The 228,586-nt window shown below is 62.8% G+C and carries 208 protein-coding genes and 5 pseudogenes (1 of these 213 running past the window's edge); 103 read left to right on the plus strand and 110 right to left on the minus strand.

What is annotated here, in order from left to right:
• A partial coding sequence (locus ABFX19_RS13135; protein ID WP_346028522.1) for an ABC transporter substrate-binding protein occupies positions 1–1,251 on the minus strand: 1,251 nt, incomplete at its 3' end.
• A gap of 151 nt (positions 1,252–1,402) precedes the next feature.
• Between ABFX19_RS13135 and ABFX19_RS13140 the strand changes: the two genes are divergently transcribed.
• Positions 1,403–2,146 carry a FadR/GntR family transcriptional regulator gene (locus ABFX19_RS13140; RefSeq protein ID WP_346028523.1) on the plus strand — a complete coding sequence of 248 codons (744 nt, stop codon included), beginning with the start codon at positions 1,403–1,405 and terminating at the stop codon, positions 2,144–2,146.
• A gap of 42 nt (positions 2,147–2,188) precedes the next feature.
• Here ABFX19_RS13140 and ABFX19_RS13145 read toward each other — a convergent pair whose 3' ends face one another.
• Positions 2,189–3,445 carry an MFS transporter gene (locus ABFX19_RS13145; RefSeq protein ID WP_346028524.1) on the minus strand — a complete coding sequence of 419 codons (1,257 nt, stop codon included), beginning with the start codon at positions 3,443–3,445 and terminating at the stop codon, positions 2,189–2,191.
• An 88-nt stretch (positions 3,446–3,533) separates the two neighbouring features.
• On the opposite strand from ABFX19_RS13145, the gene ABFX19_RS13150 reads away from it, so the two are divergent.
• From ABFX19_RS13150 to ABFX19_RS13165, 4 genes are all read left to right on the plus strand, one after another.
• Positions 3,534–3,989 carry a hypothetical protein gene (locus tag ABFX19_RS13150; RefSeq protein WP_346028525.1) on the plus strand — a complete coding sequence of 152 codons (456 nt, stop codon included), beginning with the start codon at positions 3,534–3,536 and terminating at the stop codon, positions 3,987–3,989.
• A gap of 22 nt (positions 3,990–4,011) precedes the next feature.
• Entirely contained in the window at positions 4,012–4,266 is a 255-nt protein-coding gene (locus ABFX19_RS13155) for a DUF3072 domain-containing protein (RefSeq protein WP_056549063.1), read from the plus strand.
• A gap of 99 nt (positions 4,267–4,365) precedes the next feature.
• Positions 4,366–4,632: an Asp23/Gls24 family envelope stress response protein gene (locus ABFX19_RS13160; protein WP_346028526.1), complete on the plus strand. Its 267-nt coding sequence runs from the start codon at positions 4,366–4,368 to the stop codon at positions 4,630–4,632.
• A gap of 101 nt (positions 4,633–4,733) precedes the next feature.
• Positions 4,734–5,012 (plus strand): putative quinol monooxygenase, encoded by a 279-nt coding sequence (locus ABFX19_RS13165; RefSeq protein WP_346028527.1) that lies wholly within the window; start codon positions 4,734–4,736, stop codon positions 5,010–5,012.
• A gap of 111 nt (positions 5,013–5,123) precedes the next feature.
• On the opposite strand, the gene ABFX19_RS13170 is transcribed toward ABFX19_RS13165, so the two are convergent.
• Genes ABFX19_RS13170 through ABFX19_RS13180 form a run of 3 tightly spaced genes read right to left on the minus strand, consistent with a single transcriptional unit; the run spans position 5,124 to position 7,243 of the window.
• Positions 5,124–5,597: a GNAT family N-acetyltransferase gene (locus ABFX19_RS13170; RefSeq protein WP_346028528.1), complete on the minus strand. Its 474-nt coding sequence runs from the start codon at positions 5,595–5,597 to the stop codon at positions 5,124–5,126.
• Positions 5,598–5,646: 49 nt separating this feature from the next.
• On the minus strand, positions 5,647–6,588 hold the full coding sequence (locus tag ABFX19_RS13175) for a CPBP family intramembrane glutamic endopeptidase (RefSeq protein WP_346028529.1): 942 nt from the start codon (positions 6,586–6,588) through the stop codon (positions 5,647–5,649).
• Between the two features lie 22 nt (positions 6,589–6,610).
• On the minus strand, positions 6,611–7,243 hold the full coding sequence (locus ABFX19_RS13180) for a hypothetical protein (protein ID WP_346028530.1): 633 nt from the start codon (positions 7,241–7,243) through the stop codon (positions 6,611–6,613).
• A 96-nt stretch (positions 7,244–7,339) separates the two neighbouring features.
• On the opposite strand from ABFX19_RS13180, the gene ABFX19_RS13185 reads away from it, so the two are divergent.
• Entirely contained in the window at positions 7,340–7,939 is a 600-nt protein-coding gene (locus ABFX19_RS13185; RefSeq protein ID WP_346028531.1) for a TetR family transcriptional regulator, read from the plus strand.
• A gap of 196 nt (positions 7,940–8,135) precedes the next feature.
• Here the strand turns inward: ABFX19_RS13185 and ABFX19_RS13190 are convergent, their stop codons facing one another.
• From ABFX19_RS13190 to ABFX19_RS13200, 3 genes are read right to left on the minus strand one after another with little or no spacing between them, the layout of a single operon-like run.
• Positions 8,136–9,608 carry a GH1 family beta-glucosidase gene (locus tag ABFX19_RS13190; RefSeq protein WP_428831040.1) on the minus strand — a complete coding sequence of 491 codons (1,473 nt, stop codon included), beginning with the start codon at positions 9,606–9,608 and terminating at the stop codon, positions 8,136–8,138.
• Complete coding sequence (locus ABFX19_RS13195) at positions 9,605–12,004, minus strand: glycoside hydrolase family 95 protein (RefSeq protein WP_346028532.1); 2,400 nt, start codon at positions 12,002–12,004, stop codon at positions 9,605–9,607. The genes ABFX19_RS13190 and ABFX19_RS13195 overlap by 4 nt, the downstream gene beginning before the upstream one ends.
• A 5-nt stretch (positions 12,005–12,009) precedes the next feature.
• Positions 12,010–14,028 carry a beta-galactosidase gene (locus tag ABFX19_RS13200; RefSeq protein ID WP_346028533.1) on the minus strand — a complete coding sequence of 673 codons (2,019 nt, stop codon included), beginning with the start codon at positions 14,026–14,028 and terminating at the stop codon, positions 12,010–12,012.
• A gap of 329 nt (positions 14,029–14,357) precedes the next feature.
• Here ABFX19_RS13200 and ABFX19_RS13205 point away from each other — a divergent pair, with 329 nt between their 5' ends.
• A complete protein-coding gene (locus ABFX19_RS13205; RefSeq protein ID WP_346028534.1) occupies positions 14,358–14,849 on the plus strand; it encodes an FBP domain-containing protein in 492 nt (163 codons plus the stop codon).
• Between the two features lie 26 nt (positions 14,850–14,875).
• Complete coding sequence (locus ABFX19_RS13210; RefSeq protein WP_346028535.1) at positions 14,876–15,430, plus strand: hypothetical protein; 555 nt, start codon at positions 14,876–14,878, stop codon at positions 15,428–15,430.
• Here ABFX19_RS13210 and ABFX19_RS13215 read toward each other — a convergent pair.
• Genes ABFX19_RS13215 through ABFX19_RS13225 form a run of 3 tightly spaced genes read right to left on the minus strand, consistent with a single transcriptional unit; the run spans position 15,427 to position 17,927 of the window.
• Positions 15,427–16,446, minus strand: coding sequence for a threonine ammonia-lyase (locus ABFX19_RS13215; RefSeq protein ID WP_346028536.1), 1,020 nt, complete (start codon positions 16,444–16,446; stop codon positions 15,427–15,429). The genes ABFX19_RS13210 and ABFX19_RS13215 overlap by 4 nt on opposite strands.
• 17 nt (positions 16,447–16,463) lie before the next feature.
• Positions 16,464–17,453, minus strand: a complete 990-nt coding sequence (locus ABFX19_RS13220; RefSeq protein ID WP_346028537.1) for an AEC family transporter — start codon at positions 17,451–17,453, stop codon at positions 16,464–16,466.
• A gap of 21 nt (positions 17,454–17,474) precedes the next feature.
• Entirely contained in the window at positions 17,475–17,927 is a 453-nt protein-coding gene (locus ABFX19_RS13225; protein ID WP_346028538.1) for a DoxX family protein, read from the minus strand.
• Positions 17,928–17,991: 64 nt separating this feature from the next.
• On the opposite strand from ABFX19_RS13225, the gene ABFX19_RS13230 reads away from it, so the two are divergent.
• Positions 17,992–19,209 carry a hypothetical protein gene (locus ABFX19_RS13230; RefSeq protein WP_346028539.1) on the plus strand — a complete coding sequence of 406 codons (1,218 nt, stop codon included), beginning with the start codon at positions 17,992–17,994 and terminating at the stop codon, positions 19,207–19,209.
• 85 nt (positions 19,210–19,294) lie between these two features.
• On the opposite strand, the gene ABFX19_RS13235 is transcribed toward ABFX19_RS13230, so the two are convergent.
• A complete protein-coding gene (locus tag ABFX19_RS13235; RefSeq protein WP_277359556.1) occupies positions 19,295–20,827 on the minus strand; it encodes a GntP family permease in 1,533 nt (510 codons plus the stop codon).
• A 200-nt stretch (positions 20,828–21,027) separates the two neighbouring features.
• Here ABFX19_RS13235 and ABFX19_RS13240 point away from each other — a divergent pair, with 200 nt between their 5' ends.
• The gene (locus ABFX19_RS13240; protein ID WP_277359555.1) at positions 21,028–21,750 is read left to right on the plus strand and encodes a FadR/GntR family transcriptional regulator; all 723 of its coding nucleotides are present in this window, start codon (positions 21,028–21,030) and stop codon (positions 21,748–21,750) included.
• Positions 21,747–22,523, plus strand: coding sequence for an SDR family NAD(P)-dependent oxidoreductase (locus tag ABFX19_RS13245; protein WP_277359554.1), 777 nt, complete (start codon positions 21,747–21,749; stop codon positions 22,521–22,523). Before ABFX19_RS13240 ends, ABFX19_RS13245 begins: the two co-directional genes overlap by 4 nt.
• A gap of 165 nt (positions 22,524–22,688) precedes the next feature.
• Here ABFX19_RS13245 and ABFX19_RS13250 read toward each other — a convergent pair whose 3' ends face one another.
• The gene (locus ABFX19_RS13250; protein ID WP_277359553.1) at positions 22,689–23,168 is read right to left on the minus strand and encodes a MarR family winged helix-turn-helix transcriptional regulator; all 480 of its coding nucleotides are present in this window, start codon (positions 23,166–23,168) and stop codon (positions 22,689–22,691) included.
• 91 nt (positions 23,169–23,259) lie between these two features.
• Here ABFX19_RS13250 and ABFX19_RS13255 point away from each other — a divergent pair, with 91 nt between their 5' ends.
• Positions 23,260–23,835 (plus strand): NADPH-dependent F420 reductase, encoded by a 576-nt coding sequence (locus tag ABFX19_RS13255; protein WP_277359552.1) that lies wholly within the window; start codon positions 23,260–23,262, stop codon positions 23,833–23,835.
• A gap of 92 nt (positions 23,836–23,927) precedes the next feature.
• Positions 23,928–24,362, plus strand: coding sequence for a DoxX family protein (locus ABFX19_RS13260; RefSeq protein WP_346028540.1), 435 nt, complete (start codon positions 23,928–23,930; stop codon positions 24,360–24,362).
• 88 nt (positions 24,363–24,450) lie between these two features.
• Here the strand turns inward: ABFX19_RS13260 and ABFX19_RS13265 are convergent, their stop codons facing one another.
• The gene (locus tag ABFX19_RS13265) at positions 24,451–25,146 is read right to left on the minus strand and encodes an LmeA family phospholipid-binding protein (protein WP_346028541.1); all 696 of its coding nucleotides are present in this window, start codon (positions 25,144–25,146) and stop codon (positions 24,451–24,453) included.
• A gap of 47 nt (positions 25,147–25,193) precedes the next feature.
• The gene (locus ABFX19_RS13270) at positions 25,194–25,562 is read right to left on the minus strand and encodes a serine/threonine protein phosphatase (protein WP_277359549.1); all 369 of its coding nucleotides are present in this window, start codon (positions 25,560–25,562) and stop codon (positions 25,194–25,196) included.
• Positions 25,563–25,678: 116 nt separating this feature from the next.
• Here ABFX19_RS13270 and ABFX19_RS13275 point away from each other — a divergent pair, with 116 nt between their 5' ends.
• The 4 genes from ABFX19_RS13275 to ABFX19_RS13290 are packed head-to-tail and all read left to right on the plus strand — an operon-like array spanning position 25,679 to position 30,469.
• On the plus strand, positions 25,679–26,437 hold the full coding sequence (locus ABFX19_RS13275) for a LamB/YcsF family protein (RefSeq protein ID WP_346028542.1): 759 nt from the start codon (positions 25,679–25,681) through the stop codon (positions 26,435–26,437).
• 23 nt (positions 26,438–26,460) lie between these two features.
• Positions 26,461–28,050: a 5-oxoprolinase subunit B/C family protein gene (locus tag ABFX19_RS13280; protein WP_346028743.1), complete on the plus strand. Its 1,590-nt coding sequence runs from the start codon at positions 26,461–26,463 to the stop codon at positions 28,048–28,050.
• On the plus strand, positions 28,047–29,786 hold the full coding sequence (locus ABFX19_RS13285; RefSeq protein WP_346028543.1) for an acetyl/propionyl/methylcrotonyl-CoA carboxylase subunit alpha: 1,740 nt from the start codon (positions 28,047–28,049) through the stop codon (positions 29,784–29,786). The genes ABFX19_RS13280 and ABFX19_RS13285 overlap by 4 nt, the downstream gene beginning before the upstream one ends.
• Positions 29,787–29,788: 2 nt before the next feature.
• Entirely contained in the window at positions 29,789–30,469 is a 681-nt protein-coding gene (locus ABFX19_RS13290) for a GntR family transcriptional regulator (RefSeq protein WP_346028544.1), read from the plus strand.
• Here the strand turns inward: ABFX19_RS13290 and ABFX19_RS13295 are convergent.
• A complete protein-coding gene (locus ABFX19_RS13295; protein ID WP_346028545.1) occupies positions 30,459–31,331 on the minus strand; it encodes a universal stress protein in 873 nt (290 codons plus the stop codon). The two genes, ABFX19_RS13290 and ABFX19_RS13295, sit on opposite strands and share 11 nt — an antisense overlap.
• Positions 31,328–32,383 carry an NAD(P)-dependent alcohol dehydrogenase gene (locus ABFX19_RS13300; RefSeq protein ID WP_346028546.1) on the minus strand — a complete coding sequence of 352 codons (1,056 nt, stop codon included), beginning with the start codon at positions 32,381–32,383 and terminating at the stop codon, positions 31,328–31,330. Before ABFX19_RS13300 ends, ABFX19_RS13295 begins: the two co-directional genes overlap by 4 nt.
• Positions 32,384–32,583: 200 nt before the next feature.
• Here ABFX19_RS13300 and ABFX19_RS13305 point away from each other — a divergent pair, with 200 nt between their 5' ends.
• Positions 32,584–32,808, plus strand: coding sequence for a hypothetical protein (locus ABFX19_RS13305; protein WP_346028547.1), 225 nt, complete (start codon positions 32,584–32,586; stop codon positions 32,806–32,808).
• A 94-nt stretch (positions 32,809–32,902) separates the two neighbouring features.
• Here the strand turns inward: ABFX19_RS13305 and ABFX19_RS13310 are convergent, their stop codons facing one another.
• The 3 genes from ABFX19_RS13310 to ABFX19_RS13320 form a co-directional block, all read right to left on the minus strand.
• On the minus strand, positions 32,903–33,703 hold the full coding sequence (locus tag ABFX19_RS13310; RefSeq protein ID WP_346028548.1) for a putative hydro-lyase: 801 nt from the start codon (positions 33,701–33,703) through the stop codon (positions 32,903–32,905).
• Entirely contained in the window at positions 33,700–34,920 is a 1,221-nt protein-coding gene (locus tag ABFX19_RS13315) for an NRAMP family divalent metal transporter (protein WP_346028549.1), read from the minus strand. The genes ABFX19_RS13310 and ABFX19_RS13315 overlap by 4 nt, the downstream gene beginning before the upstream one ends.
• A 140-nt stretch (positions 34,921–35,060) precedes the next feature.
• The gene (locus ABFX19_RS13320) at positions 35,061–36,947 is read right to left on the minus strand and encodes a LuxR C-terminal-related transcriptional regulator (RefSeq protein WP_346028550.1); all 1,887 of its coding nucleotides are present in this window, start codon (positions 36,945–36,947) and stop codon (positions 35,061–35,063) included.
• Positions 36,948–37,136: 189 nt separating this feature from the next.
• Here ABFX19_RS13320 and ABFX19_RS13325 point away from each other — a divergent pair, with 189 nt between their 5' ends.
• Entirely contained in the window at positions 37,137–38,174 is a 1,038-nt protein-coding gene (locus ABFX19_RS13325) for an ATP-dependent 6-phosphofructokinase (protein WP_277356890.1), read from the plus strand.
• Between the two features lie 108 nt (positions 38,175–38,282).
• Here ABFX19_RS13325 and dhaK read toward each other — a convergent pair whose 3' ends face one another.
• The 4 genes from dhaK to ABFX19_RS13345 are packed head-to-tail and all read right to left on the minus strand — an operon-like array spanning position 38,283 to position 41,652.
• Positions 38,283–39,278 carry a dihydroxyacetone kinase subunit DhaK gene (dhaK, locus tag ABFX19_RS13330; protein WP_277356891.1) on the minus strand — a complete coding sequence of 332 codons (996 nt, stop codon included), beginning with the start codon at positions 39,276–39,278 and terminating at the stop codon, positions 38,283–38,285.
• A 52-nt stretch (positions 39,279–39,330) separates the two neighbouring features.
• Positions 39,331–39,969: a dihydroxyacetone kinase subunit DhaL gene (gene dhaL, locus ABFX19_RS13335; protein ID WP_346028551.1), complete on the minus strand. Its 639-nt coding sequence runs from the start codon at positions 39,967–39,969 to the stop codon at positions 39,331–39,333.
• Positions 39,966–40,787, minus strand: coding sequence for an HAD-IA family hydrolase (locus tag ABFX19_RS13340; RefSeq protein WP_277356893.1), 822 nt, complete (start codon positions 40,785–40,787; stop codon positions 39,966–39,968). Before ABFX19_RS13340 ends, dhaL begins: the two co-directional genes overlap by 4 nt.
• Before the next feature lies 1 nt (position 40,788).
• Positions 40,789–41,652: a class II fructose-bisphosphate aldolase gene (locus ABFX19_RS13345; protein WP_056549123.1), complete on the minus strand. Its 864-nt coding sequence runs from the start codon at positions 41,650–41,652 to the stop codon at positions 40,789–40,791.
• A gap of 167 nt (positions 41,653–41,819) precedes the next feature.
• On the opposite strand from ABFX19_RS13345, the gene ABFX19_RS13350 reads away from it, so the two are divergent.
• Entirely contained in the window at positions 41,820–42,239 is a 420-nt protein-coding gene (locus tag ABFX19_RS13350) for a GlcG/HbpS family heme-binding protein (protein WP_056549125.1), read from the plus strand.
• A gap of 7 nt (positions 42,240–42,246) precedes the next feature.
• On the opposite strand, the gene ABFX19_RS13355 is transcribed toward ABFX19_RS13350, so the two are convergent.
• Positions 42,247–44,070 (minus strand): glycoside hydrolase family 15 protein, encoded by a 1,824-nt coding sequence (locus ABFX19_RS13355; RefSeq protein ID WP_346028552.1) that lies wholly within the window; start codon positions 44,068–44,070, stop codon positions 42,247–42,249.
• Positions 44,071–44,151: 81 nt separating this feature from the next.
• Positions 44,152–45,522, minus strand: a complete 1,371-nt coding sequence (locus tag ABFX19_RS13360) for a glucose-6-phosphate dehydrogenase (protein WP_346028553.1) — start codon at positions 45,520–45,522, stop codon at positions 44,152–44,154.
• Positions 45,523–45,635: 113 nt separating this feature from the next.
• Here ABFX19_RS13360 and ABFX19_RS13365 point away from each other — a divergent pair, with 113 nt between their 5' ends.
• Positions 45,636–47,273, plus strand: a complete 1,638-nt coding sequence (locus tag ABFX19_RS13365) for an ABC-F family ATP-binding cassette domain-containing protein (protein ID WP_346028554.1) — start codon at positions 45,636–45,638, stop codon at positions 47,271–47,273.
• Positions 47,274–47,278: 5 nt separating this feature from the next.
• On the opposite strand, the gene ABFX19_RS13370 is transcribed toward ABFX19_RS13365, so the two are convergent.
• On the minus strand, positions 47,279–48,484 hold the full coding sequence (locus ABFX19_RS13370) for a hypothetical protein (protein WP_277356897.1): 1,206 nt from the start codon (positions 48,482–48,484) through the stop codon (positions 47,279–47,281).
• A 130-nt stretch (positions 48,485–48,614) separates the two neighbouring features.
• Here ABFX19_RS13370 and ABFX19_RS13375 point away from each other — a divergent pair, with 130 nt between their 5' ends.
• From ABFX19_RS13375 to ABFX19_RS13435, 13 genes and pseudogenes are all read left to right on the plus strand, one after another.
• Entirely contained in the window at positions 48,615–49,892 is a 1,278-nt protein-coding gene (locus ABFX19_RS13375; protein ID WP_346028555.1) for a class I SAM-dependent methyltransferase, read from the plus strand.
• Positions 49,893–49,915: 23 nt separating this feature from the next.
• Positions 49,916–51,160: a metal-dependent hydrolase family protein gene (locus ABFX19_RS13380; RefSeq protein WP_346028556.1), complete on the plus strand. Its 1,245-nt coding sequence runs from the start codon at positions 49,916–49,918 to the stop codon at positions 51,158–51,160.
• Between the two features lie 111 nt (positions 51,161–51,271).
• Positions 51,272–52,645: a GAF domain-containing serine/threonine-protein kinase gene (locus tag ABFX19_RS13385; protein WP_346028744.1), complete on the plus strand. Its 1,374-nt coding sequence runs from the start codon at positions 51,272–51,274 to the stop codon at positions 52,643–52,645.
• 94 nt (positions 52,646–52,739) lie between these two features.
• Positions 52,740–52,946: a hypothetical protein gene (locus ABFX19_RS13390; protein ID WP_277356900.1), complete on the plus strand. Its 207-nt coding sequence runs from the start codon at positions 52,740–52,742 to the stop codon at positions 52,944–52,946.
• Positions 52,943–53,320, plus strand: a complete 378-nt coding sequence (locus tag ABFX19_RS13395; protein WP_277356901.1) for a type II toxin-antitoxin system death-on-curing family toxin — start codon at positions 52,943–52,945, stop codon at positions 53,318–53,320. The genes ABFX19_RS13390 and ABFX19_RS13395 overlap by 4 nt, the downstream gene beginning before the upstream one ends.
• Before the next feature lie 45 nt (positions 53,321–53,365).
• Positions 53,366–53,557: a hypothetical protein gene (locus ABFX19_RS13400; protein ID WP_346028557.1), complete on the plus strand. Its 192-nt coding sequence runs from the start codon at positions 53,366–53,368 to the stop codon at positions 53,555–53,557.
• A 149-nt stretch (positions 53,558–53,706) separates the two neighbouring features.
• Positions 53,707–54,699, plus strand: a complete 993-nt coding sequence (locus tag ABFX19_RS13405) for an SbcC/MukB-like Walker B domain-containing protein (RefSeq protein WP_346028558.1) — start codon at positions 53,707–53,709, stop codon at positions 54,697–54,699.
• A 25-nt stretch (positions 54,700–54,724) separates the two neighbouring features.
• Positions 54,725–55,242, plus strand: a pseudogene (locus tag ABFX19_RS13410) (DUF3322 domain-containing protein); the annotation flags it as partial.
• Between the two features lie 45 nt (positions 55,243–55,287).
• A complete protein-coding gene (locus ABFX19_RS13415; RefSeq protein ID WP_346028745.1) occupies positions 55,288–55,860 on the plus strand; it encodes a Wadjet anti-phage system protein JetD domain-containing protein in 573 nt (190 codons plus the stop codon).
• 30 nt (positions 55,861–55,890) lie between these two features.
• Positions 55,891–56,157, plus strand: coding sequence for a type II toxin-antitoxin system Phd/YefM family antitoxin (locus ABFX19_RS13420; RefSeq protein ID WP_346028559.1), 267 nt, complete (start codon positions 55,891–55,893; stop codon positions 56,155–56,157).
• On the plus strand, positions 56,154–56,546 hold the full coding sequence (locus ABFX19_RS13425; protein WP_346028560.1) for a type II toxin-antitoxin system VapC family toxin: 393 nt from the start codon (positions 56,154–56,156) through the stop codon (positions 56,544–56,546). The genes ABFX19_RS13420 and ABFX19_RS13425 overlap by 4 nt, the downstream gene beginning before the upstream one ends.
• Positions 56,547–56,628: 82 nt before the next feature.
• The gene (locus tag ABFX19_RS13430) at positions 56,629–56,874 is read left to right on the plus strand and encodes a type II toxin-antitoxin system Phd/YefM family antitoxin (RefSeq protein ID WP_277356904.1); all 246 of its coding nucleotides are present in this window, start codon (positions 56,629–56,631) and stop codon (positions 56,872–56,874) included.
• On the plus strand, positions 56,871–57,272 hold the full coding sequence (locus tag ABFX19_RS13435) for a type II toxin-antitoxin system VapC family toxin (RefSeq protein ID WP_277356905.1): 402 nt from the start codon (positions 56,871–56,873) through the stop codon (positions 57,270–57,272). Before ABFX19_RS13430 ends, ABFX19_RS13435 begins: the two co-directional genes overlap by 4 nt.
• A gap of 91 nt (positions 57,273–57,363) precedes the next feature.
• Here the strand turns inward: ABFX19_RS13435 and ABFX19_RS13440 are convergent, their stop codons facing one another.
• Positions 57,364–58,140 (minus strand): formate/nitrite transporter family protein, encoded by a 777-nt coding sequence (locus ABFX19_RS13440; RefSeq protein WP_346028561.1) that lies wholly within the window; start codon positions 58,138–58,140, stop codon positions 57,364–57,366.
• 210 nt (positions 58,141–58,350) lie between these two features.
• Complete coding sequence (locus tag ABFX19_RS13445) at positions 58,351–60,150, minus strand: bifunctional metallophosphatase/5'-nucleotidase (RefSeq protein WP_346028562.1); 1,800 nt, start codon at positions 60,148–60,150, stop codon at positions 58,351–58,353.
• 157 nt (positions 60,151–60,307) lie between these two features.
• Between ABFX19_RS13445 and ABFX19_RS13450 the strand changes: the two genes are divergently transcribed.
• On the plus strand, positions 60,308–60,610 hold the full coding sequence (locus ABFX19_RS13450) for a hypothetical protein (protein ID WP_346028563.1): 303 nt from the start codon (positions 60,308–60,310) through the stop codon (positions 60,608–60,610).
• A gap of 13 nt (positions 60,611–60,623) precedes the next feature.
• On the opposite strand, the gene ABFX19_RS13455 is transcribed toward ABFX19_RS13450, so the two are convergent.
• The 3 genes from ABFX19_RS13455 to ABFX19_RS13465 all read right to left on the minus strand — a co-directional run bounded on the left by ABFX19_RS13455 (position 60,624) and on the right by ABFX19_RS13465 (position 64,385).
• The gene (locus ABFX19_RS13455; RefSeq protein WP_346028564.1) at positions 60,624–62,366 is read right to left on the minus strand and encodes a hypothetical protein; all 1,743 of its coding nucleotides are present in this window, start codon (positions 62,364–62,366) and stop codon (positions 60,624–60,626) included.
• Entirely contained in the window at positions 62,363–62,503 is a 141-nt protein-coding gene (locus tag ABFX19_RS13460; RefSeq protein ID WP_277356910.1) for a hypothetical protein, read from the minus strand. Before ABFX19_RS13460 ends, ABFX19_RS13455 begins: the two co-directional genes overlap by 4 nt.
• 187 nt (positions 62,504–62,690) lie before the next feature.
• A complete protein-coding gene (locus ABFX19_RS13465; RefSeq protein ID WP_428831044.1) occupies positions 62,691–64,385 on the minus strand; it encodes a ribonuclease J in 1,695 nt (564 codons plus the stop codon).
• 259 nt (positions 64,386–64,644) lie between these two features.
• On the opposite strand from ABFX19_RS13465, the gene ABFX19_RS13470 reads away from it, so the two are divergent.
• The 4 genes from ABFX19_RS13470 to ABFX19_RS13485 all read left to right on the plus strand — a co-directional run bounded on the left by ABFX19_RS13470 (position 64,645) and on the right by ABFX19_RS13485 (position 69,072).
• Positions 64,645–65,820, plus strand: a complete 1,176-nt coding sequence (locus ABFX19_RS13470) for an MFS transporter (RefSeq protein ID WP_346028565.1) — start codon at positions 64,645–64,647, stop codon at positions 65,818–65,820.
• A 142-nt stretch (positions 65,821–65,962) separates the two neighbouring features.
• Positions 65,963–67,006: a Bug family tripartite tricarboxylate transporter substrate binding protein gene (locus ABFX19_RS13475; RefSeq protein ID WP_346028566.1), complete on the plus strand. Its 1,044-nt coding sequence runs from the start codon at positions 65,963–65,965 to the stop codon at positions 67,004–67,006.
• The gene (locus ABFX19_RS13480; RefSeq protein ID WP_346028567.1) at positions 67,006–67,557 is read left to right on the plus strand and encodes a tripartite tricarboxylate transporter TctB family protein; all 552 of its coding nucleotides are present in this window, start codon (positions 67,006–67,008) and stop codon (positions 67,555–67,557) included. The genes ABFX19_RS13475 and ABFX19_RS13480 overlap by 1 nt, the downstream gene beginning before the upstream one ends.
• A gap of 3 nt (positions 67,558–67,560) precedes the next feature.
• A complete protein-coding gene (locus ABFX19_RS13485; RefSeq protein ID WP_346028568.1) occupies positions 67,561–69,072 on the plus strand; it encodes a tripartite tricarboxylate transporter permease in 1,512 nt (503 codons plus the stop codon).
• Between the two features lie 36 nt (positions 69,073–69,108).
• Here ABFX19_RS13485 and ABFX19_RS13490 read toward each other — a convergent pair whose 3' ends face one another.
• A complete protein-coding gene (locus ABFX19_RS13490; protein WP_346028569.1) occupies positions 69,109–69,477 on the minus strand; it encodes a DoxX family protein in 369 nt (122 codons plus the stop codon).
• 146 nt (positions 69,478–69,623) lie between these two features.
• On the opposite strand from ABFX19_RS13490, the gene ABFX19_RS13495 reads away from it, so the two are divergent.
• Entirely contained in the window at positions 69,624–69,764 is a 141-nt protein-coding gene (locus ABFX19_RS13495) for a hypothetical protein (RefSeq protein WP_346028570.1), read from the plus strand.
• 49 nt (positions 69,765–69,813) lie between these two features.
• On the opposite strand, the gene ABFX19_RS13500 is transcribed toward ABFX19_RS13495, so the two are convergent.
• Positions 69,814–70,836, minus strand: coding sequence for a 1-aminocyclopropane-1-carboxylate deaminase (locus ABFX19_RS13500; RefSeq protein WP_346028571.1), 1,023 nt, complete (start codon positions 70,834–70,836; stop codon positions 69,814–69,816).
• An 84-nt stretch (positions 70,837–70,920) separates the two neighbouring features.
• The gene (locus ABFX19_RS13505; RefSeq protein WP_346028572.1) at positions 70,921–71,214 is read right to left on the minus strand and encodes a hypothetical protein; all 294 of its coding nucleotides are present in this window, start codon (positions 71,212–71,214) and stop codon (positions 70,921–70,923) included.
• On the opposite strand from ABFX19_RS13505, the gene ABFX19_RS13510 reads away from it, so the two are divergent.
• Positions 71,125–71,637 (plus strand): TetR family transcriptional regulator, encoded by a 513-nt coding sequence (locus tag ABFX19_RS13510; RefSeq protein ID WP_428831045.1) that lies wholly within the window; start codon positions 71,125–71,127, stop codon positions 71,635–71,637. The two genes, ABFX19_RS13505 and ABFX19_RS13510, sit on opposite strands and share 90 nt — an antisense overlap.
• A 65-nt stretch (positions 71,638–71,702) precedes the next feature.
• On the opposite strand, the gene ABFX19_RS13515 is transcribed toward ABFX19_RS13510, so the two are convergent.
• Together ABFX19_RS13515 and ABFX19_RS13520 are read right to left on the minus strand one after the other, a co-directional pair.
• Positions 71,703–71,855, minus strand: coding sequence for a hypothetical protein (locus ABFX19_RS13515; RefSeq protein ID WP_346028574.1), 153 nt, complete (start codon positions 71,853–71,855; stop codon positions 71,703–71,705).
• A complete protein-coding gene (locus tag ABFX19_RS13520; protein WP_346028575.1) occupies positions 71,852–72,754 on the minus strand; it encodes an isocitrate/isopropylmalate family dehydrogenase in 903 nt (300 codons plus the stop codon). The genes ABFX19_RS13515 and ABFX19_RS13520 overlap by 4 nt, the downstream gene beginning before the upstream one ends.
• 207 nt (positions 72,755–72,961) lie before the next feature.
• Between ABFX19_RS13520 and ABFX19_RS13525 the strand changes: the two genes are divergently transcribed.
• The gene (locus tag ABFX19_RS13525) at positions 72,962–73,717 is read left to right on the plus strand and encodes a nuclease-related domain-containing protein (protein ID WP_346028576.1); all 756 of its coding nucleotides are present in this window, start codon (positions 72,962–72,964) and stop codon (positions 73,715–73,717) included.
• A 10-nt stretch (positions 73,718–73,727) separates the two neighbouring features.
• Here the strand turns inward: ABFX19_RS13525 and ABFX19_RS13530 are convergent, their stop codons facing one another.
• The 5 genes from ABFX19_RS13530 to ABFX19_RS13550 all read right to left on the minus strand — a co-directional run bounded on the left by ABFX19_RS13530 (position 73,728) and on the right by ABFX19_RS13550 (position 79,365).
• Entirely contained in the window at positions 73,728–74,432 is a 705-nt protein-coding gene (locus ABFX19_RS13530) for a hypothetical protein (protein WP_346028577.1), read from the minus strand.
• Between the two features lie 91 nt (positions 74,433–74,523).
• Positions 74,524–75,081 (minus strand): BRCT domain-containing protein, encoded by a 558-nt coding sequence (locus ABFX19_RS13535; protein WP_346028578.1) that lies wholly within the window; start codon positions 75,079–75,081, stop codon positions 74,524–74,526.
• A gap of 605 nt (positions 75,082–75,686) precedes the next feature.
• Positions 75,687–76,124, minus strand: a complete 438-nt coding sequence (locus tag ABFX19_RS13540) for a hypothetical protein (protein WP_346028579.1) — start codon at positions 76,122–76,124, stop codon at positions 75,687–75,689.
• A 550-nt stretch (positions 76,125–76,674) separates the two neighbouring features.
• Positions 76,675–77,523: an Ltp family lipoprotein gene (locus ABFX19_RS13545; RefSeq protein ID WP_346028580.1), complete on the minus strand. Its 849-nt coding sequence runs from the start codon at positions 77,521–77,523 to the stop codon at positions 76,675–76,677.
• A gap of 279 nt (positions 77,524–77,802) precedes the next feature.
• On the minus strand, positions 77,803–79,365 hold the full coding sequence (locus ABFX19_RS13550; RefSeq protein ID WP_346028581.1) for an amino acid permease: 1,563 nt from the start codon (positions 79,363–79,365) through the stop codon (positions 77,803–77,805).
• Positions 79,366–79,610: 245 nt separating this feature from the next.
• Between ABFX19_RS13550 and ABFX19_RS13555 the strand changes: the two genes are divergently transcribed.
• From ABFX19_RS13555 to ABFX19_RS16105, 4 genes and pseudogenes are all read left to right on the plus strand, one after another.
• Positions 79,611–81,068: an FAD-dependent monooxygenase gene (locus ABFX19_RS13555; RefSeq protein ID WP_346028582.1), complete on the plus strand. Its 1,458-nt coding sequence runs from the start codon at positions 79,611–79,613 to the stop codon at positions 81,066–81,068.
• Positions 81,069–81,478: 410 nt separating this feature from the next.
• Entirely contained in the window at positions 81,479–82,471 is a 993-nt protein-coding gene (locus ABFX19_RS13560) for a hypothetical protein (RefSeq protein WP_346028583.1), read from the plus strand.
• Complete coding sequence (locus ABFX19_RS13565; RefSeq protein WP_346028584.1) at positions 82,464–83,924, plus strand: hypothetical protein; 1,461 nt, start codon at positions 82,464–82,466, stop codon at positions 83,922–83,924. The genes ABFX19_RS13560 and ABFX19_RS13565 overlap by 8 nt, the downstream gene beginning before the upstream one ends.
• Before the next feature lie 806 nt (positions 83,925–84,730).
• Positions 84,731–84,883, plus strand: a pseudogene (locus ABFX19_RS16105) (FAD-dependent monooxygenase); the annotation flags it as partial.
• 6 nt (positions 84,884–84,889) lie between these two features.
• Here ABFX19_RS16105 and ABFX19_RS13570 read toward each other — a convergent pair.
• Positions 84,890–85,141: a hypothetical protein gene (locus ABFX19_RS13570; protein WP_346028585.1), complete on the minus strand. Its 252-nt coding sequence runs from the start codon at positions 85,139–85,141 to the stop codon at positions 84,890–84,892.
• Between the two features lie 61 nt (positions 85,142–85,202).
• Between ABFX19_RS13570 and ABFX19_RS13575 the strand changes: the two genes are divergently transcribed.
• Positions 85,203–86,024: a hypothetical protein gene (locus ABFX19_RS13575; RefSeq protein WP_346028586.1), complete on the plus strand. Its 822-nt coding sequence runs from the start codon at positions 85,203–85,205 to the stop codon at positions 86,022–86,024.
• A 213-nt stretch (positions 86,025–86,237) separates the two neighbouring features.
• Here ABFX19_RS13575 and ABFX19_RS13580 read toward each other — a convergent pair whose 3' ends face one another.
• The 3 genes from ABFX19_RS13580 to ABFX19_RS13590 all read right to left on the minus strand — a co-directional run bounded on the left by ABFX19_RS13580 (position 86,238) and on the right by ABFX19_RS13590 (position 88,672).
• Complete coding sequence (locus tag ABFX19_RS13580) at positions 86,238–86,483, minus strand: hypothetical protein (RefSeq protein WP_346028587.1); 246 nt, start codon at positions 86,481–86,483, stop codon at positions 86,238–86,240.
• A 79-nt stretch (positions 86,484–86,562) separates the two neighbouring features.
• The gene (locus ABFX19_RS13585; RefSeq protein WP_346028588.1) at positions 86,563–87,435 is read right to left on the minus strand and encodes a hypothetical protein; all 873 of its coding nucleotides are present in this window, start codon (positions 87,433–87,435) and stop codon (positions 86,563–86,565) included.
• Positions 87,436–87,577: 142 nt separating this feature from the next.
• Positions 87,578–88,672 (minus strand): hypothetical protein, encoded by a 1,095-nt coding sequence (locus tag ABFX19_RS13590; protein ID WP_346028589.1) that lies wholly within the window; start codon positions 88,670–88,672, stop codon positions 87,578–87,580.
• Between the two features lie 196 nt (positions 88,673–88,868).
• Here ABFX19_RS13590 and ABFX19_RS13595 point away from each other — a divergent pair, with 196 nt between their 5' ends.
• From ABFX19_RS13595 to ABFX19_RS13610, 4 genes are all read left to right on the plus strand, one after another.
• Complete coding sequence (locus ABFX19_RS13595; RefSeq protein WP_346028590.1) at positions 88,869–89,594, plus strand: hypothetical protein; 726 nt, start codon at positions 88,869–88,871, stop codon at positions 89,592–89,594.
• Between the two features lie 178 nt (positions 89,595–89,772).
• The gene (locus tag ABFX19_RS13600; RefSeq protein WP_346028591.1) at positions 89,773–95,031 is read left to right on the plus strand and encodes an AAA domain-containing protein; all 5,259 of its coding nucleotides are present in this window, start codon (positions 89,773–89,775) and stop codon (positions 95,029–95,031) included.
• A 50-nt stretch (positions 95,032–95,081) separates the two neighbouring features.
• A complete protein-coding gene (locus ABFX19_RS13605) occupies positions 95,082–96,992 on the plus strand; it encodes a GmrSD restriction endonuclease domain-containing protein (RefSeq protein WP_346028592.1) in 1,911 nt (636 codons plus the stop codon).
• Positions 96,993–97,153: 161 nt separating this feature from the next.
• Positions 97,154–100,132, plus strand: coding sequence for an ATP-dependent helicase (locus tag ABFX19_RS13610; RefSeq protein ID WP_346028593.1), 2,979 nt, complete (start codon positions 97,154–97,156; stop codon positions 100,130–100,132).
• 30 nt (positions 100,133–100,162) lie between these two features.
• On the opposite strand, the gene ABFX19_RS13615 is transcribed toward ABFX19_RS13610, so the two are convergent.
• The 4 genes from ABFX19_RS13615 to ABFX19_RS13630 form a co-directional block, all read right to left on the minus strand.
• Positions 100,163–102,796, minus strand: coding sequence for a DEAD/DEAH box helicase (locus ABFX19_RS13615; protein ID WP_346028594.1), 2,634 nt, complete (start codon positions 102,794–102,796; stop codon positions 100,163–100,165).
• Complete coding sequence (locus ABFX19_RS13620; RefSeq protein ID WP_346028595.1) at positions 102,793–104,934, minus strand: site-specific DNA-methyltransferase; 2,142 nt, start codon at positions 104,932–104,934, stop codon at positions 102,793–102,795. Before ABFX19_RS13620 ends, ABFX19_RS13615 begins: the two co-directional genes overlap by 4 nt.
• A 121-nt stretch (positions 104,935–105,055) precedes the next feature.
• On the minus strand, positions 105,056–106,573 hold the full coding sequence (locus tag ABFX19_RS13625; RefSeq protein ID WP_346028596.1) for a DEAD/DEAH box helicase family protein: 1,518 nt from the start codon (positions 106,571–106,573) through the stop codon (positions 105,056–105,058).
• Complete coding sequence (locus ABFX19_RS13630; protein WP_346028597.1) at positions 106,560–109,121, minus strand: hypothetical protein; 2,562 nt, start codon at positions 109,119–109,121, stop codon at positions 106,560–106,562. Before ABFX19_RS13630 ends, ABFX19_RS13625 begins: the two co-directional genes overlap by 14 nt.
• A gap of 290 nt (positions 109,122–109,411) precedes the next feature.
• On the opposite strand from ABFX19_RS13630, the gene ABFX19_RS13635 reads away from it, so the two are divergent.
• The 3 genes from ABFX19_RS13635 (at position 109,412) to ABFX19_RS13645 (ending at position 111,632) form a co-directional block, all read left to right on the plus strand.
• The gene (locus ABFX19_RS13635) at positions 109,412–109,693 is read left to right on the plus strand and encodes a hypothetical protein (RefSeq protein WP_346028598.1); all 282 of its coding nucleotides are present in this window, start codon (positions 109,412–109,414) and stop codon (positions 109,691–109,693) included.
• A gap of 660 nt (positions 109,694–110,353) precedes the next feature.
• Positions 110,354–110,797: a helicase-related protein gene (locus ABFX19_RS13640; protein WP_346028599.1), complete on the plus strand. Its 444-nt coding sequence runs from the start codon at positions 110,354–110,356 to the stop codon at positions 110,795–110,797.
• A gap of 310 nt (positions 110,798–111,107) precedes the next feature.
• On the plus strand, positions 111,108–111,632 hold the full coding sequence (locus tag ABFX19_RS13645) for a hypothetical protein (protein WP_346028600.1): 525 nt from the start codon (positions 111,108–111,110) through the stop codon (positions 111,630–111,632).
• 33 nt (positions 111,633–111,665) lie between these two features.
• On the opposite strand, the gene ABFX19_RS13650 is transcribed toward ABFX19_RS13645, so the two are convergent.
• On the minus strand, positions 111,666–114,779 hold the full coding sequence (locus ABFX19_RS13650) for a DEAD/DEAH box helicase (RefSeq protein ID WP_346028746.1): 3,114 nt from the start codon (positions 114,777–114,779) through the stop codon (positions 111,666–111,668).
• 1,270 nt (positions 114,780–116,049) lie between these two features.
• On the opposite strand from ABFX19_RS13650, the gene ABFX19_RS13655 reads away from it, so the two are divergent.
• Positions 116,050–116,796 (plus strand): hypothetical protein, encoded by a 747-nt coding sequence (locus ABFX19_RS13655; protein WP_346028601.1) that lies wholly within the window; start codon positions 116,050–116,052, stop codon positions 116,794–116,796.
• Positions 116,797–117,081: 285 nt separating this feature from the next.
• Here the strand turns inward: ABFX19_RS13655 and ABFX19_RS13660 are convergent, their stop codons facing one another.
• The 5 genes from ABFX19_RS13660 to ABFX19_RS13680 all read right to left on the minus strand — a co-directional run bounded on the left by ABFX19_RS13660 (position 117,082) and on the right by ABFX19_RS13680 (position 122,074).
• The gene (locus ABFX19_RS13660; RefSeq protein ID WP_346028602.1) at positions 117,082–118,197 is read right to left on the minus strand and encodes a Gfo/Idh/MocA family protein; all 1,116 of its coding nucleotides are present in this window, start codon (positions 118,195–118,197) and stop codon (positions 117,082–117,084) included.
• The gene (locus ABFX19_RS13665; protein WP_346028603.1) at positions 118,194–118,973 is read right to left on the minus strand and encodes a ThuA domain-containing protein; all 780 of its coding nucleotides are present in this window, start codon (positions 118,971–118,973) and stop codon (positions 118,194–118,196) included. The genes ABFX19_RS13660 and ABFX19_RS13665 overlap by 4 nt, the downstream gene beginning before the upstream one ends.
• Positions 118,974–118,999: 26 nt before the next feature.
• Positions 119,000–119,752, minus strand: a complete 753-nt coding sequence (locus ABFX19_RS13670) for a carbohydrate ABC transporter permease (protein ID WP_346028747.1) — start codon at positions 119,750–119,752, stop codon at positions 119,000–119,002.
• A 121-nt stretch (positions 119,753–119,873) separates the two neighbouring features.
• A complete protein-coding gene (locus tag ABFX19_RS13675) occupies positions 119,874–120,848 on the minus strand; it encodes a carbohydrate ABC transporter permease (RefSeq protein WP_346028604.1) in 975 nt (324 codons plus the stop codon).
• A gap of 5 nt (positions 120,849–120,853) precedes the next feature.
• On the minus strand, positions 120,854–122,074 hold the full coding sequence (locus ABFX19_RS13680; protein ID WP_346028605.1) for a sugar ABC transporter substrate-binding protein: 1,221 nt from the start codon (positions 122,072–122,074) through the stop codon (positions 120,854–120,856).
• 177 nt (positions 122,075–122,251) lie between these two features.
• Here ABFX19_RS13680 and ABFX19_RS13685 point away from each other — a divergent pair, with 177 nt between their 5' ends.
• A complete protein-coding gene (locus ABFX19_RS13685) occupies positions 122,252–123,277 on the plus strand; it encodes a LacI family DNA-binding transcriptional regulator (protein ID WP_346028606.1) in 1,026 nt (341 codons plus the stop codon).
• Positions 123,278–123,387: 110 nt separating this feature from the next.
• Positions 123,388–124,770: a VWA domain-containing protein gene (locus ABFX19_RS13690; protein WP_346028607.1), complete on the plus strand. Its 1,383-nt coding sequence runs from the start codon at positions 123,388–123,390 to the stop codon at positions 124,768–124,770.
• Between the two features lie 87 nt (positions 124,771–124,857).
• Here the strand turns inward: ABFX19_RS13690 and ABFX19_RS13695 are convergent, their stop codons facing one another.
• The 5 genes from ABFX19_RS13695 to ABFX19_RS13715 all read right to left on the minus strand — a co-directional run bounded on the left by ABFX19_RS13695 (position 124,858) and on the right by ABFX19_RS13715 (position 129,381).
• Complete coding sequence (locus ABFX19_RS13695) at positions 124,858–125,598, minus strand: NYN domain-containing protein (protein ID WP_346028608.1); 741 nt, start codon at positions 125,596–125,598, stop codon at positions 124,858–124,860.
• Positions 125,599–125,772: 174 nt separating this feature from the next.
• Positions 125,773–127,326: a PTS ascorbate transporter subunit IIC gene (gene ulaA / locus ABFX19_RS13700; protein ID WP_346028609.1), complete on the minus strand. Its 1,554-nt coding sequence runs from the start codon at positions 127,324–127,326 to the stop codon at positions 125,773–125,775.
• 39 nt (positions 127,327–127,365) lie between these two features.
• Positions 127,366–127,638: a PTS sugar transporter subunit IIB gene (locus tag ABFX19_RS13705; RefSeq protein ID WP_056550377.1), complete on the minus strand. Its 273-nt coding sequence runs from the start codon at positions 127,636–127,638 to the stop codon at positions 127,366–127,368.
• Positions 127,639–127,673: 35 nt separating this feature from the next.
• Entirely contained in the window at positions 127,674–128,129 is a 456-nt protein-coding gene (locus ABFX19_RS13710; RefSeq protein WP_346028610.1) for a PTS sugar transporter subunit IIA, read from the minus strand.
• 121 nt (positions 128,130–128,250) lie between these two features.
• A complete protein-coding gene (locus ABFX19_RS13715) occupies positions 128,251–129,381 on the minus strand; it encodes an ROK family protein (protein WP_346028748.1) in 1,131 nt (376 codons plus the stop codon).
• A 112-nt stretch (positions 129,382–129,493) separates the two neighbouring features.
• Here ABFX19_RS13715 and ABFX19_RS13720 point away from each other — a divergent pair, with 112 nt between their 5' ends.
• Positions 129,494–131,533, plus strand: a complete 2,040-nt coding sequence (locus ABFX19_RS13720; RefSeq protein WP_346028611.1) for a transketolase family protein — start codon at positions 129,494–129,496, stop codon at positions 131,531–131,533.
• A gap of 51 nt (positions 131,534–131,584) precedes the next feature.
• On the opposite strand, the gene ABFX19_RS13725 is transcribed toward ABFX19_RS13720, so the two are convergent.
• The gene (locus ABFX19_RS13725) at positions 131,585–132,121 is read right to left on the minus strand and encodes a hypothetical protein (RefSeq protein ID WP_346028612.1); all 537 of its coding nucleotides are present in this window, start codon (positions 132,119–132,121) and stop codon (positions 131,585–131,587) included.
• A gap of 644 nt (positions 132,122–132,765) precedes the next feature.
• Here ABFX19_RS13725 and ABFX19_RS13730 point away from each other — a divergent pair.
• On the plus strand, positions 132,766–133,011 hold the full coding sequence (locus ABFX19_RS13730) for a type II toxin-antitoxin system Phd/YefM family antitoxin (protein ID WP_428831054.1): 246 nt from the start codon (positions 132,766–132,768) through the stop codon (positions 133,009–133,011).
• A gap of 60 nt (positions 133,012–133,071) precedes the next feature.
• On the opposite strand, the gene ABFX19_RS13735 is transcribed toward ABFX19_RS13730, so the two are convergent.
• Positions 133,072–133,713 (minus strand): TetR/AcrR family transcriptional regulator, encoded by a 642-nt coding sequence (locus ABFX19_RS13735; protein ID WP_346028614.1) that lies wholly within the window; start codon positions 133,711–133,713, stop codon positions 133,072–133,074.
• Between the two features lie 54 nt (positions 133,714–133,767).
• Here ABFX19_RS13735 and ABFX19_RS13740 point away from each other — a divergent pair, with 54 nt between their 5' ends.
• Complete coding sequence (locus ABFX19_RS13740; RefSeq protein ID WP_346028615.1) at positions 133,768–134,214, plus strand: nuclear transport factor 2 family protein; 447 nt, start codon at positions 133,768–133,770, stop codon at positions 134,212–134,214.
• Positions 134,215–134,229: 15 nt separating this feature from the next.
• Positions 134,230–135,087 carry an SDR family oxidoreductase gene (locus tag ABFX19_RS13745; RefSeq protein WP_346028616.1) on the plus strand — a complete coding sequence of 286 codons (858 nt, stop codon included), beginning with the start codon at positions 134,230–134,232 and terminating at the stop codon, positions 135,085–135,087.
• Between the two features lie 47 nt (positions 135,088–135,134).
• On the opposite strand, the gene ABFX19_RS13750 is transcribed toward ABFX19_RS13745, so the two are convergent.
• The 4 genes and pseudogenes from ABFX19_RS13750 to ABFX19_RS13765 all read right to left on the minus strand — a co-directional run bounded on the left by ABFX19_RS13750 (position 135,135) and on the right by ABFX19_RS13765 (position 139,599).
• Positions 135,135–135,614: a HipA domain-containing protein gene (locus tag ABFX19_RS13750; protein ID WP_346028617.1), complete on the minus strand. Its 480-nt coding sequence runs from the start codon at positions 135,612–135,614 to the stop codon at positions 135,135–135,137.
• A gap of 89 nt (positions 135,615–135,703) precedes the next feature.
• A pseudogene (locus ABFX19_RS13755) lies at positions 135,704–135,979 on the minus strand (HipA N-terminal domain-containing protein); the annotation flags it as partial.
• Positions 135,976–136,233, minus strand: a complete 258-nt coding sequence (locus ABFX19_RS13760; protein WP_277356983.1) for a helix-turn-helix transcriptional regulator — start codon at positions 136,231–136,233, stop codon at positions 135,976–135,978. The gene ABFX19_RS13760 and the pseudogene ABFX19_RS13755, both read right to left, overlap by 4 nt.
• Before the next feature lie 234 nt (positions 136,234–136,467).
• Positions 136,468–139,599: a DEAD/DEAH box helicase gene (locus ABFX19_RS13765; protein ID WP_346028618.1), complete on the minus strand. Its 3,132-nt coding sequence runs from the start codon at positions 139,597–139,599 to the stop codon at positions 136,468–136,470.
• A gap of 101 nt (positions 139,600–139,700) precedes the next feature.
• Between ABFX19_RS13765 and ABFX19_RS13770 the strand changes: the two genes are divergently transcribed.
• Both ABFX19_RS13770 and ABFX19_RS13775 read left to right on the plus strand, forming a co-directional pair.
• Positions 139,701–140,057, plus strand: coding sequence for a hypothetical protein (locus ABFX19_RS13770; RefSeq protein ID WP_056550394.1), 357 nt, complete (start codon positions 139,701–139,703; stop codon positions 140,055–140,057).
• Positions 140,058–140,135: 78 nt separating this feature from the next.
• Positions 140,136–140,918 (plus strand): alpha/beta fold hydrolase, encoded by a 783-nt coding sequence (locus tag ABFX19_RS13775; RefSeq protein ID WP_346028619.1) that lies wholly within the window; start codon positions 140,136–140,138, stop codon positions 140,916–140,918.
• A gap of 378 nt (positions 140,919–141,296) precedes the next feature.
• Here ABFX19_RS13775 and ABFX19_RS13780 read toward each other — a convergent pair whose 3' ends face one another.
• Complete coding sequence (locus ABFX19_RS13780) at positions 141,297–141,965, minus strand: TetR/AcrR family transcriptional regulator (RefSeq protein WP_346028620.1); 669 nt, start codon at positions 141,963–141,965, stop codon at positions 141,297–141,299.
• A gap of 122 nt (positions 141,966–142,087) precedes the next feature.
• On the opposite strand from ABFX19_RS13780, the gene ABFX19_RS13785 reads away from it, so the two are divergent.
• On the plus strand, positions 142,088–142,876 hold the full coding sequence (locus tag ABFX19_RS13785) for a DUF4386 domain-containing protein (protein WP_346028621.1): 789 nt from the start codon (positions 142,088–142,090) through the stop codon (positions 142,874–142,876).
• An 83-nt stretch (positions 142,877–142,959) separates the two neighbouring features.
• Here the strand turns inward: ABFX19_RS13785 and ABFX19_RS13790 are convergent, their stop codons facing one another.
• A complete protein-coding gene (locus ABFX19_RS13790; RefSeq protein ID WP_346028622.1) occupies positions 142,960–144,309 on the minus strand; it encodes an MFS transporter in 1,350 nt (449 codons plus the stop codon).
• A 218-nt stretch (positions 144,310–144,527) separates the two neighbouring features.
• Here ABFX19_RS13790 and ABFX19_RS13795 point away from each other — a divergent pair, with 218 nt between their 5' ends.
• Positions 144,528–145,133 (plus strand): cysteine hydrolase family protein, encoded by a 606-nt coding sequence (locus ABFX19_RS13795; RefSeq protein WP_346028623.1) that lies wholly within the window; start codon positions 144,528–144,530, stop codon positions 145,131–145,133.
• Between the two features lie 40 nt (positions 145,134–145,173).
• Here the strand turns inward: ABFX19_RS13795 and ABFX19_RS13800 are convergent, their stop codons facing one another.
• On the minus strand, positions 145,174–145,536 hold the full coding sequence (locus ABFX19_RS13800) for an Asp23/Gls24 family envelope stress response protein (protein ID WP_056550403.1): 363 nt from the start codon (positions 145,534–145,536) through the stop codon (positions 145,174–145,176).
• A 123-nt stretch (positions 145,537–145,659) separates the two neighbouring features.
• Here ABFX19_RS13800 and ABFX19_RS13805 point away from each other — a divergent pair, with 123 nt between their 5' ends.
• The 6 genes from ABFX19_RS13805 (at position 145,660) to ABFX19_RS13830 (ending at position 155,725) form a co-directional block, all read left to right on the plus strand.
• Positions 145,660–146,361 (plus strand): HAD family hydrolase, encoded by a 702-nt coding sequence (locus ABFX19_RS13805; protein ID WP_346028624.1) that lies wholly within the window; start codon positions 145,660–145,662, stop codon positions 146,359–146,361.
• Positions 146,358–147,119, plus strand: a complete 762-nt coding sequence (locus ABFX19_RS13810) for a maleylpyruvate isomerase family mycothiol-dependent enzyme (RefSeq protein ID WP_346028625.1) — start codon at positions 146,358–146,360, stop codon at positions 147,117–147,119. The genes ABFX19_RS13805 and ABFX19_RS13810 overlap by 4 nt, the downstream gene beginning before the upstream one ends.
• Before the next feature lie 173 nt (positions 147,120–147,292).
• Positions 147,293–148,006: an endonuclease/exonuclease/phosphatase family protein gene (locus tag ABFX19_RS13815; protein WP_346028749.1), complete on the plus strand. Its 714-nt coding sequence runs from the start codon at positions 147,293–147,295 to the stop codon at positions 148,004–148,006.
• Positions 148,007–148,099: 93 nt separating this feature from the next.
• A complete protein-coding gene (locus tag ABFX19_RS13820) occupies positions 148,100–150,826 on the plus strand; it encodes a PD-(D/E)XK nuclease family protein (RefSeq protein ID WP_346028626.1) in 2,727 nt (908 codons plus the stop codon).
• A complete protein-coding gene (locus tag ABFX19_RS13825; protein WP_346028627.1) occupies positions 150,823–154,038 on the plus strand; it encodes a UvrD-helicase domain-containing protein in 3,216 nt (1,071 codons plus the stop codon). The genes ABFX19_RS13820 and ABFX19_RS13825 overlap by 4 nt, the downstream gene beginning before the upstream one ends.
• Positions 154,031–155,725: a nuclease-related domain-containing DEAD/DEAH box helicase gene (locus ABFX19_RS13830; RefSeq protein WP_346028628.1), complete on the plus strand. Its 1,695-nt coding sequence runs from the start codon at positions 154,031–154,033 to the stop codon at positions 155,723–155,725. The genes ABFX19_RS13825 and ABFX19_RS13830 overlap by 8 nt, the downstream gene beginning before the upstream one ends.
• Positions 155,726–155,795: 70 nt before the next feature.
• On the opposite strand, the gene ABFX19_RS13835 is transcribed toward ABFX19_RS13830, so the two are convergent.
• Positions 155,796–156,446: an SDR family oxidoreductase gene (locus ABFX19_RS13835; RefSeq protein ID WP_346028629.1), complete on the minus strand. Its 651-nt coding sequence runs from the start codon at positions 156,444–156,446 to the stop codon at positions 155,796–155,798.
• A 201-nt stretch (positions 156,447–156,647) separates the two neighbouring features.
• On the opposite strand from ABFX19_RS13835, the gene ABFX19_RS13840 reads away from it, so the two are divergent.
• Both ABFX19_RS13840 and ABFX19_RS13845 read left to right on the plus strand, forming a co-directional pair.
• The gene (locus ABFX19_RS13840) at positions 156,648–157,679 is read left to right on the plus strand and encodes a matrixin family metalloprotease (RefSeq protein ID WP_346028630.1); all 1,032 of its coding nucleotides are present in this window, start codon (positions 156,648–156,650) and stop codon (positions 157,677–157,679) included.
• Between the two features lie 40 nt (positions 157,680–157,719).
• Positions 157,720–158,373: a class I SAM-dependent methyltransferase gene (locus tag ABFX19_RS13845; RefSeq protein ID WP_346028631.1), complete on the plus strand. Its 654-nt coding sequence runs from the start codon at positions 157,720–157,722 to the stop codon at positions 158,371–158,373.
• A 42-nt stretch (positions 158,374–158,415) separates the two neighbouring features.
• Here ABFX19_RS13845 and ABFX19_RS13850 read toward each other — a convergent pair whose 3' ends face one another.
• A complete protein-coding gene (locus ABFX19_RS13850; RefSeq protein ID WP_346028632.1) occupies positions 158,416–159,405 on the minus strand; it encodes a copper resistance D family protein in 990 nt (329 codons plus the stop codon).
• A gap of 206 nt (positions 159,406–159,611) precedes the next feature.
• A pseudogene (gene aztD / locus ABFX19_RS13855) lies at positions 159,612–160,667 on the minus strand (zinc metallochaperone AztD); the annotation flags it as partial.
• 153 nt (positions 160,668–160,820) lie between these two features.
• Here aztD and aztA point away from each other — a divergent pair.
• The 3 genes from aztA (at position 160,821) to ABFX19_RS13870 (ending at position 163,666) form a co-directional block, all read left to right on the plus strand.
• Positions 160,821–161,474 carry a zinc ABC transporter ATP-binding protein AztA gene (aztA, locus tag ABFX19_RS13860; protein ID WP_428831046.1) on the plus strand — a complete coding sequence of 218 codons (654 nt, stop codon included), beginning with the start codon at positions 160,821–160,823 and terminating at the stop codon, positions 161,472–161,474.
• 4 nt (positions 161,475–161,478) lie between these two features.
• Positions 161,479–162,015, plus strand: a complete 537-nt coding sequence (locus ABFX19_RS13865) for a GNAT family N-acetyltransferase (protein ID WP_277357015.1) — start codon at positions 161,479–161,481, stop codon at positions 162,013–162,015.
• A 154-nt stretch (positions 162,016–162,169) separates the two neighbouring features.
• Positions 162,170–163,666, plus strand: a complete 1,497-nt coding sequence (locus ABFX19_RS13870) for an HNH endonuclease signature motif containing protein (protein WP_346028633.1) — start codon at positions 162,170–162,172, stop codon at positions 163,664–163,666.
• 151 nt (positions 163,667–163,817) lie between these two features.
• On the opposite strand, the gene ABFX19_RS13875 is transcribed toward ABFX19_RS13870, so the two are convergent.
• Together ABFX19_RS13875 and folE are read right to left on the minus strand one after the other, a co-directional pair.
• A complete protein-coding gene (locus ABFX19_RS13875) occupies positions 163,818–165,068 on the minus strand; it encodes an NAD(P)/FAD-dependent oxidoreductase (RefSeq protein ID WP_346028634.1) in 1,251 nt (416 codons plus the stop codon).
• A gap of 71 nt (positions 165,069–165,139) precedes the next feature.
• Positions 165,140–165,745, minus strand: a complete 606-nt coding sequence (gene folE / locus ABFX19_RS13880) for a GTP cyclohydrolase I (RefSeq protein WP_277357018.1) — start codon at positions 165,743–165,745, stop codon at positions 165,140–165,142.
• Positions 165,746–165,835: 90 nt separating this feature from the next.
• Between folE and ABFX19_RS13885 the strand changes: the two genes are divergently transcribed.
• A complete protein-coding gene (locus tag ABFX19_RS13885; RefSeq protein WP_346028635.1) occupies positions 165,836–166,579 on the plus strand; it encodes a helix-turn-helix transcriptional regulator in 744 nt (247 codons plus the stop codon).
• 7 nt (positions 166,580–166,586) lie between these two features.
• Here ABFX19_RS13885 and ABFX19_RS13890 read toward each other — a convergent pair whose 3' ends face one another.
• Positions 166,587–167,165 (minus strand): helix-turn-helix domain-containing protein, encoded by a 579-nt coding sequence (locus ABFX19_RS13890; RefSeq protein ID WP_204534488.1) that lies wholly within the window; start codon positions 167,163–167,165, stop codon positions 166,587–166,589.
• Positions 167,166–167,231: 66 nt separating this feature from the next.
• On the opposite strand from ABFX19_RS13890, the gene ABFX19_RS13895 reads away from it, so the two are divergent.
• Positions 167,232–168,263: an NAD(P)/FAD-dependent oxidoreductase gene (locus ABFX19_RS13895; RefSeq protein WP_346028636.1), complete on the plus strand. Its 1,032-nt coding sequence runs from the start codon at positions 167,232–167,234 to the stop codon at positions 168,261–168,263.
• Positions 168,263–169,000, plus strand: a complete 738-nt coding sequence (locus ABFX19_RS13900) for a class I SAM-dependent methyltransferase (RefSeq protein WP_346028637.1) — start codon at positions 168,263–168,265, stop codon at positions 168,998–169,000. Before ABFX19_RS13895 ends, ABFX19_RS13900 begins: the two co-directional genes overlap by 1 nt.
• 174 nt (positions 169,001–169,174) lie before the next feature.
• On the opposite strand, the gene ABFX19_RS13905 is transcribed toward ABFX19_RS13900, so the two are convergent.
• The gene (locus tag ABFX19_RS13905) at positions 169,175–170,395 is read right to left on the minus strand and encodes an NAD(P)/FAD-dependent oxidoreductase (protein ID WP_346028638.1); all 1,221 of its coding nucleotides are present in this window, start codon (positions 170,393–170,395) and stop codon (positions 169,175–169,177) included.
• A 147-nt stretch (positions 170,396–170,542) separates the two neighbouring features.
• Between ABFX19_RS13905 and ABFX19_RS13910 the strand changes: the two genes are divergently transcribed.
• Genes ABFX19_RS13910 through ABFX19_RS13920 form a run of 3 tightly spaced genes read left to right on the plus strand, consistent with a single transcriptional unit; the run spans position 170,543 to position 173,822 of the window.
• Positions 170,543–171,586: an NAD(P)-dependent alcohol dehydrogenase gene (locus ABFX19_RS13910; protein WP_277357023.1), complete on the plus strand. Its 1,044-nt coding sequence runs from the start codon at positions 170,543–170,545 to the stop codon at positions 171,584–171,586.
• 41 nt (positions 171,587–171,627) lie between these two features.
• Positions 171,628–172,242, plus strand: a complete 615-nt coding sequence (locus ABFX19_RS13915; protein WP_277357024.1) for a hypothetical protein — start codon at positions 171,628–171,630, stop codon at positions 172,240–172,242.
• A complete protein-coding gene (locus ABFX19_RS13920; RefSeq protein WP_277357025.1) occupies positions 172,239–173,822 on the plus strand; it encodes a GMC family oxidoreductase in 1,584 nt (527 codons plus the stop codon). Before ABFX19_RS13915 ends, ABFX19_RS13920 begins: the two co-directional genes overlap by 4 nt.
• A 102-nt stretch (positions 173,823–173,924) precedes the next feature.
• Here ABFX19_RS13920 and ABFX19_RS13925 read toward each other — a convergent pair whose 3' ends face one another.
• Positions 173,925–174,719, minus strand: a complete 795-nt coding sequence (locus tag ABFX19_RS13925) for an IclR family transcriptional regulator (protein ID WP_346028639.1) — start codon at positions 174,717–174,719, stop codon at positions 173,925–173,927.
• A 113-nt stretch (positions 174,720–174,832) separates the two neighbouring features.
• Positions 174,833–175,153 (minus strand): putative quinol monooxygenase, encoded by a 321-nt coding sequence (locus ABFX19_RS13930; protein WP_346028640.1) that lies wholly within the window; start codon positions 175,151–175,153, stop codon positions 174,833–174,835.
• Positions 175,154–175,345: 192 nt separating this feature from the next.
• Between ABFX19_RS13930 and ABFX19_RS13935 the strand changes: the two genes are divergently transcribed.
• The gene (locus ABFX19_RS13935) at positions 175,346–178,174 is read left to right on the plus strand and encodes an FAD-binding and (Fe-S)-binding domain-containing protein (protein ID WP_346028641.1); all 2,829 of its coding nucleotides are present in this window, start codon (positions 175,346–175,348) and stop codon (positions 178,172–178,174) included.
• A gap of 120 nt (positions 178,175–178,294) precedes the next feature.
• Here the strand turns inward: ABFX19_RS13935 and ABFX19_RS13940 are convergent, their stop codons facing one another.
• The 3 genes from ABFX19_RS13940 to ABFX19_RS13950 form a co-directional block, all read right to left on the minus strand.
• Positions 178,295–178,969 (minus strand): haloacid dehalogenase type II, encoded by a 675-nt coding sequence (locus ABFX19_RS13940; RefSeq protein ID WP_277357029.1) that lies wholly within the window; start codon positions 178,967–178,969, stop codon positions 178,295–178,297.
• A gap of 143 nt (positions 178,970–179,112) precedes the next feature.
• Positions 179,113–180,345 carry a glycerophosphodiester phosphodiesterase family protein gene (locus ABFX19_RS13945; protein WP_346028642.1) on the minus strand — a complete coding sequence of 411 codons (1,233 nt, stop codon included), beginning with the start codon at positions 180,343–180,345 and terminating at the stop codon, positions 179,113–179,115.
• A 133-nt stretch (positions 180,346–180,478) separates the two neighbouring features.
• Positions 180,479–181,213 carry a glutamine amidotransferase gene (locus ABFX19_RS13950; protein WP_346028643.1) on the minus strand — a complete coding sequence of 245 codons (735 nt, stop codon included), beginning with the start codon at positions 181,211–181,213 and terminating at the stop codon, positions 180,479–180,481.
• A 135-nt stretch (positions 181,214–181,348) separates the two neighbouring features.
• Between ABFX19_RS13950 and ABFX19_RS13955 the strand changes: the two genes are divergently transcribed.
• From ABFX19_RS13955 to ABFX19_RS13965, 3 genes are all read left to right on the plus strand, one after another.
• Positions 181,349–181,888 carry a hypothetical protein gene (locus ABFX19_RS13955; protein WP_346028644.1) on the plus strand — a complete coding sequence of 180 codons (540 nt, stop codon included), beginning with the start codon at positions 181,349–181,351 and terminating at the stop codon, positions 181,886–181,888.
• Between the two features lie 158 nt (positions 181,889–182,046).
• A complete protein-coding gene (locus tag ABFX19_RS13960; RefSeq protein ID WP_346028645.1) occupies positions 182,047–182,886 on the plus strand; it encodes an SDR family oxidoreductase in 840 nt (279 codons plus the stop codon).
• A gap of 154 nt (positions 182,887–183,040) precedes the next feature.
• Positions 183,041–184,105 (plus strand): spore photoproduct lyase family protein, encoded by a 1,065-nt coding sequence (locus tag ABFX19_RS13965; protein WP_346028646.1) that lies wholly within the window; start codon positions 183,041–183,043, stop codon positions 184,103–184,105.
• Positions 184,106–184,188: 83 nt separating this feature from the next.
• Here ABFX19_RS13965 and ABFX19_RS13970 read toward each other — a convergent pair whose 3' ends face one another.
• Positions 184,189–184,524, minus strand: coding sequence for a hypothetical protein (locus ABFX19_RS13970; protein WP_346028647.1), 336 nt, complete (start codon positions 184,522–184,524; stop codon positions 184,189–184,191).
• A 185-nt stretch (positions 184,525–184,709) separates the two neighbouring features.
• On the opposite strand from ABFX19_RS13970, the gene ABFX19_RS13975 reads away from it, so the two are divergent.
• The gene (locus ABFX19_RS13975; RefSeq protein WP_277357036.1) at positions 184,710–185,219 is read left to right on the plus strand and encodes a MarR family winged helix-turn-helix transcriptional regulator; all 510 of its coding nucleotides are present in this window, start codon (positions 184,710–184,712) and stop codon (positions 185,217–185,219) included.
• A 64-nt stretch (positions 185,220–185,283) separates the two neighbouring features.
• The gene (locus tag ABFX19_RS13980; protein WP_277357037.1) at positions 185,284–185,799 is read left to right on the plus strand and encodes a MarR family winged helix-turn-helix transcriptional regulator; all 516 of its coding nucleotides are present in this window, start codon (positions 185,284–185,286) and stop codon (positions 185,797–185,799) included.
• A 92-nt stretch (positions 185,800–185,891) separates the two neighbouring features.
• Here the strand turns inward: ABFX19_RS13980 and ABFX19_RS13985 are convergent, their stop codons facing one another.
• The gene (locus ABFX19_RS13985) at positions 185,892–186,173 is read right to left on the minus strand and encodes a hypothetical protein (RefSeq protein ID WP_346028648.1); all 282 of its coding nucleotides are present in this window, start codon (positions 186,171–186,173) and stop codon (positions 185,892–185,894) included.
• A gap of 100 nt (positions 186,174–186,273) precedes the next feature.
• Here ABFX19_RS13985 and ABFX19_RS13990 point away from each other — a divergent pair, with 100 nt between their 5' ends.
• Positions 186,274–187,608, plus strand: coding sequence for a DUF2254 domain-containing protein (locus ABFX19_RS13990; protein ID WP_346028649.1), 1,335 nt, complete (start codon positions 186,274–186,276; stop codon positions 187,606–187,608).
• 60 nt (positions 187,609–187,668) lie between these two features.
• Here ABFX19_RS13990 and ABFX19_RS13995 read toward each other — a convergent pair whose 3' ends face one another.
• Positions 187,669–188,127, minus strand: a complete 459-nt coding sequence (locus ABFX19_RS13995) for a DUF3817 domain-containing protein (protein WP_346028650.1) — start codon at positions 188,125–188,127, stop codon at positions 187,669–187,671.
• Positions 188,128–188,164: 37 nt separating this feature from the next.
• A complete protein-coding gene (locus ABFX19_RS14000; RefSeq protein WP_346028651.1) occupies positions 188,165–189,091 on the minus strand; it encodes an EamA family transporter in 927 nt (308 codons plus the stop codon).
• Positions 189,092–189,137: 46 nt separating this feature from the next.
• Here ABFX19_RS14000 and ABFX19_RS14005 point away from each other — a divergent pair, with 46 nt between their 5' ends.
• Positions 189,138–189,626, plus strand: a complete 489-nt coding sequence (locus ABFX19_RS14005) for a MarR family winged helix-turn-helix transcriptional regulator (protein WP_346028652.1) — start codon at positions 189,138–189,140, stop codon at positions 189,624–189,626.
• Here the strand turns inward: ABFX19_RS14005 and ABFX19_RS14010 are convergent.
• Entirely contained in the window at positions 189,623–190,150 is a 528-nt protein-coding gene (locus ABFX19_RS14010) for a DUF488 domain-containing protein (RefSeq protein WP_277357043.1), read from the minus strand. The two genes, ABFX19_RS14005 and ABFX19_RS14010, sit on opposite strands and share 4 nt — an antisense overlap.
• 38 nt (positions 190,151–190,188) lie before the next feature.
• Here ABFX19_RS14010 and ABFX19_RS14015 point away from each other — a divergent pair, with 38 nt between their 5' ends.
• Positions 190,189–193,437: a DEAD/DEAH box helicase gene (locus ABFX19_RS14015; protein ID WP_346028653.1), complete on the plus strand. Its 3,249-nt coding sequence runs from the start codon at positions 190,189–190,191 to the stop codon at positions 193,435–193,437.
• Positions 193,438–193,447: 10 nt separating this feature from the next.
• On the opposite strand, the gene ABFX19_RS14020 is transcribed toward ABFX19_RS14015, so the two are convergent.
• Complete coding sequence (locus ABFX19_RS14020; protein WP_428831047.1) at positions 193,448–196,096, minus strand: excinuclease ABC subunit UvrA; 2,649 nt, start codon at positions 196,094–196,096, stop codon at positions 193,448–193,450.
• Positions 196,097–196,199: 103 nt separating this feature from the next.
• Between ABFX19_RS14020 and ABFX19_RS14025 the strand changes: the two genes are divergently transcribed.
• Positions 196,200–196,502 (plus strand): DUF4193 domain-containing protein, encoded by a 303-nt coding sequence (locus tag ABFX19_RS14025; RefSeq protein WP_056550228.1) that lies wholly within the window; start codon positions 196,200–196,202, stop codon positions 196,500–196,502.
• A gap of 10 nt (positions 196,503–196,512) precedes the next feature.
• Here ABFX19_RS14025 and ABFX19_RS14030 read toward each other — a convergent pair whose 3' ends face one another.
• The 3 genes and pseudogenes from ABFX19_RS14030 to ABFX19_RS14040 form a co-directional block, all read right to left on the minus strand.
• Positions 196,513–196,770 carry a YegP family protein gene (locus tag ABFX19_RS14030; protein WP_277357045.1) on the minus strand — a complete coding sequence of 86 codons (258 nt, stop codon included), beginning with the start codon at positions 196,768–196,770 and terminating at the stop codon, positions 196,513–196,515.
• Positions 196,771–196,833: 63 nt separating this feature from the next.
• Positions 196,834–197,128 (minus strand): annotated as a pseudogene (locus ABFX19_RS14035) (DUF503 domain-containing protein).
• 6 nt (positions 197,129–197,134) lie between these two features.
• Positions 197,135–197,893 (minus strand): SDR family NAD(P)-dependent oxidoreductase, encoded by a 759-nt coding sequence (locus tag ABFX19_RS14040; protein WP_346028654.1) that lies wholly within the window; start codon positions 197,891–197,893, stop codon positions 197,135–197,137.
• Positions 197,894–198,043: 150 nt separating this feature from the next.
• Here ABFX19_RS14040 and ABFX19_RS14045 point away from each other — a divergent pair, with 150 nt between their 5' ends.
• Positions 198,044–198,502, plus strand: coding sequence for a DUF4383 domain-containing protein (locus tag ABFX19_RS14045; RefSeq protein ID WP_277357048.1), 459 nt, complete (start codon positions 198,044–198,046; stop codon positions 198,500–198,502).
• A gap of 202 nt (positions 198,503–198,704) precedes the next feature.
• Positions 198,705–199,922: a formaldehyde dehydrogenase, glutathione-independent gene (gene fdhA, locus ABFX19_RS14050; protein ID WP_277357049.1), complete on the plus strand. Its 1,218-nt coding sequence runs from the start codon at positions 198,705–198,707 to the stop codon at positions 199,920–199,922.
• 71 nt (positions 199,923–199,993) lie between these two features.
• Here the strand turns inward: fdhA and ABFX19_RS14055 are convergent, their stop codons facing one another.
• On the minus strand, positions 199,994–200,425 hold the full coding sequence (locus ABFX19_RS14055; protein WP_346028655.1) for an acyl-CoA thioesterase: 432 nt from the start codon (positions 200,423–200,425) through the stop codon (positions 199,994–199,996).
• Positions 200,426–200,785: 360 nt separating this feature from the next.
• Here ABFX19_RS14055 and ABFX19_RS14060 point away from each other — a divergent pair, with 360 nt between their 5' ends.
• Positions 200,786–201,469, plus strand: coding sequence for a transglycosylase family protein (locus ABFX19_RS14060; protein WP_346028656.1), 684 nt, complete (start codon positions 200,786–200,788; stop codon positions 201,467–201,469).
• A gap of 93 nt (positions 201,470–201,562) precedes the next feature.
• On the opposite strand, the gene ABFX19_RS14065 is transcribed toward ABFX19_RS14060, so the two are convergent.
• The 3 genes from ABFX19_RS14065 to ABFX19_RS14075 form a co-directional block, all read right to left on the minus strand.
• Complete coding sequence (locus ABFX19_RS14065) at positions 201,563–203,962, minus strand: Tex family protein (RefSeq protein ID WP_428831048.1); 2,400 nt, start codon at positions 203,960–203,962, stop codon at positions 201,563–201,565.
• A 54-nt stretch (positions 203,963–204,016) separates the two neighbouring features.
• The gene (locus tag ABFX19_RS14070) at positions 204,017–204,661 is read right to left on the minus strand and encodes a hypothetical protein (RefSeq protein WP_346028658.1); all 645 of its coding nucleotides are present in this window, start codon (positions 204,659–204,661) and stop codon (positions 204,017–204,019) included.
• 62 nt (positions 204,662–204,723) lie between these two features.
• On the minus strand, positions 204,724–205,803 hold the full coding sequence (locus tag ABFX19_RS14075; protein WP_346028659.1) for a hypothetical protein: 1,080 nt from the start codon (positions 205,801–205,803) through the stop codon (positions 204,724–204,726).
• Positions 205,804–205,919: 116 nt separating this feature from the next.
• On the opposite strand from ABFX19_RS14075, the gene ABFX19_RS14080 reads away from it, so the two are divergent.
• The 3 genes from ABFX19_RS14080 to ABFX19_RS14090 are packed head-to-tail and all read left to right on the plus strand — an operon-like array spanning position 205,920 to position 208,857.
• A complete protein-coding gene (locus ABFX19_RS14080) occupies positions 205,920–207,056 on the plus strand; it encodes a type III polyketide synthase (RefSeq protein WP_346028660.1) in 1,137 nt (378 codons plus the stop codon).
• Positions 207,057–207,743, plus strand: a complete 687-nt coding sequence (locus tag ABFX19_RS14085; protein WP_346028661.1) for a class I SAM-dependent methyltransferase — start codon at positions 207,057–207,059, stop codon at positions 207,741–207,743.
• Positions 207,736–208,857, plus strand: a complete 1,122-nt coding sequence (locus ABFX19_RS14090; protein ID WP_346028662.1) for an FAD-dependent oxidoreductase — start codon at positions 207,736–207,738, stop codon at positions 208,855–208,857. The genes ABFX19_RS14085 and ABFX19_RS14090 overlap by 8 nt, the downstream gene beginning before the upstream one ends.
• 30 nt (positions 208,858–208,887) lie before the next feature.
• On the opposite strand, the gene ABFX19_RS14095 is transcribed toward ABFX19_RS14090, so the two are convergent.
• From ABFX19_RS14095 to arfA, 5 genes are all read right to left on the minus strand, one after another.
• Complete coding sequence (locus tag ABFX19_RS14095; protein ID WP_346028663.1) at positions 208,888–209,976, minus strand: NAD(P)/FAD-dependent oxidoreductase; 1,089 nt, start codon at positions 209,974–209,976, stop codon at positions 208,888–208,890.
• A gap of 170 nt (positions 209,977–210,146) precedes the next feature.
• Positions 210,147–210,773: an FMN reductase gene (locus ABFX19_RS14100; protein WP_277357059.1), complete on the minus strand. Its 627-nt coding sequence runs from the start codon at positions 210,771–210,773 to the stop codon at positions 210,147–210,149.
• Between the two features lie 73 nt (positions 210,774–210,846).
• Complete coding sequence (locus tag ABFX19_RS14105; RefSeq protein ID WP_056550188.1) at positions 210,847–211,050, minus strand: hypervirulence associated TUDOR domain-containing protein; 204 nt, start codon at positions 211,048–211,050, stop codon at positions 210,847–210,849.
• 36 nt (positions 211,051–211,086) lie between these two features.
• A complete protein-coding gene (locus ABFX19_RS14110; protein ID WP_346028664.1) occupies positions 211,087–212,088 on the minus strand; it encodes an arabinan endo-1,5-alpha-L-arabinosidase in 1,002 nt (333 codons plus the stop codon).
• Entirely contained in the window at positions 212,088–213,590 is a 1,503-nt protein-coding gene (arfA, locus tag ABFX19_RS14115) for an arabinosylfuranosidase ArfA (protein WP_346028752.1), read from the minus strand. Before arfA ends, ABFX19_RS14110 begins: the two co-directional genes overlap by 1 nt.
• A 256-nt stretch (positions 213,591–213,846) precedes the next feature.
• Between arfA and ABFX19_RS14120 the strand changes: the two genes are divergently transcribed.
• Positions 213,847–214,854, plus strand: a complete 1,008-nt coding sequence (locus ABFX19_RS14120) for a LacI family DNA-binding transcriptional regulator (protein ID WP_346028665.1) — start codon at positions 213,847–213,849, stop codon at positions 214,852–214,854.
• Positions 214,855–214,882: 28 nt separating this feature from the next.
• Here the strand turns inward: ABFX19_RS14120 and ABFX19_RS14125 are convergent, their stop codons facing one another.
• From ABFX19_RS14125 to ABFX19_RS14140, 4 genes are all read right to left on the minus strand, one after another.
• On the minus strand, positions 214,883–215,890 hold the full coding sequence (locus tag ABFX19_RS14125) for a nitronate monooxygenase (protein WP_346028666.1): 1,008 nt from the start codon (positions 215,888–215,890) through the stop codon (positions 214,883–214,885).
• Positions 215,891–215,929: 39 nt separating this feature from the next.
• Entirely contained in the window at positions 215,930–217,612 is a 1,683-nt protein-coding gene (locus tag ABFX19_RS14130; protein WP_346028667.1) for a thiamine pyrophosphate-binding protein, read from the minus strand.
• Positions 217,612–218,595 carry an agmatinase gene (gene speB, locus ABFX19_RS14135; protein WP_277357064.1) on the minus strand — a complete coding sequence of 328 codons (984 nt, stop codon included), beginning with the start codon at positions 218,593–218,595 and terminating at the stop codon, positions 217,612–217,614. Before speB ends, ABFX19_RS14130 begins: the two co-directional genes overlap by 1 nt.
• A gap of 154 nt (positions 218,596–218,749) precedes the next feature.
• Complete coding sequence (locus ABFX19_RS14140; protein ID WP_277357065.1) at positions 218,750–219,157, minus strand: VOC family protein; 408 nt, start codon at positions 219,155–219,157, stop codon at positions 218,750–218,752.
• Positions 219,158–219,317: 160 nt separating this feature from the next.
• On the opposite strand from ABFX19_RS14140, the gene ABFX19_RS14145 reads away from it, so the two are divergent.
• Complete coding sequence (locus tag ABFX19_RS14145) at positions 219,318–220,274, plus strand: carbohydrate ABC transporter permease (RefSeq protein WP_277357066.1); 957 nt, start codon at positions 219,318–219,320, stop codon at positions 220,272–220,274.
• A 2-nt stretch (positions 220,275–220,276) separates the two neighbouring features.
• Entirely contained in the window at positions 220,277–221,218 is a 942-nt protein-coding gene (locus ABFX19_RS14150) for a carbohydrate ABC transporter permease (protein WP_056550156.1), read from the plus strand.
• A gap of 85 nt (positions 221,219–221,303) precedes the next feature.
• On the opposite strand, the gene ABFX19_RS14155 is transcribed toward ABFX19_RS14150, so the two are convergent.
• The 5 genes from ABFX19_RS14155 to ABFX19_RS14175 form a co-directional block, all read right to left on the minus strand.
• Positions 221,304–222,683, minus strand: coding sequence for an extracellular solute-binding protein (locus tag ABFX19_RS14155; protein WP_277357067.1), 1,380 nt, complete (start codon positions 222,681–222,683; stop codon positions 221,304–221,306).
• A gap of 195 nt (positions 222,684–222,878) precedes the next feature.
• Entirely contained in the window at positions 222,879–223,457 is a 579-nt protein-coding gene (locus ABFX19_RS14160) for a helix-turn-helix domain-containing protein (RefSeq protein ID WP_056550151.1), read from the minus strand.
• A 130-nt stretch (positions 223,458–223,587) separates the two neighbouring features.
• Positions 223,588–224,730, minus strand: a complete 1,143-nt coding sequence (locus ABFX19_RS14165) for an AI-2E family transporter (RefSeq protein ID WP_277357068.1) — start codon at positions 224,728–224,730, stop codon at positions 223,588–223,590.
• A gap of 70 nt (positions 224,731–224,800) precedes the next feature.
• On the minus strand, positions 224,801–225,127 hold the full coding sequence (locus ABFX19_RS14170; protein ID WP_346028668.1) for a DUF202 domain-containing protein: 327 nt from the start codon (positions 225,125–225,127) through the stop codon (positions 224,801–224,803).
• 1 nt (position 225,128) lies between these two features.
• A complete protein-coding gene (locus tag ABFX19_RS14175) occupies positions 225,129–225,515 on the minus strand; it encodes a YidH family protein (protein ID WP_277357085.1) in 387 nt (128 codons plus the stop codon).
• 242 nt (positions 225,516–225,757) lie between these two features.
• Between ABFX19_RS14175 and ABFX19_RS14180 the strand changes: the two genes are divergently transcribed.
• On the plus strand, positions 225,758–226,852 hold the full coding sequence (locus ABFX19_RS14180; RefSeq protein ID WP_277357070.1) for a VIT1/CCC1 transporter family protein: 1,095 nt from the start codon (positions 225,758–225,760) through the stop codon (positions 226,850–226,852).
• Here the strand turns inward: ABFX19_RS14180 and ABFX19_RS14185 are convergent.
• The gene (locus ABFX19_RS14185) at positions 226,813–227,883 is read right to left on the minus strand and encodes a DUF808 domain-containing protein (RefSeq protein WP_346028669.1); all 1,071 of its coding nucleotides are present in this window, start codon (positions 227,881–227,883) and stop codon (positions 226,813–226,815) included. The genes ABFX19_RS14180 and ABFX19_RS14185 overlap by 40 nt on opposite strands.
• A 316-nt stretch (positions 227,884–228,199) precedes the next feature.
• Between ABFX19_RS14185 and ABFX19_RS14190 the strand changes: the two genes are divergently transcribed.
• Positions 228,200–228,586, plus strand: the beginning of a protein-coding gene (locus ABFX19_RS14190; RefSeq protein WP_346028670.1) for an LTA synthase family protein. The gene runs 1,167 nt beyond the window's last position; 387 of the gene's 1,554 nt are visible here — the first part of the coding sequence; its start codon is at positions 228,200–228,202; its stop codon lies off the right edge, out of view.

Consider the following 228,586-nt stretch of genomic DNA (forward strand, 5'->3'; position numbering starts at 1 on the left):
GGCAGCGGCGTCAACCTCGCCACCGGTGATTCCGACGACGATCGGGTCGCCGACGATCTCGCGGGCTTCACCGACATTGATGACCAGCGGGCGGTCGTGGCCTACGCCGTTCTCGGCGCTGACCTCGATGGCTGCTGCCAGATCCTCAGGGTAGGTCGCGGTCCCTTCAGGGTTTGACCAGACCGACTTGCGGGGGCCCGGAACGCCTTCCTTCTGGATCTGCAGGACCATGTCCTTGCTGGTGGCCCACTCGACGAACTTCCAGGCGTTGTCCTGGTTCTTCGATGCTTCATTGATGCCGAGGCCCCACGAAGGAACGTTGTAGGGCTTCGAGCCGGCGGGGCCGGCGGGCATCGGCGCGAAGCCGACCTTGTCCGCAACCTGCGAGTTGGCCGGGTCAGTGGCGTTCTGGTAGAGGCTGTCAGCCTCGGTGTAGAACGCGGCACCACCCTGGGTGAAGATGGCCATTGCCTCGGGCCAGCTCATGTCGGTGCTGACATTCTCCGGTCCGTATTCGTTGATCATGCGGCCGTAGTAGGCGTAGGCCTCTTTGGCTTCGGGGCTGGCGACGGCGGAGTTACCCTCATCATCGATGAAGTCGCCGCCGAAGCCGTACAGGAAGCTGGAGAACTGGGTGACGGCCGGGGACTTGCCGGTACGGGCAACGAAGCCTGCGACGTCGGGGTTCTCTTCGTTGATTTTCTTGGCAGCGGCCTCAAGCTCCTCGAGGGTCTGCGGAACTTCCAGGCCGGCCTGCTCCAGGAGGTCGGTGCGGTAATAGAGCACCTCACGCTCGGTGATGGTGGGGACACCGACAACCTTGTCTTCGAACGTGGTGGAATCCACCGGGCCCTGCTGGAAGTCGGACCACTCCCACTCAGGGTTGGACTGCACGCGGTCAGTCAGGTCCGCGAGGTAGCCGTTCTGGGCGAACAGCTTGCCCTCCTGGAGGGGGCGGTACATCATGACGTCGATTTCGTCAGTACCGGCATTGAGCTGAACGTTGTACTGGGCTGAGAGCTGATCCTCACCCAACTGGGTGACCTCGACCGTCAGTCCGGTCTCTTCCTCGAACTCGGGGATGGCCTCGATGATCTGCTCGGTCCAGACGTGGTTGGCGAGAGTGACCCGCAGGGTGTCCGAACCCGCCTCCGCGTCTCCGCCGCTGCCGCCGCAGGCGGCCAGTGATCCGCCGGCGAACATTGCGATTGCTGCCGTAATACCGGCTTTTCGCAGGATTGTGCGCTGCACTGTGTCTCCACTTCTCTTCATTGAGGGACGTCCGCTGTACGCGGGCTGGAGTAGATGCTGAAACATCTGCTGTATAGCTCGAGTGTAGTGAGAAAGATCATACTTATGCAACCTATCTGAGTGATTGGGATGCTGTTGGTACGCTTCCTCCATGCCACCCGCCGAAACCGAGTCTCCCGATGTCGCAGTATTCTCAGGCCTGCACGCCTCGGTGATCGATCAGATGGGACTGGCTATCGGCGCAGGCGAGTGGCAGAGCGGCAGCATCATGCGGATCGAAGAGCTGGAGGAACGCTACGGCGTCTCCCGCTCGGTGATCCGGGAGGTGCTGCGAGTGCTGGCCTCAATGGGCATGGTGCAATCCCGCCGCCGGGTCGGCGTGCAGGTCCTCCCGGCCACCGAATGGAATCTCTACGATCCCCAGGTGATCCGCTGGCGCCTAGCCTCACCCGGCCGGGTGGCGCAGTTGCGGTCGCTGACCGAGCTGCGTACCGCCGTCGAGCCCCAGGCCGCGCGCCTCGCAGCGATGCGCGCGCCGCTGGCGGATGCCAGCGAGCTGATGGGCCTCGCCGGGAAGCTGTGGGCGGCGGGCCAGGATGGCGACACGGAACTGTTCCTGAAACTCGATATCCAGTTCCACCACCTGGTGCTCTCAAGTTCAGGTAATGAGATGTTCGGCAAGCTCAACTCGCTGGTTGCGGAAGTGCTGACCGGGCGGACGCACTACGGAATGATGCCGGACCATCCGCATGAGGAAGCACTGCAGATGCACGTCGATGTGGCCAGCGCCATTCAGCGCGGCAATGCCGTTGACGCGCACGCAGCCATGCTCGCCATCATGGAGCGCGCCATGACCGAGATGAGCACCCTCTGGGACGAGGCGGCGCACACGTAGAGGCTGTTTGTTGCTCCTGCTTCAGCGGATGTTATTTGCCGCTCAGGCGGAGAGCGGGCGGGCGGTTCGCATCGTCGTTGCTCCGGCAACGATGAGCAGCACCAGCAACCCCGCTGACCACGCAAGTCCGGAGTAGCCGACCATCGACAGCACCAGACCGGACGCCGCTCCCCCGAACGCACCGGCGAGATTCATGCTGAGATCGGTGCGGCCCTGGATGCGTGCGCGGGCCGCTCCGGTGACGAGGTCCGCGACCAGTGCCGAGCCGGAGACTGTGGAGGCGCTCCAGCCTAGGCCGAGCAGAATCAGGCCGATGGTCACGAGCACAGGGTCATCTTCGCCGAAGGCCACGGTGACCAGCGCAACCGCGAACAGTGCCTGGCCGATCAGGATGGTACCCACGCGGCCAACCCGGTCGCTCAGCCAGCCGAACACCGGTGAAAGTGCGTACATGCCGGCGATATGGAGACTGATGGTGAGCCCGACAATGGTGAGCGTCACGCCGTGGTTCACCAGGTGGACCGGCGTCATTGACATCACGGAGACCATGACTGCGTGGCTGGCCGCAATCGATCCGATGGCGAAGATCAGGGCTCCCCTGCCGCGCACCATGCCGGGCGCGTCGTCTTTCGGGTCCGACGGCGTTGCCCGGCTGATGAGGTAAGGATCCGGCCGCAGGGCGATCAGATAGACGATCGCTGCTGCAAGCTGCGCACCAACGGCGATGAGGAATGGTCCCGTCAGCTCGGGCATGCCAAGCGTTTCGGCGACCACCTCGCCTGGTCCGATGAGGTTGGGGCCCAGCACTGCTCCGACGGTGGTGAACCAGACCACCAGCGACAGGTCCCGCCCGCGGTGCTCGGGACTTGCCACGTCGGTCGCAGCGAAGCGGGACTGCAGGTTGACTGCGGTGCCGACCCCGAGCAGCGCGAAGGCCAGGAGCAGCAGCGGAAACGATCCGAGGGCGGCCGCACCGATAACGGTGAGTGATCCCGAGGCAGCGATGAACGCTCCGGTGGTCAGGGCTGCACGCCGGCCGAGCCGCTGCGCCAGCCGTGCCAGCGGGATGGCGCTGGCTGCCGCTCCTAGGGTGCTCAGGGTGGCAGCCGTGCCGGAGAGCGCCTCGGATCCGGACAGTTCGGCGGCCATGACAGCGCCGATCGAGAGAACGGAGCCCATGCCGATTCCGCCGAGGATTTGAGCCGCAATAAGGACCCGGACGGTGTGGCGCTGGATGGCAGGAAGATCGGGCGCCGTCGTCGTACTGTTGCCGGCCGGAGTCCTGCTGGAGGTGGGCATGGACTCAGGGTATTCGCGTGTCGGCCGTGAGCATAGTGGAAGGCTGGGATCTGCCCAACCGGGGGTGCTGCTGTATATGGTAAGCAGTATGACTATCTCAGGATCGGATGGGCCGGACAACAATCACCAGCGGCCCGAATCGGCAACAGACAAGACGGTGGAGGCGCTCGGGAAGCTCTCGGAAGCGCTTGAAGTAGTGGAACATGCGCGGGGGCTGCTGTATGGATTCCATCGGTTGACGGGAACGGCGGATCTCGCTTTGGGCGAGGCAGTTGACCTGCTGCGGAAGGCGGGACATGAGAGCCTCGCCGAGGAAGTGAACCGGGATGTCCTGGGGAGGAATGTCATCGAGGGGCGGTGGACGTTCCAGATCGTGGAGGACTATGACGACAACTATTACGCAGAGTTCAAGGCGATCGAAAAGCGTGCGCGCGATGAGCTTGTGGAGGGGAAACGGCACCTGTTTGAGGCGGAAATGAAGGAAGACCGCCGGACGCATGGCCGCGCTCACCATGAGGCGCTGCCCCCGGAAGCCAACCAGTAGAACCAACACTGAAGGAGCACTTATGTCTGATGAAACTTTGGGAAGCCCGACGCCGGAGCCGCAGGGCGGTTTTGCACGTGACCCTGAGGAGTGGGTCACCGGAGATGAACCGATGACGGATGCCCAGCGCAGCTACCTGGATACGCTCGCGCGGGAAGCCGGGGAGGAAATCCCCGCGGACATCACCAAGGCGCAGGCGTCGGAGCACATCGACCGGCTGCAGAAATCCAGCGGACGCGTCGGTGGCGGATCTGACGAGGCGCAGACCGGCGGGTAGCGCCGGCCGGATGCCGAACTAGGGCAACCTGCGCGACCCAACTGCGGCATACCTACTGTCACGCTAGGCTTATCGCAACGCAGGGCATCGGGGGAAAGCATGAAGGCTTGGCAATTAGCAGTCGCATCATGGCTGCTCACGGCACTCATCGGATTCTTCGGTCTGCAGGCTTGGTACACCATCTGGTACTACCAGGAACCGGTCATTGACACCGTCTCCCAGCCTGGCAGCTATATCGTTGCGGTGGTCAGCGGACTGGGCTTGTTCGCCCTTAGTTTCCTGTTCAGCTGTGCAATGACCGTCTTCGCAGGGCGGGTGGCTAGCAATGAGAACCGCCATGAAGGTTCCTATAACAAAGGCTCCTGATGCTCGAGTCCGTTCATCCTCAGGGACGTGATTCAGGATCACGAACCGCTGCTTCACCGGACGTTGCAAGACCATGTATTCAGCGGTGCAATGATGGCCCTGTGAGCAACGTCTTCCTGAGCGGCCAACTCGTCTGCAGCAACAAAGACCAGGCGGCGATCGTTGCCCAGTTGCTTCCTTTGCACATCGAGCTAACGCGCGCTGAGCAGGGCTGTCTTTCCTTCGAAGTGAACGTTACTGGGAACCCGTTGGTGTGGCAGGTTGACGAACAATTTCAAGACGCCGCCTCATTCCGCGCCCACCAGCAAAGAGTCAGCGGGAGCGCCTGGGGCAGGGCAACCGCTGATATTGCTCGACGCTACGAGATTGAGGGTTTGTAACCGAGCAAAACTCGGCTCAGATCACTGAACCTCGGCTCCTGTGAACTCCACCCGCAGGAGGATTGCTCAAGAGATGCAGATGAGAACCGTACCGCTGATATCGCCCCGTATTCAGCACAGAGGTTTCTTGTAGTAGTCGGATAGTTCGGTCGCCGTCTTGGTTGAGCCGTCCTCATCAACGTAGTTATACGTACAGGATGTTGACTCTCCGATCGATCGGTATCCCAAGCGGATATACAAGCCGCGCGCCCGGTCGTTGTCTTTGCCTACTCCCAGGTAGATGTGATCGAATCCAACAGTTCTGGCCTTCGCCTCAAGCCAATCGCAGAGGGCTGTTCCTACGCCCTCACCTCTTCGGGTTGGATTCACGAAGAGATTCTTCATTTCGGGCGAATAAGTTGCGTGAAGATCCAAGACCACCGTCCCAAGTGGTACTGGTCCTTGCCACGCTGCGGCAAAAAACACTCGTCCATCACGCTGACGTTGCAGCATCCTGCGGGCAACCCCCGCGCCGGCCGGTTCTTCTTCCGTGAGCGCGAGCAGGTCTTGGTCCGTACATTGACGCACAATGAGTGGAAGATCCATTCCTCTAGCTTGCCGGATTTTCGATCAATGATGAGGCGATGGCTCGTGCTCACCTCGCCGGGCTGCCGGGCGTGCGGGCGGGCCCTGGTTTGCGTGTCTTCCACCAGATGATGCCGGTGATGAGAACGAATGCGGCGCTTGGGATGAGGAGGGTTATCGAGCCTGTGGCATCTGCCCGGCTGTTAAGTTGACCGGCCACATCGACGTGAAGCGTTGTGGCGAGCACGAGTCCGGTGATGTTGTAGAGGCCGTGGAGGACGACAGCGGTCTCGAGTCCTCCGGTGCGCCAGGTTATGACCGCCATCGATCCGAACAGCACCAAGTACGAGGTGAGGATGTAGGGGTCAAGTGAGCCGTGGAAAAGGGAGAAGAAGACGGTCGGGATGATGATGCCGATGACGGTTCCGAGGCGTGCGCTGCGGGACCATCCACCCACGACGCGGAACATAAAGCCACGGAAGCCGTATTCTTCGCCTGCTGCTGCAAGTGGTGTGAGGAGCGTACCGATCACGAAGTAAGCGATGAGATCGATCATCGTCCAAGCGGCCGGCGGACTGGGCATCATGAGGGATGCCAACGACACAGTGATGACCACCAGGGGGCCGAAGACGAGCAACGCCCGACTGAAGATGCCGAATCGGAAGCGCCCGGTCACGGAGTGCAGCGAGCGGAACGGAATTCCGTAGAGCAGGCGCTGTAGCAGCATGCTATAGGGGATGAGCGCGGCAAGGGAGAGGGCGCCGGCGGCGTGCTGAAGGGGCGAGGAGCCCGTCCGCCCAAGGAGTTCCGTGTCGATGAAGCGTGCCCCCGTCAAGGACAGTTGCGCGAAGCCGACGAGCCCGGCGAGTAGCAGGATGATGGCAAAGATGCCGCGGAGAATTCGGCGTTTTTCTCCCGCATAGACGCGGTGATATTCGACGGTGGGCGGAACGCGAGGAATCGTCGTGGGAGCATCCTGCTCGCCAAGCCAATTCAGGGTGGTGTGCTGCACAGTAGGTTCCTTTCGTGGGGTTTCAGCTGGCAAGTTCGTCGATCCAGCTCGATCGCATCCGCAGCGCTCGCTCCATACTCCCGATGACAGCGGCAAGTCCGATGAACAGGTTGGCTTGGATGGGGAGTTGTATCGGCGAAGTGAAGGTTCCGATGGAGTCGGCGACGAGAGGGATCTGGGAAAGAGATCCGATGATTTGCGGCACTTCGACGCCCAAGCCGACGATGACGAGCGCGGTGGAGATGGCCTCGATGGCGCGACTCGTACCGGGGTATCGGTGATGGAACCGGGCACGACGTCCTTCTGCGGAAGCGGGGTCAGGAGAGAGTTGCTGCTCGGTTCCGTCTGCGCGCACATAGTGGCAGCGTTTGAGTCCGAAACCGTTGATTGCGACCTCGATATGACCGTCCGGCACCTCGAACCGGGTCGGTAGCTTCGCGTATGACCGCAGCGAGCCGTCAACGTAGAGTCGCGCGCGGATCTCGCCGTCGGTCATGTCTCCGGCATGGCGAACATCAACGGAGTAGGTCAACCTCGTGCCATCGGACGAGTCCAACTCGATCGAACGCAGGGATCTGCCGAACATCTGCCACCAGCGGTAACGGCGCAGCGGTTCACCGGATCCTGTTCGAACCCGACGGCGTCTGATACCCATTTCTCGACTCCTCGCTCAGAACTAGTACAGCGTAATAGTCAGCCAAGAGATAAGCTAGCACACTGTAATAGAAGGCTGTCTCGCGAAGGAGCAGACATGAACGATCAGGCGAAAGAACCAGGCACGCGCGACAAGATCTTGATCGCCGCGGCGACGATGCTCGGCGAGGATCCAACCGCTCGGCTGAGTGTGCGCGCGGTAGCGGCTCGCGCACAGGTGAGCACCGGGTCGCTACGGCACTTTTTCCCGACGCAGCGCGAGCTCCTCGATACCGTCGTCGCGGGCATGAACGTCCTCGACATTCCGGACGACCCGATTAACGATCAAGCGCTGACACCGGCTGAGCGCCTTCTCGCGTGCTTACGATTGATGCTCGCGCAAGTGGGCGTCGGCGAGCGCGCCCGACAGCAGTGGGGTGCTCTCTACGACGCATACGTGGTATCACCCCCGTCCGATGACGAAGCGGCCACGTACCGTGCTCTTGAGCGGATGGGTCGCTACCGCATCGAACGGTGGCTAGCCGTTCTGGTCGAGGATGGCGCCATCCCTGCAGGTGGGATTGAGCAGAGAGCAAGGTTCCTTGCTACCGTTCTCACCGGGCTCATGACGGAGCGCGCTCTGCCCGCCGAACCGTTGCGGATCGAGACGGAAACGGAAACTCTCCGCCTAGCCATTCACGCCGCGACGACCGCATAGACCATGTCCTGAACAATCTTCCCTACAAGGCTGCTGTGCAGGTCGGTTCAGGGTCGAGGCGACTAGTCCTCAGTGCTTGAGGGTCCGAAACCGGCGCTCTCCGCACCCGCGCATCCCGGCAAGCCGGAACCGCCAGCGCCTAAACCCAAGCTCGAAAGGAAGGCAGATTCGCCGGAACCTGCCTCTTCTTCGTGGATCAGTCCACCGGCGGGATACGCCGGTCCCGGATGAGCTGCGCATACCAGCGCGAGCTGTCTTTCGGCGTCCGCTCGAAAGTGTCGTAATCGACGTGCACAATCCCGAAGCGTTTGGAGTAGCCGTAGCCCCACTCGAAGTTGTCCATCAGCGACCACACCTGGTAGCCGCGCAGATCCACGCCGCGGGCCACTGCACGGTGAGCGGCAGTGAAGTGGCGGCGTAGGTAATCGATGCGGTCGACGTCGTGGATTCGCCTCGCTCCGTCCGCGTCAACTTCCACCGTGTCGGGGAAAGCCGCACCGTTTTCGGTGATCATCAGCGGCAGCTCAGGGAACTGCTCATGGAGTGAGACGAGCAGGTCCTCGAGTCCGGAGGGGTCGATGTTCCACCCCATGTCCGTGTACGGTCCGGGCTGCTGCAGGAACTCCACGTTTTCCGCACCGGGCCAGGCCGTTCCGGTGGCGGCACCGTGGCCATCGGAGGATTCCTTCTGGCCCTCCCCGTCCCACATCCGCACCCGGTTGGTGGAGTAGTAGTTGACCCCGAGGACGTCCAGTGGCTGTCGGATAAGCTCCAGGTCGCCATCCTGAACGAAGGACCAGTCAGTGATCTCCGCTGTGTCGTCCAGAACGTCCTGGGGGTAGGAGCCGTTCAGCACGGGGTCAAGGAAGAGCCGGTTCGCCAGGCCGTCCACGCGGCGTACTGCCTCGGGGCCGGTCTCGCCGTCCGGGCGGAACACATGGAGGTTGAGGGTAATCGCGAAGTCGGGATTGTTGGTCACCACCTCACGCAGAGCCGAGACGGCGAGACCGTGGGCCAGGTTGAGATGGTGCACGGCGGCGAGTGCAGCGGCGGATTCCGTCCGTCCCGGTGCATGCGCGCCGGAGCCGTAACCGAGATAGGCGCTGCACCACGGTTCGTTCAGGGTGGTCCACAAGGCGACCCTGTTCCCGAGCCGCTCACCTACGATGCGGGCGTAGTCTCCGAAGGCGAGGGCCGTTGCGCGGCTGGTCCAACCGCCGTCGTCCTCGAGTGCCTGCGGCAGGTCCCAGTGGTAGAGGGTGACGATGGGCTTGATACCGCGGGCCAGCAGCCCGTCGACCAGGCGTTCATAGAAGGCCAGACCCGCCTCGTTGGCCGGTCCCCGGCCGGTGGGCTGAATCCGCGGCCAGGCGATGGAGAAGCGATAGGACTCCAGCCCGAGGTCCTGCATGAGATCGAGGTCCTCGTCCAACCGGTTGTAGTGGTCGCAGGCGACGTCACCGGTGTCACCGTTGAAGACCTTGCCCTCGGTGTGGCTGAAGGTGTCCCAGATGGAGGGCCCGCGACCGTCGGCGTCGTGTGCGCCCTCGATCTGGTACGAGGCTGTGGCTGAACCGAAGACGAACCCCGCCGGGAATTCGAGGCCGGTGTCGCGGTAGTCGGGATCTCCCATGGTGCGGGTGTCTCTTTCTTCGAGGTGTTGGGTCATGACGTCAGCGATGCCTTTCCTTTGATTGGCATGCTAGTCGTGTTAGGTGAATCGAGGTCGGTGAGGACTGTGCGCCGGCCGAAAGCGAGCGTGACAAGTTCGATGCGGTCCCCCAGCTGGACGAGATACTCCCCTGCGGCCACGGCACGCCGGGGCGTCAAGGCGGCTTCGCGGATCACGCCGTTCTCCCAGTCCAGGTCGACGGCGATTCCCGGCCTGGCGATGAGGCCTCGGACGCTGCCGCTGGGCAGCTCGGCCGGGAGCGCAGGCAGGAGTTCGATGATTCCCGCATGACTTTGCACGAGCATCTCAGCCAGGGCCCCCACGAAGCCGAGGTTCCCGTCGAGCTGGAACGGCGGATGAGCGGCGAACAGATTGGGGTAAAGCCCGCCGGCGTGCGGACCGTTTGCTTCGGCTGCCGGACGGAACATCAGGCGAAGGAGGTCCGCCACCTTCTCGCTTTGCTTCAGCCGCGCCCGGAGGCATGCCTTCCAGATGAGCGACCACCCGGTGGAATCATCACCGCGGCGATCGAGGGAGAGGGCGAGCGCGTCGGTGAGTTCCGGCGTCGGGCCGTTTCCGGGATAGGCGAAGAACAGGTGCGACAGGTGCCGGTGCGTAGGCTCAGCCTCCACCTCGGGGGTAACCCATTCGAGGATTCGGCCGTCCGCGCCCACGGCCGGCGGAGCGATGCGCGGCAGTGCCGCCTGTACTTCCGCCACAATCGGGTGGTGCGGCTGGCCAACCGCGTCAGCCAGAGCCAGCACAGTCTCGAAGAGTTCGGTGATCAGCGTCCTGTCCATCGCACTGGAGGTTGCAACCGCGGCCCTGCCCTGGGCGCTGAGGTAGCAGTTTTCGGGTGATGTGGACGGTCGGGTATTCAGGTGGACGCCGCCGTCGTCAATCAACCAGTCGCAGGCGAATTCGGCGGCACCGACCGCCAGGTTCCAGAGCCGCTCGAGTTGCTCCGGGGTGGCGGAGCCGAAACGGCGCATCTCATCGAGCTGGCGGATCAGCCATGCGCCAGCCAGAGGCCACTGGGACCAGCTCGCCTGGCCGGCAGTCGGGGAGCTGAACGCCCACGCATCGGAATTGTGGTGAGCCGTCCAGCCTCGGGCTCCATACAGGGTGGCGGCGGTATCCCGCCCTCGTTCGGCCAAGGCTTCGGTCAGTTCCAGGAGCGGCTCGTGGCACTCGGACAGCCCTGTGACTTCCGCTCCCCAGTAGTTCATCTGCGCGTTGATGTTCAGCGTGTAGTTGGACGACCACGGCGGACGCAGGTCCTCGTTCCAGATCCCCTGCAGGGTGGCCGGGAGGGAGCCCGGCCGGGACGAAGCGATGAGCAGGTACCGCCCGTAGTCGAAGAGCAGGGCAACCAGTGCCGGGTCGGCGGTCAGCACGCCCGCTGGGTGTGCGTTCGCCTGTTCCAGGCGCATATCGGTGGGGACGTGCTCGCGATCCGGCAGTGCGTCCGGGCCGGGCGTGAGCGTGACGGACACCCGGTCGAACAGCTCCCGGTGTGCACGTATGTGGTCGGCGAGCAGTGCGTCCCAGCCCTTCTCGATCGCTGTATACGCACAGCGGTGTGCCGCTTCTGCGCACGTCGCAGCCGAGCCTTCCGGCTCCCGGCCGATGGCCGTGAAGGTGGTCCCGGTGGCAACCACGAGGAGCAACTCGGTGACCGCCGTGAATACTGTTGCTCCGTCGTCGTTCTGGGCAGTTGAGCCATCGTGGCGCGCCGCCAGGCACAGCGTCCCCTCCAGCGGACCGACGCCGTCTATTTCCCATTGCAGTGCCGGCTCGTCGGGTTCGTGGCCGGGCGCCACATCGGCGGGCAGCTTCAGTTCCAGTACGACGCCGTTGCGCCGGTTGGTACGGCCGGTTTCCCGAAGCGGGGTGGAGACGGCGATGGTGACGCTCACAGGGCTGCCGGAGCTCAACCGGTGCACGAGTACTCCATCAACGGCGCTGATGAAGGTGTCCTGTGTGACGCTGCCGCCGGGTCCATCCGCGAGAGTGCGGTGGGTAGCGTCGGCCAGGGACAGTCTGCGCTCCTGCAGCCGTAAGCCGTCGTGCAGCTGGAGGGTGATGTCAGCGAACGGCAGGTATGACTGGGAGTAGCCGGACTGCAGCTGCTCGAGAATCCGCTCGGCGTCAACCGGCCGCCCGTCCACAATGGCGCTCCGGGCGTCGGCGAGCGCGGTGGCGGCCGGCCCGGCGGAGATACGGCCACGCCGGTGCTCGCTGGCCGGGCTGCCTGACCAGGCGGTGCTGTCATTGATCTGCAGGCGGGTAGTCGAATCGCCGGCAAGCACCATCGCGCCGAGCCGGCCGTTGCCCAGGGGCAGGCCGTCGAGCCAGGTGGCTGCCGGACTGGTGTAGAAGACGTCGGCCACCGTAGTCAGCGCACTTCCCGCACGATCAGCGCAACACCCGGAGGAAGGGCGGTGGGCCCGTCCAGCGGGGTATCGCTGAGGAGGTCGTGACCGTGCACGTCAATCTCCGCCGTCTCCGCTGAATGGTTGAGGAGGAACAGGTAGCTGGAGTCGCCGGCGTAACGGCGGACCGCCTCAAGACCGTAACCGGCGGCCGGATGATCCGGGTGGACGCCGGCGTCGTTCAGGATGCGGTGCAGGTGGTCGCGCAGCGCGTCTTCGCCGAGCCGGGTGGCGATGTAGTGAGCAGTGCCGGAACCCCACGCATGCTGTGTAACCGCGGGGCGGCCAGCGAGCGGGTACTCCGTGAAGTTTGCGATGCTGGCGGCACCGGCGAGCTCCACCGCTTCGGCCCAACAGTCTGCGGAGGATCCGTCACTGAGTTTCAGTGCGGTGGCGGCAAGCTGCGGGAAGTGTTCCTCAACGCGGATGCCGAGGAGCTCCGCAAACGCTCCGGAGAAGCCGCCTGACCGGACGTTGAGGTTCTCATCCGTGCTGCCCGAGAAGTACCAGATGGCGGTGTGTCCGCCGTCGGCGACGTAGCCTCGCAGTGTTTCCGCTTCGGCGTCCGAGGCAGCCAGCTTGCTGGGCACCAGGACAAGGTTGTAGCCGCTGAGGTCCTGATCGAGCCGGACAAAGTCAACGTTGACTCCGAGCAGCCAGAGCGCACGGTGGACAGCCTTCACTGCGGGCAGGAAAGCGACGTCGGTGGACGGCAATGCACTCGTGTCCGTCGACCACCACGCAGCGGAGTCCCAGACGATGGCCACCCGGTTCTGGTTCACCCGACGCCCGGCAACCGGGGCCTGTGCAAGTTCGTGCAGGGTAGACAGCGTGGTGCCGAGTTCTACGATTTCGCGGAATGTACGGGAGTTTTCGCCGACGTGCGGAACCATCGGCGAGTGGAAGAACTCCGCGCCCGCGCGCGGCGACCGCCACTGGAAAAACAGGGATCCGGTGGAGCCGCGGGCCAGATATTGAAGCGTGCTGAACAGCAGCGAGCCTGGGTCCCGTGCGAGGATCCGCCCTTGGGCGTAGTTGTAGACCATGGTGGTGGCCTGTTCCATCAGTACCCATGGGCGGCCGGCGTTGAAGGAGCGGGCGAGGTCACTGCCGAAGGCAACCTGGATGTTCCCCTCGATGCCTGGGGTGTCCGGGTAGTGGTCAACGGAGACGTCGTCGATCTCCGCGGCGAAGTCCCACTGGTCGTAGTGGTTCCAGCTGGGGAGCATGAAGTTGGTGGTGACGGGAACGTCAGGGCGGATGCCTCGGACTATGTCCACCTGGTCACGCAGGCAGTCCCTCAGGAGGTCAGCCGAGAATCGCCTGAAGTCCAGCAGGTGGGACGGGTTGGGTAGGTACTGGGTGGCCTGGGGAGCAAAGATCTCTTCCCACTCGCTGTAGCCCTGGGACCAGAACGCGGTGTTCCAGGTGGTGTTCAGCTGTCTCAGGGTCTCGTACTTCCCACGTAGCCATCCACGGAATGCCGTATCCGTCTCAGGACCGTAGGACACCGTGCCGTACTCGTTGTGGAGGTGCCACATCCGCAACGCCGGATGGGCAGAGTAGCGCTCGGCGAGGGCTGTGGTGACGCGTTTGGCTGCGGCACGGTAGGCAGGAGCCGCCGGGTTGTAGGTGTCCCGGCTTCCATGGATCAGCCGCACACCGTCCGCAGTGACCGGCAGGGCTTCCGGGTGTGCCAGGGAAAACCAGGGCGGCGGCGAGGCCGTGGGTGTGGCCAGGACAACACCGATGCCGTTCTCCGCCATCAGATCCATGACCTTGTCGAGCCAGCCGAACTCGTAGTGACCTTCCCGCGGTTCGATGGAAGACCACGAGAAGACGCCGACCGTCACCCGATTGACATGTGCTTTCCGCATCAGGCGAATGTCTTCCTGCCACACCGATTCAGGCCACTGTTCCGGGTTGTAGTCGCCGCCGAAGACGAGCTCATCGGCTTTCGGGAAGGGCTGGTCAGTGGGCATGAAGGCGGTCCTTGAGCGAGTTTGAGGCGACATTGTCGAAGCGCTTCGACAACTGTATGGCGCGGTGACGTGACGCGCAACACCCTTGTGTCTGCGTTGCCCCTGGCGCGTCACTTTGCGAAGATGCAACGGTAGGAAACTGAGAAATTCGACGACGGATCCAAGGGAATGGACATGCTGCTAACCGCTCCGGTCAGCGCGGCCATTGGAAGCGAGGCGGCCGCTGTGGCCAGCTGTGAGGAACGCGACTAGCCCTTCCCTGCCGAACCCGCGCAGGTGGAGGGCCACTGTGTCACGCCCTCGAACACCCATCTGTAAGGCGATCCATTATGCAAAAAACCAGCGACCGCGACATCCGGTCATCGTTCATCAATGCAACCCGCTCCGAAATGGCCAAACTCAATCTCCCAGCGAACTTCGACTCGCTCGAGTGGGACAAGCTCGACTTCCTCGGGTGGCGTGACGGAAAAATGCCGCTCCGCGGTTATCTCATCGTTCCCACTGAAACCGGGATCACCGGCGCCCTCCTGCGAGCGCCGGAGGGCGGACCAAAGAAAAACCGTTCGGTACTGTGCGAGATCTGCCGTGATGTGTTCTCCAAGGAGGACGTCCTGCTCTGGGTGGCCAAACGCGCCGGCCAGTCAGGCAGGAATGGCAACACCGTCGGCACGCTGATCTGCGCCGACTTCATCTGTTCTGCCAACGTACGCAAGGCGCCGCCGGTCAACGAAATCAACCCGGATCCCGCCGTCGTCGTGAAGCGGCAGGTAGAGGAGCTGAACGTGAGAATCCGTAAGTTTCTGGCAAGAGTGGCCGAATAGTCGGCGGTGCATGGCAGGATTCGGGAATGGCAGAAAACCCCAGGATTGCGTCGATCGAGCGTGCCACCAAGCGCCCGTGGGAAGAGTGGGTTACGTTACTGAGCGGCGCCGGCGGAACGGACTTCAGCCATAAGGACATCGCTTCGAAGGTGTATGAGGAACTTGAGGGCTCCATGGAGCAGGCCGGCTGGTGGGCGCAGTCCGTGGCGGTCACCTACGAGCAGCACATCGGGCGGCGCCTTCCCGGCCAGCGCTCGGACGGCACGTTCCAGTTGAGCGTGAGCAGGTCCACCGCGCTTGGCGTGGAAGTGCTCATGCAACGCTGGTCGGAATTCGCGGCCGCGGATAACACGATGCAGGGACTCCTCGCCGAGCCGCCGCGGATCAGCGGCACGGAGCGTCGCATGAGCTGGCGCGCCAAGGCTACGGACGGCTCAGCTGTCCTCGTCACCAGCGAGCCGAAGAAGAACGGTACGGCGTCGATCGTGGCGACGCAGATGGGCCTTCCCTCCCCTGAAGCGAACGACGCCGCCCGGCAGGTTTGGGTGGATATCCTCGCCGCATTCCTCGAACGGCTCTAGCCCGCCTGCTGCAGTACCTTGGCCAGGAGGGCGGGATCCACTGATCCGCCGGAGACGACGGCGGCCGTTGTGCCGCCGTCCTTCTGGGTGTTTCCGGACGGCACGAGGTCATGCATCCAGGCGGCAGTGGCTACGGCACCGGACGGTTCAACCACGAGTCTGCCGGCGAGGGTGAGGTGGCGCATAGCGGCGAGGATTTGTTCTTCAGTGACGGTGATGACGTCGTCGACGTAGCGCTTGACGTGCTCCCACGGGTGGACACCGAGCGCGGGTGTGCGGAGGCCGTCGGCAACGGTGCGGTACGTGAGTTCCTGCTCCCAGGTGATGCGGCGTCCTTCGCGGAAGCTCTGGGCGGCGTCAGCGGCGAGTTCCGGCTCCACCCCGATCACTCGGGTTCCGGGATTGAGGGCCTTGACCGCCGTCGCAATACCGGAAATGAGTCCGCCGCCGGAAACGGGGACCAGGACGGTGTCGACGTTGGGCAGCTGCTGCATGATCTCGAGGCCCACAGTTCCCTGGCCTGCGATGATGCGGGGATCGTCATAGGGCGGCACGTGGACGTACCCGTGTTGAGCGACGAGCTCGTGGGCGCGGACGTCACGCAGGGCGGAAGGCACTATCTCCACCTCGGCGCCGAGCGCGCGGACTGCCTCGATCTTGGGGAGCGGCGCGGCGTCCGGCATGACGATCACGGCGCGCAGGTTGAGCCGGTGTGCCAGCCAGGCGACGGCGCGGGCGTGGTTGCCGGAGGATTGGGCGACGATGCCGTGTTCGCGGGCATGATCCAGCACCTGAGCAATGGTGTTGTAGGCGCCGCGCAGCTTGAAGGCACTGGTGGGCTGGAGGGACTCGGCCTTGCAGTGGAGTACCTCATCCGGGCGCTGCGGGTGCGGCAGCTGGATGATCGGTGTACGGAGAACCAGGTCACTGATGCGTTCAGCAGCGGCTTCGATGTCGCTGAGGGTGACGAGCGTGGTCTCTGCCGCTTCGCTTGTTGCGGCTTCGCTGATACTCATGGATCGATCCTAGCGACCTACAGCAGTACCGTCAGCGCGATGAGGATCCAGGCCGGTAGCACTACGCCGGAGAGGGCGGTCTGGGCGGCGGTGATCTGGGCCATGAGCGCGGCGTCTCCGCCCAGGCGCCGGGCAAAGACGTAGGAACTCGTTGCCGTCGGGAGTGACTGAAAAACCACACAGACGACGGCGGCTGGGCCGGTGAATCCCAGCAGGACACAGAGCCCCAGGGTGGCTGCCGGCACCGGAACGAAGCGAAGCAGGAGGGCGGCAGCCACGGGCCGCAGGGATTCGCGGGGAAAAGCACGCCCCCGCAGTCCTGCTCCAACGCAGAAGAGGCCGATGGGAAGTGCCGCTCCCCCGAGAAGTCCCAGCACCGCGGTAATGAGCTGTACGACGACAGCCGGCCCCGGTGCGCTCAGGAAGTCCCCCATGCCCGGTGCGGAACCGATGAGGTTTGCGGCGAGTCCTACGGCGCACGCGAGAATCAGCGGGTTGCCGAATACCGCCAGGATCAATGCGGAGCCGCGGAGCCGGTGGTGTCCGTAGTGTGCGAGCGCGATGGTTGAGGCGAGGTTTCCGAACGGAATGAGGACCGCGTTGGCGAGCGCTGCGATAGCGATGCCGTTGGATCCAAAGAGGGCTGCCGCCGTCGTCACTCCTATATAGGTGTTGAAGCGGACGGTTCCCTGGAACACCGAGGTGAAGGCCGGGCCGTCCCTGCCGGTGGCAGGCCGGCGGGCGGCATAGGCGAGCAGTGCAGAGAAGGTCGCAGATGCTGTCAGGACAAGCACCATGGGACCGGGTTCAATGGATGCGAAGTCGGCTCCGGCGAGGCCGGTCACCAGCAGTGCCGGCAGCAACACGAAGTAGACAAGCTTTTCCAGTCCGGACCAGAATTCCGGGCCGGTGATGAAGGAGTGTCGGAAGATCGAGCCCAGGCCGATGAGAATAACGGCTCCGATGAGCGCGATGACCACGTCTATGTCGATGACGCCACGTCCCATCGCGGTCTTTGCCTCATGCCGTTAGTGGCGTTGGTGCTCACCTGAGGAGCGTAGCAATCGGCGGTCGCGCCATGCACCGGTGGACCACAGCGCCCATAGCACCAGCAGCGGCTGGAAGAAGAGGCGGATGAGCCGTGCGCGGTCGGTGTCCAGACCGAAGGCGTCTACACCCTCAACGTACTGGGCGATATTGCCGGGGAAGATGGCAATGAAGAACGCGGCGACGATCCAACCGACGAGAACCCTGTACCGCGGAAGGAGAATCAGTGCAGCACCGAGGAGAATCTCGACGATGCCTGACCCCACCACAACGACGTCGGTGGGCAGGGGAAACCAGGACGGCACCTGCGCTGCGAATTCGGAGCGGGCGACCGTCAAGTGGGCGGTGCCTGCTGCCAGGAGGATTGCTCCGAGCAGTATGCGGGCGATGCTTCGGGGAAAGGATGTGCGGAGTGGGGTTGGGGTTGCGGCCATTCCGTTCAGCCTAACGGGACCGGCACCGGGTTCTGCTGGGTACGGGTTTCCTCGATTAGGATGAGTGCAGCGCATTTGCGCGGCTGGTTGGGGGCGGTGGGGTGCCTTCACCATCCCCGGCACCCACGAAGGCCCGACGTTGCTGTACTTTCCTTCCACCAATTCGGCCGCGCATCGTCCTGCCGACCGTGATGTCACCCGCTTGCATTCCCTGCTTGACGACGACGTCTGGGCGTTCGCCAACTGCCGGGTGGAGGCGCCGGGGTACCCGGTCGCCGAGATCGACTGGTTCTTCTATAACACCCGCACCGGCTGCCTGATGCTGAGCGAGTGGAAGAGGTTTCCGAAGTCGGTGGCGGTAGCGGCGGACGTTGGGGAGCCGTGGGTACTCGCAGACGGCTCCGCTGTGCCCAATGCGATCGAACAGGTCACCAAACAACAACGTGCGGTACGCAGGGTAATCGAACGATCGATCCTTCCTAAACACTTCACCGGGCATGCACAGGCCAAGATCGCTCAATGCGTTTACTCGCCGCAGATAGGCGAAGCCACTGACATAGAGCGGCTGCAATTCGGTCGCGTTCACGGAGCGCTTTCTGCACTTGCATCGGCAGTGCAGACTCTGCCGAGCCCCTCGCCCCTACTACTGAACGACGACGACGGCGCGCGGCTGGAGCTGGCGCGCGCGCTATGCGCGCTCTTCCGCTGCAGTATGTCAGCTGAAGTGGAGGCAAAGCTGGGGCCAACCCCGGCGAAGCCACCCGCCTCTCGCGCCGCCGTCATCATCCGGATCAGTGAGATCCATCGTGAGATGGCGAAGCTTCACCGCGAGTTGGCACACCTGATGCTTGCTGCGGAGGGAGCCGCCGAGGCAAAACCCGCGTTGGGATCACCGACCATGCTCTCGGCGGGGAGCCTTTCAAAGGTTCAGCCGGCAGTTGCTGCCCCTAAGAAGCCGGTCGTGAAGGTCACCGACCATGAGCGTATGCGCACGCATCTTGCTCCGCGGCTGGCGCATGTGAATGGCAGCAGGGAGAAAGCCACAAAGGCACTCGCCCAAGCGTGGTTAGCGGCGCTCGCCGACCCCCAACTGCACGGCCCTGCGGGAATCAATGTCTCGTTGTTCGGCAGTCTCGCGTCTCCGCTAGTCAAAAACCAGCACGGGTCCCTTCAGAAGCTCGTGGGCATGCAGCCGCGCAAGTGGTGCATGCTGCAGGCGGAACAGGCCGGGCTGAAGCCCAGGAACGTTGCGGGAAAACCATCGAACATCAGAGTCCGTTAGCGCCGGCACGTCTCAGCACAGCACTGCTCCCCGGGAAGCATTCCCAGGGAGCAGTGCTGTGCACTAGTTGGGCAGAGATAGGCGGTCAGCCAAGAATTGCGTTGGCGATGAACAGGAGCGGGATCGAGCCGGCCCACACCGCCGTCGTAATTCCTGACCAGCCCTTGAGCGCCGCGGTCCCTTCCAGCCCTGAGAAGCGGGTGACCACCCAGAAGTAGGAATCATTGAAGTAGCTGAACACCATGGATCCAGCGGTGCAGGCAAGCGCCGCGATCAGGGGGTCAACGCCAATCGAGGTGACCAGCGGAGCCGTGACCGAAGCCGCGGTAATCATGGCGACAGTGCCGGAGCCCTGCGCGATGCGCACCAGGGTCGCGATCAGGAACGGGACCAGGAAGGCTGGAAGGGCTGTCGCTGCGATGGCTTCAGCGAGGGCATCACCAACTCCTGAGCTACGCAGAACCTGGCCAAGTGCGCCGCCTGCGCCGGTAATGAGCAAAATGAGCCCGGCTGACGCAGCAGCATCAGCGAACCAGCCCTGCACCTTGGAACGCGGAGTCCAACGGGGCAGGAGCACGTACACGGCAAGGATGACGCCAATCACGAGGGCAACCACGGGGTTACCGATGAAGGCCAGTGGGACGGCCCACGCGGAGGGCTCGTACTCACCGGTACCGACAACTCCCTGGTTGCTCTGGTCGATTGCACCGCTCACCGTGTTGAGAATGATGAGGATCAGCGGGACCACCAGTGGCAGGGAAGCAACAAAGGCTCCAACCTTGTGTGGCTTGGCTCCCGCGGGGGGCGTGCCCAGTTCGGAACTGTCGAAGTCGATGGTGGAGCCGTACTCGGAATCCTCCGACGGCCCGGTTGCACCGATGGCCCGGGCAGCGGTGTCGCCTGACGCGTGATCGTCATGGTCTGCGAGCGCGGTGGTTGTCCGGCCATGCTGGTGCGTGGCGGCACGGCCGTACACGGTCTCACGGATGGTCTCCGACATGCCGGGCTCGATCTTCGGCCCGATCCATTTCGCGTAGAACACGACCACCGGCAACAGGATGATGGTGAACGCAAGCCCGGCAAGGATGAGAGCTCCCAGGTCCGTGCCGAGAATACCGGCAACAGCGAGGGGACCCGGCGTCGGCGGAACCATATGGTGCGTCAGCGTCATACCGCAGCCAAGGGCCAGTGCCAGCGTGATGTAGCCAGCGCGCTTTACCCTGGCGATGGAGCGGGCCAGCGGGTTCATAATCACGTAGCCGGAGTCACAGAACACCGGGATGGAGACGAGCGACCCAACGCTTGCCATTGCCCAGGGTTCGCGCCCCTTGCCGAACAGTTTCAGGAAGGCCAGAGCCAGCGCGTTGGCGGCACCGGATACCTCGAGAATCTTTCCGATTCCCACGCCCAGACCGATCACGATCCCGATGGATGCAAGGGTATTGCCGAACCCGGTGGTGATGGCCGAAACGATCTCGAGCGGTGCCTGCCCGGCTACAAGCCCGGTGACCAGGGCGGCAATAAGCAGTGCCACGAACGCGTCGAGGCGCGTTCTCAGCACAAGGATGATGATGGTCGCTATTCCAAGAACCAGCGCCAAAAGAAGTTGTATGTCCACGTGATTGGTGCTCCTCGTCAGCTAAGCAAGCCTCGTTGCCGTCTTAGGGTCTGCACGTGCCCGAAGTACATTGACGAGCGATGTGCTGAGTGTCACACTAGCACCGGACATATGACGTCTGACAAGTGTTTGGGGAGGAAACGTGGTGCGGATGTTCAGAGCAGCGTTGCACCCCGTCAGCCGGGCCGGGGGGTGTGCTGGTGGCACGCGCTTCGCTGGCTGAGTCCGTTTTTGAAGAGATCCTTGAGCGCATCATCAGCGGAACCTATCCTCCCGGTGAGTTCCTTCCGTCTGAGGGCGAACTGGCGGCCGCGACGGAGGTGAGCCGGCTGACCGTGCGGGAGGCATTGAAGAAGCTTCAGGCCCAGAATGTGGTGCAGGTGCGGCGCGGACTGGGAACGTACGTCAACCCGAGCGCACAGTGGACGGACCTGCAGGCGATCCTGCGTTCCGCGACCGCGGCGTCCGCTTCGCCCGACGTCTCACTCCGGCTCCTGGAAATCCGTCGCATGGTTGAGATCGGGGCTGCTGAACTCGCTGCACTGCATGCCACCGACGAGGACCTTGCCCGCATGGAAGACGCAAACGCGGCGCTGCAGGCTGCGCATCAGGCAGGAGACCTCGACGCTGTGACCACAGCTGACCTTGCCTTCCACGAAGCAGTTTTCCGGGCGTCGGCGAACCCCTTCATTCCGGTCATTCTGGGCCCGCTGGGCAAGCTGCTGTATAGCATGCGGCGGGAGACGTCGTCGTTCCTTGAAGTGCAGAAGCACGCCCTTGAGCACCATGCGTTGGTGCTAGACGCTATCCGGACCGGTGATGCCGAAGTGGCCGGAAAAGCGATGCAGGCCCACATCAACCAGACCTATGACGACTACGAGCATTTCATCCATCACAACGATCAGCATCAGGAGCAAAGGTGACCGAACCAGCAGAATTCCCCTCAAGCCGTACAGCGGTACTCACAGGCGCGGCTTCCGCGCGCGGAATCGGTCGCGCAACAGCCAATCGGTTGGCCGGCGAGGGCTGGAACATCGGGATTCTCGACATCGACGGGGCCGCTGCCGAAGAGGCTGCGGCGGACATCGCGCAACGGCACGGCGTTCAGGCAATCGGTGTGGCGACCGACGTGTCCGATGAGGCTTCCGTTGATGCAGCGATCAGCCGGATCGAAGCCGAGTTGCCGCCCATTGTGGCACTGGCGAACCTCGCGGGGATCAGCTCCCCCACCGAGTTCATGCAGGAAACCAAGGAAGCCTGGGAGCGGGTTTTCGCAGTCAATATGACGGGCACGTTCCTCGTGACGCAGCGGGTGCTGCACGGGATGATCGAGCGGAAGCTCGGGCGTGTGGTGAGCATTTCGTCGATCTCCGCCCAGCGTGGCGGAGGTACCTATTCCAAGGTGGCCTACAGCGCGTCAAAGGCCGGCATCATCGGATTTACGCGTGCGCTCGCACGGGAAATGGGTGAGCACGGCATTACGGTCAACAGCATTGCGCCGGGTCCGGTTGACACCGACATCATGGGAGGAACCCTCACGGAGGAGCGCAAGCGGGACATGTCGAAGGATATCCTGGTGGGTCGCGTAGGCACCGTGGATGAGATGGCTGCCCTCATCTCGTTCCTGGTGGGTCCTGATGCCGGGTTCATCACTGCCGCTACCTACGACATCAATGGTGGCCTGCAGGTTTCGTGACGAACTTGCCCAAAAACCGCCGTAGCCACCGCTCGGACTGGTTAGCTGACATGCACGCCGATAGCGCTTTAGCCATCGGATAGCCGTTTACCGCCATCCGATGGCTGGAACGCTATCCGAAAGCGGGAATGCTATCAGCGCTGGCCGTTCCGAAGCGCCCCAAAACTACTTCCCCAGCGAAGCGAACATCCGCCCCTCGGGGTCGAGCTTCTTCAACAACTGCGTGGTGATGTCGGACAGCTCCGACACCTGCTCACGCGTGAGCTGATCAAAAACCATCCCGCGCACATGCTCAACGTGACCCGGAGCAGCGCCTACCAACTTGGCCCACCCCGTTTCGGTGAGCGTCACGTTCTTGGCACGCCGGTCTTCGCTGCACTCGCTCCGCTCCACCAGCGCCTTTTTCTCCAAGCCGGTCAGCACTCTGGAAAGCCGCGGAAGCGTTGCATTGGTCTGCGACGCCAGCGCCGTGATGCGCAACGTCCGCCCGGGCACCTCAGACAGAGACGCAAGAACGAAGTATTCGAAGTGCGTCAGATCCTCATCACGCGTCAACTGCCCATCGAGTGCCGCCGGCAGCAGCTCGAGCACCGCCGCCATGCGCTTCCATACTTCCTGTTCATCCATGCTGAGCCATCGCGTCATGCCTCCATTCTACGTAATGCTTGCATCTACAACTAATCGCTGCTAACTTATTAGTTGTACCCGCAAGCAATTCTTTCTCAAGGAGCTCCACATGACTTCGTTCACCATCTTCGGCAAGGGCAACATGGGCAGCGCCATCGCAAGCGTTGTCGCAGCAGGCAGCTCGTCCGTCGAGCACATCGACTCCTCCAGCACCGGCGCCACCGTCAACGGCGACGTCGTCGTTCTCGCAGTCCCCTACCCCGCACTCAAGGACATCGTGGCGCAGTACGGCGATCAGCTGGCTGGCAAGGTCGTCGTCGACATCACCAACCCGCTGAACTTCGAAACCTTCGATTCCCTCGTGGTTGCCGCTGACAGCTCCGCCGCCGCTGAGCTGGCGTCGGCACTGCCGTCGTCGAAGGTCGTCAAGGCTTTCAACACCAACTTTGCGGCCACTCTCGGTTCGAAGACTGTCGGCTCCAACCAGACCACCGTGCTCATTGCCGGCGACGACACCGACGCCAAGAACCGCCTCGCCGATGCCGTCAAGGCTGGCGGGGTGGACGCCGTCGACGCCGGCTCCCTCGCCCGCGCCCGCGAGCTCGAAGCTATCGGCTTCCTGCAGCTGACCCTCGCCGCCGGCGAGAAGATCCAGTGGACCAGCGGATTCGCTCTCGTCCGCTAATCAGCCACAATCACCAGCACGACGCCGGTGCTCAGCCACTGCGCACCGGCGTCGCTCGTTCTACCCAGCCCCGAACCCCGAAACGGACTTTCATGAACAACGCCACCCTGACCACCACTGCCCGTACCGTGCTTCGCGTCGTCGTCGGCTTCCTTTTCGCCGCACACGGCTGGCAGAAGTTCAACGAGTGGACCATTGCCGGCACCACTGCCGCGTTCGGTGACATGGGCATCCCCATGGCCGAGATCGCCGCCCCCGTGATTGCCACGCTCGAGCTGGTCGGTGGAATCGCCCTGATCCTCGGCCTACTCACCCGCCCCGTCGCGGTGCTGCTGACCCTCGACATGCTGGGCGCGCTGATCCTGGTGCACGTCTCCGCCGGCGTCTTCGTAGCGAACAACGGCTACGAGCTAGTGCTGCTGCTCGGTGCCGCCGCGCTGACCCTCGCACTGGTTGGTCCGGGCCGCGCCTCGGCTGACTACGCGCTGTTCGGCCGCCGGAACTCACGCGTGAGTGTGCTCGCGTAAGCACTTAGACCTGAAAAAGGGGAGGAAGCCTGCACTGGCTTCCTCCCCTTTTGCGTGCCCGGAGTGCTCCCCGCAGCAGCGGGTGGCACTAAGGACCCAAACGAACGTCCGCACCCGTCAGATTGGCCCGGAAACCGTCCTCGTGAACGGTGACGTCCTGCAGCACAAGCCCCTCGGGTAGACCTTCAATCTCGTGCTCGATAGTCACGAGGCTGCGCACCACGGTGCCGATTGCGTTCGAGAGGAAGTCCGGGCCGCCAATGTCGATCGAGCGGGGTTCGACCACGAGACTGCCGCCCTCGACCTTGACAGTGCCGGTGGCCACGACGCGAAGTTCGCGGCCCAGCACCTCCACTGTGCGAACGACGGCGGCCTGGCCCCCCTCCGCTGCACGGACCACGGTTCCCTCTCCCAATTCGTCGGCGACAACCTCGAACGGCACCGTGGCGTCCACGGAGAGCCGGGCCGCGACCAAACCGTCCGGCCCCGTGACCACATCCTGACCGACAGCCTGTACGTCGCGAAGCGTCGAGCCGACGGTCACCACTGTTCCGGCGTCCAGCTCAAGATCGGCGAGCCACGTCTCGTCTTCGCTAAGATCGCCAGGAGCTGCAGGCGGCGGAAGGTCGCCGGGCATATCCGCGGTCGACGACGGCGTTGGCTCCGCGCCGGACCCACCCGCCGGGCTGCTCACCACCCACCAGAGGATGGCAATCGTGATGCCCAGGACAAGAATCATCCCAACGGCACCGATCAGCCAGTCCTTCGCACGCGCCCACTCCATATGAACAGTGTGGTGGTTCCGAGCGCGGGATGGGTGAACCCCGTCGGTCAGGCGGTCTGACTCAGTCGATCGGTGGGAAGGGGAAGCTCGATGACTGCCAGGAGATCGACCGACTTGGCGATCGGTCCATCCATCGCTTGAGCAACCGAAATGGTGTCCCGCCGAACCTCCTGAATCAGCACCTTGACGCGCCGCCCATCAAGGTCCAGCCACCAATCCTCAATGAACATTCGAAGACCGAGTTCGTCTAGAAGATTCTCCGCATCCTCCAGTTCCGTCGCTTCGCCGGCTGGACGATGCAGGAGGTCGAACGGAGCGAACAGGCCATCGTCGGTGAGATGGATGTAGCCAACGTGCTCACCATCGGACGACCGCCTGTGGTCGAAGATGTTCTCGGCCGGGAGCGCGTTAGTCATACGGCCACTATATGAAGCCCATTCGCCGGAGCGCGACACCAAAGTGAGCGGATATTGTTGAACAATCTGTGAATCTCGTGCATGCTGGGTGAACCACAAACGAGACGAGGATCACTATGGCTTTCATCGACCTCAACAGCGACGTCGGCGAGTCCTTCGGCAACTGGACCATGGGCGACGACGCCGCCATCTTCCGCTCCGTCTCCAGCGCCAACGTTGCGTGCGGCTTCCACGCCGGTGACCCGTCCACCATCGCCCAGACCTGCCGCGACGCAGTTGCCGCCGGCGTCACCATCGGCGCCCACGTCGGTTACCGGGACCTGGCCGGCTTCGGACGGCGCTTTCTCGACTGCTCCCCCACAGAACTGGCCGACGACGTCCTGTACCAGATCGGCGCCCTCGACGCGATTACCCGCGCAGCCGGCGGCATCATCCGCTACGTCAAGCCACACGGCGCCCTCTACAACACGATCGTCACCCACGAGGTCCAGGCCAAGGCAGTAGTCGACGCCGTCAAGGCCTTCGGCGGCGACCTCCCGATGCTGCTCCTGCCGGGCTCGGTCGCGCTCAAGACCGCTGAAGCCACCGGACTCCGCGGAGTCTCCGAAGCCTTCGCCGACCGCGCCTACAACCCGGACGGCACCCTGGTCTCCCGCCGGGAACCCGACGCCGTCCTCCACGATGAAGACACCGTCGCCGCCAACATGGTCCGGCTCGCCACCGAAGGCACCATCATCGCCCGCGACGGCTCCGCTATCCGCACCAGCGCCGAAAGCATCTGCCTCCACGGCGACACCGACGGCGCAGTAGCGATGTCCGCCGCCGTCCGCCGCGAACTGGAGGCTGCCGGCGTCGGTATCCGGAGCTTCGTGTGAGCGCTGGCGCCCCTCACAGCAGCATGCTGACGGAAATTCACTGGGCCGGGCCGCGCGCCCTGCTCATCGAACTCGAATCGCTCGACGCCGTACTGGCCCTCCATGCGCAACTGGTCGACCATCCACTGCGCGGCCAGGTCGATGTCCTCGCCGCGGCCCGCACGGTTCTCGCGGTCTTCGACTCGAGCGGTAGCGCCCGTGCTGCCCGCACTGCCGTCTCCGCGCTCGATGTCGCCCAGACGAAGGACGCGCTGACCTCCGCCGATCCGGTCCGGATCGAGGTGGTGTACGACGGCGATGACCTCCCCGAGGTAGGCCGCCTCACCGGCCTCGGCGCTGATGGCGTCATCGAAGCCCACACCGGACAAATCTGGACGGCTGCCTTCGGCGGATTCGCCCCGGGATTCGCTTATCTCGTCGGTGAAAACGAATCCCTCAACGTCCCGCGCCGCACCAGCCCCCGGACCGCCGTCCCCGCCGGATCAGTAGCGCTGGCTGGCAACTTCTCCGCCGTCTACCCGCGGCGCTCCCCCGGCGGCTGGCAATTGATCGGCCGCACCTCCACCCGTATGTGGGACCTCGACCGAGAACAGCCCGCACTGCTGCGCCCCGGCACTCCGGTGCAGTATGTCGCGGTACGGGAGGCGATCGAACTTGCGGACACGCAGGACACGAACGACGACGACGCCACCCTCCCTGCCGCTGCCGGCCCCGCCCTTGAGGTACTTAGCCCCGGCCCGCAGTCGCTGATCCAAGACCTCGGCCGGCCAGGACTCGGTGACCTCGGCGTGTCAGCATCCGGCGCTGCCGATACCGCGAGCGCCCGCCAGGCCAACCGACTGGTCGGCAATCAGCCGGGGGACGCCGTCGTCGAAAGTGTCCTCGGCGGACTGGCCGTCCGCGCTCACGGGGAACTGACGCTGGCACTTTCGGGCGCATCGGTGCCCGCGCAGATTGACGGCCCGCGGGGCGAGCGCAACGTCCCGATGTGCTCGCCCTTCGCCCTGCACGACGGCGAACAACTCTCCCTCGACGTCCCAGAGTCGGGGCTGCGAACCTACCTCGGCGTCCGCGGTGGAATCGACGTTGCCCCGGTGCTCGGCAGTCGCTCGACTGACCTGATGTCGGGCATCGGCCCGGCGGTCCTCGTAAAGGGGGCGGTGTTGCCTGTGGGAGATGTCGGGAATGGGCGCACTGTCGGCGCCCCCGAAACTTCCCCTCTCCCGCCGGACATTCTCGAGCACCGGAAAACGGTCACCCTGCACATCACCACCGGCCCCCGGCAGGACTGGTTCACCCCTGAGTCGCAAGCGACGCTGACCGAACAGCCCTGGACGGTGACCGCTGAGTCCAATCGAATCGGCGTCCGCCTCGGGGCGACTAACGGCCGGCCCCTGGAACGCGCACGCACCGAGGAGCTCCCCAGCGAAGGTGTGGTGGCAGGCTCACTGCAGGTGCCGCCGTCGGGCCTTCCCGTTCTTTTTCTTGCCGACCATCCGGTCACCGGCGGCTATCCGGTGATCGGCGTCGTCGTGCCGGAGGATTTGCCTATTGCCGCCCAACTGTCGCCGGGCACCACCGTGCGTTTCATCGAAATGGAGCCCCAGCCATGAAGAAGGTCCTGATCGCCAACCGCGGCGAGATTGCTGTCCGGATTGCCCGCGCGTGTGCCGATGCGGAGCTCACATCCGTGGCGGTGTACGCCGATCCCGACGCCGACGCCCTGCACGTCCGCCTCAGTGACGAGGCCTATGCGCTCGGCGGTTCGGCCAGCGCGGACACCTACCTGAACATCCCGAAGCTCCTGGACGTCGCGGCCCGTGCCGGTGCCGACGCCGTTCACCCCGGCTACGGCTTCCTCTCCGAGAACGCCGACTTTGCACAGGCAGTGCTCGACGCCGGACTGACGTGGATCGGTCCCTCACCGGAGGCTATCCGCAGTCTGGGCAACAAGGTCACCGCGCGCGAGATTGCGGTGAGGGCAGGCGCTCCGCTGGTCCCCGGCTCGGACGGCCCGGTTGCCAACGCCGACGAGGTCCGTGCTTTCGCCGAGGAGCACGGCGTGCCGGTGGCGATCAAGGCGGCCTTCGGCGGAGGCGGCCGCGGGCTCAAAATCGCCCACCGGCTCGAAGACATCGACGACGCCTTCGACTCCGCCGTCCGCGAGGCCACCGTCGCGTTCGGCCGCGGCGAGTGCTTCGTCGAGCGGTTCCTGGAGAAACCCCGCCACGTCGAGGCGCAGGTGCTGGCGGATACGCACGGGAACGTAGTGGTTGTCGGCACCCGCGATTGTTCGCTGCAGCGGCGCAACCAGAAGCTTGTGGAGGAAGCACCGGCGCCGTTCCTCACCGATGACCAGCGCAGCCGCATTCACGAATCCGCCCGCGCCATCTGCCGCGAAGCCGGGTACACCGGTGCAGGAACAGTCGAGTACCTGGTGGCGCCCGACGGCGTGATCTCCTTCCTCGAGGTCAATACCCGCCTGCAGGTGGAGCACCCGGTGACCGAGGAGACCTCCGGGATTGACCTCGTGCGCGAGCAGTTCCGCATCGCCGCCGGCCTGCCCGTGTCCATCACCGAGGACCCTGTACCGCACGGCCACGCCATCGAATTCCGGCTCAACGCCGAAGACGCCGGCCGCGGGTTCCTGCCCTCCCCCGGGCCGGTCGACGTATTCGAGGCCCCCACCGGCGCCGGGATCCGCGTAGACACCGGCGTCCGTTCCGGTTCCAGCGTTCCGGCCGAATACGACTCCCTCATGGCCAAGCTGATCGTCCACGGCGCGGACCGCGCGCAAGCCCTGCGCCGTGCGCGGACCGCCCTGGACGAGCTCCGGATCGAAGGGCTCCCCACGGTGGTCCCGTTCCACCGTGCGGTTGTCCGCGATCCGGACTTCACCCAGACCGACCGCCTCGGCGTCTACACCACGTGGATCGAGTCCGAGTTCACCGGGCGCCTCGCTGCCTCGCTCGACAGTGGGCTCACCGGCCCCGTTGCCCGCCGGGAGACGCTCACGGTGGAGCTCGACGGTAAGGCCGTTCAACTAGGCCTGCCGGCGCAGGTGTTCGCTGCGCTGATGAGCGGCGGAAGCACCGCCGTCGTTCCTCCTTCCGGTGTGGAGGAGAAGACAGCGGACGACGGCGCCATCACCGCCCCGATGGGCGGCAACCTCGTGAAATGGCTGGCCGACGACGGCGCCCAGGTGAGCGCGGACCAGCCCGTCGTGGTGGTGGAGGCAATGAAGATGGAGACCGTGGTCTCTGCATCGTCCGCCGGCACTTTCCGGCGTGGCGGGCAGGAGCCGGGTGCCGCCGTCGTACGTGGTGAGGTGTTGGGTACGGTTGAGTAGCCATGAATACTGCAACGGATACGACAACCGCAGCTGAGCACGCCCATACGACGGCGTGGATTGCCTCAACACTGCGCGCACGGATTGCGGCGGGGCAATTGACGCCGGGGTCGAAGTTGTCGGAGCAGGCGCTGTCGGAGTCGCTGGGGGTTTCGCGGAATACGTTGCGGCAGGCGTTCGCAACACTCGCCGGTGAGTCGATCGTGACGCGCATTCCCAACCGGGGCGTTTTCGTGGCAGCGCCCGGTGCAGAGGAAGTGCGCGAAATCTACCGGGTCCGGCGGACTATTGAACCTTCGGCCGTGCTCTGGGGCCGGCCCACTCCTGCACAGCTCGATGCGATGGACGCCATCATCCGGAAGGCCAAAGCTGCACGTGATGCCGGCTCCGTTCGCGACATGGCCAACGCGAACCAGGCGTTCCACGAGGCTGTCGTCAGCCTGACCGGCAGCGAATTGCTGCGGGAACTGATGGACAAGGTCCTGGCGGAGATGCGGCTGGTGTTCCATGCCATGTCCGCGGCGCCCGATTTTCACACGCACTACGTGGACCGCAATGCGGCGCTCGTGGAGCAGCTACGCGCGGGCGAGAACGAGCGTGCAGCCGCTGACCTGCGGGCCTACCTCGACGCCGCCGAGTCCGAGCTGCTGGGGCACCTCGAGGGCGAGGCCCCTAACCGGTGATCACCATAACGGGGCACTGCGGATCCAGCAGAAGCTTGTGAGTGACGGACCCCAACTGGATTCCGGACCTCGCCCCACGGCCGTGCCGCCCGATGACAAGGAGGGAGGCGCCTGAGGCGCGGTACTTCAGCGCTTCGTCTGGAGCACGCTCCAGATCGGTCAACCGGGAGATCCGCACCTCCGGGTAACTGGCGCGCAGGGCATCGAGCATGTCCGCGAGTTCCTGGGAAGCAGCATCACCGGTTGGACCGTCGTCGGCGGTTTCCGTGCCTTTCGATGAAGTGACGACCGTCAGCGCGTGACCAGAACGGTCTGCTTCAACGACGGCCACGCGAAGCGCTGCATGGGACTCGGGCGAGCCATCGACGCCCACAACTACTCCCCCGCTGCCGCCGTCAAGAGCCTGCGCATCACGGGGAAGGACCACGACGGGACATGCACTTCCCAGCGCAACCTGATGGCCGACCGATCCCAGGTACTCCCCGGTCCGTCGGTCTACCCGGTCAGCCCCTACGACCACCAGTGCCGCGTTCTCCGCGATACCCAGCAATGCGTCGACGATTTCACCGCAGTGAACGGTTGAGGCGAACCGAACATCCGGGTACTCCAGCTCCGCGCGTGCTTCCTCGTCATCCATCAACTGCCGCGCCGCGTCCACCAGGCTGCGGTAGGGTGTCCCTCCCGCAGCCACCGGCAGGACGAGTGACGGGTCAGGAATCGCATGCACCAGGGTGACGGATTGACCGGTGCGCCGGGCGCGCTCGGCTGACCACCGTAGAATAGCCGGCCCCCTTTCCCCGTCCCGGAATGCGACGACGATGCGGCGCGACGGAGAGTGAGCGGATCCCACAGCACCACTCACCGTCCGGGTTCCTGCTGTTCGGGCACGATGACTGCGCGGCCGCGGATAGTGCCGGCCCGCAGCCGTTCATATGCGACGGGCGCATCGGAAAGGCTGAAAGTCTCAACCTCCACGGAGATCTTTCCTGCCCGCGCCAGCTGCACCACTTCCATCAGTTCGGACCGCGATCCCCAGTAGGGAGCCCGTGCAGCGGCATCCCACGGCGTGGAAAAGAATCCGACATCCACCGTTCCGACGCCGACGCCGACAATTGCAATTTCACCGCCGACACTCACCACTTGTGATGCAAAGGCCGTTGTCGCTGGTGCTCCCACAAAGTCGAAGACCGCCGTTGCGCCCCGGCCGCCGGTCAGAGCCCGGATCTGCCTCTCCGCATCCTCACCCGGCACAAACGCGTGGTCAGCGCCGACTTCGAGGGCGAGATCCAGCTTCGGCTCTGACTGGTCAAGGGCAATGATGGTGCTCGCCGTCAGCGTGCGCAGAATTTGGATGGCTACATGGCCCAGTCCGCCGACACCGATGACCACAGCGGTCGACCCGGGGACCAGGGTCGGCAGGGACTGCTTGATGGCGTGGTACGGGGTCAATCCTGCGTCGGTCAGGGACACACTGGCAACAGGGTCCAGATCTCCCAGCGGCACAAGATGACGAGGATCGTCAATAAGCAGATACTCCGCCATCGCCCCCGGCGCACCCAGACCGGGAGGCCTGATTTCGAGCTCTGCCGCTACCTCACAGTAATTCTCCTTGCCCTGCGCGCAGGTGTAGCAGCGTCCGCACCCCCACGGCCCGTAGACCAGCATCGGCTCGCCGACGGTAAGGCCTTTCACCCCGTCGCCCCAGGATTCAACGACACCGGCTCCCTCGTGACCCAGCGTAAGAGGCAGCCCATAGATGTACTGATCCTCGGGCAGGTCCATGATGAACTGGTCCGAATGGCACACGCCCGCGGCTGTGACGCGCAGAAGCACCTGCCCAGGCCCGGGCACCGGCGTCTCGACCTCGACAACCTCCGGAGGGGTGCCGACAGCACGGTACTGGAGCGCCCTCACGAGTACTCCTCCACAAGCCGGGGTGGGTCGGGGTCTCCCATGACATACCTCCTGGGTCAGCGCGTCGATTGCAGCGGTTGACCCCAGTGTGCCCTCTTCGGGCGCCCCGCGGTAGAGCCCTGTGCCCGTTCCATAAAATAGGGTGACCAGATGGATCGCTGCACAGCGACGAATGAACCAAGACCGGGCGGTGACCTGTGATGAAGACAATAAAGGCCAGAAAGTGGAGCGACCTGACGCCCGCGCAGCAACGAGCGGTTCTGACCGCTGCGTCGGTGCAGTTGTCGCTCGCGGCTACCGCGTGGGTTGACCTAGCCAGGCGGCCCGAGAGCCAGGTCAACGGACGTAAGAGCCTGTGGGCGGTAGGGATTGGCCTCAATGTCCTGGGACCAATCCTGTACTTCAGCCGGGGAATCCGCCGCTGAAGCGCGCCACCCCCTGGAACTTTTGCGCAGGTCCAGTGGCTTCGATGGGGTCGGAAGCCACTAGACCTGCGCAAAAGTTCCCTGAACTCGGGGCTTACGGCACCAGGTAGTCGCTGTCCCTCGCGTCGGTGATCAGCATATGCCCGGGTGCGTGGCCGATGGCCAGCGGCGGACGGGACTGCATCACTGCCGCCTGCGGGGTCACGCCGCACGCCCAGAACACCGGCAGGTGTCCGTCGGGGATCTGGACAGCCTCACCGAAGTCGGGGGCGCCAAGGTCAGCAATGCCAAGCTCCTCCGGATTGCCCACGTGCACCGGCGCACCGTGAACAGCCGGGTAGCGGGACGTGATCCGGACGGCGTCGGCCACTTGTGCCGCCGGGACAGGGCGCATCGATACCACCAACGGACCGGACATGGCGCCGGCGGGAGCGCACTCACGGTTTGTCCGATACATCGGCACGTTGACGCCCTGGTCGATGTGCGCAATCCGGACGCCGCCGTCCTGCAGCGCAGCTTCGAAAGTGAAGCTACAGCCGATCAGGAACGTAACGAGGTCCTCGCGCCAGTAACGCCCGATGTCGGTTGGCTCGTCGACCTTTTCGCCGTTCCGGTACACCGTGTACTTCGGGACGTCGGTGCGGATGTCCCCGCCCGCCAGCAGCGGCCCCGCGGTCTGCCCCGGCTCGAGCACGCCCAGAATGGGGCAGGACTTCGGGTTGCGCTGGGCAAAGAGGAGCAGGTCGAAGGCCTGCTCACGCGGGATGGCCAGCACGTTGGCCTGGGCGTAGCCGCGGGACCAGCCCGACGTCGGCACCACCAGTCCGTTGCGAAAGGCCTCCCGCGCTTCGGCCGGCGTGGCGGCAGCGCGGTCTTCCGGGCTCCAGCTGATCATGCGGACCACAGCTGCGCGAGCCCCATGATCGAGGTCCAGCCGAGGAAGAGCGTGAGCAGCCAGGTCACCACACCGACGATCAGCAGCCACTTCGGATAGTTGTAGCCGTTCATGAGGTCGCGACGGCGCCAGGCTACCCACAGGAGCACACCGAACCCGACCGGCAGGATCAGACCGTTGAACGCTCCTGCGAAGATCAGCAGCTGCTGAGGCGCTTGGCCGAGGAAGAGATACACCGTGCCGCAGACCACAATGAAGGCAACGGTGATGAGGTTCCGCTTGCGTTCGGGGGTCTTCGAGGAGGTGATGAAGGAAACCGAGGTGAACGAGGCGCCGATCACGGAGGTGATGGCAGCGGCCCAGAGGACGATGCCGAACACCCGCATTCCGATCTCACCGGCCGCGGCGCCGAAAGCTTCGGCCGCCATGTTGTTGCTGCTCAGGACGGTGCCGCCGGCAACCACTCCAAGGATCGCCAGGAACAGCAGTACCCGCATGACGCCGGTGACAATGATGCCGATCACCGAGCTGCGCGTGATCTGCTGGACGTGTTCAATCCCGGTGGCGCCGGAGTCGAGCATGCGGTGTGCGCCGGCGTACGTGATGTAGCCGCCGACAGTGCCGCCGACCAGCGTGGTGATGATGAGGAAGTCGACCTCCTCGGGCAGGAACGTATTTTTCAGCGCGTCACCCAGCGGTGGAGCCGCAACGATGGCCACGTAGATCATCAGCAGGATCATGATGGCGCCGAGAAGAACCACAATGCGGTCCAACGCCATACCGGCCCGCTTGCTGACGAAGATCAAAATGGCGATGACGGCGGAAATGGCGCCGCCGATCTTCGGGTCAACGCCGAGCATCGCGTTGGCGCCAAGGCCCGTTCCCGCGATGTTGCCGATGTTGAAGACCACACCACCGAGGAAGACCAGGCCCGCAAGGAACCAGCCGACGCCGGGAACCACCCGGTTGCCGAGCTCCTGCGCCCGCAGCCCGGAAACTCCGATGACCCGCCAGACGTTCATTTGCACTGCAATGTCGATGAGGATGGACGCCAGGATGGCGAAGGCGAACGCCGCGCCGAGCTGTGCGGTGAAGACCGTTGTCTGGGTGATGAAGCCGGGGCCGATGGCGCTGGTCGCCATCAGGAACATCGCGCCCAGCAGTGCTGAGCGCCGAGCTGAGGAGCTCAGATTGAGTTTGGTGCTGCCTTCTGCCATGGGATCCGTCCGTAACGTCGGGGTGACTAGCGTCACAATTATCGTCCCGAGGAACGATACAGGTTGTTGAACAATATTGGCAAGAGATTGTTCAACAACTTCTCATCATTGCTTCCGGTCCAGCCCAGCCGGCTCGCAACTCACCCGTCGAACTGGAGCAAAGAGTCGGCGGTCCGCCCGCTCATCCCCACGAGCATGGTCCGGTTGCGGGCACCGGTCTTGCGGAGAATAGAGCCGACGTGCTTCTCCACTGTCTTCACCGAGATCTGAAGTTCACGCGCGATCTGCTTGTCCGCCATTCCACGGATCACCATCGCGCAGACCTCCCGTTCGCGGGTGGTCAGATTGTCCGTCTCCTTCTCCCCGGACGAGTCCAGCAGACGATCAAACACGTCCCCTTCCAGCAACGCCTGCCCCTGCCCAGCCGCCACAATGGTCCGGGCAATAGATTCGCCGCCGGCACGGCGGTTGATGAATCCGCGCACGCCCACCTGCTTCGCCGAGCGCACCTGATCGACGGTCGGGTTATCGGTCAGCACCACGACGACGGCGTCAGGACCCAGTTCCCTCATCCTGCCGACCAGCGCGGTGTTCGCGTGCACCATGTCCAGGTCCATCAGCACGACATCGGGATGGAGCAGTTCATACGCTTCCAGCAGCTGGTCCGCCGAGTGGACCTCGGCTCCGACCTGGATGGCAGGCTCAGCGATGCCGAGCAGCCTCACCAGCCCGGCGCTCACTACGGGGGCGTCGTGGGCAATGAGGATCCGCCACCGCGGCTCCTGCACTGCCCGACGGCCAGGAGCGGCATGCGGCAGGACCGCCTTGACCGTTGTTCCCCATCCCGGAACGCTGTCGATCTGCAGGGTTCCGCCGAGATGGATGGCCCGCGATGTCATGCCGTGCAGGCCAAGGCAACTGGTGGGCAGCGCCGAGTGGTCACCGTGCGCAGCGTCCGGGTCAAATCCCCGCCCGTTGTCTTCAATCACCACGGCCAGGGAACCGCCGTCGTATATCAGCCCGACGCGCACACTCGCAGCACGCGAGTGGAGGACGACATTATTCAGGGCTTCCTGCACGATCTTGAACGCCTGATGCTCAACCTCTGGGGCAAGCGGCAGCTGGTCCCCGATGATGGTCAACCGAGTGGCTGCACCGGACATCGCTTCCGCCCACACCAGTTCCCCGCGGATGGCCTCCTCCAACGATTTACCAGCCAACGACGCCGGTCCCAGCCCCAGTGCCGTCCGGCGCGTTTCAGCCAGCGCATCGTGGGCGACGGTTTTCGCCGTGCTGATATGGGCGGAGGCTTTCCGGATGTCAGTGCCCGAGCCTTCGCTCACCCCGGCCAGGGCCTTGTCCGCATCATCAAGGCTGAGCAACAGTGCTGCGAGTGATCGGCCGAGGGTTTCATGCACGTCCCGCACCGCGCGTTCACGTTCTGCTGCTACAGCGGCCTCGCGTTCCCGGGTGGCCGCCTGGGCATGGAGATCGTAGTTCCCTAAGGCAATGGCGGCGTGACCCGCGAACAGTTCCGCCAGGCGGGCCTCATCCCGTGTGAAGGTGCGGCTGCTGTCGGGACTGAAAAGGATGAACGCGCCGACGATCTGCTCATCCCACTGCAGCGGGACACCGATCACCGCACAGTTCCACCGTGGATCATTGGCAGCGATGTGGCCGCGCTCAATTTCAGAATACGCTCCCAGCACCACAGTTGAGCGGCTGCCGACCACCCTGCCGGTAAGCCCCTCCGAAAGCGAGAAGGTCTGCCCTTCCTGACAGCCGACGCCGATGTCCACCTTCTTGGTGTACGTACCTTTGGCCTCGTCGACGAGCGCGATGGAGCCGGACTCGCAGTGGAGAAGGGAGGTGGCATGGACGAGGATCCGCTGGAGGAGCGTCTGGATCTCGAACCGTCCGGCGAGGTCCCTGGCGATCCCGATCATGGGATCAAGTTCCTCGGGAAAACCGGTCATTCGGTGCGATCCGCCGTACAGCGTAACGGGGTTCTGCGCGACTAGGTCCATGACGTCCTCTCTGACGCTCGGTTCTCACGTAACGGGTGGCACCCTGCGGGTATTCCCTCATGGCAACGTTCGGGTTAATCCTCATTTTGCCGGAACGGCGCAAGTGGTTGGGTTGAAGGGTGGAGCGGACTCGTTCTGCACCTCATCAAACGCCATCGAGGAGACACACACGATGATGTGGAACGCTCAATGAGCCGCATCGGCATCCTGACCAGTGGCGGAGACTGCCCCGGACTCAACGCGGTGATCCGCGCCTGCGTGCTGCGTGGCAGCCGGGATCACGGACAGGAGTTCGTGGGCATCCTGGACGGGTGGCGGGGATTGGTGGATGCCGATTTCATCGATCTCGACTGGATGAGCGTGCGTGGGCTGGCCAAGCTGGGCGGCACCATCCTCGGGACCTCACGGACAAGCCCGTTCGGCGAGCGCGGTGAGGACGGCGGAGCTGCCCATATCAAGGCGAACCTGCGCTCGGCGGGCGTCGACGCGCTCATTGTGATCGGCGGCGAGGGCACGCTGGCCGCCGCCCAGATCCTTAGCCGGCACGGGGTCCGGATTGTCGGGGTGCCGAAGACCATCGACAATGACCTGTCCGCTACCGACTACTCGTTCGGCTTTCACACGGCGGTCGAGATTGCCACCGAGGCCATCGACCGGCTGAAGACGACGGGGGAATCGCACCACCGCTGCATGATCGCCGAGGTCATGGGCCGGCATGCCGGGTGGATTGCGTTGCATGCGGGTATCGCCACCAGCGCCCACGCAATCCTGATCCCTGAACAGGAAGCCACGCTCGACCAGATCTGTGCCTGGGTGCGTACGCCGTTCGAGCGCGGCCGCACTCCCCTGGTGGTGGTCGCCGAGGGATTCGTCTCCGCGGAGATGACCCAGCCGCATTCGGAGCGTGGGCTGGATGCTTTCAACCGGCCGCGGTTGGGCGGCATCGGCGAACGGCTTGCTCCGATTATCGAGGAACGGACCGGTATCGAAACGCGGTCCACCACCCTCGGGCACATCCAGCGCGGCGGGGCTCCGAGCGGAGCTGACCGGGTCCTTGCCACCCGCCTTGGCCGGGCCGCTGTGGACGCCGCCCAGAACGGGGAATGGGGCACCATGGTCGCCAGCCGGGGAACAGAGATTGTGCGGGTGAGCCTGGAAGAGTCAGTCGGGCGCCTCAAGACGGTTCCGCAGGAGCGCTACGACGAAGCGTCATTCCTTTTCGGCTGATCAGCAGCACGGAGGGGAAGCAGCGGGGCGGGAACCGGCACCAAAACAGAAACACAGCAGAGCCCGTCCGGTGGGGCTTGGACGGGCCCTGCTGTGGCTTTCAGCTGGTCAGAACACGCGGATGGGGATCTCCGCGGGGTCGTTCAGGAGCCCTTCGATTTCGTCGTCGAGCTTGACCAGGGTGATGGAGGCACCGGCCATGTCCAGGGAGGTGCAGTATTCACCGACGTAGCTGCGGCCCACCGTGATGCCCTGCTCAGCGAGCCGTTTGTGGGCCTGGCCGTAGAGCAGGTAGAGCTCGCTGATGGGCGTGCCGCCGAGGCCGTTGACCATGAGGGCAACGCGGTCGCCGTCTCCGAACGGAAGATCCTTGACCACGGGGGTGAGTAGTTCATCGACGATCTCGTTGGCAGGCATCATCTTGGCCCGACGGCGTCCCGGCTCGCCGTGGATGCCCACGCCCATCTCGATCTCATCCTCGCCGAGCTCAAAGAGCGGACTGCCCTTGGCGGGAGGTGTGCAGGCAGTGAGCGCCACACCCATGGTCCGGGTGACGGAGTTGACCTTTTCACCGATGCGGATGACCTCGTCGAGATCCGCTCCGCGCTCGGCAGCAGCGGCGACGGCCTTGATGACGAAGAAGTTGCCGGCCACGCCGCGACGGCCGATCGTATAGGTGGAGTCCTCCACCGATACGTCGTCGTTGATGAACAGGGTCTTGACGTTGATGCCTTCGGCGGAGGACATTTCCTGGGCCATTTCGAAGACCATCTTGTCACCGGTGTAGTTGTTGACGAGCAGCAGGACGCCCTTGGGTGAGGCGAGCATCTTGGTGGTCTCATACACGTAATCGAACGGGGGTGCGGCGAAGACGTCGCCCGGGCACGCGGCGTCGAGCATTCCCTTTCCGACGATCATCACGTGCGCCGGTTCGTGGCCGGAGCCGGAGCCCTGGACAATCGAGACCTTGTTCTCGTCCGGGCCGTCGGCGCGCATGATGAGGTTGTACTCGGGCACATACTTCAGGGTGTCCGGGTTGGCCAGTGCAAGGCCTTCGAGCATCTCTGGAACAAACTGCTGCGGATCATTGACGAACTTCTTCATGGGGGCTCCACATCGTTGTGCTGGTTGGGGAAAAGGGGTGTGACGAAAGAAATCAGCGGTTCGACCACTCGGAGACAATGCGCTCGATGATGATGGCAACCGCCACTGCACCGGCATCCGGTGAACCGATGCTGCGCTCGCCGCTGTAGCTGGCACGGCCGCGCCTGGCCTCGAGCTTGCTCGTGGCGTCGGCGCATTCGCGGGCGGTCTTCGCAAAGGCAGCGCGCGCCTCCGCGGCCCCTGCACCGGACTGGATCTGCCGCTCGAGTTCATCGGTGGCCGGCACCAGTGCGTCGAGCAGCGTCTTGTCGCCCAGGTCGGCATTACCACGTGCCTTGATCCCATCGGTCGCTGCCCGGAGCATTGCCAGGGCTGCAGTGCCGTCAATGGTGTCGAGGCTCTTGGCTGTCATTGATGCGCGCAGGAACGCCGTGCCCCAGAGCGGCCCGGAGGTTCCGCCGATCCGGCTGGAGATGGCGACAGCCACCTGTTGCAGGAAGGTGGCGACGTCGTCGCGCTTGAGGTTGTCCCAGTCAGCAAGGACCTTCTCGAAGCCGCGCGCCAGCGAGTAGCCGAGGTCGCCGTCGCCGACGACAGCGTCAAGGTCACCGAACTCCTTTTCCTGGTCCACTGCCGTCTGGGCAAGAGTACGGACAACGTATTCGACGTCCGCGAGATCTGTGGCGGTCATGATTTCTCCGTAGGGGTCGAAGCGGTGGTGGAGGGTGCTGACGGTGCCGGGCGGTCGAGGATGTCCTGCAGGACGGCCAGCGAGACGGCATCCGGTACGTCAAGGCCGAGCGGGTTCTGCAACACCGCGGTGGGTTCGCCGTTATCCGGATCGCCGAGGGAGGAGACAACCAGCGAAGCGCCGCTGAAATCCTCCTCTTTTGTATAGCCGCTGACCGTGACGACGGTCCGCAGCCCTGCCGCCAGCGCGGCCAGCATTCCGTTGCGGCTGTCCTCGATGACGACGGCGTCATCCGGTTGCAGGCCCAGGTCACCGAGCGCTACCAGATAAATGTCCGGCGCCGGCTTCTTGTGCGGCACGATGTCACCTGCAAACACGGAGAAGTGGGCGGCGAGTTCCGGACCGACCGCATGGCCGAGTACGGCGCGCACGGCAGGTTCGGCAGAGGTGGATGCCACCGCAAGGGTCCAGCCGGCGTCGTGCGCTTCAGCGACGATGCGCCCAATTCCGGGCCGTCCCGGCATCGCGCCGCTTTCAACCAGTCCCTTGTAGATGTCGGTCTTGCGCTTGTGCCAGTCGCGGATCGCCTGGTCCACAGCGGCGTCGTTAGTCAGTCCGAGCGAAGCGGCCAGCTCCTCGGTCAGGATGCTCCGCATCCGCTCCTTGCCGCCGCCGATCTTCACCTTTTGCGCGTACTCCTCCGAGGTCCACTGCACCGGAACGTTGAAGTCGGTGAAGGTCTGGTTGAAGGCAGGCAGGTGACCGTGCTGCTCAGTGTCGGCCAGGACGCCGTCGCAATCAAAGATGAGCGCCGGCATCCTAATGTCCGGCCTTTCCTGCGCTGCCGAACTGGTCCGCGAGCTGTGTCACCATGGCCACGACGTCACCGCGTGTGTGCTTGAACAGTGACGGCGGATCCCACTTGTTGTTCTGCTCAGCCTGCTTCAGGAAGGACAACGAGGACTGCATGTACGTTTCCTTGAGCGCCGTCGAGATGTTCACCTTGGCGCAGCCGCGGGCAATGAGGTCGGCGAACTGTTCCGGGCTCAGTCCGCTTCCGCCGTGGAGCGCAATGGGAATGTTCCGGGCCTCGACGATCTGGGTGACCCGCTCGACGTCGAGCACCGGAGCTGCCTTGTAGGAGCCGTGTGCGTTGCCGATCGAGGGAGCAAACACGTCAATGCCGGTGGCGTCGATGAACGCGAGCGCGGTCTCCAGGCTCTGCTGCTGCGACACTTCATCGGAGCCGTGATCGTCCTCGACGCCGGTGATGGACTCGATCTCCCCCTCGACCTGCGCGCCGTAGCTGCGGGCTTCGGCGACCACGTCGATGGTCTGGCGCTGGTTCTCCTCGACCGGCAGCTCGGAGGCGTCGAAGAGCACCGAGTTCCAGCCGGCTTTCAGGCACTCCGTCACGACCTCCCGGTCCGGGCAGTGGTCCAGGTGAAGGGTCACCGGTACCTCGATGCCGCGGGTCAGTGACTGCCACATGTCGAACAGCACCCGCGACCCGATACTGCGCACGGTTTTGACCGAGGTCTGCAGGATGACCGGCGAGCGGGCTTCAACCGCGCCTGCCAGTACAGCCTCCATGGTCAGGTCATTGAAAATGTTGATCGCAGGAACGCCGTAGCGGGACTCAAACGCCGGATCAACGATGTCTTTCAGGGGAACAACGCCCACAACACATACCTCCTGAGTAGGGTTCAAACTCCACAGTAGGGGTGCGTACCGCACACCGGAATGGGGGGTTACCCACCCCTCGCCTTGCGGGTAATCACCACCTCGTCAGGACCGCCCAGGGCGTGCTTAGGTTGCTCAATCACCCCCCCCTACCGACAGGAAACACCATGGCAACTGGAAGCGTGCTTGAGACAGTCACCGCCGAGGAAGCGCGCCGCGTCATTGATGCCGCTGCCGCCAAGGCAACGGAAATCGGGCAGCCGATGGACATTGCCGTCGTCGACGCCGGCGGCAACCTGAAAGCCCATGTCCGCATGGACGGCGCCAACATCGGCAGCATCACCATTGCCATCAACAAGGCCTACACGGCAATCGCCTTCCAGTGCGAGACCGGTGACCTGCAGGGACTCACCCGGCCGGACGGCCCGATCTACGGATTGAATGACGCCCACGGCGGCCGGCTGGTGGTGTTCCCCGGCGGCATTCCCCTGGTACGCAACGGTGACATTGTGGGCGCCGTCGGTGTCTCAACCGGAACCATCGAGCAGGACCAGGAGGTTGCGGAGGCCGGGGTCGCTGCGTTCTGAGCGGGGCTCAGGCCTGTGCTGCCTGTGCGTCTTCTGACTGCGTGATAGCCCAGGCCGCGTTGATGAGGCCGATATGGGACAGACCCTGCGGGAAGTTCCCGATCAGGGCGCCGCTCTTGATGTCGATCTCCTCCGAAAGGAGGCCGAGGTCATTTGCGTATCCGGTCACTTCGTCGAAGATTCTTCTGGCGCGTTCCGGTTGGCCTGCCATCGCCCAGCCGCTGGCCAACCAATAGGAACAGATGATGAAGGCACCTTCATCATCGGAGCCCGTCCATCGCTGGATCAGGTTCCCGGTGGCGAGTTCGCGCTCCATCGCCTCCAGTGTTGCCAGTATTCGGCTGTCCTCAGGCGGGAGGAACGCCATGATCGGCATCAGGAGCACACCGGCGTCGAGATGGTCGGAGCCGAAGGCGCCCGTAAACGCGTTGACCGTGCTGTCCCACCCCTGATCGAGGATAGCGGCGTGGATCCTGTCCCGTTCACGCTCCCACTCCGGCATCTTCTGGGCGGCGCCGAGACGGTCGGCCAGTTTCAGCGCGCGGTCCAACGCCACCCAGCACATCAGTTTCGAGGTGACGTAGTCCCGTGTGCCTTCACGACCTTCCCAGATTCCCGAATCGTTCTCCCGCCAGGTCTGGGCAGCCCTGTCCGCAACGGCGATCAGGAACTCCCGGGTCTCGGAAGGGAATTCGCCGAGCTGGTCCCGCAGGATCCAGGCACACTCGAAGACCTCACCGAGGACGTCAAGCTGCTTCTGGTCCCAGGCGTCATTGCCGACACGGACCGGCCGGGATCCGGCATAACCGGCCAGGTGGTCCAGTTCGCGCTCGGTGAGGTCATGCTCGCCGCCCACGCCGAACATGATGCTCAGGTGCCCGCCGCGTAGCACTCCGGCAGAAGTGGTGATCCAGTCGAAGAAATCCTGCGCCTCGTCCGGACACGCTGCCACCCACAGCGCCTTGAGCGTGAGGCTGCCGTCACGCAGCCAACCGTAGCGGTAGTCCCAGTTGGCGGTACTGCCCGGCTCTTCCGGCAGGGAGGTGGTGGGTGCCGCGACGACCGCGCCGGTCGGACTATAGGTAAGTGCCTGGAGCACCAGCGCGCTGCGGTGCACCTGCTCGCGGTAGGCACCCCGGTAGCTCTGGTGCATGTCGCTCCAGGACCGCCACGCTGCAATGGTGTTGTCCAGCTCAGCGGCGCCGTCGGCGGCCGGTTGCGCGGCTGCCGTGACGCCGTGGTGACGGAGCGCGAAAACGGCGGCGTCCCCTTCCTCGAGCCGGTAGGTGCCGCCGAGTGATCCGTCGACGGCAGTGAGGTTTAGGCCGGCGGTCAGCGTCAGGCGGTCGGCCCCGCCGCGGATCCCCCACCCGGTGGCGGTTTGCGTGAAATGAGGAGTGATCAGTCCGTATTCCGGACGGGGAGCAAGGTCCACCGCCAGTTCAACGGTTCCCCGGGTCACCTCGACCCGACGAAGCAGCATGTGCGGGGAGTTGTGCCCAATCTCGTGGCCCTGCTCCCCTAGCCCCAGGGCCAGCGCGTCCGTTAGCAGGACCGTCCCGTTGTCGCAGTCGAACTCGGTCTCGAGGACCATGGTCCCGGGAAGGTAGCGGCGGGTGGCTGTGTAAGTGCCTGTCGGGCGGATAGTCCAATGTCCGGCGTCGGGATCCAGCAGGCGCCCAAACACGCTGGGGGCATCGAAGCGCGGAGGGCACCACCAGTCAACGGAGCCGTCCCGGGAGGAAAGGGCGGATCCCTGGCAGTCGCCCAGCAGCCCATAGTCGGCTATCGCGGCTGACTTGTGATCCGGCGTGTTGTCCGGCCTGCGCACAGAAAGTCTCCCTCGATCGTGTTTCACCGTAACCCTACCCATGGCCGGAATGTGGCCGCCCGCCGCGGTAAGGCGGGGGCACTAGGGGCGCGGCCACTGTGGGCCGTTTGAGCCTGCCTCGTATTCATCCAGCGGAACCTCTCCACCGGCCCACGCCTCGCGCACCGAATCGACGATCCGCCATCCTTCTTCAGCGGCGGCACCGTCCAGGGCGAGCATCGCGTCCGCATCGAGCATTCCGCGCAGGACTTCGCCATAGGGATTCAGCTCTCCGGGCCCCACGTCTGCCGACAGGTGCGTCCGCTGGAGTTCAAGGGGGTGCCCTGATCCGTTCACGTTGATTCCCAGATCCACGCCGCCGTCCGCGAGGTTCAGGCGCAGTACGTTGGGCCGGTTCTGTCCGTTCAGCCGCCCAGGCAGGTGCGGTACGTCCCGGAAGGTCACGATCACTTCCTGGCGCGGCTGCCCGATCGCCTTGCCGGAACGGAGGGTGAAGGGAACTCCCGCCCAGCGCCGGTTCGCCGCCTCGACATCGAGCTCGGCGAGGGTTTCGGTGTTGCGCCCGGGATCCACACCGTCTTCGCCGGCGTAGGCCGGCAGCTCCCTTTCCCCAACGGTGCCCGCCGTATAGCGGGCACGCCTGCTTGCCGTCCGCGGGTCATTCCGCCACAGGTGAATCGAGCGGAGCGCCTGGACTTTGGCGGCGTGAAAATCCGCAGCGTCAAGCTCGGCCGGCGGCTCCATGACAATCAGCGCCATGATCTGCAGCAGATGGCTCTGGAGCATGTCCACCATGGCTCCGGCCTTGTCGTAGTAGCCGCCGCGGCCTTCGAGCCCGAGTTGCTCGTCATACACGATCTCCACCCGCGCAATATGGTCCCGGTTCCAGAGTGGCTCAAATACCCGGTTGGCAAGGCGCAACCCGAGGATGTTGAGGACTGTTGACTCGCCCATAAAGTGGTCCACCCGGAAGACCTGCGACTCCGGAACCACACCGGCGACCAGTTCATTCAGCTCGGTTGCACTCCTGCGGTCGTTGCCGAAGGGTTTTTCGAGCGCCAGCACGGTGCCCTCCGGCAGCTGTGCATCCTGTAGGGCCTTCACTGCAGTGGCCGTTACGCCCGGCGGCAGTGCGAAGTAGATGATCGGCTTGCCGTGTGCTTCCCGGACGAGCCCGGCGAGTTCCTCGGGAGAGGAGTAATCCACGGCAAGGTAGCGCGACGTGGACAGGACATGGTCAACGGCAGCGCCATGGGCGTCCACGGTGGAGAAGGCCTCGCTCACCGTGCTGCGCCACTGGTCATCGCTCCACTGCTTCCGCCCCGAACCCAGTACCAGAATCCGCCGATCGGGTTCCTCCGTGAGCAGCTTCCCCACCCCCGGCAGGAGCAGCCGGGCTGCCAGGTCTCCGGTTCCCCCGAGGATGATGAGCGTTGATTCCGAATCGGTCATGCCTGTTCCTCCAGGTTGGGGGCATCGTTGGATACTGACCCGTCCAGTCTGCACCCTCTCACTGACACGTTCCTGACGCGCGACTGACTGCCACCGGCTCCTACACTGAATCAATGACTGCAACCCTCGTGGCCAAGGCGCTTTCCGGCGGCCACGCCCACCGCACCCTGTTCGCCAACCTGGACCTCACCGTCACCGAAGGCGACGTCGTCGGAGTGGTGGGTGCCAACGGTGCCGGCAAGTCGACCCTGCTCCGTCTGCTCGCCGGCGTGGATGAGCCGCTCGCGGGCACCGTGATGGCCTCGCCCAAGGATGCTTTCGTCGGGTGGCTCCCGCAGGAACATGAGCGCACACCGGGTGAGACCGTGGAGCAGTACATTGCCCGCCGGACCGGCGCCACCGAAGCTACTGCCGCGATGGAAGCCGCAGCCGAAGAACTCGGTACCGCCGTCAAGGGCGCCGATGACCGCTACGCCGCGGCGCTGGAACACTGGCTCGCCTCAGGAGCAGCGGATCTGGAGGACCGGCTCCCGGCGGTTCTGGCCGACGTCGCACCCGGCGTCGCTCAGGATGCCCTCGTCACCGGACTTTCCGGCGGCCAGCTTGCCCGGGTTGCCCTGGCCGCGCTGCTGCTGAGCCGGTTCGACGTCGTCCTACTCGATGAGCCCACCAATGATCTGGACCTGGACGGGCTGGCCCGCCTTGAAGCGTTCATGCGTAACCTGCGCGGCGGCGCTGTCCTCGTCTCCCACGACCGCGAATTCCTCGCCCGCTGCGTCACCACCGTGGTGGAACTGGACCTGGCGCAGAACCAGGTGGCGGTGTACGACGGCGGTTACGACGCCTACCTTGAAGAACGCGCCGTCGCGAAACGGCACGCGCGCGAGGCGTACGAGGAATACGCCGACAAGAAGCAGGACCTCGTCTCACGCGCCCGCACCCAGCGCGAGTGGAGCTCGCAGGGCGTCCGGAATGCGATGAAGAAGAGCCCGGACAATGACAAGATCCGCCGCCGCGCCAGCACCGAGTCCTCAGAGAAGCAGGCACAAAAGGTCCGGCAGATGGAATCGCGGATCGCTCGGCTGGACGAGGTGCAGGAGCCGCGCAAGGAATGGCAGCTGCAGTTCAGCATCGGTTCGGCGCCGCGCTCCAGCTCAGTGGTGGCAACGCTGAACAGCGCCGTGGCGCGTCAGGGAGACTTCACCCTTGGTCCGGTGTCGGTGCAGCTCCACGCCGGCGAACGCATCGGCATCACCGGCCCCAACGGAGCGGGAAAGTCCACCCTGCTGCGTCTCCTGCTGGGTCATCAAGACCCCGACGACGGCGCAGCCTCACTGGGTGCCAACGTCGCCGTCGGCGAAATCGACCAGGCGCGCGGACAGCTTGCCGAGGACGAAACGCTTGCTGCAGCCTTCGAAGCGGCCGTACCGGAGTTGGCGCAGGCCGAGGTGCGCACCCTGCTCGCCAAGTTCGGCCTCAAGGCCGACCAGACCGGGGCACTCGTCGGCAACCTCTCCCCCGGCGAGCGCACCCGGGCCGGACTTGCGCTGCTGCAGGCCCGCGGGGTGAACCTGCTGGTGCTCGACGAACCCACTAACCATCTCGACCTACCGGCCATCGAGCAGCTCGAGGAAGCACTCGAGGACTACACGGGTGCGCTGCTGCTGGTCACCCATGACCGCCGGATGCTTGAGAACGTGCGGCTGGATGCCCGGTGGGAGGTCAGTGCAGGACAGGTCCGGGTGCTGTAGCCGAACTACGCCGGAACCTTGGGATCCTCCAGAGCCTCATCGCGTGCCTTGAACTTCGCCGCGACCTTCTTCACCACCAGGTAGGGAAGCCAGCAGAGCGGCTGGTAGGCGAGGGCGGCCAGGAGAAAGCTCGTGCTCAGCTCCAGCTCCACCCCTGGGCGGCTCGGGATCAGCACCACTATCGCGCTGACGAGCACGCCGCCCGAATAGATGAACATGTAGGGCCAGCGAAGGTAGCTGCGGAGAAAGTAGAAGAAGGCGAACCCGAAAGCGATAACGCAGATGAAGCTGACCAGTGGGTTGCCGGGATCGAGGTATCCCCACTCCGCGGCGAGCTGCTGGACGAACAGAGTAGCCATCAGCCAGACGAAAATCAGTCCCATCGAGATCCAGGTCCGCCCCGAGTGCCGGGCGCGCCTGTCCTTCAACTCGGGGTCCTTAGCCTCTTCCTCACGGCGGATCGCTTTGTCGAGTGCTATCCACTGGGCACCCAGTTCTTGTTCATCCGCCAGCCAGCCCTCCGAGAAGGTGTAGGGAATGAGGTCGGCCGCAGCGTTGAGATGCTTCAGCCGGTCAGCGTCAGTGAGGACCTGTGTGTCGTGCCGGAAGAGGAACCGGGGAGTGTAGTGAAGCGGAATGCCTGCGCCGGCGAAGTAGCTCAGCCACCGGTCAACACCCTCATCCTTGTGCGACGAGAAGGGCACGCTCAGCAATTCCTGGCGGCCGTCGTCGTCGTACCGGATATACAGGACCGGAGCGGTCTCGATGATAGGGGTCGCTGTGCGGGGTGTCGTTGTCCGGCGAACAATCGCGAAGGAAACCACCACGGAGGTCACGGCATCGAGCGGGATGGTGCGGCGGCGGGGCGCCTCACCGACTGCACTCTTCGCGCCGCCCTTCATGAACGGCGTGCGCCATTCCTCCGATTCAATGCGGTCGGTGAAGAGGGTGGCGCGCGGAAGGTGTGAGTAGTGCCAACGCAGCTTGCGGGAGTGCCCGAAAGCCTTGACCGCCATCCACGCTCCCCCCGCGACCACCGGCAGGAGAAGCAGGAGCCACAGGTTCCTATAGACGGCGAGCAACACCAGCGGCCCGACGGCGAACGCCACCCCGAGCAGCACACCCACGAACAGGACAATCACGCCGAAAGTGCGCCAGAAAAGGTCCGGTGGAGCAAGTCTGTGCGCGTGAACCAGGCCTGGCCGTGTCATGTATCTCATCCCCCTGAGCAATCAACGGGGCGATTCGCCCTTCAGCATCCTAGTTGCCTTCGGGAACGAAAGCAGAGTCGGGCTCCGAGACCTCTGGCACCGACGGGAAAACGGGAGTAGACAAGGGAGCATGGCGAAGAAAAAGGGAGTAGCGCCACGGTTGGCGGAAGCGCTGGGGATCATTCTGGGCACCGAGGAGATCCCGCTGAGGCTTCACGCGTGGGACGGTTCGGAGGCGGGTCCAGCGGGTGCGCCGGTGATCGAATTTCGATCAAGGCGGGCACTGCGGCGAATGCTGTGGTCGCCGAACCAGCTCGGCCTGAGCCGCGCCTATGTTGCCGGCGACATCGACGGCCCCGGCGACCTCTTCGAAAGCTTCTCTGCGCTCAGCTCCGTGGGTAAGTTCGCTGAGCTGAAGGCCTTCCGTCCGCCCACCCTGGGCGAGCGCCTGCGGCTGCTGAGGACCGCCGTCCGGGTTGGCGCGATCGGCCTGCCACCCGCGCCGCCGCCCGAGGAAATGAAGGTCGCCCGGTCGGGTCGGCTCCACTCGAGAAAGCGCGACGCGGCCGCAATCTCACACCACTACGACGTCGGCAACGACTTCTATGCGCTCGTCCTCGGTCCGTCGATGGTCTATTCCTGTGCGGTCTGGGACGACGGAAACACCGGCCTCGATGCGGCACAGGAAACGAAGCTGGACCTCGTCTGCCGCAAGCTGGGGCTCCGCGAAGGCATGCGGGTGCTCGATGTGGGCTGCGGCTGGGGCAGCTTCGCGCTGCACGCGGCGCAGAACTACGGAGTCGACGTCGTCGGCATCACCCTTTCGAAGGAGCAGGCAGCGCTGGCACAGAAGCGGGCGGCCGACGTCGGGCTTTCCGACCGGATTGAGATCCGGGTTCAGGACTACCGCGATATCGACGACGGCCCGTTCGACGCGATCAGTTCCATCGGCATGGCCGAGCACGTTGGGCGGGAACAGATCGGGTACTACGCGTCCAAGCTGCACGGCCTGCTGCGGCCCGGCGGGCGGCTGCTCAACCACGCGATCTCGTGGAACGCCGGCGAGATGCCGCCGGATCCTGACTCCTTCATCCCCCGCTATGTGTTTCCGGACGGCGAGATGCTGAGCCTCACCGTGATGCTGGGTGCGCTGGAATCGGCGGGGCTGGAAGTGCTCGACGTCGAAGCGCTGCGCCTGCACTACGGACTCACCCTGCGTGCCTGGGTGCGCAACCTCGAGGAGAACTGGGACGAGGCGGTCCGGCTCACCAGCGAGGGCAGGGCGCGGGTGTGGAGGCTGTATATGGCCTCGAGCGCGCTCGGGTTTGAGCGCGGGCTGAACGGCGTCAACCAGATCCTGGTGCAGCGGCCGGGTGGCGAAGACCCGCCGTTGCGCCGCAATTTCTAACACACCGTTATTAGAGTGGCTGCATGACACCCTCTCTCACAGTTTTCCGGAACGGCCACGTGTTCGACGGCGAACGCTTCCTTCCCGAGCCCGCTGACGTTATTGTCCGGGGCACCACCATTGAGGCGGTGGGCCCGCGCGCTTCGAAAGCGGAACAGTATGACGGCGCGACGGTGGTCGACTGCACCGGGCGCACGGTGCTGCCCGGGATGATCGACCTGCACATCCACGCGACCACCTCCAACCCCGGTTCCATCCAGGCAGTGGCCGAGCCGTTTTCGCTGCAGTTCTACGAATCGGTGCGGAACCTGGAGGCCACGCTGCGGGCGGGCATCACCACGGCGCGCGATGCCGGCGGCGCTGACCTCGGCGCCAAGCTGGCCATCGAGCAGGGCCTCGTGAAAGGGCCGAGGCTCCGACTGGCAATCAGCATCATGTCCCAGACCGGTGGTCACGGCGATTTCTGGCTGCCCTCCGGTGTGGACTCCCCTGCGCTGGGCCCTCACCCCGGGCGGCCGAGCGGAATTGCCGACGGCGTCGAGGAGGTCCGGAAGGTCACCCGCCAACTGCTGCGGGCCGGAGCGGACCAGATCAAGATCTGTTCCACGGGAGGAGTGCTCTCCCCCACCACCGACCCGCGGCATTCGCAATTCACACCGGCGGAGATCGCCGTCATCGTTGAAGAAGCCGAGCTGCAGGGAAAGTACGTCATGGCGCATGCCCAAGGCACCACGGGCATTATCAACGCACTGCGGGCCGGAGTCCGTTCGATTGAACACGGTATCTACCTCAACGATGAGGCGATCCAGCTGTTCCTGGACACCAACGCCTACCTGGTGCCGACCCTCGCTGCGCCCCGGGCGGTCATCCGCAAGGGAGAATCCGGGACCAGCGGCCTTCCACCGCAGGTCATCGACAAGGCCAAGCGGGTAGCCGAGGATCACCGTGCCTCCGTTGCCCGTGCTGTTGAGGCCGGTGTCCGGATCGCCATGGGCACGGACTCCGGTGTGGGGGTCCACGGGGAAAACCTTGAGGAGCTCGCCCTGATGGCGGACGCCGGCATGAGCCTTGAGCAGGTGCTGGCTGCAACTACGTCGGTTGCGGGTGAACTGATCACTCCGGAGCGCTCAGTGGGCCGGCTCGCTCCGGACTACCTGGCCGACGTCGTCGTTCTGAATGGTCGGTTGGAATCGGAAGGGCAGCTTCCGCGACTGCGCGAGATGATCGGGCAGGTCTATAAGGAGGGCGCGCTGCAGTTTGTAGTCTGAGGAGGGCCCACAGCTTGACCTCGTCCCGGTAGAATTTTCGTGGCCAACACACAGCGACGATGTCCTCCTTTTCCGTCGCCCACTGATCATGTCGGTCAAGGAAGGTAAGTGATGGTTGAGGCGGCCGTGGACAGCACACCCGGGCTCTTGTTCGGCGGACGGTACCGCTTGCTCGAACGGATAGGGGTCGGGGCCAAAGCCGCGGTCCACCGGGCACGGGATGAATTCCTCGCCCGGGACGTGGCGATCAAACTCATCCCCACCGATGTGCTGGACGAGCATCAGCAGCGGAGCAATGACGCTGAAGTCAAACTACTCGCACGGCTGAACCATCACAGCCTGATAGCCCTGCTCGACGCCGGAACCGACTTCAGCGATCCGGCGTCACCTTTTGTCTATCTGGTCATGGAACTGGTGCGGGGCCCTGACCTGCGGCACCGGATTGCGGAGGGAACCCTGCAGCTGCGCCAAACCGCGCAAATTGGGTGCGATCTCGCTGATGGTCTGGATTACATCCATAGCCAGTCGGTGGTTCACCGGGACGTCAAGCCGGCCAACGTCATGCTCTTTGATTACGGCACCGGGAACGCTCGGGTTCGCGCCAAGCTGACCGACTTCGGCATCGCAGCCCTGACCGGCACAAAGGGCGACGACGCGAGCTCACTGACAGGGACCGTCGCCTATATGAGTCCAGAGCAGGTCAAGGGCGAGAGTGTCGATGCCGCGAGCGATATCTATTCGCTCGGCCTCGTCCTCCTGCAGTGCATCACCGGCAAAATGGAGTTCCCGGGCCCGGTGGTGGAGAGCGCCGTGGTGAGACTATTCCGCGCGCCGGAAATTCCTGCGGACCTGGATCCTCAATGGGTGGCGCTGCTGACAGCGATGACATCGAGGGATCCTGCGGCGAGGCCCACCGCCCGCGAGGTCTCGATGGCGTTGTACGAACAGGCGGTCGCGGGCCGTTCCCGGCGTAAGCAGGCGGGTTCACTTGTGCCGGACAATGAAGAGGATCGGCTGGCTGCAGTTCGCCGTTACAACATTCTTGACACTCCGCCGGACGGCGCGTTTGACCGCATCACGTCCCTCGCCTCGCGGATCTTTTCGGTGCCAACGGCGATTGTCAGCGTTGTGGACCACGATCGCATCTGGTTCAAGTCCCACTACGGAACCGATGTGGAACAGCTCGACCGGGACCCGGGACTGTGCGCGTCGGCCATCCTGCAGGACGGCCCCTGGATTGTCGAAAATGCGCCAGCGGACCCCCGGGCGCTCAGCAACCCGCTAGTGGCCGGCGAGTTCGGTCTGAAGTTCTACGCAGGGGTTCCGCTGCGCACCCGGGACGGCTTCAACCTCGGAACGCTGTGCATCCTGGATACAGAGTCCCGTCAGTTCACTTCCGACGAGGTCGGCATGCTCGAGGACCTGGCCGGCATCGTCATGAATGACCTGGAGCTCCGGCTCGAGAGTCGTAGCGCACGGGCCTAGGCCTTCTGGAACGTGGTCGTCGCCAGTAACGCTGTCCTGGTCCCTGTCCGGAAAGCCTTTGAGGTGGGAGGTACCATTCCGGTACCGTGGACGGATGGCACTCAACATACGGCTCCCCAAGGATCTTGATCGCCAGCTCGACATAATCGCCTCGGAATCTCACATCTCGAAAAGCGCGCTCATTCTGCAAGGCGCCCAGCTCGTGATTGAGCGGCATGCACGCCGCAACGTCATCGACGCGTCTCTCGCATTCGTGAAGGCGCATGATGCGGAGTTGCTGGAACGACTCGCTGACGCGTGACGGCATATCTTGACATCGATGACGCTCTTTACATCATCGCGCAGTACGGCTTCCATGTCCGCGACGTTGGGATTCTTCAGTCGGCTCTTGCCCGGCCCGCGACAATCGCGGCGGGACAAGAAGCCTACCCTGCGTTAGCCAAAAAGGCGGCCGTTCTACTTGAATCAACTGCACGTAATCACGCCCTCATCGACGGCAACAAGAGAACTGCGTGGACGTTGATGGTGGTTTTTCTGGGACTCAACGGCTACCGGCATAACTTCCCGACAGATGTGGCCTTCGATCTGGTGGTCGGGGTAACAAGCGGAAGCATCACCAATGAACAGTCCACCGACCTCATCTCCGCTCACCTCATCGCAACGCCACGGACCTGACACGCGAACTGCGTTTCGTCGGCGCCGGGTTGTACCTTTGACGACGTGAGCACCCTCAGCACTGCATACGCAACCGATCGCCTGGCCAAGGAAAGTCCCGCCTGGTCCCTGCTGCGCGGACGCAACGCGGGCGCCGCCGTCGCGCTTTTGGGAACGCATCTCAGTGGAGAGGAAAGACGGCGTCCTGCGCCGGAGCTTTTCGAGTTTGATCGACGCCGATTTGCAGGAGCTGCGTGACCACGGCTTCGAGCTCCCGCAGACCGCACAGGCGTATTGCTCGGAGTGGCGCAACGAGGGCGTCCTGATTCGCAGATGCAGCCGAGCTCGAACAGCGCTTCTACGGCGTCCGCCGAAGCATTACGCACGCTGAAATCGACGGCGTCGCATTGAAGGTCAGCGGCGCACTCACCGAGGAGGAGAACGCTGCCCGCGGTTCGGTGCAGGCGGCAGAGCAGGCGATCGTGGCTCGCGAGTTTTCATTTGTTGCCTCGTGGCGGGCTGTTGCGGGCGACCTCACCGCAGAGATCGCCGATCGTGGCGGCTTCCTCGACATTCTAGGCAAGCTTCGTGCCGACCGGCTGCCGGATTTCGAGCAGAAGTTCTTCGACCTGCTGGAAAGCCAGGCGCAGCGGAATGTCGGGCAGCTGGCCAATGAGATCCGCCGCGCGCCCGGGCAGATCCGGGAGCGAATCGACCCGGTGAACCGCTCCCTGCGCCGCTCGCCGTTCGACCAGGGCAGGTATCTCAAGATCATGGTCAAGGACAACAATTCCGAGGCGAAGACGAAATTCATGCAGGACCTCCAGACGATCTCCGCAGGGTCCTGGGCCGAGGAAAGCCGCGAGGCCGCGGAGCAGAAGTTCGATGTGATGAACCGCCTCATGACGCGGCTGTCTTCCAGTGAAGCCGGGGACCGCACCTGGCAGCGGCAAGTACTGGACACCCGACAGCACGTTCGTTTCACCGGAATTGAGCTGGATGAGGCCGGAACCACGGTCAATATCCACGATTCCAGCGCCGGGCTCTCAGGTGGCCAGCGGCAGAAGCTGGTGATCTTCTGCCTGGCCGCTGCATTGCGGTACCAGCTGGCTGAGGACGAGGACGACATCCCCGGCTACGGCACTGTCATCCTCGACGAGGCTTTCGATAAGGCAGACAGCGCGTTCACCCGGATGGCGATGAACGTGTTCCTCGAGTTCGGCTTCCACATGGTCCTCGCGACACCGCTGAAGCTGCTGCAGACTCTCGAGGACTACGTAGGCGGTATCGCGCTGGTGGTGTGTCGGGAGTTCAAGGATTCCCGGATCGGGGTGGTTTCTGTTGGTGACGGCGAGCTTCAGGTTGCCGATGATGAGTCGGCGCCGGAGACTGGCGCTTGAAGCCTCGAAAACGAGGTATCGCCTGATGCCGGGTACCGGGAAGCCCTGGGTCGACGTGGAACAGGCACGCACTACCGCAGCCGGCAAGTATGAGCGGAATTTCGGTGAGTGGGCGGTAGTCGGTGGTGCTGGCGTCGTCGTCGAGTTTCCGCTGCACCCACCCACTGAGCAGGCTGCCCTTGCAAACCAGGGTGAGGCGATTGCCTGGGTGAAATCCTGGCGCGACGCCGGGCTGGAAGACGCTGTGGTGTGGGCGCCGCGCCGCTGGGCGAGCCTCGGAACGCAGCAGGTTCCGGACCGGCTGCGCCTCACCGGTGCCGTCGAGGTGGCACGGTTCGCGCGGAGGGGCAGCACTGGTCACGCCTCAGCGCGCGAGTCCAGACACTGCTGTCGACGTTCGACGGCGGCACGCTGGCTGAAGCTGTGAGGCGGAGCGCACGCCGGATTGCGGAGCTTGATGACGCCGACTTCGACCGGTTGCTTTTGGTGCTTCGATGGCTGGAAGCGAATCCGCAGTCGGGACTGTATATCCGGCAGCTTCCTGTGCGCGGCGTGGACACCAAATGGGTCTCGACCCACCGCGGCCTGGTGGAGGAGCTGTTCGCTGCGTTGACGGGGCTGGAGTCCCTCGGGCTGGGCGCTCCGCCGGTGCTGGTGCGGATGCGGTTCCTGGATCCGCAGCTGAGTCCCGGCGGTCTGGTGGATGTGTCGGCACCGGTGCCAGAGCTTGCTGCCTTGGACATTCAGCCGCGAACTGTTTTCGTGTTCGAGAACCTTGAGTCAGTGATCGCGATGCCGCCGGTACCAGGCGCGGTGGTACTTCACGGTGCTGGATACGCGGTGGATCGGTTGGAGCGTATTCCGTGGGTTCGGGATGGCCGGGTTGTGTATTGGGGCGATCTGGATTCCCACGGCTTTGGAATTCTGAACCGAATCCGATCCGCTTGCTCCAACGTGTCCGCTGTCTTGATGGACAGTGAAACGCTGGAGGCTTACCGCGATCTCTGGGTGAAGGAGCCGGTTCCATCGACCGGGACGTTCAACCATCTCCTGCCTGCCGAGCAGCAGATGGTCGAGCATCTCGGGCGGCAGGGCAACGTTCGCCTTGAGCAGGAGCGCATCGAGTGGCGGTATGCATTGGAGCAATTGCTCACTCGGTGACGTGTTGCTACGCTTGCTACGGAGGCAATCATGGCCACAATTCCCCACCGAGAACTGCGGAACTCCAGCAGCAAGATTCTCGAGCGCGTCCGCGCTGGTGAGACCATCACCGTGACAAACAACGGCGAAGCCGCAGCAACCCTTATCCCGCCGTCGTTGTCACCCCTGGAGCAACTACTGCTTTCTGGCAACGTCCGGCCAGCGGGTTCCGGAGCAGTTGACTTCCGCTTGTTATCTCGCGTGCGCCAACGTCAAAGTTCTTCCGATGTGCTCAATGATGTCCGCGGCGACCGATGATCCTGTATGTCGATACATCCGCCGCACTGAAGCTCCTCATCGAAGAACCCGAATCAGAGCCACTGGCTGAAGAATTGACCACGAGAGTGGGACGTGGAGATCGTCTGGTCTCATCAATGCTTCTCTACACGGAGCTTCACTGCGCTGCACGGCGGAGAGCGAAGCTGGCGCCGGAGCTGGTGAATTCGGTAACTGACTCGATCAACCTGGTCGACATAGCGCGTGCCGACCTCATGTATGCGGCCGCCCTCGCCGGTGGATTGAGGAGCGCAGACGCCATTCATCTTGCCACTGCCGTCCGGCTCGAGGCGGATTCGATGGTCGCCTACGACGCCGAACCTCTCGCCGCCGCGGCGGGCGCGGGACTCTCTACGCTCGCTCCTGACTGACCGCGGGAAGACATCGTCCTGAAATTCGAGCAGAGCCGCTCGCTCCGTAGCACTCCGTAGCATCGAGAGCTACAATAAGCTCATGAAGACCATCGCACAGCGAGAACTCCGCAACGACAACGCGAAAGTGATCGATGCAGTGCAGGCGGGGGAAACGTTCATCATCACGCGCAATGGTGAGCCGGTTGCTGAGTTGCGGCCCGCCCGGGTCAGTCGAAGTACGTTCGTCTCCCGTGAGGAACTGACGGCATTGGCGGTGTCCGGTGTGCGCATCGATCGGCATCAGTTTCGAGCCGATCTTGACCAGCAGATTGATCAGGGCCTGTGACCGCGACTCGCGGGTTGCTCGATACGTCGGTTGTCATCGATTGGCATGATCCTGCAGTGGCCCGCGCACTACCTGATGAGGTAGCAATTTCCGCGATCACAACGGCTGAGCTCACTGCTGGTCCCCATCTTGCTGCGACACCGGGCGAAGCGGCTAATCGGCAGGCACGGCTGCAGGAGGTTGAAGCGAGGTTCGAACCGATCCCCTTCGACGGCACCGCCGCCCGCAGTTACGGACTGGTTGTTGCCGCAGTCGTCAGTGAAGGACGAAAGCCGCGAAGCCGATTCGCTGATCTCGTTATAGCAGCCACTGCCCATGCGCACGGTCTGGACCTCTACACCCGAAATGGTGCTGATTTCGCTGGGCTTGACCATCTGGTCCGGGTCATTTCAATCTGAGTCGTGTGTTGGCACACCGGTAATCGCACCGGAGTGATTGAGGATACCGCCGCAATACTCCGCACCGGCGGCCTCCAGGGACCAACAGCTGTTACTTGGCCTCCTTGGCCTGGGCGGTATGTGTCAGGGTCATGAGCAGGAGGCCACCGAGCAGGTTCCCGGCTGTTGCCAGGAGGACATTCCTCCCCACCTCCAGATAGGTCACGTCTGCGCCGAGCCACAATCCGGCGAGCAGGTGGAGCCCGGAGACAACCACGTGATCGAAAGCGCCGAGCGCGAGGAACACCCCGACCAGATACGCGAGCACAATGCGGCTGCCTGCGGGATCAACAGCGTGTAACAGGTAGGAAAGCAGCGTCAGCAGGGTACCGGCGGCAATGGCACGCATGAAGGTGGCCAGCCCGCCTTTCCCTGCGATTTCCTCCGCCACGGTCACCAGGACATCGTGTGCACCGGAGGGCAGCGCTCCCGGCACGACGAAGACGGCCGCCATCACCGCTCCGCCGAGCAGGTTGAGGAGCAGGATGAGCCCCCACAGCCGGAGCAGCCGCAACCAGGTTGATTTCTCGCGCCGGTCAATCGCCGTAGCCACCGGATCGAAGAAATTCTCAGAGAACAATTCGGAGCGACCGATGACGAGGAAAACCACTCCCATGCCGAAAGCCAACGCGCCGGCGAGTTTGGCCGGGCCCTCACCGAAGGCCGGCTCGATGAGGTGTTCCGCTATGGCAAGCGCGACGATCCCGAAAACGATCGTGACACCGGCAATGAAGCCGGTCGATACCTGCTCGAGCGGCGGCATGAAGAGCCGTCGCTCACCCTCGTTTTTGGCCCGGTTGTAGATTTCCTTCGGTGCAAGATCGCTCACAGGCCATTCCTCTTCCCCGCGGTTCGAAGGCGGCAACTCATTTTTGCGTTCCTTTCCTGTTGCCAGGTCGGATGTATTCCACGCTACCCACTTGCCAGAACGCAGGCCAAGGGCAGCTCCGCGCGTTCGTCATCGGAAAACGGACCCGGTCACGACGCAGCAGGGCACGGGACCAAGAGGCCCGTGCCCTGCTGTTTCCTGCGGGAACTGCTAGTTGAAGACAGGCTCGCCCTCGCGGGTGAGCTGCCAGTTCTCCTCGAAGAAGTTCGTCGGGTCGATCGCGCCCTGGGCAATCAGGTAGTCGATGAGTAGCTGCCGGATCTCGGTCTGTTGGTTCACGAGCACCGGCGCGGTGGCGATGTGCGGGAAATTTCCGCCGCCGGACTGCCGGTAGTTGTTCGTGGCCACGGCGAAACGCTGCGCAGGATCGATGGGTGCGCCGTTGTAGCTCAGATCCACGATGCGCTCCCCCACCGGCTTGCTGATGTCGATGCTGTAGGAGACACCGGACATCATGTCGTAGTTGTAGTCCGGAGTGCCGCCCGCGTTGGTCAGCGTGGCGGGATCAACCGGTGCACCGGGTGCGGTCTGGTTGAAGTACTTCGCCGAGTACTCGAGGTAGTCCTTGATCTGCGCACCGGTCATTTCAACACCGAAGAGCGTGTTCGGGAAGACATACAGCCCGGCCATGTCGCGGATGGTCACGGGCCCCTCAGGAATCACGGCGGCCCGGTTGAACGGCGCAACAATCGACAGGACCGGAAGGTCCGCGTTGGCGGTTCCCTCCAGTGCCCGGTCCACGGCGTCCGCCTGCACCTTGTTCACGAAGTCCATGACGGCGGTGTCCTTATACCGGGACTCGGCGGCGGACATGGTCTCGGTCGCCGTTCCGATCGCGGTGTTCACGTAGTCAATGACCTGCTGGTGCTGGTCCGCCACGAGCGCCGAGATCTCCGGATCAGCCTCAACGGTGTTGGCGTTCAGCAGCTCCGAACTAGCAGAGAGAACATCCCACTGCCCACGGACCTTGACCAGCTCGAAGTCCATGACGGAGAGGCGCTGGCCCCACTGCTTGGGTTCGGTGAGGAGCACCTGCTCGCCGGTCTCCTTGTTGGTGATGAAGCGCTCGGCGATCTCGCGGTGTTCGTGGCCGGCGAGGATGGCGTCGATCCCCGGCACTTCCTCGGCGATCAGCGTCGAAGCGTTTTCAACCGGCAGGCTGTCGCCGTAGGACGAGGTGCCCGACGGCCCGGAGTGGGAACTGACAACAACGACGTCGGCGCCCGCTGCCTTCATCTCGGGAACGTACTTTTCTGCCTGCTCAACCATGTCGAGGAAGCGCAGTTCGCCCACGACATTGTTCTTGTCCCAGATGGCGCTGCCCGGCGTGGTAAGCCCAAGAATGCCAACGCGAATGGGCTTCTGTCCCTTCAGCTTGACCGTCTCGATGACGTACGGAGTAAAGGCGTCCTCACCGGTCTCCCAGTCCTTCACGTTGGCGCCGAGGAGCGGGAAGTCGAGCTGCTCCTCATAAGCGCGCAGCAGCGGCATCCCGTAGTTGAACTCGTGGTTGCCGAGCGTGGTGGCGTCATAACCCAAAGCGTTCATGGCGGCAGCCATAGGGTGCAGCTCACCGGTCTCATCGATGGGCTCAACGTTGGCGTAGTAGTCCGTCAGTGCGGTGCCCTGGATGGTGTCGCCGTTGTCGATGAGGAGGGTGGACTCCTCACCGCGGTCCGCACGGACCTGCTTGACCAGGCTGGAAATCTTGGCGAGGCCGACATCGTTGGAGGCGGCGTCGTCGTACTCCGCGTTGGTGAAGTAGTCCCAGTTCTCAATGTAACCGTGGAGATCGCTGGTACCCATCACCGTGATGGTGGCCGTCTTGCCGTTGGAACCCTTGATGGTGGTATCGGCGGTTGCTGCCGGTGCGAGCGTCAATGCTGCGGCACAGCTGAGCGCGACGGCCGTGATGGCACGGCGAGGCCCTCTGTTGAAAGTGTGGAACACGTGAAACCAACTCCCTGTCGTAATGCGGTGACAGCAGGCTACCCGTGACCGGTGACACTTTGGGAACATCGTGCCCTGATTCGGGTGAACAGGGCGTTGACATGGCCGGCGAAACGAGGACGATCAGAGGTACACCGGCTCAGCTACGGAGGACATTATGGCAGTCAAGGACCTGGCAACCAACGACGCCGGCGCACAGGTACCGTTCCAGGTTGAGTTGGTGCCCGATTCCGAAGACCCGGCCCTGCGCATTCCGGGCGCGGTTGCTGCTGCCGCTATTGCCCCCAATGCCGTGCTTGCGTTCATGACAGCCGACGACGACGCCTCCCCCTACAGCGATCCAACCGCCTTGCGCACGGGAGACTCCGGCCAGACCTATACGGGTGTCGCGCAACCCGGCCCGGAGATCGACTTCGCCGGGTCCTTTGACGCGGGTTTCGCGGACGGCGGCGGCGAGTAAGGCCGAGATTGAGTCACACCGGACGGAGGTGTCCGCCCCGCCCCTCGCTCGCACCGAGGGTTGCCAGCGACGCGACGTAGCCCAGGGCATGCACGGCGTCGGAACCGGCTCCGTCGGTCAGGGGCCGGAGCTTGGCAGCGTTGACATGCCCGGACAGTGCTCCCTGCAACTGAGCGAGGATCTCCAACCGGTTCAGGCCCTTTGACTGCAACCGCACGGCGGCTTCCCAGACCTGCGGCGGGTCGTTGTGCCACAACTGCGATATCACCAGCTCGCGCAGCGCGGCGTCCCATACGGGCGAGCCATCCGGTTCACCGCTCCGGGGATACTCCTTCTTCCCCACACCATGGAATTCCTTCAACTCACCGAGCACCAGCAGCCGCAGCTCGTCCGCCCTATTGGCGTTCAGCCGCGGATAATCTTCCGCACCGATCCGCGTGCCGAAGTAGGGCATGGCAAGCTGCCGGCGCCCAATGGCGTCCTGCGCTTCCTCCATCGTGTCCATATCCAAACCTTCGACGAAGGCCATGCCCGGTGACGTAAGCTCCTCGCCGTCCTCAACCAGATCGGCCACCGAATCAAGGGTGGTCGCTGCTGCATGCTGCACCAGTTCAATCGCCAGCGCCGGAAGCTGCTGATGCTTCCCGCACCAGGCAATCCACGACTCAAGGAACAGTGGAAGCGCCTCTCGCTCCTCGTCATCGAGCATCACCTTGCGCGGCAGGAACCAGCCGCTGAAGCTGCTGATTTTCGGAGGGCTGACGCGGAGGAGGCGGCCGTCGTCGTAATTGCGTCCGTACATCAGTGCAAGCTCGGCGAGCCGCGCGAACTCCTCTTCATAGTCTCGAACCGCGTGGTCGGTCGGGTCCTTCTGCAGATCCGCCAGGAACTCAGCGACCAGCCGTTCGCTCTCCGCTTCGTCCCTTTCGAACTGGGACAGCTCCTCGGCTTCAGTCGGAATGCGGCGATCGGCGAGGTCGACGACGTCGCTACCCGGCAGCGCGCGCAGCCGGCTCAGCGCCAGCGAACGGCTCGCTGCGTACTCCGGCGCCAGGTCAGGATCGCTGGTGATGTCGGTGGCGTCAATCGCCGCGATGCCCTTCGCCCGCACCTCGGTCAGCGATGCAGTCTCAATCTGCATCAGGCCGTCCATATGTCCGGCGAACCGTTCCCGGTCCTTGACAAGCTTGCGCGCGCTTTCGTCGAAGGTCAGGCTCGTGGCGTATCCGCCCATGTGATTGGTGTCGATCGTCATGGCCATGCCGTGCTTGCGGCGTCCGGTGCGGAACTCGATCACCAGTTCGATGGAATCACCGAAAACATCCGTCAGCATCCACGCTTCCGTGGCCTCAAGCTTTCGCAGGGGCGCAAGCCATGCCGGCGGCGCTACGTCTGCGTCCATCAGACGCTGCGCGGCCGCGGCGGCTTCGGCGTCAGCGGGTGGATCAGCGACTTGCGCCAGCGCCCATAGCATCGCGGCGGCTGCGGCATCCCGCTGTCGTTCGACGTAGCGCACCCAGTCGCCGAACATCTCGGCATCGATTCCAGGACCCAGATTCGTGGTCTGATGCATGACGGAGTACAGCTCCGATGCAATCAGCTCGCTGTGCAGGGAAGACGTATGATCCGCTTCCGCTGCAAATACCGGCACGACGGTGCGGTAGACGTCCGCGATGGGGTTGCTGGGTGGGCCGGTCCTGCGGTTCTTGCTTCTGGCCGCCGACTTGGGCTTGCGTGTACGGCTTTTCGGGCTCATCTTTCGATGATGCCATCTTTGCTCACGGCCGCTGATTCGATGGCGCTCTGCATCTCGTCCAAGGAATGCGGCTCTTGATCGGGTCGATGAAACACGCCTTCAAGCGACTTGAGCGACGCGCCGACCGGTTCCATCACGCATCGACCGTCCGGCATGAACCGGAAATCGATCCTGGAACCCTTGCCCGATGGCGAGCCGCTGACGCACCTCAAGCGGTATTGTCACCCGCCCGCTGCTGGAGACTCGTGCGGTTGTCATGACTCGAACTTACTGCCGATCCCATCGTCAGGGAACCGGCAGTAAGACCGAGCGATCAACCGGAACTCAGGCGTCGACGATGATGACCGTCACCACGGGCTTCCGCCGCAGCGACCGGTCGGACCAACGGACCAGGCCCTCGGCGATGGCGCGCTCGGCGTCGGGACCGGTCTTTTCGCCCTTGAGCTGAGCGAGCGTCTTCTCGACAATGTCGGTTGCCTTGTCCAGCTCGCCGTCCTTCGGAGCCCAGCCGACCGGGAAGAACTCGGGGTCCTCCTCCAGCTTTCCGGTGTCCGGGTTGACGATCGCCAGGACGGTGAGCGCGCCGTCTTCGGCGAGGCGGATGCGGTCCTGCAGCGACTCCTCGGTTGCGGCACCGGCCACCATGTTCTCCACGTACACGTAGTCGGCGGTGACCTTGCCGGTCACGCGGGCTACGCCGTCCTTGAGGTCAATGGTGGTGCCGTCCTCGACCACGAGGGCCTTCTTCGGGTCCACGCCGGTCCGGATGGCCAGCTCAGCGTTGGCCTTCAGGTGGCGGTGCTCGCCGTGGACCGGCATGACGTTGCGCGGGCGTACGAGGTTGTAGCAGTAGACCAGTTCACCGGCGCTGGCGTGGCCGGAGACGTGGACCTTCGCGTTGCCCTTGTGGACCACGTTGGCGCCGAGCTTGGTCAGGTCATTGATGAGCCGGTAGATGGAGGTCTCGTTGCCCGGGATGAGCGAGCTGGCCAGGAGCACGGTGTCGCCCTGGGTCAGGTCGATCATGTGGTCCTGGCTGGCCATGCGCGCCAGGGCAGCCATCGGCTCACCCTGCGAGCCGGTGCAGATGATGACGGCCTTTTTGGGGTCCATCTTGTCGAGTTCCTTGAAGTCCACCAGCGTGCCGCGCGGGATGTTCAGGTAGCCGAGTTCGCGTGCGGTCTTCATGTTGCGGACCATGGAGCGGCCCACGAAGGCGACCTTCCGCCCGTACAGGTGTGCGGCGTCGATAACCTGCTGGATGCGGTGGATGTGGCTCGCGAAGCTGGAGACGATGATGCGGCGCGGAGCGGTACGCATCACCTCGTCGATAGCCGGCGCCAGGTCCTGCTCGGAGATCTGGAAGCCGGGGACGTCGGCGTTGGTGGAGTCGGGCAGGAACAGGTCCACGCCTTCCTCGCCGAGGCGTGCGAAACCGGCGAGGTCGGTGATGCGGCCGTCCAGCGGGAACTGGTCCATCTTGAAGTCGCCCGTGGCCAGGACCAGCCCGGCGCTGGTGCGGATGGCAACGGCCAGCCCGTCCGGGATGGAGTGGTTGACGGCCAGGAACTCGAGGTCGAACGGCCCGAACTTCTTCCGGTCCCCCTCCTTGACCTGCACGGTCTTGGCGGTGATCCGGTGTTCCTGCAGCTTGGTCTTGATGAACGCCAGCGTCAGCTTCGCCGAGATGATGGGGATGTCCGCGCGTTCGCGCAGCAGGTAAGGAACAGCGCCGATGTGGTCCTCGTGCCCGTGCGTCAGCACCAGGCCGACGATGTCATCCAGGCGATCCCGCAGGTAGGAGAAGTCGGGCAGGATCAGATCCACACCCGGGTGATGTTCCTCAGGGAAGAGGACGCCGCAGTCGACGATCAGCAGTTTGCCGCCGAACTCGAACACGGTCATGTTGCGGCCGATCTCCTCCAGACCGCCCAGCGCGACGATGCGCATGGCACCCTTGTCCAGCCGCGGTGGTGTCTGGCCTGCTCGTGGTGAGGAGTGGCGTGAAGTCCTGGTCATGGGATCCGATCTCTTGGACGGGCGGCAACCCGGAGCTCAAATACCGGCGGTAAGGTGCTTCGTGGCGGGAACGCCCTGCTGGGGCCGTTAACCCACGCTGAAACAGCGATGGGGACGGCATTACTTTGTACCGACTTTATCAGCAGGACCGGGAAACTTCGGGCCCGGACGCCCCCGGCGTCGGCACGCCGCCGTAGTACAAGCCGCAGTAGAAGCAGTGAAATGCTTCCCATCCCTGCACCCCCTGTAGATTACGACCATGCGCAGTTGGCCGTGGACGCTCCTGTTTCACGCCCTTTTCCTGCAGCTCGCCGCGTACATCGTGCGCCCTGCCGCCGCCTACCGCGCGCTGGAACTGGGGCTGGAGCCGGCATTCCTGGGACTCATCGCAGCGAGCTTCGCCGTTGTGCCGCTGCTGGTAGCAGCACTGGTGGGCAGGGCAACCGACCGCGGCAGGGAAGCTCCGGTCCTGGCGAGTGGCGCAGTGATGATGGTGGCTGCTGCGCTGGGCCTCTTCCTTTGGTCTTCGTCCCTCGCACTTCTCCTCTTCTGGAATGTGGTCCTTGGTCTTGGCCACCTTCTGAGCGTCATCGGTCAGCAGAGCAGGGTGGCGCGGGGCGACCCAGCCAAACTCGATTCCGCGTTCGGCCTCTATACTTTCGCTGGATCAGCCGGACAGGTAGCGGGCCCGATGTTCATCGTTGCGTTCGGCGGCGGCCGGCTTGTTCCGGATACCCAAGCTCTCTTCGGCGCATGTGCAGCCTCCAGCATCCTGATGCTGATCCTCACCGCCGGCCTGGTGCGCAGCAGACCGGCGTTCCCCCCTGCCGATTCCTCAGCCCCTGCCAACTTCAGGCAGGCCATTTCTAGGGCGGGCCCGGACGCACGCCGCCAATTGCTGGGAGCGATGTTGGTGAGCATGATGGTCCTTGGGGCCGTGGACCTCATCGCCGTGTATCTACCCGCGCTGGGGGTGGAGCGCGGGATTCCAGCCGCCGCGGTTGGGCTCCTGCTCGCGCTCCGGGCCGTCGCCACGATGGCATCCCGGCTCTTCCTCGGCGTCATGGTCAGGAGCATCGGGCGTGCCGAGCTGATCGCCGCGTCAACAGCGTTGTCCGCGCTGACCGTGGGAGTGCTTGCCGTGCCGCTGCCCGTGCCGGCGATGGGTGCTGTGCTGGTGCTGGCCGGCGTCGCCCTCGGCATTGGACAGCCCCTCACGATGACGGTGATTTCGCTGGCGTCGCCTCCCGGTACGCGCGGTACCTGGCTGGCCCTGCGGCTCAGCGCCAACCGGTTCGGTCAGTCGGCCATCCCTGCTGCGGTAGGACTGGTAGCCGCCGCTACCGGCGTCGGCGGTGTCTTTGGAGCGGCTGCGGGCGGGCTCGCGCTGGTTGCAGGGTTGTCCTGGTGGCAATTACGACGGCGGAATGGTTGAGACGCGCTGTCCCATACCCTTCGTGACGGTCCTGGAATTGCTCCCGAATCGATGCTTGCGGCTGTGTACACGCTTTTGGCTGACTGATAGAACTGAAATACCCGTGGAGTCAGGCATAACGCAAAGAACAGGGATGATTTCAATGACGATTTCAAAATTCAGTTGGTCCAGGCACGCCAAGTCCGTCCGGTGGGGCGTCCCGCTGGCCGTCTCATTATTGGTACTGACCGGTTGTGGCGGTGACTCCGGAGGCGGGGGCGACTCGGCAGGCGGCGACGCCGCGGAGGAATACCCCACCGCGGCCATTGAGATCATGGCTCCCGCTGATCCCGGCGGCGGTTATGACCAGACGGCCCGTTCCATCGGCCGTGCTCTCGACGAGGGCGGGGTCATCGACACCGGCGCTGAGGTCTACAACGTGCCGGGCGCCTCAGGAACAGCGGGGCTCACCCAGTTCGTGGGGGAGAACGCCGGTGATCCGCACCAGCTCATGGTGATCGGAAAGATCCTCGTCGGCGCGATCGAGCAGACCGATTCACAGGTCAGCTTGGAAGACGTTACCCCCATCGCGCGTCTGACTGCCGAGTACGACGCGATCGTGGTACCCACCGATTCCGAGTACGAAACTCTCGAACAACTCATGGACGCCTTCGAAGCGGATCCGGGCGCGGTCGCCTGGGGCGGCGGTTCGGTCGGCGGCGTGGACCAGATCCTCGTTGCGCAGCTCGCGGATGCCGTAGGGATCGATCCGGCGGAGATCAACTACATTCCGTATTCCGGCGGCGGCGAATTGACACCGGCCATCCTGTCCGGAGACGTGACTGCGGCGGCGTCCGGGCTCGCCGAATTCCAGGACCAGATCGACGCCGGTGAAATGCGGCTTCTTGCGGTCTCCAGTGAGGAACCGATTGAAGGCATCGACGCTCCTACCATCATCGATGCCGGGTATGACGTGTCGATTGCGAACTGGCGCGGGGTTGTCGCTCCCCCGGAGATCTCGGATGAGCAACGCGAGGCAGTTGTGGCGATGATCGAGGAGATGCATGACACGCCGGAGTGGCAGGAGGCCCTGGAGACAAACAACTGGGAGGACTTCCTGTTGACCGGCGAGGAATTCGGTGAATACATCGGATCCGAGAAGGAGAACATCACCAAGACGCTGACGGACCTCGGAATCCTCGGCTGATGTCTGTTCCCGACTCCGGGTCTTCCCCGCCAGCCGGACCCCATGGTGGATCGCATGCGGTCATCAGGCCAGGGGCGGGGAAGCTCGGAATCCGGATCACCGCCGTCGTCATTCTTTTGGGTGCCGCGGTGGTGCTCTTCGACGCCATCCGGGTCTCCATCGATGGCGGCTTCGGCCCGCAGCAGCCCGGCTTTTTCCCGATCATTGTCGGGATCGGGTTGGTGCTTTTCGGCCTGGCGTTCCTGGTCCGTGCCACGCTGAAGCCTGACCACGCTTTGGAGGAACAGGCTGCCGCGGAACATACGGACACGCACTGGCGCACGCTGTGGATTGTGATTGTGGCGCTGGTGGCCTACGCAGCCCTGCTGAGCCCACTGGGATACCTGATTGCCACGACCATCTTTTTCGTGGGGATCGCATGGGTAGCGGGAAGCCGCAAGGTGGTCCGCGACGTCATTATTGCGGTCTTGTTCTCTGCGGCCATCTACTTCGGCTTCACTGAACTGCTGGGCGTCCGGCTGCCCGGCGGACTACTGGAATCGGTGCTCTGAGCCATGGACGTTTTTGCTGACCTTCTGGGCGGTTTCGCCAACGCCCTCGAACCAACGTATTTGTTGTATGCGGCGATCGGCGTCACGATCGGCACACTGGTGGGAGTGCTTCCCGGCATCGGCCCGGCGCTGGCGCTGGCACTTCTGCTGCCGCTCACCTACGGCTTCGATCCCACCGGCGCGCTGATCATCTTCGCCGGAATCTACTACGGTTCCCTCTACGGCGGGGCAATTACGTCGATTCTGCTGAATACGCCGGGTGAGGCCGGGTCCGTGGCAACAGCTATCGACGGGTATCCGATGGCGAAGGCCGGCCGGGCCGGGCCTGCTCTTGCCACCGCCGTCATGGGATCATTTGCCGCAGGCATCATCTCCACGCTGGGCCTTACCTTCCTGGCACCGCTGGTCGCCAACCTGGCCAAGAGTTTCCAGGCCACTGACTACTTTGCGCTGATGGTGCTGGCGTTCGTGAGCGTCACCGCGCTCGTGGGCACCTCGATTATCCGCGGCATGGTGAGCCTCTTCGCGGGGCTGTTCGTGGGCCTGGTGGGGCTCGACTTCCTGACCGGGCAGCAGCGCTTCACCTTCGGTTCGACGGCGCTGCTGGGTGGGATTGACATCATCATTGTGGTGATCGGCCTGTTTGCCATCGGTGAGGCGCTGTACGGCCTGGCCCGGCTGCAGTACGCCAGGGAAGAACCGGTGGAGTTCTCCGGCCGGATCTGGCTGAACAAGGGCGAGCGCAAACGTGTCTGGAAACCGTGGATCCGCGGTGGCTTCCTCGGCTTCATCTTTGGCTCCATGCCCACGGGTGGTTCCGAAGTTCCCACATTCCTCAGCTACAACCTGGAGAAACGGCTCTCCAAACACAAGGAGGAGTTCGGCAAGGGCGCCATCGAAGGCGTGGCCGGGCCGGAAGCGGCCAACAACGCCTCCTTCTCCGGAGTGTTGGTGCCGCTGCTCACCCTCGGTATCCCGACGTCGGCCACTGCCGCGATCATTCTGAGCGCCTTCCAGATCTACAACATCCAGCCCGGTCCGCAACTGTTCGAGAATTCGCCGGACCTGGTGTGGACACTCATCGCGAGCCTGTTCATCGGCAATATCATGCTGCTGGTGATCAACCTTCCGCTGGTGAAGGTCTGGATCAAGATTCTCTCCATCCCCAAGGATCTGCTCTACACCGGCATTCTGGTGTTCGGCATCCTAGGCGTCTACAGCCTTTCCGGCAGCCTGACGGACCTGATGATCGTGTGCGCGATCGGCGTTGCCGGGTTCTTCATGCGGGTGTATGACTTCCCGGTTGCGCCGGCCGTCCTCGGTGCCATCCTTGGCCCGATGATGGAAACCCAGCTACGCCGTGCCCTGTCGATCAGCCAGAACGATTTCTCGGTCTTCTTCACACGCCCGCTGACGGTGGGGCTGCTGATTGCCGCTCTCGCGGTACTGGTGCTTCCGACGGTGTTGCCGAAGATTCTGGGGAGGGCAAAGCGGGCGGAGTCGGCGGGGCAGTAAAGGGCGTTGGCTTGGGCTGCAGCACCGGTTGATGGCCTACAGCGCCCACTCGGTGGAGCGTCCCCAGGCGACAAAGAGCGCGAGCACCAGAGCCACGATGTTGATGGTGAACCCCTTCTCACCGCGGGAGATGTGGAACGCGATCGAAAGGGCCATGATCAGCGCCAGTCCAATGGCTGCTGCCGGGATCAGGAAGGTGGCTACCCGGAAAATGCCGGGAAGGATCAGCCCCAGGGCGCCGAGGATCTCGAACGTTCCGGCGGTGCGCGCATAGCCTGGTTTTTCCTCCGCCCAGGTGAGTCCCTGAGCCACGATCTTGTCGATCGGCTGGAAGGCTTTCGTGACACCCGCGGCGAGGAAGAAAAGTGCCAGGGCACCGGCCACAATCCAAAGCGCAATATTCATGACTTCTCCTCGTGAAGCCCCAACAAGGTAAAGCATGCGCCCGTTTGGCTGGTTTGGCTATGGACTCATCTGGAGGGGCCACTGTCCGAAGAAAAGTCGACGACGTCGTCATCTGAGTTCAGCACGGAGGTTGCCACCGTCCATCGGTGGGGGCAAATCCCGAGACTGGTCGCGGACGCCCGCCCGCGTCCTCCAAAGCGGCGAATCCGGCGATCATGCCGGCATGCGTGGAACCGGTGACCGTGCACACCACGACGGTGTCGAAGAAGACGCCGGCCGCCCGCTAGCCTTGATGCCCTGAAGATAGAGCACGCCGGCGGGCGCCGTCGTTGTTTTCTAGCTTCGGAACAAGCCGCTGTAGGCGTTGAGCGCCGGCTGGCCACCGAGGTGGGCGTAGAGCACGTTGCTGTCCGCCGGGATGTCCTTGCTGGTGACGAGGTCGATCATTCCGGCCATTGACTTGCCCTCGTAGACGGGGTCGGTGATCATCGCTTCGAGGGAGGCGCTGAGCCGCATGGCTTCCAGCGTGGATTCGACCGGGATGCCGTAGAGGTCGCCGGCCCAGCCTTCGAGGACGGTGATCTCGTCGTCGCGCAGATCGCGTTCGAGGCCGATGAGGTTGGCAGTGTTGCGTGCGATGCGCGCCACCTGGCCGCGGGTCTTGTCCAGGGTTGCGGAGGCGTCGATGCCGAGGACGCGGCGGGGACGGCCGCCGGCGTCTTCGAGGGCGGCGAACCCTGCAATCATGCCGGCGTGGGTTGAGCCGGTGACCGTGCACACCACGATGGTGTCGAAGAAGACGCCGAGCTCCTTCTCCTGCTGCCGCACCTCGTAGGCCCAGTTGGCGAAGCCCAGTCCGCCGAACTTGTGCTCCGACGCTCCCGCGGGGATCGCGTACGGCTTGCCGCCGGCTGCCTCCACCTCGGCGATGGCATTCTTCCAGGAGTCGCGGATGCCAATGTCGAAACCGGCGGCATCGAGGCGCACGTCCGCGCCCATCAGCCGGGAGAGCAGGATGTTGCCCACGCGGTCGGAGAGCGGATCCGGCCAGTCCACCCGGTTCTCCTGAACCAGCAGAGCCTTCAGGCCGAGCTTCGCGGCGACTGCAGCCACCTGCCGGGTGTGGTTGGACTGGAACCCGCCGATCGAGACGATGGTGTCTGCACCCTCAGCGAGGATATCCGGGACGATGTACTCGAGCTTGCGGGTCTTGTTCCCACCGAACGCGAGGCCCGAGTTCACGTCCTCCCGCTTCGCCCACAACTGCGCGCCGCCGAGGTGCTTACTGAGTCGCGGCAAGTGGTGCACCGGGCTGGGGCCAAACGTGAGCGGATAGCGTTCGAAGTCCGTAATGGCCATGGGTCCTCGTTTTCTCGGCGGGAGTAGTGAGACCCAGTCAATCACTACTCCCGCTCACGGCGAGGCTGTTCCGCTCTTCGGTAACTAGTGCGCGCCGTCGTCGTTCTTCACACGCCGCACGAACAGCGAGAGCACCACCGCGACGACGGCCAACACACCGCCGACGACGAACGCCGCCTGCGCGCGGGACGCCTGGGCCGGTCCTTCCGCCGCTCCCCCGGCTGACGCAGTCGCCGCGCCGACCGTGAGCGCTGCGACGAGGATCGCCGTCCCAGCTGCTCCGGCCAGTTGCTCCAGGCGACGACGGTCCAGCAGATTGCCGACGTCGCCGGTGTTTCCTCGAGGACGTTCTTTCGATACTTCACGCGCAAGGAACATGCGGCGTTGCCTGGGCAGCACCGGATGCTGGCGGGTGTGCGGGCGTTTGATACGTCGGCTTCCAACCCTGCGGATTTGTTGCGGGACATCGAAGCCATGGCCGAGTCCGTGATGGCGTTGGAGACCAGCGGGGATTACGGCGACCATGCGCGAGTGATGCGCCTTCTGGCAAAGGAACCCGAGCTTCTCGCGTTGGCTGCCGCTCAGGCTCAGGTGTTGGCCGGCGAGCTGCGTGCCCGGATCGCTTCGCAGGTTGAGGGCAAGGTCGATTCGCTGACCGTGTTGCTGCTGACCGAGGTGGCAGTTGCGGTGTGGCGGGCGTCGTGGGCGCGCTGGGGTGAGCTCGCGGCGGGCGGGAAGGCGTACGATCCGTTGGAGGTGTACCGGGAGACTCGGGCGGAGTTGCGCCGGGTCGTTGGGTAGCGCCGGCCAAGATACGCAGGGAGCGCCCCTTCCGGAAAGAAAGAGGCGCCCCCTCGTTGGTTCAGCTACTTCAGCCGCGACAGCACCTCGGACGCGAACTCCGCAGTGGTCGCCGAGCCTTTCAGATCCGGCGTCGCAATGCCGTCGGCGAGCGCGGACTCGAAGGCGCTCGTGAGCGACTTCGACGCAGCATCCTCCCCCAAATGGTCGAGCATCATGGCGCAGCCCACAAAGCACCAACCGGATTGGCGATCCCCTTCCCCGCAATGTCCGGAGCCGAACCGTGGACCGGCTCGAACATCGACGGAAACCGCCGCTCCGGGTTCAGGTTGGCACTCGGAGCGATCCCGATGGACCCGGCAACACCCGCAACGAGGTCGGACAAGATGTCGCCGAACAGGTTCGACGCGACGATTGTCCGCACACTCGTCGGCTTCATGACCAGCCGCGCCGCCAGCGCGTCGATGAGCACCTTCTCGACAACGACGCCGGGGTACTCCTTCACGGTCTCCGCCACCACTTCATCCCAGAACGGCATGGTGTGAATGATGCCGTTGGACTTGGTCGCGGAGACGAGCTGCCCACCACGCTCGGCGGCCGCGGTCGCCGCATAGCGCGCGACCCGCGAAATCCCGGCGCGGGTGAAGACGCTCTCCTGCACCGCGAACTCGGCATCCGTTCCCGATCCGAACCGCCCGCCGATCTGCGAGTACTCCCCCTCGACGTTCTCGCGCACCACCTCGATGTCCAGGTCCTCGATCCCGGGCATGGACCCGGCGACGCCGGGGAGCAACCGCATCGGCCGCAGGTTTACGTACTGGTCGAACTCGCGGCGGATGGGGATCAGCAACCCCCAAAGCGTGACGTCGTCGGGCACGTCCGGGGTGCCGACCGCACCGAGGTAGATGCCATCGCCGCTGCTGAGCTGCTCGATGCCGTCGATCGGCATCATGCGTCCGGTCTTGCGGTAGAGGTCGCTGTTCCAGTCACGGACCCGCCACTGGACCTCGAAGTTGTGAAGGGTAGCGACGGCGTCGACACACTGCATCGCCACGTCGGTGACATCAACGCCGATGCCGTCGCCGGGAATCGAATCGATGACGTATCTGCGGCTCATGAAGTTCCTATCGTTCGAGTGGTCTCGCAAGAGCATATGTTGTCCTCGAGCGAGTCCTGTTTCACTGCGATGAGGGAGCTTCGTATCCATTACGCTTCGATGGATAGAACGACACACTTTGGGGGAACAATGTCCGAAACCGAACCGCCACCGGTCGAATCTCTACCGTCGCATAAGACGCTGACGACCCGTATACCGGGACACTCCGTGATCGAGGAACTACTCGTCGCTCACCGCTCGGATCCGCCCCGCTCCGCGATTGGCCGGCTCTTTGGAACCCGGCCACTGGGCACGGAGAGCGCGCCTTGGTACTGGGGTGCTCTCGGCGAGCGCGAGGTCGGCGCCTTCCTGGCTCAGCTTGGTCCGGATTGGACCGTGCTACACGCCGTTCCAGTGGGCAGGGGGTCGTCGGACATCGATCACGTGCTCATCGGCCCCGGCGGGGTGTTCACGATCAACACCAAACGCCATGCCGGCCAAGCGGTGTGGACGGCGAAGAATACGCTGATGGTTGCCGGACAGCGTCAGCGGCATATCCCAAATGCTGTGTACGAGGCCAAACGTGCCTCGAAGCTGCTGTCTGCCGCAGTCGATCACCCTGTCCACGTCAATGGAATGGTCGTGGTGGTCGGGGCTAAGAGTTTGACCGTGCGCGGGAAGCACCCGGATGTTGCCGTTGTGACCCCACGACAGCTCCTACGATCGCTGAACCGTCAGCGACCGGTTCTTACCCCCGAGCAGGTCTCCATACTGCGCGCCGCCGCAGCGCGACCGGAAACTTGGCACAAGAACCCGCAGCCCCAGAGTGACGCCGGCTGGCTGGAATCCGCCTTTCATGACGTTTCACGCAAGGTGGACCAGGCACGACGACGGCGCGTCGGTTGGGCGCTTGCGCTGTTCGGTACCATCCTGGCGACGCTCTCCGGTGTGCTTCCTTCTCTGTTGTTGGCGCTCGTACGGTGATGCCCGCTACTCAGCTCTCTTCAAACGATTCGGGTGTTGGGCCGAAGACCCGGCGCGTTGATTTCACTACCGCTTGCCCTATCGCGTAGTTCATTCCGCCGCCGATGGCAGCTCCAAGTCCGAACGGGATTGCTCGACCCAATACAAGCACTCCCTGGCGTGTACCGTACTTCGTCACGAAGTTGTGTCCCAGCACTCCATTGATCCTTCGGATGCCCTCCATCGGGATCGCGTCAATCGCAGCTTTAGCCCAGTGCTTTCCCGTTCTGCCTGCTACATCGTGCACAACCCGATCAGCGCTGTTCCCGAGCAGGATTGCGAAAAGGAGGGTGCGTCGCCGTTCAATTTCTCGGACACTCACGCCGTGGAGGGCCCCGACAGCGAACACGTAAAACACCGTAGCTTCAAGCGAAACCACGGATTCACCTGCGGAAAGCGCAAGGCTTACGCCGGTGCCAACTCCGGGTGCCGCGGCCGCCGCACCAACAGAAGCACCGCTTGCGGACGTCGCCGCCAAAAACCGCCTATTCAGCTTCTTCAGAAGGTCCGCCGGCGAGGCGTCAGGGTTCTTCGCTCGAAGCCCATCGACGTAGGCGGTGGCAGCGGGAACCTGCATGTTGAGCGCTGCATCAACAAGTCGAAGGATCCTGCCCTGGCCAGTCGGTTCTGAGGAGTTGTCAGGGGTCGGGATGTCGGTCGAATCTGAGTCTGTCATCTACTACACCTCAATATTCGTGGGTTCCGTGATGGTCAGGGCCAGAGGGCGCGACGTCCTGTCAGCGACTGCAAACACTTCGGTTCTCACTTCACCGGCGATTGCTGCCCACCCATTTCAGGATGCCCATGACGACCGTGCCGAGTCGGCCCGCCGACTCCTCAAGGGCGCTGATCGGCTGAGTAGGAACGACTGGCCTGGACGCCTGTGGGTCAACGTCGGCGAGCATCTGGCTCGGTGGGGACACATCTAGCTGCAACCACCTCAACAGTTCCCCCTCGCTGACAGCACGAATCTTCTGACCAGCCTCGATGTACTGCAACGCCTTCCGCTCTTTTCCACTGTGGTGGGAAAGAGCGACGGAACCTACGGTTGCATCCTGCTTGCCGACGACGAGCATGGTTGTCTTCTTGGTGATGTTCTTAGCGTTCGTAGCACCGAAGCTGGCCACAAGCTGCATTGCTTCATCGCGTTCGAGAGTCGCTAGGTCACCGGTGAACACAACGACCTGTCCGTACAGCGGATGAGCAGGATCGGCCGCAAGGTTGGGCTGGGGAAGTTCAGCCAGGGCCGGTGTCCGCTGGTATCGAGCCGACGCGGTGGGAGCCTTCGAGCGTGCCGCCGGCCACAACTGATCGAGGGTATGCAAGGCCTGAGTCTGTGCCACTGCAATTACGGCTTGAGCACAGACAGCAGAATCGGCGCCCGCTTGATGATGCTCGAATGGAGCCAGGCCGAGCGCTCTTGCAACACTGGGCAGCCTGTTGTTTTCGAGCCGGAGAACGCGTTTGGCGAGGTCCACAGAACAGTGGAAAGTGGCCGGCGGCGACCGCGAGCATGGGAACTACATGCCCGGTGATGGGGCAGGAACAAACGAGTACCGATGCCATGGCGGGCTCCTGGTGAGGTGGCTGTGTTGCACCACAGTCTGCCGGAGCCCTTGGGAAATTCTGGTTCGAGGGTGGACCTTCGCTAGCAGCAGGCGCTCCCCACGCGGCGCTGCTTCCTTCGAAGCAGCCGCGCGTATCTGAGGACAGATTCATTGCACTACCGAAATCTGCTTCCAGGCCCGCAGGGCACTTCGTGCCTGGGGCCTTACCTCGACCAGTCAGTGGTTGGACGCGCCCATTGCCACTGCAATCGGCGCACCGTGAGCGCTAGGGTCGTCGTGCGACGCAGTCGCTTCCCCATTGCCCATCAATTGCTTTTAGGGCATAGGAAGGCCGCCTTTATCACTTCCTTGCCCACCATCTATTAGAAGCTGACTAGTCGGCCGCCCAGTTTCTCTTGCATTTCAACTGCATCCGGACTGTTGATGATCCAATTCTGGCCAGTGAGCCACACCGAATCGGATTCAAGGTCATATTCCTCGTTTAGCGCCTTATTGGTCTGTATGAGTTCGCTCAGGTCAGCAGTTGAGATGTAAGTAGAAATCACCGTTTGGTCGTTGCAATCGCCTGACTCGGCGGCAAGCGAGACGGAGTTCCTCTGAACCAGCTCGCTACAGTCACCACCTGCCGCTACGTACGCTTGCTGGAGCTGCTTCAGCGTGGAGTAGCTCCCACCGTCCGCAGGGGGTGTTGTTTCAGTCGGCGTCGCCTCGGGTGTCGGCATCGCCGACTCAGCAGCTGAAGCACAACCACTCAGAATAATGACTGAAGCAGCCGCGACTGCCAATAATCCCATCTTCACTTCTCAAACTCCTTTTGGATCGCCGTAGCTCTCCACTGTTTCGCAGCCGCCCAGCAGAAACGACCACCGTTTATTATGTGCCTTATTGGCTAGCCTTCGCTTATCAGCGCAGCCAGAATCTATAACTGTTACAGAATCTGAGCGACTGAAGGCGCATATCGAGGACGTTCTGATTCTATTCATGCGAGGCATTCACTCATCGACGAGTGCACTAGCCCCAACGTCCTCATCGTCTCACCGACCTGCCCAACGACAGCCGACTCTAGGTAGCGCCACTCCGGTGCTGTGCTCCCCCTTAGACGCCAGACAACGAGGACGCTGGTCTTGACCGGCGCCAACTCTACGGGACACATGACGGCAGATTCCGGCCCCAGCGCAAGCCGCTACCGAGCTCCGCGGCGTTCCTGACGAGCAGTCAATCTTCGATGTTGCCGGACCGCGCCCTGTGATGGTGGACCTGGTTACCCGGGCCACACCTCTCGAGTTGGCTTCGCAAAGGGGGGCATGAAGATCACTTTTCACATCCCCCCTCGCTGACGCTCACTAGGAACTAGAGACCCGTCTGGCTCACTCCGTACTCGGCCTGCTCCGGGGTGTAACCCTCGTAAAGCAACTGGTCGACCAGTCCTTGGCGCGAGAAGGCCGTGTAGTCGAGGTAGTTTGCTGCGTGTTTTGCTGCCTGCTCGTTCCAGTCGGCCTTGACTCGGTCGACGGCCCAGGTTGCGTCCTCAATCGAGTATTCCTCGTATATCAGTTGGTCGATGAGCCCGGTGCGTGAGAAGGCCGTGTAGTCGAGGTAGTTCGCGGCATGCCGCAGCGCGTTCTGCTGGCTAACCGTCCCCGCTTCGGCTTTGGCCTTTGCCTCCGCGTCAGCAGCAGCCTTGGCTTCTGCCTCTGCCTTCGCAGCAGCTTCAGCCTCTTCAGCGGCCTTGGCTTCTGCTTCAGCCTTTGCTTCCGCTTCTGCCTTCGCAGCAGCCTCGGCCTCTTCGGCAGCTTTCGCTTCTGCCTCCGCTTCTGCTTCCGCTTCCGCCTCCTCGGCAGCAGCGCTGGCTTCAGCTTTCGCTTCGGCAGCTTCGGCGCTCGCTTCCGCTTCGGCAGCGGCACTAGCACTAGCTTCCGCGGCGGATGGAGTCTCCTCGACCTGGCTGGCCTGGTCAGATCCAGCCGCGACTGGATCGTCCCCGCCACCGCCAATGGCACCAATGGTGATGAACAGTGCCAGTACGCCGGCCGGGATTATTGCGCGCTTCTTCTTGTACCAGGGACGAGCAGCACCCTCCCAGAGCTGCCACCCATCGGGCGCGGGCCCCCAAGCGGGCTCGGGCCGCCATCCTTTGGGAGGCGTCCAGCCTTCCGGTGGAGTGGGCCAGTTCGGCGGAGGGTTATAGATCTTGGTCATATTTTCCCCAGTACGAGAGTGATGATCGCGACGGTCAACCCTCGCGTGGCGCTCACGGGAGGCTACGCTGGCTTGCTGTCGGAGGTTTACGCTTCAAGCATATGGAGAAGAGGCGGGCCGGATAGCGTCGCACGATAATCCTGCGGAAATCCTTCCTCGACCCTGTGCAAGCAGAAGGCAGATCGCGCAGTTGTTACGCGTTCGAAGCCGGGTTCCCAGTCCTGGGTCGATTCATAGCCACGAGCCCCGCCGCAATAGACCGTCTTCCCTGGGCCTGCGCTACCGGTCATCCTCATTCGGTGCGATCCCCGCTCCCCCGAGTCCGACGTCGGTCTGCCGCTGCTGCTCCGGCATCACGGTGTTGTACCCAGGCCCGCCCGTGACCATGATGCTGCGCTTCCGCGAGTACAGAAAGTACACCGCGAGGCCGATCGCCATCCAGACGAAGAACCGGAGCCAGGTGCCGCCGGTGAGGTTGAGCATGAGGAAGAAGCACAGCGCGATGGCGATGATCGGCAGCACCGGCACGAACGGAACCCGGAAGGACCGCTTCAGGTCTGGACGGGTGCGACGCAGAATGATCACACCCAGCGCCACCAGCATGAACGCGAACAGCGTACCGATATTGACCAGTTCCGCCAGCGTGGACAGCGGCACGAAGGTCGCGATGATCGCGATGACGATGCCCGCCAGCAGCGTGAACCGGTAGGGCGTCCCGAACTTCGGATGCACCGCGCCCAGCGCCGGCGGCAGCAACCGGTCCCGGCTCATCGCGAAGCCCACCCGGGTCTGTCCGAGCAGGAGGATCATGGCGACGACGATCAGGCCGATACACGCACCGATCGCCACCACGTTGCCCATCCAGGTGACGCCGACGGCGGTGAAGGCGGTCGCCAGCGGGGCGCCGTCGGCCGGGTCGATGTCGGAATAGGGTCGGATCCCGGCGATGATCAGCGAAACTGCCATGTAGAGCACGGTGACGATGGCGAGGGAGCCGAGGATGCCGATCGGCAGGTCACGCTGGGGGTTGCGTGTTTCCTCTGCAGTTGTGGCGATGACGTCGAACCCGATGAACGCGAAGAACACCAAGGCCGCCGCCGCAAACACACCGCCCAGTCCATACACCGTGGGCTCGAGCCGGAAGAGCGTCTCCACCAGCGGCACGTCGAGGACACCGGCCTCGGAAGGTGCGGTGCCCTCGCTCGGCGGGATGAATGGCGACCAGTTGGCGACGTTGATGAAGAACAGGCCGACGATGATCACCAGCAGCACCACAGCGACCTTGATCGCCGTGACCACCTGGTTGATGCGGCTGGAGAGCTTGATGCCGGTCATGAGCACAACGGTCAGGCCGAGGATGAGCAGCCCAGCCGGCAGGTTCATCACACCGGTATCGACTGAGGCGATGGCCTCGGGGATCGCGAACGGGGTGTCCTGCAGCACCACACCGAGGTATTGGCTGAACGACGTCGCCAGGGCCGCGGAACCAACCGTGAACTCCAGCACGAGGTCCCAGCCGATGACGAAGGCCACCAGCTCACCGAGCGTCGCAAACGAGAAGGTATAGGCGCTGCCCGCCACGGGGACGGTCGAGGCTAGTTCGGCGTAGCAGATCGCGCTCAGCCCGGCGACAACTCCGGCGATGAGAAAGGAAAACGCGACGGCGGGACCCGCGTTCGCGCCGGCCGCCTGCCCTGTGAGCACGAAGATTCCGGCACCGATACATACACCGACGCCGAAGACGATGAGATCAAGCGCACCAAGGCTCTTTTTGAGCTGGTGCCCCGGCTCCTCCGTGTCGCGAATGGACTGCTCAATGGATTTCGTACGGAACACACTCATGGCCTGACCCCTTGCTCTGGGACTGTGACTGCTCTCACTTACGTCTGGCTTGAGCACGATTCTATGCCCGTGGACGGCACTGACAACCGGTGGGTGAGAAGGGAGATGCGGGGAGCGTTCGCTGGTCCTTCCATTTCCAATGTACCGCTGGGAAGGGGGCTTGCGGCAAGACCCTGGTCATGCCTCACACTGGCTCGGATGCACCCGAACGGTGCACCGTGAAAGCACGAAGAGGCGAGGTTGGAATGGCTGACGTGATCATTGCGGGAGGCGGTCCCACCGGGATGATGTTGGCCGGCGAGCTCGCCCTGGCTGGAGTGGACGCGACGATCATCGAGCGCCGCCCGACGTCGGAGCTGGTGGGCTCGCGTGCCGGCGGCTTCCACTCGAGAACCATCGAGATTCTCGACCAGCGCGGGATCGCCGACCGGTTCCTCGCCGAGGGCCAGGCCGTTCAGGCGGCGTTCTTCGGGACCGCGATGCTCGACATGAGCGACTTCCCTACCCGCCACCCGTACACGCTCGGCCTGTGGCAGAACCGCATCGAGCGGATCCTGGCCGGCTGGATCGAGGAGCTCGGGGTGCCGGTCCATCGTGGACTGGAGGTCACCGGCTTCGCCCAGAACGACGACGGCGTCGACGTGCATCTCTCCGACGGCGAGTCGATACGCGCACAGTACCTGGTCGGCGCCGACGGCGGACGGAGCGCTGTCCGCAAGGCAGCCGGCATCGGCTTCCCCGGCTGGGACGCTACGAGGAGCAGCCTGATCGCTGAAGTGGAGGTGACGGAGGAGACTCCCCCGGGAATGCGCATCGATGAGGTGGGCGTGCACGGCCTGCACCTGATGGAGGACGGACGAACCACCCGGGTGGTCGTGACCGAGAAACACCTCCGACCGGTGACCGAGCCGACCCTTGCTGACCTCTCAAGGGCGCTCACCGACATCTACGACACCGACTTCGGCGTCCACTCCCCGACCTGGATATCGCGTTTCACCGACGCCACCCGCCAGGCCGCGGCCTACCGCAGCGGCCGCGTTCTGCTGGCCGGAGACGCCGCGCACATCCACTCGCCGTCGGGTGGGCAGGGCATCGGACTCGGCATTCAGGACGCAGTGAACCTCGGCTGGAAACTCGCGCAGGTGGTCAAGGGCGTCACGCCGGACAGCCTGCTGGACACCTATCACTCCGAGCGGCACCCCGTCGGTGCCCGCGCGCTGCAGCACACGATGACCCAGGCACTCATGCAAAAGGCCGATCCGCGCGTCGCCGCGCTGGCCGACACAGTAGCCGACCTGCTGACCATCAACGAAGCGCGGAAGCGACTGGCAGGACGCATCTCCGGACTCGACGTCCACTACAACTTTGGTGAGGGACACCCGCTGCTCGGACGCCGCATGCCCGACCTCGGCATCATCACGGCCGAAGGCCCAATGCGCTTGTTTACACTCCTACACAACGCCCGTCCAGTGCTTCTCAATCTCGGCGAGGCAGGCAGTATCGATGTGGATCAGTGGGTGGACCGGGTGCAGTTAGTGAACGCCACGTACGACGGCGATTGGAACCTCCCCGTGATCGGCCCAGTCAGCGCTCCTACCGCTGCGCTGATCCGACCCGACGGGCACGTGGCGTGGACGGGGGACGGAACTCAAGCGGGATTGATAGACGCTTTGACCCAGTGGTTCGGGCCGCTATCGCACTAGAGGGCGCCCCGCCGCAGCATGCTGTTGCTGCAGCCGCCCCAGCACCTCTCCCGCCAACGACTCAGTCGCCGCCGCCCCCTTCAGGTCCGGCGTCGCAATCGTCGGCGAGCGCCGACTCGACGCGGCGGTCAGCCACTTGGCCGCCGCTCCTCCCTCAAGTACTCGAGCATCATCGCCGCCACCTAAAGCGCTCCTACCGGATTGGCAATGCCCTTGCCCGCGATGTCCGGGGCAACCGGGTGCTCTAGAGTCCGGACCGCGTCGGCGCGGTCTCGTTCCGACCGAACCTCACGGTCAGGCACACCTTAACAGTGATCCTCGGCTGAACTGTGGGCTGGCTCGTAAGTGTTGTCACCTGCAATAGCTACTCTTTTCTGGGAGAGTAAACGGTAACGGGGTAGGGATATCGAATGGCTGAACAATTCGACGTGAGCAATGCCAAAGAGGGCATCGGCAGGGCTCTGCGAGGCGCTTCCACACGCATCGTCGAGCAGGCTGAAAGCGTCAAGCAGACTGCCAAAGACGCTAGGGAAGCCGCCAGAGACAAAGCCGAAAAACTGGCCGCGAAGGCCGCGGACCCCTACGAGGAGGTCATAGCGGAGTACAACGCTGCCTTTACCGCCATGAGCGACAAGGGAGATACACTCCTGCGCCAGCGCGAACGGTCGGCGGACTTGATCGAGCTTGTCGAGCTGCTGGTGAATAGCATCGCGAACACGCCGAAGTCTTTCGACACCTCCTTAGGTGAAGTTGGCGCTCACAAAGCCCAGTTCTTGGATGCAGAGGAGTTCGCACGTAAGGATCTCGAAGCTGCGAGACATTCTGCTACTGGCGCCGGAGCCGGGTTCGCGACGGGAGCTGCAGTAGCGAGCGTTGCACCAACGGCTGCTATGTGGGTCGCGACCACTTTTGGCTCTGCATCCACTGGCACCGCGATTTCCACTCTCTCTGGAGCCGCCGCGAGCAACGCCGCTCTTGCCTGGCTTGGCGGCGGCGCCCTGGCTGCCGGAGGTGGAGGTACCGCTGCTGGCGGCGCTTTGCTCGCACTAGCCGGTCCTATCGGATGGACCGTCGCAGGAGCTTCCCTGCTCGCTTCGATCGCACTGTTCTCGAAGAGCAAGTTGGAGACTCGGGCGACAAAACAGCAAGAGCTGGCTGATGTGAATCGGAACATCGCGTCGGTCAAGGCTAGCGACGCTCAAATCGGTCATCTCCTTCAGAAGACCACTGCGCTTCGCGTCGAGCTGAGGAACTCCTATGTTGGAGCAATGCCATGCTTTGGCGCTGACTTCCGTTCGCTCTCGGCTTACCAGCAGGACAGCCTGGCAGTCCTCGTGAACAACACAAAGTCATGCGCGGCCCTGCTATCCACTCGTATTGGGCAAGGCACATCTGGTGAATGACTTCACGAAGTTCATCAAGAGCAATCAAGAGCAGGCTGTCGCTTCCTGGCTGAACTACCTCAATCAGATTCGAATTGACCGACTATTGAGCTCGTTGAGACAGCAGGACGAGAACCTCCTGAGCGCGCTCACCAGTATCGATGAAGCTGTCAGAAAGATCGACTTCGAGGTGATCAACTCCAATCGCGGGGGGCAGCACGGCATGCACGGGTTCATTGCCGAAATTGCGGAGGTGGGCATCGGCAATGCCCGCAAACAGATTTTCGGCCTGGAGCCGGTCTATCGGTGGGTCAACGACAACGGACCCGTGGACCTCATCCGAGGCGGCGTGGACATCCAGCAAAAGTTTGTCGCATCAGGGGGTCGCTTCTCACTGGGAGCAATCGCCGAACACCTGCAGAAGTACCCCGACTATGTGAAGAATGGCGGGAGGTACCAGATCCCCCGTGATCACTTCGAGGTGATCGAGAGGCTGCACTCCATGTCACCGGAGGAGGCAGGGAAACTATTATCGCGCAGCGGCGACGGACCGTCCTTCAGGGACTGGCGACGCGTTGACGCGTTCTTTCAGCAGGGTTCGATCGACCTTGAATCGCTCGAGCCTTCGGCGCTTGAGTACCGTCAGGCTCAAAGGGACGCGTACGAGTCCACCATGACAGCCGAGGAGAACTCCCTTCGTTCCACTGACCAGTCCCTCCGTGACAACGCCTACCAAGAGAGCCTGCCGACCCTGCAAGAAGCAGCGTCGGCCGCGTTTACAGCCGCCGCAGTCGAGGGCGGGACAGCTTTTGTGCTGGCAGTAGTCGCTAAGAAGCGGGCAGGGAAACAGCTTCGAGAGTTCAATCAGCAGGACTGGCTCGACATCGCAGGCGAAGCCGGCCTGAGTTTCGGCAAAGGCGGAGTCCGAGGCGCCAGCATCTATGCGCTGACGAACTTCACGGCCACGTCCGCAGCAGTCGCAAGCTCAATCGTCACCGCGTCCTTCGGCATCGCAGAACTGGCGAACAAGCTCCGCCGCGGCGAAATCACCGAGCTCGAGTTTGTTGAAAACTCGGAGCTCCTCTCCTTGGAGGCCGCCGTTAGCGCGCTGTCCTCCTACGTCGGCCAAGCGCTCATCCCCGTTCCCGTACTCGGCGCCGTCATTGGCAACACAATCGGCACCATCATGTACAAGACGGTTGCAACGTCTCTCTCGAAGAGAGAGGCCGAGCTAATCGAGCGTTACCTAGACGAGCAACGCGCCCTTGACGAGCAGCTTGCCGCCGAGCACCTAGCGCTCATCGAGAAGCTCGACGAAGGGATGTCCAACTATTTCGGGGTGCTTGAGCAAGCCTTCTCCCCCGACATGCAGATCGCACTCCTTGGGTCAGCCGAACTCGCACGACAACTTGCCGTCCCTGGGAGCGAGATCTTGGACTCCGAGGAGAAGATCCATGCATACTTCCTTGACTAATCATGTAGGGATTAAGGGGGCAGCCTGCTATGCGCAGCCCCGCTCCATCTGGTTCTGAGGTAACAAGCTTCGCCTAGGACGACGATGGCGCCGACATCCAATTCAGCGACGGCAGCAAATTGCGCACAGTATCCGGCCGGTGCCGACTGCGGGTTGAGCACTGCCCGCGAGGCAACCTGCATCGAGTTTTCCCGGCTGAGACACAAAGAGGAGCAACCTGATCGCCGAAGCCGAGGTAAGCGAGGAGGCCCCTGTGGAAATCCACATCGCTCAGGTAGGCGTCCGAGGCTCCCCCTGACGGCGACACTCGCCGACGTTCTCCAAAGCGCTGATCGGCATCTAGATAGCGACTTCGGCGTCCACTCCCCCACATGAATCTCACGGTCAAGGGACGCCATCCGCCAGGCTGCCGCCTACGCAGTGGCCGCGTGTTCCTGGTCAACCACGCGGCCCACATCCCCTCGCCGTCAGGCGGTCAGGGCATCGGGCTCGGGACCAGGACGCCGCGAATCTCGTTTGGAAGCTGCACTGGTGGTCAAGGGCATCGCAGCGGACCGCCTGTTGGACACTTAACACTCCGAGCGACTCTTCGCCGGTGGCCGCGCCATCCAGCACACGATAGCCCGACACGCGCGTAGCCGCATGAGCCACACGGACGCCGACCTGCTCACTATCGACGAGGCGCGCGAGCGGCTGGCGGGACTGATCATCGGCCTAAACGTCCACTGCGACTCCGCCTAAGGCCGCCCACTCCTCGGCCGTCGCAGCCCGACCTCGACATCGTCACCGCTGGCGGCCCGCGGCGCGTGATCAACCTCCTGCGCGATGCTCGACCAGTGCCCCTTATACCGGCGAAGTCAGGCAGGACCGATATGGATCTTTGGGCAACCCGGGTGCAGTTAGTGGATGCAAAGTACGACGGCGACTGGAACCTTCCGGTGATCGGTCCAGTCAGTGCGCCTTCCCTAGCGCTGATCCGGCCCGACGGTCATGTGGCGTGGAGCGAGAGCGGAACTCGGGGGAATGGAGGGCGCGTTGGCCAGCTGGTTCGGGTCGCCTCCGCAATAGTGCTCCATCGGCTCAAAAGCCATCAGTGAATCAACCAGCGACAACATCGCCGAAGTCTCTGGTGGGATCCGGTCGGAGCGTCGCTGGGCCTTCCCGTCACGCAGTGCCAGTACGATGACTCCAGTGAGATAACCGGTATCAACCAGCATGTATCCATCTGCCGTTGAACCGGACCGTCATCCGCACCTATTCACTCCTGGGGGAACATCGATGCGCCGTCTTGCCGTCACGTCCGCTGCCTTCGCAGTCTCGTTGCTATTAGTGGGTTGTTCTGACGAACCCGCACTCGTCATGCCTGATGTCACTGGAAAGCGTCTCGATGTCGCGATCAGCGATGTCGAACGGGCAGGAATCAACGACGAAGTTGAGGTTCTTGGGGGTGGCATGTTCGGCGTAGTTGACGAGTCAAACTGGACCGTCTGTAGCCAAGAGCCGAAAAACGGGGTGGAAGTCTCCATCGCCCCTCGCCTCACCGTCGAACGAAGCTGCGAGATGGATGGCACTCCCACCGCGGAGCCAAGCGATGAACCGGCCCAAGCTCCTAGTCAGGAATCGACTCAAGAACCAGAAGCGTCTCAGCCCGAGCCTGAGGCATACAGCTATAAAGGTCCGCAATATGAGATCGTCTCGGTCGATAGCAACCAAACCCCGGCGGGCCTGCATCAGTACTGGGTATACACAAGTGGGTTCGACTATTCGACAGACTCGTACAAAGACCAGATCAAAATGATCATCGCAGATATTGCGCATACGGAGCGCACAGACAAGTTCCTCGCGGAAGTTGTCACGGACAAGGAGATAGCTGAAGCGGAGTCGCCGTCCACGACCCAAAGTTTCATTGAGGAGCACGGCGACGAATATTTCCTCACCGCCATTCCGGAAAAAGAAAAGACCGGATGGGTTGCATCGTACACAGGCGGGTTTGACCGGAACACCGGAGAGCCTAGCGACTCCACCGAAGCTTTCGAGGTCATCTGGTTCATCGCCACGGATGCTGAAATCGAGAAGTGGAAGCCTCAAGTTGCGGGCTGAAGTGGCTGACCGCCGCTCACCCATCCCAGCTCGTGAGAGGTAACCTTCAGCCGCCGCTAGGGACTCGCTGAACGAACAGTGTGCCGGTGGCACAAGTCGTAGAGGAACCTTCTCATTCGGCGAACCAGATGCAACTGTCGTGTTTGATCGACGTTGCGAGGCTGAAGAGAAACGGAAGCTGTTCCGAACCGACGGCTTCGAGCTTTGATACGGTCACCACCACTGGTGCCGGCACCCGCCATTCTGGCAGGCCCATTTCGGCACTCCGTACTCAACCTTGCCCGTCGCTGAATACACGCGCTCCTGATAGTCGATGCAACAGCCCGCGAAGTATGTTTCGGGCGACTCTTCATAGGCATCCGGGCCAACCATCCCATAGGCGATAGGCCATGCGTCTCCGCCGCACACCGGGCACTTCTTGAGCCGCTTCCGTCGCGGCTTCTTCTCTGCTGATTCCATGCGCACACCATACGATCCGGGACTGACAAAGCTCGGCCATCGCCCCGCGCTAATCGACGCGCCTCCGATTCGTAACCGGCTATGACGCCGTCGACGGAAGGTTCGCGGCTAGAGCCAATCGATCGAAGTCTTCTGGGTACAACGTTGCGAGATCGACGATCTTGCCGTAGCTGCTGGCGCCGCGATGCCAAAGATAGCAAATCGTCCTGGTGCTGCCTCCAAGCGTCATTGTCAAGATGTTTTGGGAAGGATCAGGCCTGCCATTCGCTTCATCCATACCGAAGCGCGGGTACTCAGCTGACAATTGGGGGTATGCCTCCAACAGCGCTTTGCGCGCTTTCCCTCCCACAACGACAACCAACCCTGCAGGAGTGCCACCAAGGATTCGACTCATGTGCATCGAACTGCAGTGTGCGGCCGCCTCCGGAACGCCCTGCTCCTCCACCGATTTGCAGTGCACGACTTCGGTCATCACCGCGTTCTGATGCCACGGCGCCCCGTCGGAGATTAAAGCTTCGGTCTGTTCCTTGATCCATTTCCAATATTGCTCCGGCCTGCCCCGCGAAACGCAATCCTCCTTGAGGTGACGGAGTTCCTCATTGACCCACGAGTGGTTGCTATCGAATCGGTGAGTCATGAAATCAGCGATCAAGGCATCGTCCCAATCAGCCGTAGGATACTTCTCGGCCAGACGACGATACGTGGCCGTTGCTTCAGGGTGCGCAGCGCTAATCGACGGGTTAGAAGACAGGAAAACTACCTTTGCTGTGCCCAGACTCCCTGCCCACGCCTCGGGCACCTGAAATGGCCCAGCGTAGTGGTCTTGTGAGTGCACAACCTTGTGGCACGGATGCGAAGGATCAGCGGCAGCCTTCGGCACCTCAGGACAGCGGGCGACGCTCAGAGCAAGTTCTTCAAGGTGTACTGGCACTAATTCCCCCAAGGTCATCATTGGCTATGAGAAGGAGACTATCGGTTGCCTGAGACATTGCGTCACTTCATCAGCAGGGTCACGAGTCGCGGACTGGCTAGTGGCCGGGCATGTGCACATCGTCGGGACCCGGTATACCAGCGTCCGGTCCTGTCGGGTTCCCTTAGCCATCTGGCGCTGAAGCCTTCAAGAGAGAACCGATCGCGATCAATACGTCGGTCAGATTCTCGCTGGATAGCTCCGACAGCCGCACGTTCGGCCTTTTGTTCGCATACGAACGCCGAAGGGTTTCGGCCGCACCATGAGCCGCCGGAACCATAGCAAGCCGGTCCAGGAATTCATCGAAATGTCGTCTCGCCTCAGCATCCCGGTTCAGCACCTCCGCGCCAGCCGTGAAGTTGAACTCGATGAAGGTCGACTTCCCGCGGTAGTGATACACGTAGATCGTTCCTATGACGTCACCCGACGGAAGAGCTATCTGCAACCCGCCGGCCGGTACATCGGACTTGATACCGACCGGCGACCCCACGAATGGAATGTCCACCTCGGCAGCGCCATCAACCAACGCCTCAAAGCGAGCCAGATTACCGGCGTCGTTCTCTTCGACCCAGCGACGATTCTGCTCGAGCGTCCAATGCTTTTTGTTCTTTTCTGCGACCGCGATCTTCTCTTCGGCCAGCTCCAACCCATACGTCCGCGGCATCAGTACTTCGACACCAGACCCATACATTCGCGTGTACTCAACGGCAATCACCGATGTCTGTGGCCCAGACATCGCGTTGAGATACCCAACCATGCGCTTCAGCGACGAGTTGATCGCGTCTACGGCAAACACAATGCGGAAGCACCCCTCACGCAAATTCCCACCGACCGCGTCGCGGACTTCCGGATTCCCAAACGTACCTTCCAGCGTTCCCTTCCTGCCAAGCTCCCAACGACGCTCGAACTCGTCAATGTGCATGTTGAAGAAGCCCGATGCGTAGTCGAACATCTGGCCCACGATTACTCTGCGAATGTCCTTATTGGTGGCTAGCTTGCATTCCACGAGGGTCAAAGTGCCGTCCGGATCCACGACGACGATGTCAGCCGGCCCTGCACCCGACTGAAATTCCCGACTGGCAACCGCACCAGCACCAACACCTGGAATCAATTGCGGGTGCTCGACGAGGAGGCGCTGGAGGTCCGCCTCGTGACCGAAACCCCGTTCAACCGGCTCAAGCCATTGCCCCCCGTCAGCGCGCACCAGTATCTCGCTCATGTCCTGCTCCGTCCTACAAAGCATCGATGAGCCCACTGTGAACGCGATCAGGGAATAGCACAACCGGGTGATGCTCACCTGAACACTGTGAGCGCTTCCAAGCTGGATGAAGCGGGACCGAGATTCTCTGCCGTGAGGGACTCCCGTGCGCTGAACTCCTGTAATCCGAACTATTGTGTACTGCTAGAGTCCCGACATGAACTACGAATTCAGCTCATATGTAGATAGGTTGACCGAGGTTTGCCGGACCGAATTCGGTGACGAGTCGAGGTGGTTCGACCCAAAGGGATACAGGGACGCGCTTGCCCTTTGCATAATCGATTCGATCTACTCGACCGGGTCGCACTATAAAAGCGTGATCAACGTTGTGAATGAGTACTGGAGTTACCGCGTTACACAGGGCGCAGATCCGAGTCGCGACGGCGCTCAGGAACTATCAGCAACCTTCGAGGAAGTTGGCGGAAGCGAGCAGTGGGCAGCACTCGTTGATAACCGCAAACCGGCCCATACGAGTGCCGGTGCGCCGCTCAAAGCGGAAGTTGTCAGACAGGCTGCCATTGCACTTCGAGAAATTGGCATCCTCACCACACAGGATTTGCGCGACGAATACGAAAAGGACGAAACGCTGAGCCGCGTGAAGTCGGTCTGGCTCAAGCTGCCCAGCCAATCCTCCGGTATCACCTTCAACTACCTCCTCATCCTCGCCGGTCTGCAATCGGTCAAGGCTGACCGAATGATTCTTCGATTCATTCAGCAGCACACTGACCTTGGTCGGTCGGAAATCAGTCCTCACCAGGCCGCAACCCTCATCAAGCGTGTAGCGGATGCTTACCCCACAACAGCGCGGAAATTAGATCACGTCATCTGGCGGCACACCTCGGGGCGAGAGCATCTCAGGCCCGAAACGGTCGACGTCGGATGATCGCTAGCTCTGCCCTATCGCCCGAGCTCTGTGTGCACCAAGATTCGCTCAACATGCGGCATTTCGCAGAGCACGCTATCGCTCGAAGAGGCGTCACCCTCAACAGCTCCTGAACATACAATGGTGTGAATCACGATTCCGCAGAAGGTGGCGGGACATTCTGGGGGTACTACTAACCATGTCGTCAGACGCCGATGTCGAACCGCAAGGCGAACGCCGTTACGTTTTGAAGCTGATTGACTTTCTGTCGGAGTACGACGCTCAGCGAAACCAACCAGTTCGCAACATCGCGGATTACCGCATGTTCCGGCTTCCACAGCAGTCACTTCCAGAGCATGAAGCCGTCACGCTTCGTCCCTCGGATAGCGAATGGCTTGCCGTCGACTTCATTGACCTGCCGAAAGCACCCTCTGTCCCAGAACAGTTGTGGCCGAACATTGAAAACGGGACCAAGTTATCGGCATCCAGCCGACCGAGAGTGACTGTTCCGAAACCAAACTTCGAAGCGTTAGACACTGAGCTACGGAGGTTCCTGGATACTGCGGTCGATGGCGAGGAACCACCTTCACGCCTCATAACCAGCGACGCAGATCGTGAGAGACAACAAGCCGCTTATGAACAGCAGGTCCGCCTCGCCGAGCAGTGGATTGACAGTGAGTGGTTGCCATGGTCGGAACGCTATAAGTCTGATTCAGCTGTGAAGACCTTGCACAGGAGTATCTTCGAACAGCGCGAGAGTCTACTCCTCGAACGTGAGGCTGTGGAACTGGTCTGGGGTTTTGGGCGGGCCCGGTGGTCAGTGGACGGCTATATCGTTGACCACCCACTCCTGACCATCCCGGTGGAGATCTCGCTTGATCAGAACAGCCAGCGCATCTCTGTATTGCCCGCAGGTCCAGTCGAGGTTGAGATTCGTTACCTCGCCGGGATCTCTCTACACGATCGCCAATCCTTATCCAGCGCGCGCCAGTCCGTAGACGAAAGCGAGCTGGACCCTTGGAACCCGGAAGAAGTGGTCGACCTCTTTCGTCGCATTGCTCGTTCGATCGACGACAATGCAGTTGTCGAAAATGCTGCAGGCTTGCCCACTTCGTACTTGGCTGTAGATCATTCCTGGACTCTTTACGCGCGACGACGCGTCCCGGACTCCCAGGGTTTCCTTGACGAGATGCGAGCAATCTACCTGGCAAACGGTGTCATATCAGATCCGCTCCGCGACGTAGTTGCTCGAACGAGTGACAAACCGGTGACTGACGTGGAGAACGCCGACAGGTCATCTCCGGATAGCTCAGAACCGTTGTTACTACCTCTGGCCACGAACGAAGAGCAAAAGCGGATCCTCGAGCTCGCACAACGGCATCCTGGCGTTACGGTGCAGGGGCCTCCTGGAACTGGAAAATCACACACCATCGCTAACCTGATCAGCCACTTCGTCGCCTACGGCCAGCGTGTACTGGTGGTGGCGGAAAAAGAACAGGCGCTGAAGGTACTTTCCGACAAGATACCTGAGGGGATTCGCGACCTCACCGTCTCGGTACTCGGTGCTGACGAACAGAGCCGCAAATCACTTGAGAAAGCAGTGACGACGATCCAGTCGAAGGTCGACACAATGGACCCTCGTGCCGCGGACGATGTGATAAACAGACTCCGGATGGACCTTGACGCGGCGAACCGCGGAATCGCCTTGACAACCACGCAGATGCTGCGCGCCAGACAAGCAGAAGTGGATAGGGCACCTGGTAGTTGGATACCGGGTGATAACCCGACGCCACAAGTGGCCGCCGAGTGGGTCCGCAGCAATGCCGATGCACTCGGATATATTTCTGACGCGATCGATCTCTTCGCGAAGCCGCCCCTTTCCGACACCGAGTATGCGGAATACATAGCTCTGCTCGAGGAAGTCGGGCTCGAACAAGCTCGGGACGCTCTCTCTCATCTTCCCTCGCTGGAGTCGGTTCCGTCGAGCGCCAGCCTCCGAGAAATCCTCGACACGATCGCCTCCGGTGACCGACGTGCTGCGGCGGTCCGTACCTCGTTCTTCGACTGGGATAGATTCGTACTTGCTTCGGCCAGCGCGGTGCGGAAGGTGCAAACATCGCTCAGCGAGTACGCCGAACATTTGAGCAGTCTCGAATTGTCCGCATACTCGAACCTTTTGACCCGTCTCTCGGACAATCTGTTGCGTGAAGAGTTGTCGGAGTACTACGAAGCGATAAGCAGGCTCCGACAGGAGGCCATCCAACATCGTCGAGCCTTAATGGCTTCAGTGGTCAAGCTTGGTACTCCCGCAACCCAAGAGCTACTCAGCCAAATAGTCGAAGCACAGAAACATCTCGCCGTGACGGGCAAGCTCGGTCTGTTTGACCGGCAACATAAACGCGCTCTCTCCGCTTTTCGGGTCGACGGTCGCGTTCCGCAAAGCGCGGAAGCAGCCTCATTATGCATCGCAGCAACCTTGCTCCATCTAACTCGACAACATATTGCACGGTTGTTCTTGAATCAATCGCCTCTTGCAGGGCAAATCCAGTTGGGCGAGAGGCCGGAAGACGACGTCGCGGCTGAAGTCGACCGGCTGAAGGAACTTCTTGACATACCCAGCCGGCGCCGCGACCTTGAGAACGAATTGGAAGTTCTCGGTATCCGTTCCGCGGACCTCGCCAAAGCAGAATCTTCTTCCAAGTTGGCGAAGGACATCGATGAAGCGGCATATCACTTCCGTTCGGTCGACGCCCTAGAACAAATCAAAATCCTGATCCAGGTGCTTCGAAAGGGCCAGAACCAGGCGGACGCGTCGCCCCTATGGGCGGCGTTACTGGAGGTGCTTCACGAGCGGAATCTCGAACGTTGGGACGTCCTCCGGAAAGAAGCGTCCAAGCTCCTAAGCCTCGTTGAGCCAGCTCGGCGACTAGTGGAGCTCGACTCTCGCCTACTGGAAGTCGCTCCTGAATGGCGCCAGACTCTGGTGTCCGACCCTGCTCACGCGCCATCGCGGCAGTCCGTAGCCGCGGCCTGGCAATGGCGCCAGCTTGATTGTTGGGTCAGTGGCGTGACAACTCAAGCGTCCCCAGCAGAGTTACAGCACGAGCTCGACAATCTCGGCCAGCAACGCCGCCGCACCGTCTCGCGACTGGTGGAAGCGCTCGCCTGGCGGCGACTCTCGGATAACCTCGGCCCATCTCAGCGACAAGCATTGCAGGCATATCTTAAAGCTGTCACCCGATACGGTAAGACTGGCGGCAAATACGCGCAGCGCTGGATTCGCGAAATGCGGGAAGCACTGAACGACTCCAAAGACGCCGTACCCGTCTGGATCATGACGACCTCCCGCGCCGTGACCAGCTTCCGGCCATCCGAGCAGCCTCCCTTCGACGTCTTGATTGTGGACGAGGCCTCCCAGATCGGATTCGAAGCGCTCCCCCTCCTTTCGCTGGCCAAGAAGGCGATCGTGGTTGGCGACGACAAGCAGACGAGTCCGGAGCACGTAGGCATGGATCGTCAAAAAGTGTTCGACATCATGGACGATCACCTAGCTGACGTCCCGAAGTACCGCACTCTGTTCGATCCCGACAACAGCCTGTATGACCTCGCTATTCAGAAGTTCGCCACTCCCGTCATGCTCTCGGAACACTTCAGATGTCTCCCCGAAATCATAGAGTTTTCGAACGTTCAGGCTTACAACCGCAGGATCGTCCCTCTACGCGACCAACCACCGCAGCCAGGGTGGGTTCCGCTGGGGGTCCTTCGTGTGACGGACGGCTATCGTGAAGGCGACATCAACGAGCCCGAGGCACTACAAGTCGCCAATCTCGTCATGGAGATGTGCGCGGATGGACGTTATGACGGCATGTCTTTCGGCGTGGTGACGCTCCTCGGCACGAGTCAAGCAAAATTGATCTGGGAGAAACTCTATGAGTTGTTAGGCCCGGAGCAAATGGAGGAGCGCGAGGTCCGCTGTGGCGAAGCGGCGAACTTCCAAGGGGACGAGCGCGATGTCGTCATCATATCGACGGTCGTTGCACCCGACCCAAACCTTCCCAGCACCCGATTCGGCGCTATGACCAGCGTCAAGGACTTACGCAAGATCAATGTCGCTGCTTCCCGTGCCAGGAATCAAATGTGGGTCGTTACCTCCGTCGATCCGGATATGCTCCCAAACGGGGATTTGCGAGCCGCATTGATTCGGCACTGTTCATCGTTTGTATCCTCGGCTCCCGAGCAACAAAAAGTCCTGGAAGCATGCGAGTCTGAGTTCGAACGAAGTGTAGTGAACGACCTGTTGGCTCGTGGGTATGGCGGCGTCGAGGTGCAAAAGACGGTGGGTCGCTACAGGCTCGACATCGTCGTCTCCGGCCCTGAACGGCGTCTTGCGATTGAGTGCGATGGCGACCGCTGGCACGGACCGGATGTGTGGCACCAGGATCGAGCACGCCAAGAAGTTTTAGAGCGGGCTGGCTGGACCTTTGAGCGCGTTCGCGGCTCCGCCTATTATCGTGATCCTGTCGCGGCCATGGCGCCTGTCTGGGAACACTTGAATTCTCTCGGTATTCCCACGGGAGACGAGTGGATTGAAGGACCACAGCGATCAGTTGTGCGGGAGGTCGATTCCGGGATTTTCCCTAGTCGAGTGACGGAAGAGGACACCCCACTCCTCTCAGAGGTGGGTGGTGAGAGCGTCTCTGCATCGGAAACGGTGGAGGCGACGGTACCTGCCGAAGCGGGTGCGCAAATATCCGTTCCGTTAGAAGCGGCCGAGATAGATAAATCGTCTGCAGAAGGAGAGCCAGCGGAACCGCTGACCCACGCCTCCGATGAGGATTCTCGAAGCCTTGTCGGGACGGAAACAAATTCTCATTCGGCGGTCCTCGTGGGTTCCGTTGATGAGGAGGAACAGCAACTCATTTCTGAGGAAGCAACCGCGCCTTCAACTACCTTTGTGGCCCTGTCGCCGTATGAGAAGTGGCCGCTGCACCCAATGCCTCCTGCCACGGACAGGAACATCAGACATGTTCAGCAGGGCTTGGTCGAAATCCTGCGAATTGAAGGCCCCATGATCGCGCGCCAAGCATATCTGCGGTACCAGCAGGCGACGGGTGGGCAAAGGGTAGGGAAATCGCTTCAGTCTACTTTTAATGTCGCAACAAGCCGTGCGCTTCGGGATGGTTCAATAGCGCGTTTAGACGACGGTATCCCTGGAGTTGTGAATGCCACCCTCTACATCCCAGGCAAGGATCCCGTTCGTATTCGACAGCTCGGCCCACGCACGCTATTCGAGGTTCCTCAATCAGAGCTGCTGGCAATCATGGAGCTTCTGACCGCGAATGGAGTTCATGAGTGGGACCTCGATCGTGAGCTGTTGAACGCATTGGGGTTGAAGCGGATGACAGTGCGGACGTCTGAGTACCTGCAGGAGTGCCGCAGATATACCTGGCGAGTTTGAATTGCAACGACGCTAGTCGCCCTAACCTGAGCAACCGAAAGGGAAAGTCCATGAAGCTATCAACGATTCTGGATCAGATCGACAGTCAAGATATGGCTCTTCCTGAATTTCAGCGTGGCTATGTTTGGAACCGGCAGCAAGTACGCAGCTTGTTCACGTCGCTGTACAAGGGTTATCCCATCGGCGGTTTCATGACCTGGAACACCCATTCCGCGGCGGCCCGAACGCGCGGTCAGGAGAGCGACCGGGAAGGAAGCGTCAAGCTCCTCTTAGATGGCCAGCAGCGAGCGACGACGCTGTACGGAGTCATGCGTGGCACGCCTCCGAAGTTTTTTGAAGGAAATGCGCAAGCGTTCACGGACCTGTACTTCCACGTCCATGACGAGGTCTTTGAGTTCTACGCGCCGGTGAAGATGAAGGACAACCCCTCGTGGATCAACGTGTCCGAGCTGATGGTGAAAGGCGTCGAAAGATACCTTTCGTCCCATTCGGACATTGCCGCTCTGGGACCGGTTGAGATGCTGAAGGTGATGGCTCGGATAACGAAACTAGGCGACATCCAACATCGAGATGTGCACATAGAAGAAGTCAGTGGGGCGGACAAGACCGTAGATGTGGTTGTCGACATTTTCAACCGTGTGAACTCAGGAGGGACCAAGCTGTCGAAGGGCGATCTCGCGCTAGCCAAAATCTGCGCTTCTTGGCCCGAGGCGAGGGCCGAGATGAATGGACATCGTGAGCGGTGGGCGGCCGCGGGCTATAAGTTCAGCCTTGAGTGGCTCCTTCGCAACGTGAATGCGGTCCTCACGGGAGAAGCCCTCTTCACAGCTCTCGCCCGAGTACCCGAGGAAGACCTCCGCAGCGGCCTCAAGGAAACCGCAAATCTTGTGTCCATCGTCCTCGATGTCATTGCCGCTCGTCTTGGTCTGGATTTCGACCGCGTATTTCCTGCCCGTTTCGCCGTCCCCATCATGGCTCGATACCTACACAACAACGGTGGGCGATTCCCGAATGCTGGTGAGCGCGATCGCCTCCTTACTTGGTACATCCATGCGGCCATGTGGGGCCGCTTCGCCGGGTCGACGGAGTCTTATCTGAACGTGGACCTCAAAGCTGTCGATGAAGGCGGCATCGAGGGTCTGATGTCTCAGATGCTGCGCACACGTGGAGATCTCATCGTCCGCGAGGCAGACTTCGGTGGAAATACGCTCGGCGCACGTTTCTACCCCATGCTGTACCTTCTCACTCGCACGCAGGGCGCCAAGGACTTCACAACTGGTATCGCGCTATCCGCACACATGCTGGGTAGAAACTCCTCTCTGCAGGTCCATCACATCTTCCCGAAGGCCCGTCTATATGAAGCGGGATACACGAAGGAAGAAGTCAATGCCGTAGCGAACTACTGCTTCCTCACCCAGGATGCGAATCTAGACATCACAGATCGAGACCCTGCAGAGTATTTTCCAGCAGTCGAGTCAGCCTTCCCCGGCGCCCTGGCAAGTCAGTGGGTGCCCCAGGATAAAACTCTATGGACTATCGACCGGTATAAGGAATTCCTAGCCGCTCGTAGGCAACTTCTCGCCGACGCTATGAATAGGGTGCTCGAAGAATTGTGGAATGGAACCGCCGGTGCAGATCTTGAACGCTCGGCGCTCGCTCCCGTGACCGCGGGGTCAATCGCAGGAGTTCAAGAATTGATTCAAGACCTGGCTGCGAGAGGTTTTGCAGAAGGGGAAGTCGACAGCGAGGTTAGAGATCATGAGTCAGACGAACTAATTTGTGTCGTTGAAGCGAAATGGTCTGACGGACTTCAACCTGGAATGACCCCTCCCCTCGTCTTGGAGCTGGACGGCAATGGTGAAGAGCTAAATCGCCTGGCCAGCCTTGGCTACCTCGTCTTCACGGACATTGAAGCTGTTAGAGAGCATGCGGGAGACATTGAGCTGACACCCGTTCCTTGATGAAAACGCGTCGTCACTCGCTGTCGAAGCGCAAATTCATGCCCGCTCCTTCGTGTCGAACTCAGGGGTTCACATCGCATTTGAGGTTCAGATCGAAGACATGATGCGGGTCAGGCACTTACCATTCATAAGTAAGACGCAATTCACAAAAGGGGATTCAGATGAAGTTCAAGTGGGTCCCTTCGCGCACGCCTAAACGGGCTGCTACACCGTCGCCCTTTGCTGCCGAAGTTGGGACCCCCAACCGGTCGACCCCTGACCGCCCAAAGACCACCGGGCAAGAGGTGTCTGCGGAGCCGAGGGAGTCTGTCCGGCCGACGACCTCGATTGAGTCAGGGAATACGACGGCGGCACCCCCTAAACCGACGGAAACGAAACACCTTCCGAGACCCCCCGCTTCTTCAGTTCCCGAGCTCGAAGGTGACGGAGCGGCCGCTGTCGAACACCGCGGAAGCCACATACAGATCATTGCTGCGGCTGGCTCTGGGAAGACAGAGGTTGTTTCGCAGCGAGTTGCCTCTCTTCTCGCCGATGGAGAGCCGCCGGAGTCAATTGTCGCTTTCACATTCACGGAGAAGGCGGCGGCGGAGTTGAAGGAGCGCATTCGTGAGCGCGTGACATCTTTACGCGGCCCGGAAGCAAGCGACCAGCTCGGTCGCCTGTTCGTGGGAACGATTCACGCCTATTGCTTTCGTATGCTTCAGACGTACGTGCCGAAGTATGAGACCTACACGCCTCTCGACGCGAATCAGCTCACCAATCTGCTGTTCCGAGAGAGCAACCGACTGGGTATAAAGACCCTCGCAGCACAAGGGGGATTGTTCCGCAGCATCCGGATGTTCCAGCGAGGCGTGGACGTCATCGAGAACGAGCTGTTAGATGTGGCAACGCTTCCCGATGACTCCTTCCGAAAAGCGGTGGTGGAGTACTACGCGATGCTCGATCGCTATCAATTTATGTCCTTCGGTACGCAAATCTCTCTCGCCGTCCAGGCACTCGAGAATCCCGAGATTCATGCTGAAGTCACAAAACCACTGAAGCATCTCGTCGTGGACGAATATCAGGATGTCAACCTGGCACAAGAGCGGCTAATCTCTCTGCTGTCTAAGCCGCATGGCTCTGTCGATTTGGTCGTGGTTGGCGACGACGACCAAGCCATATATCAGTGGCGGGGCTCGGCAGTGGAGAACATAGTCACGTTCGATAAGCGGTACCCGAACGTGAGGCAGTTCCGGCTGTTGACCAACCGCCGCTCTCGACCCGGTGTAGTCGAAGTCGCAAACGCTTTCGCTAAGACAATCCCGGCACGCATTGAGAAAGACATGGAGCCGTTTAGGCAAGGGGATGGCCCGTCTGTCGCGTTTTCGCGGAATGCAGGCACGGAAGACGACGAAGCGAATGAGATCGCGAGGCAAATTCTCGAGTTTCGTCAGGCCGGCGTACCGTTCAACAACATCGCGATTCTGGTACGAGGCAGGGCAGCGTATCCAGCGATACTCAGCGCACTTGCCAAGGATCAAATTCCCGTCCAGCCTGGCGGACGCACCGGACTCTTCGCTCAGCCCGAAGCGGAGGTCCTCGCCGCTACATACGCGTGGATTGCAGACGTCGACTGGTCTGCGGAACAGTTTGGTTTCCGTCAGACGGTGACGCTGGAACGGCTCTTGGATGACTATTCGCGCATCTTCGAGTTGAACGCGGTGCGCCATGCGGCGTTGAGCAAGCACCTGGTTGCATGGAAAGAAGCTGCGCTCGCAAGTAGTTTTAACGAAAATCTTGTAGGGGATTTCTACGTTCTTGCCGAGTTGCTTGGCGTCAATGAATGGGACTTCGCTAACGAATTTACGCGAAACCGTCTGGGCACCCTCGCGCGTTTCACCAACGTCCTAGCAGATTACGAAGGCGTGAATTGGCGGGCGCGAAGAGACCCAGACCATCCTGGGGAACAAGTGGGTGCGCGGAGTGGTGGCGAGTGGTTCTATAAGGCCTTCGCGATCGTGCTTTCCAATTACGCAGTCGGCAGCTATGACGACTTCGCGGGCGAGGAGGACCTGTACGAAGATGGCGTTGCACTCGGAACGGTACACGGCGCGAAGGGCCTGGAATGGCCCGTGGTTTTTCTTCCTTCCCTAGTGAAGACCCGCTTCCCCTCAAGCAAGAATGGCATGGCGCAGGAATGGCCGCCTTCACTACTTGGACGATTCGATGTTGGGCGATATCAAGGCACAGACGCTGACGAACGCCGCCTGTTTTATGTTGCAGTTACGCGCGCTCGAGATGCCGTTCTGCTCTCTTGCCACTCGCTGATGGGCAGTGGAAAGAAGCGAAACGCGTCACCGTACTACGACTACGTGCGTCAAATCTTCGACGACGACGGGAAGCCAACTTCCGTTGCTGGCAAAACGCGGGTGACAGAGGCAGAGGTGGCTCTCACCTACAGCGAACTCGCGGCTTTCGAGTCCTGTCCTCGTAGCTATATGTTGAAGAACGAACTCGGCTTTATGCCAACGATCCAGGCAGAACTCGGCTACGGGAATGCTGTTCACCACACCATGCGAGTGCTCGCTGAGAGAACGAAAGCGACTGGGACACTTCCAACCGAGAAGCAAGTCAACCAGCTGCTCGATTCTGAGTTCTTCCTACCGTTCGCGAACAAGGCCGGGCATAAGGAGATGCGGGAAAAGGCTCGCAAGCTGGTCCATCAGTACGTATCGGATCACCCGTCCGACCTCCTACGTACCTGGGCCACCGAACGCCCTTTCGAACTGTACCTTGACGGTGTTGTCATCTCGGGCAGAGCGGACGTTATCTATGACGAGCACGACGGCCAAGTCGGTAGTCTCGCAATCGTCGATTACAAAACTTCGACAGGCGAACAGGCCAATCCGCTTCAGCTTCAGATCTACGCCAATGCCGGTCGCAGAGAAGGACTCGATGTCTCTGCAGCATTCATCCACGACCTCGGCACTACTCAGCGATATGACGTCAATGTCGGTCAGCATGCCGTCGCGTCTGCAGAGGTGGCGGTGATCGCCACGGTCGAGAGTCTCCGGCGACGCGAGTATGAGCCTCGGCCGGAGCGCACTAAGTGCCGCATGTGCGACGTCCGAAGGCTCTGCAATGCAGCGAGGGTCCGGTAGACCTGTAAAGACTACCGGACCCTCAGACCATCAGGGATTCATCACGTGACGGTGGCTACTGGCGTCCGAGGTGTCATATTCGACAGCGATATCTGAATAATAGAAGTCCACTGCTGACTTGTTCTCGTGGCGCACAGCGTTGCGAACTTCAGGGATCTGCATATCGAGCACAAACATTGAGTTGTCGATCTGGCTAATAGCTTCGATGCGATAGAAGCTCTCGCCATATTTCTCCGCGAAGTCCGCCAGCGCACGTAGCTTGGTCACAGCATCCTCAAGATGATGTCCATGAGGGTCAACTATGGACGCCTTGACTTGATTCTCAACCTGGTGGAAGAAAATGAAGTCCGGGTGCATCGACCGCCAGTTGCCTTTCCCGTCACGGTACGCAATGCCGAGCGAGTCGACAGCGGCACGCGACGGATTGCGGTACCAACCGATTGCATTCGCACGAGCAAGCTCGGTATTGACCACGTCGCGTTCCCATGTGTTGAGGGAACTGAGGGGGAACTGTCCTTCTTCATCTGACATGAGGTGCAAGCTCGCCAATGGCGCGGCGCTGACCTGCTCATTGTCGTCGACTATTTGGTAATCCTCCATGCGGGAGCGCGGCCGACCGAGAACCCCCCGTTGCGGATCGGTGGACATCGCGCGGATGTCCTCGTATTCCTGCTGGCGGTCGTCCGGCAGTCCCTTCAGATCCACGCGGCTCTCGGCAAACCAGCGATCAACGATCTCGGTGGCTTCTTGATCTACCTTTTCGCGGACTTCCTTGACCGTTGCAAGTGCCGACGCCTTCACGAAGGCGTCGCGCAGTCCATCATCTTCCGCGTCGTCGTTGTCTGGGCCAGCCAGATAGTTGACGTAGGACTGCGCAATGTCGGCGCCAAAGGCTTTTTTCGCATCTTCGAAGGCAGAACGTATCGCCCGGTCGTCAGCACGCTCAGCAAACTCGCGATAGCTGAGCTTGGACGCGCCGACCTTTCCGGAAATTTCCTGAACGATTACGCTCCATACCTGCTCCACCGCTTCACCGAGTAGCTGGGAATACCGTGCGGCATATCCGTCGAGGATGGCATGCATCTCGCTCTCAGCGTCACGAAGCGCGTCTGGCCTTAGCCCGTCCATGGCGAGGGCTTGCGCTAGGGCTACTAGTCGCTTCACCGGCCGTGCGCCACGCTTGGGAAGGGTCTCAGTCGGTAACTCGTCCCAAGCGGCCCAGACAGCTTCCGAAATCGTCGGATTGGCCAGCAATTCCCGGCCGTCGAGCAGGATTTTCTTCCCTGCTGTGCCGGGCATTTCTTCTAGCTGTCCAGTGAGGTATTTGACGACTTGCCCGGCGGTGGTTCGGTCGAAGAACGGCAGGATGCAATCAACTGAGTTGAGCCGCTCATCGCCGGGCACTCGACGCGCAAGGGGGCTGCGCACCATGCGCCCGAGCAACTGCGTGATGTGGGTATTATCCTTGGCGGGGCGGAATGACACCATCACCTCAGCGCGCGGGCAATCCCAACCCGTCGAGATCGCATCCTTGGCAATGAGCACCCGAACCTTGTCATTTTCTTCAACGTGTTGAGGCTCGATCCAGTCGACATCCCAGGCGCCGAACCGTTGAGTTGTGTGATCACCAAACACATGCCGGACGTTATAGCCGTTGAGCTGAGGGTACTCGTCGGCGATCGTATCAAGCGCGCGTCCAATGTCATCGCTTTCCGGCTTGTTAGGCGTTTGCAATACCAATAGAGGCTTAACGACCTCGAGAGCACCTTGGGACTGGCCGTACTTGGCCCACCGCTCGCTGGACTGCACGAGCTTTTTTGCAGACAGTCGGACGAGAGTCGTGTCGAAGTTCCCGGTTTCATTTGGGATGTTCAACGCGACAATGTCTTTGACCAGACCGGATTCCTGAACCCTGGAAGGATCGACGATGACAGAAGGGTACGCACGGCGATCTTTGCTCGCGTCGGCCGCCTTCATCGCCTCTTGAAAACGTTCAATCGTTGCGGAAATGCCCCAAACGATTGGGACCGCCGGGTAGCCAGCGTGCCCGTTGACCAGCTTGCGAACGATCGTCGGCTTGTCTCCGGTGACTCTAGTGTTGAAGCCGCGATGAGCTTCATCGAGCACAAGATAGAGCGTGAGATTGTCGTCCGCTATGGTGTTCGCGATCGTCTCCCAAATCGTCCACCCCTGCATATCGGGCGTGGCAACGTCAGCCAGACCTGAAAGCTGCTCTTCGGTGTTTTCGTCGTGGCCGCGCGTGAGGAGAGAGTTCTTCGTCAGCTTACCGGTGTTGAGGAAGTAAACCTTGCCCGGGTCTAGACGCGGTTTGGCGAACGGGGGCTGAATGGCCACGAGATCAGCTGACGAGAACTTCTCGGATGCGTCCATAAGACGCATCCGCGTTTGATCATTGAGGTTTGGGTCATCCGAGAACCAGATAACGACGGCGCCGGGATCCGGGTCGAAGTCGAAGCGCTCGCTCCCGTAGAAGAGTGCTTCAATCGCAGCCGCGGCCATTACTGTCTTACCTGCGCCGGTGGCTGCGGTAAGCGAAAACGATGACTCACGCCCGTCACGTTCATACTCCGTCTTGGCACGTTCGAGGTTGGCGAGCACATCCGCGACGGCATCGTCCTGGTAGTCCTTGAGTGTGAACTTCACTGTGAGTTCCTTCCCGTCTCAATCTCGAAGTTGCGCAAGTAGGCCTCATAGAGGCGTACCGGCTCGACGTGCTCAGGCAACTCCCGCACCACCGACTCGAACAGCCGATCCTCATCGGTCACGATGTAGACGAGGCTTACTCCCTCGTTCGAGACGACTTCTTTAAGAAACCCCTCCGTTTGGTTCAAATCGGCAATGACGCCATAAGTGTCGGCAACATCCCATCCAGCCGCAATGTCTTCAATTCGCCGGCCGCCCGATCCGGCACGAATCCAAAGGAGAGGGGCAATTTTAGCGAACTCCCGGTGGGAGGAGACGCGAAGTGCAGACTCGTAGGTGAGTGTGAAGAACTCGGCATTTTCCTCGAATCCATCGCTCATTGGGAACTCGTCGGTGACCTTGTATTCACCATCAATAGGATTGCCTTCCGGAGTACTTCCGCTGATGGCTGCTCGGATTCGTGCCTTAGTTATAAAGTCGCAAATTCCAAGCTCTTCCCACTCATTGTCTCCTGGTCGAAGTCCCTTCTTGCGTAAGTTGTGCTGCTCATCAGCGGAGACCTCATTGTTCGTCACGCTAATGCACTGGCGCCTACCGGCATCCTGTCGATTCAGCCGCATGACGGCGTGAGCAGTAGTGCCCGAGCCTGCAAAGAAATCCAAAACGACCGCGTTCGGCTTGTCACTCACGAAGAAGCGCAAGGCGTCCTCGACCGCGTAAAGGGACTTCGGGAAGGGGAACTTGCGGTGCGGCATAAGGGCTCGGATGATATTTGATCCGCCCGCTCCCGCATTGTGCGACTCCACATTCCACACCGTAGCGGGGCTAAAAGATGAAGCCCCAGTTTGCTCAGACCATTCAACTACTAGCGCGCCGTTCGTGTCCTTCCCCCTAACGATTAGTTGACCGGACTCAATCCTGCTTAGTTCTGCCTCTCGAAGATAGTTGATTGCCCATGCCGTCTTGCTGCGGTTCGCCGCGCCCAGTCTCGCGGTCCCTTCAGCGATCCGCTTGCGCAGAGCGAGATGCCCAATCTGCCAACGTCCCTCCGAACCATCCGCCCTGATAGGCCAGACAGGAATTAACCCAGGTTCAGAGGGCAATACTTGGTCTCGCGGTTCACTCAAAGAAATCGGATCCCCAACAGAGTGAATTTTCTGGGACTCCGGTATTACCCAGACGGGATAAAAGAGGTTAGGGCGATCCGTTCGCAGAGAATTAGTACCTGCGCGCTGCAAAGACCTCCAGATTGTTCCGGCCTTTTTATCCTCACGCTTTGTGTCTAGCATGTTGTGGAGCCATTTGGACGGCCCCGCTTCGCCGACCATTACAATGAAGACGTACTCGTCTACTCGCACCAAGTTTCGTCCACGTGCCACTCCGCTTGGATTGATCACACTCGTCACCATCTGAATTCGTGCCTCAGAAAAGGTCTGTTCGAGAAGCATCCCGAGTCGTAGATACTCCTTCTCGTCGATCGTCACAATGAGGACCGAGTCATTAGGGTTCAACAATTCCTTCGCGAGTAGGAGCCTACGTTCCATAAACGCCAACCACTTCGAGTGACGATAGAGGTCATCACCCTCAACATAGTCGTTACTATACTTCCAGTCCTTGGCGCCTGTGTTATAGGGCGGGTCAATGTAGATGCAGTCGACTTTGCCACGGTGTGTGAAGAGCAGCGTCTGGAGCGCGTGAAAATTTTCAGCGTTGATTACGGTATGGAACGGTTTATCTCCGCCACGTTTCACCTTGCCGGTTGATACAAGACCGGGATAGATTGGATCACGAAATTCAGCGACAACGATTAGATCGTCTACTGCGACGTCTTGGGCAACCTCGCCATCGAGTGCCCCGAGAACTGCAGTAGCGGGATCACTCGTCCGGTTGATAGACAGAACGCGCCAGAGCCGGCGGTTCTCTGCGATTGAATGCTCTCCGCGTCGCGGCAGCACTCTGACCTTGTCACCCTTTCGGACCTTGCGGCCGGGCAGTTCAACAGCCTCGGGCACGTGACGCTCAAAGTTCAAGCCAAAGGCGCGACGGTCGGCGAGGGCATCTACCTCGCGTTTCAGGTCAGCAGCAAGCGAGGCGTCGCTCGTGCTCAAGCGTCTGAGTAAGTCATTGAGCCGGGACATCGGATTCCTTCATGTTTTCGTTTGTGATGGCAATAGTTCTGTCAGCGTGCCGGGTCGTTGGCGGATCGGACTAGATGATGATGATTCACCGAGTCACCACGCACCGCTCGCGAACGGAGCGCTAACCGTCGTCGGACACATCGATCCGACCGCGGGCAAAAGTTGCGAGAATTCGCTGATGTGTTTGTCGAGGCAATTGCCGATTGCCAGGTTCCCCGAGAGGTGTTCCAGGCCGTGCCGGTGCTTCAGATAGCAGCTCATCGAGACCGGGGCGCGCAACCATAAGGATTCCATGGGTTGCACGGGTGCAAGTAACGGCCAACCGGCCGAACGAAGAGTTGAAGGCATCCAGCTCAGTAGCTCCATTGAGGGGATGAATGGCGATTGTGATGCCGTTTGTCTGACCTTGATAGGAGTCAACTGTAGAACTCACAATGTCCCGATCAGTGAGTCCGTGCTTCTCTTGTAGCCGCGCGACGACTTCCGCCGCGTCGTCGACGGCTTGGTTGCGCGTTGCAAGGATAGCGACCAGCGGGTCCTGATCATCCTGGCCTGGCGTAGAGGTCTTAGTTTCGCCGGTGGGTGCGCCGTCGTCGTCGTATTCAGCTGCCTGGAGACTCGCTCCCGCCAAAAAGAACTCGTCAAGCAGGGCCTCCACGAACTCCATCAATGGGAGATCGATGTCGGCGGCTTCGGGGTCCGGCAACCCATCTACCTCGAGCATCGTTGGCACGCCAGTACCGACTTGTTGCCAGATCGCCGTTACCGGACCGCTCATCGTCCCTAGATTCACGGTTCGGTCCCCTTCAGCAGCAACGCAGTCAAGGGAGGCCCATTCTGGATAGAAAGCACGCCAGAGCGCGAGGTGACCGGCGGCGGGACGCCAAACCGTAGGAAGCTCTCTAGTCCAGGTTCGCGCGTCATCGGCATAGTCCGTCGGCCATGCACGGTAAGGGTTGTACCCGGGATCCCCACTCCACGGATTCTGACCAATTTCAAGTGGCGGCAGCTGCCCGACATCTCCTACTCCCACCCATTTCGGGGCCAGTTTGACAACCTTGTCGAACAAGTGGTGCGGAATCTGCCACGCTTCATCCACGAACATCACGTCAAATGGCCCGGATCCTGCGTGGGCGTCGCCGAGGTGACCACGCAATCTGGCCAGCTCGCTGGGTGCCCCCAGGCGGCTGCAAGTGCCGATAACAATTCTGGCGTCAGCCGGAATCTGCGAGGTTGACGTTACTACTGTGGCCGCGTCGTGCACTTCTTGGGGTACGTCTCCCCACTGTTTAGCCGAGACGAGAAGACATACGTGATCTTGTCCCAACTCCCTCCCAATCGAAAGTGCCAGTGGCCGGACCTGCTTGTTGGTGAACGCTACAACAGCCGTCCGCCAGCAGGCAGGGTGCGAATGAGCTTCGGCCACAAGCCGCTTCAACGCGTAAGACTTGCCCGCACCTGCCGCTGCTTTGAGCAGGATGCGCTCCATCGGTGAAGCGCCAGAAAGCATGTCAGAAAGTTCATGGCTCGCTTCATCTGCGATCGCAGCGTTGAGCACAGCCGCTTGGGCATGGTACACGTTCCCCTCCGCCGGGAATTCCGGTGGAGCGAAATATTCGATTGCTTCACTCAATGTCATCGATTGTCAGTTCTTCTGGGACCTCTTCACCGGCTTCTATGTATGGATTACCCACGGGGGAGCCAGATGGAGAAACCTCAAATGCGTCTCCGTCCCTTACCGGCGGCCAAACCTCCGGATTGAGCATGCCACGAGCACGTCGGTCCGCAAGTTCATCCGACCACTCTGCCTCCCGGCTTTCATGAGGTCGACAACACCATTGATGCAGCTCCGGGTTCTCCTCATATGAGCTGAAGTCACAATCCTCCCTTGGCGCCGACAATCTATCGGTTTGCGGTTTAGCGACATTCAGGTACCGGTTAGCTCTTAACTCCGGGAACCACCCAAGATCGGCAACGACCAGCAGGTCACCTTCGGCGAGTTCTGGGACCGCTTTGGGTTCCCAAATGAAATGGGTCTTGGGGGCGTGCTCCGCTACACCTGCCATTTCTAGCGGTCCAATGCTCAGTCCATCAATTTTGAAAGCGCCCTTGGGCGAGACGTCCACTGATACTGATTCCGCCTCAACACATGGCTCACCGTTCCGTGCCAGCATCACGACCCTTGATCCATCCCCGACCCGACGAGAGTCGACATCCAGCACGAGTGGGAGAGTTGAGATGACTGTGGCAAACGCGACTTGACGCGTTCCCGGTGAGGTCGCAAGTCCATGTGCCGCGTGTGGATTTGAGAAGGCCAGGAGTTGTGTACTGCAGAGGCCGTCATCCTCGATCATCGGAACATGGGAATTCCGCCAGAATCGATAAGTGCGCCCGAACCTGACCAGATCGGACGCGCGCAGCGACAGGCGACGCCGCCACACCTCTTGGGCGTCACTTTCCACCACTCGATAGGCGTCTCGAAGCCGTGACGCGGGAAGGCCCTCAATCACGTCGAGTGCGCGATCGAGCACCGAGGACTTGTAGGACAATTCCTCGACAACCAAGGCCTCGTAGGTTGGCGGGTCTGTCGAACGTGCTGGGGTAGAGCGACCCCTTCCGCCACTCAGCGCCTCGTGGATCGCGTCCGACTGGCGGTTAGTCAGACGAGCACCTGGGGTATGAACGCAGTTTTCAATCTCGTCAGCGAAGGTTCGGTGTTCCAACGGATTATCACCCGCGGCCTCAGTCCAACCGACGAGGTAGTCTAGACGACCTGCATTGGCCTCCGGACCACCAGCAACGAAGTGTCTTGCAACGACGGAACGAACGTCGATAATTGGGCAGCGAAGAGTAAATGCCCGTGCCCGGTCTTCCTCTAGCAGGAACGACACAGCGGTCCGGTCCACTTCACTCAGCGCTGCGGGCGTAATGGCCGGTTCGCCGTCGAACGTGAGTGCTGCCCGACCCATCTCCGTATCTCGTTCCCAACGTAATCTGCTCAGCTCGACACCCGCGAGGTTGTCCGCGATCGAAACGAGAAGATCAGCTGTGACTTTGTCCGGGACAACCACGTGTATCGCTCCAGGGGAACCGACGCTGCTTGTGCGCTGATCCCGCATAGCGGAAGACAACGCTCTGCCAAGCACACGCATCACCTTGCGACGTGTGTCCGAAGCCTGCGGGTCGTCATAAACGTGGGTTTCCCATTCACCTCGACCATCTGAGGCGATGCGTTGTATAGCAATACCATGCACACCAAGCGCCGCAGCGTCCGACTTGGCGATGACAACGTTGACCGTACCTGGGCGGCCCACCTGATCGACTCGCAGTTGGCCGGTCGTCTGTGCCGTCCCTTGCCGCGTCGCCGCGATGTTGGCGGCAACGCTCGCGGGAACGCCTACCGCCTCATTAGAACCGTCGACTAACACCAACGCTCTTGCTCGAAGGTCCCGACTGATTCCTAACTCAACGAGCAGATCGCCGGGGTCTGTGGAGGATCGAAGCTCGGACCGGCAGAAAGAGAATAATGTGCAAGTTGTGCACGAACTTGGATCAAACGTCGCTATCAGATGAGATACGAACTCGGACAGGGGCTTCGATTCGTCGTAGTCGGCCTCGACTGCTTCCACGCGGCGTTCTTCGATGCGAAGCCGCACCTCTTCTCGGTGGTCGTGCAGGTTTTCGACCACCGCTTCCGGCTGGAGGAAAGAATTCCTGGGCACTGCCAGCACCCCATGGGTATGGACGTCCATGCCTCGCGGTAGCAAGGACCAGGAACTGCAAGATTCCGCACCAACCGCGACTTGAAGAAATCCCTTCAACATTCGGGAGTCATCAATACGCGAGCGAAGTCGTTCGTAATCCTTCGCATCACCAACAACCAGCCAAGAGCCCGTCCGGTCGCTTCCTCTCTTTGGCGCGACGACTGAGAAGTCGGGCTTAATTTCGGTCGCGCGGGAATTCTCGAAACCGAGAAATGGTACAGCCATGCCGTAGATGAGCGTGGTGGCGCCGGTGCGGATCGCGCGCTCGTGCGATTCGGCCAAGAGCGTGGCGGTCATGCTGGCATTGACGTGTGCATTTACCGTCACGACCTCGCTCGGCCGCTCGAGCTCCAGGTATCCGAGCGCTTTGGTGGCTATTTTGCTGGCGAACGATTCATGACGTACCAACCGCTCGAACGTCATTGCACGCATCCACCGGGCTTGGGGAATACCTCCGGCCGCGTCTTCGAAGCCCAGCGCCTTGGCGAGATTTCGCCGGGTGATTCCTGTTATGAGCGAATCTGTGCCGCGGAATCGTGCACACGCGGCGTGGCTGGAAGATGCGACAGCACCAGAAGCACCGCCAACTGACGTCGTCGTCGCCATAAATCCCCCTTACTTCACTCACAAGGCTATCGTCTCGTCAGTTTCGTTGCGGTCAGAAACCAAAATGTTTCCGAAGCTCCGGTCCATTCACGAAAGGGGGCGGCGATGTGACCAAGCAGCTCATTTTTTCGGCGTGGAACGCCGCTCCTTCGAAGATCACAACACTACTTTCTTACGATGCGGAGCGTCAGATGCTTAGGGGTTCGGAGCTGCATGGCGAGAACACCGCAGAAGCCCGCAAACGGTTCCGTGGCGGCCTGCGTTACAGGCTTCGCGACGGCGAGCCGATGGCCATGTCTACCCTCGCACCACTCGCCATCTCGGGCGACCCGCTCACTGCTGCCCGGAAGGCCGGCACGCAGGTATCTGAAACAACGGTCCTGAACTAGGTTGACGCGGCGGGTTGGAAGTCGGGCGAATGGGATCGGCTCGAGGACGAGGGCAATCGCCTCGGCGCCTGGGCCGCTTACTTTTCGATTCCGGGCGTCCTTCCTCAGAGCTGGCGTGGAGACGGTTAGATCCAGGCGCTGGACGACTTCACCCAACAGCAGGGCAAGTCGACCGAAGATGTGGATGACGCTGAGGAAAGTGCATCCTCCGGACGCCGGGCTCTATATACGGCACATCGATCCCGTGCTTGAGGCAGCATCCGACGCAGCCCGCCGGCTGGGACGAACAATTGGCAGACCTCGCGGTTACATCCCCCACTAACTGCGTCTACCGGGCGCTCAAGCGCGTTCTGCCCGCCGACTTCGACGACGCTGACTGTGGAAGGCCTCTGTTTTCGCCGCCACCGGCTTGCGCGGGTTATTCAACCGGCTGGGCGTCTCGATGTTGCTCGATGCGCTTTCTCTGGCTGGAGACTACTGGCAGAAGGTCCTCCGATACTGCGCCGCCGGCAAACCTGCAGGCCGTCCTCGACGAGTACGTCTTCCAGCTTCGGAGCCAGCAAGTGCCCGGTCCGATCAGCGTCGACCAGCCGCGGGCTGTCGCTGAAGCCCTCACAAATGTTGGCCAACTATCCCGACAAATCTCATGATGATCTGCGGATGAGTGACCGCTTCGCCATGCGATACAGCAGCACAAAAAGCGACGACGGCGACAACAACCGCATGCCGGACGTCCGCCGTGCCTTCAATAGCCCGTTCTGGCCGTTCGTCCTGGCATCCACCTCCGTCGGTCAGGAAGGCATCGACTTCCACTGGTGGGCGCACTCGGTTATCCACTGGGATGTGCCGGGGAACCCGGTCGACTATGAGCAGCGAGAGGAGCGGGTGCATCGGTATCTCGGGCACGCCGTGCGGAAGAATGTCGCAGAGGCACATGGTGCGGCTGTTCTGCGGCGTGGCGTGTTGAATCCGCGGGAAGCGCTGTTCGAGGCTGCGGCGGCGCATGTTGCCGATCAGCCCGCAGACCAAGCTAACGAGTTCGCCCCCCATTGGATCCATAGGGCCAGCACAAAATTCAGCGGCGACTGCTGGATCATCCTCTGAGCCGGCATGTGCCGCGCACCAACCAGATGCTTTCGGGACTGGCGAAGTATCGGCTGACGCTAGGCCAGGCGCGGCAGGATGACCTGCTTGGGCTGATGAAGGACGGAATGAACGTTCGCGCGCTCGATCTGCGACCTTAGGCTTCTATGCGATATATTTACGGTCTTCGTTCACTTGCCCGTCCGAGGAATCTATGCTCATCCAAAGCGTCGTTCTACCGAGGGACACTCACACACTCGACGGGGTCGTCCACCTGACACGCCGATCTTCGGTGTGGATCCTTACTGCGCGGCGAAACGCCTGGCACTCCGTGTTAACGAACTACTACCAAAGCAATGAGGCGATTTTCACTTCGCCCGCGTCGGCGCGCCTATATGCGGAAGATCGACGAAAACGTGGAACCTTCTTCGAAATTGAGGAGCTACCGGCTCTGGTCTTCGACATGGAGAAGTTCAGTCTCGTGGTGGTTCATCTCAATGAGACTCCGCCGTTTAGGAGGTGGGCTTGGCCGACTTCGTTCGGTCAGTCGATTCTGAAGGGGATCGACGTTCTGAGGGCCTTCAGCAGCCGCTACTATCGCCAATTCCCTTCCGGTTGGGCGAGGGAGGAGGGAGACCCTGCTGTGATCACCGGTTTAGTCGATTTTCGAATGCTCGCAACCGCTTCTGGACAGCACGACTACTGGTTGGAACGATCATCCGTGGAATCTGACGGGTGGATGACCTTCCATCGGGTCCGGTCGCGCCGCATAACCATCACCCATTTGGAAAGAATCACCGAAGAGTTGAATGCAGCGCTGCAGGAGCGTTCTCACGGAGACAGACCTACTCCTTGAGACATCGGAGCGAAATGGGGCATCGAAACCGGTTCACCGTGCCACAGCCGCAGCGGAGGAAAAGACGTCGGCCGGCATGGCGCGGTGCAGTTTCCAGGTAATCGCGATGGGCTTCTCCCCAGAATGCTGGACGTAGTCGACCTGCCCCAGGCACGTATACGGCACAGTCAGCCCGCTCTCATCTTCCGCAGTGTCGCGGGTGAAGAGCAATACCTGCGACCCTCGCGACTTATGTTTCAGATACCGCTGACCTACAGGGCTGGTTGTGGCGGTCGAATTCTGTGATTCCCAGTGAAACAGGTCAGGACCGATGGCGTAGTCCTTGTACATGGTGGTCGCTGAGTGATTCTGCTCGTCCTTATTGAGCGTGACGAAGAAGACGTCGGTCGACGTGGTGGGACACCAAGCAACGCCCTCACGGTGCTGCACGTTCTTGCCGAGCTCAAGGGATCCATATTCCAGTGCTGCTAGAACTTCTTCGCGCCGGTAGGTCGCATGGGATAGAAGAGGAACGTGCTGCAGCCCGACGCCGAGCCCCTTCGCGGCATGCTTCGAGTCAGCGACGCCTAAGTCGACGAGTTGCCGAATCTCGTCACACACAAAGCGGAACCGGCGCAGATGGTCCAACCCGTCATCGTACGTTCGAAAACCGCCGCCGTCACTCCACAACGTATAAAACAGCATCCGGGCGAACGCCTTTTCCCGTGGTCCGAGGTCTTCATACCGCGGGGCGCGTTCCCCGACGAGCATCGTGTACGCGTCAGCTCGTTCTGGGTCGTCGACGTGAAGCAGCCGCACCATTCGCAGCAGAAGTTGTTTCTCCTGCGCGAGATCCGCCAGACCTCCGGCGATGGCGGCCTCCCCTGGAGAGAGCCCCTCGATCACGCCAGCCTGGCGTAGATACCCGGTCCAAGAGTCCTTCGTCGTGCGGTAGATGGTCTTCAGGTCGTTGCCAGATCGCTCGAGGTACTCGGCTAGTACCGTTTCGCCATAGGAGCCAATGTCACGCACAAGTTGCGCACGGTTGAACCGCAGCTGAGCCCGGATGTTCTCCAGCACGACTCGCTGCGCCACCCTGTCGAGAACGATCTGGGAACCAGACGGCAGGAACGGGAACTCGTCGTCGACCGCTTTCTCCAGCTGCTTTCGACCGAATCCCGTGAGTGCGCGGTACCGCAGGTCGAAGCGGAACTCGCGGCGCTGCTGCCCGATGAAGTCCAGCACCGTAAGGACCGATTTCTCCTCAGCGCGTCGCAGCCCGCGGCCAAGCTGCTGAAGAAAAATCGTTGCGCTCTGAGTCGGGCGAAGCATGAGAATCGTGTCTACTTCGGGCAGGTCCAGACCTTCGTTGAAGAGGTCGACGGTGAAGATGCAGTTGATTTGGCGGTCGCGTAGCTGTGTCAGCGCAAGCGCGCGTTCGTCGTCGTCCGTTCCACCATGCAGAGCTGTCGACGCGATGCCTGCACGGTTGAAAACCTCAGCCATGTAGTGGGCGTGCTGAACGGAGACGCAGAAGCCGAGTGCACGCATCTCGTCGGTTCCGGTGATTTTGTCCTTGAGTTCGCGGATGACTTTGGCTGCGCGGGCATCGTTACCGGTGTAGAGACGGTCGAGCTGGTCTAGATCGTAGTTGCCTCGCTTCCACTCCACCTGACTGAGGTCGACGTCGTCGGACACGCCGAAGTAGTGGAAGGGCACCAGGAGGTCGGCGTCGAGGGCATCCCAGAGTCGGAGTTCGCTCGCCGTACGACCGTCGAAGAACTGGTCGGCGACGTTGACGCCGTCGCCTCGCTCAGGTGTCGCTGTGAGGCCAAGCAGCTGCTGCGGTTCCAGGTGGTCGATCAAGCTTCGATAGGTCGGCGCCATGGCATGGTGGAACTCGTCGATGACGACCATGTCAAACATGTTGGGTTCGAGCTGCTGTATGCCTCTGGCATTGAGTGACTGGACCGATGCGAAGACCTGCTTCCACTGTGTCGGCTTGTTGTCGCCGACGTAAAGCTCACCGAAAGCGCCGTCTTGCATGACGTTTCGGTAAGTGCGCATGGATTGACGCAGGATTTCCTGGCGGTGCGCGACGAAGAGGAGCGTGAGGTTTCGCCCTGCGGCTTCGCTGAGACGTTTGTAGTCAAGCGCGGCGATGACGGTCTTGCCGGTTCCGGTGGCGGCAACGAGGAGATTGCGAGTGTGGCCTTTGAGTCGCTCTGCTTCGAGCGCTTCGAGCATCTCCTCCTGGTGGAGGTATGGCTGGACTTCCAGTCCGGTGAGGCCATCTGGAGCGATGGTGCGTTTGCCACCATTTCGTTCGAGGGCTGCGTCGAGTTTGTCGCCGTCGCGCTCGGGATCATAGCTCTGGAACGCTCGCTGCTCCCAGTAACTGTCGAAGGTGACCTCGAACTTCTTCAGCAGTGCGGGCGTGGCGATATTGGAGAGCCGAACGTTCCACTCCAGTCCGTCAAGGAGTGCAGCCTTGCTCAGATTTGAGCTTCCGACGTAGGCAGTATCGAAGCCTGTGTCCCTTCTGAATAGCCAAGCTTTGGCGTGAAGGCGGGTGGCCTGGGTTTCGTAGCTGACCTTGACCTCGGCACCGTAGCGGGTGACGAGTTCGTCGATGGCACGGCGTTCAGTGGCGCCCATGTAGGTGGTGGTGATGACGCGCAACCTTGCCCCGCGTTCGTGGAGCCTTTCAAGGGCGGGGTGGAGCAAGCGCAGTCCGGTCCAGCGGACGAAGGCGCAGAGGAGGTCGACGGCGTTCGCTGAATCCATCTCGGCACGGAGTTCTGCTGCGAGGTTCGGGTCATCTTTGCTGTTGGTGAGGAGTGCCGACTCGCTGAGGCGTGTGGTGGGTCGTTTGACGCTGCGTCGTCGTAGGTTCTCCGGCCGGTGAAGCGCGTGGAGTTCCTGCGGGCCGGCAGCGATGGTGGCTGAGTGGCTGAGATGTCCCAGAATGCTGTTGGCGATCTGTACGCGCACCTCAGGGGCGGCTTCCGCTAAGGCATGTCGCACGGCGTCGGCTACGTAACGCGAGAGGAGGTCAGGCGCGTTGCTCTCATCGACCTGCTCGAACGAAGCATGCAGTCCCGGCGCCACCGCCAGTTGCCCGGCGATTGCGTCAGTTTTTAGAAGCTCATACAGCCCCTCGGGCAGCTGTGGCGCTGCCCCTCCCCCATTGGTTTGGCTCACCTGACCAGAGTAAAGGCTTCTGAGTCTCGACGCTGGGACGGCAGGTAGGTGCACTTCGAGCTAGCCTTCGAATCGCAGTTTCGAAGGTAGTTAAGGTGAGCTTACCGATCGCAGCTGAAGGCAACGCAGTGATACGGCGAGCCGAGTTTCGGCGCGGGTGCCCGGACCCCACACCCTCGGGGGCGGAGGCAGGCAGCACTGCCAGCTAACGAGCTTGCTGATTGTCAGGTCCGCCGCTCCCACTACGAAATGAGCGAACGGTCCGGGTGGTGGAGCGGCTCGTAATAGCGACAGCGAATCAGAAGCCGTAGCCGCAATGGACGGCAATGCAACCAGACGATCCGTGCAAGCAGCAACCCGCTAAACCGTTCCTCCGCATGCACCATTTCTGGGGATAGTCTCACAGTCAGTTTCCGCATGAGCCGAGCCTGATACTAGCGCCATACCTAAACATAATCGCGCCACGGAAAGGTTCTGGACAAGTACCATTCAACGAAACGAGTAGTCGTACGCATTACGCATTGAAGGAGAAAGTTGCGCGACCAAATCAGCCCGATCACCTTCCAATCATTCTGCGAAGCGTCAAGAGCCGCGCTACGGCTCGAGAGTGACGCTCTTCTAGACCGAACTCTGCCGGCGCTGAGGGCGAGTCAGTGCACTTGGCACCCAAATGGCTTCGCAGTTTTTCATCTGAACGACCACCATGAGTTGGGGAAGCTACGATTACACATTTGGCCAAGCTCAAGGCGTGTGGTTCGCACTCAGGCTCCACCAATTCATTCGCACGTCTGGCATCTGTATAGTCAAATCCTGGCTGGCTCTTATAGTGAAACACTCTACGAGGAGATTACAGATGATTCGACGCAGGCGGAGATTTACCATTGTGCTGAGATAGACTATTTGGTCAACAGAAATGTTTTCGAAGCAGTGGGGGAGAAAACTCTTCGACCTACATCACATCTGACCGTGACAGCCGGAGAGAATCACACGGTTCCGGCTGGTATTCCCCACGAAACCCATATTGAAGAGAGCTCGTTCGTTGCAACCCTCCTAATAACATCAGCGCCTCAAGCCACTCATGCGTCGGTATATAGCAAAAATAGGATTCTGGAGGATTCGTATGATCGACCTGTGTTGCATGATGCGGAAAAATTTGCACTTCTAGCGAAACTGACCGACAGCCTATACTCTCCTTAAGCACGGGGAAAGGGTCAGTGTTCAATTAGGACTAACTATGATAATCGACTTATTCCGATGGGCAATAGCAGACATCAAATCCAAGAAGAACTTGGACGTATGGATCCTTTTCGCACTCGCACTGTCATTCGCACTCCTGGGAATACTGGGGCTGGATGCCAAGTTTCTGAGCCCAATCGTACTGAGCCTCCTTGGCGTCCTTGCTCTATCTCAGATCAGGAGTCGCGACCAAATTGCGGAGATTACGGCTTCGTGGCGACGCAGCAGAACTAGCATCTTTTCGCATGACTTCCCCGAGCAATATTACGATGCTCGATCGAAAGCATCATCAAACTACTTCTTTGCCGGAATGACGATGAGACGAACTCTCCCCACTATGGAGCGCGATCTGACAAGGATCCTGGAAAACGGCGGGAAGGTGCGGATAATCCTTCCAAATCCGAATGACGAAAATCTATTACAGATGATAGCGGCGTCTCGTAACAACACCTCTGCCACTCGAATTCGGAAATCCATTGAGGAGACACTCGACTCGGCGAGGCATCTTCACTCAAAAATTGGCGGGAACATGGAGATCCGCACAACGTCAGTCTTGCCCCGAGTCGGGATCAACGCATTGGATTTAGGCATGCCTTCAGCATCGATAATGGTTCAACTGTATGGGCACAAGCCAACCAGTGAGTCGAAGCCAATTTTCTACCTAACGCCTTCAGACAAAGAGTGGTTCACTCACTTTGCGGAGGAAGTAGAAAAAATTTGGGCATCGGGCACTGATCCTGCCTGAAATGCTTCGCGACTTTTCCGTGACAGCGTCAGACGCCATACAGGTTCACCGGCCACTCACCCAAGTCCCTCCATGCAGATAACTTGCCGAGGATGGACTTTCTGTTGAAACACGTGCTGTTGCCGGTGAGCGTCGCTGCTTCCGAATACTGGACTGACGATGAGATTCTGACACAGGCTCAGCTCAAGATGACCCGCGCTTTATCAGCTGGACGGCTTGAAGCAGCTACTGAGCGAGGCTACGCACGACTAGTGCATCACCGCGTTCCTATACCCACGGAGCAACTTATTCTGAGCAAGCACGGCGACGCGCGGGACCACACACCTCCAGCGCCGCCCGCACATCCCCACGCCGCTCCGACGCCACCGCTACTTGGTATGCGTCCTCCATCACGCCGTCGATCAGCACCCGCTGACCCGTCGACGCCGACTGCACCGCCGCTTCCACCATAGCCAGGCTCAACAAGTTCGAGTGCACCTCCTCCGAAGGAACGTCCCCGGACCGCAGCGCCGCCACAAACTCAGCAAGTGCCCCGGCAATCTCCTCCTCGTGAGAAGCGGGCGGAACCAAAACAGCACCAGACACCAGCTCCGCCACCGGTGCGCCCGCACCATCCCAAGCCGCAGAACCACCGGCACCATTCACCCGCCATGAACCGTTCCACGACGTCTCCAACCCGTCGGCACACCAGCTTCCCGTATACACGTACCGCGTGCCGCCGCTCATCTGGAATACCGCGGTGGCGGCAGCAGCGCCGTCGTACCAGCTCCACGACGGATTGAACTCCTCGCAATACACCGACACCGGATCCTGATCCAACAGGAACCGCACCGCATCGAACTGGTGGATCGCCATGTCCACCAGCAGCACATGCGCCATCTCCTCCCGGAACCCGCCAAAGTGCGGGGCCTTGAAGAACTCAGTCGTCACCACACCAATGTCACCCAGCTCGGCAGTCAGCGCCTTCAGCTGCGTCAACCCCTGGAAGTACCGGCGCGATTGACTGATCATCAGCAGTTGCCCGCTCACCTCCGCCGCAGCCGCCAACGACAGGCCCTCCGCAACGGTCGGCGCCACCGGCTTCTCACACAACACCGGCAACCCGGCGAACATCGCCTCCACATTCACCGGATGATGCGCCGCCGGCACCGTCACGTTCACGACGGCGTGAGCACCGGTCGCAGCAGCCACCTCCGACACCGAGGTACCCAAAGCAACGTCCTGCAGCCCGAACTCCTCCACCGCTGCCTGCGCGGCACCCAGGTTGAGGTCCACGAGTCCGACCAGTTCGACGTCGTCGTTCGCTTGGAGAGTCCGGATCCAAGCCTTGCCCATTCCGCCGGCACCGACCTGGACGACGCGCAGCGGACCGGCAGTCTCAACGGTCTTGAAGGTGATCAACTGCTCATCGCTCCCTGGTAGCCGTGGCCGGTGTAGAAGTCCTCGGTCTCGTAGCGCAGCAGCACCGGATCCGTACGCTCGGGCCGCAGCGTTTTCGCCCACTCGACGCCGTTGGCGATCACACGGCGCACGTCCTTGTGGTGGTAGACGGGGTAGTCCTGGTCGCCCGGGCTGAAGAAGAAGATCTTCCCGTACCCGCGCTTGAACGTGCAGCCGCTGCGGAACACCTCTCCCCCGCTGAAGGTGCTGAGGAAGATCAGCTCATCCGGGGCGGGGATGTCGAAGAACTCCCCGTACATTTCCTGCTCGGGAATGATGAACGGGTGTGGCACGCCCTGCGCGATCGGGTGTGCCGGGTTCACGGTCCAGACGATCTCGCGGTCAGCCTCGGAGCGCCACCGCAGCGTGCACGAGGTGCCCATCAGCTTCCCGAAGATTTTCGACCAGTGGCCCGAGTGCAGCACCAGCAACCCCATGCCGGCCAGCACGTGCCGGTGGACCCGCTCGACGACGTCGTCCGTCACCTCCCCGTGCGCGGCATGTCCCCACCACACCAGCACGTCGGTGTTCTCGAGGACGTCCTCGGTGAGGCCGTGCTCGGGGTCGTCGAGGGTGGCGGTTCGAACGACAGCCCGCGCGCCGAGGTTCTCCTCGATGCCCTCGCGGATGGTGTTGTGCATGCCGTCGGGGTAGATGGCGCGGACTTCGGGCTGTTCCTGCTCGTGGCGGTTCTCGCCCCAGACGAGGACGCGCACGGTGTCATTACTGGTGGTCATGGTTTTCTCACTTTCGATAGCAGCGTTTACTTGACGGCCCCGCCGGTGGCACCGGCCGCAATGTATTTCTGGGCCAGGATCAGCAGCGCGATCGCTGGCAGGGAGGACAGGACGGCGGTGGCCATGACGGCACTCCAGTTGGATACCTGCGTGCCCAGGTACTGGTAGATGCCCAGGGTCACCGGCCGCACCTCGTCGGTGGTGGTGAGGGTCAGCGCGAACAGGAAGTCGCTCCAGGAGAACAGGAACGCGAACAGGCCCGCGGTGATGAGCGAGTTTCGGCTGATCGGCAGCACAATCGAGACGAACGCGCGGACCAGCCCGGCGCCGTCGACCCTCGCTGCCTCCACGATCGACGTCGGTATGCCGATCATGAACGCCCGCATGATGAGGATGACAAACGGGATGGCGTGCGTGGCGTCCGCGAGGATCAGGCCGGGAATGCTGTTGAGCAGCCCGAGGTCGTTGTACGCCGCGTACAGCGCGTTCGCGATTACGATCCCCGGAATCATCTGCGAGATCAGGATCGCCAGCAGCGCGATGTTCACCCAGCGGAACCGGAACTGCGCCAGCGCGTACGCCGCCGGTGCCGCGACGAGCAGGCTGAACACCACGGTGCCCAGCGAGACGATCAGGCTGGTCACCAGGTTGGGCCCCTGCTCGGCGATGGCCCGGGCATACCCGTCGAAGCTCGGATTCCACGGGAAAAAGTCGGCGGTCAGCGTGTTACCGGAGGGCTGCAGCGAGGCGTTCACCATCCAGTAGACGGGGAACAGCATCACGGCCAGAAACAGGATCCCCAGCGCGGTGTACCCGGCGGAGCGGGTACGTTGCTTGCCTGCGTTACGGTGCGCCGGAACGGGTACGACGGCGGTTTCCACAGTAGTCACGGTTGTCCCCTTACTCGTCGACTGCGCGCCGGTTGGCACGGAGGTAGATGACGGCGAACACCAGCGAGATCAGGATCAGGATGTTGCTGAACGCAGCACCCACCCCGAACTCGAAGTTGATGAACGACTCCTGGTAAGAACGGATGGACAGCGTCTGCGTAGCATTCGCCGGCCCACCGTTGGTCAGGCCCAGGATGATGTCCAGCACCTTGATGGTGTAGACGACGCCGAGCACCAGCACCACGCTGATCACCGGCTTCAGGTTGGGCAGCGTGATGTGCCGGAACGCCTTCCAACCGGTGGCGCCGTCCAGCGCGCCCGCCTCGTACAGCTCATCCGGGATGTCCTGCAGACCTCCATAGAGGATGGTCACGTTGAACGGGATGCCCACCCAGATATTCACCATTACGACGGCGAGAAGCGCCACCGCTGGACTGGTCAGCCACGGCACTGGTTCAATTCCGAAAGTGCCGAGGAACTGGTTGAGGATGCCGGAGTCCTGCTCGAGGATCGACCGCCAGGTGGCACTGGAAACAATGAGCGGCAACAGCCACGGCAGCAGGAGCATCGAGCGCAGGAAGTTGCTCAGCGGGAAGCGCCGCTTGAAGAAGCAGGCCAGCGCCAGCCCGATGATGAACTGTCCCGCGATGGACCCGAGAGTGAACAGCGCCGTGTTGGTCATCGCCGGCCAGAACAGGTTGCTGTTCAGTACCGCCTGGTAGTTCGCGAGTCCCACCCAGGGCGCTTCTCCGGTGAAGAAGGTCTTGGTGGTGTATTCCTGCAGGCTCATGGTGATGTTCTTGACCACCGGGTAGCCGAAGAACAACACCAGGTACAGGGCCGCGGGCGCCACGAACAGCAGGCGCGTGACGTTCTCCCGGGAGAACCGGCGCGGTGCGCGGACGGGAGGCGGCGCCTCCGCGGAGGAGGTTGCCGCCGTCGTCGTCGTGGCAGTGTTGATACCTGCTGTGTCAGTCCGCATCATCGCAGTTATCCCGCCGAGGCCTGTTCGAAGGCTTCAGCCGGCTCAGCCTTGCCGGTCAGCGCGAGCTGGATGGCGTTGTAAATGACGGTGGCGGCTTCGGGCCATTCCTCACCGAGCTGGCCGGTGCGCGAGCGGGCGTTGGCCACCTGCTCGGTGAAGGACTCCATCTCGGGGACCTTGGCGACGTACTCCTCGGCGAGCGCGGTTTTGGTGGGAACGGTGTAGCGGGCTTCGGCGAGGGCGAGCTGGTTCTCGTCGTTGCTCATGCACTCGACGAACTCAGCGGACTTGGCCTGCTTGGCGTCATCACCCGTGACCGGAACGGTCCAGACTTCGCCGCCGAGCGGTGCGATGGACGTCTGGCCCTCCTCGTTGACGGGGATCTGCACGGAGGCGAACTTCACGTCCGGGTTCTCCTGCAGAGCCGGGATCTGCCACGGGCCGTTGACCATCATGGCGGCCTTGCCCGCGACGAACTGATCCTTCACGTCGGCCTGGGACCAGTTAATGACGGCCTCGGATGCCGAACCGCTGTCCACCAGGTCCTTCCAGAGCGCCAGTGCTTCGGCGACCTCGGGGCTGGTGAGGTCGGTTTCCTCGCCGCCGTTGGACCACATGAATGGCAGGAACTGCCAGCTGCCCTCGTAGGTGGCGATGGCGGAGAACGCGATGCCGTACTGGTCACCTTCCGTCAGTTGTTCCGCGGCGGCCTTGAGTTCGTCCCAGGTGGTCGGGGGCTCCACGCCGGCGGCCCCCAGCAGCTCGGGGTTGTAGAAAATGCCGAGGGTATTGGCGGTCGGTGCGAGCCCGTAGACCTCGCCCTCGTACGTGGCAGCATCCAGCATGCCCTGCGCAAAACCGGAGGTGTCGACGTCGTAATCGCTTAGCGGTGAGAGCCCGCCGGTGGCCGCTATCTCCTGGACGTCCGGGTTGTCGAGCATGAGGACGTCGGGCATGGTCTGCGACGACGCACGCTGAAGCACCTTCTGGATGAGGTCCTTGCCGGGGACGGTCTCGCGTTCGATGGTGACGCCGAGCTCGGTAGCGCAGCGGTCGATAGCTTCCTGGACGAGCGTCTTGTCCGGCTCGTTGTTGTAGTAGTCGACGACGGAAAGAGACTCGACCTCGCCGCTTGAGCTGGCGCTGCCGCCGCCTCCCCCGCAGGCGGTCAGCGCGAGCGGTGCGATGGCGGTCATGGCTGCCAGGGTGAGTTTCCGGTTTTTCATGGGGCTCCTTTGCCTTGGTCGTTGCGGAAAGTAAAACGCTTAACTGAGTAGCTCCCATCGAGTGTGGTGGGTCACAACCGGACTTGTCAAGGAAAAATTTAAACGCTTTACTGAAGGAGTTCCTGCGGATCTTCATACGGTCCGCGTCCGATTTCGCCGACCCGAAGGGCGGTCCCCATGGCCACCATGCAGGACGTTGCCCGGCACGCCAATGTGTCCATCGCGACGGTGTCCTTCACCATCAACAACACCAAGCCGGTCTCCCCCGCCACCCGGGCGAAGGTCGAGGCGGCGATGCAGGAGCTCGGGTTCCGGCGCAACGTCGTCGGGCGGGCGTTGGCGAGTAAACGCACCCGGATCATTGCGCTGCTGTTTCCGGCGCTGCAGCACTCCTTCAGCGGAACGGTGGTGCACTTCTTCACCAGCGCAGCGGCTGCGGCCCGCGAGCTCGGCTACAACCTGGTGCTGTGGCCGATCAGCAACGACGCCGGACAGACGACCGAACTGACGTCGACCGGGTTGGTGGACGGGGTGATCCTGATGGAGGTGCAGTTCGACGATCCCCGCGTCGAGGAGCTCGAGAAGTCTGGGACGCCGTTCGCCCTAATCGGGCGCACCCGCGACCCAAGTGCACTGACCTACGTCGACATCAATTTCGAAGACACGCTGGCCGCGGCTGTCCGGCACCTTACCGAGCTCGGTCACTCACGCATCGTGCTGCTCGACGACGCCGTGGGCAGCCGCGATCTTGAGGGTTTCGGCCCGGTGGGCCGCTCCCGGGACAGCTACGAAACCGAGATGAGGCGCCGGGGGCTGGAGCCGGCGTCGTTCACGTGTGAGGCGACACCGCGGGCGGGCAAAGCCGCGGCTGCTGTCCTGCTGCGTAATTTTCCGCAGGCGACCGGCGTCATCATCCAGAATGAACTCGCGGCCACGGGATTTGTCAGCGGCTTGCGGCACGCGGGGATCGAGATTCCTCGGGATCTATCTGTGTTGTCGGTTGGGTCGTCGGCGGAGATGGCGGCGATGGCGGATCCGGAGCTGACGGTCATGTCCTCCCCCAGTACCGAGCTGGGGCGAATGGGCGTCGAGGCACTGATCGACCAGCTGGAGGGGCGGGCGTCGGAGCTGCGGCAGGAACTGGTGATGTGCACGCTCGAGGGCGGGCAGTCGACGGGACCAGCGGCGACACCTGCTCACTAGCGGCCTCGATCAACGGACGTGCCGCCGGCATACAGGCGCGGCGGGACTCCAAGATCTCAGTAGAATTACTTCTTCGACTGGGAAAACTGTGCACCAAAGGAAGTCTCACCATGCGCTCACTGCGCTCCCCCTTGCTCATTGCGACCACCCTCGCGCTCGTCACAGGCTGCGCCGCCGGAGAGCCTGCCGAACCGGGGACCTCTGCTCCCCCGAAACCAACGACGACGGCGGCCGCCTCCAGCTCCCCAGCAGTCGCCGGCACAGCGGGGCTCACCGCGGTTCCGTTCGACGATGCACCGCGCGCACTGACCGAACTCGAAGAGTCATTGCTGGTCGAACCCGGACCCAACGCCGAGGCGGGCACGGTGGAAGACGTCCTCGCCGCCGCCCGGGAAAGCGATCCGCAGACTGCAGACGAGTGGAGCAGTGCGATCCTCGCGCTCATCCATGGCGACTACACCGAGAACGTCAAGACCGTCGTCAGGTTTGACCCCGGCACCGGCGAGCGCGGCGACGAACCCACCGCAAACGGAACTGCACCGGCGGAGGAGCAGAGCGTCGGGCAAAACCACTTCGCCCTGGTGCTCGATGCCAGCAATTCAATGGCTGAAAGCTCCGGAGAGGGCAGCCGGATGGAGGCTGCGAAGGCCTCACTGCTCGCATTCACCGAGGAGCTGCCGGGGGGCAGCACCGTGAGCCTGCGGGTCTACGGCCACGCTGGCGACGCCTCGGAAGCCGGCAAGGCCGAATCCTGCGCAACCACCGAGGTGCTCTACTCCGGCGCATCAAACGACGCCGGGCTGGAAGAGACCCTCGCCTCCGTCCAGCCGACCGGTTACACCCCACTCGCACAGGGCATCAGCGATGCCGCGTCCGACTTCCCTGGCAACGCCACGGACGGCATCGTCTACGTGGTGACCGATGGCGTCGAAACCTGCGGTGGAGATCCCGTCGAGGCGGCCAAGGAGTTGAGCGTCTCCGGCATCGAGCCGGTGGTGAATGTGATCGGTTTCCAGGCCGGAGACACCGACCAGGCAGCCCTCGCCGCCATTGCCGCAGCCGGCGGCGGGAAGTACACCCAGGCCAACTCACAGGCCGACCTGGATGCCTACTGGAAGGAGCAGAACCGGGCGATGCTCCGCGCCTGGAACGAGTGGCGCAGCACCGAACTGGCGGCAATCGGCGAGGCCAGCAGTGACATCAAACGGACCGTCAATGAAGTGAGCACCGAACTGAAACGCACTGCCAATGATGAGGCCGAGCGCGGCAAGCGGGTGGCCAACCTCCTTCGCGGAGAGATCGACGACGACGTCCGCAGCGAGATCTGGGATTTCTTTGACCAGCGGCGCACCACCGTCTGGAACTGGGCCGAGGAAACGCGGGCGGAAAACTGGGAAGCGGCGGAAAGCGAGCGGGCTCAGAACTGGGAGGCCGTGTACAACCGGGCGCAGAGCAAGTGGACCGAGTACTACGAGCGGCTGCAGGGCAACTGACAGATCGGGGGGACCGGACGATGAACGCTTCCGCTTCTTGTCGTGCTCGTTCACACTCCTGGTGTGACATCGAAGAAGGAAGAGCTCTTACCCTGCAACGTCCTTTGCCAGGACTCGCTTGTCTCGAACAAGGACAGTCTGGCTTTCCCTCCTGAGGTCAAACAATCCAATGGCATCGATCAGCTCGCTCAACTTCTGGTAACCGTAGTTACGGGAGTCCAGCGACGCCTGGTTTCCTATCTGACTTCCCACCGCTGACAGATTCGCCCAGCCGTCGTCACCGCTTGCAGCTTCAACAGCGTTGCGCATGAGGAGCACCAGACGAGTATCTCCTCGCAATTTTTTCGGGTCAGCGCGTTCTTGCAAGGAAGTATCGGCGCTAACGGGCGACTGGCCCAGTCCCTCAACATAGGTGAACAGGGAACAAGCGTTGACAAAGGGATCCGGGGTTTTTCTCTCCCCAAACCCGTACACCTTCAGTCCGTCCGCCAGTATGCGCATAACTAGCGGAGTGAAGTCGGCGTCGCTGGAGACAAGCGCGAAGGCGTCGACTGAGCCGCCACTGAGCAGGTCCATGGCGTCGATCACCATGGCCATGTCAGCGGCGTTCTTGCCAGTGCTGTACGCAAACTGCTGCATCGGCCGAATCGCGTACGGGTGAAGGGCTGCTTCCCATTGCTGCAGGTAGGGGCTTTTCCAGTCACCATATGCCCGCCGTACATTCGCGACCCCATGACGCGCCACTTCGGCAAGGACCACATCAATCTTGGAGGCTGGCGCGTTGTCAGCATCGATGAGCAAGGCTATGCGCTTCTCTTCAGGCTTCACCTGTTGAGCATGCAGGCAGACTCAGGTGCGGTCAACTCACCCGGCACTTCAACCACGTGTTGCTCAACCGTGCGTCTGGAACTGGCCTGCCGCCGCCGTCGTCGTTCGCTAACTCACCCCAGAACGAGGAAGGGCGGCACCGCCTCCGGTGCCGCCCTTCCCTACCGTTAACCCCTACTCAGCCTTCTGTGGCACACTTTCCGCGTTCGACGCCGCAGCGGCCTTCCGCTCCTCCGTCTTGCGCGCCTTCTCCGCATCGGCCCGGGCCTTCTCCTCGGCCTTCAGCCCATCCAGCCATTCCTGTCGCTTGGCTCCGGGAACCCAGCCGGTATCCACGAACTTGCGCTGGAAAGCGATGGCCGCGACCACCAGCACCATCGCAATCACGATGGTCAAGACAACACCGAGCGTGGTGCCGCCCAGCAGGCTCACACCGATCAGGGTGCCGAACCAGCCGAAGTCCGCGTCACCGAAGGTGCTGTTGGCAAAGCCAAGCTCGCCGAGCACCAGCAGGAGGATCGCCGGCAGGATGGTGATGATCACGCCGTTCACGAACCCGCCGATCACAGCACCCTTACGTCCACCCGTCGCGTTGCCGTAAACACCGGCACCGCCACCGGTGAAGAAGTGCGGAACCATGCCGGGCAGGATCAGCGCCAGTCCGAACATCGGGTTGAGCCAGATGGCAAGTATGCCCAGGCTGATCAGGCCGCCCGCAAACGAGCTGAGGAAGCCGATCAGCACCGCATTGGCACCGAACGGGAACACGATCGGGATATCCAGCGCGGGCTTGGCGCCCGGAACAACCTTCTCGGCAATGCCCTGGAACGCCGGAACCAGCTCGCCCAGCACCGTCCGCACACCGTAGAGAATGACCGCCACACCAACACCGAACTGCAGCGCCAGCCCAAAGCCCGCCATGATGAAGGCACCGGCATCCGCTGCACCGAAGATCGCCAGGGCTTCCTCGAGCGGAAGCGCGATCAAGCCCCAGATCGCGAACACCATGTAAATGAGGACCATGGAAAGCGAGGTGGCAACCATTGAGTCGCGGAGGAACTTGAGCCCCTGCGGGAAGTTGATGTCCTCGGTGGACTTGCTTCGCCGGCCCACAGCCTGGCCGGAGGCGCCGGCGGCAATGTAGCCGAGGGTGCCGAAGTGGCCGATAGCGATGGTGTCATTGCCCGTGATCTTCTTTGTCCACGGGTGGGCGAACGCCGGCATGACCACCATGATCACGCCGAGCAGCAGCGCACCAATGAGAACAACGAGCCAGCTCAGGCCGTCACCGAATCCAACTGACAGCACCACGGTGAGCATGGTTGCCATGAACACCATGTGGTGACCGGTCAGGAACACGTACTTCAGCGGCGTGAAGCGAGCCAGGATCAGCATCACGATGAACCCGAGGGTCAGCACATACGCGCTCTGAGCACCGAACTCTTCCTGCGCGAGTGCGGTGATGACCTCATTGGTGGGGATCACGCCCTGGGCGCCGGTGACGGCCAGGATCAGCGCTCCCAGCGGATCCAATGAACCGACGACGACGCCGGCTCCCGCACCCAGGATGAGGAAGCCCAGCGCTGCCTTCAGCGCGCCTCCGATCACCTGCCCGGAATTGCGGCGCATGGCCATCAGACCGATGGCGGTGATGATGCCGATCAGGTAGGCCGGCACATTCAAAATCTGTTGACCTATGAAATTCAGTACTACAACGAGCCACTCCATCGTGGGAGCTCCTTCTCTACTGTTCTGGACGGAAAGGTTCTACTGGACGGCCGGCGTGAGCTTCTCGGTGATCTCGTCGAGATCGAAGAAGTTGTCAATGATGATGACTTCCGCCGGAACGTCACCGATCTCGGGTGCGAGCTCGTCGGAGGTGAGGACGATGTCCGCGGTCTGTGCTGCGCCTCGGGCCACACCGATATCTGCGGCTTCGACATCCGCATCGATGCCCAGTGAGGCGAGAACTTTCTCTGCATTCATCTTCAGGAGCACTGAGGTTCCAATGCCCATTCCACATACGGCGACGATTTTCATGAGATGCCTTTCAGTCCAGGTTGATGAGGGTCGGTTTACTTGGTGGCCAGGCCACTGAGGAGGTCGCGGACCTGTTCCGGGGTCTCCGCTGCTTCAAGCCGCGCCCGGACCTCCTTATTGGAGAGCACACCGGCAACTGCTTTGAGTACTTCGATATGCGCGGTGTGGTCCAGCGCGGCCAACCCGATGACCAGGGTCACCGGATCATTCGATGCATGGCCAAACTCGACGGGGGTTTCCAGGCTTACCCAGCTCAATCCACCCTTGAGGACCGACTCCGCTGGACGGGAGTGTGCCAGCGCAATTCCAGGGGCAATCACGATGTACGGTCCGTGTTCCTCCACAGCCGTGATCATTTCCTCGGTGTAGGCCTCGGTGGTGACGCCACCGGCCACCAGCCCGTCACCAGCGAGGCGGATTGCTGCCCTCCAGTCGGAGGCCGTCGCTTTCGTGGTGATCGACGACAGCTCTTCGGCAAGATTCAGGCTCACAGCAAATCCTTTGCGTTGGTGGGGCAGGGGGTGGCGCACGTCACACGCTACCGTCGCAAAGGGGCTTATGTCTACAAGTAACCCAAAGTGGATTTCAATTCGTTATCGTCAACAGGCTTAGCTATTTGGTGGTTCCGGTGCGCGTCATCCGGCTGATTCGGCCGGGTTCGAAGAGCGCATCCTGAGCCAGCAGTGACGCGCCGGTGACGCCCGCCGCGTGCCCCAACCGGCTTGGCTCAACCACCAGGCCGCGCGTGGCGAAGTCCCTGGCGCCGTCGAAAATTGCCTGCCGGATCGGCTGCAGGAACGGATCTCCGGACTGGGCCAGATTGCCTCCGATGATCACCGCTTCCGGATTCAACAAGCCGACGACGTCGGCAAGCGTCTGCCCGATGATCGCCGCCGTTTCTTCGATCAGGGAAAGCGTTGTCTGGTCACCCTGGCGGGCGAGCTCCACGATGTCCGCACTGGTACGGACCGTGTAGCCGCGCTCCAGCAATTTGGCCCTCAGCACGGCACCGCTGGCGACCTCCTCCAACCGCTGCAAGCGGTCCCCGCCGAGCGTCGGGCAACTCACGTCACCGGCACCGCCGCGCGCTCCCCGGTAGACCCGGCCATCCGTGACGAACCCCAACCCCAGTCCCATTCCAGCCTTCACCACCACCAGGTTCGGCTCCTCAGTGGGCGCCTTCCGTGCCTCCGCGAGCGCCATGACATTCACGTCCCGGTCGACAGCGAACACGGCGTGGTCATAACGGGTCTTGAAATATTCACGCACCAGCACGCCGTCCCACTCGGGATAGACCTGTGGACTGGCCAGCCGCCCGGTTGCCACATCAACCGGACCCGGCACGCCGACACCGATCCCGACGACGTCCCTACGCTCCTTGCCCATGCTGCGGAGCATGTAATCGAAGACCTGCCCTGCCCATTCGAAGATCTCGGTGGGGCCTTCATTGAGACCGATATCCGCCTCGTCTTCGGCCAGCAGCGTCGAGGTGAGATCGGTGATGGCCAGGCGGGTGTGCGAGCCGCCGATATCGACGGCGAGGAGCAGGCCTGCGTCGGCATTGACGGCGAAGGTTTCCGGCGGCCTTCCGCCCCGGGAGTCCAGTTGGCCAACGCTGACGATGATGGAGGCGTCGAGCAGCTCGTCGAGCCGGCGGGCAAGGGTGATCCGCGACCAACCGAGCACCTCGATGAGGTCGTTCCGGGTAGTGGCACGCCCCGATCGAATCAAACTCAATGCCACACCTGAGCCGGTTGCCATCCCCTTGACCATTGCGTCCCCTTCTCCCGGCCGACTGCGGCCGCACATCATCCAAGCATTGACTTAAGTACAGGTGTATACCAAAGTGGCGTCCGTGACTAGAGAAGATTCTTCCACCGTTGGGTTTCCTTCTATTGCGGACGCCCGCGCGGTCGCCGCTGCGCAGGCGATTCCAGCCGTCCTCGTGCAGCAGAAAGGCCACGGACACGCTGGGACGGCAATGGCCTTGGCGCCGCTATCCCACGTCCTGTTCTCGCGGGTTCTCCGGCATTCACCGCAGCATCCGCACTGGCCGGCTCGGGATCGGTTCGCGTTGTCCGCCGGCCACGCAAGCCTCTTGCTCTACCTCCAGCTGTATTTCACCGGGTACGGGCTCACCCTTGAGGACTTGGCGGCAAGCCGCTCACTGAAGTCGAAGACTCCAGGCCATCCGGAGGTGCACCACACCGTCGGCGTGGAAATGAGCACCGGGCCACTGGGGCAGGGAGTTGCTTCCGCCGTCGGCATGGCCATGGCAGCCAGGCATGAAGCGGCGCTTTTCGCAGCGGGGTCTGATCACCTGGACCACACCGTTTGGGCGCTGGCCGGGGACGGATGCCTGCAGGAAGGCGTGTCATCGGAGGCCTCCAGCCTCGCCGGCAGTCTGGGTCTCGACAATCTGGTGCTGATCTGGGACGACAACGGCATCACCATCGACGCCGACACTTCCGGCACCTTCTCCGAGGACGTCCGCGCCCGCTACCGCGCGTATGGCTGGCGGGTCCTCGAGATCGACGACGCCACCGATCTGGCAGCCATCGAAGCCGTCCTCCGTGCTGCCGCCGAACGAACCGGCCAGCCGACGCTCGTGGCCGTGAAGACCGTCATCGGCGCGCCCTCCGCCAAGTTCGGCGGGACTCCTGCGGCGCACTCAGGCGGGTTCGGCAAGGAGGAAGTCGGCGCGGTCCTGGAATCGCTCGGCTACTCCCCCACCGCTGAGCTCAGCGAGCTGGTGAATGACGAAATCCTGGCCCACACCCGTGCTGCCTCTGAGCGCGGCGCCGCACTGCACGCTGATTGGCAGCGCGAGCACAGCGCGTGGGAAGCCGAACAGCCCGAAGCCGCCGCGCGCTGGAATGCCTTCCGGGACGGCGCCACCGATCCGTCGCCGCTGGAGGCAATCGCCACAGGTTCTCCGGGAGATCCGGTGGCTACCCGCAAGACCAACGGCGCGGTGATCAAGGCGCTGCAGGAATCGCTTCGGCTTTGGGGCGGGTCGGCTGATCTGAGCGGCTCGACCAATGTCGCCGTGGATGGCAAACCGTTCTCGGCGGGCGACCCGGGAGGCGAGTTCATCCGCTTCGGCATCCGCGAACACGCGATGGCCGCGATTCTGAGCGGCATCGCGCTGCACGGGCCCTGGCGCCCCTTCGGATCCACGTACCTGGTCTTCAGCGACTACATGCGTCCGAGCATCCGACTAGCGGCACTCATGGGACTCGGCGTGATCTACGTCTTCACCCATGATTCGGTGGCGGTCGGCGAAGACGGCCCCACGCATCAGCCGGTGGAGCAGATCGCCTCCCTGCGCACTGTGCCGGGGCTCGACGTCGTCCGGCCGGCTGATGCAGTTGAGGTCACCGCAGTCTGGCAGCGCATCCTCGCATCCCCGCAGCGGCCGGTGGCGCTGTTGCTGAGCAGGCAGGATGTACCGGTCCTGGAGTCCGACGGCGACACTGCGGACGGTGCCAGAGCCGGCGGCTTTGTCCGGTGGCAGAGTGGTGTCGGGACGGACCTTGCGTTGATTGCCACCGGCAGCGAAGTGTCGCTGGCAATCGAGGCTGCCCAGGCTCTCGAGGCCGAAGGGATCGCCGCGCGGGTCGTGTCCATGCCCTGCGTTGAATGGTTCAGCGAAGCGGACCGCGACTACCGGGAATCGGTGCTTCCGCCGTCGTTGACTGCCCGGGTGGCAATCGAAGCCGGACGGGGTGATGCCTGGTACCGCTGGGCCGGATCCTCAGGCGAGGTGGTCTCCATCGAGGAGTTCGGCGAGTCAGGATCCGGCGCAGAAGTTATGCGCCTGCGCGGAATCCATCTGGATGCTGTTCTTGACGCAGCCCGGCGGGTGCTTCGCACCGGCCATCCTGTTCCCTAGCGCGTCGCGGGCGGAAGCAACGCAGCGGCCATCAGCTGCGCGACGAAGTTCTTATAGCTCAGGTGAAACCTCCTCAGCGGCGCACAGGTCCAGAACGGAGTTGTTGTTTGGACCTGTGTAGCTTCTGGGCTCGGCGCGGTCACCCGTGCAGGCGCGAGCGCTGAACGATCTCATCACGTCCTGAATTTGCTGGTACTGCTCTGTCCTGATGTAGTCCACGGCCGCTTGCAAGTCAGGGAAGTCGTCTACCTTCTGGAAGGCGACGATGGCGGGACCCGTCCCCTCGGCTTGAGATTCCAATTCAACAGACTCGAAACCGTAGATGCCGTTGGGATCTGCTTCCGCCGGTGGTGGACCATTCCTTCCGGACACAGAGGTCACCAGGCGAACGCTGTCCTTCCATCCTGATTGTCGAGCTCGCTCGGGCATCGAGGACAGGTCCATTGCGAGCGTTGTTACGGCGAAAGGTTCGCCATCTATGATGCCCTCGTCACTGACCGTCTCATCAAGATGCAGCAACGGGAAGCTCTCGCAACCCGCCGGCGGGCAGTTGAACCCTATGGCCGGTTGTATGTTGAGCCCGCCCATACTGTTCCCTTCCTGATCAAGGAGTGTGAAGGAACTTCTGTTCGAATTGGGTAGGACGCTCACTGTCCATGCAGACGGGTGGTCGAACTCGAAGGTGATCCCCCAGGCTGACCCGGTGAACGTGTCGAATTCCGTCTCTGGTGCAGGTGGCTCCGACTCTGCCTCAGGCGTTGGCGAATCCGGCGCTGGCGGCTCCGACGCAGATGGCTGCGGCTCTGCCTCGGACGTTGGCGAATCCGGCGCTGGCGGCTCCGACGCAGATGGCTCCGGCTCTGCCTCGACAGAGGAACTCGGCGCAGGGATGGCAGGGCCCGGCTCCGTCTGGTCTTGCGGAGCCGTACATGACGTAGCTCCCAGACAGGCAGTCAACACGACGGCAGCGATAGCTTGTTTCGACTTTGCGGCACGCCGGTAAGTTGTCATAGCCATCTTCCTCGAAGGAGGTTTCGCCGTTGCCCCAGCGCGCCGAGCTTTGTCGTAACTTACGCCTCGGGCGGCCTTTCAGCAAGAACGAGCCGTGCGGTACACCGCATCCGGGACGCGTCCACCCACGCGAAGGCGGCGGACGTGCTGTCCTGAATTGTCCACGGACTTTTCCTCCTTGCGTACAATGATTTGCACTCAAGGAGGTCTTCGTGAAGACCATGACCTATTCCAAATCCCGCGCCAACTACGCCGCCACTCTCGACGCTGTGCTCGATGACCGGGAAGAAGTGGTGATCACCCGTGCCGGCAAGGATCCCGTCGTCATCGTGGCGCTGGACGACTATCAGTCCCTGAAGGAAACTGTCTACCTAATTCGCAGCCCGGAGAATGCCCGGCGGCTCCTTGGCTCCATCGAGAATCTTGAAAGCAGCGGCAAGGGCGTGGCTCACGAGCGCGCCGAATAACGCTGGTCTGGGCGGGTCAGCGTGGGAAGACGCATTCGGAAACTAGGTCTCACGCTAGGCCTACGGCGGAAGCAACGCCGCACTCATGGTGTCCGCGACAAAGGTTGCGAACTGGGCCGGCGTCCATCCGCGCTGAAGCACCAGCAGTTCATAAAGCTCCGGGGAGCTGACCGTCCACAGCACATCGATGGCGTCCGACAGGGTGACCCCTTCCTTCAGGAAACCGCGTTCGGCCAGGAATTCGGCGTTATGCCTCATCCGTTCCAGGCGGTGCGCGTTACTCGCCTCCAACAGTCCGGCCATCGATGAGTCTGTCGCCGCTGCGGATCGGATGAGCAGGAGGATTGGAGTGACTGTCGACGCCACTTCAGCTGTGAGGGTTCCCCACTGGTGCATCAGCTCCCGGGGATCATCAATGCGTTCTCTGACCTCATCCGAGCGTCGATAGGCGGGAGTTTCACCCGTGCCGGTCAAACCGCGCTCGTAGATGGCGCGGACCAACCCTGACTTGTTCTCGAACGACTTGTAGACAGTTTCCGCGGAGATGCCCGCCGCTGCGGCAATGCTGGCCACGGTTGTCGCCGCGTAGCCGTCCTGCAGAAACCGCTGTTCCGCGACATTAAGAACCATGGCGCGCGTCTGTTCTGCGAGTGCCTTTCGGCGGCTTGAATTATAGGGGCGACGGCCATTGACCGGAGGCATTGCCAGCTCCATACTTGGTATTGGGTACAAAGCACTGTAATGAAAGGTTAGCCGATGAACGGCAACCAGGAACACCCTCATGCAGATGACCCGCAGCGGAGCCCGCTACGGGTAATCGACAGGCTCGTCAGCGCGATCAACGACCACGACCTCGATGCCCTCACCGCCTGTTTCGCGGACGACTACGTCAACATCACACCGGCCCACCCGGCACGCAGCTTCACCGGAGTGGACCAGGTTCGGCAGAACTGGCGCACCATCTTCGAATCTCTTCCCGATATCCAGACAAGCGTTGTCAGCGCGGCCATCGACGGTCAGGTGGTCTGGACCGAATGGGAGCATCGCGGCACCGGCCGCGACGGCTCTGCCAAGCTGCTGCGCGGCGTCGTTATCTTCACCGTCGGGACAGAGGCGATCACCGGCGCCCGATTCTTTCTGGAACCGGTCGACGACGACGCCCGGGGCGTCACCGCCGCTCTCACTCACCAACTGGACCGCTAGCCCAAAGGAAGCATCATGATTCTCGTAGCCGGAGCCACCGGCAAGCTCGGCGGGCTCATTACGCAGCAACTCATTCAGCAGGGCGAACCTGTCCGTGTCCTTGTCCGGCCGGATGCTGTGGGCAATTTCGGGCCGACCACGGAGGTTGCCCTCGGTGACCTCAAGGATCCGGCCTCACTCCGCGAAGCCTGCAAGGGTGTCGACGCGGTCATCACTACGGCGAACTCAACGGCGCGGGGCGGGGCCGACACCATCGAGTCAGTGGATCTGATGGGAAACCGCAATCTGGTCGATGCGGCCGCGGCCGAGCGGGTCGGGCGGTTCATCTTCATCTCGTCGCTTGGCGCGGACCCCGCCAGCACCATGCCGCTGCTTCAGGCGAAGGGAGAGACGGAAATGCACCTTGCCGAATCCGGCATGGTCTGGACGTCGATCCAGCCGAATGTGTACATCGACCTCCTGGTGATGGGCGTCGTCGGGGGGCCGGCCCTGTCGGGTACCCCGGTCACACTGGTTGGCTCCGGCGAGCGCAGGCACTCCTTCGTGGCGGTGTCCGACGTCGCCGCCTACACCCTGGCCGCGCTCCACTCCCGCGCGTCCGAGAATCAAACCGTTCGGGTGGGCGGTCCGGAACCGCTCTCCTGGCGGGACGTCGTCGCGACGTTCGAGCAGTTCCTGGGCCGTCCGGTGGAGGTCCGCACAGTTCCTCTGGGTGAACCGGTACCCGGGATGCCGGAATTCATTGTGCAGCTCCTCACGGCACTGGAGACCTATGATTCCCCGATGGACATGACGGGCATGGCGGAAACTTACGGTGTGAAAGGGACCTCGCTCAGGGAATTCCTCGACGCCACGGTCCAGCACGTGGGCTGAGGTTGTTTCTGCCGTGCGGTGAGAATTTGCATGCCCCGCCGGGAGCCTTACGCCTCGACCAGACGCCTGCGGTTCTTCAGTTCCTTCACCCAACTCCTGATCTCGGCGTCCGAGAAAGGAACCGCTCCCGCACGAAGGTCGTCAATCAAAGTCCCGGTCGCACTCAAAGCAATGTCGAGAACCCGATCGGCTACCCGCTGCGGCAGGCCCACATCCTCCATCCAGCCCAGAAAATGCTTGCGCGAGATACCTGTCCGCTTCCCCGCTATGGGCAAAGCAAGTGATCTGTCTCCGTAAACCACGGTCGACTGAATGTCATAGACCGGCGCGATTGCGATACCGCCGAGCGCATCCTGCAGGAGAGAGACGTTCTTCGCATGAAGGTCGCCGTTCCCCGTCAGCCAGGCGAAGACCAGTTGCAGCGCCAGGTTGCGCAGCGCCGGAAGCGGAGCATCGCAGAGTGCGATGAGTTCCCGGCACACCTGTTCATAGGGCACATCATATTTAGCGGCGGGATGCAGCCCCATGTACCCTCCGTCACGGAACTGCCCCTGGGGACGATCTGCACATCGCCCACCGTGTCACCTCCGACTGCGAGCAGAAGGGACAGTTCATCGTCCATCGACGTTTTTACGGCCCTGCGCAGCAATGAGAGGCGGCGCCCTTCAGGCAGCAAACCAGCAAAAAAAGGGGGCACAGCGCCAGCGGTCAGGATCACGGCTTCGGATGACAGCGGTAGCGATGCCGCCACTGCTGGACCGCCCGTCACAAGGTATTCCGGCAGATAGCTGAACCGTGTCCCGCTTTCATACCGTTCCAGTTGGGCGGCGAGGACACCCCGTTTGTAGACGTCAGCCTGCCGCTGACCCTTGACATCCTCGAATGATTTCATCGGATGCCACCGCCCTGCGACTCGGGCCCTTCAGCGCCCTGCGTCTCGCGGCGCCAGCCCGTGACAGCGAGATCTAGTCCCAGTGTGCGAAGGACCACCAGCAGCGACTCCAACCTGACCGTCGGCTTCCCGTGTTCAACGGATCGGACGAATCGTTCCGAAACGCCGGCAAGGTCAGCGAGATCAGCTTGGGTGAGCTGCTCGGCGACGCGCCGGGCACGCACGGATTCCGCAAGAGTCTGCTCGAAAGCCACTTTTATCCACTCCTCGTCCGGCACGATCGTACCGATTCTTTCAGTATGTGGGCCTCTGACGAGCTTTTCAACGGCAATCGAGCATCAAACGGTACGAACGTTCCGATTCGTGCCTATCTGTCCTGAGAACAGCCAGGTTGTGAGGTCAAAACCGATAAAACGGCACGATCATGCCGGTCGCCCTACTGGTTTAGACGCTGCGTGCCACTCTAGAAAAGCAGTACCGCCAGCGTCTCACTCAAACAGGCCCCGCACATCGCCGGCGGTGAGAGCGGAAGAGAACATGGCGTCGTCGTCCATTACTGCAGTGAAGAGCTTGGCCTTCTTCTCCTTCAGCGCCATTACCTTTTCCTCGATGGTGTCCTTGGCCACCAGCCGGTACACCATCACGTTGCGCTGCTGCCCGATCCGGTGCGCCCTGTCCACCGCCTGGTTTTCGCTGGCCGGGTTCCACCACGGGTCCAGCAGGAAGACGTAATCCGCTTCGGCGAGATTCAGACCGAACCCGCCCGCCTTCAGGCTGATCAGAAAGACGGGCGCTTCTCCGGACTTGAACTTCTCGATCACCTGCGCACGTCGGCGGGTTTTTCCGTCCAGATAGGCATAGTCCATTCCGGCTGCCTCCAGCCGTTCAACCGCTTTGGCCAGGAACCCGGTGAACTGGCTGAACACCAGCGCCCGGTGGCCCTCCGCAACAAGGTCCTCAAGCTGCTCGAACAGCGCGTCCAGCTTGCTCGATGGAACCGTTGCATACTTCTCATCCACCAGCGACGCGTCCAGGCTCAACCGCCGCAGCATCGTCAGCGACCGGAAAATCTCGAACCGGTTCTTGTTCATGTCAGCGAGCAGGCCAAGCACCTTCTGGCGCTCACGCTGCAGGTGCCGCTGGTAGATGGTGCGGTGCCGGGGAGAAAGCTCAAGTTCGAGCACCTGCTCCTGCTTGGGCGGAAGGTCCCTCGCCACCAGCTCCTTGGTGCGGCGGGTGATCAGCGGACGAATCCTGCGCCGCAGCTGAGCCAGCCTCTCGGCGTCGGACTCCCTCTCGATGGGCCGCTGATAGTACTCCGCAAACTTTCTGGAGCTGGGAAACAGGCCCGGGGCGGTGATCGCAAAGAGCGACCACAGCTCCATCAAGTTGTTTTCCATCGGTGTGCCGGTAATCGCCAGCTTGAACGGCGCCGGGAAGTCCCGCGCATTCTCGCTGGCCCGGGTCACCGGATTCTTCACGAACTGCGCCTCGTCCAGGATCAACCCTGCCCACTCCTGTGCGGCGTAGGCCTCATAATCCAGCCGGAACAGCGTATAGGACACAATTACGACGTCGTTGCTGGTCGCCAGCACGGCAGGATCGGCACCGCTGCGGCGGAGCGTATCCATTACTGCTTCGGTGCGCAGGTTCGGCGCGAACCGGTGAGCCTCGGCCGCCCAGTTGGGCACCACGGACGTGGGAGCGACGACAAGGAATGGCCGCGTTTCCTGCCCCGCTTCCCGCGTGTGCGTCTCCCGCGTATGCGCGATCAGCGCCAACGCCTGAAGCGTCTTTCCCAGCCCCATGTCATCGGCCAGGATGCCGCCGAGTCCGTGCTCCCAGAGAAAGGCCAACCAGCTGAAGCCCTCCTGCTGATAGGGCCGCAGCGTTGCCTGAATTCCGGCCGGCACGTCCCTGGCAGGCACCTCGGACAGCTCAAGCAGCGCGGACACCGAGTTCCGCCAGGACTCGGCCTGTTCGGCAGTGGCTGCGAGGTCCGCCAGCTCCTCCCACAGGCCTGCCTGGAAGCGGCTGATCCGCAGCTCAGCAGTGTCCTTGTCCTGCAGCGCCCGGGCTTCTTCGATCAACCGGCGGAGCTGGGAGAATTCCGGCTGGTCCAGCGAGAAGTAGCCGCCCCCGGGTAGCAGCAGGTGGTCCTCGTCGAGGGCGAGCGCACGGAACAACTCGCCGAACGGAACCTCCGTGCCGCCCAGCGAGACGCTGACGCCGAGGCCGAACCAGTCGCGGTCGTCCGTCTCGCTGGTACTCACGGAAACTGTTGGCTGCTCTGTCAGCTCCGTGTAGTCGGGGACGTCCTCGCTCTGCACGACGCGCACGTGCTCAAGGGCTTCGAGTTGCGGCACCAGTTCGGCGACGAACCGTGCGGCGGCCACGCCGTGCAGTTCCCTCGGTTCCGGCCGGCCCGGAAAGCCGTCCGCCGGCCGCGGAAAAGCGTCATACCAGGCGGCGCGGAAGCCGTCGAGCACTCCGGCAACGGTGGCCAGGGTGCCGGCTTCCGCCGGCTGGTCCCGGTGGCCGGTGCCGTCGTCGGGAAGCGGGTGCGCCGTCGTCGTTCCTCCCTGGGTGTACTCCCAGGACCAGCTCAACCGCACTGCCTCAGTCTGCGCGGGGGAATCGGAGGCACGACGGCGCGAGCCGGTTGCGGTGGGCGCGTAGCTGATTTCCAGCAGCAGGGAAGGCGGCGGGATCTCCGGCAACTCAACCGAGCCGTCCCTCGAGATGAGGTTCACCTGCTGGTGCAGCTGCGGATAGTAGTCCTGGAGGAAAGCCTCCCGGCCGGTTTCGGGAATCTGCAGCGGAATTTGCGCAGTCACCAGGGAACGGAGGGTCCCCGGAATCGGAGTGGACGTGGGCGCAAGTCCGATATTCCGGTCGGACAGCGGTGCCTGTGCGTCCTCCGGGTCCCACCAGAAGATGCCGTGGACCGGCGAACCGACCAGACCGATCGACGTCGGATCCAGGGCATCGCCATCAACCTCCACGTGGGGCGCGAGGATCAGTCCACCGCCGTTGGCCTGCACATTGAGGCTTACGTCCGCGGTGGTGTGGAGCGTGACCTTCCCGCTTCCAGCGGTGATGAACTGCACTCCCGCCTCGCGGCCGCGCACCAACAGGTCCCACAGCAGCGGGCTCCGGAAATCGTCCACCCGGATTGTGTCACCGGGGCCCTGACCCGAACCTGCACTCCGCGTGCGAACTGCTGCGAAGGTGGACATCCAGTCCCAGTGCGCGTCCTCGAAGCCTGCCCTGTTATACCCGGCGAAGAAACTCTGCCAGCGCAGTTGGCCGGTGATCCAGGTGCCGCCGGCGCTGCGCTGCACGGGTCGGATGTAGAGATGCACGCCCGGGTCCTGCCGCTTGAACCGGCTGGGCGAGGAACGCGGTGCGTCTTCACGCAATTCGAAGGAGAGCGCCAGGGGAACCGCAGGCACGGGTGAACGGGCGGAGTAGCCGCTGGCTGAGTACGTATTAACCGGCGCAGCAGGCTTCGGGTTCAGGAGCGAGTCGAGGCTACGCTGCCAGTCGGGAGATGCAGGCGCTGTGGGTGCCTCTTGCGCAGGCGGTTTTGCTGGTGTTTTTGGAGCGTCGAATGGCATCACCTCAAGGATACCGGTGCGCTTTGCTGACCGGCAGCGCACCGAGCGTGCCGGTCTCGCCGTACCCCGCGGGTGAGGAGACCACGACCTAAGCTGGTGCCATGGAATTCCTGCGCAACCTGCTCCTCGTTCTGCACTTTGTCGGTCTTGCTGCCATCCTGGGTGGCGTCATCGCGCAGATTCGGAGCATGCGTACCGGCGGGGCCGTGGTGACACCGGGCATCATGCACGGCAGTTGGCTTCAGCTGGTCTCCGGGCTGGGACTGGTCGGCGTTCTCGAAGCCGGAGATCTGGCGGAAGTCGACAACATCAAAATTGGAGTGAAGCTCCTGGTGATGGTCGCCGTCGTCGTACTGGCTTTCATCAACCGCAAGAAGGACGCAGTGCCGTCCGCCATTCTGGGAGTAATTGGCGGCCTGACGCTGCTCAACATCATCATTGCGGTGTTCTGGCGGTAGAGCTTTCATCTCCTGACGCGAGGCATCCACAGGCCCTGGTGCGACGAACAGCCTTGCGACGGAAGGAACACGATCCACATGTTGAACACCGAACGAACCGGCTCCGGCACACCGCTTGTCCTCGTCCACGGACTCGGATCCAGCATCCGTAACTGGGATCCGGTCCTTCCCATGCTGCAGGAAAAGCGTGAGGTCATCGCCGTCGATCTGCCCGGATTCGGCAAGAGCGAGCCCCTCACAGGTGAGGTGACCATTGACACCCTGACCGCCGCCGTCGAACGGTTCCTTCGCGAGGAGGGCCTTGAGGGTGCTGACATTGTCGGCAGTTCGATGGGTGCGCGCATGGTGGTCGAGATGGCTCGCCGCGGGCACACGGGCAACGTCGTGGCGCTGGATCCCGGTGGATTCTGGAATGACACCCAGGTGCGCATCTTCAACAGCACCATCACGGCGTCCATCGCGCTGGTGCGCCGGATCCAGTCCATCCTGCCGTCACTGGTCAAGCAGGCTGCCGGCCGTACCGCACTGCTCGCGCAGTTCTCGGCGGCTCCGTGGAAACTCGATCCGGACCTGGTGCTCACGGAGCTTCGCGGATTCAGTACCTCCCCCAGTCTCGATGAGGCGCGCAGGTCACTGGCACACGGGCCGCGGCAGCTGGGTGCGCCGCAGGGCACACTCAAGGGAAACCTCGCGTTCGGCTGGGGCCGGCAGGACAAGGTGACTCCGCTCAGCGAAGCGGCAGTCGCCATGTCGCTCTACCCGGACGCCACCTTGCACGTCTTCGAGAACTGCGGGCACTTCCCCCACTGGGACCAGCCGGAGGAAGCCGCGCGCTTCATTCTGGATTCAACGGGTTGGTAAGCCTTCGACCAGGAGCACAGGTGACCGGGCCGGTCCGCTGCCGAAGGCTGAGCAAGCGGACCCTGCCCGGTGAGAACGTCCGTCAGGTCATGACGGCCGCTCCCAGCACAATCATCACCCGCGGGGCTTGCTGATTCCTTGGGAAGGGAGGCAGTGAGGCGGCGGGGCCACATCGGGGGAAACGGGCCCCGCCTCGCGGGAGATCTCCGTCCAGATCACATCCCGCTGCCGTTTATTCTCGTCTCCCTTTGCCCTCACGGGATAGCTTTGGGGATTATTACCGCCGACGACGAGCACATGACGCTCGCGACTGGTCCGTCACTGGCAGCTGATGTCCGGATTGAAGGCCGCAAAGGTACCGTCGAAGGGCATTCGGCTCTAACTGAGGGCTCGTTCCAGTCCGTCCAGGATCACGTCGAGGCCGTACTCGAATTCCTCCGCGAAGTCATAGCCCGGCTGCAGAACGTGGTCCGTCACGAACGCCGCCAGGTTTGGGTACTCATTGGCAGGAAACGGCTCGAACATGTCCTGCGCCATCGCTTCGAACTCGGCTGGGGTATCGATGGGCATACTCATCTTCGTGAGTGCGAAGCCGTAAATGTATCCGTCGAGGAGCGAGTAGGCGTGTGCCACCATCGCCATATCGAACCCTGCCCCACGGAGGTTGCCGATGACCGCGTCATGATGACGCAGGTTGGCAGCTCCAGGCCGCCTTCGTGACTCCATCAGTCCGATCGCCCACCGGTGGCGCGCAAGTGCGTCCCGGAGCGAGAGCGCCCGTTCCCGCATTGCTGTTTTCCACTCCCCCTGCACAGGAGGAACCGGAATCTCACCGAAGACGATGTCGATCATCGCATCGATAAGGTCATCCCGGTGCGAGATATGGCGATAGAGGGCCATGGGAGCGACGTTCAGTGTCTTGGCGACATGGCGCATTGTCAGTCCCTCCAGTCCCGCAGCGTCCGCATGCGCAATGGCAGCCTGAACGACGCGCTCCCTGGTGAGGGGTCGACGGCGTGTCCCGGCGTTAGTGCTCGCTTCTGACATCTCGTCCCCTTTTCGGTCGGCCATCGAAAATTCCCACTTACTTCTCGTGTACTTAGTACACTACTGCGTGTACGCTGTACACATTCCGTGAAACTGTTCACGGATTCACCAAAGGAACGGTTATGAGTAATTCACACGGGGTTCTCCCCGAGGCACCGGCACCGGCATCGTCGAGGCTTACGCCGGCGTCACCGAAGCGCCTTGCGAGGATTGCAGGAGTGTTCTACCTCCTGGTAGGAATCACGGGCGGCTTCGCTGCGGGGTTTATGGACCCCTTCCTCTATGTCGCCGGTGACGCGGCGGCAACCGCCGGCAACGTGACGGAGAACCCCACACTCGTGCGGATCGGCGTCGTTTCCCACCTCGTGGACGCCGTCTTCTTTCTCCTGACGGCGGTGACGCTTTACCTGTTGCTCAAGCACGCAGGCAAACATGCGGGCCGTCTCATGGTGTTGGCTGTGATCGTCGCCGCCGGCATCATTTCGGTCAGTGCAGTCTTCACTTATGTGGCGCTCCAGGTAACAACAAACGGCTCCTATACGGATGTCTTCGGGCTGCTGGGGTCCAATGCACTGGTGCTTCTGCTGCTGGACATCCAGCACTACGGCATCCTCGCCGCACAGGTCTTCTTCGGGCTGTGGCTGGCACCCTTGGGTTACCTGGTGATCAAATCGAAGCTATTCCCAAGGGCGCTTGGCATCATCCTCATCCTGGCCACAGCCAGCTATCTGGTCGATGTTGCCCTCGCGTTCCTGTTTCCCGCACTCGCAACGCAGATTCATAGCTACCTAGGCATTGTGCCGGCCATCGCAGAAATCTGGATGGTGTTGTACCTACTCATCATCGGTGTCCGCACTCCGCGCGTGGCGGGCCGGCTGCCGGCACAAGTGACGCCAGCGCCGGCCTGGTGAGAGGCGGCAATAACTTCAGCGACGTCGTCGTACGTTCCGTGAACATCCGTGGTTCAGCAAGGGCAGATCCTGCCCTTGCTGGTCTAGGAGCCTTCGAGGTCTTCGAGCGACTTGCTCCTGGTGTCAGGGGACAGCAGTGTTGCCACTGCGGCAAGCACGCAGATACCGAACGTAGTCAGCCCGATAACCATCGGCCCGTTCGATGAACCCGGCGGAGCAATGGCCGTGAAGACGCTCGGGAAGAATGACGCGATCATCAGCCCAACGTTCTGCGACACCGCAAAACCGGTGACGCGGATCCGCATGGGGAACTGCTCCTGGAAGAACGTGGCGAAGGTGGCGTTCCACATCTGAAAGAAGAGCCCCTGCACGATCACGACGCACACAAAGACCAGCAGCAAACTCCTCTGATCGATGGCCCACAAGTACCCTCCTGCCAGCAGGCCTCCGCCAAGCCCGCCAACCACCATGAGAGTCCGCCGGCCGATCCTGTCCGACAGCGCGCCGAATGCCGGGATGGTCAACACAGCGACCACGTTGGCTACGAGGGTCACCCAGAGGAAATCATCGCTTGAGTAGCCAATGCCGTACCCATCCTGCGTTGCATAAGCGACGCCGAAAATTAGCGTTGCCATACCGATGACATTGGTGAAGGTCATGATGATGCAGCGAACCACTACCCAGGGGTACGTGCGCAGCAGTTCGACCAGCGGGAACCGGCGCTTTGTCTCTCCGCTTGCAGACTGGGCCTGGTATGCCGGAGGCTCCTCCACCCGACGGCGGATGTAGTAACCGGCGAGGATCACCAGGGCGCTGAGCAGGAACGGGATTCGCCAGCCCCAGGCCTCGAACTCGGCATCCGGAAGGATGGCAGCGAGTGAGAGCAGGACGCCGGTAGCCAGGATTGACCCGACCTGCGTGCCCTGGAGGCTGAAGCTTGCGAAGAATCCACGCCGGGCATCGGGTGAGTGCTCGACGATCATGGCGCTGGCTCCGCCGAGCTCACCTGCAACCGCGAACCCCTGGATCAGGCGGAGGACCACCAGCAGGGCGGGCGCGAGGAGACCTACCTGACCGAACGTGGGCAACAGACCGACGGCGAAAGTCGCGAAGCCCATCAGCAGCATCGCAGCGACCAGCACCTGCTTGCGGCCGTGCCGGTCACCGTACGCACCGAGGACCACAGCGCCGACCGGACGGGCTACATATCCCACGGCGTAGGTGGCAAGGGAGGCGATAATTCCCACCGTCGGATTCTCGGACGGGAAGAAGATAGCGGGGAAGACCAAGGTTGCGGCGAGCCCGTACAACGCAAAGTCGTAGTACTCGAGCGCGCTCCCGATCCAACCGCTCATCGCGGCCTTCTTGGGATTCCTCTGACCGACGCTGGAATCGCGGATCGGGCTGACGTCCTCGGTGGGCGTTCTACTCATTGCTGATATTCCTTCGTCGCCATTGGCAAGGAGCCGCAACTTCCGTCCCGGCATGGCTTCGTGTTGTGACCGGCAGGAGCGCATTGGACAGGAGTTACAGAACCTGTGCCGGCGCTCACATTGAATCGATTCATGTCAGCCTAGGGCGCTGGCCGGGGCCGCGTCAAAGCCTCGGCACAAGCCGCTCCGATGCCTGGCACGGTTGCTATCGTTGCACCGTGTCCGCTACCCACTCCGCCCCCTCCCTCAGTGACCGTGCCGCGCTCGTCATCGTTGACGTCCAGCAAGCGTTCGACGACGCCGCCTACTGGGGCACACGCAACAACTCCTCCTGCGAGGAGAACATCGCCGCCCTCCTGACTCACTGGCGCGAGACCGGCCGTCCCGTCGTCTTTGTCCGGCACGACTCCACAGATCCGGAGTCTCCCCTGCACCCCGACCATCCGGGACACGCGTTCAAGGACTTCATCACCGGCACACCGGACCTGCTGGTACACAAAAGCGTCAACTCCAGCTTCCACGGCACCCCTGATCTCCACGCCTGGCTGCAGGAGAACGCCATCTCCGAACTGGTTATCTGCGGAATCACCACGAATCACTGCTGCGAAACCACAGCCCGCGTCGGAGGCAATCTGGGCTACATGGTTTTATTCGCGCTTGATGCCACGCATACCTTCAACCGCGTCGGTCCGGATGGCGATGATGTTTCAGCGGACGCGATTTACCGCATGACTGCCGTGAACCTGCACGGCGAGTTTGCCGCCGTCGTGAACACAGCTGACCTGCTTGCACCGGCGCAGACGGCCGCAGTTGGGAGTCAGTGACTACGCGTTAGTCGGGTAACGGTGACTGCTGCCCTCAAAATCAGACGCTGGTACCGGTGGAGAATCCACTCGTGAAGGCGGCGGCGAAGAACAGCACCCAGCCGATGATGAGCAGGATGCTCAGCGCGCCGAGAATAATCGCGACCCACCCCAGCAGACGCCCGCCGGCTGCCGGTTCACCCATCCGCTCAGCCTTGTTCGCCGAGCTGATCGCGAGCGGCCCGAAGACAAACCAGAACAGGAACATCCCGAGTACGCCATAGGCAAGCGACAGTTGGGCAGCGCGCTTTCCCTCGTAGTCCGACCCCGCATAGCTCATGCCCGGAGACCGGCGGGTGCTGGCGGCCGCGAAGGGCTGTTCGCTCGGATATGGGGCACGATTCTGGGTGGAGTAACTCGACATGGGTATTCCTTCTGAGACAAGGTGGATAGTCCGGGATCCTGTTGGTGAGTTACCGCCAATACACCCGTATTGGAGCACATCCTATTGCACGGCGACTCACCCGACGACGATGTAGGTGGAAAAATGGCACAACCGCACGACGACGGCGTACGCGGCGTCCTGTTCGACGTTGACGGCACGCTGGTGGACACCAACTACCTGCACACCCTCGCGTGGTGGCAGGCCTTCCGCCGCTTCGGTCACGACGTTCCGATGGCCAGCATCCATCGCACCATCGGGATGGGCGGCTCCACCCTCATCGAGCACCTGATCGGCGAGGGCCGGGACACCGGCCAGGATGAGGAGCTCAAGGACACCCACGGGGCGCTGTTCTCAGCTCAGTGGCCTGCCATCCGCTCGTTTGACGGCACCCGGGACCTACTGAATCATTGCGCGGAAGTGGGCCTCGCCGTCGTGCTGGCCACCTCCGCGAACAACGAGGAGTTGGCCGTCCTGAAGAAGGTGATCGATGCGGATGACGCGATCACCGGCGCCACCACCGCAACCGACACCGGCATCAGCAAGCCCTCCCCCGACATCCTCGAAGCAGCGCTCGGCGTCGGAGAACTCAAGGCCGAAGAAGCAGTGTTCATTGGCGACGCCGTCTGGGATGTCCTCGCCGCCAACAAGCTCGGCATGCGCACCATCGCCGTCACTACCGGCGGAACCAGCGAAGCTGAACTGCGCGACGCCGGTGCGGCCTATGTGTTTGAGAACGTCCGGGAGCTGTTGAACGCCGTCCTCGCCGGCGAGGTTCCTGAACTGGCGAAAGCAACCGGCGGATGAAGCCCGATTATCCCTACGCCCTCACCTTTGCCCGCTACCGGGAGCTGATGGAGAAGGACTTCGCGCGGCTTCTGGAGCTCACACGCTCCGCCGACGCCGCGGCCCGGATTCCTGCCTGTCCGGACTGGGATGTCGAACAGCTGGTCCGGCACACCGCGCTCGTGTACCTGCAGAAAGCCGAGACCATCCGCACCGGCGCCAAGCCGCAGGGCCGCTGGGTTCCGGAGGACATTCTGCAGCTGGGTCCGGCCGAGATATTGGAGACCTGCTACCAGCGGATCACTGGCGAATTCGATGCCCATGACCCCTCGGACCCTGCGGAATCGTGGGTGGCTGAGGATCAGACCGTGGGTTTCTGGATTCGCCGACTGACGCACGAGACCTCGATCCACCGCTACGACCTCGAAGCAGCCCTGGGCAATCCGCAGCCGGTCGAGACAGAGCTGGCAGTCGACGGGATCGACGAGGTGCTCACCGTCATGTTCGAGCGCGGGCGGTCCGCGGGCTCGGATTCCGGCCCCGCAGAGGTCACCGGAAATCTGCTCCTCGAAAGCGGCGGTGCATCCTGGTCGGTTCTCCTGCTTCCTCACGACGTCGAGATTTCCGCCGATGCGGCTGGCTCCTCCCCCGATGCCAGTATCAGCGGGGAATCCAACGACATTCTGTTGTGGCTCTGGGGCCGCGAACCGCTGCCCATTCAAGCTGGCGACGCCGGTTTGGCAGCAGAACTACGACGGCGCCTGGCCGCCACCACCTGAAGTGCCGGATTCAGCGAGGACTGTTGCTCCGCAAAGGCGCCGTTGTTGTGCAGGATCGTGGGGACGTCCCTACGATCCTGCACAGATGCGGCACTCCTGACGCGGTTCCGGAGCCTGGAAGTGTTTAGACTGAACCTGCTGCTGCCGTCAATCGCCAAAGGAGTCCGGTCCTGATACGCACCATCAGCTACAACCTTCGTGAGCACAAGGCGCGCAGTGAGCTCGAAGCCCTCGCCGAGGATTACGAGGTGGATCTGCTGTGCCTGCAGGAATGCGATGCATCGGACCTGCCTGACGTCGTTGGTGGGCTGCAGATGGCAACCGCCACCAAGGAAAACCGGCTGGGACTCGCCATGTATTATCGGCGCGACCGCTTCGACATGGTCCGTGCCGACTCCTTCTCGCTCAAGAAGTCCCTGCATGACCGTGTGCTCACGCCTGCACACGAGCGGCTGATCGGCGTCAAGCTCCTCGACCTGCAGACGGACAACACGCTCGTGGCCGGGTCCTTCCATGCGGCTCCCCTGACGGCCTCTAATTCGCTGCGCAGACATCAGATCAATGCCGCGCATGCCGAACTCCTGAGCATGGGGGACGGTTTTGCCACCTTGATGGTCGGCGACTTCAACTACCCGTTTTTCACGCAGAAACTCACCGAGCGCATGAACGAATCCGGCTACGATCTGTCGCTGAGCGACCGGCGAACCTACACCCGCGGCATGGTCTTCCGGGGACACTTCGACTTTGCGACGTCGCGCGGACTGGAAATCGACAAGGTGGAGACCCTGCCGCGTGGGGCGTCCGACCACCTGCCGATCCTCGTGCTCGCGGACTACCGGGCCAACGTCGAGGAGCCGTCTACGGAGGACGAGATCCAGCCCGCCTAGAATTGTCAGGAGCGGCTGTTACGTTCAGAATTCCACTGGACAGCTGCTCAGGCAGCACAATCCGCGACGGCGGGCACGGGGAGCGGGGCAATCATGAGGGTTGAGTTCGGCTGGTTTCTCGACCGCGCGCCGTGGTCTTTTCAATCCGGTGGCCTGAACACCGTACGAGTGGGCCGCCTCGGCTTTGTGGCACTGCTGCAGACCAGGCTTGGCATCACACGGCCAGAAGTCGCGCACCTTGGGCGCGTGAACCAGTACACCGCGCGTTTGCGGGCACTGGACAGTTCGTCAGCGTGGTTCTCGACCTCCTTTGCCGTGGACCCATGGTCAACCGCTCAGGATCTCCTCTATGCGCGGGATGACCTGGTGGCCAACGGTTGGGACGGCCGTCTTCCCGCAGGCCATCCCTCCAATTTGTTGCAGACTCTGGCGGCGGCCGAGGCGGTCGAACTTCCGCTTGCTCCGGCACTTGCTGACGACGTCGCCGGGCTGACGGCTGCCCTGGAAACTCCACTTCCGCTCGGCATCTCAGCCGTTGCGCTGCAGCACCCGCGGTCCTCCTTTCCCTCAATTTGGCAGGCGATTCTCGGGAAGCTCGAAGTGCGCGGCGTCAGCATCGTGGAGCCGGAACCCACCGCAGCGCCGCCACCACGCATCACGGTTCTGCACGCGGAAACTGAGTGGGAAGCCGCAGAGCACGCTGCCCGGTGGTTGGGTGCCGGCGGTAGCGGTAGCGGTAGCGGTAGCGGTAGCGGTAGCGGTAGCGCGGGCGCTGCGGGCACTGCGGCGAGTACCGCCGTCGTCGTATCGCACCAGACCAACATTCTGGACCATTACCTTTCCGCCCGTGGACTGCCGCGCATCGGCATCGGAGCCAGATCCCGTTGGCGAGCACAGGACCAGATCATCCCGCTCTTCATGGAGATCATTTGGGGTCCGGCGAATGTGCAGTTGCTCAGTGAATTCCTGTCGCTGCCGGTATCGCCCGTTCGGCGTGATGCCGGCCGCGAACTCCTCAAAGCGCTGAAGGCGGAGCCGGGAACCGGTGGCGAAGCGTGGAGCGCGGGGTTACAGGCGATCGCAGAGCTGCCCGACTGTGACAGGGAACAGGCCTCCGAGCTCGACGAGCTATTCTCCCGGAATCTCCTGATCGAGCACCACGGTGTCAGCGGTACGCAGATTGCGGCAAAGACCGAATGGCTTGCAAAACGGCTCAATCGGCTCGCTCGTCATCGCACCGAGTTGGCCTCCACCTACGCGCAGCTGCAGACGCTGATTGCCCTGATTTCCGGCCTGCCGTTGGTGTCCCGAACGGACCTTCGGCGGATGATCTCCTCGGTCGTGGCGGAAACCACCAATCCGCTTGCAGCCAGCGAAGCGTCCGACTGGCTGCGGCTTGAGCACCTCACCGAGCTGATGGATCCAGTGGATGACGTCCTGTGGTGGGGATTCCAGAACGCTACGGCGCCACGAACGCGTCGCTGGGACCGTTCCGATATTGAGGCACTCTCTTCGGTGGGCGTGCACCTGCCCTCACCCGAGAGCCTGGCGATGCTGCAGATCACCCAGACAGTCCAGGCCTCGACGCGCTGCCGGAACCTTCTAATCGTCCAGACTGCCCAGCAGGAAGGCGAGCCCACTGAGAACAATCCCCTGCTTGAGGCTTTGGTCGCCGCACAGCCCGCAACCGGTTCGGGGCCATCGCTACGCGAGCAGATCAGGGAATGCACTGTGACACCGGTGCAACTGGTCCAGAACAACCGTTGGGCCTTGGCAGGACGGTCGGCGCGGATGGGCCCCGTCGATCCCGTCCGCGTAGCGCCGCCGCCTCCTGAGTTCGAGCTGGAGCCGCGCGCTGATTTCGCCCCTGACGCGCTGTCCTTCAGCCAGCTCGGCAACCTGCTGGGATGTTCCCTGGCCTGGGTGCTCGACAAGAAAATGCGGCTACGGCCCGCGGATGCCGACAGCGCGCCGAGCGGCAACACCATGATCGGGATCCTCGCGCACAAGCTGGTCGAGGAACTGCATCACGATCTCTCAGCCCAACTCCGCGCCGTCCCCACGCCCGAGGAAATCGACCGCAAGATCGACAAACTCCTGCCGCACCTCGCATCGGAGCTTCTCCTACCAGGGCAAAGCGCAAGGCTGAAGAATCTGCGCGCAGTGCTGTCCTCCAACGTGATGAAGTTCTTCACCTCGGTGAGCGCTGCCGGGATCACCATCCAGGACGTCGAGAAGCCGTTCGAGAAGTTCCTTGAACTCACCGTGGACGGAAAGCAGATGTCGGTTCCGGTGAGAGGCTCCATCGACGTCGCGGGGATAGACGGCGAGGGCAGGCCTGCCGTCATTGACCTGAAATGGAGCAACCGGGACAAGTACCGTCTGGAAGAGGTACGCGAGGGAAAGGCCCTCCAGTTGGCGCTGTACCAGTGGGCGCTCGGTGGGGAAACCGAAGGAGATGTCAGCGAAACTGCGCCGACCGACGGGAATCGATCGGATGGCGTGGGCAGACCCGCCGCTTACTACTTGCTCAAGCAAGGCAGCTTTGCGACCACCCACCCGGGGCTGGGCGGATCGGCAACAGCAGCCGAAGGACCGGACGCCCTGTGGGATTCCGCAGTGAAAGCGGTAACCTTCTCTGTCTCGGAAGTAGTTCATGGCCGTATCTCAGCAACGCCGCTGGTGGACACAGCCCGCGAGGCTGACGGCGGGGAAACCGGTGAGGCCCGGGCAACGGCGGACGGGCGTTTTTATGGCAAACCACCCTGCCGGTTCTGCCACTTCAGCAGGCTCTGCGGATTGGCGGGCGACTTCTCATGAACACCCTCAGCAACGTACTGATGATTTCGGCGAGCGCCGGCACCGGGAAAACGCATGCGCTGACCAACGTCATTGCTGACCGCATCGCCGGCGGCACACCTGCCGCTGCCATCATGGCGACCACCTTCACCAAGAAAGCGGCCGGTGAGCTCAAGGAACGCATAGCTCTGCGGCTGCTGGACGATCAGGGCTCGGGCGCTCACGGATCGGGCGCTCAGAACTCCGGCGAACAGGGTTTCAGCTCCGACAACTCGAGCGTGCCGGATCCCCTGAAGCTGAAGGAAGCAGCACAGCAACTGTCCACAAGCCTCATCGGCACCGTCAACAGCGTCTGCAGCAGGCTCCTCACCGAATACGCCATCGACGCCGGGCTTTCTCCTGCCCTTGAAGCGATCGCCGAGGGAGAGCAGGACGGCATTTTCCGGCTCGCTACGGACGAAGTGCTTGCCGATTATTCGGACCAGATCCTGCCGATCGCACGCAGAATGAGCATGGTGGAGGACGACGCGTGGATGGTGCTCGTCCGCGGTATCTGCGATGCGGCCCGCAACAACCTCCTGCAACCACAGGACCTTGCTGCCTGTGCCGAACGTTCCTGGCAGGGCTACCAGAGCGTCCTGGAGGAGCGCGGGACGTATGACGGCAGGCAAGCCTGGCTGGACGGCCTCCGCCTGGCGCTGCCGGAACTTCAGGCCGTGGTGCGTGACGGCGTCGACCCCGCCGGCAAACCCGTCAATGTGGCAGCCAAGAACTTCGCGGAGAACTGGCCCAAGGTTGTCCACCGGATCACCTCGATGGGGGACGTCGAGGACGTCTCCTGGGAGCAATGGCGCGGCGCTGTTCCGGCCGCGTCCTCAAAGCTCATCAAAACCATCTTCGAGCAGCCGATCGCCGCATTTTCCGAAGAGCTGCTGAGCAATCCGGCGTTCCACGATGACATTGAGCAGTTCATCCGGCTTATCTACGCGTGTGCGGCTGAATGCCTCGAAGCGTTCGAGCGTTTCAAGCACACCCACGGCCTGATGGACTTCGTTGACCAGGAAACCCTGGCCCTCAAACTCGTCCGTGAGAATGAGGCGTTCAGGCAGTCCTTCTCGCAGCGGGTGCAGTTCCTGGTGGTGGATGAATTCCAGGACACCAGTCCCCTTCAACTTGAACTCTTCCTGCAGCTCAGCAGGCTCGTGGATCGCGCCGTCTGGGTGGGTGACCCCAAGCAGGCCATCTACGAGTTCCGCGGAACCGATCCTGAGCTGATGGATGCGGTGGTCTCCAAGGTGACCCAGCGTGAGATGTTGAGCAGCTCCTGGAGGTCTGAACAGGTTCCCCTCGACCTGTCCAACGCAACGTTCATCCCTCTGTTGGCAGCCGTTGGGATGAGCCGCGAGTCCGTGGAGCTCCGTCTGCCGGACGCCCGTGCCGACTGCACCGGCGGGTTCCTGGAAGCGTGGAGCCGGACAGCGGGGAAAGACGAAGAGCGGCTTGCGGCAACCGCCGTCGGTGTCGTTGACCTGTTGCGCCGGCGTCCGGAGCTGGAACCGAAAGAGATCGCCGTGCTGACGCGCACCAATAAGGAAGCGCAGGCAGTGGCAGCAGCGCTGTCCGCACTCGGCATCCGGGCAACGCTCAACAGCCAGCCGCTGCTGAGTTCCCGTGAGGTGCAGTTGGCGCGGGCCGCTCTGGCCTTCGTTGCCGACGCACGTGACACCATCGCACTCAGTGAGGTTGTTGCCCTGCATCCGGGGCACCGGGCACATGAAAAGTGGCAGCAGGCGTTGCTGGCCTCGCCCGAGCCTGCTGAAACCCTCGCGCAATGGGCTGCCGATCCGCTCTGTACAGCGCTCACGGAGCTGAATGAGCGGGCCATCGCGTCTACGCCCACTGAGGTGTTCGAAGAGGTGGTCAGCCTCATCGGCCTCCCGGCGTTGCTGAAGACCTGGTCTGCCCCCGAGACGCGCCTGCGGAACCTCGATGCTGTGCGTGCCGAGTTCAACAACTACTACGAGGCCGCCAAGGCGCTGAAGTCCCCGGCAACCCTGCGCGGTGCACTGCAGTTCCTGTCCGAATCGGAGGCTGTTGCCTCTGACAACTCAGGTGACGACGTCGTTAATGTGATGACGTATCACAAGGCCAAGGGGCTCGAGTGGCCGGTGGTCATTATGGAGAGCCTGGACCGCGAAGTGGGCGCCCGTGCGTTCGGTGTGGCGGTGCAGTCCGACGGCGAGTTCGACCTCGATGAACCTCTTGCCGGACGCTGGATCCGGTTCTGGCCCTCTCCCTTCCCGTACAAGGGCTCACCGCTGGATGCCGCAGCGAAATCGAGCGCCGTCCTCATGGCCAATGAGGACCGCGAACGCCGCAACGCAGCGCGCCTCATGTATGTGGGCATGACCCGGTCCATCAACACCACCGTCCTCACCGCAAAGGGCAGCTCGCCGCTTGGGTTGAATGACCTCGGCATCACCGGCCTGATCAAGTGGTCGGGCGAGAAGCATGACGGCGTGATCACGGTAAACGGGAAAGAACTGCCGGCGTATGTGCAGACCTACGTTGCAGAGGACGCACCGGAGAGCGTCACCTCCGCCTCATCTATCCAGTACGACGACGCCGCTGCCGCTCCCCTAGCCGGGTCCTATCTGCCCGCGCGAATCAAGGCGAGCGCCCAGACAACCACGAACGGGACCGACGCCGACGCACTTATTCATGAGCACGCGAACCTCGGTGACCCGCTGGCCACCAGAGGAGACGAACGATGGGCCTCCGTGGGTTCGGCCGTCCACGCGTACCTCGGCACGGAGTACACAGCGCTCGATCGTGCCGCGCAGCTCGGGGTCGCCAAGCAGATTCTTGACCGCTGGCAGGTGGGCGACCTCATCGACGTCGAACTGCTCCTCACCTCGGGCGACCGGTTCGCGGAATATCTGACGTCGATGTATCCGGGAGCGTCGATCCTCCGAGAGGTGCCGATCTCTTGGCGTACTGAGCAGAACCAGTACATGGAAGGCTGGATCGACCTGCTCATTGAGCTGCCCGAGGGTTTTGTCCTGATCGACCACAAGAGCTACCCCGGTGAGGATCCGGCGAAACATATCCGCAAGGAAAACCTCGGGCAGATGGAAACGTACCGTCAGGCACTCCTCGATGTGACCGGAAAGCCGGTCATCGAGACACTGATCCACCTGCCGGCCCTCGGCAAGGTGTACAGAATTGACTGAGCACACCGTCCACTGCATCCCAGAGAAGCCCACCTTCGATGATGGCCAGTCGGCCGAGCGGGCCGTCTGGCAGGTGCTGAAGGCAGCGTTGCCGGATGGCGTGGTGTTGGCGCATTCGGTTCAGGTACGGCACGGAAGCTCCGAACACGAGATCGATCTGCTCGTCCTGTGGCCCGGAGTCGGCATGGCAGCCATCGAGGTCAAGGGTGGCCTGGTCAGTGTGGACAAGGGGCAGTGGTACCAGTCGGACCGCTCCGGGAAACATCCGATCCAGAGCCCGCTGGTGCAATCCCAGGGCTCCAAGCATGCGTTCCAGGAGTGGATCGGCGGGCAGCTGGGCAACGTGCTGACCAGCCGCTTCGCCTACATGGCCTGCCTTCCCTACACCTCCGTACCCCGCGACTGGACGCTCAGCGGAGCTCCGCGGACGCTGATTCTGGATCGAGAGGACCTGACCGGAGCAGCCGAGAAAATCCGGTCCGCTATCGAAACGGAAGCCAGCGGCGCAACGCCGCTGGCGGCGTCGTACCTGGCACGGATTGTGCGGAAGCTGGAAGGAACATTCGACTCCCTGCCCAGTGACAGCGCGAACACCGCCGAAAGCGAAGACCTGCAGGACCAGTTGACCGAGCGGCAGGACACCCTGCTGACCGCTACCCGGGATATCCCACGCATCCGCTTCACAGGGGGCGCCGGCAGCGGCAAGACGTGGCTTGCCCTCGCCAAGACGCAGGAGCTCTGTAAGTCAGGCAAACGAGTTGGGGTCTTCTGCTACAACAAGGGCCTGGGAATGCACCTGCAAAACAAGGTGAGCTCCTGGCGGCAGAGACAACCGGCGTTCACCGGAGAGTTTCACGAATATGTGCGGTCCCTCGGGGTGCCGGACGGAGAAGGGCAGTCCTACTTTGACGAGGAGATGCCTCAACTTCTCAAGGACAGGGCCGCTCACCTTCTGATGGACCAGAAGTTTGACGCCGTAGTTGTGGATGAAGCTCAGGACTTTGCGCCGCTGTGGTGGGAAGCACTGTTCCAGTGCCTGAAGGATCCGCACTCCAGCGAGATCTACGCCTTCATGGACGACCGGCAGGATGTCTACCACCGCAGCGGCGGAACCGCTGACTTCACCAACGGACCGCTGGCCGGCCTGGTGCCGATTCATGTGGACGACAATCTCCGCAACACCCGCCGCATCGCCCTGACCTTCAAACCCCTGGCCGGTAAGCACTTCACCCCGCGCGGGAACACCGGGATGCCGGTGCGGCGCGTGGACTGTACTACGGAAAAGGCCCTGGACCGCGCCTCGGATTGCGTGGACGCGCTGATCGACGAGGGCTGGCCGGCAAACCAGATAGCGCTGCTGACCACCAACCATCGGCACCCCATTCACCTGCAGCACCACGAAGGCGGCACCACCCTCGAGTACTGGAACGAGTTCCACGCGAAGGAAGCCGAGTTCTATGGCCATGTACTCGGCTTCAAGGGACTCGAGCGATCAGTAGTCATTCTTTGCGTAGACGGATTCAAGAACCTGGAGCGGGCAGCCGAGCAGCTCTATGTCGGCATGTCGAGGGCGCGTAGTTTGCTGATCATCGTGGGCAATTCAGACCTCATTGCCCAGGGCGGCGGCAGGGAGCTCGCTCAGGCTCTTCGGACATGCGAGGTGTGGAACCCGGTGGTGGGCGGGTGAACTCAGACACAGCACTGCCCCCGCACCACAGGGGCACAGGGGCAGCACAAGCAAAAGAACGACGGCGGGGTCACACCACCTCAAGTGCCTCCGCGATCGGGGTTTCGCCGGTGTTGAACTGGATAAACTTCCCAACAGTTCCCGGGTTGTTCAGCACCGATGCAGCCACCTGCGCCACGTCCTCACGGGCCACTGAATCCTGCTGCGGCTCGGCCGACACTTCGATGGTTCCCTTGCCGGGATCCGTGGTCAGCGCGCCCGGGCCGAGGATGGTCCACTCGATGTCAGTCCCGCGCAGGTACTCGTCTGCCGCAGCCTTCGCCTCCGCGTAATGGAAGAACCCGTTGTCCTCGGGTACGCCGTGATCCTTGCGCGCGCCGATGTAGGAAACCATTACGTAGCGGTTGACGCCGGCCTCTTTCGCGGCATCCATGGAACGAATCGCGGCGTCCCGGTCGATGGCGTAGGTTGCCTCAGGGCTACTGCCGCCCGAACCCGCGGACCACACCACCGCATCATGCCCACGCACGACGTCGGCCAGCTCGCCCACCGTCAACTGAGTCACATCCGCGATCACCGGCTTCGCTCCTGTGTCCTCGATGTCGGCTGACTGATCGGGATTGCGAATGATCGAGCTGACTTCATGACCGGCTCGGGACAGGATCCGCGACAGGTGCAACGCCACTTTCCCGTGGCCTCCAATGATGGCAATGCGTGACATATCCGCTCCTTTTCGTTGGGTGTCTTGTCCTTGGCAACACCACGAAACCGCTGGGCATTCCAACAGGGTGCCGGCCACCGGGGATTGGGCGTTGCCGCCGCGCAGCTTTTCAGCAGGATTGGCCCAAAACAGGAGATGAGCCACAATCCGTAGGGAAAACTGACTCTGGGAAGGCCTGCCCTAGGAGAAAGAGACACACACATGGGGGTACTGGACCGCGAATGGTCCCGGAGGGATGACGTGCCGCCGTCGTCGGGCAGGCTGTCGCCGTCGTCGTCAGTGCCACCGTCGTCGGGCGGGATGCGGCAATCCAGCTCGGGGCGCGTTCCGCAATGGGCACTTGAGGAAGCGCTGAACGAACAGCTTCGCGCGTACGCAGCTGAGAACGGCGGGAGGCGGGTTCGGGGAGAGCGCCGCCGCCGTCGTCGTGAGCGGTCTTCAGTCCGTAAGCTGCGGGTCCGCACCGGGGTGCTCATCGCGTTTGTTCTTGCCCTCTATCTGACTCCCACCGTCTTCGAGCGCGACATCTTCCCGGATGTACTTCCACATCTGCCCTGGTCCAACGTGCCGCCGCGCGGTGTGGAAGCAGCAGCAGCGCCGCTGGGGACGCCGCCGCCGTCGACAGGTTCTGCTCAGTACAAGCTGTTTGAGTACCCCGGCCTCCGGCAGGAATTTGTCGCCTATGACCCGTGCCGGCCCGTGCACTATGTGATCCGTCCCGATTTTGCGCCGGCTGGAACCGAGGGGATCGTTCAGGAAGCCGTTGCCGAGGTGGCCGCTGCGACCGGGCTTACCTTCGTCTTCGACGGACCAACAACCGAAGCTCCAAGCCCTGAGAGCCGCGACTCCTACCAACCTGAGCTGTACGGCAAGCGCTGGGCACCGGTCCTGATCACGTGGACCAGCCCGGCCGAGGCGCCGGATCTCGCCGGTCCCACAGCGGGACTCGGCGGCAGTGAGGTAGCGCAGCGTCCGGACAAGCCCATAGTTCTCGTGGCGGGTCAGGTGATGCTCGATGCGCCGGCCATGACCGAGATCCTCGGGTATCCGGGCGGGCGCGACCACGTGAGGGCCATCGTCATCCACGAGTTGGGGCACGTGCTCGGTCTCGACCACGTGGATGATCCGAACCAGCTCATGTATGAGGAGACCCGGGAGCTGACCACCCTCGCAGACGGGGATCTTGCCGGTCTGGCGAAGCTCGGCGCAGGGCCGTGTGTGCCGGAGCTCTAAGACCCTTGACGCCAGCTCACCGCGGCTCCACAGTGGGCCAATGACCGTTCCGTTCCAGTCAGGCCCCGCCGAACTCCAACATCCCCGATTCGCGCGTGCCTATGCCCGGGCTGTGGAGGGAATGAACCGCAGGGGCGCCGATGAACACCGCCGCGCGCTCCTGGCGGACTTGACCGGTGTCGTGGTCGAGATCGGTGCCGGTGAGGGATCGAATTTCGCACACTATCCGCGCACGGTCACCGAGGTTCTGGCGGTCGAACCGGACGATCACCTCAGGTCCATCGCCATCCGCCGGGCGTCCGGTGCGCCGGTTCCCGTTCGAGTGGTCACCGGCACGGCCGAAAGCATTCCGGCTGAGGATGGCAGTGCGGACGCTGTTGTCGCGAGCCTCGTACTGTGCAGCGTGCCGGACCAGGGCGTTGCACTGGCTGAAGCGCGCAGGGTGCTGCGCCCGGGCGGGATTCTGGCCTTCTACGAGCACGTCCGCTCGGACCGGAAAGTCCTCGCTGCCCTCGAGGACGTGATGACACCCCTGTGGCAACGAGCTGCCGGCGGCTGCCACCCCAACCGGGACACGCTGCAAGCAATCAGCGCCGCCGGCTTCGACATCAGGGACAACAAGCGCTTCGGGTTCTCGGTTCAGCCGTTGGCCCCGCGCGTTGCGCACATCCTCGGTCACGCGGTTGCCCCTTGAGCAGGAGTTCCGGGACCCTGCGAGCGCCGGTCCGGGCCGAATCTACAACGGCGGTTCAAGCCCCACCAGCGCAACCGCCAACCCGTACGCAGCGCCCATGACCACCAGTTCACCGGCCGCCAGCCTTCCGAAATCGGCACAGCTGAATGTGGTTCCCGCAAGCAGACGACGGCGGTGCAACGCCCCGAACCCGATCAGCCCTCCCAGCGCAACCACTTTCAACAACAGCACCAGGCCATACAGGGAACCAGGCAGCGCCGTCAGGTCCGGCACCCGCACCAGCGCGCTCACTACACCGCTGATAGTGACCACCGCTGCGCAGATCAGCGCGAGGCGGCTGAACCGCTTCACCACGGCATGCAGCACCTCAACCCGGTACAGCGCCAGCCATCCGAGACCCGCAAGCCCACCGACCCACACCGATGCTGCCGCAATGTGCCCGGTCATGCTGAACATCGCGAGACCGTGCCCCGACTCGGAAGCGGCGTGTCCGCCGAGGGCCAGCGTAGTGGTGCCCGCAACGGCCAGGAACAGGGCCATTCTCAATGCAGTTGAGGTCCGAGCAAACCACGCCATGACAGCGCTGGCCAGCAGGAATCCGATCTGCGCAATCAACGCACGCCCCGACGCGAGCTGATCCAGAAAGACCCCGAAGTCCGCGAACCCTGCCCCCTGCAACGGTCCCTCGCCCAGCACGTCGAAGTAGGTCCAGAGCAGGAACAACCCACAAACGACGACGGCGGCCAGCGCCGCCACACTCCCCCGCCTCCCGAGCCGCACGGCTAAGGGGGCGAGAACTTCCGAACCGGCGTCGTCGCCTTGGGGGTTGCCTGCGGGTAACAGGACGCCAACGCACAACAGTGCAATCGCCGTCAGGCTCGTGAGGTGCACCAGCACGCGCACCAGCGGCAAAGTCCAGCCGACAAAGTTGGCGGTGCCGTCGTCGTCGGACAGTCCGAAAAGTGCCAGCGGAATCAATGCCGCCACCAACACGGCCACCGAAATGGCGCTGAGGAAATGTCGGGAGGGCACACCGACAGCGTGCGCTGTTCGAGGGAACACCTGCATCCCAGCCTTCCGGACGGTCAGTACGCCTCAGCATCGGCACTGCTCAGAGACGGTCCTCCGATCCTAAGCCAGCGTGCGGCCTAGGATCGGCAGTGGGCCCCGCCGTGGACCGGCGAAAGGACCCCGCCGCTGATCGATCCCAGCGACGGGGTCCTCCTGCTCTGCTCAGGTCATCCGGTGACGGCGGTCAGCTCGTTCGGAGTCTGCTTCAGTTCACCGGTTCCGGTGATTTCCCCGGATTCCACATCAACTGCATGGATGGAGTTGGTTGACGGGTCGGTGATGTAGGCAGTGTGGTCTTCGACGAAGACGGTTGGTCGCGGTTGCTGCCATTCGAGCGGTTCCTCCCACTCCCCAATCACCGGGAAACTGTTGGTCACCTCGGCGGTCTCAGGGTCAATCACGTGCAGCGAGCCGTCCGTGCCCAGGACCAGCCCTTCACCATGCGGACCGCGGGCCAGTGACCGGAAGCTGTAACTCGTGCCGAGGTCGACCAGCGTGAGGTCCTTAGTCTCGGTGTTGATCAGCGAGATCGTGTCGGGGCGCTCAAGTTCGGCGTCGGGATCCTGCTTGTAATCGCCAAGTGTGATGACCGATTCCTCAGACCCTGCCTGATTGCCGATCCGCCCGTACTCGGTGGGGCTGTCGAGCTTGGTGATCTTGCCGTCAGCGTAGATAAGGACGCCGGTCTGGCAACCGATCACCACGGCTTCCCCTGCGGCCGTCGCCTCACCGTGTACACCCGGGCAATCCTCGTTACGGGCGATCTCCTTGCCGTCTTCGTCGAAGACCACAATGCCGGGGCGTTCTTCCTCGTTGCTGAGCGTCAGCACCAGTTCACCGCTGGAAAGCTCGACGGCGACACCATGGTGCGCTTCCTCCGTCGAGTAGGTCTCGACTTCCGGCTGGCCTTCGGCGAGGTCACTGGATTCGAAGACTGTCACCTCGCCGGTTCCGTCGCTGAAGAGGATGGTCTTGCCGTCGTGGCGGACCACGTGACCGGGCTTGCTCGTGGGAAAGGCGATGTCCGTCATCACCGGTTCCTCAGCGTGGGAGGTGCCGCCGTCGGTCCAGGCTCCGGTGTCGAGCACTTCGAAGCCTTCGGCGGTCGAGATGATGACGTGGCGTCCATCGCCGGCCGGATTGATCCGGTTGAAGCCCTCCATCGGGAAGTCGCCCAGCACCTCGAAAGTGTCTCCGTCGAGCACCTGGATGCCGCCGTCGTATGTGGTGACTACGCGAGGGGTGGGTTCAGCAACGGTTACTGCGGCGTCGGCTGCACGAACGACGCGCTCAGGGGCTCAAGTAACCATTCCATCGCGACTCATCCTATATTGATAATGAGAATGATTCGCACATAAGGAGAAATGATGGTGATTGTGAGCGGCGTTCGATACGCCTATCAGGGCAGGCGCGCGCTTGGGGAGGTGTCTCTCGCGCTCGAGCGAGGGGTGCACACCGTGGTCACGGGCACCAACGGCTCAGGAAAGTCGACATTGCTGGCGTTGGTTGCCGGCGCGCTGAAGCCGCAGTCCGGATCGGTGACCCTCACCACCAGCCGCCGGCCGGCCTTTGTCATCCAGCACACGCGGACCTCGGAGATCCTTCCCTGTACGGTGCGTCAGACGGTCGAGATGGGACGGTGGCCTCATCGTTCCTGGCTGTTGCCGCTTGGTCCGCAAAATCGCCGTATCGGGCGGGATGCCATGGAACGCTTGGGGATTTCGGGCCTCGCTGATCGGCAACTCGCCGGGCTTTCCGGCGGGCAACGTCAGCGTGCGCTTATTGCGCAGGGGCTGGCGCAGGAATCGGACATCCTGATCCTTGACGAGCCCACGGCCGGCTTGGACAGTGCGGCACACCGGCTCATCCGCTTGGCGGTCGACGAGGAACTGCTGCGTGGCGTGACCGTCATCGAATCGAGCCACTCGCCCGAGGACATCGAGCGAGCGGAGCGGGTAGTCACACTCGAGGCGGCCTCGTCATCTCCGATACAGGATCGATGTTCCGTCCGGCGATCAGCGCTACCCTGACTTCGTGACCGTTGTTATTGACCATGCCACCGCGAACGACGCCGGCCCCCTCGCCACCCTGGCTGCCGTCACCTTCCCGCTCGCTTGTCCACCGACGTCGCACCCCGACGACATTGCACACTTCATCGCATCAGAGCTTTCCGAGGAACGGTTCACCCAGCACATAGCGGACCCTGACAAGATCTTGCTATGCCTGCGGGAGGACGGCCACCTTCTTGCCTGGAGCACGTTGGTCAAAGGACTTCCCAAGGACGAGCAAGTGCGGTCTTCTCTCTCGCTTTTCCCGACCATCGAGCTGAGCAAGTTCTATGTGCACCCGTCGCATCATGGACAGGGTTCCTCGTCGCACCTCATGGAAGCGTCACTGGAGATCGCGGCGAAGGGAACCGGCGCCAAGGGAATCTGGCTCGGCACGAATGACCGCAATGCCCGTGCAGTCCGATTTTATGAGAAGCACGGATTCACCCGCGTGGGGGCAAAGACGTTTCAGCTTGGACGGAACGTGGAAACGGACTTCGTGCTGGAGCGTGCGTTGGGCTGAGTGCGGTTTGGCAGGATTGTGCCAGTCGAGCGGCGTGCGGCTTGAGCAGGGGTGCCTACCCCCACGCCGGGGTGTGGATAAGTCCGTTTGACTTGTCCTGCACATTGGTGGTTTTCGGTCGCGGTTAGTACACGTGTTCGATAAAATTTTGGGTATGGCCGTCGCACTGCTCGAACCCCGCCCGGAGGACACGTCTCTCCTGGGTGGGATGCGGTCCGGCTTACTGGCTTACGTGCGGGATCTCGAGTCCAACTACCTGACGCTTCGGCCTGAGGAGGCCGCGGCAACGCTGGTCGAGGTTGAGCAGCTCTCCAACCTGGTCGACCACTTGCAGACTGTGGTTGCCCGTGCCGCTGAGGACCACCAACTCGCTACCGTTGACGCCCTAGATCCGTACAAGAACACTGCGGACTATTTGCGGGCGAAAATCGGTATCAGCCGCTCCGAAGCGAACCGCCGGTTACGCCTCGGACATGACGTCCTGCCCGAGGTTCCCGGGCCAGGAGCCGCGCTCGTACCTGCCTTGGGTGTGCTGGCTGAAGCGACCAAGGTCGGTGCGCTCAGCAGCCGTGCTGCGACCATCATCCGCAACTCCGTGCACCGGGTCTCCACTGTCGCGACCGGCCGTGAGCTGGATGCCATGGAAGAGCACCTGGTCCGCCAGGCCGTCGAGTCCGACGAAGACGTCCTGCGGGCCCTCGCCCAACGCTGGGAAGACATCATCGACCAGGACGGCACCGAACCCACCGAAAAAACCCTCCGCGCACGCCAGGGTGTGTTCCTGCGCGGTAGGCGCCACGGCCTGCACTTCATGGAAATCGGCGCCACCGACGAACAATACGAACACCTCATCACCGTCATGAACACCGCCACCAACCCCAGAACCCACAGCATCACTGGCGAGGCCGACGGAGACCGCACGACCGACGGAGACGGCACGACGGACCGCGGCAAAGAAGCTCTAACCAGTCCGGGCCAACCGACCCGTGAACAGAACCTCCTCGACGGACTCGTCTCAGCATGCCGGATCGCGCTAACAGGTGATGGCCTTCCAGCGACCGGAGGACACCGACCCCAGGTAATGGTCACCATCAACTACCGCGACCTCCTCAATGACCTGACAGGCAGCGGACACAGCGGACACAGCGGACACAGCGGACATGACGGGCATTCGGTCTTCGCCCAACAGATAAGTGCCCGCAGCATCCGCAAACTCGCCTGCGATGCCGACATCCTCCCGCTCGTCCTCGGCGGCAAGGGTCAGGTCTTGGACATCGGCCGTGCCCAACGTCTCTTCCCACCGCACCTCCGGCGGGCGCTCGTGGCCAGGGACAAAGGCTGCGCGTTCCCCGACTGCACCACACCCGCAACCTGGTGCGAAGCCCACCACATCATCCCCTGGGCTGCAGGCGGAACCACCAACATCCACGACGGCGTGCTGCTCTGCACCCGACACCACCACCAGATCCACGAAGGAAACTGGACAGTCGAATCAGTCCACGGAATCCCCTGGTTCAGACCACCGACATACCTCGACCCGCAACGAACACCCAAACGCAACCGCTACTGGCAAGTAGAACAAGCCATCCACGACCAACTTGCAGACACGGTCAGTCACGTGTCCACGAGCATCGGCACGGCACCACCCTGATCAGCGGAAATGCCGCCGTAGCCGGCGTCTTAGCGAGCGCAGCACCGCCAAGTCAACTGTGCCCCGAGCGCGTGGCAGAGGTGACAGAACCGCGAGCGCACGTGGCAGGCGTCGATTCCAGATCAGGCGGCCCTCGGATCCCGCTCCCCCATCAGGCAGTTTTCAAGTCCGAGTCCGGATCAGTGAGCACAGCCCGGTCCACAGCCCTGCCGCTCCGGATGAGATCCTGAATTTCCTCCTGCACGTCCCACACATTGACGTTCATGCCGGCTACCACCCGGTCCTCGCGGAGCCAGAAGGCAACAAATTCGCGATCTTCGAGGCTGCCCCGGACCACCACGTCCGCATCTTTTGTCAGGGCACCGTAGCCGGAATACTCCATGCCCAGATCGAACTGGTCTGTGTAGAAGTACGGAATGTCGTCCAGCACAGCGTCTCGGCCGAGCATCGACTGTGCGGCCACTTTCCCGCCGCTAATAGCGTTTGCCCAATGCTCACTGCGGGCATACTGGCCCGTGACAGGATGCAGCGCGCTGGCCACATCCCCAGCTGCAAAGATGCCCTCGGCACTGGTCCGCAGCCCCGAATCGACCTGAATACCGTTCCCGATGGTAAGCCCGGCTTCCTCTGCAAGCGCCGTCTGCGGCACCACGCCAATGGCGATCACAACAAGATCCGCGGACAAGGTTTCACCCGCATCGGTCACTACTGCAGTGACACGGCCTGCATCGTCACCCCTGATCTCTTTCGCCGAAGCCGGCAGCCTGAACTGAACACCAGCTTCAATATGGCGATCCATGAAGACGGTGCCAAGCCTGGGACCGATCGCCGCACTCATCGGGACCTCTTCCAACCCGAGCAAGGTGACCTCATTGCCAAGTTCCCGTGCAGTTGCGGCAACCTCCATACCGATCCAGCCGGAACCGATAAGCACGAGGTGACGGCCACCTCCTGCCAACTCTAAGTGAAGACGCTGACTATCCGTTTTCGTACGGAAGTAGTACACCCCTTGGAGATCGGTACCTGGCAGGTTCAGCTGACGGGGAACAGCGCCCGTAGCGAGCAGGAGCCGACCATAGGAAAGCGAACGGCCGCTCGACAAAGCAACAGTACGGGCGGTGGGATCCACACTGACCGCCTCATCCGAGGTGAGGAGTTCGATGTCGTTCTCTGCGTACCACTTCTCGGGATAGGGCAGGAGTGACTCCTCGCTCTCCTTGCCGGCAAGGAATCCCTTCGACAGCGGCGGACGCAGATAGGGCGCCTGACCTTCCGCCCCAACGAGGACCACAGGACCAGTGAAGCCTTCTTCGCGCAAAGTTGCGGCCGCCGTCGCGCCCGTCAGGCCTGCCCCAATGATCACCATTGCGTCATCAGATGCCGGGAAACTGGTGTTGTCCATGGATACTCTCTCTTCTGGTGGGGTGGCCTGCGAATGCGCGGTGCCACGAAGCGTTGATTCGGGCAGAAGCGTTAGTTTGGAAATTGGTCGCGTAGCGGGCCCCCGACTGCGAGGTCGCCATAGAACGTCGCCGTCCGGGTAGTGGTACCGGCACTCTGCACACCGCGCAACGACATGCACAGGTGCTCTGCCTCCAGCACCACACCGACTCCACGCGGATTGAGCAGGTCCAACAGCCAGTCCGCCACCTGCTTGGTGAGCCGCTCCTGCACCTGAAGGTCACGTGAAAACATCTCCAGTGCCCGCGCCAGTTTGGACAGACCGAGAAGTCGTTCCCCCGGCAGATAGCCGATATGCGCGATTCCCCTGAATGGCAACAGATGATGCTGGCACAGTGAATTGAATGGGATGTTCTTTACGAGCACCAGGTCGTTATACCCCTCGTCATTCGGGAAGGTAGTCCACGAGGTGGTCCGGGGTGTCAGCATTTCCTCGAAAGCGCCCGCCACGCGGCGCGGGGTATCGCTGAGGTGCGGATCATTCACGTCCCGCCCGAGCGCACGCAGCAAGTCGGCCACCGCCAACCTCGCTGCTGGCAGATCGATAGCCCCGACAGAGCTGTCCTGCTCAATGTCGTCTTCCAACAGCCGGAGCGCAACCTCTGAATGCGATGACATGGCGTCCCTCTTTCTAAATATTGTATTGTTGACTTTAGAAGCGCACACTGAAGAAGTCAATGGTGAACAAACTCCAGATAGGCTCGGCATATGTCTGACTTCGAGGGCAATCCAGGCCCAGCAGCGCGCTCAGGTCGCGGCGCATCAGATGCCATGCTGCGCCTGCACGCCAACCTTGATGAACGGCTGGAGTCAGTAGCAACCCTTGGTGACCCTGTCCGACGCGAGGTGTACCAAACCCTCCAGCGCAACGCCGAAGCAATGACCCGAAACCAACTGGCAGAACTCACCGGGCTTTCGGCCAGTACCTTGCTGTTCCACTTGGAGAAGTTGGTGAATGCAGGACTCCTCAACGTGGAGTTCCGAAAACTCGGTGAACGTAGCGGGCCGGGGTCAGGCAGACCGGCAAAGCTATATCAGCTTGCTCATGCAGAGGTGACGGCATCGGTTCCGGACCGCCGCTACGACCTCGCCGCCGAGTTGATGGCGGCCGCAATCGAAGCTTCCATTCGCGAGAACGTTGCCATCCAGCGTGCGCTGTCAAAAACCGCGTACGACGCCGGTCGTCGCCTTGGCCTGAAAGCCGGCAGCATCGACGGGGTGCTTGATTCGTCCGGCTACGAACCGTATCCGGACGGAGATGGTGGCTTCCTGTTGCACAACTGCCCCTTCCATCGACTGTCGCGCAGCCATTCGGAGGTGGTGTGCGGAATGAACGGCGCGCTTCTCTCCGGCGCACTCGAAGGCAGTGGCGACGTCACACACGCGGTAACGCCTGACCCCGAGGGACCTCACTGCTGCGCACGCATCACCCGGCGCACCGACGCCAGGTAAGCTGCGCTTACGTCGTCTTCGCCCGAAGATGCAGCCGCTCCCCCTGACGGCCAAACAGGCTGAGGAACTCCACCGCATGCCTGTCAGCCTTCCCAAACCAGTGCGGTACCCGGGTGTCGAACTCAACCGCTTCACCGGCGGGCAACACCAGGTCGAGCTCACCGAGGACCATCCGCAGGTTCCCGTTCAGTACGTACAGCCACTCGTAACCCTCATGTACCTTGAGGTCCGGCTCCTCCAGTGCCATTTCGGCATGCAACACGTGCTTGTAGGCCTGAATGCCGCCTGGCCTGCGGGTGAGCGGAACCACCGTTCCGCGACCCATGTCGATCGGGCGCAGGTGAACGCGCGGATCCCCCGTGGTCGGCGCACCAACGAGCTCATCCAACGGCACCTGATGCGCCTGGGCCAGAGGAAGCAGCAACTCAAGGTTGGGTTTACGCTGGCCCGACTCCAACCGCGACAAGGTACTCACCGAAATTCCGGTCGATTCCGACAACGACTGCAGTGTCACGTCCCGCTTCACTCTCAGCGCCCTCAGTCGCGGACCTACTGCCGCAAGTGCTTCACCAATTTCATCCGTCATAGACCCTAGTTTGCCAGATCAGCAATGTTACTTGCTGATCCATGTTCTGCAATCCACGATGAATACATGACATCTGAACTGAACTCATACGACGTCGTCGTTATCGGCGGCGGGGCTGCCGGCCTCAGCGCGGCACTGATGCTCGGGCGTACCCGCCGGAGTGTCGCGGTGGTCGATGCCGGCCACCCACGCAACTCCCCGGCCAGCGGTGTACACGGTTTCCTCACCCGCGAGGGCATGAACCCGCTGGACCTTGTGGCCGCGGGCCGGGCCGACGTCCAGCTGTACGGTGGCGTCATTGTTCCCGGCACCGCCGTCGACGTCGCTTCCACCGATGATTCCCGTGATCGCTTCCGCACCACGCTCGACGACGGGACGGTCCTCCACTCCCGCCGCCTGCTTCTGACCACAGGGCTCACGGACGTACTGCCGGAAATCCCAGGACTCCGCGAACGGTGGGGCCAGGAAGTGCTGCACTGCCCGTTCTGCCACGGCTGGGAGGTGCGCGACCAGCAGATCGGTATCCTCGGCACCAGCGCCATGTCAGTACATCAGGCACTGCTGTTCCGCCAGTGGAGCAACAACATCACCCTTTTTCTCAACGACACCGTTGAACCTACCGAAGAAGAATGGGAGCACCTGGCCGCCCGCGGCGTCACTGTGGTCGACGGCTCGGTTGCCCGTGTCCTGAACCAGAACGACGGCGGCACCCTCAGCGGTGTGGAACTCACCGGCGGCCGCGTGGTTCCGTTGGAAGCCCTCGTGGTTGCGCCGCGGTTCGTCGCCAACACCGGAATCTTCGCGAGTCTCGGCCTTGCTCCGGTCCAGCACCCGATGGGAGTCGGCGAGCACCTGGCCACGGATGAGATGGGCGCAACCGGCGTGGACGGCGTATGGGCAGCAGGAAACGTCGCCAACCTGATGCTGCAGGTGTTGCCGTCCGCTGCTTCGGGATCAGTGGCAGCGATGGCAATCAACAATGACCTGATGGTCGAAGAACTCCAGCAGGATCTTGCAGCTCACCGCGCATCTTCCATGGGTGCTTCCTCTTCCGCGGCAACCCTGCGGGATAGCAGGATAGGAGCGGAGGTTTCCTGATGCAGTCGCAGCACTCACACCACACGCCCAACGATCAGCACGACCACGGTCACCAGCACAATCATCACGACCACGGTTCCCGCGAGTTCGACGAAGCCTTCTGGGATGCACGTTATGGCGAAAAGAAGCGTATCTGGAGTGGTCGTCCCAATCCGCAACTAATCACTGAGGCAAACGGGTTACCGCCGGGCACAGCGCTCGACGTCGGCTGCGGAGAAGGTGCCGACGCCCTCTGGCTGGCCGAACAGGGTTGGCAAGTCACCGCCGTCGACATCTCAGCGGTTGCCCTTGCCCGCGCAGCCGAACACGAGCAGGAGCATCAGCAGGAGCAGCACAAGAACCAAAGCGGAAGCCAAGACCTCGCTACCCCGCCCGTGCGCTGGGAACATCACGATCTCACGGTCTGGGAACCTCCGGCCGGAGCATTCGATCTCGTCACGGCGCAGTACATGCACCTACCCACCGCGCAACGTGAACCGCTGTTCCGTAGCCTGGCACGCGCCGTCGCGCCGGGCGGAACCTTGTTCATCGTCGGGCACCATCCTTCAGACATGCAGAGCGGCGCATCACGACCCGATCTCCCGGATCTGTACTTCACGGCGGAGGACATAGTGGACCTGCTCGACGACGGTTGGGAACACCAGAGAGTCGAGTCCCGTCCGCGGGAAGCCAGCGGTCCTGACGGCGCCACACTCGCAGTAGCGGATGCGGTCTACCGGGGGCGCCGGCACGGCTGACAATCCAACCGGCCGCAGCCCTTAGAAGAGGCAGCCCTCAGAAAGACGTAGCCGTCAGAAGACAACCAGCGCCAGTCCAGGCGGCAAAAACGCGTTCCCTCGGCGCCGCGAAGGTACGGGTGACGGTGATCTGATTGGACATGTGAATCCTCTCTGCAGAACGGGAGCGTGGGCTCAGGCCCGGCCCTTCAGAATGGCGTACCAGTAGAGCCGGATGAACCCATACCGCTCCACGAGCCAGGTGAGTCGCTTCTCCTTTGCCAGACCCTTCCAGCCGGGAACGGATGGCTTTGGAGCGAGAGTGTCATCAAATTCGGCAAGCACCACGGTGGAGCGGCTCACCGTGAAAGGGCAGGCGCCATACCCGTTGTACTTCTGGCCAGGCTGATTGCCCTTGAGTACAGACTGCAGGTTCTTCGCGAGCACCTTGGTCTGCTGACGGAGCGCTGCACCGGACTTCGAGTTCGGTGTCCCTGCGGCGTCGCCGAGTGACCACACCGTTGGATGGGTGATGTGTCGGAGCGTGTGCTTGTCCACGGCGACGAAACCGTCGTCGTCGGCCAGTCCGGTGCTGCGGATCCAATCCGGAGCGGATTGCGGCGGTGCAGCGTGCAGGACGTCGTACCGGATCTGTTCCTCCGTACCGCGCGCGGTATCCCGAAGGGTGGCGAGGCGGCCCTCGGCGTCAACGGAGGTGAGCTCCGTGGTGCAGCGCAGCTCAATCCCGTACTCGGTGATCTTGCGGTTCAGCTCCTCGTCCACCACGTCGACGCCGTACACGCTACTGGTGGGCACCGCGAGGATGACGCGGATATTGTCCAGCACGCCCTGCGAGCGCCAGTAGTCGCACGCCAGGTACATCGGCTTCTGGGCAGCACCGCCGCAGGTGATGGGGCCGTCCGGCATGCTGAAGATGGCGGTCCCGGAGCGTAGGCCGCTCAGCAGCCGCCACGCTTTCACCGCCAAATCGAGGCTGTAATTCGTTGCGCCGTAGGGAGAATCGTAGGCGTCCTGCAGTCCGGGAATCCCGTTCCAGTTCTTCTGGATACCGGGACACACCACCAGGTGCTCATACGTGAAGGTCTGCCCGGACGCGAGCGTCACGGTCTTCGCCGACGGGTCGATGGCGGTCGCGGAGTCCCGGTGCCAGGTGACACCCTTTGGCATCACGGATTCCTGCGGTCGAACGGCCATTTCCGCTTTCGCTGTACCGCCGGCAATGTGGGAGAAGAACGGCTGGTAGAGATGCTGTTCGGTGGGGTCGACGACGGCAATACCCTTCACCCTGTAACGCTTCAGGCGGGCGGCGAGGGAAATACCCGCGTTCCCAGCTCCGATCACGAGTACCTGGTGGTGCCCCTTTTCCATCCGCTGGACGTCCTTGCTGCTGTGCATCGAGCACCTCCTGGGTCGAACTGTTGCCGAACAGAGACCGAATGCCTCGACCCTACCGGCTTTCTCACCACGCGATAACGACTCTATGCGGAGTGGGTGACCCGCCTCACACTCGAAGTCACACCACTTCGCTGTCGAGGGAGGACCATGAAAGCCGTCCGCGTGCACCGGTACCGGGAAGATCCGCACCTAGATGATGTTGACGAGCCCACCGTCATCGGCCCCTGGGATGTGATTGTCGAGGTGGGTGCGGCGGGGCTCTGCCGGACCGACCTCCATGTCATTGAAGGCCAGTGGGATCACATCCAGCATCCCTCACTCCCCTACATCCTCGGGCACGAAAACGCGGGCTGGGTGCGTGAAGTGGGAAGCGCCGTCAGCAACGTCAGCGCCGGAGACACCGTGATCATGCACCCGCTGGTGACCTGCGGACTCTGCATGGCCTGCCGCGAGGGCCAGGATTCCCACTGCGACAACGCCACCTTCCCCGGTCTCAACGTCGACGGCGGCATGGCCGAATACATGCGGACCAACGCCCGCTCAGTGGTGAAGCTCGATTCCTCCCTCCAGCCGGCCGACATCGCTGCCCTCGCCGACGCCGGCCTCACCGCGTACCACGCGGTCCGCAAGGCGGTTCCGCAACTGCCGCCCGGATCGCACGCGGTGGTCATCGGCAGCGGCGGCCTCGGCCACATCGGAGTCCAGTCCCTGAAGGCGCTGACGGCGGCAACCGTCACCGTAGTCGACCGCTCAGCCGAGGCACTTGAACTGGCACACTCACTCGGTGCAGACCATACCGTCAACGCTTCTTCCGACGGCAACGGCGACGCCGGCCGGTTGCTCGATATCACGGACGGCGGCGCACACGTGGTGTTCGACTTCGTGGGAGAGCACGGCACGGAGTCCCTCGGCGTCACGGCGCTGCGCAACCGCGGCAGCTACTACAGTATCGGCTACGGCGGCGCGGTGAATATCGACACGATCGAGATCATTTCGCGGGAAATCAACGTCGTCGGAAACCTGGTGGGGACCTACACCGATCTGGTCGAGCTGATGACGCTCACTGCCCAGGGCAAGGTAACGCTCCACACCCAGAAGTATGACCTCGAGGATGCGGTCCAGGCCATGCACGATCTTGACAGCGGCGCCCTGGTGGGCCGCGGCATCCTCGTCCCCCGTCTCAACAAGTAACTGCCACCAAGTACCGCATCTGAACCCGAAGGGTGATTCCCATGGCGTATCCCGCAAAGTATTCGGCGCTCAATGAGCTGCAGCTATCGGAGGAGGCACGGCGAACGCTCACGCGCATCATCCGCGTGGCCTTTCCGCATCCTGCGGTTCCTGACGGGCCGTACGAACGCATGACCGAGAAGATCGTGTCGGAGGCGCAGGCGTCCACGTGGTTCCGGGTGGCGCTGACTCAAGGCCTGCTCACTCTCGACTCACTCACCGAGGAGCATTTCCTGGACCTTCCTGACGACCGCGCGCTCGCCGTGCTCAAGCGCATCAGCGACCTCGACTTCTTCGGCTTCATCCGGCGCACCACCGTCCTGAATTTCTACGACGATCCGCAGGTCTGGGACGTCCTCGGTTACGAGGGCGAGTCCTTCTCCAAGGGCGGCTACATCAACCGCGGTTTCAACGACCTCGACTGGCTGCCCGAGCCTCGCATCGAGGAGAGCGACGAGGACCTGACCGAGGTCGGCCCGTTGCCCTACAACATTGCCCAGCAGGCACCCGACCGCGCGGAACCGGCGGGCCAGACCGGGGGCGTGCCCTCCGATGAGCAGTTCTCGGACCTCTTCAAGGGCTCCGACACCGTCAACGAAGGGAACACAGCATCATGACCACGGCCGAATCTGCCCGTTTCGACCAGGACGACGCCGACGTCGTCGTCATCATCGGTTCCGGCGCCGGCGGCGGCACCCTCGCCCACGAACTCACCGAAAAGGGCGTGAAGGTGGTCCTCCTGGAGGCGGGTGGCCATCTGACCAACGAGGATTACCACAACAACGAGTGGGAGGCCTTCAACCAGATGGCCTGGCTGGACCCGCGCACCACGTCCGGTTCATGGCGGATTGCGCGCGACTTCCCGAACCTGCCCGCGTGGCTCGTCAAGGCGGTCGGCGGAACGACGACGCACTGGTCCGGCGCCACCCCGCGGTTCAAGGCCCACGAGTTCAAGACCCGCACCGCCTACGGGCGGGTCGACGGCGCCAACCTGCTGGACTGGCCAATCACCCTCGATGACCTCGCACCGTATTACGACAGGGCAGAACAGAAGATCGGCAGTACACATCGTCATGGGCGTCCGGCGCTGCCCGCTAACAACAACTACAAGGTGCTCGCCGCCGGCGCCGAGCGCATCGGCTACCGCCACTATGCCACCGGACCGTACGGCACCAACGCTGAGCCGTTCGACGGCCGGCCGGCGTCGATCCAGGACGGCTTCAACTTCCAGGGCGACAAGAACAAGTCCAAGTGGTCCACCCTGGTGTCCGAGATCCCCAAGGCGCTGATCACCGGAAAACTCGACCTTCGGCCCAACAGCCACGCCGTTCAGATCACGCACACCGCGGAGGGGCTGGTGGACAGCGTGCTCTATGTCGACGCCGAGGGGAACCTGCAGCGGCAGCGCGCCCGGATCGTCGCGGTGGCTGGCAACGCGATCGAGACGCCGCGCCTGCTCATGCTTTCGGGTTCGCCGATGTTCCCGGACGGTCTCGCGAACTCTTCGGGACAGCTGGGCCGCAACTACATGCGCCACACCACCGGATCCGTCTATGCGAAGTTCGACAAGCCGGTACACATGTACCGGGGAGAGACCATGGCCGGGCTGGTCGCGGATGAGTCCCGGCACGACGTCGACCGGGGCTTCGCCGGCGGCTACTACCTGGAGACCATCGCCCTCGGTCCGGCGTTCCTCGCCAGCTTTGTGGATCCGGGAGCCTGGGGTCCCGGATTCGCGTCGCTCCTCGATGACTACGAGAACACAGCCGGGCTCTGGATCGTGGGTGAGGACATGCCACAAGAGACCAATCGGGTGACGCTGAACACCGCGGTCACCGACAGGCTGGGGCTGCCGGTGCCGAACGTGCACTTCGACGACCACGAGAACGACACCGCGATGCGCAACCACGGGTACCAGCAGGCATCACTGCTGTACGAGGCGGTGGGCGCCCTGTCTTCGCACCACACGCCGCCCTACCCTGCGACTCACAACATGGGCACCGCACGGATGAGCGCCCGGCCGGAAGACGGTGTGGTCAACGGGTTCGGCCAGACCCACGATGTGAAGAACCTGTTCGTCTCGGACGGCTCCCAGTTCACCACCGGAGCTGCTGCCAATCCGACGCTGACGATTGTGGCGCTGGCGATCCGCCAGGCTGACTACATGGCACAGCAGATGGCCTCGGCCGCCCTCTGAGGTTCGGTCCGGAACTCTGGTCGGCGCGCTCCCGTGATCCCCCACCGCGGGTGCGCTGCCGGCCAGTTTCCTGTCCCGGGACCCGCCAGTGTTGGAAAAAGCTCAGGTACCGTGCGGTAGTACCGAAGTTGCCCGAAGCGCCCTGCTGACCCGGTCCGCCGTGTCCCGCAGCAGGACGGCGAGTTTTGCAGATCGGGCATCGAACTCAGCCGCATCCATCGACACTGCCACGGAGCCGACAATCTGACCCGCCGCATTGCGCACGGGAGCGGCAATGCAGGACGCCCCCTCAATGAACTCCTCACGTTCAATGGCGATGCCGCCTTCGCGGACCCGGTCAAGCTCGGAATCCAGCGCATCGGACGTGCCGATAGTCTGTGCCGTCATCGCGGGCAGGCCCTGCCGACGCAGGAGGGCAGCGCGCTCTGCCGGTTCCATGCCGGCCAGGAGGATTTTCCCGAACGCGGTCGCGTGGGCGGCGTCGTTGAAGCCGAAGCCAAGCGGAGTGATGCGCGGGCGGCGCGGTGAGTCGACCACGTGCGCCACGACAATATGGTCTCCCCGGTGAACGGCGTAGTAGGCCGCAGCGTCACCCCGGGCATGCAGTTCGAGAATGAGCCGCGCAACTGCCGGAGGCGTGCCGATCTGCCGGTGCAGCGAGGTATCCAGTGCGTGCAGCTTGTAGCCGAGCGCATACCGGCTTTCCTTCTTGAGATGGACGAGGTGTTCGGACCCCACCAGCAGCTTCAGGAGGCGGTAGACCGTGGGAAGCGGCATGTCGAGCTTCTCCGCGATCTGCTTGGCGGTCAGTCCACGGCGGTCGGAGGCCACAGCGTCGAGCAGTGCGAAGGCTTTCTGGACAGAAGCCATGCCCCCCAGTGCATCATTGCGTCCCATAGGGCTATCTTCGCCGGTGTCGCCCGCTTATGCCACATGCCCCGCAGTGACAGCACGGACGTGAACGGGAGCCCCGAGCTTTGCCCGGAGCTCCCGTTCACGTAGCAAGGTTCCTAGTCGACGCTGAGTTCGTCCATGCGGTTCCAGCCGTTGGCCGAAATCTTCTCGCTGATGATTTGCGGCGTTTCGACCAGCGCCTGCGGCATATCCTTCATCGCCTGCTGGAAGTGGTCGCTGTTGACGTGGTCGCCCGCGGCGTCGTCCTCGAAGGCCTCGACCAGCACAAACTCATTCGGGTTGTCCACGCTCCGCGACCAGTCGAACCACAGGTTGCCCGGTTCGGCGCGGGTGGCTTCGGTAAAGCCTCGGGTGAGGTCAAGCCAACGGTCGCTCCAGTCGGGCTTCACCTTGAATTTGACGACGATGAAGATCATGCTGCTGCCTTTCGTTCGGGTGCGCTGCTCTCATGTGGGTCCTAGTCTGCTGCCGACCGTGGCAACGCGGAAGACCGCTTTTCACAGGGTGAGAATGTGTTGCATACTCCTCCGCTGACCGGACCTAGTCTGGGCACGTGTGCAGCACGCTTCTACCGCTGCCGTCGTCGTCCATTGCCCAGGGAGGTAACCATGCTGACCGATTTCCTCGCCGCGGTCGCCGATCCGTCCCGGATCAGCGACCGGGCTATCGACCGGCACGCCAAGGCGCACGACGCATCGCACTTCCTGCTGATTCCAGAGGCGGTGGCAACGCCGTCGGACGCCGTCGAGGTCGGCAGGCTGCTCCGCGCCAGCGCCGCCGCGGGGATGCCGCTGACTCTACGTTCCGGCGGGACGAGCCTCAGCGGACAAGCGGTAAGCGACGGCCTGCTGGTCGACGTGCGGCGTAATTTCCGGAACATCGAAGTGCTCGACGACGGCGCACGGGTACGCGTGCAGCCCGGCGTCACGGTGCGGATGCTCAACAGCCACCTGCTGCGTTACGGACGCAAATTCGGGCCGGACCCGGCGAGCGAATCCGCGTGCACCATCGGCGGCGTCATTGCCAACAATTCCTCCGGGATGCACTGCGGCATAGTGGACAACGCCTACCGGACGCTGGAGTCCCTGACGGTTGTCCTGAGCAGTGGGACCGTGATCGACACAGCCGCGCCGGATGCTGACAAGCGCCTTTACGCGGCGGAGCCTGAGCTTCACGAGGGGCTCCGCCGGCTGGCCGCGCGCGTCCGGTCCGACGCCGCATCAGCCTCGACAGTGCGGCGGCAGTTCGCCATGAAGAACACCATGGGCTACGGGCTGAACTCGCTACTCGATTTCCAGCGTCCTGTGGACATCCTGGCGCACCTGATGGTCGGCAGTGAAGGAACGCTCGGTTTCGTGGCGGATGCGGTGTTCCGCACCGTACCTATCAGGGCGCATACGGCGACGGCACTGCTGGTCTTCCCTGATCTGGCGACCGCCAATTCCGCGCTGCCGGCGCTCGTGGAATCAGGCGCTGCGACAGCGGAATTAATGGATGCGCTGTCCCTTCGGGTCGGCCAGTCAATTCCTGACACTCCCCCGGCGGTACGCGGCCTGTCCGTCGAGGATCACGCGGCACTGCTCGTGGAATACTCGGCTGATTCTCCTGAACGTCTCACCGATGCGGTTGCCAAGGGCGCGGATGGCCTGAAGCCCTTCAGACTGACGATGCCGGCCACCTTCAGCACCGACCCTGTTGCACGGGCGGAACTGTGGCATCTGCGCAAGGGGCTGTACGCGTCTGTCGCCGGTGCCCGCCCTCCCGGCACGACCGCACTGCTCGAGGACATCGTGGTTCCGGTGCCTTCCCTTGCCCGTACGTGCGGCACGCTGTCCGAGCTGTTTGACCGCTACGGGTACCGCAACAGCGTGATTTTTGGGCACGCCAAGGACGGCAACATCCATTTCATGCTGACCGACGGGTTTGCTTCCGCCCCTGAACTGGACCGTTACCACGCCTTCACCGAGGACATGGTTGACCTGGTGCTGGCCGAAGGCGGGTCCCTCAAGGCAGAACACGGCACCGGCCGCGTCATGGCCCCATACGTCCGTCGCCAGTACGGCGACGCACTGTACGGGGTCATGCAGGACATTAAGGCGCTGTTCGACCCTTCCGGAATGCTCAATCCCGGCGTCATCATCAATGACGACCCGCAGGCACATCTGCGCCATATCAAGACGGCGCCCGCCGTGGCCGAGGAGGTAGACCGGTGCGTCTCGTGCGGCTACTGCGAACCGGTATGCCCCAGCAAGGACATCACCCTCACGCCGCGGCAGCGCATCGTGACCCTGCGGGCCATCGAGCAAGCCCGCATCGACGGGGATACGGCGCTGGTCGAAGCGCTGGAGAAGGACTACGACTACGAGTCGGTCCAGACGTGCGCGGTCGACGGAATGTGCCAGACCGCATGTCCGGTGGACATCAATACGGGCACCCTGGTCAAACGGCTTCGCCGCGAAAGCGCGAATCCGGTAGCGGCCAAAATCTGGGAGACGGCGGCAGGACACTGGGGGCCGGCAAGCCGCGGTGCGGCGGCTGCGCTCACGGTGGCAGACAGGATTCCGACGCCGGTGATCCGCGCTCCGAACGTGGCCGCCCGTGCCGTACTTGGCACGGATAACGTGCCCCTCTACTCACCGGACCTGCCCGCCGGTGGGCACTCCCGGCGTCGTCCGCGTCCGGCAACTGCGCCGGACGCGGTGTATTTCCCGGCGTGTGTGGGAACAATGTTCGGACCGGCAGAGCCCGGCGATGACGGCGTGCAGGCCAGCTTCGAACAGCTCTGCCGGTTTGCCGGGATCACTCTCCTGGTTCCGGCCGCCATCGACGGGATGTGCTGTGGAACCCCGTGGTCGTCGAAGGGCATGGTTGCCGGTGCCCACGCCATGCGCCGGCACGTCCTTGAGGAATTGCGTGAAGTCACCAACGACGGCGAGCTGCCCGTGATCGTCGACGCCGCCTCCTGCACGGAGGGGCTTCTGGCCACGCTGGAGGCTGAGGCGACGGCGGGAGGGCAACGGCCCCTACGAATCATCGACGCTGTGAAATTTACCGCCGATCGCATCCTGCCGCTGCTCGGCCCCTACCCAAAACTGGATTCACTGGCGCTTCATCCGACGTGCTCGTCTACACGGCTCGGTTTGAACGAGTCCCTGCAGCAGGTGGCTTCCGCGGTGGCGGAATCGGTTCGGGTACCGGCGACGTGGGGTTGCTGTGCCTTCGCCGGGGACCGCGGAATGCTCCACCCCGAGCTCACTGCCTCGGCGACGAGCGCACAGGCCACAGAGGTCCGCGCGTTTGGGGCACGTGCACATGCCTCCTGCAACCGCACCTGCGAACTCGGCATGACGAGGGCTACCGAACGGAGCTACCACCACATTCTCGAGTTGCTGGCCGGGCAGGCGGGGAGAGGGGTAGACGGGAGGATAAGACGGTGAGTTGCGTCAGCGGCGCACCTCTTGATCAATTGCGGATGCGCGGGAGTACGGTCTTCTCTCAGACGGTGCAGGCACTGCTTTCATTGCATGGCCTGCAATGCATGCAACGTTTCGGAAGGACTATGTCGCCCGAATCGCCCCTGCGAGATCAAGGAGACTAACCACCTCCAGGTCCGGTGCGTCAAAGTACTCGGGATACGAGGTACCGGTCCGGTTGATCCAGGCGGTCCGGAGCCCTGCCCGATGAGCGCCATGAATATCCCAGGGATGCACGGCGACCAGCAGCATCTCCTGCGTCTGCCTGCCGAGTTCCATGGCTGCGTACTGGTAAGCGCTGTTCCCGGGCTTCCAGACGGGTGCGTCCGCGACGCTGAGGAGCCGCGCGAAGTGCCCGCGGATGCCGGCTCGCTCAAAAAGACCGTCCGCCACTGAAGTAGCACCGTTGCTCAAGGTGACCAGCTCCGCCTGGTGAGACAGGGCTTCAACGCCGGGCACGACGTCGTCGTGCACTGGCAGAGACGTCAGCGTAGTCATGATGTTTTCCACTGCGGCAGCGTGGTCTCCTCCGCCACGGGTGTCGGCGCACAGCCGCTCCAGGCTGTCTTTGGCGAGCTCGGCGAACCCGGGGTTGTCATTGGTGACGGTGAGCGCGAATCCGTCCCGAAGTATCCCGGCGAACCACACCCGGGCGGCCAGCGGCGGAAGCCCCTCTGCTTCGAATGCCTTCGCGAGGGGACTCAGGTCGGACAGGGTTTCGTTAACGTCGAAGACGATGGTCCGGGGCATTTCAGTCATGGTGGCAACGTTCGCAGACTTGCGCGAGCGGCGATACCCCGCCACCCGGCACGGGACCGGCCCACCCAGCTGAGCAACTGGATGGGCCGGAACCGCGTGTGCCCACCGGGTACATCAACCCGGTGGGCACACGCAGCAGAAAACTAGTTCGCGAAAACGTCCTGCAGGCGCGGGCCGATCCACAGGGCAACCGAGTCACCGCCGTTGTTCAGCACGGAAGCTCCGCCGCCGTTGTAGTAGGCCTCAGCTGAGTTGGTACCCGGACCCGCGTAGACACGCAGCTCGGCACCCGGAGCCAGGACGTAACCTTGACCGACGGTGAGGATGTTGTTCGCGGCATCGCGGATGATCGCGCCACTTACATCAACGCTCGCTGCCGACGTGTTGCGGAGCAGGACATACTCACCGTTCTCGGGCTGGACATCATCACCGGGCACGTTGTTGGCAGCATCCGCGATTTCAACGCCGGCTCCCGGGAACACAGGCTGACCCTGAAGGAAGCGCTGGTTCTGGATCGGGAAGTCAGTAGTCACCGCATCGACGCCAAGGTCGAGCGAATACTGCACAGCCTCAGGCGAGTTCACGGTGTACACACCGAGGATCAGACCGGCACCCTTGACGTCGGCAACGTTCTGTGGCGTCAGCGTGCGGTAGTTGGTGCCCACCGAATCGGCAAACGTTGCCCAGGAGTCGACGACAGCACGCGCAGGGACCACGCTGGTGAGCTGCTGCAACTCGATCTCCGGCGCAATCGCTGCGAAGCGGCGGTTTGAAGCCTCATCGAAACCGAGAACCTGGATCTTGTCCGCGGCTACCAGCTGAGTCCACTTGGGATCGTTGCGCAGTTCGTCGGCAACAACCTGCTCAACACCGGGCGAATTCACGGGAGCCTTGATCTCGATGTACACGCCCGTCTTCACGGTCGCGACCCTGGCGGCGTCGTCAAGGTGCGGGATGCGCTCACCCTCGTATTTTTCGTCGAAGTATGCCCCGGCATCGAGCTGCTGAAGTTCCGCCCAGGTGAAGGACGTGATGGGGTCGTTCTCGCGGCCCGGGAACACTTCTTCCACGTTCGTGGTGCGCGCAGGAGTGTTGTCGTGAAAGAGGAATGGCACGCCGTCGGCACTCAGCTGAACGTCGATCTCAAAGAAGTCAGCACCCGAAGCACGGCCGTCCTTGAACGCCGCGACAGTATTCTCCGGTGCCGTGCCGGCGGCTCCGCGGTGCCCGATGAGAATGGGAGCGTCGCTTGCCTTCTGTGCGGGCAGAGCGTGTTCCTTCTGGGCGGGCGCTGCATGTGCGACGGCGGCAGTCGCGGTCACGAGCATCAACCCGGCTGCAGTGGTCGCAATAATTCTGGTGAGGCGATAGGCCATGAGGTTCGGTCCCTTTCGGATGGGTGTGGGTGGTTCCTCATCCGATGCAACAGGCCGCCGAAGTCCACCCGGTCAACGCGGAATGAACGGCGGGTGAAAGCAAACATTCCATCCGCGTTGAGTTGGCAGTGGGTCAGCCGCGTGCGTAACGGCGCACGAAGTTGTTGAGGATCTTCGGCGGCCATGTGACAGACGCAGCCTTCGCACGCTCGATCACGGTCTCTGCCTGATCGGGCGGAAAGTAGCCCGCATGACGGTAGATCCGAATGCGTTCAACGAGTGCATCCACGTCGAGCTCGGGATGAAATTGCGTGGCGTAGAGGTTCTGCTGGACCCGGAACATCTGAACCGGACAGGACGACGACGACGCCAGCAGCACCGCGCCCGCCGGAAGCGTTGCGCACGCCTCCTTGTGCCCAACAAATGCATCGAAGCGAAGCGGAAGCCCGGCCAACAGCGGGTCCGCTGCGCCGTCGTCGTTCACTGTGATTTCGGTGGGACCAATGGGCTCAGCAAAGGTGCGGTCAATGACGGCGCCCTGGTGCCGCCCGAGCGTTCCCACGCCGTAGCAGGCACCAAGGAACGGAAAATCGTTTTCGACCACGCGATCGAGCAGCTCACCAAGCTCCCGTTCCACCCGGTGCTGCGTCGGAGACTTGGTGTCCTCCGCATCAGACGAGTTGAAGGGACTTCCACCCAGGAAGATTCCCGAATAGTCCTCGAGGCGGAGGGCAGGCAGCGGCTCCTGCTCCACCCGGATGCGGTGAAGGTTCGACGGCGCCAGTCCAGTGAAACGGAGAAAGCTCCGGTATTCGCCTTCGGCAGCAGCATCCTCGGCACGGGTGGCCAACAGCAGGAACGGTAGCACCCGTCGATCCTACTGCCGGGCGAAATTTTCCACCCGATCACTCGCAAAATGCTAAGCATGCTGATAAACATTAAGGGAGCCGTTTTCCAAACATCCCCATCGGATTACGGCACACCCAAGTCTAAGGAGAGCATCATGGCAGGAAACACGCTTGTACGGTCCCTACACGATCTCAGTGCTGCGGCTTGGTTCGGCGGATCGCTCATGGGCGCCGTCGGCCTGAACGGCGCAGCGGCCGAAGCCAAGGACCCGACAGAACGCACCCGTCTTTCCACCGTTGGCTGGGCACGCTGGACCCCGGTGCAGATCGCAGCGTTCGGCGCACACGCAGTTGGCGGCATCGGCCTCATCGCAGCGAACAAGGGACGGCTTGCCGGTCAATCCGGCGCTGTTGCCAATACCGTGGTGAAGTCAGCAATCACGGTGGTCGGCATGGCAGCATCCCTCTACTCGGGCATGCTCGGCAAGAAGGTGGGCGAACTGAGCCAGCACGGAGCTGCCGGCGCAACTGAGCCCAAGCCCGGAGCACCGGAGGAGCTGAAGAAAGCCCAGTCGCAGCTGAAAACACTCCAGTGGATCCTGCCCGCCCTCAGCGGCGCAGTGATTGTGCTTGGCGCCAACCAGGGTGAGCAGCAGCGTCCCAAGAACCTACTTGACGGCATCTTCAACCGCTGAGTACCCAGAAGCCCGGCCCGTCGTTTCCCCCAAACGGCGGGCCTCTTCGGTTAACCCCGAGGAAATTTTGTGCAGCTACGGCGGGTTCCGGCGCTGGAAAGCCACCGGAGCTGCGCAAAAGTTCCCATCGATAGACAACGAACAGTGGAGGAAAAATCATGGGCCAGCCAGCACAGCAGCAGGATGTACCGGGCGTTCAGTCGGCGATGGAACCCATCCCTGACTGCGGTGAGGAAAGCTATCGCGGCAGCGGCAAACTGACCGGCAAGGCAGCGGTCATCACCGGCGGTGACAGCGGGATCGGCCGCGCGGTGGCCATCGCTTTTGCACGTGAAGGCGCGGACATCCTGATCTCCTACCTGAACGAGGACGAGGACGCCAGGGAAACAGCACGTTACATCGAGGAAGCGGGCCGGAAAGCAGTCCTCGTTCCGGGCGAACTGTCGGATTCACAGCATTGCCGCGACATCATCGACCGGGCAGTGCAGGAGTTTGGCAAGGTGGACATCCTCGTCAGCAACGCCGCCTACCAGATGAGCCACCAGACCCTCGACGAGATCACTGAAGAGGAGTGGGAATACACCTTCAAGGTGAACGTGTCAGCGATGTTCCACCTCGTCAAGGCCGCCCTGCCGCACATGGCTCCGGGTTCTTCGATCATCGGCAGCTCATCGGTGAACTCGGACATGCCGAGCCCCGCGTTGGCGCCCTACGCCGCAACCAAAGCAGCCATCGCCAACTTCTCAGCGAGCCTCGCGCAAATGCTCGGCGAAAAGGGAATCCGCGTCAACAGTGTCGCGCCCGGCCCCATCTGGACGCCGCTCATTCCCTCGACCATGCCCGAAGAAAAGGTCAAGCAGTTCGGCGACGATACTCCTCTGGGACGCGCCGGCCAGCCCGCCGAACTCGCTCCTGCCTATGTTCTCCTCGCGTCCGACGACGGTAGCTACATGTCAGGCGCCCGGATCGCCGTCACCGGCGGCCGGCCCATCCTGTAGCGCGGCCCTTACGGTGGATCACCACTTCAAGTGAGCAGGACACACCCTCAATGACTCTCCGAAAGGGGTATGTCCTGACAACTCAACGCGAGGAGGATGGACGCCGTGGGCTTAACCGCCTGCGGCGTCCCGCGCGAGACGGAAGGATGGACGCATGGAATTCAACCGGCTGCTGCAGATCAAGCGCATCTATGCGCAGCCTGCCGCCCTGGAGTTGCCCCGCGGCAAGGAGATTGTGGAGCGGTGGCCGGAAGCCGACGTCGTGCTGGTGGACAACCACTGGAACATCCCGGAAGTCCACGGTGATGAAACAAACGTCCCGCGCTGGTCACGGATCAAGACCGAGGCGCTGGTCCTCGGCGTCAAGAAGGCACTCACCGTCAAGCCGAACGGCAGGTCAGCAGACTTCATCGCCCCCTCATCCGCCAACGGTTGCGCCATGGCGTGCGCCTACTGCTACGTTCCCCGCCACAAGGGGTACAGCAACCCGGTGACGGTGTTCGCCAACATCGACCAGATCGCCGGCGCGCTTGAACGGCACGCCACGCGTCAGGGGATGAAGCTCGAACCTAACCAGTGTGATCCCGAGCTGTGGGTCTATGACATCGGGGAAAACAGCGATTGCTCCGTAGATGCCCTGATCAGCGACAACGTCAAGGACCTGGTCGAGCTCTTCCGTGACCTGCCCACCGCCAAGCTCTCGTTCGCCACCAAGTACGTCAATCCGGCAATGCTGAGCTGGGACCACGGCGGCCGCACCCGGATCCGCTTTTCCCTCATGCCCGCGGACCTCGCCAAGTCGATCGACGTTCGCACCTCACCCGTGCCAGAGCGGATGGCCGCGATCAACGATTTCGTTGACGCCGGGTACGAAGTCCACGTGAACTTCTCCCCCGTGATCATCACGGATACCTGGCTCCGCGACTGGGGGGACCTCCTCCGCCAGCTCGATGCGACGCTCACCCCTGCAGCAAAGGCTCAGCTCGCAGCCGAAGTCATCTTCCTCACCCACAACGAGCGCCTGCACGAGGTCAACCTCGGATGGCACCCGCAGGCCGAGAACGTGCTGTGGCGGCCAGACCTGCAGGAGTCGAAGGTCTCTTCCAACGGCTTTACCAACGTCCGTTACCGATCCGGCGCCAAGGGGCGCTACGTGCGGCAGCTGACCGAGCTCATCGAGGAGATAGCACCGTACTGCCGGGTTCGCTACGCGTTCTGATGATTCCTGGAGGGAAGCATTCCTGGGGGTGAGCATTCCTGAACGGACAGAGGCACCACCCGTGGGCCAGCGCCGCTCCGACTTCAGGCTTCGCTCTCAGGAAGTTCCATACAGGGCGCCCAGAGCAGGGAGGTGATGTCTTCGTGCGTCATTCCCGCAGCCACCGCAATTGCGTCTACCGGACATCCTTCGGACGCGGCCCGCTCGATCGCCTCGGCAAGACCGGCTCGAGCACGATCCAGCTTCCACTCGAACGACTCGACCGCCCCGGCGGCGGCAATGACCCGTTCTGTACCTGAGGCGCTGTCGTCGAACGCCACGTCGATTTCGGACATCCACAGCTGGTCGCCCAAATCCAAGGCGTTACCAGCAGAACCCGAGACAAACTCCCCGGGGGACTCGTGAGCGATGGTGATCATCGGCGGCTCTCTATCAATAGGTGGAATAGTAACTAGCCTGACTAGTTATATATGACCTTAGCTTGACTGTCCATCACCAGAAACAGACCAAAAGCTGAGTCGCTCTTGAGGCGGTCTCGAAACCTTTCCCGACCTTGAGATTCGCTAGGTGGCCTAGCATATAGCTGAGCGATAAAATGATTGACATGGAGACCGCAATGAACCCCGACGGCGCAGGCTATTGGTACGCCGACCAGGACACCCCTGGCAGCGTTGACGTGCTCAACGCGCTCCGCGCGTACCGTGCCGCAGAAGCCGAGATGCGCCGTCGAACCCGTGATTCCATGAAGATGAATGAAACAGACCTTCTGGCTATCAGGTATGCCATGCGAGCCCACAAGGCCGGGCATTGCATCAGTCCCAAGGACCTCTCACGCATGCTGAAGATTTCGACGGCGTCCACCACCGGACTCGTTGACCGTCTCGTTGCGAGCGGACACCTGATCCGACGGCCACATCCTACCGACCGGCGTTCCGTCGAGATCATCCCGACCGGCAGTGCTGACACAGAAGTACGTGAAACCCTTGGCGGGATGCACAAGCGGATGCTTGAAGTTGCTGAATCACTGACCACCGAGGAGGCACTGCATGTCACGCGGTTTCTTGAACGCATGACCTGGGCTGTGGAACAAGAGGACCCGCCCCATCACCCCTGACACCAACAGAAGCACAACCAACCACAAGGATTCGTTGCACGGCGACCGGAAGAGACAACACATCATGGATATCGCGCAGTGGCCAACAAACCGACTTCTCAACACGGCTGCCCGGCTCAGCGCCAATCAGGAAAATGAGCGACTCCGTCAACTGGGAACCACCCACGCGGGACTCCTGACACTGCGCGTTCTCGGCAGAACCAGCGCCATCACGCAGGTGGAACTGGCGCGGGAACTTCGCGTTCAGGCACAGACCACCGGCAAACTTCTCGAAAGGCTTGAAACACGGGGCCTGATCCAACGCACCAGAAGCGACGACGATCGCCGTGTCTTCATCGTCAGCCTCAGCGCAGAGGGCAAGGCCGTGCTACAGCGGGCCCAGGCAATGGAGGACGAGGAAGCTCAGTCGTCGATGGGCTCAGACGCCGTCCTGCGGGCGGAACTGATTGCCCACATCCGGGATCTGGGGGGTTTCCCCCGCCTCGTAGGGCAGGGCCAGAACGAACACGCGGACTCCCGTGACCTGCCGCAGGACAAGTTCGCCGAGGAGCTCGCCGGACATGATCTGACCGCAGGCTAGGCGGTTGCCCGCAGGCCAGGCGCAGGCTGAACGACTGCTCCGCAGGCCGAGCGCACGCTCACGAGGGTAGGCGGCAACTACGAGGCCAGGCGTCAGCTCGCGAGGAGTGTTTCGCAGCTCTCGGTCGTAGAGTGCAGGGTCCGCGCCTCGAACAACCGGGCGTCCAGCTCCTCAAGATCGCGCACCGCGGCAGAAATCAACCGCTGCACATGGTCAGGATCCCGGGAGGTTTCGCCCGCCCGCTGAACGTCCAATAGCGTCCTCGCGAGCTGGACCCGCACCCGTTCCAGATCCCGGATCCGGCGGGCCGATTCCCTCAGTTCCTCGGCAATGCCGGGCCGATCATGATCTCGCGCGGAGGATAGGGAACTCATTGAAGATTGAAGCACCAGAGAATAATAAGCAGGCTTTCTTTTCTCACGCAAGTTCTCGCTCGGATATCAGCGACCCGTGCGGCATTGCTACTGTTCTCGAATGGAACGCAGCAGGTCAGTCTGGCGCAGTGCATCGAACCTGACCCCGCGCATGGTTCGCGACTACATCCGAACCCAGCTGTGGCCGGTCCCGCTCACCGCGGTCATCGCCTCAGTGGTGCTCGCTCAGTATGTCACCTGGCTTGACCACCAGCTCGACGACGACATGCCGCCCGCACTGTCAGCGCTTCTCTTCGGCGGCGGCGCGGCGGCCGCGCGATCGCTCATGGAAGCGATAGCGGCATCAACCATCACCGTGACATCCCTGACCTTCTCGCTGACGGTCGTCACACTGCAACTTGCCAGCAGCCAGTATTCGCCGCGCCTGCTGCGCACCTTCACCAGCGACAGGTTTGTCCACAACACTCTCGCGCTTTTCCTGGCGACCTTCGCTTATTCCCTGACTGTGCTGCGGACAATCCGGGATAACGACGAGGAATCCACCGGCTTCGTTCCGGAGATTGCCGTCACGCTGTCTTTCCTGCTATCGCTGACCACCGTCATTGGACTGGTTCTGTTCCTTGGTCACCTCTCGCGCCAACTGCGGGTGGAACGAATGCTGGCGGACGTCCACGATGATCTATCGGCGACGATGGGCAGCGTCACGGGCGGATCTGCGACACCGCACATTGAGCTGGAGGCCCCTGCTGGAGCGCTGGATCTACCCGCCGGGTCATCGGGCTTCCTCGTGCAGGTCAATGAGGAGGCGCTGCTCAAGGCGGCCAGGCAGTTCGACGTGGTCATCGTCCTCCAGCGTCCGCCGGGAGACTTCCTTGTCGAGGGCGTGCCCTACGGATACGCAACACAACGGGAGGGCGGCGACTGGACCGAAGACCAAGCGCAACAGCTCAGGCAGGCGGTCGAGAACTGCGCCACCATCGGATTTGAACGCAACTCGGTTCAGGACATCGGCTTTCCGGTGCAGCAGATCCTCGACGTCGCGGTCCGGGCCATCTCCCCCAGCGTCAATGACCCTACGACGTGCGTGCACGCTTTGGGGCATCTCTCGGCAGGCCTGTCCTCGCTGGCCAGGGAAGACTCGGGACACCGGATGATGACTGACAGCGAGGGCCACGTGAGGGTCACCATCCGCAGGCGAACTTTGTCCATGCTGCTTGAACTGGTCGTGTCGCAGATCTGCACCTACGGCATGGACGACCCACGCGTAGCGCGCCGCCTGGTTGACCTGATCGATGAGACAGAACTCAACGCCTCAGGCCGGCATAGTGAGATTTTCGGCCAACAGCGACAGCGGATCGCGCGTGCCCTGTCCGGCAGCGGGCTCGACCCGGTGGATCAGCAGGAACTCCTCCAAAGATGCGCTACCGGCGCGTGACGAGGTAAGACTCGGTCAGCCCCGAAGGATGCACGGCCGGTCACCCCAAAAAGGACCTAGTCACCCCACAGGTACGGGCGGACCGGCGATCAGCAGGGCCGCAAAGACCACGCTGATACCGATGATTCCCACCAGTGCGGCCGTGAGCGGATTGCGCAGCACCCACGCCTGAAGGTTCTCAACTGCACCGGACGGCTGGTCCTTTCCGGCCGCAAGGCGCCATCCGCCGTCGAGCTTTCCCCCGCGCTCAAGCTGCCAGTCAAAAAGAACCGTGGCAAACGGGATGACGCCGGCCAAAAGGCCCAGCGCCCCGGTGCCCGTGCTCCACCGCTGGTTGACCCAGACAAAGGTTGTGCTCACCAGGTACGTGAGGAAGATGAAACCGTGCAGTGCCCCGCCCACCGAAACCAGGATCTCAGTGGTTTCAGTAACGTACTTCAGATACATGCCCGCCAGAAGCAGTGCCCACGTGATCGCCTCCGCGACGGCAACGCTACGGAAGAGGGTACGAGGGCTCATGGATGTCTCCTGGTCAAACGGGTGCGGTCATTCAAATCTAGCGCAGCGGCGTCGGGATGCAGATTTCAGGCGACTGGTCAGCGGCAGGCAGCGCAACCGCCGGCTGCCTACCGGAGCGCCTGCGCACATTGACCGCCAGGATGGAACCCAGAACCAGCAACCCGCCAACTCCCTGCAGAAGGGACAGTTGCTCGCCCAAAACCAGCCACCCCAAAAGCGCTGCGACCACCGGGCTGAGCAGTCCGAGGAAGGAAGGAGCAGTAACCGGCAGCCGCTGAATACCGCGGAACCACAGCACGTAGGCCACAGCTGTTCCAAGGATCGAGAGGTACAGGTACCCGCCCAGGTTGGTCATCGTAAGCGCGGGCGGCTGCCCCTCGACGATGAGCATCAGCGGGACCAGCAGGAGCCCGCCGGCCACTAATTGCCACGCGGTCATGGTGAGCGGCTTCTCTGCCTTGCCCCACTTCTTGGCAAGCACGACGCCGGCAGCCATGGACACCGCCCCGCCCAGTGCGGCGAGCACACCCACCGTATCGAGGCGCGCTTGCGATGACAGAACCAGAAGCGCGACGCCGGCAGCACCGGTAACCCCCGCCAGCACCACTTTGAGCGACAGCCGATCCTTGAGGACCCACGTTGCCAGTCCCGCCACAATGAGCGGCTGAACAGCGCCTACGGTCGCCGCCACTCCCCCGGGCAGCCGGTACGCCGCCACGAAGAGCAACGCAAAGAAGACCCCGATGTTGAGGCCGCCAAGCACCAGCACCTTCCACCACCATGAGCCGTGTGGCAACCGCCGCACCACCAGGAGAAGCAGGAGACCGGCAGGGAGTGCGCGAAGCACCGCGGCAGTCAGCGGAAGCCCCGGCGGCAGCAAGGCCTCGGTCACCAGATAGGTGCTGCCCCAGACCATCGGCGCAAGGGCGGTTATCAACAGGGTCCAACTCATTTTGCTAAGCACTTAGCAATAGTAGCTAAGTGCTTAGCAAACTGTCTAGAGTGGATCCATGACTGACCACGTGGACGGGATTGTGCAGCAGTGGCATCGCGAGCGGCCCGAGCTCGATGTCTCCCCCATGCACGTACTGGGCCGGCTCTCCCGGGTGGCGCAACAGGCGGAACGCCGGCTTGAGCGAAACTTCTCGCGGCACGGGCTGGATGCCGGGTCTTTTGACGTGCTCGCCACCCTGCGGAGGAACGGACCCCCCTACACACTTAGCCCGAAAGACCTCGCTGCGAGCGCCATGATCACCTCAAGCGCCGTCGCACAGCGCCTGAACCGGCTGGAAGACCGCGGACTGATTACCCGCGCCAAAAGCAGCGTTGACGGGCGCGGAACCGAAGTAACGCTGACGCAACAGGGGAAGGACCTGGTCGATGCAACCCTCCCTACCCACTTGGCCGCTGAGGAGGAACTGCTCGCGGGCCTCTCCGCCAGCGAGCGCCACGCACTTGCAGACCTGCTGAGGAAGTTCGGTGCCGGGCTGGTCGACTAGTCCTGCACATCCCAGTACACGGCGCTGTCAGAAACACGGGCGCCTGCGGACGGTTCATGCAGCGTCAACCGGCCATCAGGCATGAGGTGATGCACTTCGAAGCCATGCAGCATCACCAGCACGTCCGCAACAATGCGCCGATGGCAACGCCACCAGACACTCTCGCTGCACATGATCGCGGTGGAGGCCTGTGCAGCGACCGCCCGCAGCTCCGCCAGCGCAGCCGCGAATTCGTCCGTGCGGGTGTAGGCGGCATAGGCGCGGAACTGCGCCACCCGCCACCACGTGTCAGTTTCCGGCTCCCCCGCAGCATTGCGCCGGCGCCCGCCCAGATCCTCGAACCACCGGTAATCGATTCCTTCGGACGGCAACCACTCCTCGAGCGCTTCCTTCCGGGTGTCGAGGTTCCGGCGGCTGCCCGGAAAGCGACGCACATCCGCCAGGGTCTGCACCTGGGCCCCTTGAAGCAGTGCGCCGAACTGATCCCGGTCCGCTGTTCCGTGCCCCACCGTAAGTAGCCGCATGACACCAGTCTGTCAGGGCCACATGAGAGCATAAATTCATGCCCGAAACCCCGTATCCCATGATTGATGTCGCTGACATCATCCGCATGGTAGGCGGCGCCGCGTTCCAGCGTGGGCAGGGGTATGCCAAGGATTCCCTGGTGCAGGGGCTGACTTTCGAACCGGACTCCAAAACGGTTCACGCGCGCGTCATGGGAAGCTCGCCTGCGCCATACCGCACGCAACTGTATCTGGCGCAGAAGGGTGATGGCCGCTTCCACCTTCGGGACAGCGTCTGCTCCTGCCCGGTGGGGCTGGACTGCAAGCATGTTGCCGCCGTCGCGCTCCGTTCCAACATGGAGAATCTTCGCGCCAATCAGGAGCTGATGGCGCCGTCGTCGCCCGCCCGCCCCGCCGGGTGGCAGGAATCCCTGTCCGGCCTCCTTTCAAGCCACCAGCACGACGACGGCGCCCTCGCCACCGTCCAGCCCACCGTTCTGGGCCTGCAGTTTGAACTGCGCCCCACCACGGTGTCCAAGTGGGAGAAGCACCATGCCTACCGCGGTTTCAAGCTCGGCGTCCGCCCAGTGATCCGGAACGCCAAGGGCAACTGGGTGAAGAACAATCTCGCGTGGGGAAACATCAGCTACCAGACGTACGGGCTGAAGCTGGATCCCGATCAGCACCGCTGGTTCGCCCAGTTTCCGGCGCTGCACCGCGGGACCGGCGTCACCTACTTCGGGAACAATGACTCCTGGCTGTACCTGGATGACTTCAGCAACCCGCTCCTGTGGCAGCTGCTGCAGGAGGCTCAACGGTTGGGGATCGCCTTCGTCGGTTCGAAGAAGAGCGTCACGGTCCACCTGGCTTCCGAGGCGGTCCTGCTCCTCGATGCCACCACCACGGACAACGCCATCCAGCTCTGCCCGGCCATCAATATCGACGGCGAGAACCACCCGCCGGACTCGGCACACGTCATTGCCGATCACGGCGTCTACACGGCCTCCGAGAACGGCACCATCACTCTGGCGCCCACCACGCGCAAGCTGACCGATCACAACCGGGAACTCCTCGAGCGCACCAAGCCGGTGCGCATCCCGGAGAGCGAGAAGCAGGAGTTCCTGTCAGGCTTTTACCCGCGGCTCATCCAGTCCATCGATGTGGTGAGCAGCGACGGCTCGGTCATCTTCCCGGAAATCCTTCCCCCCGTGCTGGTTCTCACTGCTGCCTTCGGTGAGGATGAGCTGCAGCTCTCCTGGGACTGGGCCTACCAGAGCGGTGATACTGAGACCCGCAAACCCCTCAAAAGCAAGGACGACGACGGCGGGTACCGAGACGCCGCAACCGAAACCGCCACGCTCGCAGCGGCTCGGGACGCCCTCGGCGGTCGCATGGTGAAGGACCGCGTATTCACCGGCATGGAGGTGGTGGACTTCACGGAGACCGCCCTGCCGCGGCTGGAGCGGCTGGACGCAGTGCGCGTGGACATTCTCGGCAGCAAACCGAAGTTTGAGGAGCTCACCGACACACCGCAGCTTCTCATCACCACCGTGGATACCGAGGACCGCGACTGGTTTGACCTGGGCGTATTGGTCACCGTACAGGGCCGGAAGATCCCATTCGACCACATCTTCACCGCCCTCGCCAAGGGCAGCAACCGGATCAAGCTGGTAGACAACAGCTACCTGTCCCTGAACCAGCCCATCTTCGACCAGCTTCGCGAACTCATCGATGAGGCACGGATGCTCAACGAGTGGGAGACCGGGCTGCGGATCAGCCGCTATCAGGCGGGTCTGTGGGCTGAATTCGAGGACCTTGCTGAGGAAACGGAACAGGCACAGTCATGGCGTGCAGCCGTCAATGGCCTACTCGAGTTGACCGAGGTTGAGCAGACACCACTACCGGAGGGGCTTCACGCAACCTTGCGCCCCTATCAGGTGGACGGCTTCAACTGGCTCGCGTTCCTGTGGTCGCACGGCCTGGGCGGTGTGTTGGCAGATGACATGGGTCTCGGCAAGACCCTCCAGACGCTGGCGTTGCTGGTCCACGCGAAGGATCAGGGCGAGAAACGGCCCTTCCTCGTGGTGGCGCCCACCTCGGTGGTGCCGAACTGGATTGCTGAGGCGCAGCGCTTCGCGCCCGGTCTTGCTGTGCGGGGTATCGGTGACACGCAGGCCAAGAGCGGAACGCCGGTGTCCGAGCAGGTGGAGGGCGCCGACGTCGTTATCACGTCCTATGCACTCTTCCGGCTGGACAATGACGCGTACGGGAAGCAGGAGTGGGCAGGTCTCATCCTGGATGAGGCGCAGTTCGTGAAGAATCATGCGGCGAAGGTGCACCGGTGCGCCAAGGAACTTCGCGCACCCTTCAAGCTGGCCATCACCGGCACTCCCATGGAGAACAACCTGATGGAGCTGTGGGCGATGTTCAACATCACCGCCCCGGGGTTGTTCCCGTCCTCGCGTGCTTTCACGGAGGAGTACCGGACCCCCATCGAGAAGCAGGGCAGCACGGAGCGGCTGCAGCGGCTGCGGCGCCGGATCCGGCCGCTGATGATGCGGCGAACCAAGGAAGCCGTCGCGTCAGACCTCCCGCCCAAACAGGAGCAGGTGCTCGCGGTGGAACTGCACCCGCGGCACCGCAAGATCTACCAGACGCACCTCCAGCGGGAACGGCAGAAGCTGCTCGGCCTGATCGAGGACCTGGACCGGAACCGGATGATCGTGTTCCGCTCGCTCACCCTCCTTCGGATGCTCAGCCTCGATGCGTCGCTGGTTGAGCCGGAGTATGAGGGCGTGCCGTCAGCAAAGCTGGACGTCCTGTTCGAGCAGTTGGAGGACGTTCTCGCAGAGGGACACCGTGCCCTAGTATTCAGCCAGTTCACGTCCTACCTCAAGCTGGCGGCAGCGCGCCTGGAAGCCCAGGGCGTCGAGTTCGCCTATCTGGACGGCTCCACCCGGAAGCGCGGAGACGTCATCGACTCCTTCAAGAACGGCACCGCACCGGTGTTCCTGATCAGCCTCAAGGCAGGCGGCTTCGGGCTGAACCTGACCGAAGCTGACTACTGCTTCCTGCTGGATCCATGGTGGAACCCGGCCAGCGAAGCGCAGGCGGTGGACCGGACGCACCGCATCGGCCAGACGAAGAACGTCATGGTCTACCGGATGGTCTCAACGGACACCATCGAGGAGAAGGTCATGAAGCTGAAGGAGCAGAAGGCCAAGCTGTTCAGCTCAGTCATGGATGATGACGCCGTCTTCAGTTCAGCGCTGACGGCGGATGACATCAGGGAACTGTTGGCCGGGTAAGCGCTGGAGGTCAGGAGTGCAGGGTAGCAGCGAGATACGAGGCGGTCCGGCTGTCCTGTGATGCCGACACCGCAGCGGGAGTGCCGACGGCAGTGATCTTTCCGCCGCCGTCGCCACCGGCGGGTCCAAGATCGATGACCCAGTCAGCGGAGGCGACAACATCCATGGTGTGCTCGACCAAAATCACTGTGTTGCCGGCGTCGACCAGCCCGTGCAGTTGCGTCATCAGCAGACGGACATCTGCGGGATGCAATCCGGTGGTGGGCTCATCCAGCAGGTACAGCGTGTGACCGCGCTGGGCACGCTGCATTTCCGTGGCCAGCTTGATGCGCTGGGCCTCTCCGCCGGACAGCTCGGTGGCGGGTTGACCCAGCCTAAGGTAGCCCAATCCCACTTCCAGCAAGGTTCGAAGGCTCCGGGCCGCTGAGGGTACGTCGGCCAGGAATTCAGCGGCAGCGGTAACCGTCATTCCCAGCACCTCGGCGACGTTCCGGCCGCGGTAGGTGACCTCAAGAGTTTCGGGATTGAACCGGGAACCATCGCACTCTGGGCACGGCCCGTAACTGCCGGGCAGGAACAACAGCTCCACGGCCACGAACCCTTCGCCCTGGCAGACCTCGCACCGGCCGCCTGCCACATTGAAGGAGAAGCGTCCGGCGCCGTAGCCACGGGATCGGGCCTCGTCGGTGGCGGCGAATTCCTTCCGCACGGCGTCAAAGAGCCCGGTGTAGGTTGCTAGGTTGGAGCGCGGAGTCCGGCCGATCGGCTTCTGATCAACCGTCACGAGCCGGTCGAGGTGGTTCCGTCCGGAAGTCGCGTCGACTGTCAGCGACCCCGTGCGGGCGGCAGCAGGGCCATTTTCGCCCGTGTCCGACGATTCCGTTGTCCCACGGTGCGGATCTGCACCGTGCAGATCTGCACCGTGTGGAATTTCACCGTGTGGACGCAGCCGTTCCTTGACGAGCTCGGCGAGGACCTGACTGACCAGGGTCGATTTGCCGGAGCCGGAAACACCGGTGACCGCAGTAAGTACTCCGAGTGGGAAGTCCACGTCGAGGTTGCGCAGGTTGTGCCGGGTGATGTTCCTCAGCCCGAGCCAACCTGTTGCCTCCCTGCTTGCACCTTGGCCAGCAGTTGCGCCGTCGTGATCGTGACCGGCTGAAGCGACGTCGCCCGTCCCGTCAGGGTGCCCACGGAAGAGGAACGGCCTGGTTACAGACGCTGCAACGTCTCGAAGCCCGTCGACCGGTCCGCTGTAGAGCACCTCACCGCCGCCCTCGCCGGCGTTCGGTCCGACATCCACAACCCAGTCAGCACGGCGCACCACGTCCATGTTGTGCTCCACGACGAAGACTGAGTTGCCGGAAACCCTGAGCTGGTCCAGCACGGCCAGCAGGGGTTCGGCGTCCGCTGGGTGCAGCCCGGCCGACGGCTCGTCGAGCACGTAGATCACACCGAACAGTCCGGACCGGAGTTGGGTGGCGATCCGGAGTCTCTGCATCTCCCCCGGTGAAAGCGTGGGAGTGGATCGACCGAGCGCAAGATAACCCAGGCCTAAATCCAGAAGGACGGTGATCCGTTGTAGCAGATCCTGGGTGAGTGCGACGGCCACCTCGTTGGTTTCGCCTGAGGACCGCCTGCGCGAGGCCGTTCCCGCCGAGGTCAGCTCGGTGGTGGGACGGATGATGCCGGCCAGTTCGCTCAACGGAACCGCGTTGAGCTCGGCGATGGTCTTCCCGGCGAACGTCACGGCGAGGGCATCGGGCCTGAGGCCGCTGCCTCCGCAACGCGTGCACGGTCCGGTGTGCATGAACTGCAGAACACGGTTACGCATGGTGGTGCTCTGCGAATCGGCCAGAGTGTGCAGGACGTAGCTGCGGGCGCTCCAGAACTTTCCCTTGTACGGCTTTGCTACGCGGTCCCGCTCCGGGGTCACTTCGACCACGGGCTGCTCTTCCGTGAAAAGGATCCAGTCGCGGTCCTTTTTCGGCAGCTTCTGCCAGGAAGTTTCGACGTCGTAGCCGAGGTGGGTGAGGATGTCACGCAGATTCTTGCCCTGCCAGGCGCCCGGCCAGGCAGCGATGGCTCCGTCACGGATGCTGAGCGAGGGATCCGGCACCAGCGAATCCTCGCTGACGGTGTGCGCTATGCCGAGGCCATGACATTCCGGGCAGGCTCCGGCAGCGGTGTTCGGAGAAAACGCATCCGAATCAAGTTGCTCCGCGCCGGCAGGGTAACTGCCTGCCCGTGAGAAAAGCATGCGTACAGAGTTGGACAGGGTCGTTACTGTGCCAACGGAGGACCGGCTGCTCTGGGCGCCCCGGCGCTGTTGAAGTGCAACCGCGGGAGGCAGCCCGGTGATCTGTTCCACTTTGGGGTTGTGGCCCTGCTGAATGAGCCGGCGGGCATACGGCGCCACGGACTCGAAATAACGTCTCTGGGCTTCGGCGTATATAGTACCGAAGGCCAGGGAAGACTTGCCTGAGCCGGACACCCCCGTGAAAGCAACGATCGCATCGCGGGGAACGTCCACGTTCACGGCGCGCAGATTGTTTTCGCGGGCGCCGCGCACCCGGACAAAGCCATCCGTGGGACGGGTAGGGTCCGGCGTCAGTAGCATCTGGTCGGGAAGTTTGGAGGCGTGCTGTTCACTTTGCATTGATTCGACACTATCGCCGAATCGTGGGAACAAAGGCACGCACATATGTGTTGCAAGATTGCTGTAGTAACAACCGCTAACGCCAGAGAGAAGAACATCCAAAGTGGCAACCGATTACGACGAAGTCCGTTCCGACGTCAAGGAATCTCAGGACCGGTCGCTGGAGGCACTGCAAGCCGCCAACGCCCCCGATGCGAAGAGAGTCGTAACTGAGCTGGACGAGTCCGATTCCCTTGATGAAGGACATACGCCCGGCGGGGAAATCGTCTCCGAAGAGCTGATCGTTCAGGTGGTCCCTCAGGGTGAGGACGAGTTCACGTGCTACTCCTGTTTCCTGGTCCGGCACCGGTCTCAGAAAGCACGGGAAAGCAACGGGCACACCTACTGCGTCGAGTGTGAAGGCTAGGAGCGAACCTTCAGGCCGAAAGGCGCGGCTTCGCTACGGCATGGGTGGATTGCTCCCTGGCAGCGTGACCGTGGGCAGACTGCTCCCTGCGGGTGTGGTCCATCACGGGACCGGTACCGGCGATTTCACGGATGACGTCGATGCCCTCGATGGCAGCCTGTTTGGTGGGGAAGTACGCGGAGACAGCAACCAGGGTGCCGTCACCGGCCATGAGTTTGAGCCGGTACCCATGATCATGGGCGTCAACCAGCTTGAAATATCCAGACACGCTCTTACCTCCTCGTAAGTACGCCTCAACGTTCCCATGATAGTAAGTTCGCTGACGATCCCGTTAGTCATCGCTGGTCACAATTCGGCGTCGAGCACTCAAGAGTTCAAGTTCCGGCCGCGCAGCGACAAACCGCTCAACCTCATCCAGCACCTCGACAACGTGCCTACGATCCCCCGAAACCAGACCCACGCCAACGGTTGCGCGGCGGTGGAGATCCTGCGTACCGACTTCGGCAGCTGACAGCTCGAAACGTCGCCGCACCTCCGCCACCAGCGGCCGAAACCAGCGAACGCTTCGCCTTCAGTGAGTGCACGTCCCCCAGCAGGAGGTCGAACTCGATGAACCCCACCCACATATTCGTTCACCTGCCGCGCGCGGCGAGCCTTGCCACCAACGACGACGGCGCATTCCTCGCAACGAACGCAAGCACCTTATAGCGAAGGCTGGGAATCGACACCGCCTTGCCGGCGGAAAGATCCTTCAGGGCAGCGTCCACGACGCCCTGAGCATCCAACCACATCCAGCGTGGAACGGAGCCCTTGTCCATGCCCATACGCTGGTGGAATTCAGTGTGGACAAAGCCGGGACACAACGCCATTACGGTTACTCCCCGGGACTTGTAGGCGAAGTTGGCCCAGGTGCTGAAGTTGATCATCGCTGCCTTCAGCGCGCCGTAGGTCCCGCGCGGAGTGAACCCGGCAACGCTGGCCACGTTCACTATCTGCCCGGAACCGCGTGCGAGCATGCCCTGCAGCGCGGCATGGCTGAGCGCAAGGGGAACGGTGAGATGAATCGCCGCGTGGTTCAGTTCGTCCTCAAGCGGATTCGCCTCGAAGGATTTGGGCAGGCCATAGCCCGCGTTGTTGACCAGGGTTGACACCGGCTCCGTGCTGTCCCGCAGCCTGTCGAGGACACGGCGGACGCCGTCGTCGTCGTGCAGGTCCGCGGCCAGCACCTCCACCGCCACGCTGAAGCGGGAGCGAAGTGCAGCCGCTTTTTTCTCCAGCCTGGCCGAGTCCCGGGCGACCAGGACAAGGCCCTTTCCCTGCCGGGCAAGTTGCTCCGCGAACTCCGCCCCAAGGCCTGCAGTTGCTCCGGTAATCATTGCCCAGTTGGCCATGTTTTCCCTTATCAGGTGGGTATTTCAGCAGTAAAATGAGAGTGCTGGTTGGGCGCGGTTTGCGCTCCTCCAACGGCGGTGCAGGCGATGCGCCTCTCCTGACGTTTTCGCGGCACCGCGAAGAGTCATATTCACACATGAGGAGGGGAGATGACTACCGCATCACACCATGCGCATGATTTCCATGTGACGCGCGATCACGTTCGCAGCGCCTCGATGGGGATGGGAGTAGTTTTCCTGCTGGTGGGGATTCTCGGATTCATCCCGGGCATCACCACACAATACGGTTCCATGGCCTTTGCATCCGGTTCCGAGGCAATGCTCCTGGGCGCGTTCCAGGTGTCGGTGCTCCTCAACCTGCTGTATCTAGCCATGGGAGCCGCCGGAGTCTGGATGAGCCGCGGAGTTCTTTCAGCTCGAAACTTCCTGCTCGGAAGCGGCGCGGTCCTGCTGGTCATGTGGCTCTACGGACTGATTGTCGGCACCTCTGCCGCCAACATTCTGTCGACCAACGCATCCACCAACTGGCTCAACCTGATCCTCGGCGTCGTCGCCGTTGGACTGGGCGCTGCCTATGCCATGCGGCACCGTGGGAGCCGTGCCCTCTAGCGATCTTTGTCCCCGAAGCACGTCCCGCCCGGAAACCCGGCGGGACGTACTTTTGAACGACTGGAATGTTTATCAAATCGGTATACGGCGAAGCCTTTCAGACCTAGACTGACGGCGAGGCCACCTTCTGACAGACGGGGTCAGTTGCGGCCTTCGAAAGGGACGTTCGAAGACGAACTCCCATCACATCGGAAGGATCACCATGTCAGGAAACAGGGCTGTGGCCTACAAGGGCCCCGGCAAGGTCGAAGTCATTGATACCCCCTACCCCACGTTCGATCTCAAGGACGCACCGGGGATCAACCCGGCCAATATCGGCCGCAAGGTGGACCACGGAGTCATCCTCAAGACGGTCGCCACAAATATCTGCGGGTCAGACCAACATATGGTCCGCGGACGAACCACCGCCCCCACGGACCTGGTGTTGGGGCATGAGATCACCGGTGAAGTGATCGAGGTGGGAAGCGGTGTGGAGTTCATCAAGAAGGGCGACATCTGCTCGGTCCCGTTCAACATCTCCTGCGGTCGATGCCGAAACTGCAAGGAACGGAAGACCGGCATCTGCCTCAACGTCAACCCCGACCGTCCGGGCAGCGCCTATGGCTACGTGGACATGGGCGGCTGGGTCGGCGGCCAGGCAGAGTACGTCCTTGTTCCGTACGCGGACTGGAACCTGTTGAAGTTCCCGGACCGGGACCAGGCGCTGGAAAAGATTCTTGACCTGACCATGCTCTCCGATATCTTCCCCACCGGGTTCCACGGCGCCTACACAGCCGGCGTTACCGTCGGGAACACTGTCTACATCGCGGGCGCCGGCCCCGTAGGCCTCGCCGCAGCGGTGTCTGCGCAACTGCTGGGTGCCGCCGTCGTTATTGTTGGCGATCTCAACGAGGAGCGGTTGGCGCAGGCCCGTAGCTTCGGGTGCGAGACCGTCGATGTCTCCAAGGGGCACCCGAAGGACCAGATCGAGCAGATCCTCGGTGTGCCGGAGGTTGATTGCGGTGTTGATGCAGTCGGCTTCGAGGCGCGCGGCCATGGCAGCGACTCCTCTCATGAGGCGCCGGCTACCGTCCTGAACTCGCTGATGGACATCACGGCGGCCGGTGGCGCGCTTGGCATTCCCGGACTCTATGTCACCGGCGATCCGGGCGGTATCGACGAGGCGGCCAAGGTTGGTTCGCTGTCGATTTCCCTCGGTACCGGGTGGGCGAAGTCGCTGTCCTTCACCACCGGTCAGTGCCCGGTCATGAGGTACAACCGCGGTCTGATGATGTCGATCCTGCATGACAAGGTGCAGATCGCGAAGGCAGTGAACGCCAAGGCGATTCCCCTTGAGGATGCGCCGCGCGGATACGAGGAGTTCGACAAGGGTGCGGCCACCAAGTACGTGCTGAACCCGAACGGCTACATCGCCGCCTGACCCCTCGTTGAGTTGGCAGGACACGCCCCTTATGAGCACTCAGAAGGGGTGTGTCCTGCCAACTCACGGGTCTATCTGAAGAGGCCCGGGCCCACGTAGGGCGCCAGCTGCTGCTTCTGCTCAGCAGTGATGCGCAGCAGCGACTCCGATTCGCCGTGTACGAAAGCCAGTGTGGTCTGCGCCAACACGCACACCCGGCGAGTCACCGGATCATGGATGCGGTACGCGATGTCGAGGCTCGCAGCTTTCAGGTCTGCAATCCACACCTCGATTTTCAACGGGACGTTCCGGTAGTCCAGGGTGGCCGTGTACTTGATGCGGTGTTCCACCACCAGCGCCTGGACCCCTGCGGCCACGGAGCTGAAGAGGGGCACCGGCGGATCCTGGCCCGCGGCACCGGTTCCTCCCGGCGGACCGAACGCCTGGATACGCGCTTCCTCGAGAAGCCGCACCACCTGGACGTTATTGATGTGCCCGTAGGCGTCCATATCTGACCATCTCATAGGGATTTCACAGGTGACTGTCCGGTGCGCGTCCATTCCTATGTTTTACAGTGGTCTGCGGGGTTTTCACTACTGCGCGGTAAGGAACCTCTGCACGTCTTCCGTCAATAACCGCCACGTCTCGATTTGGCAACGATTGGAAAACAGTCTACGGTAGACAGGAACCCGCTTCGGGTAACCACAAAGCAGACGGCGCTCTACGCGTCTGCCACATAATGCCCTGGTGCTGTCCCTCCACCGTACGTTGCTCGTCCGGCAGACACCACAGACAAGACCAATGATCAGTCAAGGGTGAGCAACGTCGCAAAGACGTCCGGGGACGGAACGAGTGCAGGTGGCCTTTTGGAGCATCGTACCCATATGAAGAATCAGAAACTTACTCTTAACGCGCGCCGTGGATTTGCAGCGGCAGCTCTCGTCGGTGTTGGAATCACCGCTTCCGCAGGCGCAGCCAACGCTGCTCCTGCCAGCACTTGGGACGCCCTCGCACAGTGCGAGAGTGGCGGCAACTGGGGCATCAACACCGGCAACGGTTTCTCCGGCGGCCTGCAGTTCACCCCGTCCACCTGGGCCGGCTTCGGCGGCCAGGGTCTCCCCCAGGACGCCAGCCGCGCAGAGCAGATCGCTGTTGCTGAGCGCGTACTCGACGGACAGGGCTGGGGCGCATGGCCCGCATGCTCGGCCAAGCTCGGCCTGACCGCCGGCGCCAACCCGACTCCGATCCCCGCTGCTCCGGCACCCGCCCCTGTGCAGGTGCAGTCGCAGCAGGTTCAGGTTCAGGCACCTGTTGTCCAGGCACCAGTTGCTCAGGCTCCTGTTGTTCAGGCACCAGTTGTTCAGGCACCAGTTGTTCAGGCGCCTGCGGCTCCTGCCGTTCAGCTGTCCGGTGACACCTACACCATCCAGTCCGGCGACACCCTCAGCACCATTGCTGCCAAGCTGGGCGTCGAAGGTGGATGGCAGGCCCTTTACCAGGCCAACGCCGACACCCTCATCCACGCCGACCTCATCTTCACCGGCGACGTTCTGCAGCTGCCTGCCTAAGGTTTCAGCTACACACGAAAGAGCCCTGCAACGTGTCCGTTGCGGGGCTCTTTCGTGTCCGGAGCTGGAAAGCCGCGGTTGTCGCTGCCCGCGCTAGTCCCGCGGCGCCAACCCTGCAGCCCGAAGCGCCTCCGCCATTGCGCTGTTCGCCGGAGCCGGTGCGCCCTTGCCGCCCTGCTTCTGCGCTCCCGAGTTGGAGCTTCCTCCCGGCTTTGAAGCGCCAGGCTTGGAACTGCCGCCCTGCCCACCGCTCGGATGACGACGGCGGTCCGCCTCTTCACCGCGTCGCGCGCGACGATCAGACCCGCCGGCCCGCGGCACGGCGTCGTCATTGACCCGCAAGCTGAGGGAGATCCGTTTGCGGTCAGGGTCAGCCTCCAACACCCTGACCTTTACAACCTGGCCTGACTTCACAACTTCATGGGGATCGCTGATGAAGCGGTCGGCCATCGCCGAAACGTGCACCAGCCCATCCTGGTGCACCCCGACGTCCACGAACGCGCCAAAAGCAGCAACATTCGTGACCACGCCGTCGATGATCATGCCCGGGCGCAGATCTGAAATCTTCTCGACATCAGCAAAGGAGGCCGTGACAAACGCGGGCCGCGGATCCCGCCCCGGTTTCTCGAGCTCAGTGAGGATATCCTGCAGCGTGGGCAGCCCGATCGAATCGTCAACATACTCTGCGAGGTTCAGTGACCGGAGTGAGCCACTGGCATCGTTCACCATTCGCCGCGCCACAGAATAAGCCTCCGGGTGCACGCTGGAGGCGTCCAGAGGCTCAGGTCCGCCGGCAATGCGAAGGAAGCCCGCACACTGCTCGAACGCCTTGGCGCCAAGCCTGGGAACCTTCAGCAGGTCGCTTCGGCGTGCAAAGGGGCCGTTCGCATCACGGTGCGCAACAATATTCCCGCTCAACAGGGACCCCACGCCGGCCACCCGGGTCAGAAGCGACGGCGATGCGGTATTCACGTCCACCCCCACGGCGTTCACGCAGTCTTCAATCACGGCATCAAGCGAGCGCTCCAGCTTCGCAGGACTCACGTCATGCTGGTACTGGCCTACCCCGATCGACTTCGGGTCAATCTTCACCAACTCGGCCAGCGGATCCTGTAGCCGCCGGGCAATCGACACAGCACCACGCAGCGACACATCCAGCTCAGGCAGCTCTGCCGATGCCAACGCTGACGCTGAATACACCGACGCGCCTGCCTCGGACACAACCAGTTTCTGCAGGGTACGCCCGGACATAAGCGAGATCAGTTCGGACGCAAGCTTGTCCGTCTCCCGCGACGCCGTGCCGTTGCCGATGGCGATGAGCTCGACGTTGTGGGTGGTTACCAGCCGCGAGAGCACAGTCAATGCGTCATCCCACTTCTTCGCGGGGGCGTGCGGATAAATTGTCGCTGTTTCGAGGACCTTGCCCGTCCCGTCCACCACGGCGACCTTCACACCGGTCCGAAGGCCGGGGTCCAGCCCGATGGTGGTACGTCCACCCGCGGGCGCCGCGAGCAGCACATCGCGCAGGTTCGCAGCGAAGACCCGCACCGCTTCCGTCTCCGCCTCCACAAACAGCCGCACCCGGAGGTCGATCGAGAGCTTGGCGAGCAACCGACGCCAGGCCTGCTGGACCGTCGCCATGAGCCACGCATCCGCCGGCCGGCCCTGATCCGCAACGCCCAGGAAAGCGGCCACGGAGTTCTCGAAACGGCGCTTGGCACGCAACGCAGCTTCAGCGTCGGTGGAGTCAGCCTCGGTGAGCGTCAGCTGCAGCACGCCTTCCTTCTCGCCGCGCAGCAGTGCCAGGACCCGGTGCGACGGCATGGCGGACGGCGCCTGCACAAAGTCAAAGTAGTCGGAGAACTTCTGGCCCTCGGCTTCCTTGCCGGAAACCACCTGCGAGCGCAGCCGGCCCTGCTTCCACAGCCGTTCACGCAGGTCAGCAAGCAGGTCGGCGTCCTGCCCGGCACGCTCCACGAGCAGCGCCCGGGCACCGGCCAGCGCGTCATCCGCCGTGGGAACGCTCCCGTTCAGGAAGCGGCCTGCTTCAGCAACGGGATCGAGCGATGGGTTGGCGAGAAGTGAGTCCGCGAGCGGCTCCAGTCCGGCTTCCCGTGCAATCTGAGCTTTGGTGCGCCGCTTGGTCTTGAAAGGCAGGTAGATATCCTCCAACCGCGCCTTGGTGGTAGCACCGACGACGGCGGCGCGAAGCTCAGCGGTCAGCTTGCCCTGCGCTTCAATCGCCTCAAGCACGGCCGCACGCCGCTCCTCGAGTTCGCGCAGGTAACGCAGCCGCTCCTCCAGCTCACGCAACTGGGCATCGTCGAGGGTTCCGGTGACTTCCTTGCGGTAGCGCGCAATAAAGGGGACGGTTGATCCACCGTCCAGCAGGTCCACCGCAGCCTTGATCTGCCATTGCTGGACGCCGAGTTCCTCGGCGAGTTGCTTGAAGATGGACGGAGGAGTGGTAACTGGTGCGCTCACGCCTGCCATTGTGGCATTGACGCGGTCAGCAATCTAAAAGGCTGCCCCGCTGTGGAGGGAAGGTTAGGCGCAGCTCTCGCGGTTCAGCTCGATCGCAAGCGGGTGGGTACCCGTGAATTCCTGTCCACCGGCAGAGTACGCAACGGAAACGCCCTGGGATGTGCCTCCGTCAACACCGCCAGCGATCGAGACCGTCACCACCAGATTCACGTACTCATGGGTGGTGATGTTGTAGCCCTCCGCTGGCACCGGCTCAACCGGACCGGCCGGCTCAGCCGTCTCGGAAGGAGCTGCAGGCGCCGGTTCCGCGCTGTGCGTGCCGTGAGCGCCGCCGTCGTCCTCGCCGTGTGCCTTGTGGTGACCCTCCCGGTTGGCCGTGGACACCTCAGCGCTCACGAGGGTGAGCCCTTCGGGGTTCTGCAGGGTGACGTCGTCGAGAGTGAAGGTTTCAAGCGCCTCGTTGTGCACCAGGACCGTGAATTCCTGGTAACCGATGTCAGGCTGAGTGGCGCAGAGCGTGGCGCCGTTCTCGGCGAGGTTCAGGGGGTCATCACCGAAGTCCGCCACCGTCTGCTGGACAGCGCTGACGTTCTCCTGCGAGCGCGGAGAGTTCACGTCGAGCGGGTTCTCCTCGACAGCCATGCATCCGCTGGTGAAGAGCGCAGCGAGCAGGGCGCCGCCAACCAGTGCTGCCGATCGAACCGCCATGTCCACCATCCCTCAAAGAAGTCTTTCCCTGTGTTCGGCAACACAGTGATGTTGGATGGGTCCTACTCGTACAGAACGTACTCCGGCTGCGGTGTAAGCGCCAGGACCTCGACCGGCGTCATCAGCGGACCCAGCACCACGTCCTCCTCGAAGAACAACTTGAACCCTGGGTGGACAGTCGGAGGCAAGTCCTTCATCAGCAGGTTGTAGGTCTCGATTTTCATCGTCGCGGACCCGATTCCGTCCACGCTCCGGATAACTTCCACCCCTGCGTATTCCTGTATCGCCGCCACATTACTGACGACGCCGGGAGCCACCTGATGGAACACGAGCGGCTTCTGCGGAAGGTTATTCTCGGTCACCAGACCATCGAGGTACGCAGCAATCTCGTTGATTTCCTCACCCGTGGTGTGCCCGTAGGAACGCCCGGGAAGCTGCTCCGCCGTAATGTCCCACTCGGGATCAAGCGCCACACCGACATCCGGCTCCACCAGCCACTTCTCAAGCGCACGGACTTCCTCAGCCATGCTCGCCCGGCCGGGCTGGACATTCAGGATCAGCATCCCGTCATGCCTGCGGGCGGCCTCGAGATACCCGCTGATGATCTCATCGGACGCGCGGGTCCGGTAGGCGCCGTCGGCACCCGGATCAGCCTGCACGACGACGGCAATCAGCTCCAGCACCGGCATCACCTTGCGCTCGCCGGCCAGCTCCTTCCCGAGTGCCTCGATCTCATCCACCCGCTCATCGATTGCACCGATGCCGAGCCTGCCCAGTGCGGCTGAGTAGGGATGCCCGCTGAACCCGACAAGGCGGTAGTCCGGAAACAATTCCACCCCGCCGCGGGGAAGCTCGAAACGCTCCGGGGTGGGTTCGGCAGAGGGCGTGGGTTCGGCGGAGGGCGTGGGTGTTGCAGACGGCGTCGGCGAGGACCGGGGAGTCGGCGTTTCTGAAGCGGTTGGCGCGGCTGCGGAAGATGAAGCGGATGTTTCAGGAGACTCCGAAGCGGTGTTCGGAGGTGCCGCACTGCACCCGGCCAGTAGCACCGCCGATACCGCCCACACCGAGCCATGGCGGAGCATACGGCCAGCTTGCTCATGGCCGCGTGCGCGTCGTCGTTGTACGTTCCGGTGCAGTGCCATAGCAACACGCTACGCCACGGGCAGCGGGCGTCTCAGAGGCACAGCGCAGAGGCAGCAGACTTCCCGGCGGCCTGCTTCGTATTGTGTTCAGTTACTCGGTCGCCTAACAATGAACTATGACAGTCCTGATGAGGTCCCTCGAAACCGCCGTACCGACCACCGTCATGGTGCAGTCCCAGGTACGGGATGTCTTTGCAGCACAGCCGGGGCTGAACAGGTTGGGGCAGCGGCTGGTGACTGCTGCGTTCGATTCCTCCGGCATCGATACGCGTTACACGGCTGTGGAGGAGCTCACGCTCGAACGCCACAACGAGACCCCGGTGTTCTTCGACTCGGACACCATGACCATCCTCAGCCCGGGCACCAAGGCCCGGAACGAGGTCTACGCCGAAGCCGGCACCAAGCTGTTCGTCGAAGCTGCACAGAAAGCGCTGGATGCAGCAGAGGGAGTTGAAGCTGAGGACATCACCCACGTGGTGACAGTTTCCTGCACCGGGTTCTTCAACCCCGGCCCGGACTACAAGATCGTCCGCGCACTGGGGCTGAACCCGTCAGCACAGCGCTACCACCTCGGCTTCATGGGGTGCTACGCGGCGTTCCCGGCGCTGCGCGCGGCGAAATCTTTCTGCGACGCCGATCCCAACGCGGTGGTCCTCGTGGTCAGCGCCGAGCTGTGCTCGTTGCACGTGCGGTCCTCCAACAACCCGGACACGATTGTGGGGACGTCCCTCTTTGCCGACGGCGCAGCGGCCGCGGTCATTACCGCTCGGACTGACCTGGCGCCGCCGTCGGGGCCAGCCCTGTCCCTCGACTTCTTCGAAACCACCCTGACCCCGGTCGGCGAGGAATCGATGGCCTGGAACATCGGCGACGAGGGTTTCGAGATGGTCCTCGGAACCTACGTGCCGCACATCATCGACGAGCACATCGTCGGCGCCCTCGCTCCCTTACTGGAACGCGATGAGTCCCTGATCGGTCTCGAGTACCGGGACATCGAGCACTGGGCCATCCACCCGGGCGGCCGCAGCATTCTGGACAAGGTGCAGGCCAAGCTTAAGCTCAGCGATGACCAGCTGGTCCCCGCCCGGGAAACGCTGCGGGACTACGGGAACATGAGTAGCGCCACCGTGATGTTTGTCCTCAAGCACATCCTCGATCAGCCCGGCTCGGACTCCGATGAGCGCATCTGCTCCATGGCGTTCGGTCCGGGGCTCACAGTGGAGACCGCCCTCCTGACCAAGACATCCGCCTGAATGGCCTTCCTCGCCTCCCGGAACCTCACGGCAATCGAGGAGATGGACAAGCCGGACTGCGATCCCGCCAAGCTCGACCGCACCTATGCCCAGTTCCCGCTCGTCAACCGCTCGGTCGCCGGCTGGCACCGTACCTGGGCACGCTACATCCGGCCGGTCCTGTCGACGGCGCGTACCAATACGCTGCTCGACGTCGGCTCAGGCGGCGGCGACGTACCCCGTGCGCTTGCCCGCTGGGCGGCCCGCGACGGCTTCAGGCTGGAGATCACCGCGATTGACCCTGACGAACGCGCGAATGCGTTCGCCAGCAGCCAACCAACGACGCCGGGGCTCAGCTACCGCCGTGCGTTCAGTTCGGAACTGGTCGCCGAAGGTGCCCAGTTCGACGTCGTCACTTCCAACCATGTGCTCCACCACCTCTCGCCGGACGAGCTGAGCGGACTGCTCAGCGACTCGGAGAAGCTGGGCACGCGGCTCGCCCTGCACAGCGACCTGTCGCGGACCCGCGTGGGGTTTGCACTGTTCTCCGTGGCCACTCTGCCGTTGCCCGGTTCCTACATCCGCGAGGACGGGCTGACGTCGATCCGGCGAAGCTATCTGGCAGAGGAACTGCGCGCCGTCGTCCCTCCAGGTTGGCGCGTGGAGCGGCAGGTGCCATTCCGGAACCTGCTGGTGCACCGTGCCTGATGTCCTGATAGTCGGCGGTGGGCCGGTAGGGCTGTACGCCGCGATCCTGCTGGCGCAGTCAGGTGTTGAGGTTCAGGTCCTGGAGCGCCGTACCGAGCGCAGTTCGCACTCCCGGGCGATCGGCATCCACCCACCGGCGCTTGCCGCACTGGAGCAGGCCGGAGTAGCAGAAAACCTGATTGCCGCGGGCGTTCAGATCCCCGGTGGTGTTGCGCGGAGCCGCGGTCGGACGGTCGCTGAACTGTCCTTCTCGTCCCTTCCCGGCAGACACCGTTACGTGCTTGCAATCCCCCAGGAGCAGACGGAGCGCATCCTTTCGGAGCGGCTCGCTGAGCTGGCACCTGACGCGCTGCGCAGGGGCGAAACCGTCGAGGCCGTTCACGAGGTCGGGAGTGAGGTTCTGACCATCACTGACAACGGCACCCACCGGTCCACGTTGCTCATCGGGGCCGACGGGGCCAGAAGCACCGTACGCGATGCGGCGGGCATCGGCGCGAGCATCCGGCCGTATCCCGACGCCTACGTCATGGGCGATTTCCCTGACACCACCGGTGACGGAAGCACCGCTGCCCTGTACCTGGAGCCGGCCGGAATTGTTGAGTCTTTCCCGTTGCCCGGCTCGGTCCGGCGCTGGGTGGTGCGGATGCCGTCGCTTGTGAAAGACCCCACGGCCGAGGCAGTCGCGGAGCTGGTGGCGAGCCGCACCGGTGTGGGCGTCGATACCCGGAACAACACGATGTTGAGCTCCTTTGCGGTACGGCGGCGCATAGCGGAACGGTTTGTGCAGGGGCGTATTGCGTTGATCGGCGATGCCGCGCATGAGGTGTCCCCCATTGGCGGGCAGGGCATGAACCTGGGGTGGCTCGATGCCGTGCAGCTCGTGCCGCTGGTCATCGCTTCGCTGGCGGGCACCGACGTCGGGCTTGGACTTCGGCGCTTCAACGAGGAGCGGCGCCGGGCAGCCCTGGCAGCCTCGCGTCAGGCGCACATCAACATGATCCTTGGGCGTCCACTGCCGCCGGGCATGCTGGAACTGCGTAATCGGGTGATGGGCAGGATGGCCGGAGTACCCAGGGTGCACGATGCCGTAGCACGCACTTTCACAATGCACTGAGGCTCACGCTCCAAGAAGCGGGCCGGCGAATCAGGCCTTTCCGAGCTGGGCTTCCGGACGCAGTAAGGCGGGCACGACGCCGGACACTGCAGTTTCTGCCAGCGCCTCACCCAGAGCCGGTGCCTGTTTGAAGAGATTATGGCCGGCGATGGCGCTGATTTTCCCGGTGGACCAGATCCCTACGCCGTCCTCGCCCCAGGGCAGACGGGTCACCCAGCAGTGCACGTAGCCGGACGGCTCCGGGTCCAGGCCCGGCAGAGCGTGGCGGACGTAGGCCGCCGCCCGGGCAGCAAGGGATTCGAGTGCCGGAGGATCCGCGAGGCTTCCGTCCTGCCGTACCCCGGTCGTTTCGCTGAGGCCTACCGAGTAGGAACGGTTATCGGCTGAAGGGGCCGCGTAGACTCCGGTTTCTCCGAAAGTTCCGCTGCCGTCCTGGAAGGTGGGTAGCGGAGTATCCACGTCCTGGCGCACGGGGAACGTCACGCGGGCATGGGCGGCGAGTTCAACGGGGATCTCGAGCCCCGCATTCCGTGCCAGTGGAGCCGTGCCGCGGCCGGCGCAGAGGACAGCATGGTCAAAATGGTCCACCCCGGTTCCGGTACGGATCTCGACATCACCGTCGCTGGTGTGCTGGACCGTCAGCACATGGTCGGCCACCAATGCTTCTGTAAGGCTCCCGGTCAGGGCCTGAAAAGCGGCGAGGGTACGGATAGCGCCGCCGTCCACATCGAGCATGGCCTTACCCTCGAAATCGGCGAGGATCGGCAAAGCGGATGCGAGTTGGCCCTGGGCCAGGAGCGCCACGCGGATATGTGGAAGGTCGCTGAGGATGCGCAGCTTGTCCTCGACGCTGTCGCCGATCGCCACCGCTCCGGCGTCGGACACCAGTTCCACACCGAACTCGGCCTCCCACTGCCGCCAGAGAGCGCGGCTGTGACTGACGAACCCGGCCAGTCGGACGTCGTCGTGGGCGTGCCGGAAAACTCGCCCGTCACCGGCGGACTGTCCGCCGCCGGGGGTTCCGGACTCATAGATAGTGACGTCCGCGCCCGTTTTCCGAAGTGCGTGCGCCGTAGCCAGTCCGACGATTCCTGCTCCCACCACTGCTATCCGAGTCATGGGTCCAGCAAAACACGCTTACGCGTGCCGGCGCAGCCCCGCGGGTGAGAATCCCGGCTCCGACTATCCCACTGAACCGGCGCGTTCAGTGGGAAGAAGACGCTCGTTCCCACCGAACCCGCATGTTCAGCGGGAAGGGCGGCGGGAGGATCAGCAGCGCGGGTTAGGAACTAGCGGCCCTGCACCTGAGCCAGAAGCTGCTCGAACGGAAGGGAGGCCTGCGCGCTGTTGGGGCGGCGCGCCGTCGTCGTTCCCGCAATCATGCCCGCGAGTTCGCCGGCCGCGCGGGTGACGCGCTGGTCCAGTGCCGGTGCGCCGTCGGATCCGGTTCCCCAGTCCTCGGGACCGGCGTATACCCCGGTCGAGACAACGCGGGCCCGGAGATACGTGAAGAGCGGGCGCATGGCGTGGTCAAGCATGAGGGAGTGCCGGACGCTGCCGCCGGTTGCGGCGATGAGCACGGGCATCGAGTCCAGTGCGGTGTTGTCGAGGACATCGAAGAACGATTTCAGCAGGCCGCTGTAGGAGCCGGAGAAGACCGGGCTGACAACAATGAGCGCATCAGCATCCGCCACGGACTTCAGGGCGTCTGCGAGCGCAGGCGGAGCGAAGCCGGTGACCATGTTGTTCGCGATGTCCACGGCCAGTTCGCGCAGTTCGATGGTGGTGATGTCGGTGTGGATGTCGACGCGCTCGAGCTGGCGACGGGCTGCCTCTCCGAGCTGATCCGCCAGCATCCGGCTTGACGATGGCGTTCCCATGCCGCCTGACACCACTACTACTCGGCGTGTTTCCATGTGCCGGTTCTCCTTCGCTGCGCTTCATGCATTTGCATCTAGTTGAACCAGCGAACAGCCGGAAACATTCCCGCTACTGTTTGTCGAGCGCGCTTTCCTTGTGGGCGGCCTGCTTGCCCGACTTCTCGCTCTCGACGATGTAGTACGGCTCGTCCTTGGAGGCGTTGAACTTCTGGCCGTCGAACGTGAACTCCTTGTCCTTTTTCTCCACGACCGTGCCGTGCGTCTTGCCCTGCGACGTGTTCCAGCTGACCTTGGTTCCCTTGCTGTATGACATTGCTTCAGCGTTTCACCTCGGCGCAGCCGGTGCCACCTATTCCCAGCGCGCTGTAGGCCAGCCGTCCTCCCAGTTCAACGGGACCAGGCCGAGCCGGAATGCGCCGTCGAGTGCTTCATCGTAGTAGTGAAAGGCGAGCAGGTCGCCGGAAACGGACTGGCCACCGGGGCCCACACGCGGTCCGTCACTTGCCAACAGGGGCGTGCCGCCGTCGTCGAGCATGGACACACCGTCGCGGTCCACGTAGGGCCCATCGATCTCCGTGGACCGCCCGACCGCCATGTTGTAGGTGCTCTCGAGGCCTTGGCAGCAGAAGTCCTTCGAGACAAACAGGTAGTAGTAGCCGTCGCGCTCAATCAGGTACGGCGCCTCAATGGCATTCGGCGGAGTTCCCCGGTCGGCGATAGTGACCGGCTCGGCGTCCGGGTCCGCAAGGAGCCCCGACGGCCACTCGAGTTCCACAAGCTGCAGGCCACCCCAAAACGAGCCAAAACTCATCCACGGCGTACCGTCAGCATCCTCCACAATGCCGGGGTCAATGGCGTTGAAATTTTCCCCCGCCGACGCAATGACCTCGCCCTGGTCGACCCACTCATAGGCCGGGTCCTCGGGATCAAGAGTGCTGTTCGTCGCCAACCCGATCAGCGAGTCATTGCTCCCGAACGTGGACGCGGAGTAGTAGAGGTACCAGGTGCCGTTGTGCTCGTAGAGCTCCGGTGCCCACAGATTGTCGACGCCGGGAACCGCCTCGGTGAGCCACTCCGGCTTCTCCTGCCACACCTCGCCGGCATATTCCCAGTGCACGCCGTCGTCCGAGCGGCGGACCTGGATATTGCCGTCGGCAACCTGTCCGTCGCCGGTGGAGTAGACGAACCAGTCATCCCCATCGTGTGAGGGACCGGCTACCAGAGCGGGATCGTGCGTGAAATAGTCCCCGCTCAGCTCCCACTCCCCCGACGAGGACGCCGGCGCGGCACAGCCCGCCACCCCAATAGCGAGTGCAAGGGTGGCGGACCAGGCCGCTGCGCGTCGTTTCACTAGCCGAGGGCGATCGCTGACCAGGAAACCGGAGGCAGCGAGACGGTGAGGACACCGTCGTCGAGCACTGCGCCGGACAGCTGCTTCAGGCCCACCCGGAACTGGTCCTCACGCGTGTTCTTGGCGTAAACGTCCTCATCATGCAGGGTGAGAGCTTCAGTGACGACTTCGGCGCCGAGATCCTTCACGTCGACCGACACGTCAATGGTCTCGGTCTGACTGCGGTTGACGAGGAACAGCGCCGACTTCCCGCCGTCGACAGTGGCCACAGCATCGACCAGCGGCGCGTCGCCGTAGACCTTCGTGGAGTACGTGCCGGCGTCGATCTGCGGACGCAACACCTCGCCCTTCGCCAGCCGTGAGGTGACGGAGAACGGGAAGAAGGTGGTCTGGCGCCAGGTGTCGCCGCCCGGCTCGGTCATGATCGGTGCAATGACGTTGACCAGCTGGGCGAGCGACGCCGACGCCACCCGATCATGGTTCTTCAGCAGCGTGATCAGCAGGTTGCCGAAAACCACTGCGTCAGCGACGGAGTACGTGTCTTCGAGCTGGCGCGGGGCTACGCGCCATTCGTCGTTGACCTCATCGGATGCCTGGTGCTCCTCGAGATACCAGATGTTCCACTCGTCGAAGGAGAGCTTGATGGTCTTCTTGCTCTTGAGCTTGTGCTTGACGTGGTCCGCCGTGGCCACCACAGTCTCAATGAAGTACTGCATGTCCAGCGAGGAAGCGAGGTAGGAACCGAGGTCCCCGTTGCGCTCCTGGTAGTACGCGTGGCAGGAAATGTAGTCGACGTAGTCGTAGCTCTGCTCAAGGACCACACGCTCCCACTCACCGAAGGTCGGCATCGAGGAACCGGAGGAACCGCACACCACCAGCTCGAGGTCCTTGTCCGCCGTCTTCATGGCGGAGGCGGTGCGGGCGGCGATCTTCCCGTAGTCCTCGGCGGACATGTGCCCGATCTGCCAGGGCCCGTCCATCTCATTGCCCAGGCACCACATGCGGATGTCGTAGGGTTCCTTGGCGCCGTTGGCGATGCGCTGGTCACTCAGCGCTGTGCCCGAGGGATGGTTGGCGTATTCGAGGAGGTCGAGCGCCGCTTCAATGCCGCGGGTACCAAGGTTGACCGCCATCATCAGCTCAGAGCCGGTCAGCTTGCACCAGCGCGCAAACTCCTCGAGGCCCACCTGGTTGGTCTCGATGGAATGCCAGGCGAGGTCGCGGCGGACGGGGCGCTGGTCGCGGGGGCCCACGCCGTCTTCCCAGCGGTAGCCGGAGACAAAGTTGCCGCCGGGATAGCGGATGGTCGTGGAGCCGAGTTCGCGGACAAGCTCGACGACGTCCATGCGGAAGCCGTCCTCGTTGGCGGTCGGGTGACCGGGTTCGTAGATGCCGTCATACACACAGCGGCCGAGGTGCTCAACGAAGGAGCCGAAGATTCTTGGGCTGACGGGCGCGATTACGGCGGAACGGTCAATGCGGATGGTGGTCGGCGCTTCCATGGGAAGCTCGCCGCTTGCCGCGGAGGTCGTGGCCGCCGTCGAATCGGGCGTGGTGGTGGTGGTCACGGATAAGTTTCCTGCCTGTCAGAACGCACGGGTGCTCGTGTTTTTATGCGGATTACAACGTTGAAAATAATCTCACGCAGCATGTGGGTCGTCAACCGCCCGGCGGCGTGGAATTCCACCAACGCGATATTCTGCCGGTGGGACACCGCGATGTGTCCCACCGGCTCCAACTCGACAAAGGACTCTCCACATGGCGGCGACCCTGCATGATGTGGCCCACGTGGCCGGGGTGTCGTTCAAGACGGTGTCCAACGTCATCAACGACCACCCGAACGTTCGCCCCGCAACACGGGAGCGCGTTCAGAAGGCCATCGCCGAGTTGGGTTACCGGCCCAACCTCACGGCGCGCAGTCTTCGATCCGGCCATACCGGTGCCATCACCCTTGCGGTTCCCCAGCTGCGCCTCCCCTACTTCGCTGAATTGGCCGACGCCGTAATCCGCGCCGCCGAAGCCCGCGGTCTGGTGGTGCTCATCGAGCAGACGAGCGGCGAACGCGACCGTGAACTCGAAGTCCTCAAAAGCCCCAGGCTGCGCATGTCGGACGGGTTGATCTTCAGCCCTCTCGGTCTCGGTGAAGAGGACGCCGCGCTGGTCACCGCCGAAGTGCCAATGGTGTTGCTCGGCGAACGGATCTTCTCCGGCGGCTGCGACCACGTCACCATGCAGAACGTCGAAGGCGCCCGTGCCGCCACCGAACACCTGCTGGATACCGGGAGGCAGCGCATCGCCGTCGTCGGTGCGCATGAGGGCGAGGTCATCGGCTCGGCAGGGCTTCGCCTCAAGGGCTACCGTGAGGCGCTTGAATCGCGCGGAATAGAGTACGACGACGGCCTGGTCGCCTATGTCGGCACGTGGCACCGCGCGAATGGTGCCGAAGCGATGCATGAGCTGCTTGACCGCGGCGTCGAGTTCGATGCGGTGTTCGGCTTCAACGACACCCTGGCACAGGGCGCCATGCGGGTGCTGCAGGAGGCCGGCCGGCGCATCCCCTCCGACGTGGCCGTGATCGGCTTCGACGACCTCGACGAAACCCGCTACTCCATCCCCACCCTGAGCAGCGTCAACCCCGGACGAGAAGAAATTGCCAAGACCGCGATCAAAGTACTCATGGAGCGCATCAAGAACCCGGCGGGCCCGGCGCCTCGCGAGATCCTGACGCAGTTCGAGGTCATTGCACGCGAATCCACGGCCGCCTGACCTCGGGCCCTGTATTGAGACGCTGTGTTCAGGCCAGGGACCGGATGATCTCCGCTGCCGGCCCCGGCCGTACCGAAGCAAACCCGGTCCCCGCCCACAGATGCGCCACATCGGCATTCCCCTGCGCCACCGCGGCCTTGCGGAGCGGCGCCGTCACGTAGTGCAACTGCGGATACCCGGCAGGCGCGTCCTGATGCTCACGAATGAACCGGTTCGTCAGGCCGCGCGCATACCGTCCGGTGTAGGCGCGGGTAAGTGACGTCCCCGCGAATCGACCCTCGCTCAGCGCTGCCCGGTGCAGCGGATTGGTGCCCGCTTCATCCGAGAGCAGCAGCGCGGTACCCACCTGCACCGCATCGGCGCCCGCTGCACGCAAACGCACGACGTCGGCTGGCCCGGACACTCCCCCGCCCGCAGCCAGCGGCACCGCAGTTCTGGACCGAATAGCGGCAAGCACGTTCTCGAGCGGATCCGAAGCCGGTGCCTTCCGCTGATCGAACGTCCCGCGGTGACCGCCGGCGTTCGGCCCCTGAACGGCGAGCGCCCGAGCCCCTGCCGTGACCGCATACTCCGCCTCAACGGGGGTTGTCACGGTGACGATCGGAAGAATCCCCGCGTCGGCCATCCTTCCCAGAACCGCGGCGTCCGGGCAGCCGAAGGTGAAGGACACCGCAGCGGGGCGGAAATCCAGAACGAGAGAGAGCTTTGCGTCCCAGCCGTCGTCGTCGTACCGGGGTTCACCTAACTCAGCTCCAAGCGCGGCAGCCTCCGGGCGCAGGGACTCACGGTAGGCACCGAGGAGCGCCACATCCGGCTGGAAGGCATCCGGCACAAACAGGTTCACCCCGACGGGACCACTGCTCAGCGCGGAAACGCTGCGCAGCTGCGTCTCGAGATCCTCCGGCGCACGGTACCCGGCTGCGAGGAAACCCAGACCGCCGGCATTGCTCACCGCAGCGGCAAGCTCCGGCGTGGTAGGCCCGCCGGCCATCGGCGCTCCGATGATGGGCCTGTCCAGTTCGCGCAGATCAAACACGGCGGGGCCTCCCAGAGTCAGCGGACTTCGCCTCCCAATTCACAGGTGTGTGGGAGCGAAGAGCCTCAGCAGCGTCTCAACAACGACGACGTTGGGACCCTCCGCAGCGAAGCTTGTCTCCAGTGCCTCCCGCACGTCTTCCGGCGCCACGCGGACAGCGGGGACGCCAAAGGATTCGGCCAGCTTTACGAAGTCCGGCCGGGTGAGCTCGGTGGCTGTTGCCTTGCCGAACGCGCCCTCCATATATTCGCGGAGGATGCCGTAGCCGCCGTCGTCGACAATGAGCCAGGTGACCGGCAGATTGTGCTGGCGGGCCGTGGCAAGCTCAGCGATCGAGTACATGGCCGAGCCGTCGCCAGACACGGCAAGCACGCGGTCAGGCAGCCCCTTCGATGCGAGCCCCACCGAGCCGCCAATAGCGCTGGGGAAGCCGTAGCCGAGGCCTCCGGCCCCCTGCGCCGAGTGAAATTCTCCATCCCGGGAATCCCAGCAGCTCCAGGCCCAGTAAGCCGCGATGGTCATGTCCCAGAACGTCTGCATGTCATCGGGCGCGGCCGCCCGGATGTCGGCCATGAAGGTCCGCTCCTTGCCCAGGTCCTGCTCATCGAGGCGGGCCTGCACCTTGGCAAGTGTCTCGGCAACGAGCCTGCGCGGATCATAGTCGCCGGTGCGGCGCCCGGCCGGTTCGAGTGCGTCATCCAGCGCGGTGAGTGCCTGGCCGGCGTCGGCCCGGATGCCGAGGGCAGGACGGTTGGATTCGAGGACCCGGGGTTCGGCATCAATCTGGATGATGCGGCCTCGCGGCTCGAGGCTGAAGTAGTTGGACGTCACCTCACCGAGCGAGGAACCGATCACCAGGAGCACATCGGCGTCTTCGAGCACTTCGGTGACGTAGCGGTCCTCAACCCAGGATTGCAGCGACAACTCGTGGTTCCAGGGGAAGGCGCCGTTGCCGCCGGGCGAGCACAGCACCGGCGCATCCAGCTTCTCTGCGAGCGAGAGCAACTCCTTCTCGGCCTTGCCGCGCCGGGCGCCGCCGCCGGCCACAATCGCTGGGCGCTTAGCGTCCGAGAGCCACTTGACGGCTTCACGGACCAGCTCGATGCGCGGCGGATTATCGAACGGCTCTGCCAGCGCATCCTCCACCTGGGGCACGACGACGGCGTCCAGCAGCACATTCTGCGGAACCTCCACCCACACCGGCCCCTGGGGCGAAGAGACGGCTTCGGTCCACGCGTCCTGAATCGCGGACGGGATGCCGGACGCGTGCTGGATCAGCCGCTGGCTCTTGGTGACGTTGGCGGCCGAGGCCTTCTGGTCATCGAGCTGGTGCAGCATGCCCTTCCGGCGGGCGCCCAGGCCCTCAAGCGGGATCTGGCTTGCAATGACGACCATCGGCACTCCCGTGGCGTATGCCTCCTGCAGCCCGGCCAAAGAGGTCAATGCGCCGGGTCCGGTCGAGAGGAAGAGCACTCCCACTTCACCGGTGGCACGGGAGAACCCGTCGGCGGCAAATGCGGAGTTGTTTTCCACCCGGGAAGAGACGAACTGCAGATTGGAACGGGACAACGCATCGAACAGGCCCAGCGCGTGCTGGCCCGGGATGCCGAAGACGGTGGAGGCGCCCAGCGCGCTCAGCGTCTCGACAACCAGGTCACCGCCGTTGCGCTGGCCCGTGACCGGCTGTGGGGGAACTGTTGCATCACTGTCAACGGACTGCATCAGCCGTCCTTTCGCGTGGAGATTTCGTCGGCCATCAGACTCACCAGATCGTAGGCGACATGCGACGCCGCCACACCGGTGATCTCTGCGTGATCGTACGCGGGAGCAACTTCGACGACGTCGGCGCCCACCAGATTCATCCCGCGCAGGCCGCGCAGGATCTCGAGCAGCTCACGGCTGGTGATCCCGCCGGCTTCGGGGGTGCCGGTGCCCGGCGCGTGTGCCGGATCCAGCACGTCGATGTCGATCGACACGTAGAGGGGCCGGTTCCCGATCCGGTCTCGGAGCTTGGCGACGGTTTCGTCAACACCCTGGCGGAACACATCGGAGGAGGTCACAATGCCGAAGCCGAAGCGCCGGTCATCCTCCAGGTCCTTCACTCCGTACAGCGGCCCGCGGGTGCCGACGTGGGAGATGGCCTCAGTGTCCAGGATCCCTTCCTCCACAGCGCGGCGGAAGGGTGTTCCGTGCGTGTACTCGGCACCGAAGTAGGTGTCCCAGGTGTCCAGGTGGGCATCGAAGTGCAGCAGCGCAACCGGCTCACCAGCGCGTTCGGAGGCCGCGCGCAGCAACGGCAGTGCGATGGTGTGGTCACCACCGAGCGTGACCAGGCGGGCGCCGTCGTGCGTGAGGTCCAGCGCGTTCTGCTGGATGGTCTCAATGGCCTCGTTGATGTTGAAGGGATTCACGGCCATGTCACCGGCGTCAGCGACCTGCACTCGCTCGAAGGGCGAGATATCCATCGCCGGGTTGTAGGGGCGCAGCAGCCGCGAGGCCTCGCGGACATGGTTGGCGCCGAACCGCGCGCCCGGCCGGTAGGAGACACCGGAGTCGAACGGCACACCGACAACGGTGATGTCGGTCTTCTCCACCTGGTCGATCCGCGGCAGCCGCGCGAACGTGGCCGCTCCGGCGTACCGCGGAATGCGAGCCGAATCGATCGGCCCAAGGTTGCCGCCTGCCGTGACGCGCAGCTCTTCCATGTACATCTCCTTAGTCCCCGTGACGTCCGCTCGTACTCCGGACGCAGTTGCCCTATAGGCATCAACTGTTTCTCGTAAGGCTAATTGTGGTACGCGTCTCAGTCAAGGTCGCGGGTCAGTTCATGCCGGTCGGCATGAAGGAGAGCGGAAACAGTCAGGAACGCGGAATCAGCGGCTTGTCGGCGCGTGCCTTGATCTGCTGCACAGCCCAGGAATTGCCGTCCGGGTCATCAAATCCAAAGAAAGTGCCGCCGTCGCGCTCGTCAAAGACGGTGACGTCGCCGACCTCGGCACCGCGACCAATCAGCTCCTCGCGCGCTGCTTTGACGTCGGAGACGACCAGTTGAAGGCCCTTCAGGCTGCCGGGCTGCATAGCGCTCATGCCCGGCCCGTTGCCGAACACGATGGAACAACCGGAACCGGGCGGGGTGAACTGGGTGAAATGCACGCCGCCGGAGTCGGTCTCGAAATCCTGCACGAATCCAAGTTTGTCGCGGTAAAACCCGATCGAGCGCGCGATGTCACTCACCGGCACCACAATGACTTCCAGTGTCCAGTCCATTGACAGCTCCTGACCTTGAGAGGGACGGCTCACGCTATCGGACCGCCTCCGGCACGTATAGCCCATCGCTTCTCGAATGGGAAGATTTGCGCCGTAAACAAAGCTTGCTTATGGCTTACTCTGTTGAGAAGCGACTCTGCCGACAGCAAGGAGGTGCAGCATGGCCACAGCGGTTGACTCCCCCCGGAAGCGACGGCTTCGGCGTCCCCGCTGGATCAAGGAACCCTTCAACAGGGAGGCGAGGGCAGGGTATCTGTTCATCCTTCCCTGGGTGGTTGGGTTCCTCGTGTTCACGCTCGGAGCCATGGTGTACAGCCTCGTCATCTCCTTCACGAATTACGACCTCTCCACCGACACCGCCACGCCTGTGGGCTTCAGCAACTACGAACTGCTGTTCAAAGATCCCAAGGTGATGACGTCCCTGGGCAACACGCTGTATTACGCCGTACTGTCAGTGCCGCTCGAGATCTGCTTCGCCCTACTCCTGGCCTATCTGCTGCACCGCATTCCCGAACGGGGGGCCGGCGTCTTCCGCATCATCTACTACCTGCCGAAGATGACGCCATCTGTCGCTGCCGCGTCCATCTTCCTCCTGCTCCTCAACGGGAACTCCGGAGCGATCAACGGCTTCCTGGGCATCTTCGGAATCGACGGTCCGCAGTGGCTGATTGACCCCGACTGGATGAAGCCGTCCATCATCATCATTGGCCTGTGGAGCGTCAGCGGCACCATGCTGATCCTCCTTGCGGCGCTGAAGAATGTCCCGCAGGACCTGTACGAGGCAGCGTCCCTCGACGGCGCAGGGGCCATCCGGCAGTTCTTCTCCGTCACCCTGCCGATGATCTCCAACGCCCTGTTTTTCTGCACCATCGTGCTGACCATCGCCGCGCTCCAGGTCTTCGACCAGGCGTTCCTGCTCTTCTACAGGGACACGACAAGCGCAGCACCCGACGCCGCACTCTTTGTCGGTGTCTACCTGTTCCAGCAGGCTTTCCAGCAGTTCAACATGGGTTTCGCTGCGGCCATCGCCTGGCTGCTGTTCGTCATCATCCTCCTGATCACGGTCTTCCAGGTCCGCTTCGGAAACAAGTTCGTCTACTACGAGGGGGGCCGGTAACCATGGCGTCAGTTCTCAAGTCGCAACCGCAGGCTGCCGCTGAGTCGGATCCGCGGGACAAGTCCGCCGCAACCCCCACGCAGCGCTTCCCCTGGTACAAGCCGCGCAGCATCATTGGCCGGGTCGTCCTCTGGGCGCTTCTCCTGGGATTTTCCGTGCTGTTCCTGTACCCGTTCGCGTGGCTGCTGGCGGCAACGTTCAAGCCACGCCAGGACGTCTTCGACAACAGGCTCATCCCGGAAACCTGGGTCTTCACCAACTACGTTGAGGTGTGGGACCAGCTGCCGCTCCTCGCCTGGATCTCCAACAGCCTGATCATCGCCCTGCTGGCAGCCGGGCTGGTGACCTTCTCGAGCTCTCTGGTGGCCTTCGGCTTTGCCTACTTCCGTTTCCCGTTCCGCAACCTGCTGTTCGGCCTCGTGCTTGGAACCATGATGCTGCCCGGAGCAGTGACCATGATCCCGGTCTACCTGATCTGGAAGGAACTCGGCTTCCTCGGCACAACGGTGCCGCTGTGGGGAGCCAATCTCTTCGGCTCAGCGTTTTACATCTTTCTGCAGCGCCAGTTCTTCCTTGGCCTGCCCCGGGATATCTTCGAAGCCGCCCGCATCGACGGGTGCAGCTACTTCGGATTGTTCCGGCGGATCGCCATGCCGCTGTCCATCCCGTCCTTCATCATCGTGTTCATCTTTGAGTTCCAGGCGAGCTGGAACAACCTGCAGGCGCCGCTGATCTACCTGAACTTCGGCAGCCCGGACCAGTACACGGTGCCGCTCGGCATTTCCTACGCGATGTCGCTGTTCAGCCCGACCTCCGGCGGTGAGGCCGACTACCAGTACGTGATGACAGCGGCCCTGCTGGTAACGCTGCCCATGCTGATCCTGTTCGCTTTCGGTCAGCGGTACTTCATCGAGGGCCTGGCGGGACAGGGCCGCAAGGGCTGACCCACCACCGGGGCGCAACGCAAAGAGAGGGGAGCCAGCCTTGCGGCCGGCTCCCCTCTTTACGTCTTAACAACGACGGCGGCGCCTACTGTGCGCCGGCGGTCGCCTGTTCGTATACCAGCATTGCGGCGGCCTGCGCATCGCCCAGTGCTTCCTCAATGGTCTTGTCACCGGACATCGCGGGAGCCATGGCGTTCTGCAGTTCGGTCTGAATCTCAAGGCCAGCCGGCGATGAACCGAGCGGAACACCGTTCTCGAGCGCCTGGTAATAGGAGTCGATCAGCTGGTCGAAACCCTCGTTACCGGTCGGCTCCAGGTACTCTTCCTTGATCAGCTGGTCTGCGGTCTGCGAACCGGTGAAGATTCCGGTGAAGATCCCGCCCTCCTCCATACCCGAAACGCGCGCCTCGGCTGCTGCCATCCAGGCTTCATCGGAGGTGTTGGTGACGGCCCACTTACAGGCTGCCGCCTTGTTCTTGGCACCCGTCGGGATCACGTAGGACTGCCCGCCGGCAACGGCGATGGCCTCACCGTCCTGGTTCCGCAGCGGAACACCGGAAATCTCGAGCTTGTCCGCATAATCAGCGAGGACGTTGGGGTACCACTGGGCGTACAGTCCTGCGCCAACCTGGTCAGCAACGAACTGGTTGTTCTCGCCGAAGAAGTCCCAGGTCTGGCCGAAGCTGTAGGCGGTCTCATAACCACCCTGGGCGTCGTAGATCTCCTTCAGCCAGGTGAGCGCTTCGATATTCGCGGGGTCGTCGAGGGTGGGTTTACCTGTCTCGTCCATGATCTGCCCACCGAACGCGGCGAACCAGATCGGAGCCTGTGACGGCATTTGAGGATCGAAGCCAAGACGGGTGGGGTTTTCACCATCGGACTCGTACATTTTCTCTGCAGCGGCGAGAACGGCATCAGGATTCGAGGTGTCGAGGTCCTCAGCCGTGACACCGGCCTCGTCCATGACGCGGGTGTTGGTGATGATTGACCAGGGCTGCCAGAACTGGGGAATGCCATACACCTTCCCGTCATAGGTAACGTCCTGCAGCACCGCAGGGTAGTAGTGCTCCTCAGCGTTGACATCATGCGTAGTGAAGCATTCATCAACCGGCTCGATCAGCCCCTTGGCCGCATAGGTTGCCACGTACTGGCGGTCCATCACCACAAGGTCCGGCAGTGTTCCGCTCGCGGCCTGCGCAGCAAACCGTTGGGGATCGAAGTTGCTCTCGTTGATCTCGACGGTCACGCCGTCCTCCTCCAGGGCGGCGGTAGCAAGGTCCGCACGGGACGTTGCCACCTCATCCCCCAGAGTGAAGCCGCCCGTCGTCATGGTGCCGGAGAGTTCTGCCCCGTAATCTGCGGCCTCGCCGCCATCGGCAGTCCCGCCGCCTCCGCCGCCACATGCCGTGGCGGTCAACGCAACAGCCGCAACCACCGCAAACCCTGCTGTCCGAGAAGTTTTCATCGCTCCAGTCCCTTCACAAGCTAGCGCGCCGGGCACCGGCGCGGCGTCGTCGAGGCATCGAGGCGAACAACCGGTACGAGCCGGCCTGCCGCGATGAGTGACCACAACAGTCGCCGATCCTGTATAGACCGGCGTCGTTCGATCAGTATTCCATAAGCTCGCTTGGTATCCCGGTAACAATTGGGACAGGAAAAATCAGCTTCTTGACGCCGCTGGGACCAGGGTCCATAGCACCACCGCTTCCTCGTCAGAGGGGTTCACCCAGGTGTGCGGTTCCCGCCCCGGGAAGGTGATGGTGTCACCCGCTTCCATCGCGTACCGGTCGTTGGAGAAAATCAGTTCGAACCGACCGGCCACAATATGCAGGGTCTCCACTTCGCAGTCCACCGAGTACAAATCCGACTCGCCTTTGCCATTGGGTGCAACAACAGCCCGAATCATCTGAAGGCGCTGCTCCGAACGCGCTGTCATGAGCCGCTCGTTGATGCCTTCACCACCGAGACTGATCTTCGGTGCTTCACTCAGCCGGGTGAGATGCGTTTCCGGGACGGTGAAGAGGTCCCCGATGGAGATGGACAAAACCTGGCACAGCGTCACGAGAGAAGCGACCGACGGCGACGTCAGGTCCCGCTCCACCCTGCTGAGGAAGCCTTTGGTCAGCCCGGTGGAGTCTGCCACCTGTTCGATCGTCATGCGCTGGGCCTGCCGCGCTGACCTGATCCGCGAACCAATCGCGACCGGCGCGTTGCTCGGTTCTACTGGGAGAGCCTTCACTGTGGTTCCTTCCGGGGCTGCTGGTTTACGAGCATACAGACGCTGTCCGCTCCCCAGTACAAAAACTGCCCGCAGGTGCAGGGCTGCCGTTTCGAACCGGCGGCCCTGCACCCGCGGGCAGTTTCTGTGTTTACGGTTCCTGCGCAGGCACCGCCCCCGCGCCGTCCGGATCGGATTTCGCAGGCACAGCAGCCGGCTCCGGCTCATCCTCCTCGTTCCATGCCTTGATCGCCGCCCACGTAACTGCGGCCACCGGTACGGCAAGAATCGCGCCGACGATGCCGGCCAGGATGGTCCCCGCGGTCAACGCCAGCAGGATCACGAGTGCGTGGATGTTCAGCGAGCGCCCCATGACAACCGGCTGCAGGAAGTTGCCTTCCAGCTGGTTCACAACGACGACGGCGAGAATCACCATCAGCGCAACGAACGGCCCGTTGGCCACCAGTGCAACCAGCGCGGCGAGGACTCCCGCAACGGTTGCGCCGACGAGTGGAACGAATGAGCCGATGAACACGATCACGGCCAGCGGGATGGCCAGCGGCACACCCAGAATCAGCAGGGCGATGCCGATGAACACCGAGTCCACGGTGGCGATAATGGCCGTTCCCCGAACGTAGCCGCCCAGCACGTCCAGGCTCCTGTGCCCAACGCGCTGCGCACGGTGCAACCGTTCCCCGCGGAAAGGCCGCAGCATGAAGGCCCAGATCTTGTCCCCGTCCTTCAGGAAGAAGAACAGGATCACCAGCATGAGGAGCGCTCCCGTGAGAAAGCTGCCGGCTGCGCTGAGCCCGGTCAGCGCAGTACTACCCACGGTCGAGCTCGTGGCGAAGTCGATCAGCGATTGCCGGGCGCTTTCGATTTGCTCCTGGTCAATCGGGATGGGACCGGTCTGAATGAAGTCGTAGACCTGCTGGAAACCCTCGTTGGCCTGCTGGATCAGCTCGTCGAGCTGGCTGCGTACCGCGAACACGATCCCGGTGATCACACCGCCGAGCACCACCAGCAGCAGCAGGAAGGAGGTGGCAGTTGCCAGCGCGCTCGGCCAGCCGCGGCGTCGCAGCATGTTGACCAGAGGGCTGATGGCTGCGGCGAGGATCAGCGCGAGCAGCAGCGGAATGACCACGAGCCGCACCTGGATCAGACCGTAGATCGATACCACCAGCAACGTCAGGAGCAGGAGCAGCTGCGCACTGCGGAGGCTCACCCTTCCGAGGCCGTCCCTCCATGGGTTCGGCTGGTTGCGTGCTGCATTGGTGTCGCGTCTGTACTCCACGGCGCTTCTTCCTGGTATGAGAGGGCATGCTGAAATCAGGCGGGTTCGCTACTACCCTACGTGCAGCCTGTTACAGCGGCAGGAACAGCACGGTGTAGATTCCGAGCGCGCCTACCGCGAACACCGCCAGCGAGGTAGACATCACCGCCACAACATCCGCGTCCACCCGTCCCCGCGAAATCCCTGCGACGCTCCGCGCATACCTGCGGCGCTGGCTCACATAAATGCCGAGCGCCGCCGCCAGTGCCGCAGCCACAAGCGTTCCAGCGAACCAGCCGTAGGTTGGCACCCACCGCAGGAACAGGAGACTGGAGCCGACCAGCGCCGTCATTGTCCTACCCCAGGCCAGTGATGTCCGCTCCGGCTGAAGGCCGGAGTCCCGGACCAGCGAAATCACTTCAACTGCTCCGCATCAGCACGAAAACAACGACGACGGCGGCAACTACCGACCCTCCCAACGCCAGCAGCGGCGCCAGGAAAGGAAGCGGCAAAGGCGTGCCGTGCCGCATCGCACGCTCAACATTGAGCCAGCGAAAACACGCCAGCGAAGAGATGATCATCGCAAGCAGGAGCAGCAGGACGGCCAGGGCGGTCCGCAGCTGCGGCTCGAAGATCGCGGTGGTGAACGCCTCCACGGCGATCCCGCCGGCCATCAGCGCCAGTGAGGTGCGGATCCACGCAAGGAACGTACGTTCGTTCGCAAGCGTAAACCTCGGGTCCGGCTCGGCACCTCCGCGCAGGAGGCGGCGGGCGAGACCGCGCCGAGCGCCGTCGTCGTCGTTCATTGCGGTATCCACCGCCTCATCCTAACCAGTGCCGGCTTCAGGACCCGTTGCGGGTACCATGGATGTTTGCGAAGGGGAGTAGTTCCGGAGTGCAATGCGCTCCGCGGCCTGTCGACATACTGGTGATCAGCGATGATGCCCGGCAGTCCACCGCATCAGCGGCGAACGAGACCTTCGGCCATGCATTCGTTAATGGCCGGAGCTCCTCAACAGCCCTGGCCGGAGAAAATCAGGAGCCGGCTGTGAGCCCCGAGGTAACCCGAACACCCGCCGAGATCAAACGTTGGCGGCAGTATCTCGCCGACGAACGGGCAGAGGCTGCAACCTACCGCTACCTTGCCCGCAAGCGCGGCGGCGAGGAGAAGGAAATCCTCCTCGCTCTCGCCCAGGCTGAGGGACGACACGAACAGCACTGGCTCACCCTGCTGGGGAACGACGCCGGCAAACCGTTGCGTCCGTCGCTGCGGAACCGGATTCTCGGCTTCCTTGCCCGGCGCTTCGGCTCCGTGTTTGTGCTGGCCCTGGCCCAGCGTGCCGAGGGCCGCTCCCCCTACGCTGCGGACCCTTCCGCGACCAGCGCAATGGCTGCGGACGAGCAGATCCACGAGGAGGTTGTGCGGGGCCTCGCAACGCGTGGACGCAATCGGCTTTCCGGCAACTTCCGTGCCGCGGTCTTCGGTGCGAATGACGGCCTGGTGAGCAACCTGGCTCTTGTCATGGGTATCGGCGCAACAGGAGTCTCGAGCGCGTTCGTGCTGTTCAGCGGTCTCGCGGGCCTGCTCGCCGGCGCGCTGTCCATGGGCGCCGGCGAATACGTGTCGGTGCGGTCGCAGCGGGAGCTTCTGACAGCGTCACGTCCCACGCAGGTCACCCTGACGGCAGCCAAAGAGCTCGATATCGACGCCAACGAACTCGTGCTGGTCTACCGCGCACGCGGCATGTCCCCTGAGGCAGCAGAACATCGTGCAGCCGAACGCCTGGGGCAGTTCAGCTGTGACTGCGATCCGAGTTTCTCGCTCCAGCCCGAGCGTCAGGAACGGCAGGACGACCACGAGAGCGTGGGGACAGCGATGGGAGCGGCGGCCGCGAGTTTCTGCTTCTTTGCCTCCGGGGCAGTGATCCCCGTTCTTCCGTACATTTTCGGGCTCACCGGAATCACGGCTGTGATTGTTGCCTGCGCCCTGGTGGGGCTGGCGCTATTGGCGACAGGCGCCGTCGTCGGTTTGCTTTCCGGCGCCTCTCCGCTCAGGCGGGCACTGCGTCAGCTCGCCATCGGGCTGGGAGCGGCCGCAGCGACCTACGTTCTGGGGTTGGTGTTCGGCGTCTCTGTTGCCTGAGCGGAAGTTGCCTGAGCGGAATCGGCGTTGTGTTTCTTCGGCCGATAGCCCGAGACTGCTGCGCGTACGTCGCCCTCCTCGTGCCCGCCTTTGCCCTTGCCGAACGGCAATGCCTTCAGCAGCGGGTGCACGATGGCCATGACGGCGAGGCCCCAGGCAAGTCCGACGATTGCCGACAACAACGTGTTCACGAGCCAGGCCAGCAGTCCACCCACCACTGCAATACCCGCAAACGGTTCTTCCAGGGAGTGGATGAGGTCGTACGGCGGGTGCCATCCAAGGTCATGGACGCCCTGCACCATGATGTGGCCACCTACCCAGAGCATGGCGATGGTGCCGATGAAGGTAATCGCGGCCAGCACCGCGGGCATTCCCTTGACGAGCAGCTCACCGAACCGCTTGGAGCCTGCAGAGTCTTTGGTTGTCAGGTGCAGCCCGATGTCGTCCATCTTGACGATCAGACCAACGGCTCCGTAAACGAGCACGGTGATCGCGATAGCCACGACAACCAGGATGAGCGCACGGGACCAGATGGACTCGGCGGCCACCTCGTTCATCGAGATGACCATGATTTCGCAGGACAGGATGAAGTCGGTGGTGATCGCACCCTTGATGACCTTGGCTTCTGCCTCGGGGCCTCGCTCCACCGCTGGCGACTTCTTCGCATCGTGTTGGCCGCGGAGCTTGTGCCAAACCTTCTCGGCGCCCTCAAAGCAGAGGTAGGTGCCGCCCAGCATCAGGATGTAGGGGATGATGCCCGGGACGAAGGCACTGACGAGGAGCAACGCCGGCAAAATGATCAACAGCTTGTTGCGTAGCGAGCCCCAAAAAATGCGCTTGATCATTGGCAGTTCGCGGGACGGATCAGCCCCGGAAACGTACTGCGGGGTGACTGCAGCATCGTCAATCACAACGCCGGCCGCCTTTACGCCGGCTCTTGCGGCTCCGGCTGCAACGTCATCCACCGAGGCGGCCGCTATGCGGGCAATGGCTGCGACGTCATCCAGCAGGGCTACCAGACCGCCGCTCACAGAGTGCCCCTGTGATTCTCGAACGCGGACGGCTGACCGTGGAGGCCTCGGTCGAGGCGCTGTGAAGACATGCTCCGAGTATATTCTGATGTCCCGGTCACCGCCCCGGGGACGGACCCGTGCTGATTGTTTGTCATGGTGACTTGTTTGTCATGGTGACGCAGCACCGGAACGGGCGGGTGTCCGATGCCGTTTTCCTTCGTGGCTCGCGCATGAAATCCTTATGAACAATGGATATACGACTGGGCACCCGTGAACCGGACCACGATCGAGGGTGTTCAGCGGACATCCGAGCTGCGAAACGCGAGGGGTTGCCGTGCTCGGCTCAATTCTTTCAGTAACCCGGCGGGCTGGCGCTTTTCTTGGCCGCACGTGCATCTACGCGCTGATCTGGGCGGGCCTCGCACTGCTCATCGCTGCTGCCATCATTCGTTCCCACTGGGGCGAAATCTCCGTTGGTCAGATGCTGCTGAACCTCGTCTCCGTGGAAACCGACGGCGGTGGCGGCCCCATCATCTGGATCGCCGTCCTGGGTATCGGTGTAGTTCCGCTGCTCATCACCGCCGGGATCGCACTGTGGCGCTACGCCCGGCATCGTAGGCGGCGGAACAAAACGGCGGTCATTCCGCCGCGATCGCAGTGGATCATGAACACTGTCTCCGGCGTTCTGGTGGCCGGGCTGGTTGTCGCGGGCACCACGTCC

Origin of the sequence: Arthrobacter parietis (assembly GCF_039530425.1) — a bacterium.
GTDB classification, from domain to species: Bacteria; Actinomycetota; Actinomycetes; order Actinomycetales; family Micrococcaceae; genus Arthrobacter_D; species Arthrobacter_D parietis.

Bases quoted from the DNA above. Each gene is read 5' to 3' on its own strand.
- ABFX19_RS14150 (WP_056550156.1), top strand. From the start codon at position 220,277: ATGGCGTCAGTTCTCAAGTCGCAACCGCAGGCTGCCGCTGAGTCGGAT.
- ABFX19_RS14070 (WP_346028658.1), bottom strand. From the start codon at position 204,661: ATGGCGGTTCGATCGGCAGCACTGGTTGGCGGCGCCCTGCTCGCTGCG.
- ABFX19_RS13505 (WP_346028572.1), bottom strand. From the start codon at position 71,214: ATGTTCCTTGCGCGTGAAGTATCGAAAGAACGTCCTCGAGGAAACACC.
- ABFX19_RS13190 (WP_428831040.1), bottom strand. From the start codon at position 9,608: ATGACCCAACACCTCGAAGAAAGAGACACCCGCACCATGGGAGATCCC.
- ABFX19_RS13485 (WP_346028568.1), top strand. From the start codon at position 67,561: ATGGACGTTTTTGCTGACCTTCTGGGCGGTTTCGCCAACGCCCTCGAA.
- ABFX19_RS13290 (WP_346028544.1), top strand. From the start codon at position 29,789: ATGAATACTGCAACGGATACGACAACCGCAGCTGAGCACGCCCATACG.
- ABFX19_RS14045 (WP_277357048.1), top strand. From the start codon at position 198,044: ATGACTACCGCATCACACCATGCGCATGATTTCCATGTGACGCGCGAT.
- ABFX19_RS13900 (WP_346028637.1), top strand. From the start codon at position 168,263: ATGCAGTCGCAGCACTCACACCACACGCCCAACGATCAGCACGACCAC.
- ABFX19_RS13210 (WP_346028535.1), top strand. From the start codon at position 14,876: ATGGCAGAAAACCCCAGGATTGCGTCGATCGAGCGTGCCACCAAGCGC.
- ABFX19_RS13585 (WP_346028588.1), bottom strand. From the start codon at position 87,435: ATGATGACCTTGGGGGAATTAGTGCCAGTACACCTTGAAGAACTTGCT.
- ABFX19_RS13580 (WP_346028587.1), bottom strand. From the start codon at position 86,483: ATGGAATCAGCAGAGAAGAAGCCGCGACGGAAGCGGCTCAAGAAGTGC.
- ABFX19_RS14105 (WP_056550188.1), bottom strand. From the start codon at position 211,050: ATGTCATACAGCAAGGGAACCAAGGTCAGCTGGAACACGTCGCAGGGC.
- ABFX19_RS13955 (WP_346028644.1), top strand. From the start codon at position 181,349: ATGGCAGGAAACACGCTTGTACGGTCCCTACACGATCTCAGTGCTGCG.
- ABFX19_RS13220 (WP_346028537.1), bottom strand. From the start codon at position 17,453: ATGGGACGTGGCGTCATCGACATAGACGTGGTCATCGCGCTCATCGGA.
- ABFX19_RS13925 (WP_346028639.1), bottom strand. From the start codon at position 174,719: ATGGGACGCAATGATGCACTGGGGGGCATGGCTTCTGTCCAGAAAGCC.
- ABFX19_RS13640 (WP_346028599.1), top strand. From the start codon at position 110,354: ATGAGTGACCGCTTCGCCATGCGATACAGCAGCACAAAAAGCGACGAC.
- ABFX19_RS13935 (WP_346028641.1), top strand. From the start codon at position 175,346: ATGCTGACCGATTTCCTCGCCGCGGTCGCCGATCCGTCCCGGATCAGC.
- ABFX19_RS13360 (WP_346028553.1), bottom strand. From the start codon at position 45,522: ATGACCGATTCGGAATCAACGCTCATCATCCTCGGGGGAACCGGAGAC.
- ABFX19_RS13905 (WP_346028638.1), bottom strand. From the start codon at position 170,395: ATGCACAGCAGCAAGGACGTCCAGCGGATGGAAAAGGGGCACCACCAG.
- ABFX19_RS13605 (WP_346028592.1), top strand. From the start codon at position 95,082: ATGAAGCTATCAACGATTCTGGATCAGATCGACAGTCAAGATATGGCT.
- speB (WP_277357064.1), bottom strand. From the start codon at position 218,595: ATGGAAGAGCTGCGCGTCACGGCAGGCGGCAACCTTGGGCCGATCGAT.
- ABFX19_RS13200 (WP_346028533.1), bottom strand. From the start codon at position 14,028: ATGCCCACTGACCAGCCCTTCCCGAAAGCCGATGAGCTCGTCTTCGGC.
- ABFX19_RS13665 (WP_346028603.1), bottom strand. From the start codon at position 118,973: ATGACCACCAGTAATGACACCGTGCGCGTCCTCGTCTGGGGCGAGAAC.
- ABFX19_RS13560 (WP_346028583.1), top strand. From the start codon at position 81,479: ATGGCTGAACAATTCGACGTGAGCAATGCCAAAGAGGGCATCGGCAGG.
- ABFX19_RS14120 (WP_346028665.1), top strand. From the start codon at position 213,847: ATGGCGGCGACCCTGCATGATGTGGCCCACGTGGCCGGGGTGTCGTTC.
- ABFX19_RS13985 (WP_346028648.1), bottom strand. From the start codon at position 186,173: ATGAGTTCCCTATCCTCCGCGCGAGATCATGATCGGCCCGGCATTGCC.
- ABFX19_RS13845 (WP_346028631.1), top strand. From the start codon at position 157,720: ATGACCGTTCCGTTCCAGTCAGGCCCCGCCGAACTCCAACATCCCCGA.
- ABFX19_RS13180 (WP_346028530.1), bottom strand. From the start codon at position 7,243: ATGGGTATCAGACGCCGTCGGGTTCGAACAGGATCCGGTGAACCGCTG.
- ABFX19_RS14155 (WP_277357067.1), bottom strand. From the start codon at position 222,683: ATGAAAACTTCTCGGACAGCAGGGTTTGCGGTGGTTGCGGCTGTTGCG.
- ABFX19_RS13735 (WP_346028614.1), bottom strand. From the start codon at position 133,713: ATGCCTCCGGTCAATGGCCGTCGCCCCTATAATTCAAGCCGCCGAAAG.
- ABFX19_RS13745 (WP_346028616.1), top strand. From the start codon at position 134,230: ATGATTCTCGTAGCCGGAGCCACCGGCAAGCTCGGCGGGCTCATTACG.
- ABFX19_RS13805 (WP_346028624.1), top strand. From the start codon at position 145,660: ATGGCACAACCGCACGACGACGGCGTACGCGGCGTCCTGTTCGACGTT.
- fdhA (WP_277357049.1), top strand. From the start codon at position 198,705: ATGTCAGGAAACAGGGCTGTGGCCTACAAGGGCCCCGGCAAGGTCGAA.
- ABFX19_RS13590 (WP_346028589.1), bottom strand. From the start codon at position 88,672: ATGAGCGAGATACTGGTGCGCGCTGACGGGGGGCAATGGCTTGAGCCG.
- ABFX19_RS13790 (WP_346028622.1), bottom strand. From the start codon at position 144,309: ATGAGTAGAACGCCCACCGAGGACGTCAGCCCGATCCGCGATTCCAGC.
- ABFX19_RS13185 (WP_346028531.1), top strand. From the start codon at position 7,340: ATGAACGATCAGGCGAAAGAACCAGGCACGCGCGACAAGATCTTGATC.
- ABFX19_RS13465 (WP_428831044.1), bottom strand. From the start codon at position 64,385: ATGACCAGGACTTCACGCCACTCCTCACCACGAGCAGGCCAGACACCA.
- ABFX19_RS13160 (WP_346028526.1), top strand. From the start codon at position 4,366: ATGAAGGCTTGGCAATTAGCAGTCGCATCATGGCTGCTCACGGCACTC.
- dhaK (WP_277356891.1), bottom strand. From the start codon at position 39,278: ATGAAGAAGTTCGTCAATGATCCGCAGCAGTTTGTTCCAGAGATGCTC.
- ABFX19_RS13895 (WP_346028636.1), top strand. From the start codon at position 167,232: ATGACATCTGAACTGAACTCATACGACGTCGTCGTTATCGGCGGCGGG.
- ABFX19_RS13820 (WP_346028626.1), top strand. From the start codon at position 148,100: ATGAGGGTTGAGTTCGGCTGGTTTCTCGACCGCGCGCCGTGGTCTTTT.
- ABFX19_RS13270 (WP_277359549.1), bottom strand. From the start codon at position 25,562: ATGACTAACGCGCTCCCGGCCGAGAACATCTTCGACCACAGGCGGTCG.
- ABFX19_RS13140 (WP_346028523.1), top strand. From the start codon at position 1,403: ATGCCACCCGCCGAAACCGAGTCTCCCGATGTCGCAGTATTCTCAGGC.
- ABFX19_RS13430 (WP_277356904.1), top strand. From the start codon at position 56,629: ATGAAGACCATCGCACAGCGAGAACTCCGCAACGACAACGCGAAAGTG.
- ABFX19_RS14175 (WP_277357085.1), bottom strand. From the start codon at position 225,515: ATGAACGACGACGACGGCGCTCGGCGCGGTCTCGCCCGCCGCCTCCTG.
- ABFX19_RS13870 (WP_346028633.1), top strand. From the start codon at position 162,170: ATGGCCGTCGCACTGCTCGAACCCCGCCCGGAGGACACGTCTCTCCTG.
- ABFX19_RS13285 (WP_346028543.1), top strand. From the start codon at position 28,047: ATGAAGAAGGTCCTGATCGCCAACCGCGGCGAGATTGCTGTCCGGATT.
- ABFX19_RS13555 (WP_346028582.1), top strand. From the start codon at position 79,611: ATGGCTGACGTGATCATTGCGGGAGGCGGTCCCACCGGGATGATGTTG.
- ABFX19_RS13250 (WP_277359553.1), bottom strand. From the start codon at position 23,168: ATGACGCGATGGCTCAGCATGGATGAACAGGAAGTATGGAAGCGCATG.
- ABFX19_RS13370 (WP_277356897.1), bottom strand. From the start codon at position 48,484: ATGACACGGCCAGGCCTGGTTCACGCGCACAGACTTGCTCCACCGGAC.
- ABFX19_RS13920 (WP_277357025.1), top strand. From the start codon at position 172,239: ATGACCACGGCCGAATCTGCCCGTTTCGACCAGGACGACGCCGACGTC.
- ABFX19_RS13765 (WP_346028618.1), bottom strand. From the start codon at position 139,599: ATGCCATTCGACGCTCCAAAAACACCAGCAAAACCGCCTGCGCAAGAG.
- ABFX19_RS13630 (WP_346028597.1), bottom strand. From the start codon at position 109,121: ATGACGTTCGAGCGGTTGGTACGTCATGAATCGTTCGCCAGCAAAATA.
- ABFX19_RS13960 (WP_346028645.1), top strand. From the start codon at position 182,047: ATGGGCCAGCCAGCACAGCAGCAGGATGTACCGGGCGTTCAGTCGGCG.
- ABFX19_RS13810 (WP_346028625.1), top strand. From the start codon at position 146,358: ATGAAGCCCGATTATCCCTACGCCCTCACCTTTGCCCGCTACCGGGAG.
- ABFX19_RS13475 (WP_346028566.1), top strand. From the start codon at position 65,963: ATGACGATTTCAAAATTCAGTTGGTCCAGGCACGCCAAGTCCGTCCGG.
- ABFX19_RS13150 (WP_346028525.1), top strand. From the start codon at position 3,534: ATGACTATCTCAGGATCGGATGGGCCGGACAACAATCACCAGCGGCCC.
- ABFX19_RS13670 (WP_346028747.1), bottom strand. From the start codon at position 119,752: ATGCTGTTCCCCGTCTACTGGATGGTGAACGCCTCGCTGCAGCCCTCC.
- ABFX19_RS13740 (WP_346028615.1), top strand. From the start codon at position 133,768: ATGAACGGCAACCAGGAACACCCTCATGCAGATGACCCGCAGCGGAGC.
- ABFX19_RS13500 (WP_346028571.1), bottom strand. From the start codon at position 70,836: ATGGCCATTACGGACTTCGAACGCTATCCGCTCACGTTTGGCCCCAGC.
- ABFX19_RS14085 (WP_346028661.1), top strand. From the start codon at position 207,057: ATGGCCTTCCTCGCCTCCCGGAACCTCACGGCAATCGAGGAGATGGAC.
- ABFX19_RS14005 (WP_346028652.1), top strand. From the start codon at position 189,138: ATGACTGACCACGTGGACGGGATTGTGCAGCAGTGGCATCGCGAGCGG.
- ABFX19_RS13915 (WP_277357024.1), top strand. From the start codon at position 171,628: ATGGCGTATCCCGCAAAGTATTCGGCGCTCAATGAGCTGCAGCTATCG.
- ABFX19_RS13225 (WP_346028538.1), bottom strand. From the start codon at position 17,927: ATGGCCGCAACCCCAACCCCACTCCGCACATCCTTTCCCCGAAGCATC.
- ABFX19_RS13155 (WP_056549063.1), top strand. From the start codon at position 4,012: ATGTCTGATGAAACTTTGGGAAGCCCGACGCCGGAGCCGCAGGGCGGT.
- ABFX19_RS13690 (WP_346028607.1), top strand. From the start codon at position 123,388: ATGCGCTCACTGCGCTCCCCCTTGCTCATTGCGACCACCCTCGCGCTC.
- ABFX19_RS14140 (WP_277357065.1), bottom strand. From the start codon at position 219,157: ATGGACTGGACACTGGAAGTCATTGTGGTGCCGGTGAGTGACATCGCG.
- ABFX19_RS13685 (WP_346028606.1), top strand. From the start codon at position 122,252: ATGGCCACCATGCAGGACGTTGCCCGGCACGCCAATGTGTCCATCGCG.
- ABFX19_RS13145 (WP_346028524.1), bottom strand. From the start codon at position 3,445: ATGCCCACCTCCAGCAGGACTCCGGCCGGCAACAGTACGACGACGGCG.
- ABFX19_RS13890 (WP_204534488.1), bottom strand. From the start codon at position 167,165: ATGACGGATGAAATTGGTGAAGCACTTGCGGCAGTAGGTCCGCGACTG.
- ABFX19_RS13280 (WP_346028743.1), top strand. From the start codon at position 26,461: ATGCTGACGGAAATTCACTGGGCCGGGCCGCGCGCCCTGCTCATCGAA.
- ABFX19_RS13265 (WP_346028541.1), bottom strand. From the start codon at position 25,146: ATGGAGTGGGCGCGTGCGAAGGACTGGCTGATCGGTGCCGTTGGGATG.
- ABFX19_RS13770 (WP_056550394.1), top strand. From the start codon at position 139,701: ATGGAATTCCTGCGCAACCTGCTCCTCGTTCTGCACTTTGTCGGTCTT.
- ABFX19_RS13340 (WP_277356893.1), bottom strand. From the start codon at position 40,787: ATGCCGGCGCTCATCTTTGATTGCGACGGCGTCCTGGCCGACACTGAG.
- ABFX19_RS13780 (WP_346028620.1), bottom strand. From the start codon at position 141,965: ATGTCAGAAGCGAGCACTAACGCCGGGACACGCCGTCGACCCCTCACC.
- folE (WP_277357018.1), bottom strand. From the start codon at position 165,745: ATGTCATCGCATTCAGAGGTTGCGCTCCGGCTGTTGGAAGACGACATT.
- ABFX19_RS13775 (WP_346028619.1), top strand. From the start codon at position 140,136: ATGTTGAACACCGAACGAACCGGCTCCGGCACACCGCTTGTCCTCGTC.
- ABFX19_RS13655 (WP_346028601.1), top strand. From the start codon at position 116,050: ATGATAATCGACTTATTCCGATGGGCAATAGCAGACATCAAATCCAAG.
- ABFX19_RS14145 (WP_277357066.1), top strand. From the start codon at position 219,318: ATGGCCACAGCGGTTGACTCCCCCCGGAAGCGACGGCTTCGGCGTCCC.
- arfA (WP_346028752.1), bottom strand. From the start codon at position 213,590: ATGGAAGCGCCGACCACCATCCGCATTGACCGTTCCGCCGTAATCGCG.
- ABFX19_RS13380 (WP_346028556.1), top strand. From the start codon at position 49,916: ATGACACCCTCTCTCACAGTTTTCCGGAACGGCCACGTGTTCGACGGC.
- ABFX19_RS13255 (WP_277359552.1), top strand. From the start codon at position 23,260: ATGACTTCGTTCACCATCTTCGGCAAGGGCAACATGGGCAGCGCCATC.
- ABFX19_RS14130 (WP_346028667.1), bottom strand. From the start codon at position 217,612: ATGCAGTCCGTTGACAGTGATGCAACAGTTCCCCCACAGCCGGTCACG.
- ABFX19_RS13980 (WP_277357037.1), top strand. From the start codon at position 185,284: ATGGATATCGCGCAGTGGCCAACAAACCGACTTCTCAACACGGCTGCC.
- ABFX19_RS13610 (WP_346028593.1), top strand. From the start codon at position 97,154: ATGAAGTTCAAGTGGGTCCCTTCGCGCACGCCTAAACGGGCTGCTACA.
- ABFX19_RS13705 (WP_056550377.1), bottom strand. From the start codon at position 127,638: ATGAAAATCGTCGCCGTATGTGGAATGGGCATTGGAACCTCAGTGCTC.
- ABFX19_RS14020 (WP_428831047.1), bottom strand. From the start codon at position 196,096: ATGCAAAGTGAACAGCACGCCTCCAAACTTCCCGACCAGATGCTACTG.
- ABFX19_RS13310 (WP_346028548.1), bottom strand. From the start codon at position 33,703: ATGATCAGCTGGAGCCCGGAAGACCGCGCTGCCGCCACGCCGGCCGAA.
- ABFX19_RS14095 (WP_346028663.1), bottom strand. From the start codon at position 209,976: ATGACTCGGATAGCAGTGGTGGGAGCAGGAATCGTCGGACTGGCTACG.
- ABFX19_RS13800 (WP_056550403.1), bottom strand. From the start codon at position 145,536: ATGTCGAGTTACTCCACCCAGAATCGTGCCCCATATCCGAGCGAACAG.
- ABFX19_RS13365 (WP_346028554.1), top strand. From the start codon at position 45,636: ATGACTGCAACCCTCGTGGCCAAGGCGCTTTCCGGCGGCCACGCCCAC.
- ABFX19_RS13375 (WP_346028555.1), top strand. From the start codon at position 48,615: ATGGCGAAGAAAAAGGGAGTAGCGCCACGGTTGGCGGAAGCGCTGGGG.
- ABFX19_RS13675 (WP_346028604.1), bottom strand. From the start codon at position 120,848: ATGATGCGGACTGACACAGCAGGTATCAACACTGCCACGACGACGACG.
- ABFX19_RS14010 (WP_277357043.1), bottom strand. From the start codon at position 190,150: ATGCGGCTACTTACGGTGGGGCACGGAACAGCGGACCGGGATCAGTTC.
- ABFX19_RS13930 (WP_346028640.1), bottom strand. From the start codon at position 175,153: ATGATCTTCATCGTCGTCAAATTCAAGGTGAAGCCCGACTGGAGCGAC.
- ABFX19_RS13515 (WP_346028574.1), bottom strand. From the start codon at position 71,855: ATGATGCTCGACCATTTGGGGGAGGATGCTGCGTCGAAGTCGCTCACG.
- ABFX19_RS13305 (WP_346028547.1), top strand. From the start codon at position 32,584: ATGAAGACAATAAAGGCCAGAAAGTGGAGCGACCTGACGCCCGCGCAG.
- ulaA (WP_346028609.1), bottom strand. From the start codon at position 127,326: ATGGAGTGGCTCGTTGTAGTACTGAATTTCATAGGTCAACAGATTTTG.
- ABFX19_RS13170 (WP_346028528.1), bottom strand. From the start codon at position 5,597: ATGGATCTTCCACTCATTGTGCGTCAATGTACGGACCAAGACCTGCTC.
- ABFX19_RS13480 (WP_346028567.1), top strand. From the start codon at position 67,006: ATGTCTGTTCCCGACTCCGGGTCTTCCCCGCCAGCCGGACCCCATGGT.
- ABFX19_RS13600 (WP_346028591.1), top strand. From the start codon at position 89,773: ATGTCGTCAGACGCCGATGTCGAACCGCAAGGCGAACGCCGTTACGTT.
- ABFX19_RS13730 (WP_428831054.1), top strand. From the start codon at position 132,766: ATGACCTATTCCAAATCCCGCGCCAACTACGCCGCCACTCTCGACGCT.
- ABFX19_RS13825 (WP_346028627.1), top strand. From the start codon at position 150,823: ATGAACACCCTCAGCAACGTACTGATGATTTCGGCGAGCGCCGGCACC.
- ABFX19_RS13205 (WP_346028534.1), top strand. From the start codon at position 14,358: ATGCAAAAAACCAGCGACCGCGACATCCGGTCATCGTTCATCAATGCA.
- ABFX19_RS13945 (WP_346028642.1), bottom strand. From the start codon at position 180,345: ATGGCCTATCGCCTCACCAGAATTATTGCGACCACTGCAGCCGGGTTG.
- ABFX19_RS13320 (WP_346028550.1), bottom strand. From the start codon at position 36,947: ATGGACCTAGTCGCGCAGAACCCCGTTACGCTGTACGGCGGATCGCAC.
- ABFX19_RS13875 (WP_346028634.1), bottom strand. From the start codon at position 165,068: ATGGACAACACCAGTTTCCCGGCATCTGATGACGCAATGGTGATCATT.
- ABFX19_RS13455 (WP_346028564.1), bottom strand. From the start codon at position 62,366: ATGAGCCCGAAAAGCCGTACACGCAAGCCCAAGTCGGCGGCCAGAAGC.
- ABFX19_RS13840 (WP_346028630.1), top strand. From the start codon at position 156,648: ATGGGGGTACTGGACCGCGAATGGTCCCGGAGGGATGACGTGCCGCCG.
- ABFX19_RS13490 (WP_346028569.1), bottom strand. From the start codon at position 69,477: ATGAATATTGCGCTTTGGATTGTGGCCGGTGCCCTGGCACTTTTCTTC.
- ABFX19_RS13520 (WP_346028575.1), bottom strand. From the start codon at position 72,754: ATGAGCCGCAGATACGTCATCGATTCGATTCCCGGCGACGGCATCGGC.
- ABFX19_RS14065 (WP_428831048.1), bottom strand. From the start codon at position 203,962: ATGGCAGGCGTGAGCGCACCAGTTACCACTCCTCCGTCCATCTTCAAG.
- ABFX19_RS13995 (WP_346028650.1), bottom strand. From the start codon at position 188,127: ATGAGCCCTCGTACCCTCTTCCGTAGCGTTGCCGTCGCGGAGGCGATC.
- ABFX19_RS13625 (WP_346028596.1), bottom strand. From the start codon at position 106,573: ATGACATTGAGTGAAGCAATCGAATATTTCGCTCCACCGGAATTCCCG.
- ABFX19_RS13390 (WP_277356900.1), top strand. From the start codon at position 52,740: ATGGCACTCAACATACGGCTCCCCAAGGATCTTGATCGCCAGCTCGAC.
- ABFX19_RS14075 (WP_346028659.1), bottom strand. From the start codon at position 205,803: ATGGCACTGCACCGGAACGTACAACGACGACGCGCACGCGGCCATGAG.
- ABFX19_RS13785 (WP_346028621.1), top strand. From the start codon at position 142,088: ATGAGTAATTCACACGGGGTTCTCCCCGAGGCACCGGCACCGGCATCG.
- ABFX19_RS13425 (WP_346028560.1), top strand. From the start codon at position 56,154: ATGATCCTGTATGTCGATACATCCGCCGCACTGAAGCTCCTCATCGAA.
- ABFX19_RS14015 (WP_346028653.1), top strand. From the start codon at position 190,189: ATGCCCGAAACCCCGTATCCCATGATTGATGTCGCTGACATCATCCGC.
- ABFX19_RS13530 (WP_346028577.1), bottom strand. From the start codon at position 74,432: ATGACAGACTCAGATTCGACCGACATCCCGACCCCTGACAACTCCTCA.
- ABFX19_RS13350 (WP_056549125.1), top strand. From the start codon at position 41,820: ATGGCAACTGGAAGCGTGCTTGAGACAGTCACCGCCGAGGAAGCGCGC.
- ABFX19_RS13570 (WP_346028585.1), bottom strand. From the start codon at position 85,141: ATGCTGGTTGATACCGGTTATCTCACTGGAGTCATCGTACTGGCACTG.
- ABFX19_RS14040 (WP_346028654.1), bottom strand. From the start codon at position 197,893: ATGGCCAACTGGGCAATGATTACCGGAGCAACTGCAGGCCTTGGGGCG.
- ABFX19_RS14080 (WP_346028660.1), top strand. From the start codon at position 205,920: ATGACAGTCCTGATGAGGTCCCTCGAAACCGCCGTACCGACCACCGTC.
- ABFX19_RS13260 (WP_346028540.1), top strand. From the start codon at position 23,928: ATGAACAACGCCACCCTGACCACCACTGCCCGTACCGTGCTTCGCGTC.
- dhaL (WP_346028551.1), bottom strand. From the start codon at position 39,969: ATGACCGCCACAGATCTCGCGGACGTCGAATACGTTGTCCGTACTCTT.
- ABFX19_RS13575 (WP_346028586.1), top strand. From the start codon at position 85,203: ATGCGCCGTCTTGCCGTCACGTCCGCTGCCTTCGCAGTCTCGTTGCTA.
- ABFX19_RS13450 (WP_346028563.1), top strand. From the start codon at position 60,308: ATGGCAGTCAAGGACCTGGCAACCAACGACGCCGGCGCACAGGTACCG.
- ABFX19_RS13975 (WP_277357036.1), top strand. From the start codon at position 184,710: ATGGAGACCGCAATGAACCCCGACGGCGCAGGCTATTGGTACGCCGAC.
- ABFX19_RS13420 (WP_346028559.1), top strand. From the start codon at position 55,891: ATGGCCACAATTCCCCACCGAGAACTGCGGAACTCCAGCAGCAAGATT.
- ABFX19_RS13910 (WP_277357023.1), top strand. From the start codon at position 170,543: ATGAAAGCCGTCCGCGTGCACCGGTACCGGGAAGATCCGCACCTAGAT.
- ABFX19_RS13215 (WP_346028536.1), bottom strand. From the start codon at position 16,446: ATGAGTATCAGCGAAGCCGCAACAAGCGAAGCGGCAGAGACCACGCTC.
- ABFX19_RS13545 (WP_346028580.1), bottom strand. From the start codon at position 77,523: ATGACCAAGATCTATAACCCTCCGCCGAACTGGCCCACTCCACCGGAA.
- ABFX19_RS13620 (WP_346028595.1), bottom strand. From the start codon at position 104,934: ATGTCCCGGCTCAATGACTTACTCAGACGCTTGAGCACGAGCGACGCC.
- ABFX19_RS14055 (WP_346028655.1), bottom strand. From the start codon at position 200,425: ATGAGATGGTCAGATATGGACGCCTACGGGCACATCAATAACGTCCAG.
- ABFX19_RS13725 (WP_346028612.1), bottom strand. From the start codon at position 132,121: ATGGGCGGGCTCAACATACAACCGGCCATAGGGTTCAACTGCCCGCCG.
- ABFX19_RS13315 (WP_346028549.1), bottom strand. From the start codon at position 34,920: ATGGCAGAAGGCAGCACCAAACTCAATCTGAGCTCCTCAGCTCGGCGC.
- ABFX19_RS13275 (WP_346028542.1), top strand. From the start codon at position 25,679: ATGGCTTTCATCGACCTCAACAGCGACGTCGGCGAGTCCTTCGGCAAC.
- ABFX19_RS13750 (WP_346028617.1), bottom strand. From the start codon at position 135,614: ATGGGGCTGCATCCCGCCGCTAAATATGATGTGCCCTATGAACAGGTG.
- ABFX19_RS13990 (WP_346028649.1), top strand. From the start codon at position 186,274: ATGGAACGCAGCAGGTCAGTCTGGCGCAGTGCATCGAACCTGACCCCG.
- ABFX19_RS14100 (WP_277357059.1), bottom strand. From the start codon at position 210,773: ATGGAAACACGCCGAGTAGTAGTGGTGTCAGGCGGCATGGGAACGCCA.
- ABFX19_RS13965 (WP_346028646.1), top strand. From the start codon at position 183,041: ATGGAATTCAACCGGCTGCTGCAGATCAAGCGCATCTATGCGCAGCCT.
- ABFX19_RS13550 (WP_346028581.1), bottom strand. From the start codon at position 79,365: ATGAGTGTGTTCCGTACGAAATCCATTGAGCAGTCCATTCGCGACACG.
- ABFX19_RS13325 (WP_277356890.1), top strand. From the start codon at position 37,137: ATGAGCCGCATCGGCATCCTGACCAGTGGCGGAGACTGCCCCGGACTC.
- ABFX19_RS13385 (WP_346028744.1), top strand. From the start codon at position 51,272: ATGGTTGAGGCGGCCGTGGACAGCACACCCGGGCTCTTGTTCGGCGGA.
- ABFX19_RS13595 (WP_346028590.1), top strand. From the start codon at position 88,869: ATGAACTACGAATTCAGCTCATATGTAGATAGGTTGACCGAGGTTTGC.
- ABFX19_RS13940 (WP_277357029.1), bottom strand. From the start codon at position 178,969: ATGACTGAAATGCCCCGGACCATCGTCTTCGACGTTAACGAAACCCTG.
- ABFX19_RS13970 (WP_346028647.1), bottom strand. From the start codon at position 184,524: ATGATCACCATCGCTCACGAGTCCCCCGGGGAGTTTGTCTCGGGTTCT.
- ABFX19_RS13680 (WP_346028605.1), bottom strand. From the start codon at position 122,074: ATGAAAAACCGGAAACTCACCCTGGCAGCCATGACCGCCATCGCACCG.
- ABFX19_RS13885 (WP_346028635.1), top strand. From the start codon at position 165,836: ATGTCTGACTTCGAGGGCAATCCAGGCCCAGCAGCGCGCTCAGGTCGC.
- ABFX19_RS13470 (WP_346028565.1), top strand. From the start codon at position 64,645: ATGCGCAGTTGGCCGTGGACGCTCCTGTTTCACGCCCTTTTCCTGCAG.
- ABFX19_RS14060 (WP_346028656.1), top strand. From the start codon at position 200,786: ATGAAGAATCAGAAACTTACTCTTAACGCGCGCCGTGGATTTGCAGCG.
- ABFX19_RS13835 (WP_346028629.1), bottom strand. From the start codon at position 156,446: ATGTCACGCATTGCCATCATTGGAGGCCACGGGAAAGTGGCGTTGCAC.